General features: G+C 65.6%; 218 protein-coding genes and 1 riboswitch. Of the genes, 82 read left to right on the plus strand and 136 right to left on the minus strand.

Going from position 1 to position 218,136, the window contains the following annotated elements; all coding sequences use genetic code 11:
• Positions 1-202 precede the first annotated feature (202 nt).
• From FLQ03_RS19455 to FLQ03_RS12645, 3 genes are all read right to left on the minus strand, one after another.
• A complete protein-coding gene (locus tag FLQ03_RS19455; protein WP_240802273.1) occupies positions 203-1,237 on the minus strand; it encodes a carbonic anhydrase in 1,035 nt (344 codons plus the stop codon).
• A 72-nt stretch (positions 1,238-1,309) separates the two neighbouring features.
• A complete protein-coding gene (locus tag FLQ03_RS12640) occupies positions 1,310-2,188 on the minus strand; it encodes a DMT family transporter (RefSeq protein ID WP_170252410.1) in 879 nt (292 codons plus the stop codon).
• Positions 2,189-2,302: 114 nt separating this feature from the next.
• Entirely contained in the window at positions 2,303-3,910 is a 1,608-nt protein-coding gene (locus FLQ03_RS12645; protein WP_144370534.1) for a methyl-accepting chemotaxis protein, read from the minus strand.
• 183 nt (positions 3,911-4,093) lie between these two features.
• On the opposite strand from FLQ03_RS12645, the gene FLQ03_RS12650 reads away from it, so the two are divergent.
• Entirely contained in the window at positions 4,094-5,185 is a 1,092-nt protein-coding gene (locus FLQ03_RS12650) for an NAD(P)/FAD-dependent oxidoreductase (protein ID WP_144370535.1), read from the plus strand.
• On the opposite strand, the gene FLQ03_RS12655 is transcribed toward FLQ03_RS12650, so the two are convergent.
• From FLQ03_RS12655 to FLQ03_RS12665, 3 genes are read right to left on the minus strand one after another with little or no spacing between them, the layout of a single operon-like run.
• Positions 5,174-5,722 (minus strand): hypothetical protein, encoded by a 549-nt coding sequence (locus FLQ03_RS12655; RefSeq protein ID WP_144370536.1) that lies wholly within the window; start codon positions 5,720-5,722, stop codon positions 5,174-5,176. The genes FLQ03_RS12650 and FLQ03_RS12655 overlap by 12 nt on opposite strands.
• 13 nt (positions 5,723-5,735) lie before the next feature.
• Entirely contained in the window at positions 5,736-6,497 is a 762-nt protein-coding gene (locus FLQ03_RS12660) for a substrate-binding periplasmic protein (RefSeq protein WP_170252411.1), read from the minus strand.
• Between the two features lie 10 nt (positions 6,498-6,507).
• Complete coding sequence (locus FLQ03_RS12665) at positions 6,508-7,308, minus strand: MOSC domain-containing protein (protein ID WP_144370538.1); 801 nt, start codon at positions 7,306-7,308, stop codon at positions 6,508-6,510.
• 214 nt (positions 7,309-7,522) lie between these two features.
• Here FLQ03_RS12665 and FLQ03_RS19600 point away from each other — a divergent pair, with 214 nt between their 5' ends.
• Positions 7,523-8,839, plus strand: coding sequence for a methyl-accepting chemotaxis protein (locus tag FLQ03_RS19600; RefSeq protein ID WP_144370539.1), 1,317 nt, complete (start codon positions 7,523-7,525; stop codon positions 8,837-8,839).
• 93 nt (positions 8,840-8,932) lie between these two features.
• On the opposite strand, the gene FLQ03_RS12675 is transcribed toward FLQ03_RS19600, so the two are convergent.
• Entirely contained in the window at positions 8,933-9,901 is a 969-nt protein-coding gene (locus tag FLQ03_RS12675) for a bile acid:sodium symporter family protein (protein ID WP_144370540.1), read from the minus strand.
• Between the two features lie 101 nt (positions 9,902-10,002).
• Between FLQ03_RS12675 and FLQ03_RS12680 the strand changes: the two genes are divergently transcribed.
• The gene (locus FLQ03_RS12680; RefSeq protein ID WP_144370541.1) at positions 10,003-10,908 is read left to right on the plus strand and encodes a LysR family transcriptional regulator; all 906 of its coding nucleotides are present in this window, start codon (positions 10,003-10,005) and stop codon (positions 10,906-10,908) included.
• A gap of 2 nt (positions 10,909-10,910) precedes the next feature.
• On the opposite strand, the gene FLQ03_RS12685 is transcribed toward FLQ03_RS12680, so the two are convergent.
• Entirely contained in the window at positions 10,911-11,867 is a 957-nt protein-coding gene (locus FLQ03_RS12685) for a questin oxidase family protein (RefSeq protein WP_144370542.1), read from the minus strand.
• Between the two features lie 153 nt (positions 11,868-12,020).
• Positions 12,021-12,821: an AraC family transcriptional regulator gene (locus tag FLQ03_RS12690; protein ID WP_144370543.1), complete on the minus strand. Its 801-nt coding sequence runs from the start codon at positions 12,819-12,821 to the stop codon at positions 12,021-12,023.
• Between the two features lie 93 nt (positions 12,822-12,914).
• On the opposite strand from FLQ03_RS12690, the gene FLQ03_RS12695 reads away from it, so the two are divergent.
• A complete protein-coding gene (locus tag FLQ03_RS12695) occupies positions 12,915-14,132 on the plus strand; it encodes an MFS transporter (protein WP_144370544.1) in 1,218 nt (405 codons plus the stop codon).
• 64 nt (positions 14,133-14,196) lie between these two features.
• Here the strand turns inward: FLQ03_RS12695 and FLQ03_RS12700 are convergent, their stop codons facing one another.
• Positions 14,197-14,550 carry a YgiW/YdeI family stress tolerance OB fold protein gene (locus FLQ03_RS12700; RefSeq protein WP_206210972.1) on the minus strand — a complete coding sequence of 118 codons (354 nt, stop codon included), beginning with the start codon at positions 14,548-14,550 and terminating at the stop codon, positions 14,197-14,199.
• A 190-nt stretch (positions 14,551-14,740) separates the two neighbouring features.
• Between FLQ03_RS12700 and FLQ03_RS12705 the strand changes: the two genes are divergently transcribed.
• From FLQ03_RS12705 to FLQ03_RS12715, 3 genes are all read left to right on the plus strand, one after another.
• Positions 14,741-15,232: a DUF4405 domain-containing protein gene (locus FLQ03_RS12705; RefSeq protein ID WP_144370545.1), complete on the plus strand. Its 492-nt coding sequence runs from the start codon at positions 14,741-14,743 to the stop codon at positions 15,230-15,232.
• 388 nt (positions 15,233-15,620) lie between these two features.
• Positions 15,621-16,427 carry a pyridoxamine 5'-phosphate oxidase family protein gene (locus FLQ03_RS12710; protein ID WP_144370546.1) on the plus strand — a complete coding sequence of 269 codons (807 nt, stop codon included), beginning with the start codon at positions 15,621-15,623 and terminating at the stop codon, positions 16,425-16,427.
• A gap of 349 nt (positions 16,428-16,776) precedes the next feature.
• Positions 16,777-17,418 (plus strand): hypothetical protein, encoded by a 642-nt coding sequence (locus FLQ03_RS12715; protein WP_144370547.1) that lies wholly within the window; start codon positions 16,777-16,779, stop codon positions 17,416-17,418.
• A 241-nt stretch (positions 17,419-17,659) separates the two neighbouring features.
• On the opposite strand, the gene FLQ03_RS12720 is transcribed toward FLQ03_RS12715, so the two are convergent.
• The 6 genes from FLQ03_RS12720 to hutC all read right to left on the minus strand — a co-directional run bounded on the left by FLQ03_RS12720 (position 17,660) and on the right by hutC (position 25,628).
• On the minus strand, positions 17,660-18,181 hold the full coding sequence (locus FLQ03_RS12720) for an REP-associated tyrosine transposase (protein ID WP_144370548.1): 522 nt from the start codon (positions 18,179-18,181) through the stop codon (positions 17,660-17,662).
• 377 nt (positions 18,182-18,558) lie between these two features.
• Positions 18,559-20,094 carry a histidine ammonia-lyase gene (gene hutH / locus FLQ03_RS12725; protein ID WP_144370549.1) on the minus strand — a complete coding sequence of 512 codons (1,536 nt, stop codon included), beginning with the start codon at positions 20,092-20,094 and terminating at the stop codon, positions 18,559-18,561.
• A gap of 247 nt (positions 20,095-20,341) precedes the next feature.
• Positions 20,342-22,030, minus strand: coding sequence for a urocanate hydratase (hutU, locus tag FLQ03_RS12730; protein ID WP_144370550.1), 1,689 nt, complete (start codon positions 22,028-22,030; stop codon positions 20,342-20,344).
• 260 nt (positions 22,031-22,290) lie between these two features.
• Positions 22,291-23,223: a formimidoylglutamase gene (gene hutG / locus FLQ03_RS12735; RefSeq protein WP_170252412.1), complete on the minus strand. Its 933-nt coding sequence runs from the start codon at positions 23,221-23,223 to the stop codon at positions 22,291-22,293.
• Positions 23,224-23,481: 258 nt separating this feature from the next.
• Positions 23,482-24,717: an imidazolonepropionase gene (gene hutI / locus FLQ03_RS12740; RefSeq protein ID WP_144370551.1), complete on the minus strand. Its 1,236-nt coding sequence runs from the start codon at positions 24,715-24,717 to the stop codon at positions 23,482-23,484.
• Between the two features lie 182 nt (positions 24,718-24,899).
• Positions 24,900-25,628 (minus strand): histidine utilization repressor, encoded by a 729-nt coding sequence (gene hutC / locus FLQ03_RS12745; RefSeq protein ID WP_144370552.1) that lies wholly within the window; start codon positions 25,626-25,628, stop codon positions 24,900-24,902.
• A 115-nt stretch (positions 25,629-25,743) separates the two neighbouring features.
• Here hutC and FLQ03_RS12750 point away from each other — a divergent pair, with 115 nt between their 5' ends.
• A complete protein-coding gene (locus tag FLQ03_RS12750) occupies positions 25,744-26,613 on the plus strand; it encodes a D-hexose-6-phosphate mutarotase (RefSeq protein ID WP_144370553.1) in 870 nt (289 codons plus the stop codon).
• Positions 26,614-26,649: 36 nt separating this feature from the next.
• Entirely contained in the window at positions 26,650-27,225 is a 576-nt protein-coding gene (locus FLQ03_RS12755; RefSeq protein ID WP_144370554.1) for a hypothetical protein, read from the plus strand.
• Positions 27,226-27,297: 72 nt separating this feature from the next.
• Here the strand turns inward: FLQ03_RS12755 and FLQ03_RS12760 are convergent, their stop codons facing one another.
• The 3 genes from FLQ03_RS12760 to waaC are packed head-to-tail and all read right to left on the minus strand — an operon-like array spanning position 27,298 to position 30,095.
• Positions 27,298-27,828 carry a GNAT family N-acetyltransferase gene (locus FLQ03_RS12760; RefSeq protein WP_144370555.1) on the minus strand — a complete coding sequence of 177 codons (531 nt, stop codon included), beginning with the start codon at positions 27,826-27,828 and terminating at the stop codon, positions 27,298-27,300.
• A gap of 54 nt (positions 27,829-27,882) precedes the next feature.
• Positions 27,883-29,136 (minus strand): lipid IV(A) 3-deoxy-D-manno-octulosonic acid transferase, encoded by a 1,254-nt coding sequence (waaA, locus tag FLQ03_RS12765; RefSeq protein ID WP_144370556.1) that lies wholly within the window; start codon positions 29,134-29,136, stop codon positions 27,883-27,885.
• The gene (gene waaC, locus FLQ03_RS12770) at positions 29,136-30,095 is read right to left on the minus strand and encodes a lipopolysaccharide heptosyltransferase I (protein ID WP_144370557.1); all 960 of its coding nucleotides are present in this window, start codon (positions 30,093-30,095) and stop codon (positions 29,136-29,138) included. Before waaC ends, waaA begins: the two co-directional genes overlap by 1 nt.
• A 583-nt stretch (positions 30,096-30,678) precedes the next feature.
• Between waaC and FLQ03_RS12775 the strand changes: the two genes are divergently transcribed.
• From FLQ03_RS12775 to FLQ03_RS12790, 4 genes are all read left to right on the plus strand, one after another.
• A complete protein-coding gene (locus tag FLQ03_RS12775; RefSeq protein ID WP_144370558.1) occupies positions 30,679-31,440 on the plus strand; it encodes a glycosyltransferase family 2 protein in 762 nt (253 codons plus the stop codon).
• A gap of 118 nt (positions 31,441-31,558) precedes the next feature.
• Positions 31,559-32,587, plus strand: a complete 1,029-nt coding sequence (locus FLQ03_RS12780; protein WP_144370559.1) for a S66 family peptidase — start codon at positions 31,559-31,561, stop codon at positions 32,585-32,587.
• Positions 32,588-32,589: 2 nt separating this feature from the next.
• Entirely contained in the window at positions 32,590-33,027 is a 438-nt protein-coding gene (yiaA, locus tag FLQ03_RS12785) for an inner membrane protein YiaA (protein WP_144370560.1), read from the plus strand.
• A complete protein-coding gene (locus tag FLQ03_RS12790; protein ID WP_144370561.1) occupies positions 33,027-33,530 on the plus strand; it encodes a GNAT family N-acetyltransferase in 504 nt (167 codons plus the stop codon). The genes yiaA and FLQ03_RS12790 overlap by 1 nt, the downstream gene beginning before the upstream one ends.
• Positions 33,531-33,612: 82 nt before the next feature.
• Here the strand turns inward: FLQ03_RS12790 and FLQ03_RS12795 are convergent, their stop codons facing one another.
• Positions 33,613-34,341, minus strand: coding sequence for a 16S rRNA (uracil(1498)-N(3))-methyltransferase (locus FLQ03_RS12795; protein WP_144370562.1), 729 nt, complete (start codon positions 34,339-34,341; stop codon positions 33,613-33,615).
• 115 nt (positions 34,342-34,456) lie between these two features.
• Between FLQ03_RS12795 and FLQ03_RS12800 the strand changes: the two genes are divergently transcribed.
• Positions 34,457-35,248: an inositol monophosphatase family protein gene (locus tag FLQ03_RS12800; protein WP_144370563.1), complete on the plus strand. Its 792-nt coding sequence runs from the start codon at positions 34,457-34,459 to the stop codon at positions 35,246-35,248.
• 125 nt (positions 35,249-35,373) lie between these two features.
• On the opposite strand, the gene FLQ03_RS12805 is transcribed toward FLQ03_RS12800, so the two are convergent.
• The 4 genes from FLQ03_RS12805 to FLQ03_RS12820 all read right to left on the minus strand — a co-directional run bounded on the left by FLQ03_RS12805 (position 35,374) and on the right by FLQ03_RS12820 (position 39,452).
• Positions 35,374-36,915: a tetratricopeptide repeat protein gene (locus FLQ03_RS12805; protein WP_170252413.1), complete on the minus strand. Its 1,542-nt coding sequence runs from the start codon at positions 36,913-36,915 to the stop codon at positions 35,374-35,376.
• A 333-nt stretch (positions 36,916-37,248) separates the two neighbouring features.
• The gene (locus FLQ03_RS12810) at positions 37,249-37,926 is read right to left on the minus strand and encodes an alpha/beta hydrolase (protein WP_144370565.1); all 678 of its coding nucleotides are present in this window, start codon (positions 37,924-37,926) and stop codon (positions 37,249-37,251) included.
• A gap of 114 nt (positions 37,927-38,040) precedes the next feature.
• Positions 38,041-38,931 carry a DMT family transporter gene (locus tag FLQ03_RS12815; protein ID WP_144370566.1) on the minus strand — a complete coding sequence of 297 codons (891 nt, stop codon included), beginning with the start codon at positions 38,929-38,931 and terminating at the stop codon, positions 38,041-38,043.
• Positions 38,931-39,452 carry a MarR family winged helix-turn-helix transcriptional regulator gene (locus FLQ03_RS12820; RefSeq protein ID WP_144370567.1) on the minus strand — a complete coding sequence of 174 codons (522 nt, stop codon included), beginning with the start codon at positions 39,450-39,452 and terminating at the stop codon, positions 38,931-38,933. The genes FLQ03_RS12815 and FLQ03_RS12820 overlap by 1 nt, the downstream gene beginning before the upstream one ends.
• 94 nt (positions 39,453-39,546) lie before the next feature.
• Between FLQ03_RS12820 and FLQ03_RS12825 the strand changes: the two genes are divergently transcribed.
• Positions 39,547-40,428: a carboxylate/amino acid/amine transporter gene (locus FLQ03_RS12825; protein ID WP_144370568.1), complete on the plus strand. Its 882-nt coding sequence runs from the start codon at positions 39,547-39,549 to the stop codon at positions 40,426-40,428.
• A 5-nt stretch (positions 40,429-40,433) separates the two neighbouring features.
• Here the strand turns inward: FLQ03_RS12825 and FLQ03_RS12830 are convergent, their stop codons facing one another.
• The 7 genes from FLQ03_RS12830 to rarD form a co-directional block, all read right to left on the minus strand.
• Positions 40,434-40,802 (minus strand): VOC family protein, encoded by a 369-nt coding sequence (locus FLQ03_RS12830; protein ID WP_144370569.1) that lies wholly within the window; start codon positions 40,800-40,802, stop codon positions 40,434-40,436.
• A gap of 71 nt (positions 40,803-40,873) precedes the next feature.
• On the minus strand, positions 40,874-41,287 hold the full coding sequence (locus FLQ03_RS12835) for a GFA family protein (protein WP_144370570.1): 414 nt from the start codon (positions 41,285-41,287) through the stop codon (positions 40,874-40,876).
• A complete protein-coding gene (locus FLQ03_RS12840) occupies positions 41,284-41,937 on the minus strand; it encodes an alanyl-tRNA editing protein (RefSeq protein ID WP_144370571.1) in 654 nt (217 codons plus the stop codon). The genes FLQ03_RS12835 and FLQ03_RS12840 overlap by 4 nt, the downstream gene beginning before the upstream one ends.
• The gene (locus FLQ03_RS12845) at positions 41,934-42,809 is read right to left on the minus strand and encodes a GNAT family N-acetyltransferase (protein WP_144370572.1); all 876 of its coding nucleotides are present in this window, start codon (positions 42,807-42,809) and stop codon (positions 41,934-41,936) included. The genes FLQ03_RS12840 and FLQ03_RS12845 overlap by 4 nt, the downstream gene beginning before the upstream one ends.
• The gene (locus tag FLQ03_RS12850; protein ID WP_144370573.1) at positions 42,806-44,098 is read right to left on the minus strand and encodes a GNAT family N-acetyltransferase; all 1,293 of its coding nucleotides are present in this window, start codon (positions 44,096-44,098) and stop codon (positions 42,806-42,808) included. The genes FLQ03_RS12845 and FLQ03_RS12850 overlap by 4 nt, the downstream gene beginning before the upstream one ends.
• The gene (locus FLQ03_RS12855; protein ID WP_144370574.1) at positions 44,092-44,298 is read right to left on the minus strand and encodes a hypothetical protein; all 207 of its coding nucleotides are present in this window, start codon (positions 44,296-44,298) and stop codon (positions 44,092-44,094) included. Before FLQ03_RS12855 ends, FLQ03_RS12850 begins: the two co-directional genes overlap by 7 nt.
• 252 nt (positions 44,299-44,550) lie before the next feature.
• A complete protein-coding gene (gene rarD, locus FLQ03_RS12860) occupies positions 44,551-45,459 on the minus strand; it encodes an EamA family transporter RarD (protein ID WP_144370575.1) in 909 nt (302 codons plus the stop codon).
• A 416-nt stretch (positions 45,460-45,875) separates the two neighbouring features.
• On the opposite strand from rarD, the gene FLQ03_RS12865 reads away from it, so the two are divergent.
• Positions 45,876-49,370 carry an indolepyruvate ferredoxin oxidoreductase family protein gene (locus tag FLQ03_RS12865; protein ID WP_144370576.1) on the plus strand — a complete coding sequence of 1,165 codons (3,495 nt, stop codon included), beginning with the start codon at positions 45,876-45,878 and terminating at the stop codon, positions 49,368-49,370.
• Between the two features lie 45 nt (positions 49,371-49,415).
• Here FLQ03_RS12865 and FLQ03_RS12870 read toward each other — a convergent pair whose 3' ends face one another.
• Positions 49,416-49,625, minus strand: a complete 210-nt coding sequence (locus tag FLQ03_RS12870; RefSeq protein ID WP_144370577.1) for a hypothetical protein — start codon at positions 49,623-49,625, stop codon at positions 49,416-49,418.
• A gap of 153 nt (positions 49,626-49,778) precedes the next feature.
• On the opposite strand from FLQ03_RS12870, the gene FLQ03_RS12875 reads away from it, so the two are divergent.
• Positions 49,779-50,240, plus strand: a complete 462-nt coding sequence (locus tag FLQ03_RS12875; protein WP_144370578.1) for a GNAT family N-acetyltransferase — start codon at positions 49,779-49,781, stop codon at positions 50,238-50,240.
• 105 nt (positions 50,241-50,345) lie between these two features.
• On the opposite strand, the gene FLQ03_RS12880 is transcribed toward FLQ03_RS12875, so the two are convergent.
• From FLQ03_RS12880 to FLQ03_RS12905, 6 genes are all read right to left on the minus strand, one after another.
• The gene (locus tag FLQ03_RS12880; RefSeq protein ID WP_144370579.1) at positions 50,346-50,585 is read right to left on the minus strand and encodes a hypothetical protein; all 240 of its coding nucleotides are present in this window, start codon (positions 50,583-50,585) and stop codon (positions 50,346-50,348) included.
• A 53-nt stretch (positions 50,586-50,638) separates the two neighbouring features.
• On the minus strand, positions 50,639-51,670 hold the full coding sequence (locus FLQ03_RS12885) for an AbrB family transcriptional regulator (RefSeq protein WP_144370580.1): 1,032 nt from the start codon (positions 51,668-51,670) through the stop codon (positions 50,639-50,641).
• A gap of 59 nt (positions 51,671-51,729) precedes the next feature.
• Complete coding sequence (locus FLQ03_RS12890) at positions 51,730-53,232, minus strand: tripartite tricarboxylate transporter permease (protein ID WP_144370581.1); 1,503 nt, start codon at positions 53,230-53,232, stop codon at positions 51,730-51,732.
• On the minus strand, positions 53,233-53,748 hold the full coding sequence (locus FLQ03_RS12895) for a tripartite tricarboxylate transporter TctB family protein (protein WP_144370582.1): 516 nt from the start codon (positions 53,746-53,748) through the stop codon (positions 53,233-53,235).
• Positions 53,749-53,751: 3 nt separating this feature from the next.
• Positions 53,752-54,705: a Bug family tripartite tricarboxylate transporter substrate binding protein gene (locus tag FLQ03_RS12900; protein ID WP_144370583.1), complete on the minus strand. Its 954-nt coding sequence runs from the start codon at positions 54,703-54,705 to the stop codon at positions 53,752-53,754.
• 91 nt (positions 54,706-54,796) lie between these two features.
• Positions 54,797-55,864 carry an ABC transporter substrate-binding protein gene (locus FLQ03_RS12905; protein ID WP_144370584.1) on the minus strand — a complete coding sequence of 356 codons (1,068 nt, stop codon included), beginning with the start codon at positions 55,862-55,864 and terminating at the stop codon, positions 54,797-54,799.
• A 198-nt stretch (positions 55,865-56,062) separates the two neighbouring features.
• Between FLQ03_RS12905 and FLQ03_RS12910 the strand changes: the two genes are divergently transcribed.
• From FLQ03_RS12910 to FLQ03_RS12920, 3 genes are read left to right on the plus strand one after another with little or no spacing between them, the layout of a single operon-like run.
• Positions 56,063-56,731 (plus strand): response regulator, encoded by a 669-nt coding sequence (locus FLQ03_RS12910; RefSeq protein ID WP_144370585.1) that lies wholly within the window; start codon positions 56,063-56,065, stop codon positions 56,729-56,731.
• Positions 56,728-58,137, plus strand: a complete 1,410-nt coding sequence (locus FLQ03_RS12915) for a sensor histidine kinase (RefSeq protein WP_144370586.1) — start codon at positions 56,728-56,730, stop codon at positions 58,135-58,137. The genes FLQ03_RS12910 and FLQ03_RS12915 overlap by 4 nt, the downstream gene beginning before the upstream one ends.
• A gap of 12 nt (positions 58,138-58,149) precedes the next feature.
• Complete coding sequence (locus FLQ03_RS12920) at positions 58,150-61,296, plus strand: bifunctional diguanylate cyclase/phosphodiesterase (protein WP_144370587.1); 3,147 nt, start codon at positions 58,150-58,152, stop codon at positions 61,294-61,296.
• Positions 61,297-61,417: 121 nt separating this feature from the next.
• Here FLQ03_RS12920 and pyrI read toward each other — a convergent pair whose 3' ends face one another.
• The 3 genes from pyrI to FLQ03_RS12935 form a co-directional block, all read right to left on the minus strand.
• On the minus strand, positions 61,418-61,885 hold the full coding sequence (gene pyrI / locus FLQ03_RS12925) for an aspartate carbamoyltransferase regulatory subunit (RefSeq protein ID WP_144370588.1): 468 nt from the start codon (positions 61,883-61,885) through the stop codon (positions 61,418-61,420).
• A gap of 11 nt (positions 61,886-61,896) precedes the next feature.
• Positions 61,897-62,817 (minus strand): aspartate carbamoyltransferase, encoded by a 921-nt coding sequence (gene pyrB, locus FLQ03_RS12930; RefSeq protein ID WP_144370589.1) that lies wholly within the window; start codon positions 62,815-62,817, stop codon positions 61,897-61,899.
• Between the two features lie 761 nt (positions 62,818-63,578).
• Positions 63,579-65,657: a methyl-accepting chemotaxis protein gene (locus tag FLQ03_RS12935; RefSeq protein WP_144370590.1), complete on the minus strand. Its 2,079-nt coding sequence runs from the start codon at positions 65,655-65,657 to the stop codon at positions 63,579-63,581.
• A 328-nt stretch (positions 65,658-65,985) separates the two neighbouring features.
• Between FLQ03_RS12935 and FLQ03_RS12940 the strand changes: the two genes are divergently transcribed.
• A complete protein-coding gene (locus tag FLQ03_RS12940) occupies positions 65,986-67,200 on the plus strand; it encodes an HD-GYP domain-containing protein (RefSeq protein WP_144370591.1) in 1,215 nt (404 codons plus the stop codon).
• A 75-nt stretch (positions 67,201-67,275) separates the two neighbouring features.
• Here FLQ03_RS12940 and FLQ03_RS12945 read toward each other — a convergent pair whose 3' ends face one another.
• The 13 genes from FLQ03_RS12945 to FLQ03_RS13005 form a co-directional block, all read right to left on the minus strand.
• Positions 67,276-68,211, minus strand: a complete 936-nt coding sequence (locus FLQ03_RS12945) for a sensor domain-containing diguanylate cyclase (RefSeq protein ID WP_144370592.1) — start codon at positions 68,209-68,211, stop codon at positions 67,276-67,278.
• 177 nt (positions 68,212-68,388) lie between these two features.
• Positions 68,389-70,293, minus strand: coding sequence for a bifunctional 2',3'-cyclic-nucleotide 2'-phosphodiesterase/3'-nucleotidase (locus tag FLQ03_RS12950; RefSeq protein ID WP_144370593.1), 1,905 nt, complete (start codon positions 70,291-70,293; stop codon positions 68,389-68,391).
• Positions 70,294-70,380: 87 nt separating this feature from the next.
• Positions 70,381-70,725, minus strand: coding sequence for a nucleotide pyrophosphohydrolase (locus FLQ03_RS12955; protein WP_144370594.1), 345 nt, complete (start codon positions 70,723-70,725; stop codon positions 70,381-70,383).
• A 79-nt stretch (positions 70,726-70,804) separates the two neighbouring features.
• On the minus strand, positions 70,805-71,413 hold the full coding sequence (gstA, locus tag FLQ03_RS12960) for a glutathione transferase GstA (RefSeq protein WP_144370595.1): 609 nt from the start codon (positions 71,411-71,413) through the stop codon (positions 70,805-70,807).
• 99 nt (positions 71,414-71,512) lie between these two features.
• On the minus strand, positions 71,513-72,253 hold the full coding sequence (locus FLQ03_RS12965) for a siderophore-interacting protein (RefSeq protein WP_144370596.1): 741 nt from the start codon (positions 72,251-72,253) through the stop codon (positions 71,513-71,515).
• 33 nt (positions 72,254-72,286) lie between these two features.
• Positions 72,287-73,066, minus strand: coding sequence for an ABC transporter ATP-binding protein (locus FLQ03_RS12970; protein ID WP_144370597.1), 780 nt, complete (start codon positions 73,064-73,066; stop codon positions 72,287-72,289).
• Positions 73,063-74,115, minus strand: a complete 1,053-nt coding sequence (locus tag FLQ03_RS12975) for a FecCD family ABC transporter permease (RefSeq protein WP_144370598.1) — start codon at positions 74,113-74,115, stop codon at positions 73,063-73,065. The genes FLQ03_RS12970 and FLQ03_RS12975 overlap by 4 nt, the downstream gene beginning before the upstream one ends.
• Positions 74,112-75,227, minus strand: coding sequence for an ABC transporter substrate-binding protein (locus FLQ03_RS12980; RefSeq protein WP_144370599.1), 1,116 nt, complete (start codon positions 75,225-75,227; stop codon positions 74,112-74,114). Before FLQ03_RS12980 ends, FLQ03_RS12975 begins: the two co-directional genes overlap by 4 nt.
• 146 nt (positions 75,228-75,373) lie before the next feature.
• On the minus strand, positions 75,374-77,689 hold the full coding sequence (locus FLQ03_RS12985) for a TonB-dependent siderophore receptor (protein ID WP_144370600.1): 2,316 nt from the start codon (positions 77,687-77,689) through the stop codon (positions 75,374-75,376).
• A gap of 109 nt (positions 77,690-77,798) precedes the next feature.
• Positions 77,799-78,725, minus strand: a complete 927-nt coding sequence (locus tag FLQ03_RS12990; RefSeq protein WP_144370601.1) for a FecR family protein — start codon at positions 78,723-78,725, stop codon at positions 77,799-77,801.
• Entirely contained in the window at positions 78,722-79,246 is a 525-nt protein-coding gene (locus FLQ03_RS12995; RefSeq protein ID WP_144370602.1) for an RNA polymerase sigma factor, read from the minus strand. The genes FLQ03_RS12990 and FLQ03_RS12995 overlap by 4 nt, the downstream gene beginning before the upstream one ends.
• Before the next feature lie 146 nt (positions 79,247-79,392).
• Entirely contained in the window at positions 79,393-79,704 is a 312-nt protein-coding gene (locus FLQ03_RS13000) for a VF530 family protein (RefSeq protein ID WP_144370603.1), read from the minus strand.
• Positions 79,701-80,099 (minus strand): YkgJ family cysteine cluster protein, encoded by a 399-nt coding sequence (locus tag FLQ03_RS13005; protein ID WP_144370604.1) that lies wholly within the window; start codon positions 80,097-80,099, stop codon positions 79,701-79,703. Before FLQ03_RS13005 ends, FLQ03_RS13000 begins: the two co-directional genes overlap by 4 nt.
• A 250-nt stretch (positions 80,100-80,349) precedes the next feature.
• On the opposite strand from FLQ03_RS13005, the gene FLQ03_RS13010 reads away from it, so the two are divergent.
• A complete protein-coding gene (locus FLQ03_RS13010) occupies positions 80,350-81,954 on the plus strand; it encodes a methyl-accepting chemotaxis protein (RefSeq protein WP_144370605.1) in 1,605 nt (534 codons plus the stop codon).
• Positions 81,955-82,008: 54 nt separating this feature from the next.
• Here the strand turns inward: FLQ03_RS13010 and FLQ03_RS13015 are convergent, their stop codons facing one another.
• The 4 genes from FLQ03_RS13015 to FLQ03_RS13030 form a co-directional block, all read right to left on the minus strand.
• On the minus strand, positions 82,009-82,437 hold the full coding sequence (locus FLQ03_RS13015; RefSeq protein WP_144370606.1) for a GNAT family acetyltransferase: 429 nt from the start codon (positions 82,435-82,437) through the stop codon (positions 82,009-82,011).
• Positions 82,438-82,497: 60 nt separating this feature from the next.
• Positions 82,498-82,947, minus strand: a complete 450-nt coding sequence (locus FLQ03_RS13020) for a DUF3291 domain-containing protein (protein ID WP_144370607.1) — start codon at positions 82,945-82,947, stop codon at positions 82,498-82,500.
• 80 nt (positions 82,948-83,027) lie between these two features.
• Positions 83,028-83,369: an FKBP-type peptidyl-prolyl cis-trans isomerase gene (locus tag FLQ03_RS13025; RefSeq protein ID WP_144370608.1), complete on the minus strand. Its 342-nt coding sequence runs from the start codon at positions 83,367-83,369 to the stop codon at positions 83,028-83,030.
• Between the two features lie 52 nt (positions 83,370-83,421).
• A complete protein-coding gene (locus FLQ03_RS13030; RefSeq protein ID WP_206210975.1) occupies positions 83,422-83,820 on the minus strand; it encodes a hypothetical protein in 399 nt (132 codons plus the stop codon).
• Positions 83,821-83,964: 144 nt separating this feature from the next.
• On the opposite strand from FLQ03_RS13030, the gene FLQ03_RS13035 reads away from it, so the two are divergent.
• Positions 83,965-84,969 carry a cytochrome-c peroxidase gene (locus tag FLQ03_RS13035; protein ID WP_144370609.1) on the plus strand — a complete coding sequence of 335 codons (1,005 nt, stop codon included), beginning with the start codon at positions 83,965-83,967 and terminating at the stop codon, positions 84,967-84,969.
• A gap of 44 nt (positions 84,970-85,013) precedes the next feature.
• Positions 85,014-85,421, plus strand: coding sequence for a Fur family transcriptional regulator (locus tag FLQ03_RS13040; protein ID WP_144370610.1), 408 nt, complete (start codon positions 85,014-85,016; stop codon positions 85,419-85,421).
• 60 nt (positions 85,422-85,481) lie between these two features.
• Here the strand turns inward: FLQ03_RS13040 and FLQ03_RS13045 are convergent, their stop codons facing one another.
• From FLQ03_RS13045 to FLQ03_RS13070, 7 genes are all read right to left on the minus strand, one after another.
• Positions 85,482-85,850, minus strand: coding sequence for a nuclear transport factor 2 family protein (locus tag FLQ03_RS13045; RefSeq protein ID WP_144370611.1), 369 nt, complete (start codon positions 85,848-85,850; stop codon positions 85,482-85,484).
• A 40-nt stretch (positions 85,851-85,890) separates the two neighbouring features.
• Positions 85,891-86,400, minus strand: coding sequence for a cupin domain-containing protein (locus FLQ03_RS13050; RefSeq protein WP_144370612.1), 510 nt, complete (start codon positions 86,398-86,400; stop codon positions 85,891-85,893).
• A 9-nt stretch (positions 86,401-86,409) separates the two neighbouring features.
• The gene (locus FLQ03_RS13055) at positions 86,410-86,739 is read right to left on the minus strand and encodes a DHCW motif cupin fold protein (RefSeq protein WP_144370613.1); all 330 of its coding nucleotides are present in this window, start codon (positions 86,737-86,739) and stop codon (positions 86,410-86,412) included.
• On the minus strand, positions 86,730-87,146 hold the full coding sequence (locus FLQ03_RS13060; protein WP_144370614.1) for a VOC family protein: 417 nt from the start codon (positions 87,144-87,146) through the stop codon (positions 86,730-86,732). Before FLQ03_RS13060 ends, FLQ03_RS13055 begins: the two co-directional genes overlap by 10 nt.
• Positions 87,147-87,226: 80 nt before the next feature.
• Positions 87,227-87,391, minus strand: a complete 165-nt coding sequence (locus tag FLQ03_RS19140; protein WP_170252414.1) for a hypothetical protein — start codon at positions 87,389-87,391, stop codon at positions 87,227-87,229.
• Complete coding sequence (locus FLQ03_RS13065; protein ID WP_144370615.1) at positions 87,391-88,404, minus strand: hypothetical protein; 1,014 nt, start codon at positions 88,402-88,404, stop codon at positions 87,391-87,393. The genes FLQ03_RS19140 and FLQ03_RS13065 overlap by 1 nt, the downstream gene beginning before the upstream one ends.
• 63 nt (positions 88,405-88,467) lie before the next feature.
• Positions 88,468-89,100 (minus strand): LysE family transporter, encoded by a 633-nt coding sequence (locus FLQ03_RS13070; RefSeq protein ID WP_144370616.1) that lies wholly within the window; start codon positions 89,098-89,100, stop codon positions 88,468-88,470.
• Positions 89,101-89,279: 179 nt separating this feature from the next.
• Here FLQ03_RS13070 and FLQ03_RS13075 point away from each other — a divergent pair, with 179 nt between their 5' ends.
• Positions 89,280-89,807 carry a glycine zipper family protein gene (locus FLQ03_RS13075; protein WP_206210976.1) on the plus strand — a complete coding sequence of 176 codons (528 nt, stop codon included), beginning with the start codon at positions 89,280-89,282 and terminating at the stop codon, positions 89,805-89,807.
• A 78-nt stretch (positions 89,808-89,885) separates the two neighbouring features.
• On the opposite strand, the gene FLQ03_RS13080 is transcribed toward FLQ03_RS13075, so the two are convergent.
• Together FLQ03_RS13080 and kynU are read right to left on the minus strand one after the other, a co-directional pair.
• On the minus strand, positions 89,886-90,683 hold the full coding sequence (locus FLQ03_RS13080; RefSeq protein WP_144370617.1) for a helix-turn-helix transcriptional regulator: 798 nt from the start codon (positions 90,681-90,683) through the stop codon (positions 89,886-89,888).
• Between the two features lie 68 nt (positions 90,684-90,751).
• On the minus strand, positions 90,752-92,002 hold the full coding sequence (gene kynU, locus FLQ03_RS13085; RefSeq protein ID WP_144370618.1) for a kynureninase: 1,251 nt from the start codon (positions 92,000-92,002) through the stop codon (positions 90,752-90,754).
• Between the two features lie 154 nt (positions 92,003-92,156).
• On the opposite strand from kynU, the gene FLQ03_RS13090 reads away from it, so the two are divergent.
• Positions 92,157-92,621 carry an Lrp/AsnC family transcriptional regulator gene (locus FLQ03_RS13090; RefSeq protein WP_144370619.1) on the plus strand — a complete coding sequence of 155 codons (465 nt, stop codon included), beginning with the start codon at positions 92,157-92,159 and terminating at the stop codon, positions 92,619-92,621.
• A gap of 9 nt (positions 92,622-92,630) precedes the next feature.
• Here the strand turns inward: FLQ03_RS13090 and FLQ03_RS13095 are convergent, their stop codons facing one another.
• From FLQ03_RS13095 to FLQ03_RS13110, 4 genes are all read right to left on the minus strand, one after another.
• On the minus strand, positions 92,631-93,737 hold the full coding sequence (locus FLQ03_RS13095; protein WP_144370620.1) for a helix-turn-helix transcriptional regulator: 1,107 nt from the start codon (positions 93,735-93,737) through the stop codon (positions 92,631-92,633).
• A 186-nt stretch (positions 93,738-93,923) separates the two neighbouring features.
• Entirely contained in the window at positions 93,924-95,006 is a 1,083-nt protein-coding gene (locus FLQ03_RS13100; protein ID WP_144370621.1) for a helix-turn-helix transcriptional regulator, read from the minus strand.
• Between the two features lie 144 nt (positions 95,007-95,150).
• The gene (locus tag FLQ03_RS13105; protein WP_144370622.1) at positions 95,151-95,420 is read right to left on the minus strand and encodes a hypothetical protein; all 270 of its coding nucleotides are present in this window, start codon (positions 95,418-95,420) and stop codon (positions 95,151-95,153) included.
• A 117-nt stretch (positions 95,421-95,537) separates the two neighbouring features.
• Positions 95,538-96,293, minus strand: a complete 756-nt coding sequence (locus FLQ03_RS13110; protein ID WP_144370623.1) for a sulfite exporter TauE/SafE family protein — start codon at positions 96,291-96,293, stop codon at positions 95,538-95,540.
• A gap of 98 nt (positions 96,294-96,391) precedes the next feature.
• Here FLQ03_RS13110 and FLQ03_RS13115 point away from each other — a divergent pair, with 98 nt between their 5' ends.
• Positions 96,392-97,291, plus strand: a complete 900-nt coding sequence (locus tag FLQ03_RS13115) for a LysR family transcriptional regulator (protein WP_144370624.1) — start codon at positions 96,392-96,394, stop codon at positions 97,289-97,291.
• A gap of 81 nt (positions 97,292-97,372) precedes the next feature.
• Here FLQ03_RS13115 and FLQ03_RS13120 read toward each other — a convergent pair whose 3' ends face one another.
• Positions 97,373-98,155, minus strand: coding sequence for an alpha/beta fold hydrolase (locus FLQ03_RS13120; RefSeq protein ID WP_144370625.1), 783 nt, complete (start codon positions 98,153-98,155; stop codon positions 97,373-97,375).
• Between the two features lie 354 nt (positions 98,156-98,509).
• Here FLQ03_RS13120 and FLQ03_RS13125 point away from each other — a divergent pair, with 354 nt between their 5' ends.
• A complete protein-coding gene (locus tag FLQ03_RS13125) occupies positions 98,510-99,292 on the plus strand; it encodes a hypothetical protein (RefSeq protein WP_144370626.1) in 783 nt (260 codons plus the stop codon).
• A 351-nt stretch (positions 99,293-99,643) separates the two neighbouring features.
• On the opposite strand, the gene FLQ03_RS13130 is transcribed toward FLQ03_RS13125, so the two are convergent.
• From FLQ03_RS13130 to FLQ03_RS13145, 4 genes are all read right to left on the minus strand, one after another.
• A complete protein-coding gene (locus tag FLQ03_RS13130; protein ID WP_170252415.1) occupies positions 99,644-100,015 on the minus strand; it encodes a DUF4019 domain-containing protein in 372 nt (123 codons plus the stop codon).
• A gap of 112 nt (positions 100,016-100,127) precedes the next feature.
• Complete coding sequence (locus tag FLQ03_RS13135) at positions 100,128-101,096, minus strand: hypothetical protein (RefSeq protein ID WP_144370628.1); 969 nt, start codon at positions 101,094-101,096, stop codon at positions 100,128-100,130.
• 253 nt (positions 101,097-101,349) lie between these two features.
• Positions 101,350-103,338 carry a peptidase U32 family protein gene (locus tag FLQ03_RS13140; protein WP_144370629.1) on the minus strand — a complete coding sequence of 663 codons (1,989 nt, stop codon included), beginning with the start codon at positions 103,336-103,338 and terminating at the stop codon, positions 101,350-101,352.
• A 73-nt stretch (positions 103,339-103,411) separates the two neighbouring features.
• Entirely contained in the window at positions 103,412-103,645 is a 234-nt protein-coding gene (locus FLQ03_RS13145; protein WP_144370630.1) for a DUF2789 domain-containing protein, read from the minus strand.
• Positions 103,646-103,783: 138 nt separating this feature from the next.
• On the opposite strand from FLQ03_RS13145, the gene FLQ03_RS13150 reads away from it, so the two are divergent.
• Positions 103,784-104,125: a hypothetical protein gene (locus FLQ03_RS13150; RefSeq protein ID WP_144370631.1), complete on the plus strand. Its 342-nt coding sequence runs from the start codon at positions 103,784-103,786 to the stop codon at positions 104,123-104,125.
• A gap of 77 nt (positions 104,126-104,202) precedes the next feature.
• On the opposite strand, the gene FLQ03_RS13155 is transcribed toward FLQ03_RS13150, so the two are convergent.
• The 9 genes from FLQ03_RS13155 to FLQ03_RS13195 form a co-directional block, all read right to left on the minus strand.
• Positions 104,203-107,292, minus strand: a complete 3,090-nt coding sequence (locus FLQ03_RS13155) for a DNA translocase FtsK (protein ID WP_144370632.1) — start codon at positions 107,290-107,292, stop codon at positions 104,203-104,205.
• A gap of 17 nt (positions 107,293-107,309) precedes the next feature.
• Complete coding sequence (locus FLQ03_RS13160) at positions 107,310-107,495, minus strand: Lar family restriction alleviation protein (RefSeq protein WP_144370633.1); 186 nt, start codon at positions 107,493-107,495, stop codon at positions 107,310-107,312.
• Between the two features lie 90 nt (positions 107,496-107,585).
• Complete coding sequence (locus FLQ03_RS13165; protein WP_144370634.1) at positions 107,586-108,692, minus strand: TonB family protein; 1,107 nt, start codon at positions 108,690-108,692, stop codon at positions 107,586-107,588.
• Positions 108,683-109,276, minus strand: coding sequence for a biliverdin-producing heme oxygenase (locus FLQ03_RS13170; protein ID WP_144370635.1), 594 nt, complete (start codon positions 109,274-109,276; stop codon positions 108,683-108,685). Before FLQ03_RS13170 ends, FLQ03_RS13165 begins: the two co-directional genes overlap by 10 nt.
• A 60-nt stretch (positions 109,277-109,336) precedes the next feature.
• Positions 109,337-112,306, minus strand: a complete 2,970-nt coding sequence (locus FLQ03_RS13175; protein WP_144370636.1) for a TonB-dependent receptor — start codon at positions 112,304-112,306, stop codon at positions 109,337-109,339.
• A gap of 114 nt (positions 112,307-112,420) precedes the next feature.
• Complete coding sequence (locus tag FLQ03_RS13180) at positions 112,421-113,422, minus strand: FecR family protein (RefSeq protein WP_144370637.1); 1,002 nt, start codon at positions 113,420-113,422, stop codon at positions 112,421-112,423.
• Positions 113,419-113,901, minus strand: a complete 483-nt coding sequence (locus tag FLQ03_RS13185; protein WP_144370638.1) for a sigma-70 family RNA polymerase sigma factor — start codon at positions 113,899-113,901, stop codon at positions 113,419-113,421. Before FLQ03_RS13185 ends, FLQ03_RS13180 begins: the two co-directional genes overlap by 4 nt.
• Positions 113,902-113,959: 58 nt before the next feature.
• Entirely contained in the window at positions 113,960-115,519 is a 1,560-nt protein-coding gene (locus tag FLQ03_RS13190; RefSeq protein WP_144370639.1) for a sensor domain-containing diguanylate cyclase, read from the minus strand.
• Between the two features lie 100 nt (positions 115,520-115,619).
• The gene (locus FLQ03_RS13195; protein WP_144370640.1) at positions 115,620-116,627 is read right to left on the minus strand and encodes a class I SAM-dependent rRNA methyltransferase; all 1,008 of its coding nucleotides are present in this window, start codon (positions 116,625-116,627) and stop codon (positions 115,620-115,622) included.
• A 161-nt stretch (positions 116,628-116,788) separates the two neighbouring features.
• Here FLQ03_RS13195 and FLQ03_RS13200 point away from each other — a divergent pair, with 161 nt between their 5' ends.
• Positions 116,789-117,667 (plus strand): HD-GYP domain-containing protein, encoded by an 879-nt coding sequence (locus FLQ03_RS13200; RefSeq protein WP_144370641.1) that lies wholly within the window; start codon positions 116,789-116,791, stop codon positions 117,665-117,667.
• A gap of 15 nt (positions 117,668-117,682) precedes the next feature.
• Here the strand turns inward: FLQ03_RS13200 and FLQ03_RS13205 are convergent, their stop codons facing one another.
• From FLQ03_RS13205 to thiC, 4 genes are all read right to left on the minus strand, one after another.
• The gene (locus FLQ03_RS13205; RefSeq protein ID WP_144370642.1) at positions 117,683-118,423 is read right to left on the minus strand and encodes a sporulation protein; all 741 of its coding nucleotides are present in this window, start codon (positions 118,421-118,423) and stop codon (positions 117,683-117,685) included.
• A 158-nt stretch (positions 118,424-118,581) separates the two neighbouring features.
• Entirely contained in the window at positions 118,582-120,669 is a 2,088-nt protein-coding gene (locus FLQ03_RS13210; protein WP_144370643.1) for an SEL1-like repeat protein, read from the minus strand.
• A gap of 196 nt (positions 120,670-120,865) precedes the next feature.
• Entirely contained in the window at positions 120,866-121,834 is a 969-nt protein-coding gene (locus FLQ03_RS13215) for a tetratricopeptide repeat protein (RefSeq protein ID WP_144370644.1), read from the minus strand.
• 308 nt (positions 121,835-122,142) lie between these two features.
• Positions 122,143-124,047, minus strand: a complete 1,905-nt coding sequence (gene thiC / locus FLQ03_RS13220) for a phosphomethylpyrimidine synthase ThiC (RefSeq protein WP_144370645.1) — start codon at positions 124,045-124,047, stop codon at positions 122,143-122,145.
• A gap of 107 nt (positions 124,048-124,154) precedes the next feature.
• A riboswitch (TPP riboswitch) is annotated at positions 124,155-124,291 on the minus strand.
• Between the two features lie 130 nt (positions 124,292-124,421).
• On the opposite strand from thiC, the gene FLQ03_RS13225 reads away from it, so the two are divergent.
• From FLQ03_RS13225 to ung, 3 genes are all read left to right on the plus strand, one after another.
• Positions 124,422-125,081: a protein-L-isoaspartate O-methyltransferase family protein gene (locus tag FLQ03_RS13225; RefSeq protein ID WP_144370646.1), complete on the plus strand. Its 660-nt coding sequence runs from the start codon at positions 124,422-124,424 to the stop codon at positions 125,079-125,081.
• Positions 125,081-125,407 carry a rhodanese-like domain-containing protein gene (locus tag FLQ03_RS13230; RefSeq protein WP_144370647.1) on the plus strand — a complete coding sequence of 109 codons (327 nt, stop codon included), beginning with the start codon at positions 125,081-125,083 and terminating at the stop codon, positions 125,405-125,407. The genes FLQ03_RS13225 and FLQ03_RS13230 overlap by 1 nt, the downstream gene beginning before the upstream one ends.
• A gap of 72 nt (positions 125,408-125,479) precedes the next feature.
• A complete protein-coding gene (ung, locus tag FLQ03_RS13235) occupies positions 125,480-126,193 on the plus strand; it encodes a uracil-DNA glycosylase (RefSeq protein WP_144370648.1) in 714 nt (237 codons plus the stop codon).
• Between the two features lie 271 nt (positions 126,194-126,464).
• Here the strand turns inward: ung and speD are convergent, their stop codons facing one another.
• The 5 genes from speD to FLQ03_RS13255 all read right to left on the minus strand — a co-directional run bounded on the left by speD (position 126,465) and on the right by FLQ03_RS13255 (position 130,035).
• Positions 126,465-126,824 (minus strand): adenosylmethionine decarboxylase, encoded by a 360-nt coding sequence (gene speD / locus FLQ03_RS13240; RefSeq protein ID WP_144370649.1) that lies wholly within the window; start codon positions 126,822-126,824, stop codon positions 126,465-126,467.
• Positions 126,821-126,976: a hypothetical protein gene (locus tag FLQ03_RS19145; protein ID WP_170252416.1), complete on the minus strand. Its 156-nt coding sequence runs from the start codon at positions 126,974-126,976 to the stop codon at positions 126,821-126,823. The genes speD and FLQ03_RS19145 overlap by 4 nt, the downstream gene beginning before the upstream one ends.
• A 1-nt stretch (position 126,977) precedes the next feature.
• Positions 126,978-128,444, minus strand: coding sequence for a DUF4178 domain-containing protein (locus FLQ03_RS13245; RefSeq protein WP_144370650.1), 1,467 nt, complete (start codon positions 128,442-128,444; stop codon positions 126,978-126,980).
• Positions 128,445-128,475: 31 nt separating this feature from the next.
• The gene (locus FLQ03_RS13250; protein ID WP_206210985.1) at positions 128,476-129,495 is read right to left on the minus strand and encodes an SPFH domain-containing protein; all 1,020 of its coding nucleotides are present in this window, start codon (positions 129,493-129,495) and stop codon (positions 128,476-128,478) included.
• A 138-nt stretch (positions 129,496-129,633) separates the two neighbouring features.
• Positions 129,634-130,035 carry a DUF350 domain-containing protein gene (locus tag FLQ03_RS13255; protein WP_144370652.1) on the minus strand — a complete coding sequence of 134 codons (402 nt, stop codon included), beginning with the start codon at positions 130,033-130,035 and terminating at the stop codon, positions 129,634-129,636.
• Between the two features lie 67 nt (positions 130,036-130,102).
• Here FLQ03_RS13255 and FLQ03_RS13260 point away from each other — a divergent pair, with 67 nt between their 5' ends.
• Positions 130,103-131,614 (plus strand): polyamine aminopropyltransferase, encoded by a 1,512-nt coding sequence (locus FLQ03_RS13260; RefSeq protein WP_144370653.1) that lies wholly within the window; start codon positions 130,103-130,105, stop codon positions 131,612-131,614.
• Positions 131,614-133,227: an NAD(P)-binding protein gene (locus tag FLQ03_RS13265; protein WP_144370654.1), complete on the plus strand. Its 1,614-nt coding sequence runs from the start codon at positions 131,614-131,616 to the stop codon at positions 133,225-133,227. The genes FLQ03_RS13260 and FLQ03_RS13265 overlap by 1 nt, the downstream gene beginning before the upstream one ends.
• A 1-nt stretch (position 133,228) precedes the next feature.
• Here FLQ03_RS13265 and FLQ03_RS13270 read toward each other — a convergent pair whose 3' ends face one another.
• On the minus strand, positions 133,229-134,146 hold the full coding sequence (locus tag FLQ03_RS13270; RefSeq protein ID WP_144370655.1) for a LysR family transcriptional regulator: 918 nt from the start codon (positions 134,144-134,146) through the stop codon (positions 133,229-133,231).
• Between the two features lie 111 nt (positions 134,147-134,257).
• On the opposite strand from FLQ03_RS13270, the gene gstA (FLQ03_RS13275) reads away from it, so the two are divergent.
• Together gstA (FLQ03_RS13275) and FLQ03_RS13280 are read left to right on the plus strand one after the other, a co-directional pair.
• Positions 134,258-134,863 carry a glutathione transferase GstA gene (gene gstA / locus FLQ03_RS13275; RefSeq protein ID WP_144370656.1) on the plus strand — a complete coding sequence of 202 codons (606 nt, stop codon included), beginning with the start codon at positions 134,258-134,260 and terminating at the stop codon, positions 134,861-134,863.
• Complete coding sequence (locus FLQ03_RS13280) at positions 134,860-135,936, plus strand: NAD(P)H-dependent flavin oxidoreductase (RefSeq protein ID WP_144370657.1); 1,077 nt, start codon at positions 134,860-134,862, stop codon at positions 135,934-135,936. Before gstA (FLQ03_RS13275) ends, FLQ03_RS13280 begins: the two co-directional genes overlap by 4 nt.
• 113 nt (positions 135,937-136,049) lie before the next feature.
• Here FLQ03_RS13280 and FLQ03_RS13285 read toward each other — a convergent pair whose 3' ends face one another.
• Positions 136,050-136,535 carry a PEP-CTERM sorting domain-containing protein gene (locus tag FLQ03_RS13285; protein WP_206210977.1) on the minus strand — a complete coding sequence of 162 codons (486 nt, stop codon included), beginning with the start codon at positions 136,533-136,535 and terminating at the stop codon, positions 136,050-136,052.
• Positions 136,536-136,759: 224 nt separating this feature from the next.
• On the opposite strand from FLQ03_RS13285, the gene FLQ03_RS13290 reads away from it, so the two are divergent.
• Positions 136,760-138,793: a M3 family metallopeptidase gene (locus tag FLQ03_RS13290; RefSeq protein WP_144370659.1), complete on the plus strand. Its 2,034-nt coding sequence runs from the start codon at positions 136,760-136,762 to the stop codon at positions 138,791-138,793.
• Positions 138,794-139,236: 443 nt separating this feature from the next.
• Here the strand turns inward: FLQ03_RS13290 and FLQ03_RS13295 are convergent, their stop codons facing one another.
• Positions 139,237-140,001, minus strand: coding sequence for a response regulator (locus tag FLQ03_RS13295; protein ID WP_144370660.1), 765 nt, complete (start codon positions 139,999-140,001; stop codon positions 139,237-139,239).
• A gap of 178 nt (positions 140,002-140,179) precedes the next feature.
• Here FLQ03_RS13295 and FLQ03_RS13300 point away from each other — a divergent pair, with 178 nt between their 5' ends.
• Positions 140,180-140,743 (plus strand): hypothetical protein, encoded by a 564-nt coding sequence (locus FLQ03_RS13300; protein WP_144370661.1) that lies wholly within the window; start codon positions 140,180-140,182, stop codon positions 140,741-140,743.
• 27 nt (positions 140,744-140,770) lie between these two features.
• Here the strand turns inward: FLQ03_RS13300 and FLQ03_RS13305 are convergent, their stop codons facing one another.
• Positions 140,771-141,376, minus strand: a complete 606-nt coding sequence (locus tag FLQ03_RS13305) for a flagellar basal body L-ring protein FlgH (RefSeq protein WP_170252418.1) — start codon at positions 141,374-141,376, stop codon at positions 140,771-140,773.
• A 245-nt stretch (positions 141,377-141,621) separates the two neighbouring features.
• Here FLQ03_RS13305 and purT point away from each other — a divergent pair, with 245 nt between their 5' ends.
• Positions 141,622-142,824: a formate-dependent phosphoribosylglycinamide formyltransferase gene (gene purT / locus FLQ03_RS13310; protein ID WP_144370663.1), complete on the plus strand. Its 1,203-nt coding sequence runs from the start codon at positions 141,622-141,624 to the stop codon at positions 142,822-142,824.
• An 86-nt stretch (positions 142,825-142,910) separates the two neighbouring features.
• On the opposite strand, the gene FLQ03_RS13315 is transcribed toward purT, so the two are convergent.
• The 5 genes from FLQ03_RS13315 to FLQ03_RS13335 are packed head-to-tail and all read right to left on the minus strand — an operon-like array spanning position 142,911 to position 147,319.
• Positions 142,911-143,660: a proteasome-type protease gene (locus FLQ03_RS13315; RefSeq protein ID WP_144370664.1), complete on the minus strand. Its 750-nt coding sequence runs from the start codon at positions 143,658-143,660 to the stop codon at positions 142,911-142,913.
• The gene (locus FLQ03_RS13320; protein WP_144370665.1) at positions 143,657-144,451 is read right to left on the minus strand and encodes a transglutaminase family protein; all 795 of its coding nucleotides are present in this window, start codon (positions 144,449-144,451) and stop codon (positions 143,657-143,659) included. Before FLQ03_RS13320 ends, FLQ03_RS13315 begins: the two co-directional genes overlap by 4 nt.
• Positions 144,442-144,969 (minus strand): arsinothricin resistance N-acetyltransferase ArsN1 family B, encoded by a 528-nt coding sequence (locus FLQ03_RS13325; protein ID WP_206210978.1) that lies wholly within the window; start codon positions 144,967-144,969, stop codon positions 144,442-144,444. The genes FLQ03_RS13320 and FLQ03_RS13325 overlap by 10 nt, the downstream gene beginning before the upstream one ends.
• Positions 144,966-145,889, minus strand: coding sequence for an alpha-E domain-containing protein (locus FLQ03_RS13330; protein ID WP_144370666.1), 924 nt, complete (start codon positions 145,887-145,889; stop codon positions 144,966-144,968). The genes FLQ03_RS13325 and FLQ03_RS13330 overlap by 4 nt, the downstream gene beginning before the upstream one ends.
• Complete coding sequence (locus FLQ03_RS13335; RefSeq protein ID WP_144370667.1) at positions 145,886-147,319, minus strand: circularly permuted type 2 ATP-grasp protein; 1,434 nt, start codon at positions 147,317-147,319, stop codon at positions 145,886-145,888. Before FLQ03_RS13335 ends, FLQ03_RS13330 begins: the two co-directional genes overlap by 4 nt.
• Before the next feature lie 693 nt (positions 147,320-148,012).
• Here FLQ03_RS13335 and FLQ03_RS13340 point away from each other — a divergent pair.
• Both FLQ03_RS13340 and FLQ03_RS13345 read left to right on the plus strand, forming a co-directional pair.
• On the plus strand, positions 148,013-148,759 hold the full coding sequence (locus FLQ03_RS13340; protein WP_144370668.1) for an SDR family NAD(P)-dependent oxidoreductase: 747 nt from the start codon (positions 148,013-148,015) through the stop codon (positions 148,757-148,759).
• Positions 148,756-150,288 carry an FAD-binding domain-containing protein gene (locus FLQ03_RS13345; RefSeq protein WP_144370669.1) on the plus strand — a complete coding sequence of 511 codons (1,533 nt, stop codon included), beginning with the start codon at positions 148,756-148,758 and terminating at the stop codon, positions 150,286-150,288. The genes FLQ03_RS13340 and FLQ03_RS13345 overlap by 4 nt, the downstream gene beginning before the upstream one ends.
• An 88-nt stretch (positions 150,289-150,376) precedes the next feature.
• Here the strand turns inward: FLQ03_RS13345 and FLQ03_RS13350 are convergent, their stop codons facing one another.
• Positions 150,377-150,979 carry an FMN-dependent NADH-azoreductase gene (locus tag FLQ03_RS13350; protein ID WP_144370670.1) on the minus strand — a complete coding sequence of 201 codons (603 nt, stop codon included), beginning with the start codon at positions 150,977-150,979 and terminating at the stop codon, positions 150,377-150,379.
• A gap of 121 nt (positions 150,980-151,100) precedes the next feature.
• Between FLQ03_RS13350 and FLQ03_RS13355 the strand changes: the two genes are divergently transcribed.
• From FLQ03_RS13355 to FLQ03_RS13370, 4 genes are all read left to right on the plus strand, one after another.
• Positions 151,101-152,039: a LysR substrate-binding domain-containing protein gene (locus tag FLQ03_RS13355; protein WP_144370671.1), complete on the plus strand. Its 939-nt coding sequence runs from the start codon at positions 151,101-151,103 to the stop codon at positions 152,037-152,039.
• A gap of 42 nt (positions 152,040-152,081) precedes the next feature.
• A complete protein-coding gene (locus FLQ03_RS13360) occupies positions 152,082-152,231 on the plus strand; it encodes a DUF2256 domain-containing protein (RefSeq protein ID WP_017507755.1) in 150 nt (49 codons plus the stop codon).
• A complete protein-coding gene (locus FLQ03_RS13365; RefSeq protein ID WP_144370672.1) occupies positions 152,228-153,505 on the plus strand; it encodes a DASH family cryptochrome in 1,278 nt (425 codons plus the stop codon). The genes FLQ03_RS13360 and FLQ03_RS13365 overlap by 4 nt, the downstream gene beginning before the upstream one ends.
• Before the next feature lie 117 nt (positions 153,506-153,622).
• On the plus strand, positions 153,623-154,414 hold the full coding sequence (locus FLQ03_RS13370) for a DinB family protein (protein ID WP_144370673.1): 792 nt from the start codon (positions 153,623-153,625) through the stop codon (positions 154,412-154,414).
• A gap of 30 nt (positions 154,415-154,444) precedes the next feature.
• On the opposite strand, the gene FLQ03_RS13375 is transcribed toward FLQ03_RS13370, so the two are convergent.
• The 4 genes from FLQ03_RS13375 to thiD are packed head-to-tail and all read right to left on the minus strand — an operon-like array spanning position 154,445 to position 157,090.
• Positions 154,445-155,086: an HAD family hydrolase gene (locus FLQ03_RS13375; protein ID WP_144370674.1), complete on the minus strand. Its 642-nt coding sequence runs from the start codon at positions 155,084-155,086 to the stop codon at positions 154,445-154,447.
• Positions 155,087-155,139: 53 nt separating this feature from the next.
• On the minus strand, positions 155,140-155,634 hold the full coding sequence (locus tag FLQ03_RS13380) for a GNAT family N-acetyltransferase (RefSeq protein WP_144370675.1): 495 nt from the start codon (positions 155,632-155,634) through the stop codon (positions 155,140-155,142).
• Positions 155,631-156,239, minus strand: coding sequence for a thiamine phosphate synthase (gene thiE, locus FLQ03_RS13385; RefSeq protein ID WP_144370676.1), 609 nt, complete (start codon positions 156,237-156,239; stop codon positions 155,631-155,633). Before thiE ends, FLQ03_RS13380 begins: the two co-directional genes overlap by 4 nt.
• Positions 156,236-157,090 (minus strand): bifunctional hydroxymethylpyrimidine kinase/phosphomethylpyrimidine kinase, encoded by an 855-nt coding sequence (gene thiD / locus FLQ03_RS13390; protein WP_144370677.1) that lies wholly within the window; start codon positions 157,088-157,090, stop codon positions 156,236-156,238. The genes thiE and thiD overlap by 4 nt, the downstream gene beginning before the upstream one ends.
• A 102-nt stretch (positions 157,091-157,192) precedes the next feature.
• Here thiD and FLQ03_RS13395 point away from each other — a divergent pair, with 102 nt between their 5' ends.
• Genes FLQ03_RS13395 through FLQ03_RS13420 form a run of 6 tightly spaced genes read left to right on the plus strand, consistent with a single transcriptional unit; the run spans position 157,193 to position 159,834 of the window.
• The gene (locus FLQ03_RS13395; protein WP_047968505.1) at positions 157,193-157,357 is read left to right on the plus strand and encodes a rubredoxin; all 165 of its coding nucleotides are present in this window, start codon (positions 157,193-157,195) and stop codon (positions 157,355-157,357) included.
• Between the two features lie 29 nt (positions 157,358-157,386).
• Positions 157,387-158,196 (plus strand): M48 family metallopeptidase, encoded by an 810-nt coding sequence (locus tag FLQ03_RS13400; protein WP_144370678.1) that lies wholly within the window; start codon positions 157,387-157,389, stop codon positions 158,194-158,196.
• Positions 158,197-158,209: 13 nt separating this feature from the next.
• Entirely contained in the window at positions 158,210-158,560 is a 351-nt protein-coding gene (locus FLQ03_RS13405) for an MmcQ/YjbR family DNA-binding protein (protein WP_144370679.1), read from the plus strand.
• 2 nt (positions 158,561-158,562) lie between these two features.
• On the plus strand, positions 158,563-158,979 hold the full coding sequence (locus tag FLQ03_RS13410; protein ID WP_144370680.1) for a CopD family protein: 417 nt from the start codon (positions 158,563-158,565) through the stop codon (positions 158,977-158,979).
• Complete coding sequence (locus tag FLQ03_RS13415) at positions 158,979-159,389, plus strand: DVU_2496 family lipoprotein (protein WP_144370681.1); 411 nt, start codon at positions 158,979-158,981, stop codon at positions 159,387-159,389. The genes FLQ03_RS13410 and FLQ03_RS13415 overlap by 1 nt, the downstream gene beginning before the upstream one ends.
• Positions 159,373-159,834, plus strand: coding sequence for a CYTH domain-containing protein (locus FLQ03_RS13420; protein WP_144370682.1), 462 nt, complete (start codon positions 159,373-159,375; stop codon positions 159,832-159,834). Before FLQ03_RS13415 ends, FLQ03_RS13420 begins: the two co-directional genes overlap by 17 nt.
• A gap of 78 nt (positions 159,835-159,912) precedes the next feature.
• Here FLQ03_RS13420 and FLQ03_RS13425 read toward each other — a convergent pair whose 3' ends face one another.
• Positions 159,913-160,797, minus strand: a complete 885-nt coding sequence (locus FLQ03_RS13425) for a LysR family transcriptional regulator (protein WP_144370683.1) — start codon at positions 160,795-160,797, stop codon at positions 159,913-159,915.
• A 101-nt stretch (positions 160,798-160,898) separates the two neighbouring features.
• Here FLQ03_RS13425 and FLQ03_RS13430 point away from each other — a divergent pair, with 101 nt between their 5' ends.
• The 7 genes from FLQ03_RS13430 (at position 160,899) to FLQ03_RS13460 (ending at position 171,215) form a co-directional block, all read left to right on the plus strand.
• On the plus strand, positions 160,899-161,309 hold the full coding sequence (locus tag FLQ03_RS13430) for an EamA family transporter (protein ID WP_144370684.1): 411 nt from the start codon (positions 160,899-160,901) through the stop codon (positions 161,307-161,309).
• Positions 161,310-161,344: 35 nt separating this feature from the next.
• Positions 161,345-161,965, plus strand: a complete 621-nt coding sequence (locus tag FLQ03_RS13435) for a hypothetical protein (protein ID WP_144370685.1) — start codon at positions 161,345-161,347, stop codon at positions 161,963-161,965.
• 90 nt (positions 161,966-162,055) lie between these two features.
• Entirely contained in the window at positions 162,056-162,388 is a 333-nt protein-coding gene (locus FLQ03_RS13440; protein WP_144370686.1) for a thioredoxin family protein, read from the plus strand.
• Between the two features lie 311 nt (positions 162,389-162,699).
• Positions 162,700-163,977: a glutamate-1-semialdehyde 2,1-aminomutase gene (hemL, locus tag FLQ03_RS13445; RefSeq protein ID WP_144370687.1), complete on the plus strand. Its 1,278-nt coding sequence runs from the start codon at positions 162,700-162,702 to the stop codon at positions 163,975-163,977.
• 217 nt (positions 163,978-164,194) lie between these two features.
• The gene (locus FLQ03_RS13450; RefSeq protein WP_144370688.1) at positions 164,195-168,322 is read left to right on the plus strand and encodes a DEAD/DEAH box helicase; all 4,128 of its coding nucleotides are present in this window, start codon (positions 164,195-164,197) and stop codon (positions 168,320-168,322) included.
• 597 nt (positions 168,323-168,919) lie between these two features.
• Positions 168,920-169,336, plus strand: coding sequence for a helix-turn-helix domain-containing protein (locus FLQ03_RS13455; RefSeq protein ID WP_144370689.1), 417 nt, complete (start codon positions 168,920-168,922; stop codon positions 169,334-169,336).
• Between the two features lie 214 nt (positions 169,337-169,550).
• Entirely contained in the window at positions 169,551-171,215 is a 1,665-nt protein-coding gene (locus FLQ03_RS13460) for a GGDEF domain-containing protein (RefSeq protein WP_144370690.1), read from the plus strand.
• Positions 171,216-171,308: 93 nt separating this feature from the next.
• On the opposite strand, the gene FLQ03_RS13465 is transcribed toward FLQ03_RS13460, so the two are convergent.
• The 6 genes from FLQ03_RS13465 to FLQ03_RS19605 form a co-directional block, all read right to left on the minus strand.
• A complete protein-coding gene (locus FLQ03_RS13465) occupies positions 171,309-171,716 on the minus strand; it encodes a VOC family protein (protein ID WP_144370691.1) in 408 nt (135 codons plus the stop codon).
• Positions 171,717-171,777: 61 nt separating this feature from the next.
• Positions 171,778-172,488 carry a helix-turn-helix transcriptional regulator gene (locus tag FLQ03_RS13470; protein WP_144370692.1) on the minus strand — a complete coding sequence of 237 codons (711 nt, stop codon included), beginning with the start codon at positions 172,486-172,488 and terminating at the stop codon, positions 171,778-171,780.
• The gene (locus tag FLQ03_RS13475) at positions 172,475-172,717 is read right to left on the minus strand and encodes a helix-hairpin-helix domain-containing protein (protein WP_144370693.1); all 243 of its coding nucleotides are present in this window, start codon (positions 172,715-172,717) and stop codon (positions 172,475-172,477) included. Before FLQ03_RS13475 ends, FLQ03_RS13470 begins: the two co-directional genes overlap by 14 nt.
• Positions 172,718-172,726: 9 nt before the next feature.
• Complete coding sequence (locus FLQ03_RS13480; RefSeq protein WP_144370694.1) at positions 172,727-173,200, minus strand: EVE domain-containing protein; 474 nt, start codon at positions 173,198-173,200, stop codon at positions 172,727-172,729.
• Positions 173,197-173,559, minus strand: a complete 363-nt coding sequence (locus FLQ03_RS13485; protein WP_144370695.1) for a DUF1801 domain-containing protein — start codon at positions 173,557-173,559, stop codon at positions 173,197-173,199. Before FLQ03_RS13485 ends, FLQ03_RS13480 begins: the two co-directional genes overlap by 4 nt.
• A 13-nt stretch (positions 173,560-173,572) precedes the next feature.
• The gene (locus tag FLQ03_RS19605; RefSeq protein ID WP_276607775.1) at positions 173,573-173,704 is read right to left on the minus strand and encodes a VOC family protein; all 132 of its coding nucleotides are present in this window, start codon (positions 173,702-173,704) and stop codon (positions 173,573-173,575) included.
• A gap of 536 nt (positions 173,705-174,240) precedes the next feature.
• Here FLQ03_RS19605 and FLQ03_RS13490 point away from each other — a divergent pair.
• Entirely contained in the window at positions 174,241-175,950 is a 1,710-nt protein-coding gene (locus FLQ03_RS13490; protein WP_144370696.1) for a GGDEF domain-containing protein, read from the plus strand.
• A gap of 134 nt (positions 175,951-176,084) precedes the next feature.
• On the opposite strand, the gene FLQ03_RS13495 is transcribed toward FLQ03_RS13490, so the two are convergent.
• From FLQ03_RS13495 to lptM, 5 genes are all read right to left on the minus strand, one after another.
• Positions 176,085-177,260 carry a hypothetical protein gene (locus FLQ03_RS13495; RefSeq protein WP_170252419.1) on the minus strand — a complete coding sequence of 392 codons (1,176 nt, stop codon included), beginning with the start codon at positions 177,258-177,260 and terminating at the stop codon, positions 176,085-176,087.
• Entirely contained in the window at positions 177,205-178,377 is a 1,173-nt protein-coding gene (locus tag FLQ03_RS13500; protein WP_144370698.1) for a methanobactin export MATE transporter MbnM, read from the minus strand. The genes FLQ03_RS13495 and FLQ03_RS13500 overlap by 56 nt, the downstream gene beginning before the upstream one ends.
• Positions 178,374-179,369 (minus strand): MbnP family copper-binding protein, encoded by a 996-nt coding sequence (locus FLQ03_RS13505; RefSeq protein WP_144370699.1) that lies wholly within the window; start codon positions 179,367-179,369, stop codon positions 178,374-178,376. Before FLQ03_RS13505 ends, FLQ03_RS13500 begins: the two co-directional genes overlap by 4 nt.
• Positions 179,370-179,498: 129 nt before the next feature.
• The gene (locus FLQ03_RS13510; RefSeq protein WP_144370700.1) at positions 179,499-179,996 is read right to left on the minus strand and encodes a GNAT family N-acetyltransferase; all 498 of its coding nucleotides are present in this window, start codon (positions 179,994-179,996) and stop codon (positions 179,499-179,501) included.
• On the minus strand, positions 179,993-180,109 hold the full coding sequence (gene lptM, locus FLQ03_RS13515) for an LPS translocon maturation chaperone LptM (RefSeq protein WP_144370701.1): 117 nt from the start codon (positions 180,107-180,109) through the stop codon (positions 179,993-179,995). Before lptM ends, FLQ03_RS13510 begins: the two co-directional genes overlap by 4 nt.
• 94 nt (positions 180,110-180,203) lie before the next feature.
• Here lptM and cyaY point away from each other — a divergent pair, with 94 nt between their 5' ends.
• From cyaY to FLQ03_RS13560, 9 genes are all read left to right on the plus strand, one after another.
• Complete coding sequence (gene cyaY / locus FLQ03_RS13520; RefSeq protein ID WP_144370702.1) at positions 180,204-180,521, plus strand: iron donor protein CyaY; 318 nt, start codon at positions 180,204-180,206, stop codon at positions 180,519-180,521.
• The gene (locus FLQ03_RS13525) at positions 180,522-180,929 is read left to right on the plus strand and encodes a YqaA family protein (RefSeq protein ID WP_144370703.1); all 408 of its coding nucleotides are present in this window, start codon (positions 180,522-180,524) and stop codon (positions 180,927-180,929) included. It begins immediately after the preceding gene.
• A gap of 212 nt (positions 180,930-181,141) precedes the next feature.
• Complete coding sequence (gene rsmA, locus FLQ03_RS13530) at positions 181,142-181,921, plus strand: 16S rRNA (adenine(1518)-N(6)/adenine(1519)-N(6))-dimethyltransferase RsmA (RefSeq protein ID WP_144370704.1); 780 nt, start codon at positions 181,142-181,144, stop codon at positions 181,919-181,921.
• Between the two features lie 124 nt (positions 181,922-182,045).
• Entirely contained in the window at positions 182,046-182,780 is a 735-nt protein-coding gene (locus FLQ03_RS13535) for an amino acid ABC transporter ATP-binding protein (RefSeq protein ID WP_144370705.1), read from the plus strand.
• A gap of 76 nt (positions 182,781-182,856) precedes the next feature.
• Positions 182,857-183,753 carry a glutamate/aspartate ABC transporter substrate-binding protein gene (locus FLQ03_RS13540; RefSeq protein ID WP_144370706.1) on the plus strand — a complete coding sequence of 299 codons (897 nt, stop codon included), beginning with the start codon at positions 182,857-182,859 and terminating at the stop codon, positions 183,751-183,753.
• Between the two features lie 123 nt (positions 183,754-183,876).
• On the plus strand, positions 183,877-184,620 hold the full coding sequence (locus FLQ03_RS13545; RefSeq protein WP_144370707.1) for an amino acid ABC transporter permease: 744 nt from the start codon (positions 183,877-183,879) through the stop codon (positions 184,618-184,620).
• The gene (locus tag FLQ03_RS13550; protein ID WP_144370708.1) at positions 184,620-185,285 is read left to right on the plus strand and encodes an amino acid ABC transporter permease; all 666 of its coding nucleotides are present in this window, start codon (positions 184,620-184,622) and stop codon (positions 185,283-185,285) included. Before FLQ03_RS13545 ends, FLQ03_RS13550 begins: the two co-directional genes overlap by 1 nt.
• 2 nt (positions 185,286-185,287) lie before the next feature.
• Positions 185,288-186,022, plus strand: a complete 735-nt coding sequence (locus FLQ03_RS13555) for an amino acid ABC transporter ATP-binding protein (RefSeq protein WP_144370854.1) — start codon at positions 185,288-185,290, stop codon at positions 186,020-186,022.
• Between the two features lie 295 nt (positions 186,023-186,317).
• Positions 186,318-187,529, plus strand: a complete 1,212-nt coding sequence (locus tag FLQ03_RS13560) for an EAL and HDOD domain-containing protein (protein WP_144370709.1) — start codon at positions 186,318-186,320, stop codon at positions 187,527-187,529.
• A 75-nt stretch (positions 187,530-187,604) separates the two neighbouring features.
• On the opposite strand, the gene FLQ03_RS13565 is transcribed toward FLQ03_RS13560, so the two are convergent.
• Both FLQ03_RS13565 and FLQ03_RS13570 read right to left on the minus strand, forming a co-directional pair.
• Positions 187,605-188,741, minus strand: a complete 1,137-nt coding sequence (locus FLQ03_RS13565; protein ID WP_144370710.1) for a PilT/PilU family type 4a pilus ATPase — start codon at positions 188,739-188,741, stop codon at positions 187,605-187,607.
• A 12-nt stretch (positions 188,742-188,753) separates the two neighbouring features.
• Complete coding sequence (locus FLQ03_RS13570) at positions 188,754-189,791, minus strand: type IV pilus twitching motility protein PilT (RefSeq protein ID WP_144370711.1); 1,038 nt, start codon at positions 189,789-189,791, stop codon at positions 188,754-188,756.
• A 118-nt stretch (positions 189,792-189,909) separates the two neighbouring features.
• On the opposite strand from FLQ03_RS13570, the gene FLQ03_RS13575 reads away from it, so the two are divergent.
• The 6 genes from FLQ03_RS13575 (at position 189,910) to aroG (ending at position 194,242) form a co-directional block, all read left to right on the plus strand.
• Positions 189,910-190,602: a YggS family pyridoxal phosphate-dependent enzyme gene (locus FLQ03_RS13575; RefSeq protein ID WP_144370712.1), complete on the plus strand. Its 693-nt coding sequence runs from the start codon at positions 189,910-189,912 to the stop codon at positions 190,600-190,602.
• A gap of 51 nt (positions 190,603-190,653) precedes the next feature.
• Positions 190,654-191,454 (plus strand): pyrroline-5-carboxylate reductase, encoded by an 801-nt coding sequence (gene proC, locus FLQ03_RS13580; RefSeq protein WP_144370713.1) that lies wholly within the window; start codon positions 190,654-190,656, stop codon positions 191,452-191,454.
• Between the two features lies 1 nt (position 191,455).
• A complete protein-coding gene (locus FLQ03_RS13585; RefSeq protein WP_144370714.1) occupies positions 191,456-192,037 on the plus strand; it encodes a YggT family protein in 582 nt (193 codons plus the stop codon).
• 68 nt (positions 192,038-192,105) lie between these two features.
• Positions 192,106-192,411, plus strand: a complete 306-nt coding sequence (locus tag FLQ03_RS13590; protein ID WP_144370715.1) for a c-type cytochrome — start codon at positions 192,106-192,108, stop codon at positions 192,409-192,411.
• Between the two features lie 213 nt (positions 192,412-192,624).
• The gene (gene dksA / locus FLQ03_RS13595) at positions 192,625-193,035 is read left to right on the plus strand and encodes an RNA polymerase-binding protein DksA (protein ID WP_144370716.1); all 411 of its coding nucleotides are present in this window, start codon (positions 192,625-192,627) and stop codon (positions 193,033-193,035) included.
• Between the two features lie 133 nt (positions 193,036-193,168).
• Positions 193,169-194,242 (plus strand): 3-deoxy-7-phosphoheptulonate synthase AroG, encoded by a 1,074-nt coding sequence (gene aroG, locus FLQ03_RS13600; protein ID WP_144370717.1) that lies wholly within the window; start codon positions 193,169-193,171, stop codon positions 194,240-194,242.
• A gap of 89 nt (positions 194,243-194,331) precedes the next feature.
• Here the strand turns inward: aroG and FLQ03_RS13605 are convergent, their stop codons facing one another.
• The 7 genes from FLQ03_RS13605 to tkt form a co-directional block, all read right to left on the minus strand.
• Positions 194,332-195,126, minus strand: a complete 795-nt coding sequence (locus FLQ03_RS13605; protein ID WP_144370718.1) for a TIGR00266 family protein — start codon at positions 195,124-195,126, stop codon at positions 194,332-194,334.
• Positions 195,127-195,198: 72 nt separating this feature from the next.
• Positions 195,199-195,348, minus strand: coding sequence for a hypothetical protein (locus FLQ03_RS19150; protein WP_170252409.1), 150 nt, complete (start codon positions 195,346-195,348; stop codon positions 195,199-195,201).
• Between the two features lie 87 nt (positions 195,349-195,435).
• Positions 195,436-196,500 (minus strand): class II fructose-bisphosphate aldolase, encoded by a 1,065-nt coding sequence (gene fba, locus FLQ03_RS13610; protein ID WP_144370719.1) that lies wholly within the window; start codon positions 196,498-196,500, stop codon positions 195,436-195,438.
• 77 nt (positions 196,501-196,577) lie between these two features.
• Positions 196,578-197,210, minus strand: coding sequence for a LysE family translocator (locus FLQ03_RS13615; RefSeq protein WP_144370720.1), 633 nt, complete (start codon positions 197,208-197,210; stop codon positions 196,578-196,580).
• 91 nt (positions 197,211-197,301) lie between these two features.
• Positions 197,302-198,474: a phosphoglycerate kinase gene (locus FLQ03_RS13620; protein WP_144370721.1), complete on the minus strand. Its 1,173-nt coding sequence runs from the start codon at positions 198,472-198,474 to the stop codon at positions 197,302-197,304.
• Positions 198,475-198,702: 228 nt separating this feature from the next.
• Positions 198,703-199,716, minus strand: coding sequence for a type I glyceraldehyde-3-phosphate dehydrogenase (gene gap, locus FLQ03_RS13625; RefSeq protein ID WP_144370722.1), 1,014 nt, complete (start codon positions 199,714-199,716; stop codon positions 198,703-198,705).
• A 214-nt stretch (positions 199,717-199,930) separates the two neighbouring features.
• A complete protein-coding gene (tkt, locus tag FLQ03_RS13630; protein WP_144370723.1) occupies positions 199,931-201,922 on the minus strand; it encodes a transketolase in 1,992 nt (663 codons plus the stop codon).
• 201 nt (positions 201,923-202,123) lie between these two features.
• On the opposite strand from tkt, the gene FLQ03_RS13635 reads away from it, so the two are divergent.
• Complete coding sequence (locus FLQ03_RS13635) at positions 202,124-202,858, plus strand: BPSS1780 family membrane protein (RefSeq protein ID WP_276607778.1); 735 nt, start codon at positions 202,124-202,126, stop codon at positions 202,856-202,858.
• Positions 202,859-202,940: 82 nt separating this feature from the next.
• Here FLQ03_RS13635 and FLQ03_RS13640 read toward each other — a convergent pair whose 3' ends face one another.
• Positions 202,941-203,402 (minus strand): GNAT family N-acetyltransferase, encoded by a 462-nt coding sequence (locus FLQ03_RS13640; RefSeq protein ID WP_144370725.1) that lies wholly within the window; start codon positions 203,400-203,402, stop codon positions 202,941-202,943.
• 83 nt (positions 203,403-203,485) lie between these two features.
• On the opposite strand from FLQ03_RS13640, the gene parC reads away from it, so the two are divergent.
• Genes parC through FLQ03_RS13655 form a run of 3 tightly spaced genes read left to right on the plus strand, consistent with a single transcriptional unit; the run spans position 203,486 to position 208,699 of the window.
• Complete coding sequence (gene parC / locus FLQ03_RS13645; RefSeq protein ID WP_144370726.1) at positions 203,486-205,831, plus strand: DNA topoisomerase IV subunit A; 2,346 nt, start codon at positions 203,486-203,488, stop codon at positions 205,829-205,831.
• A 4-nt stretch (positions 205,832-205,835) separates the two neighbouring features.
• A complete protein-coding gene (locus tag FLQ03_RS13650) occupies positions 205,836-207,365 on the plus strand; it encodes a sensor histidine kinase (RefSeq protein ID WP_144370727.1) in 1,530 nt (509 codons plus the stop codon).
• The gene (locus FLQ03_RS13655) at positions 207,362-208,699 is read left to right on the plus strand and encodes a sigma-54-dependent transcriptional regulator (RefSeq protein WP_144370728.1); all 1,338 of its coding nucleotides are present in this window, start codon (positions 207,362-207,364) and stop codon (positions 208,697-208,699) included. The genes FLQ03_RS13650 and FLQ03_RS13655 overlap by 4 nt, the downstream gene beginning before the upstream one ends.
• Before the next feature lie 66 nt (positions 208,700-208,765).
• Here FLQ03_RS13655 and FLQ03_RS13660 read toward each other — a convergent pair whose 3' ends face one another.
• Both FLQ03_RS13660 and FLQ03_RS13665 read right to left on the minus strand, forming a co-directional pair.
• The gene (locus tag FLQ03_RS13660; RefSeq protein ID WP_144370729.1) at positions 208,766-210,802 is read right to left on the minus strand and encodes a methyl-accepting chemotaxis protein; all 2,037 of its coding nucleotides are present in this window, start codon (positions 210,800-210,802) and stop codon (positions 208,766-208,768) included.
• 199 nt (positions 210,803-211,001) lie between these two features.
• On the minus strand, positions 211,002-211,856 hold the full coding sequence (locus FLQ03_RS13665; RefSeq protein ID WP_144370730.1) for a LysR family transcriptional regulator: 855 nt from the start codon (positions 211,854-211,856) through the stop codon (positions 211,002-211,004).
• Positions 211,857-211,955: 99 nt separating this feature from the next.
• Here FLQ03_RS13665 and FLQ03_RS13670 point away from each other — a divergent pair, with 99 nt between their 5' ends.
• On the plus strand, positions 211,956-212,870 hold the full coding sequence (locus FLQ03_RS13670; RefSeq protein ID WP_144370731.1) for a DMT family transporter: 915 nt from the start codon (positions 211,956-211,958) through the stop codon (positions 212,868-212,870).
• Between the two features lie 21 nt (positions 212,871-212,891).
• Positions 212,892-213,095, plus strand: coding sequence for a 2-hydroxymuconate tautomerase family protein (locus tag FLQ03_RS13675; RefSeq protein ID WP_144370732.1), 204 nt, complete (start codon positions 212,892-212,894; stop codon positions 213,093-213,095).
• 103 nt (positions 213,096-213,198) lie between these two features.
• Here FLQ03_RS13675 and FLQ03_RS13680 read toward each other — a convergent pair whose 3' ends face one another.
• Entirely contained in the window at positions 213,199-213,459 is a 261-nt protein-coding gene (locus tag FLQ03_RS13680; RefSeq protein WP_144370733.1) for a hypothetical protein, read from the minus strand.
• Positions 213,460-213,622: 163 nt separating this feature from the next.
• Complete coding sequence (argH, locus tag FLQ03_RS13685) at positions 213,623-215,005, minus strand: argininosuccinate lyase (protein WP_144370734.1); 1,383 nt, start codon at positions 215,003-215,005, stop codon at positions 213,623-213,625.
• A gap of 171 nt (positions 215,006-215,176) precedes the next feature.
• On the opposite strand from argH, the gene FLQ03_RS13690 reads away from it, so the two are divergent.
• Positions 215,177-216,811 (plus strand): methyl-accepting chemotaxis protein, encoded by a 1,635-nt coding sequence (locus FLQ03_RS13690; RefSeq protein WP_144370735.1) that lies wholly within the window; start codon positions 215,177-215,179, stop codon positions 216,809-216,811.
• 16 nt (positions 216,812-216,827) lie between these two features.
• Here the strand turns inward: FLQ03_RS13690 and FLQ03_RS13695 are convergent, their stop codons facing one another.
• Positions 216,828-217,379 (minus strand): YaeQ family protein, encoded by a 552-nt coding sequence (locus tag FLQ03_RS13695; protein WP_144370736.1) that lies wholly within the window; start codon positions 217,377-217,379, stop codon positions 216,828-216,830.
• A 52-nt stretch (positions 217,380-217,431) separates the two neighbouring features.
• Positions 217,432-218,052, minus strand: a complete 621-nt coding sequence (locus FLQ03_RS13700; RefSeq protein ID WP_144370737.1) for an FMN-binding negative transcriptional regulator — start codon at positions 218,050-218,052, stop codon at positions 217,432-217,434.
• Between the last annotated feature and the right edge of the window lie 84 nt (positions 218,053-218,136).

Raw genomic sequence — 218,136 nt, forward strand, 5'->3', positions numbered from 1 at the left:
TTGGTTTGTTTAAAGAGCGGTGCTGACTTCGTTTCGTTTGCGTCGTCAGCTGAGGAGGCGAACTATACCCACCCCGCCCTGGGCCGTCAACACTTTCTGCGAGAAAAATCACAAATACTTGCATTTATTTTATAAGTATATGATTTATATGGATGTAAAAAAGCCGCCCATTCGGGCGGCTTGCTAGGGGTAGCCGTTATGGCTAGTGGCCACCGGCCGGCGCCGCGCTCATACCGGTTGCAGCATTAAAGAAATTACCGGCTTTGGTGAGAGCTGCCAGCTTGGCCGGGTCGGTTTCACCATTGATATTGGTGATGATCAGCTTGCCCTTGCCTTGCTTGAAGTCGTTACGGAAGTCGTAGAAGGCGCCGATGACGGCCAGCTTGCCGGATTCGACTTCACCACCGAACTTGAGCATGGCAGCGTCTACTTGGTTATTCACGTTCATCAGCGCCCCTTCGTTGACGTTGATGCCTTTGGGGATGTTGATAGTGAGCAGCTCTTTCTGGATCGGGCGTTCCAGTTTGCTGAAGTCACCACTGGCGGCAGCCACGGCACCGCATACGGCATGACCGACAAACATCAGTAACGGCGTGTTGAGGTGGCGCACGCCGTACTCGACCGAACCTTCCGAGGTGGCCAGCTGGTTGCCGATATTGCGCACCATGAACAGGTCGTTGACGGCGTCGCCGTGGAAGGCGTTGCTCTGCACGCGCGAGTCGGCACACGTCACCACCGTGGCGCGCGGTGTCTGCTTGCTGGCGAACTTGTCGAAGTAGGCGCTGTTATTGCGCTTCATATAGTTGCTGTTGGCCGCCAGCATGGCTTTGACCAGGCCTTGGACCTTGCCGATTTCACTACCGTGATCATGATCATCATGGCCGGCACTGCTGCCGTGTGCTGCCGCCGGCTTGTGCTTGGCCGCGGTGCCGTGGGCGCTGGCCTTGCGCGGTGCGGCATGACTACTGGCTACGTGTACCGGTGTGGCCGGTTTGATGCTGGGCTTGCGCAGTGGGTGGATGGAGGGTTGCAGGGTTTCAGTATGCGCAGCCTGTGCTTTGGCTGTGGGTGCAGCCTCGCCATGTGCGGCAGGTGCCGCACTGGCGGCCGGCGCGGCGGCGGGCTTGTGGGCGGCAGCCGGTGCGGCTGGCGCGTGTGCCTCGTTGGCGGCCACATGGGTAGCCAGCATGCCCAGCATGGCGGCCAGCAGCGTGTTGGCCATCCGTTTGTATTTCATATGCGCCCCTTGGTAATTGATGCAGTCTTTTGACAGTATCGTCCGCCAATCGGAAAACTCAATTGCGACGTATCAGTTGCTGCTGCTTTTCCGGCGCCACTGGCTGAGCAATACGCCGCCCAGCACCAGCACGCTGGCGGCGGTCTGGGTGGCATTCAGGCGTTCGTCCAGTAACAGCCAGGCGAGTAACAGCGTAAACAGCGGGATCAGGTTGATGAAAGCGCCAGCCAGTGCCACCGGTACCTTGCCTACCGCCCAGGTATACATGCCGTAGGCGCCCAGCGTGATGCAGGCCCCGAGGTACACCACCCACAGTACGGCGTCGAGCGGGAAATGCTGCGGCCAACTGGCCCACGGCGTCAGCAGCGCCGCGCCAAACCAGACGCTGCCCATCAGCGTCTGGGTGGCGGTAATGACCAGCGCCGAATAGCGGCTGGACAGTTTCTTGGCGATCAGTACGTAGCCGGTGGCGCACACCATGGCCAGGAATTCCAGCAGGTTGCCCAACGCCGGGTTGGGGGCACTGGCGTCGGCCTGGCTGCCGCCGGTCAACAGCAGTACGCCGCCCAGCGACACGCCCAAGCCCAGCCACACGGTGCGCGGTTGGCGGTCGCGCAGCAGGAAATGCGCGCCGACGGCCACCAGCAACGGTAATGTGGCGGTGATCATGCCGGCTTGCGACGCACTGGTATACAGCAACGCCTGCGCCTCGAACAGGAAGTACAGGCATGGCTCGCACAGCCCCATCAGTAGCAGCCAGCGCCAGTCACCGGCCTGGTAACGCCAACGTTGGCCGCGGCGCAGCAGCCAGGGCAGCAGGCAGACGCTGGCGATGATCATGCGGCAGAACAGTACGAACAAGGGGTCGAAGACGGCAAACACCGTCTTCAGCGCGATGAAGGAGCTGGACCACAGCAGCATGGCTGCGGTGAGGGCGATATAGGGCAACATGGTGACGCCTGGCATGCACGGAGCAGACGAGTGTGACGCAGCGGCATGCCGCCGTCAAAATGACCGCGGCCAACCCGCCGGGGTTGGCCGCAAGGTGGTACCGCGGTAGCGGTGCTACAGCTTGTAGGCCGATACCGTCTGCTGCATGGCCGCCGCCAGTTCGCGCAGGCGCCCGGCCTGGGCCGACGCCTCGCTGGCAGCCATCGCGTTATCGTTGGCCATGCTGGCCACGGTTTCCACCTGGTGGGCGATGCCGTCGGTGGCGGCCCCTTGCTCGCGAATGGCCAGCGTGATTTCACCGACCAGCTCGCAGCTCTGAGACGCGCTGCCCACGATGTCGCCCATCACTTCGCTGGCGCGGCCGGCTTCGGTGACGCCGCTTTCTACCCGCTCCACCGCCGCCTGCATGCGCGCGACGGCGCTACCGGAAACACTCTGGATGGCGCTGACGCTGGCCGCAATTTCCTGGGTAGACAGCGCGGTGCGCTCGGCCAGCTTGCGTACTTCGTCGGCTACCACGGCAAAACCGCGCCCCATCTCGCCGGCACGGGCCGCCTCGATGGCCGCATTCAGCGCCAGCAGATTGGTCTGGTCGGCCACATCGCGGATCACCGACACCACGCTGGCGATGTCGCGGCTGCGCTCGTCCAGCTGCGCCATATTGCCGGACGCCTCGCCTACGGTAGTGGAAATGGCATGAATGCTGGCCACGGTATTGTCGATCACCTGGCGGCCACCGCTGGCGCTGTTACCGGCGGTGCGCACCAGCTGGTCAGCTTCCTGGGCGCGATCGCCAACATGGTTGATGCTGACTGTAATCTGCTCCAGTGCTGCCGCCATCGCCGCCGCCGATTCCGACTGCGCATCGGAACCGTGCGCCACCTTTTGCGCCGCCCCGGCCACCGCTTCAGAGGCGGTATTGATCTGGCGGGCATCGTCCATGATGCGGGTGAGGCTGCCACGCAAGCTGTCGATCAGCTGGTTGAGCGCGGTCAGCATCTGCGCGATCTCATCGCTGCCACGCGCGTCGGCACGGCGGGTGAAATCCAGATGAGTCGCAATATCCTGCATCAGCTGGCGCGCCCCGCCCAAACCACGGTCTACCTGGCGGTAGACGGTAAAACCGATGGCCCCCACCAGCAGCGTACCCAGCAGGGTGAGACCGAGGGTGATCCCCAGCGACTGGCGCTGGATGGCGGCCGAGCTGACCTTGTTGTTTTCCACATAGGTATTGTTGTACTTGGCGTGCTTGTCCAGCGCGCTCACCGCGTCGTTGATGGCGCCCAGGTTGCGTTCGTACAGCTGGCGCGCCTCTTCGGTACGGCGCTGGCGCGACAGGTCGAGGATGTTGCCGTAGAAGCTCCATACCCGCTGCAGCTTCTGGCGTTCATCATCGAGCAGGCGCTGGTCTTCCGGGTCGGCCACCAGTGCCTCGTAGGCTTTCAGGGACGCGTCGACCAGTTTGCGCTGTTCGGCCATCTCGCTTTCCAGCGCCTGCATGCGGCTGCCGTCGGCATTGATCACGTGCAACAAGACCAGGCCGTTGTAATCGAGGAAGTTGCCACGTGCGTCGGCCAACAGCTGGATACTGGCTATGGTGGTCTCGGAGTCATCCAGCAGCGCCTGGAAGCGTTTGAGCTGCCAGGTCGCCCCACCGCCGAGCACCAGCATGCCGATGACGGTGATCAACACCAGCAACCCCAGTTTATGTACGATTTTCATGGCACCCCCTATTCATTTTGCTTATCAATACTATGGGTTAATCTATAAGCAGTATGCGCCTTTTTGCTGAAGACTCCATTAAATGCCCGTGCTTAACGCCAGCTAGCCAAAACGCCTGTCGCGTTCCGGCTGCAAACGGCAGGTCGGCCTGCCACCCGCCCACGCTGCAACAGCACAACCACTATGGATAGTGTAGACACTGTCGTCATCGGCGCCGGCGTCGTCGGCCTGGCTTGCGCCCGGGCGCTGGCAGAAGCCGGCCGCGACGTGATGCTGGTGGAGCAGGAAACCGCCATCGGCCAGCACACCAGCAGCCGCAACAGCGAAGTCATCCACGCCGGCCTGTACTACGCCCCCGGCAGCCTGAAAGCACGGCTATGCGTGGCCGGGCGCGAGCAGCTGTACCGCTACTGTGCCGAGCGCAACGTGCCGCACCGGCGCATCGGCAAGCTGCTGGTGGCGGTGGACGCCGCCGACGCCGACAGGTTGGCCGCACTGCAGCGCCACGCCGCCGGTAACGGCGTGGCACTACCCTGGCTGGACCAGGCTGCGCTGCGCGAACGCGAGCCAGCGCTGCAGGCACACGCCGCGTTGCTATCGCCGGAGACCGGCATTGTTGATAGCCACGCGCTGATGCTGGCGCTGCTGGCCGACGCCGAACAGGCCGGAGCCCAGCTGGCGCTGGCGTCGCCGGTGCAGGCGGGCCGGGTGTGCGCCGACGGCATCGTGCTGCAGCTGGCCGACGGCTACGAGCTGCGGGCACAACGGGTGGTCAACGCCGCCGGCTTGTGGGCACCCGCGCTGGCTACCGCGCTGCACGGCGTTCCACGTGAAACCGTCCCCGCCCCCTACTTCGCCCGTGGCGTGTACTTTGCGCTGCAAGGGCGCTGCCCGTTCTCGCAGCTGATCTACCCGTTGCCGGAAGCCGGTGGCCTGGGCACACACCTGACGCTGGACCTGGGCGGCCAGGCGCGCTTTGGCCCGGATGTAGAATGGATAGACGGGGTGAATTACACGGTGGACGCTGGCCGCGCCGAACGCTTTTATCGCAGCATCCGCCGCTGGTGGCCGGCACTGGCAGACGGTGCACTGGCGCCCACCTACAGCGGCGTACGGCCAAAGATCGTGCCGCCAGGCACGCCGGATGGCGACTTTATCGTGCAGGGGCCGGCACAACACGGTGTACCGGGGCTGGTGAATCTGTACGGCATCGAATCGCCGGGGCTGACCGCCAGCCTGGCGCTGGCCGACCAGGTGGCGGCCTTACTGGCCTGAGGCCAGCAGCGCCACGGCCCGCAGGATGCGTTGCCGGATCAGGCCGCTGACCGGGCGGATCAGGTACCAGTACGGGGCAAAACGGCGGTAACTGGCGCGGTCCGGGCAATGCACGCGGGTGGTGGTTTGTAGCAGGCATGTGCCGTCGCTCTGCGGCTGGATGCGGAAGGCCAGCACCAAGCGCGGCACCTGCTGCAGGCTGGCAAAGTGGCCGGCATCGCGTATCGGCTGCAAGCCGTAGTCGCTACGCCAGAAGGCACCGGCCAGCCCCCACACTACCTCGTGCCCGTCCTGGGCCAGCAGGGTGAACTCGTGCAGGCCAAACGGCGGTTTGTGCGGCAACGCGTTGCCATGGCCCAGGCGTGCGGCCAACCTGCCGGGCAGCTCGCGCAGGTAGATGAAGCGGCTCACCCACGGGTCTTGCCATTGCGGCAGCCGGGCCAGTGCGGCGCGCAGCTTGGCCGCATCGGCGTTGACCTGGCGCTGGTGCTGCTCGGCAAACTGGTACTGCGGCAATAGCGCGTCGATCAGGCCCATGGCGATGGCAGGCTCAAGGTTGTGGTTCAGCGTCGTACTGGCGGAAGATGGCGTTGTAGCGGCCGTCGTTTTTCATCTCGCGAATGCGGTAATCGATACGCTGGCGCAGTGCCGGGTCGCGCCACAGCACGGTTGCCTCGCGCGGCGGCAAGATGGCAAACACGTCTACCGGCTGACGCGCGTCAACCTGCGGGTCGTTGCGCAAGCGCTTGCGGTACCAATCGGCCACCAGGCGGTCGGCCAGAATCACATCGACACGGCCGGCGTACAGGCTTTTCACCTGCTGGCGCTGGTCGCCGGTTTCGGTATAACGCCCCTGGGCGACGGCGGCGACCACGTCGAAACTGTCGGGCAGATCGTTCTGCGCACCGTCCCAAGCCAGGATGTCCAGCCCGATCAGGTCGGCCGCCTGCTCTAGCTTCAGGTGACGGCGTTGCAGGGCCAGGGCCAGGTTATCGAACGAGTGCAAGGGCCGGCTCAGCGAGCCCGGCAGATTCTCGCGCTTTTGCGTGCTGGCAGAAATGTCGTACAGCGCGTCCACCTCGTTGCGGCGATACAGCGCAATACGGCGCGCGTACGGGTAGAACACCGGCTGCAGCGCCAGGCCCTCGGCCTGCAGCGCTTCGCGCAGCAGCGTGACCGCAATACCGGGGCGGCTATCGGCGCTTACCCACGGCGGGCTGTGCTCGATGAAGGCAATACGGATCACCCCGCCGGCGTGGGCCGGCAGCAGCGACGACAGCAGGCACAGGCCCAGCCAGACAAACTTGCGCAATACCATGTTCCTAATCGAAGGCCAGACGGCTTTCCAGTACTTCCACCTCGTCACCCACCCGCAGCACGCCGCTGTTGCGCGCCACCAGGTTGACCCCGAAACAAACCCCCTCTTCCAGCCGGCGGTAGCCGATCAGCGTGGCCAGCGGCTGCTTGTCGGGGTGGGGCACGGCGCTGTCCGGGTCGATGGTGGTGAAGATGCAGCGCGTACAGCGGCTGGCTACCTCGAACTCCACCTCGCCGATGCGGATGCGTTGCCATTCGTCTTCCTCAAAGGCAAACGCATCGTCCACCACCAGGTTGGGACGGAACTGGCGCATGGAAACCGGCGCGGCCAACCTTTGGTTCAAATCATCCAGCGACGCCTGGCTGATCAGCAAAAACGGCGCGCCGTCGGCAAACGACAGCGGCGTTTCGCCGTCCTTGTAACGGCGCGTGGTCTGCCCCAGCCACAGCAGCTGTACCGGCTCGCCCAGCCACTGGCTGAACCAGGCGTCGGCGGCATCGTCACCGCTCAGTGCGGTGAATTCGCTCTTCCATACCTGGGCACGATGCGGCTGCTGAAAACGGGCGGTATCGGTAGCCAGCAGCGCTTGGCCAGGCGCGCTGAACTGCCAGCCGCCCTCGCCGCTGCCCGCCGCTTCCACCTGCACCAGGCGCGGGTGGGTACGCGCGGTGATCTGGCTACCGTCGGGGCGTACCACCAGCCAGACGCGGTCGTCGGCCAGGCCTTGCAAGGTCACGCTGGCCTCGGCCACGGCTTGGCCGCGACAGGATTTCAACGGATGAATGAACAGCTGCGTCAGCGCCATGAACATGCCCCAGAAAATGACGCCTTAGGCTAGCGCCCGGCTGCTGTTTTAGCAATGCAAAAAGGCGTCATCCGGCGTGCTATGCGCGATGAATTTTTATTGAAACATTACAAAGTGCTTATATGTTGCGATTGCATTGATAACGTTCATTGCCTTAAATAAACCACAACAATACCCAGACGCCGGCCCTCCGGCAGTAAGGACGGCTCACCCCATGTTCAATCGTCACCTGAAACAGGAAATCGCCGAGTTGCGCAGCCAACTCGCCAGCCTCACCGCACTCGACAACGCCCTCAACCGCTCCAATGCCGTCATCCGCTTCGATACCGAAGGCAATGTGGTTTGGGCCAACGACAACTTCCTGCGCACCATGGGCTACCAGACGCTGGCGCAGATCGCCGGCAAACCGCACAGCCAGTTCTGCGATGCCGCCACCCGCAGCAGCAGTGACTACCACCAGTTCTGGGCGCGCCTGAAGCGCGGCGAGTACTTCAGCGGCCACGTCCGCCGCGTCAACGCCACCGGCCAGACCGTGTGGCTGGAAGCCACCTATAACCCGCTGCTGGACGACAGCGGCCAGGTTAGCGGCTTCGTCAAGTTTGCGTCCGATATCAGCGCCAGCGTGCAGCAGGCACAGCGCGACGAAGCGGTGCTGCAGGCGCTGGACCGCGCCATGGCCATCATCGAATTCGACGTCGACGGCCGCGTGCTGGACGCCAACGCCAACTTCCTGCACACCATGGGTTACCGCCTGGACGAGATTCGCGGCCAGCACCACCGCCAGTTTTGCGACAGCAGCTACGCCGCCAGCAGCGATTACGAAGCGCTGTGGCGCACGCTGCGCCAAGGCCAGTTTTTCAGCGGCCGCGTGCAACGGGTGAACAAGCAAGGGCAGCCGGTATGGCTGAACGCCAACTACACGCCGATCATGGACGAGGCGGGCAAGGTGGTGCGGGTGATCAAGTTTGCCAACGACATCACCGAGCGCATCCAGCAGCAGCAGCGCGAATACGATAGCGCGATGTTTGCCTATCACACCTCGCAGCAGGCACGCAGCCAGGCCGACGAAGGCGTGCAGTACATCCGCGACAGCGTGGCCGACATCCGCGCCATGGCCGGTAGTATCGATACCGCCAGCACCAACATCCGCCAGCTGGGCGAACGCTCGCAGGCGATCAGCTCCATCGTGCAGACCATCCATGACATTGCCGACCAGACCAACCTGCTGGCGCTGAACGCTGCCATCGAAGCAGCCCGGGCCGGCGAAAGCGGCCGCGGCTTTGCCGTGGTGGCCGACGAAGTCCGCAAGCTGTCGGAGCGCACCTCGGTGTCCACCACCGAGATCACCCAGATGGTGAACGACATCCAGCAGCAGACCGCGACAGCGGTGGACAATATGGCGCAGATCCTGGCTCAGGCCCACGACAGCGTGGACAAAACCCAGCACGCCGGCGAACGCATCGACCAGATTCGCGCCGGCGCGGAACAAGTGGTGCAGGCGATCGAGCAACTGACCGCCGGCAAACACTGACGCATCAGAAACCGCGTTACCCTGCCCTGCCAACCAAGGCCTGTTTGCCGTGCAAACAGGCCTTGCTGTTCATCACGCCGCCACGCAGCGGGCTCAGCCCCGCTTGCCCGCTGCGGCCAACCTTTGCGCCAGCACCGCGCACACCATCAACTGCAGCTGGTGGAACAGCATCAAGGGCAGCACGATGGCCCCCATCGGCTGGCCGGCAAACAGCACCTTGGCCATCGGCACGCCGCTGGCCAGGCTTTTCTTGGAACCGCAAAACAGCAAGGTAATGCGGTCTTCGCGGTTAAAGCCCAGCTGCCGCCCCAGCAGCGTTGTCAGCAACAGCAGCAGCGCCAGCAACAGGGTGCAGGTCAGCAGCAAGCCACCCAGCGCCGGCAGCGGCAGGCTGTGCCACAGGCCGTTGATCACCGCCGCGCTGAACGCGGTGTACACCACCAGCAGGATGGAGCCTTGGTCCACCGCGCGCAGCAGCGGCTTGTGGCGCTCTACCCAGCCACCCAGCCACGGCCGCAGCACCTGGCCGGCGATGAAGGGCAGCAGCAGCTGGTACACGATGCCGCTGGCCGAGCCGGCGTGCATGCCGCCCTCGCCCTGCACCAGCAACCAGCCTACCAGCAACGGCGTCAGCGCGATGCCGGCCAGATTGGACGCCGTCGCGCTGCAGATGGCGGCCGGCACATTGCCGCCGGCCACCGACACGAAGGCAATCGACGACTGCACGGTAGACGGCAACAGGCACAGGTACAGCACGCCCAGCGCCAGCGCCGGCGTGGTCAGCGTCTGCAACAGCGGCTGCAACACCAGCCCCAGCAGCGGAAACAGCACAAAGGTGGCGGCCAGCACGCACAGGTGCAGGCGCCAGTGCGTCATGCCGGCCACCACCGCCTGCCGCGACAGCTTGGCGCCGTGCAGGAAAAACAGCACGGCGATGGCCAGCTGGGTCAGGTGCTCCAGCCAGACGGCGATCTGGCCCTGGCACGGCAGCAGGCTGGCCAGGGCAACGCTGGCCAGCAGGCCAAGGGTGAAATTGTCGGGCAGGAAGCGCGGGCGCGGCACGGCGGTTTCTCCAATGGGAAGACGAATACGGCCGTACACGGTAGCGGCGGCAGCGCCTATACTGCAAATTCATTTATCTCATTGATTGATAAAAAATTGCCATGAATATCACGCTACGCCAGTTGCGCGCCTTTCTGGCCGTCAGCCAGCACGGCGGCTTTGCCCGCGCTGGCGAACACGTTGGCCTCACCCAGCCCGCCATCAGCCGCCGCATCCGCGAGCTGGAAGACAACCTGGGCGTGCGCCTGCTGGACCGCACCACGCGCGAGGTGGTGCTCACCGCCACCGGCCAACGCCTGGCCGGCGAGCTGGAACGGGTGCTGGAAACGCTGGACACGCTGCTGGCCGAAACCCGCCAGGCCGGCGAGCAGGCGCGCGGCACCGTGCGCGTGGCCAGCAGCCCCACGCTGTCGGCCAGCCTGATGCCGGCGTGCCTGGCCGACTGCGGCCAACAGTACCCGCAGGTACGGCTACAGATCGTGGACCAGGTGCAGCGGCTGAACCTGGACAGCGTACAAAGCGGTGAGGTGGACTTCGGCTTGGTGGTAGACCCGCAATCGCCGCCCGGCCTCGACGGCATCAGCGTCGGCAGCGACCCCTTTGTGCTGGTGCTACCGGCCAACCACCCGCTGGCAGCGCAAGACAGCGTGGGCTGGGCCCAGTTGGCCGCGCAGCCGCTGGTACTGCTGGACGGCAACTCCGGCAGCCGGGCGCTGATCGACCAGGCGCTGGCGCAGCACGGCGTTTGCGGCGAGGTCGTGCAATCGCTGGGGCACTCCACCGCCGTGTTCCGTGTGGTAGAGGCTGGCATCGGCATCAGCGTGTCGCCACGGCTGGCCTTGCCGCTGCCGGCCGGCAGCACGCTGGTGGTACGCCCGCTGCTGCCGGAAGTGCGGCGCCAGGTCATGCTGGTACGCCGCAGCGGGCGTTCGCTGTCGCCGGTGGCAGAAAGAGTGTGGCAGTTGATGCAGGCCACGCTGGGCGGGCTGCTCAGCGACAACGGCTGAGCTCAAGTCACCAGCTGCTGCGCCATGCCCAGCCAGCGCGGGTCGTCGTCCTGTGCGGCCAACTGCAGCACGCTGAACAGCAGCTTGCAGTCGTGGTCGTCCGCCGGTAGCGGCCAGGAACGTGCCGGGTTGGCGAGCGGCGCCGGTGGCGACGCCAGCGCCGGCTGGCCCAGCCGCAACCACAGCGCCAGCGTGGCCGCCTGCAACTGGCTGGCGGTAGCTGCAGGCACCTCGGTCAGGCCCAGCGCCCGTGCCACACTCAACGCCGCCTGCCAGCCGGTAACCAGATGCAGCGCGTCAAAATCGCGGCTGGCCAGATACAAACGCGCCGCCCGCCAGCGCGCCGCCGGGCCGCTTTCCTGCGGCCACACCGCCGGCAGCTGGCCGCTGGCCTGCAGCTGCTGCAAGACGTCCACGATATCGTCGCCGATCAGGCGGTAGCGGTTAGCCAAGGGCTGCCAGCCGGCCAGCTGCTGGTACAGCGCCGCCAGCGTGGTACACGCCGCAGCGGGGCCGGTGAGCGCCGGGGCGGGCCGCGCACAGGCGAGGCCGTAGGCCAGCGCCGCTACCGTTTCGTCGTGCTGGCCAGCGCGCAAGGCATACGCCAGCCGGATCACGCCATGAAAACTGCCGCCCAGCGGCTGCGCCAACACCGCGTGCATGGCCTGCGGCCAACTATCGGGCTGGGCGGCCAAGTAACGACGCAATGCCGCTTCGGCGTCGGCGTCGCCCACGCCTTCCTGCCAGTGGCCGATCGGGCGCCAGTCGTCGTGCAGCGTTGCCAGCCGTGGCAAACCGGCCTGCAGGCAAGCCTGCAGCGTGTCGGCGTCGGCCCCCAGCGCCGCGCGGGCGTGCAGCACCATCGGCAGGTGATTGCTCAGGCCCTGATGGTGGCTGCCGGCGTAGGGCAGCAGGCAGGACAGCATGCGAGGCAACAGGGACAGCGCGGGCGGGGTCATGGCGGCACCATTAAGTAAACAAATTTATTTACATAATAATGTAATTCCCGACTGAATCAGTCAACAATTTTATCCCCAACCCCGTGCAGCGCCTGCCCGGCTGCGGCCCCGCTTGTGGATAAGTTGGCCGCCCTGCCCTGCTGGCTGACCAGCTCAGATTTCGCTATCAGCCGGCAGCGGGTTGGCAAAAAACGCGCTGGGCGCCACACCAAACTGGCGGCGGAACATGGCGGTAAAGGCGCTGGGGCTGGCATAGCCGGCAGACAGCGCCACGTCCAGCACACGGGCGCCGGTGGCCAGCTGCGCCAGCGCGTGCATCAGCCGGGCCTGGCGCCGCCAGGCGCCGAAGTTCATGCCGGTTGCGCGCTGGAAGCGGCGCTGCAGCGTACGCACGTCCACCCCCAGCCAGGCCGCCCAGTGTTCGCTGCTGCGTTCGGCGTCCGGCTGCGCCTGCAGCTGGCGGCACAGCGGCGCCAGCAAGTCGTCGTCCGGCGTGGGCAGCGCCAGCGGTAGCGTTTCCAGCACTTCGCACTCCTCCAGCAGCAAGGCCAGCAGGCGCGCAGCGCGGGTATCGGGCAGCACCGGCGGCGGGATGCGCACGGCGGCCAGCAGCAGCTCGCGCCACAACGGCGTCACCGCCAGCACGCAACATTGCTGCGGCATGCCGGCCAGCGCGTGCGGCTGCACGTACACGCTGCGCACTTGCGCCGGGCTGAGCATGTGCACCTCGTGCCAGTGGCCGGGCGGAATGTAGATGGCGCGGCTGGGCGGCACGATCCACTGCCCGCGCGGGGTGAGGATGCGCATCACGCCGGCAATGCCGTACAGCAGCTGGGCCGTGCTGTGGGTGTGGCGCACGGTGGCGTAGCCGGCCGGGTAGTCCTGGGTTTTGCCTATCATCAGCGTGGCGCTGGTGAGCAGCGGCGGGTTGATGTCTTCGACCGGGGCGTCCATGCCGTTTTCTCGATAGTTGATGCCCGTACGCAGCAGGACAGGCAGGAGCAGCCATTCTAGGATGGGCTACCTTCCCCCCACAAGGAACCTGTGATGAACACCGCAACCTCCGCCGCCCCGGCTGCGGCCAACCCTGCCGCCCCCGGCGCGCAACCGCACTGGCGCGTGATCGGCGCCGTCAGCGTGGCACACTTCCTCAACGACCTGATGCAGTCGCTGATCCTGGCCATGTACCCGCTGCTGAAGGGCAATTACGCGCTGAGCTTTGCCCAGATCGGCCTGCTGACCCTGGTGTACCAGTGCACCGCCTCGCTGCTGCAGCCGATGGTAGGCATCGTCACCGACCGCCGCCCGCAACCCTACGCCATGATGCTGGGCATGCTGTCCACGCTGGCCGGCCTGCTACTGCTATCGCAAGCCACCCAGTACGGCTGGCTGCTGCTGGCCGCCGCGCTGGTGGGCACCGGCTCGTCCATTTTCCACCCCGAATCGTCGCGCGTGGTGCGGCTGGCGTCGGCCGGGCACAAGGGCCTGGCGCAGTCGCTGTTCCAGGTAGGCGGCAACGGCGGCACCGCCACCGGCCCGCTACTGGCCATGCTGCTGATCCTGCCGTACGGCCAGGGCAGCCTGGCGTGGGTGGCGCTGCTGACGCTGGTGGCCATGCTGGTGCTGTGGCAGGTGGGTAACTGGTACCGCGCCCAACTGGCGCACGCGGCGCAGCGCAAGGCCAGCGTGGCGGCCAACCCGCTATCGCCGGCCGACACCCGCAAAACGCTGGCGGTACTGATGGCGCTGGTGGTGACCAAGTACACCTATATGGCCAGCCTGCACAGCTACTTCACCTTTTACCTGATCGAGCGCTTTGCGCTGCCCACCGCCACCGCGCAGCTGTACCTGTTTGCCTTCCTGCTGGCCGTGGCCGGCGGCACCTTGCTGGGCGGGCCGCTGGGCGACCGCATCGGCCGCCGCCGCGTGATCTGGTTTTCCATCTTCGGCAGCGCACCGTTTGCGCTGGCGCTGCCGCACGTGGGCCTGGCTGCCACGCTGGCGCTGGTGGTGGTGATCGGACTGATTTTGTCGTCGGCGTTCTCGGCCATTCTGGTGTACGCGCAGGAGCTGCTGCCGCAAAAGGTGGGCACCATCTCCGGCCTGTTCTTTGGCCTGGCGTTTGGCGTAGCCGGGCTGGCCGCCGCCGCTCTGGGCCAGCTGGCCGACCACGCCGGCATCCAGACCGTTTACCAGTGGTGCGCGTGGCTGCCGCTGGCCGGCATTATCGCCGCGCTGCTGCCGGAGCTGCGCAAGGCCCGCTAAACGCCGGTGATAAAAAAACGTTGGCCGCAGCAAGGGCGGCCAACGTTGACGCGGCAAGGAGGGCTTACTTCAACACTTCTACCAGTTTGACGTCGATTTCCGGGCTTTCCAGAAAGTCTTTTTCCAGCTCGCCATGAATGCGTACCCGCGTTTTTTCGCTAATCGGCTGACGCGGGAATACAGCACTGTCGATCTCGACGCGGATTTGCTGCTTGCCATCGGAGAACAGGTATTTGTCGGCAGTAAGCTGGCGCACGATAAAGCCGGTGATATCCACCACAGCGTCGTCCTTGGCCGCCGCCACTGCGGCAACCGACTGTACTGGCGCTTGGGCACCCGGGCCACTGTATTGCGCATGCACTGGCAAGGCCAACAGCAGTAGCGGCCAGGCCAGGTGGAAACGCGGTTTCATACTCATCTTTTTACCTTTCAGAAGCGTACACACATCACTGCCTTCTGGACGCCAGCCTTGCCGGCTTGGTTCCCGGCGCCAGCGCCGCAACAGCTGTTAACACAAGCACACATACTGCTCATGAAGTCTGCTGGTTGCCGGCGTAAGCTGATGGCATTCCTTATCAAACCAGCCACTGCTTGCAGCAGCCAACAGCATGAAAACCGCCCTTACCCGCCACGCCACCCCATACACCACCGGCCTGTTTCTGGTCTCCTCCGTGTCCGGCGTGGCCTTGTTTTTCCACCTTGGCAGCAACCTGTTCCACAGCATGCACGAATGGCTGAGCATGCTGCTGCTCGTGCCGGTGGGCCTGCATGTGTGGAAAAACTGGGGCGCGCTGCTGACCTACCTGCGCCGCCACACTCTGATGCTGCCATTGCTGTTGTCGCTGGCCGCCGGTATCGCCTTTTCCGTGCCTAGCCTGGGTAGCAGCAGTGGCGGCAACCCGGCGTTCCGCCTCAACAACGCCGCCACCAGCGCACCACTGACCCAGCTGGCGCCGCTGCTGCACAGTAGCCCGGCCGCACTGCAGGCCAAGCTGCAAGCCCGTGGCCTGCAGGTCGCATCGGCCAACGACAGCGTGAAAACCATCGCTGCGGCTAACCATACCGACACCATGGCCGTGCTGGCCGGCTTGATGGAATAGACCTGGGCTTGACGCCCTGCCATAGCCCCCACTCCTGAGAAATCCGCGATATGGTTTGAAGACCGACCGCCACCGCGATGGCTGCCGCACACCCTTGCCGATGGCCGCGAAGTATCGGTACCGGAACTGATCGTCCGTCATCAAGCGCCGGCGCAGCCCGGCTGGCAGCTGCGCTTTGGTGAATGGACGCTCTACCCCGACCACGCCAGCCCCGATGGCATCATGACGGCACTGGCCGACGCCATCAGCGAAATGCACGACCGCATCGCCTATCGCGGCAAGTAAGCACCCGCCCTAGACCGCCACCGAACCGGCTGTGCAAGCAGGTGATATTTATCGAACCAGCGCCTTATACTGCAGCATCACAACCCGGCAAGGAGCGCGCGGCATGAGTCTGGTGAGCTATCTGGGCAAACAGATCCTGGGGGTGCTGGCCTGCTACAAGGCTGGCGGCACCGTCATCCACATCTGCGGCGTCTACCCGCAGCACGACAACCGCCTGCGGCTGTTCTTTCCGCGCGGCCACAGCCTGCAGCCGGGCGAGCTGGCCACCCTGCACCTGGACAACCGCAGCGGCGTGGACGAATACGACGCCGATCTGCGCATCTACCGTGCCTCGTACAAGGGCGTGGTGGAAGCCAGCGATGGCGACTGGGCCATCCTGGCGCCGCGCGAATGCAAGCTGATGCACGGCATGCGCGTGATAGAAGACATCACCGCCGACGGCTACCGCTTCCCCGACGACCCGCGCCCGCTGCAAGCAGTGCCGCCGTCGCCGCTACAGCAGCTACCCGCCATCGCCGGCCGCGACCATCCCAACAAGGTGGGCATACTGGTTACCCAGGCGCCGGAGCAACCGCACACCACGGTGCTGGCGTTCCTGTCCAGCAGCGACGACGACATCTTCCTCATCACCTTCCCGGAAACCTTCAAGTCGCAGCAACTGAAGCGCAACCCGCGCTGCCACTTCGTGATGGACGAACGCGCGTCGTACACCTTCGAACGCGCCATCGAATGGAACTACACCATCATCGAAGGCGACGCCCACCGCATTGCCAACGGCAGCGCGCTGTTCGAAGACGTGCGCCAGGCCTTCATCGACAAAAACCCGTGGGAGCTGCCGTTCTTCATCCGCGAAGACCTGGAGATGTACCACATCCAGCGCCGCGGCCTGCTCTGCCCCGGCGCGGTATAAAGCAGCCACCGGCAACAGCCGCCACAACGACAAGGGCAAGCCTGCCGGCTTGCCCTTGTTTACGTCTGGCTGCGGCCAACGTTGGCTGCAACGTGGCCAGGATAAGGCAGCGGCGCGTCCGGAAAGAGGCGGCGGTGAAAAACGGGCTGCTGATTGCGGTTTGGGTTGGCAACCCCATACGGCTACGCCCTATCCGGGCGAGCGGCAGAAAGCCAACGCACGACGACTGTGGATAAATTCCCGCATACGGCTACGTGTTATCGGGGCGGCAAGTCATGGTTTTTTATAGCGACCCCTGACATCACAACATCATGAAGAGGCAATACCGCCCGTTTCGTGGAGCCTCGCCATGACACCCCATCGCCCCCTCGCCCTTGCCAGCTGCCTGCTGCTGGCTGCCTGTAGCACCGTCAACAGCTACACCTGGCCTTGGCCAGAGAACACCAAGCCCTGCCAAAAAAGCTGCACCCCGGAAGAAAGCATGAAAGCCGTGGCCGACGCCGCCGGCTTTTGCCGGAACGTACAGAACCATTACGAGTTCAAGGACAGCACGCTGGATAACACCCAGGTACTGATCAGCTGGACCGGCGCGCTGGCCGGCAGCGTGGCCGCCCCCATTGCCAAAGGCAGCGCGGTCAAGGCGTGGTCCGGGCTATCCGGCATTACCAACGGCCTGCAGGATTCGCTGAACCGGCAGTACAGCGACACCGTGATGCTGGCCAGGCGAAAAAGCGTGTACGACGCCGCCAGCAAGAACATTGAGAGCATCATCTCCGCACCAGACGACAATGCCAGGGTAAGAGCCGCCATCGCCATGGCCATGGCCTGCGCGCTCAGCAGCGCCAGTATCGACATCAAACTGAACAAGGCCCTGCTGGACGCCGCATCGGCAGCGACCGATGCGGCAAACACGCCCGACGCGGCCACAGGCAAGCCGCAGGCCAAACCGGCAACCACAGCAGGCAAAACCGACGCATCAGCAGCACAGTAATCCCGCAGCCGCAACCGGCCACGGTTGCGGCCAAGCCCTGCCCCGGCGGGTCATTCGGGTGCGGGATACGCCCCTGATACCGCTCGCCCTTTAAGCACTACGCCTTGGTTTTTGAGCAATAGCGCGCGATTCAAGCGCCCCATCCCGTTGGCACGAGCCGGGCAAAAGTGTGCGACCCAGCCCGGTAGGTTGGGTTGAACGCAGCGAAGCCCAACGTTTACCGCGCCTCACGCCCCTGCCCCTACTCATCCAGACCCAACATCACCGCTGCACCCGCCCAATCTGCCGGCAACAAACCCTGACGTACGTAACGGTGAAAACTCGAAAACGCCCAATCGGCTACGCACCGGACATAGCCATGCTTCACCGGGTTGAAATGCAGGTAATCCACATGCGCCTGTAAATCGGCCTCGTCCCTGATCTGGTGTTCCCAATAGCGGCGCTGCCAGATACCACGTTCGCGCTTGGCAAGGCGGCTGTCGCGGATACATTCGGTTTTGGACAGGCTGCGTGAAAATGCGGACTTGATCAGCCCCCAGCGTAGCGGGTAATCGGCATCGCGAGGCGGTAGCGTCCAGATGGCGTGCAGATGGTCCGGTAACACCACCATGGCTATTATCTCGAACGGATGACGGCTGCGTGTCTGCCTGACGGCATGTCGCAAAACATCAATATGGCGAGTCAGGTAATCTTCGCGGCGGTCAGCCAGATTGACGGTAAAGAACCAGGTACCCCCCGCTAATGCAGAACGCCGATAACGCATGTCTGCCTCCGTGCTAGGCGCGGTGAATGTTGGGCTTCGCTACGCTCAGCACCAACCTGCAAGCCATACTTTTGTCTTGCATCCCTAGTGACATCGGGATGCGGCCAACACTAGCCGTATTCTGCTAACCGCTTACCGCACATCGCCGGCTCAGCCAACCCGGATGCGGCGGCGCCTTAGCCGGGCGATGGCTTGTGCGCGGTAAACGTTGGGCTTCGCTGCGCTCAGCGCCAACCTACAAGCCACAAGCCACAAGCCACAAGCCACAAGCCACAAGCCAACATCATACACACCGCCCATGACAAAAGGGCAAGCCCGCAGGCTTGCCCTTGTTTACGTCTGGTTGCGGCCAACCTTGGCCGCATTCCGCTATCCGACTACAGCGACGGCAGCAGGCCGGGGATGGCGAAGCGGTTGTACTCGGCGCGCTGGATCAGGGCGCAGGCTTTTTCGATGTCGGGCGCAAAGTAGCGGTCCTTGTCGTAGAAGCTTACCTGTTCACGCAGCACGGCCTTGGCGTCTTCCAGCGCGTCGGCGGCCTTGTTCGGGGCGCGGAAGTCCACGCCCTGGCAGGCGGCCAGCAGCTCTACCGCCAGGATGCCGGCGGTGTTGTCGGCCATGTCGCGCAGGCGGCGGCCGGCGAAGGTGGCCATCGACACGTGGTCTTCCTGGTTGGCGCTGGTGGGCAGGCTGTCTACCGAGGCCGGGTGGGCCAGCGACTTGTTCTCGGACGCCAGTGCGGCGCCGGTAACCTGGGCGATCATGAAGCCGGAGTTCACGCCGCCGTTGTTCACCAGGAACGGGGGCAGCTTGGACAGGTTGCTGTCGATCAGCAGCGCCATGCGGCGTTCGGACAGCGAACCGATTTCGGCAATGGCCAGCGCCAGGTTGTCGGCGGCAAACGCTACCGGCTCGGCGTGGAAGTTGCCGCCGGACAGGATGTCGTTATCGTCGGCAAACACCAGCGGGTTGTCGGATACCGAGTTGGCTTCCACCAGCAGCACTTCGGAAGACTGGCGGATTTGCGTCAGGCAAGCGCCCATCACTTGCGGCTGGCAGCGCAGGCTGTACGGGTCTTGTACCTTGCCGCAGTTGGCGTGGCTGTCGGCGATTTGCGAGCCGGCACCCAGCAGCGCGCGGTATTGCGCGGCGGCGTCGATCTGGCCTTTGTGGCCGCGTACCTGGTGGATGCGGTCGTCGAACGGGGTGCGGCTGCCCTGGGCGGCTTCTACCGACATGGCACCGGCCACCGAGGCGGCCACGTACAGGTCTTCGGCGGCAAACAGGCCTTCCAGCGCAAAGGCGGTGGACGCCTGGGTGCCGTTCAGCAGGGCCAGGCCTTCTTTCGGGGCCAGGGTAATCGGCTCCAGGCCGGCGCTGCGCATGGCCACGGCGCCCGGTACGCGTACGCCGTCCACAAAGGCTTCGCCTTCGCCGATCAGCACCGCGCTCATGTGCGACAGCGGGGCCAGGTCGCCGGAGGCGCCGACGGAGCCCTTCTGCGGAATCACCGGGTAGATGCCCTTGTTGAACAGGGTGATCATCGCGTCCAGCACCAGGCGGCGGATGCCGGAGAAACCGCGCGACAGCGAGTTGATCTTCAGTGCCATCACCAGGCGCACGGTGCTGTCCTGCATCGGCTCGCCGATACCGGCGGCGTGCGACAGCACGATGGAGCGCTGCAGCAGCTCCAGTTCGTCGGCGGCGATCTTGGTGTTGGCCAGCAGGCCAAAGCCGGTGTTGATGCCGTATACGGTGCGGTTTTCGGCCAGCACGCGCGCCACGGTGGCGGCAGAGGCGTCGATGGCGGCGTGGGCGGCCGGGTCCAGCGCCAGCTGGATGGCCGGGTTGCGGGCGATCTGGCGCAGTTGGGCCAGGGTGAGCTTGCCCGGGGTAATGGTGATGGTGGTCATGGTGGTACCTTTTTCTGTCGGCCACGAAAACCACGAAAAAACACAGACAAGACCTTATTTGGCCACCCGTAGGATGGGTGAAGCGCAACGCAACCCATCGCAATCGCAGTGGCAGACGGTGTGATGGGTTACGGGGCTAGCCCCTCCACCCATCCTACGCATTCAAAAAGTCCTGTACGTACCCTTTCGTGGTTTTCGTGGCAAAAATTCTGGCCCCTGCGGCCAAGGTTGGCCGCAGGGTACGGGTTTACTTGATCATCGGCAGTTTGAGGCCAAAGCGCTTGGCGGCGGCCACGGCTTGCTCGTAACCGGCGTCGGCATGGCGCATTACGCCGCTGCCGCAGTCATTCACCAGCACGCGGGCCAGGCGCTCGGCGGCGGCGTCGCTGCCGTCAGCCACGATCACCATGCCGGAGTGCTGCGAGTAGCCCATGCCCACGCCGCCACCGTGGTGCAGCGATACCCAGCTGGCACCGCCGGCGGTGTTCAGCAGCGCGTTCAGCAGCGGCCAGTCGGATACGGCGTCGGTGCCGTCCTTCATGGCTTCGGTTTCGCGGTTCGGGCTGGCAACCGAGCCGGTGTCCAGGTGGTCGCGGCCGATGACGATCGGCGCTTTCAGCTCGCCGTTCTTCACCATTTCGTTGAATGCCAGGCCAGCGAGGTGACGCTCGCCCAGGCCCAGCCAACAGATGCGCGCCGGCAGGCCCTGGAAGCTGATGCGCTCGCGCGCCATGTCCAGCCAGCGGTGGGTGTGCTTGTTGTCCGGGAACAGTTCCTTGATCTTGGCGTCGGTCTTGTAGATGTCTTCCGGGTCGCCGGACAGCGCTACCCAGCGGAACGGGCCCTTGCCTTCGCAGAACAGCGGGCGGATGTAGGCCGGCACAAAGCCCGGGAAGTCGAAAGCGTTGGCCACGCCCTGGTCGAACGCCACCTGGCGGATGTTGTTGCCGTAATCGACGGTGGGGATGCCCATGGCCTGGAAGTCCAGCATGGCCTGTACGTGCACGGCGCAGCTCTTGGCGGCTTCGGCGGTCAGGCGGGCGTGCAGTTCCGGCTTGGTCTGCGCGTCTTTCCATTGCTCGACGGTCCAGCCCAGCGGCAGGTAGCCGTTGATCAGGTCGTGGGCGGAGGTCTGGTCGGTCACCAGGTCGGGCTTGATGCCGCCGGCCTGGGCGCGGCGTACCAGCTCCGGCAGTACCTCGGCGGCGTTACCCAGCAGCGCGATGGACACGGCTTCCTTGCGCGCGGTGTGTTCCTTGATCAGTTCCAGCGCGTGGTCGATGTCGCGCGCTTGCTTGTCCACGTAGCGGGTACGCAGGCGGAAGTCGATGCTGCTCTGCTGGCATTCGATGTTCAGCGAGCAGGCACCGGCCAGCGTGGCGGCCAACGGCTGGGCGCCGCCCATGCCGCCGAGGCCGGCGGTGAGGATCCAGCGGCCGGACAGGTCGTTGTTGTAGTGCTGGCGGCCGGCTTCGACGAAGGTTTCGAAGGTGCCTTGCACGATGCCCTGGCTACCGATGTAGATCCAGCTGCCGGCGGTCATCTGGCCGTACATGAACAGGCCTTTGCGGTCCAGCTCGTTGAAGTGGTCCCAGTTGGCCCATTTCGGTACCAGGTTGGAGTTGGCAATCAGCACGCGCGGGGCGTTGGCGTGGGTCTTGAACACGCCTACCGGCTTGCCGGACTGCACCAGCAGGGTTTCGTCTTCGTTCAGCTCTTTGAGGCTGGCCAGGATCTGGTCGAAGCACTCCCAGTTACGCGCCGCACGGCCGATGCCGCCGTACACCACCAGACCTTGCGGGTTTTCCGCCACGTCCGGGTCCAGGTTGTTCTGGATCATGCGGAAGGCCGCTTCGGCGATCCAGTTCTTGCAATGCAGGTCGCTGCCGTGCGGGGCACGGATAACACGGGAAGCATCAAAACGCGGGTCGTTCATGGGAGTCTCTCCTCTAAAAATCTGTGTTGGCCGCGAAAGCACGCTAAAAGCCTGTTTTAGCCACGAAAGTACGGCAAAGGCCTGTTTCAGCCACGAAAGCACACGAAAAACACGGACGGAACCAGCTTGTTTTCCATCGCCGGCCGAATTGGCAGACGGGCGATATCGCATGGCGGGATGTGGTGGTGTTTAGTCGTTTTCGAGGCCGATAGCCTGTTACGTTTTCCGTGCCTTTCGTGTGTTTTCGTGGCGAGAAAATATCAACGGCGCAGCTGGCGGGTAATGCCCCAGGCCAGGCGGGCGGCGGCTTTGGCGCCGTGGCTGTCCTGATCGAAAGCGGGGTTGAATTCCACCAGGTCGGCGCCGATCAGCTTGCCGCTGCGCGCCAGCTTGGCCACCAGCGCGTCCACCACGGCGATGTCCACGCCGTAACCGGCCGGCGCCGACACCGCCGGCATTTGCGCGGCGGGCAGCACGTCCAGGTCGATGGTGAGGTACACCGCGTCCACGCTATCGACGAACTCGGCCAGCTGCTGGCGCGCTTCGGCCAGGTGCCACGGCGTCATGTCGCTGTCCAGCCGCCATTCGGCGCCCAGGCGGGCGGCGGTATCGAACAGCGCACGGGTGTTGGCGGTTTCGGCCACGCCCAGGCACAGGTAGCGGAACGGCTGGCCCAGCGTGTGGCAGGCCGCCGCGATCTGCGCAAACGGCGTGCCGCTGGTGGCGGTGTCGGCCTGGCGCAGGTCGAAATGGGCGTCGAAGTTGACGATGCCAATGCGCTTGCCGGCGTGGGCGCGGGCCAGGCCCAGCCAGTGGCCGTAGGCGGTTTCGTGGCCGCCACCCAGTACCAGCGGCAGATGGCCGGCTTGCACGATGGCGCTGACGGCTGCGGCCAACCTTTCGTGCGCGGCGTCCAGGTCACCGTCGTCACAGCGCACAGTGCCGGCGTCGTACAGCGGCAGCGTCGGGTGCCAGGCTAGGTTGGCCAGCGCACGGCGCAGCGCCAGCGGGCCGTCCACGGCGCCGGTACGGCCCTGGTTGCGGCGCACGCCTTCGTCGCAGGCAAAGCCGAGGATGGCAATGCCGGGCGCGGCGCCCGCGGCCAGCGGCTGTACCGCCTGGTGCCAGCGACGGGCGGCGTCGCCTTCGGCGGCGTCGACGCGGCCGGTCCACATGCTTATGTCTATCGTCATTTGAAAATCCTTTTTGCCATGAAGGCGTAAAACCTGTTCTGGCCACGAAACCCGCGAAAAACACGAAAATGATTTAAAACGCTATGTCTCAAGGAAACAGTGGAAAACCCAAGTGCTTTTAACTGCACGGCGTTGCCATGCTTTTTACTTTTCTTGTTTCCGTGTTTTCCGTGTGTTTCCGTGGCCAAAAATAATTTTATCTTTCGTGTTTTTTCGTGGTTTTCGTGGCAAAAGCGCTGTTGCCTTTTCTAGCCCGGTCTAATCAATGTGCTGCACCGCACCCCGGAACACGCGCTGCTTCAGCGGGTTGGTGCCCAGGCCGTACACGATTTCGGCCGGGTGCTCGATGTCCCACAGCAGCAGGTCGGCCACGCAGCCGGCGGCCAACTTACCGTGGCTGTGGCCGCGCCCCAGCGCCTGCGCGGCGTGGCGGGTGGCGCCCAGCAGCGCTTCTTCCGGCGTCAGGCCGAACAGCACGCAGGCCTGGTTCATCGCCAGCCGCAGCGAGGCAAACGGGCTGGTGCCGGGGTTGAGGTCGGTGGACACCGCCATCGCCACACCGGCCGCGCGCAATTTGTCTACCGGCGGTTTCTGCGTTTCGCGCAGGAAGTAGTAGGCCCCGGGCAGCAGTACCGCCACGGTGCCGGCCTGCGCCATGGCGGCCACGCCGGCGTCGTCCAGGTATTCGATATGGTCGGCCGACAAGCCGCCACACTCGGCCACCAGCGCGGCGCCGTGCAGGTTGGACAGCTGCTCGACGTGGCCTTTCAGCTGCAAACCGTGGGCGCGGGCGGCGTCGAACACGCGGCGGGTTTGCGCCGGTGAAAAACCGACCCCTTCGCAGAACACGTCCACCGCTTCGGCCAGGCCTTCGGCAGCGGCGGCCGGCAGGATGGTGTGGCATACGTAATCGATATAGGCGTCGGCCTGGCCGGCGTACTCCGGCGGCAGCGCGTGCGCCGACAGCAGCGTGGTGGCCACTTCTACCGGCAGCGCAGCGGCCAGACGGCGCGCGGCGCGCAGTTGCTTCAGCTCGTCGGCCAGCGTCAGGCCGTAGCCGGACTTGATCTCGACGGTGGTAACGCCTTCCTTCATCAGCGCTTTCAGGCGCGGCAGGCTGGCCAGCGCCAGCTCGTCTTCGTCCAGGCTGCGGGTGGCGCGCACGGTGGAAATGATGCCGCCGCCTTCGGCCGCGATTTGCTGGTACGGCACGCCGGTGAGGCGTTTTTCCCATTCGGCGGCGCGGTTGCCGCCGTACACCAGGTGAGTGTGGCAATCCACCAGGCCGGGGGTGAGCCAGCGCCCTTGCGCGTCGTGCACGCTACCGGCCTGGCCGAAAGCCTGCAGCGCCTGGGCTTGCGGCAGCACGGCGTGGATGCGGCCATCCTTCAGCCATAGCGCGTGGCCTTCCAGCGCGCCGTACGGCGCGGGGTTGGCCGCATCACAGGTGGCGAGGCGGGCGTTGATCCACAAGGACTGGTCGGGCTGGTGCATGGTGAAATCCGGTTGCGCGATTAATTGTATATACATTTAGACCATGCACGCTGCCACGTCAAGCAGCTTTTATTGCCGCGCCGCAGCAATACCGGCATGCCAACGCGTAAAAAACCCATAAAAAACAACAGGCCACGTCAAAACGTGGCCTGTGGCGGGGTGTGGCTTAAATGTATATACAATTACGTTTTGCGTACCCGCGTCTGCGAGCGCAGCTTGTACTTGCTGCCGGGGTGCAGCAGGCGGGCAAAGCTGACCAGGTGCTTGCCGGACCAGGTACGGCGCAGCACACGCAGGCACGGCTCCGGCAGCGCCAGCGCCAGCAGCTGCTGTTCGTCGGCGCCAGGCAGTACCGCTTCTACCGTGTGTTCCACGTCGGTGAGCGGGCAGGTGCGCATCAGGTAGGCGTTGGGGGTTTCCTGCTCGAAAGCCTGCGCCAGGTAGTCGGGCGCCCACTGCGGGTTCACGTAGCGGTCTTCGATCTGGATCGGGCTGTCGTCTTCGTGGTGCACGATCAGCGAGTGAAACACCACCGCACCGGCAGCCATGCCCAGGCGCAGCGCCACTTCCTCGCTGGACGGCTCGGCGCGGGCAAACAGCACCTGGGCGCGGTAGGCGTGGCCGCGCAGCGCGATTTCTTCGGCGATATTGTTGACGTCCAGCAGCGGCGACTCGGCCTTGCGCTCGGCGACGTAGGTGCCGTCACCTGCGTAACGCAGCAGCACGCCGGCCTCGGCCAGGTCGCGGATGGCCTTGTTGACCGTCATGCGCGACACGCCGAACTGGCGCGCCAGCTCCACTTCGGGCGGAATCTTGGCACCGGGGGCGAAGGTACGCTGCTTGATGCCGTCGAGGATAAAGTCGCGGATACGCAGGTAATGGGGCTTGGCGGCGGGTTTGGGCGTGCTCATGCCGTGATTGTAACGCGGCACTGGTCAAAGCGCTTGGCAGCGGTTAGCTTAGAGCCGAATGGCATGCATGCACGCATGCCTGGCCTGCTTCCCTACCCTTACCGATGGAATCGCCATGAGTCATCCCGTACACCCCGACCTGTTACCCGCTGGCGTACGCGCCATCGAACTGGCCCCCGGCGTACCCGGCCTGGCCTTTACCCACCCGGCGTTCAGCGCCAGCCTCAGCCTGTACGGCGGCCAGTTGCTGGGTTTTACCCCGCACGGCGGCCAACCCCTGTTTTACCTGTCGCCGGCCGCCATACTGCAGCCTGGTAAAGCCATTCGCGGCGGTGTGCCGCTGTGTTGGCCATGGTTCGGCAAGCACGCTAGCGATGCCAGCCTGCCGCAGCACGGCGTGGCGCGTACCGCGCAATGGACGGTGAATGCCGTGGCGCGCAGCGAGCGCGGGTTTCACGTGAAACTGAACGGCCCGCGCTACGGCGAGCTGTCGTCCAGCCTTAGCCTGGTACTGGAAGACAACGGCGTCAGCCTGGCGCTGACCACCCGCAACCACGGTAAAACCAGCGCCAGCGTCAGCGCCGCGCTGCACAGTTACATCGCGGTAGGCGACCTGCGCCAGGTGGCGCTGAGCGGCCTGGAAAACGCCGCCTGCCACGACAAGCTGACCGACACCCACGGCACGCTGCCGGCCACGCCGTGGCGTTTCGCGGCGGCCACCGACGCCGTGGTCAGCAGCGGCGCGGCGCTACAGTTGCACGATGAAGCCTGGCAACGCACGCTGGCGATCAGCAGCAGCGGCTCGGCCAGCACCGTGGTGTGGACGCCGTGGCAAAGCGGTGCCGCCGCCCTGGCCGACCTGCCGGACGACGGCTGGCAGCACTTTTTGTGCGTGGAAGCGGCCAACGCCGGTGCCGACCGTCGCGACATCGCCGCCGGCGACAGCCACACGCTGGCCCAGCATTTGCGCCTGCAGCAGGTATAATCGGCGCTTTACCGCCGCTGTGTTGACGAGTACCGCATGATTCAACCCGACCGACTGGACCGCTTCTTTCCGATCAAGTACCCCAATGGCAATACCGTCAGCCGCTTTGCCAAGCACTGCCCGCACTGCAAGCAGCTGGTGAAGGCGTCGGCCATGGAAGGCATGGCGCTGCTGCTGCAGGACAAGGTGTTCGTGCTGGCCGAAGCACGCTGCCCGCAATGCCAGCACGGCTTTACCGTGAAGTGCGTGATCGACGAGCACAAGCAGGTGCACCCGGTGGGCCTGCCGTCCTTCCTGTACCGCCTGATGCTGCAGTGGGGGGCGCGCAAGCAGGTGCACACCTTCCGCCAGCAAGCAGAATGGCGGATGGCGCAGCAAGCCGCCGACGCCGCCGAGGCGGCGCAGCCGGCGGGCACCCAGCTGCCGGACAGCGCGCTGGTGCAGAAGTCGGAAGACATCCTGGGTAATTTCATGGGGCAGCCGATCCACGCCTGGATCCTGCACAACGGCCAGCGGCTGGTGTACGACCGTGCCGTGCCGCCGGGCGGGCAGTTCCGGCTGGCGGCAAACGAGGTGCTGTTCGACAACCGCCTGATTTATCGCCCGGCCTGATCGCCGGCGCCGCAACAAAAAACCCCGTCAGCTTGTGGCGGGGTTGTGTTTTTGGCGCGCTGGCAGCGGGGGTCAGTTCAGCCGGATGCGGTACAGGCAGGCGTCGTCGTCGTCACCGCCATCCACCATGCCCAGGCGCTGGCACAAGCGCCTGGCGGCCAGGTTGGCCGCGTCGGTGCGGGCAAACACCTCCTGCGCGCCGTACGGGCCGAAAGCCAGGCTCAGCACGCTGTCCATTGCTTCGGTATACAGCCCGATGCCCAGCCAGTCCGGGTGCCCCCAGAATCCCAGCTCCCAGCAGTGTGCGCTGCGCAGATGCAGCTCGGCACAGCCGACGACCTCGTCGCCCATCCATAACAGCGCGATCTTGTCCTGCCCTTGCGACCACACCAGCGCCACCCGCTGGCACCAGGCCTCGCTGGCGTGCACATCCTGCGGCGCCTGCGCCCACGGCAAGCTGTCCGGAAAGCGCCGCAACAAGGGCAGGCTGGCTTCGATCGCCGCCAACAAGGCGGCACCGTCACCCGGCTGTGGTGCCGCCAACCTCAGGCGTGGCGTGTGGTAGCCGTCCAGCAAGGGGTCGGCCAAGGCTAACGGTTTCATGCATCCTCCCGACCCTGATGTACAGGGCAACGCTACGGGTGGGCAACGGCGGGATCAGCCGCCGTCCAGCACCGCGGCCACCAGCGTGGCAATGCGTTCGCTGGCGCCTTGGTGGGCGCGGGTAAAAGCCAGGCCGGCCTCGCGCATGCGCTGGCGCGCGGCGCTATCGGCCAGCAGCTGCAAGGCGCTGGCCACCAGCTGCGGCGCGTCGGCCACCTGCTGCGCGGCGCCGGCCTGCAAGGCCAGCGCGCTGGCCTCGGCAAAATTATAGGTGGATGGCCCCAGGAGTACAGGGACGCCGACGCTGGCCGGCTCGATCAGGTTTTGCGCGCCGAAATCCAGCAGCGAACCGCCGACAAAGGCCACGTCAGCGGCGGCGTAGTAAGCAAACAGCTCGCCCATGCTATCGCCCACCCATACCTGGGTATCGGCGGCCACTGCGGCCTGATCGCTGCGGCGCTGCACAGCAAAACCGCGGTCTGCGGCCAACTGCGCCACCTCGGCAAAACGTTCCGGGTGCCGTGGCACCAACACCAGCAAGGCTGGCTGCGGGCCGGCAGCGCGCCAGGCGTCCAGAATCAGCGCTTCTTCGCCATCGCGGGTGCTGGCGCACACCCACACCGGGCGCTGGCCGATCGCGGTGCGGAACGCCTCGCCCAGCGCCAGCTTGTCGGCCGGCGGCGTGAAATCGTACTTGGTACTGCCGCACACCTGCGGCGCCGGCGTGCCCAATGCGGCCAACCTTGCCGCGTCAGCGGGGCTTTGCGCCGCCACCGCGTTCAGGCGTTGCAGCGCCGGGCGTACCAGGCGGGTAATGCGGCGGTAACCGGCGGCCGATTTTTCCGACAGCCGCGCGTTCACCAGCAGCACCGGCACATCGGCGTCGCGGCAGGCGTGAATCATCGCCGGCCAGATTTCGGTTTCCATCAACAGTAGGCAAGCCGGCTGCGCGGCGGCGACAAAGCGGCGCATCCAGCGCAGGTTGTCGTACGGCAGGTAGTGCACTTGGGCGTCGGGGTACAGCTCCTGGGCGATGGCGCGGCCGGTGGGCGTCATCTGGGTAATCAGCAGGCTGGCCTGTGGATAACGCGCGCGTAGCGCTTTCACCAGCGGCAACGCGGCGCGGGTTTCGCCCACCGATACCGCGTGCAGCCAGATCTGCTGCCCGCGTGGCTGCGGCAGGCTGCGGCCGAAGCGCTCGTCCCAGTGCGCCAGATACGCAGGCGCCTGGCGGGCGCGTTTTTTCAGGTAACGCTTGATCAGCGGCGTCAGCAACGGCCACAGCGCGGAGTACAGGCGCAGCAGCATCAGGCCGCCCCCCGCACACGCGCCAGCAAGGCCAGCACCGCGTCTACCGGCGGGATCTCCCCTGCCCGGCCGATGTTGGCCGCACGCGCGGTTTCCACCACGCCGGTCAGCGCCGGGTCGGTGTCGGTATAGATGGCCACCAGCGGCACGTCCAGCGCGTTGGCCAGATGGGTCAGGCCGGTATCCACCCCCACCACCGCCGAAGCGTGGCCCAGCAGGGCGGCAGCCTCACGCAGCGGCATGCGCGGTGCCACCAGCGCGCCCGGCATGGCGGCGGCCAGCCGTTGCGCCCGTGCCTGCTCGCTAGCGTTGCCCCACGGCAGTACCGCGTACAAGCCTTGCGCTGCCAGCTCGGCGGCCAGCGCCAGCCAGTGCGGTTCCGGCCACAGCTTGCTGTCGCGGCTGGTGGCGTGCAGCAGCACCACGTAGGCACCGGCCGGCAGCCAGCCCAGGCGGTGGCCGGCACGGATGCCAAACACCGGCGCACCGGCCACTTCATAACCGAACGCCGCCGCAAACAGGCGGCGGTTGCGTTCGATGGCGGAAAGCTGGCGGCTCACGGCGTAATGCCGTTCGTAAAACCGCGCCGCCAGCGGTTCGCGGATGCTGGCCGCGTCGTAGCCGGCCAGCGGACCGTTGGCCAGCCAGCCGGGCAGCGCACTTTTCAACAAGCCCTGTGCGTCCAGCACCAAGTCCCAGCGCGTGCCTTGCAGTGCATGCTTCAGCGTTGCCATCTGCTGCCAGGTCTCGCGCGCCAGCAAATGCTTGCGCCAGCGGCGCCAGGCGATGGGCAGCGTGGCCTGTACCTGCGGGTGCAGGCCGGGGATATCCACAAACGCTTCTTCGGCCAGCCAGGTAATACGGGTGTCGGGCTGGTGTTGCGCCAGCTCGGTCAGCGCCGGCCAGGTGTGGATAAGGTCGCCCATCGACGATGTGCGCAGCAGGAGGACATTTTTCATGCGCGGAATTTTACGGCTGCCCCTGTGGTTAACCAAGTAAAATCGCCGCGACCCGAATGTGGATAAAGCGCTGTGGATAAGCAAGCCGAAAGTTATCCACAATTCGTCCTGTTGCGGCTAGCCCGCTTTGCCATGCAAGCGCACACAAGACAACACCTTGAAAATGCATATTTTTTCAAGGTTATCCACAACAATATGGCCTCTATATCATTGTCTTCAATATAAAAAAGGGTAAACAGGGAAGGTTGGACGAACAACCAAGCGTCTACTGCAAAACCGTCAAAAAAACCGTCTGCAACCACTGCTAAACGGGATGACTGCCGACCGCCACCCTGCTGCAGACCAAACGACGCTACGTCATGCACAGCGACAGCGGTAAACTGGCGGGCAGAATTGTGGACAACCGCCTGTTGGCAAAAAGCGGGATATTTATCCACAAGACGTGCACCCGCTAACGGGGGCACAGGGCACACGAAGCCACGTCTGGCAAATCATTGAAAAAAAAAGGAAAAACAAGGTTATCCACAACATGGCATAGCCTTCATCTGCCCTTATCAATATATAAATGGACAGTCAGGAAAACATGTCTGAACCGATTAGCGTGGTGCTTATCACCAAAAATGCGGCAACACAGCTGGAAAAATGTCTGCAAAGTTGTGCCTTTGCTGACGAGATCGTGGTGGTGGATTCGGGAAGCAGCGACAGGACATTGGCAATAGCTTCTGCCTATAAGGCCAAAGTTATCCACCAGGACTGGCTGGGATTCGGTCCGCAAAAGCAATTTGCGGTGGCACAAGCACGCCACGACTGGGTGCTGTGCCTGGATGCAGACGAGTGGCTATCGCCGGAATTGATTCATGAAATCAAGACCTTGCTGCAAAAACCCACAGGCCATGCCTGGCGTTTTGCCCGTAGCAACAAGTTCATGGGTCGTTTCCTGAAACACGGCGAGGGCTACCCCGATTACAGCCTGCGCCTGTTTCACCGCCAGCACGCCCGCTGGTCGGACGACCTGGTGCACGAGTACGTGATCGCCGATGGCGAGATCGGCACGCTAAAAGGCGACCTGATGCACGAATCGGGCGAAGACATCGCCCGCTACCTGGAAAAACAGAACCGCTACACCACGCTGCAGGCCGAAGCGCTGTTCCAGCGCGGCAAAAAAGCCGGTATCGGCAAGCTGGTGTTCAGCCCGCTGCTGCGTTTCATCAAGTTTTACCTGGTACGGCAGGGTTTCCGCGATGGTTTGCCCGGCCTGGTGCACATCAGCATTGGCTGCTTCAACAGCTACATCAAATACGCCAAGCTGATCGAGCTGCATCGGCTGGCGGCCAACCGCCACTAAGCGTAGCCAGCGGCAAACGGCAGCCGGGCTGTGGATAACCGCTGCTGCAACAGCGCGTTATCCGCTAGCCGGCAAGATTTTGTCTTGCGCCGTGTTTTGCGGTAGTAATGACGCTATCGTGATCTGCCGTTCTGCCCACATGATCCGCTTTCCTCCCCCCTTGCAGCCTGGCGACAGCGTTGCCGTCTGCGCCGTGTCGTCCGGTGTGCCCGAGGTGATGCAGGCGCGGCTGGACGCGTCACTGCAACAGCTGCGCGACGCCGGCTACCGCGTGCTGGAAGGCGCTACCCTGCGCCGGCAGCAACAACAGGCCAGCGGCAGCGTGGCCGAGCGCCTGGCCGACCTGAACCGCTTCCTGTACGACCCGGCGGTAAAAGCCATCCTGCCGCCGTGGGGCGGCGAGCTGGCCATGCCGCTACTGGCCGGGCTGGACTGGGCAAGGTTGGCCGCATTACCGCCCAAATGGCTGTGCGGCTTTTCCGATGTGTCCACGCTGGCGGTACCGCTGACGCTGCGCGCCGGCTGGGCCACGCTGCATTCGCCCAACCTGTTCGACCTGAGCCACCCGCAACGGCAAGCAGAGATGCAAGCGCTGTGGCACAGCTGGCAACACGGTTTGCCGCCGCCACAGCAGGCCTACACGCAATACTGGGCTGATGGCGACCCCCCTACCCCTGAGGCCAGCCGCGTGCGCGTAGCGGGCGGCGGCAGCGTCAGGCTGCAGGGTTTGCTGCTGGGGGGCTGCCTCGATACGCTGTCGCGGCTGGCGGGGACGCCGTATCTGGATCTGGCGCGCTGGCGCGGCCAACCTCGGCTGCTGTACCTGGAAAACGCCGAGCTGGCGCCGTGCGAGCTGCTGCGGGCGCTGACCGGCATGCGCCTGGCAGGCAGCTTTGACGGCCTGGCCGGGCTGATTCTGGGCCGTAGCAGCGGCCCGGACGCGCGCTACCCCGATGAGCTGGGCTACGAAGATGCGGTGCTGCAGGCGCTGGACGGCCTGCCCTGCCCGCTGGTGCTGGACGCCGATATCGGCCACGTGCCACCGCAATGGACGCTGATGAACGGCGCCTGGGCCGAGCTGGAGGTTGGCCCCGGCCACGCCCGCCTGCTGCAGCGCCATCCCGATTTCAACCGTGCTGGAGAATGACCATGCAAACCCGTCTTGCCCCGCCGTCGGCGGCCTTTGTCGGCGTATCCTGGCTGGCGCTGTTTGCCGGCATGCTCACCTACCTGATCGGGCTATGGAACGCCACCATGCCGCTGAACGAGAAGGGCTACTACTTCACCGTGTTGTTGTACGGCCTGTTTGCCGCCGTCTCGCTGCAGAAGAGCGTGCGCGACCGGCTGGAAGGCATTGCCGTCAGCGGCATTTACTACGGCCTGTGCTGGCTGTCGGTCGGCATCAGCCTGCTGCTGCTGGGGGTGGGGTTGTGGAATGCCACCTTGCTGCCCAGCGAGAAGGGCTTTTACGCCATGGCCTACCTGCTGAGCCTGTTTGCCGCCGTTGCGGTACAGAAGAACACCCGCGACCAACTGGCCAGCCGTCAGGGCGAGCCGGAATGGCACAACACCAGTGAGGAGGCGTGATGGCCATCCTGCTGCGCGACGCCACCGCCTTTGACGCCGACAGCGTACAGGCGCTGCTGTTCGACCACGGCCCCAACCCGTGGAACTGGCTGCCACCGGAAGGCGTGGCGCTTACCCTGCAACAGCTGGTCGCCGGCTTGTGCCGTGGCGTGCTGGCCGAAGACGGCACCGTGCTGGTGGGCGCCGTGCTGTACCGCCGTGCCGACCCCTACCCCAGCCTGCGCCCGGATGATGTCGACAGCGCGCAGTGCGGCTATATCGTGGAAGCCGTGGTGCACCGCGATTACGCCGGCCACGGCATTGGCGCCCGCCTGTTGCAGGCCGCCTGCCAGCAGCTGGCCGACGATGGCCTGGCCTGGGTGGTGGCCGACCGCCACGAAGAAAACGGCCCCTCGGCCGGCATGATGCGCAAGGCCGGCTTCAGCCAGCTGGGCGTGTACGACGACCCGACACGCCGCCCCAGCGGTAGTGGCCGTACTGCGGTGTGCGGCCGGCACCTGTAGCCGCGGAGCACCGTTAAAAAAAACAGCCTCGTCCGGTCATGCCGAACGAGGCTGTTTTGCACCATGCAACCGCGTGCCTTGCTTACACGCTGTAATCGCCCCACACCGTCTGGATGGCACCCACGGCCGCCAGCGCCGCCGTTTCGGTGCGCAGGATGCGCGGGCCCAGCTTCAGCGGCGTCCAGCCGGCGGCAATGGCCTGCTGTTCTTCCGTGCCCGATAGCCCGCCTTCCGGCCCGGCCATCAGCCACGCCTGCTGCGGCGCGCGGGCGATGTCTACCAGCTTCTGCGTACCCAGCGGCGACAGCAGCAGGTGGGCGTCGGCCGGCGGCAGGCTGGCCAGCCACTGCTTCAAGCTGAGGATAGGCCGCACCTCGGGCACCGTGTTGCGCCCGCTCTGCTCGCAGGCGGCAATCACGATCTCCTGCCAGCGTTGCACGCGCTTGTCGGCGCGGTCGCCGGCCAGCTTGACGATGCTGCGCTCGGTGGCCAGCGGCTGAAAAGCGCTGACCCCCATTTCCACCCCTTTTTGCAGCGTGAACTCCATGCGGTCGCCGCTGGAGATGGCCTGCGCCAGGCCCAGCCATACCGGCGATTCGCGGCTGGTGTCGTCAAATGCCGTGATCGTGCAGGCAACATCGCGCTTTGCCAGCTCGGTAATGGCAGCCTGGTATTCGCCGCCACGGCCGTTGAACAGGGTAATGGCGTCGCCCTCGCGCAGGCGCAGCACTTGTACGTGGCGCACCACGGTGTCCGGCAGCGCCAGGCTTTGCCCGGCAGCCAGCGCGGCGTCTATAAAAAACCTTGGCATCGTGTGTTGATCGTTCGTGTTGATAACGGTATTTTGCTTGGTTTGCTGCACGTGCAACAACAGAAACATCACACGGTAGCAGCGGGGCCTGCCCGCAACGCGAGAGGAGAGTCGGATGCAAGTGGTCGATCAGGTAATACAGGTCGTACGCGACGTGGCCCGCTACGAGGTCATGCCGCGCTTTTTGCGCGTGGGCAAGACGCGCAAAGAGGACGGCTCGCTGTTTACCGAAGCCGATCTGGCCTGCCAGCAGGTGTTGCAGCAGCGCCTGCCTGCCATCCTGCCCTACCCGGTGCTGGGCGAGGAAATGACGCGCGAGGAGCAAGACGCGCTGTGGGACGCCAACCAGGCCGGCCTGTGGGTGGTGGACCCGATCGACGGCACCACCAACTTCGTCAACGGCCTGCCCTACTTTGCCGTATCGGTAGCCTTGATGGTCAACGGCGTCAGCGAGCTGGGGGTGATCTACAACCCGGTGTCCGACGAAATGTTCTACGCCCGCCGCGGCTGCGGGGCCTACCTCAACGGCCAGCGCCTGCCGCTGAAAACGGTGGCCAACAGCATGGGCGACGCCATCGCCGCCGTCGAAATCAAATACCTGCGTTCCGGCAAGCTGGCGGCGCGCATGGGCAGCGTGGCGCCGTTCGGCAGCCAGCGCAGCATGGGCTCCAGCACGCTGGACTGGTGTTTCCTGGCCGCCGGCCGCTACGACATCTACCTGCACGGTGGCCAGCGGCTGTGGGATTACGCCGCCGGCGCGGTGATCCTGGAAGAAGCCGGTGGTCGCATCGCCAGCCTGTACAACGACGATTACTGGGCCGACGCCATCTGGAAGCGCTCCGCCATCGCCGCGCTGAACCCCGAGCTGTTTGCGCAGTGGCACAAGTGGGTGCGCGCCAACCAGTAAGCTGCGTCATACAAAAGCCGTGCGGCCAACCTTGCCCAAGGTTGGCCGCACGGCTTTTATGGGCCGGTTTTGACCGGTTTTCCGGCGGTAGCCTGAATCCGGGTAAGCGGATGATGAATTCAGCGCTACTGGCGCTTGGCGGCCGCTTTGGTAAACCAGAAGTCGGCGTCGCTGTCGCTTTGCGGCACGCCGTTACCGTCCAGATACAGCGTGCCCAAGCTGAATTGCGCCTCCTTCAAGCCTTGTTCAGCCGCCAGGCGGTACCAGCGTGCGGCCTCGGCGGCATCCTGCGCCATGCCCTGTCCGTAGCGGTACAGATTTCCCAGCCGGTTTTGCGCGGGGGCGTAACCCTGGCTGGCGGCCAGCTGGTAGTAACGGGCGGCTTGTGCCCAGTCAACCGCCAGGCCTTTACCCTCGGCATAGGCATTGCCCAAGCGGTAGTGGGCGATGACATCGCCTTGTGCCGCCGCCTTGCCGTACCAGAACACCGCCTGGGCGATATCAACGGGCAAGCCCTTGCCGGATTCATACATCAGGCCCAGCAGCCGTTGTGATACGGCATTGCCCTGCGCCGCATCGCGCTGGTGTACGGGTAGTGCCAGGATGTCTTCACGGCTCAGGCCGTAGGTATTGCGGTACAAGGTTTTCAGGCTGTTGGTTGCGTCGTTCAGGTCCTGCGAGGCTGCCAGGCGGTACCATTTTTCCGCTTCGCCGTAATGCATGCTGATGCCCTTGCCCGCCTCCAGCAGGCGGCCGAGATTATGCTGGGCCTGGGCGTTGCCCAGCTGCGCGGCCTGCTGGTACCAGCGCGCTGCGGCAGCGACATCCTGGGTACCGTACCTGCCCCACTCCAGTATCTCGCCCAGCCGGTTTTGTGCCAGCGCCATGCTTTGATCTGACAGACCGGTACCGGTGGGCAGGGTTTGGCCACGCGCTTGTTGTGCTGCCGCCAGGTACCAGTGCACCGCCTGTTCCGGATCTGCGGCCAAGCCCTGGCCGACATCCAGCATCAGGGCGACTTTCAATTGCGCCATCACGTCACCCGCCTTGGCTTGGCGCTGCAGTGCACCGGCCTGGCGCAGGTCATCACGGCTGAGGCCGAAGCGGTTGAAATACAGCTTGTCTATGGCTTTGGCCGCAGTCGTGTCGCCATGCTTCGCCGCTTGCTGATACCAGCGTTCTGCCGCGGCATAGTCCATGGCAACATGCCAGCCTTCACGGTACAGCATGGCCAGCCGCATCATGGCCCGGGTATCGCCCTGGCTGGCATCTTGTTCGTAGCAGGCAATCAGCTCGGGGTTGGCTTGGCGGCTGCCATTACCGGGATCGCGTAGCTGGCAAAGCCAGTAATCCGCCTCGTGGTTACCGTGGGCGACAGCTGCTTGAAACCACTTGGCCGCCTGCTCCGGGTCTGGCGTTACCCCCAGGCCGAACAGGTACAGTCTGCCCAGTGCGGACATGGCTTGGGCATGCTGCTGTTTGGCAGCTTTCTGCAGGTAGGCCGCTGCGGTGGGGTAGTCGTGGGCCATGATCTGGCTCAGGCCGTACCAGTACTGTGCGTTAGCATCGTGCTCCGCGCTGTGTTGCCAGAGCGCGATCACTTCCCCAGCGTTGGCGGCCTTACCAGCCTCGAATAGCGAATACACCTCGGCCATCAACGCGGCCATGTCATTATGCTGTTTTGCTTGCTGACGGTACCAGGCGACGGCTTCCTGGTTGCTACGGAATACCATCGGCGTGTGGGTGGCGGCGGGAGTGCCAAACCCAGGCGCCGAGTCCGGTTGAGCGCCTGGAATCGTCAGTGTTGGCAAGACAGGTGATGCATGCAGTGCCGGCGGGAAAGTCAGGCAAGTCAGCAGTAGTGTGGCAGCAAGGTAGCGCGGCATATTGTTAGGCAGGCGCAATGAAAACGGCATGATAGCGAACAGTGGCGCTGCGGGGTATAGACGGACGTGCGGCCAACCTTGGGCAAGGTTGGCCGCTTGTTTTTGGGTGCGGGCTTAGCGACGCGCCAGCCAGCTGGCGAAGTCTTGCGCCATAGCGGCGGTGAGCTGGTGTGCGGCCGGGTAGCGTTGCAGCGTGTGCGGCACGCCCAGTTCGGTCAGCCAGGCGGTGGCGCGTTCGGCCCAGCTGACGGGTAGCTTGTCGTCGTGTTCGCCGTGGCACAGGTAGCCGTCCAGTAGCGCCAGTGACGATTTTTCGGCGAGGATGGGCGCAATTTCCGGCAGGATGCGCCCGCACAGCACGGCAAAGCGGCCCAGGCTGGCGGGCGAGGTCAGCGCCACGCTGGCACTCATGATGCCGCCCTGGCTGAAGCCGGCCACGGTGCAGTGTTCCGGTACCACACCAAACTGGAATTGCAGGCTAGCCAGCAGCGATACCAGCTGCTGGCGGCTGTGCTCGGCCTGGGCGGCGTTGATGCGCGGGCCATCGCTGCCGAATTGCACCTCGAACCAGGAAAACTGCTGCGGGCCGAATGGCAGCGTGCCGCGTGCCAGTACCAGCAGCCAGTCTGGCGGCAGCAGCGGCAGCAGGCCGGCCAGTTGCTGTTCGTGGCCGCCCACGCCGTGCAGCAACACCAGCAGGCGGCTGGCCTGCGCCGGTGGCCGCGCCTGGGTACGGTAGGCCAGGCCGCTGGCCGGGTCGGTATGCAGCGGGGAAAGCAGGTGTTCGGACATGGCAGGCCTCCGGTAATGATGGCGCCATTGTGGCCCTGCACTGGCCGGCAATAAACCGGCCATGCAGAAAATGATTCGCTACCGTCGGGAAACAATGCTGCCGCGGGCCTGAAGCTAGCGCCCCAGCAACAGCACGGTGCCGGCCACGCTAAGGCCTGCGCCCAGCCAGCCCAGTAGCGGCGGCGCCTGGCGCGTCACCACCCACAGCATCGGCAGGATCAGCACCGGGCTTAGCGCCGACAGCATGCCAACGGTGGCCACGTTGCCGCCTTGCAGCGCCACCATGATCAGCGTCATGCCCAGCCCCAGTGCCACCAGGCCGTTCAGCGCCAGTTGCCCCAGCATGCGCGGGGTGGGCGGGTTGGCCATGCGCGCGAGGCGGCTGCCGCTGGCCCACAGCAGCCAGTTGGCCGCACAGCCGATCGCCATGCGCAGCGCGCTGGCGGTGAGCGGCTCCAGCCCGCTGGCCATGGCCGGTTTGGCAAAGAAGGTGCCCAGCGCCTGGCACAGCGCGGCGGCCAGGCCCAGCGCCACGCCGGCTTTCAGGCCGTGGCTTTGTTCCCACTGGTGGGTGCTGCCGTCGCGGCGGCCAAACGCTACCGCCACCAGCACACCGCCAAACACCAGCACGCTACCGGCCAGCGCCTGCAGGCTGAGCGCCTCACCCAGCAGCAGTACGCCCAGTGCCACCGAAAACACCGAGTGGGTGGCAAACAGCAGGCCGGTGCGGCGCGGGCCCAGCCGGTTCATGGCGGCGAACATCAGCGCATCGCCCAGAAAGATGCCGCACAGCGCCGACAGCGTCAGCGGCAGCAGCGCGGTAGCGTGCAGCGTGGCCCAGCCGCCCAGCGCCAGGCTGGCACCGCCCAGCAGTACGGTGAGGAAGCTTAGCCGCAAGCGGCTGAAGGCAAACGGCCCGAAGTGGCGCGCCGGGGTGGCGCCGATAATGCCGCCGGCGGCCCAGCAGGTGGCGGCACCGACGGCGGCCAGGTCGTACAGCAGCATCAGCGCCCCGCTTTCGTTGCCGGTTCCAGGATGGCCAGCAGCGCGCTCATCGACGCGTCCAGTGCGTCCAGCTGCGCGGCGTCCAGCGGCGCCAGGATGCGCGCCATGTTATCCACATGCGCCGCCACCACCTCGTTGACCAGATCCAGCCCTTGCGGCGTCAGCTGCACCAGCAGGCTGCGCGCGTCGTCGGGGTTGGGCAGGCGGCTGACCAGGCCGCGCTCGGCCAGCAGCTGCAGCTGGCGCGTCATGGTGCCGGACGACAGCATCAGGCTGGAAAACAACGCGGTGGGCGCCAGGCAATACGGCGCACCGCTACGCCGCAGCGTGGCCAGCACGTCGAATTCCCAGTTGCTGATGCCGTACTGGCCAAAGGTATCGTTCAGCCGCTTTTGCAGCTGGATGCTGCAGCGGCCCAGCCGGCCGATGATGGCCATGTGGCGGGTGTCGAGGTCGGGGCGTTCGCGCTGCCATTGCGCGCGGATGGCGTCGACGGCGTCGGGGGTATGCGGGGTATCCATGCCGGCTCCAGATAGCTCGTGTTCAAGATAATTATCTTGAGTTAAAGATAAATTATCGATTACGATAATTATATCTTGAATTGGAGATATCGCCGTGACGACTGCTTCCCGCCTGTGGCGCGACACCCTGCTTACCGCCGTGGTGCCGCTAATCTGGGGTTCCACTTACCTGGTGACCACGCAATGGTTGCCGCCCGGCCTGCCGTTCAGCGCCGGCGTGCTGCGCGTGCTGCCGGCCGGCCTGCTGTTGCTGCTGTGGACGCGCCACCTGCCGCAAGCGCGCGAGTGGCCGCGCTTGCTGTTGCTGTCGTTGCTGAATATCGGGGCCTTCCAGGCGCTGTTGTTCATGGCGGCCTACCGTTTGCCCGGCGGCATTGCGGCAGTGCTGGGGGCGATTCAGCCGCTGCTGATGATGGGTTTGTTGTGGTTGCTGGAGCGGCAAACGCCGCGGCCGCTGGTGTTGCTGGCGGCGTGCAGCGGCCTGGCCGGCATGGCGGTGCTGCTGAATGCCGGCAACGCGCAGTGGGACACGCTGGGCGTGCTGGCGGCGGCCGGCGGCGCCATCGTGATGGCGCTGGGCATGTACCTGGCACGGCGCTGGGGTAGCAGCCTGCCCTTGCTGGCGCTGACCGGCTGGCAGCTGACACTGGGCGGTGTGATGCTGCTGCCGGCCGCGCTATGGCTGGACCCGCCGATGCCGGCGCTGTCGGCGGCCAACGTGGCGGGCTATGCCTACCTGTCGCTGGTGGGTGCACTGCTGGCCTACGGTTTGTGGTTCCGCGGCCTGCGCCTGCTGCCGCCGGTGGCGGTGTCGGCGCTGGGCCTGCTCAGCCCGGTGGCGGCGGTGATCCTGGGCTGGGTGGCGCTGGGGCAAAGCCTGCACGGCTGGACGCTGGCCGGCATGGTAACGGTGCTGGCCAGCGTGCTGTGCGTGCAGCTGGCCAGCAGCCGGCGCCCGGCACGCACGCCGGCCTAGCCGTATCAATCGCGCTGGCAGACGCGGATCAGGTGCCCGTCCGGGTCGGCCAGCACAAAGGTCTGGCCGTAGGGTTCTTCGCGTAGCGGGCTGACGATGTGCAGGCGGCTGTCCTGCTGCCAGCGCGCATACAGCGCCGCCACGGTACTGCCATCGGGCAGCATGATGCCGATCTCGCCACGCGGTGCGGCGTGCTGGTCGGGCGCGGTGCCGGACCACAGGGCAAACAGCGCGTCGCCGCTGCCGGCAAAGGCCACGTACTGCGGGCTGGTGAAAACCGGGTTGGCCGCAAACAGCTGCTGGTAGAAGGCGGTGGAGCGGGCGATATCGCTGACGTAGATCAGCTGCAGGTTGGCAACGATGGCGGTGGTCATGGTGGTGTTCCTTACTGGGGGGAAACCACAGCCTACGCGCCCCCTGCTGCCAGCCTGCTGTCAGTAGGGAGTCAGTTTTTTCCGGCTTGCTGCCAGCCGGCAAATTGCGGCACGCCGTCGTGCGCTAGCCAGTGCGGGTGATGGCTGGTCCAGATATGTGCTACCGGCAGCGTAGCGGGGTCGCTATCCAGCGTGGCCACCCGCAGGATCACGTGTGGCTGGCCTGGGCGTTCGGCCACGATATGGCTGCCACACACGCTGCAAAAGTGTCGCAGCTTGCCGGGCGACGATTCGAAACTGCGCAGCAGGTGTTTGCCGGCTAGCCAGCGAAAGTGCTGGCGCATGACGCCTGCTGTGCTGGTGTAGGGTGCGGCGTGCGCCTTGCGGCAAGTGTGGCAGTGGCAATGCACGATCGGCATGTCCAACTGATCGATTTGGTAGCGTACGCCGCCGCACAGGCAGCTGCCTTCTAGCAGGGTTGTCATGCGGGCGCGTCGTCCAGCAGCGTGATTTCCACCCGCTCCTTGCCACGGCCCACGTTCTTGCGCTTCAGCGCGATGCGCCCCACCTCGCCGCTGTGGCGCAGATGGGTGCCGCCGCAGGGCACGAGGGCGATGCCGGGCAGCTCCCAGTAACGGCGCCCGCTGGCGGCGTCGGAAAAGGCGCTGGTAATGGCCAGCTTGGCCGCAATCAGCGCGTCGATGCGCGCTTGCAAGGCGGGCAGGTGCGGGGTGATGGCTTGAGGCAGCGCAAAGTCGATACGCGCCTTGTGTTCGGCGATGTGGGCGCCGATTTTTTCCACGTCCGGCAGCGTCTGGTAAATCGTTTCCAGCACCAGTTCGGCGGCAAAGTGCAGCCGCATCAGCCGGTAGCGCCGCGGCCAGTCCAGCTGCAGCGTCACCGCCGCGCCGGGCTGCAAGCCGTGTTGCGGTGGCAGCGTGTAGACGATGTCCTGCCCCTCTTTGCGCGCCGCCAGCACCGGCCAGCCGGCTATGCTGCCGTGGTCGCTTTCCTGGCCGCCGCTTTCGGCGTACAGGATGGTGGCGGCCAGCGTGACCTCCGCGCCGGCTACGCTGGTCACTGAGGTGTCCAGCGTGCACAGGTAGGGATCGTCCCAGAATACCTTGCGGGTCATGCCTGGCCCCGTTCTGCGGCCAACCGTTGGTAAATGGCCGGCTCCACTTTTTCCATGATGCGTTCCGGCTTGCCCAGTGCGCCGAAGCCGAACTGCGCGTACAGGCCGTGCGCGTCGGCGGTGGCCAGCATGAAGCGGCGCAGGTTTTGCAGCCGCGGGTGCAGCTGGATGTAGCGCATCAGCGCCTTGCCGATGCCCAGGCCGCGCGCACTGTCGGTGACGAACACGTCGGCCAGGTAGGCGAAGGTGGCGTAGTCGGTAATCACGCGGGCAAAGGCCAGCTGTTCGCCGTCGGCGTTGTAGCCGCCGATCACCAGCGAGCCCTGCAGCGAGGCTTCGAAGATGTCGCGCGGCAGGCCGGCGGCCCAGTACGACTCACGGCTGAGGTAGTGGTACACCTGCTCGCGGTCGAGCCGGGCGCAGTCGGTGCTGAACAGCACCACCGGTTGCGGGCCTTGCAGCCGCAGCCAGCGGTGGCCTTCGGCGTCGACGCCCTCGCCTGCCGGCTGCCAGCCGTGGCGGCGGTAGAAGGCCAGCGCCTGCGCGTTGGCGGCGTAGCACTTCAACGTGGGGCGGCCGCTGTAGCGGGTTTCGCAGGCTTGCAGCAGCGCGCTGCCCACGCCGTGGCCTTGTTGCTCCGGGCGCACGTACAGGTGGTGGACGAAGTTTTCGCGCGGGTAGACGCCGGCAAAGCCGAGCACGCTGCCGTCGTCGGCCAGTGCCACCAGCAGGCTTTCGTCGGCGGTGTCGCGCTCGAAGTCAGCCAGCTGCATGCTGTGCGGCGGGCGCCAGTGGAAGGCGTGGCGCCGGGTGTCGAGGTAGCACTGCGCAACGGCGTCGCGCAGGTGCGGGGCGTAGGGCTGGATGATCATGCGGTCTCCGCTGGGCGTGGCCACCAGCACAGCGAGGCTTCGCTGCTGGCGTGGACGAAACCCAGCTTACGATACAGATCGATGGCGTGGTAGTGGGCATCGGCCACGATCACCAGCCGCGGTACCCGCGCCAGCCCCCATTCCGCCAGCGCGCTGACCAGGCCGCTGGCCAGCCCCAGGCGCCGTGCCGCCGGCGCGGTGGCCACCATCTGGAAGCGCCCCAGCGACTGCCAGGCAAACAGGCCGGCGCTGGCCTGTAGCTGCCCGTCGGCAAATACGCCCCACACATGGCCGTGGCCGTTGTTGTCCAGTTGCTGGTAACGCTGCTGCAGGCCGCCCAGGAAGCGGCGATAGCCTGCCTCATCGTGGCCGGGGTCGCGGCTGGCGGCCAGTAGCGAAGCCCATTGCTGCCAGTCGTCGTCGCTGGCCAGCGGCCGCAGCGTGTAGCCGGCGGGTAGCCGGGTTGGCCGCAGGCTGTCGCGGGTAAGCAGCAGCGCGCAGGTTTCCATGTACTGGTAGCCGGCGTCCAGCCACGGCTGGTAACGCGCGGCGCAGTCTTCGTCTTCCATCGCCCATAGCAGCGTGCGGTGCTGTACGCCGGCGTGGCCGGCGAAGGCGGCATCGAAGCGGGCTTCCCAGGCGTCGCGCTGTAGCGGGGCCTGGTCGGGTAGCAGCAGGTTGCCAAAGTAGAAGTCTGGCTGTGTCGGCGTGGCCAGCTGCCAGTAGCCGGGGTGACGGCGCAGCTGTGCCGTCTGCCCTAGCAGTTTGCGCTCGCTCAGCACGCCCGGCAGGTCCAGCGACAGCGCCAGGATGTGGCGCTCGCCTTCCTGGCGGCTGGGCACAAAGCCCAGGCGGCGGGCCAGCCGTTGCGCCGGCAGGTTGGCCGCGTGGGTGTCGGCTTCCACGCGGTGCAGGCCCAGCGGGTTGAAGCCGGCGTCTAGCAAGGCGGTACCGGCTTCCTGGGCGTAGCCCTGGCCCCAGTAGGCCTGGTCCAGCTCGATGCCGAACTGTGCCTCGCCGGGCAGGCTGCTGTGGCGCAGGCCGACCGAGCCGATCAGCGTGCCGCTGTCGGCCAGGGTGATAGCCAGCTGCCATGCCCGGCGCGGGGTGGCGTGTTGCTGGGCGATGAACTGCTGCAGCAAGCCCTGGCTGAAGCCGGGGCTGAGCTCGTGGGCGGCGTAGTGCCGGCCGAAGGCGCCGCCGCTGCGCAGACGGCAGTAGGCGTCGGCGTCGTCGGCGTGGAAGTCGCGCAGGCGCAGGCGGGGTGTGGCAAGTGGCAGGGTCAGCATCGGTGCGGGCCTTTCTCCAGCAACCAGCGTTGCTGTGACAGCTGGTGGTGTGCGGGCAGGACGGGGCGGGCGCGGGCGTGCAGCAGGCTGCTGGCGTGCTGGCACAGTGCCTGCCACAGGCGATGGTGGTGTTGCGGGGGGAGCTCGTCGGCGAGCACGTCGCGCGCGAGATGGCGCGACAGGGTAAAGAGCGATGCCATGATGGCGTTTCCTTGTAAAGAGCGTGGCCCGCTGCCGCAGCAGGATGGGCCGGTATGCATAAAGAGCGAAATGCCGTCCGCGTGGCGGAGGACAGCGGCATTGTGGTGATGGCGTCGTACGGCGTCAATGGCTGAAGGGGCAGACCGTGGCCAGCCCACGGTGCAAGTGAGGTTTTATCGCCACGGGCAGCGTGAAAGAACAAGGGCAAGCCGCATGGCTTGCCCTTGTGGTGTTGCGGCCAACGTCTGGCACTAGGCGGCAGCGGCGCGCCGTGCTTTCAGGTAGCCCAGCAGGCCGTGGCCGGAGTACAGCGCCAGCGCCGCCCAGATCAGGCCGAAGCCGATGGCGCGGCTGCTGCCGAACGGCTCGTGGTACAGCCACACGCCCAGCAGCAGCTGGATGGTGGGGCCCAGGTACTGGATCAGCCCCACCGTGGCCAGCTTCAGGCGGCGCGCGCCGCTGGCAAACAGCAGCAGCGGGATGGCGGTGACCACGCCGGCACCCATCAGCAGCGCGTCGGTGGCCAGGCCCAGCTGGCCGAAGGCGCCGTCGCCGCGCACGGCAAACCACAGCAGCGCGGCCAGCGCCAAGGGCAGCATCAGAAAGGTTTCCAGCGCCAGCCCTTCCAGCGACGGTAGCGGCGCTTTTTTGCGCAGCAGACCGTACACGCCGAAGGTGGCCGCCAGGCTCAGCGCCACCCACGGCAGCGTGCCCACCGATAGTGTCAGCCACGCCACGCCCAGCGTGGCCAGGCCGATGGCGATGCCCTGGGTGCGTGTCAGCCGTTCCCCCAGAAACAGCCGCCCCAGCAGCACGTTCACCAGCGGGTTGATGAAGTAACCCAGGCTGGCTTCCACCACCCGGTTTTCGTTGACCGCCCAGATGTAGATCAGCCAGTTGAACGACAGCAGCAGCGACGACAGCGCAAACACGCGAAGGCGGGCGCCGTCGCGCAGGCTGTCGCCCAGCCAGCGCCAGTTGCGTTGTACCAGTAGCACGATGGCGACGAATACCGCCGACCACACGATGCGGTGACACAGGATTTGCAGCGCCGGCACCGCGTGCAGCGGCTTCCAGTACAGCGGGAACAGGCCCCAGATAAAGAACGCGCCGGTGGCGTACAGCACGCCTTTGCCGGTTTCGTTGGGTGCAGATGACATGGATACGTCTCTAAGGTTGGCCGCAGGCCGGCGGGTAGCCGGTGGCGGGAATGACTCAAGGCTGCACTGTAGCGGTGCGGCGCTGGCGCGCTCAACCGTGGCGGCAGAACGCAGTGTTTCCACCTGCGGCACGCGTGAACAGCACCATGCCGTGCGGGTAGCGGCGGCGATTTTGCTGCACTGGCACATTTGCCGCACTCGCGTGTGCGCGAGGCGGAAAAAAACGACAAAGCTTTTGACGTTTACGTTTACGTCAACTAGTGTTCGCACAAAGCGGTGGCCACGCCACCAGCACACTATAAAGAGACAGAGACATCGCCCGCTGCTTACCGCTGCCGGGCCACATCACCAGGACGGGACGGCTCACAAGGCTTCACCCGACCCGCTGCGACAAGCACACAGATGGAGGAGACACCATGTCGATTCGCCACGTCGAACTGGAAGACAAATACACGGCACCTACCGGGCAGGTATTGCTCAACGGTATCCAGGCGCTGGTACGCCTGCCGATGATGCAGCAGGCGCGCGACCGAGCCGCCGGGCTGAACACCGCCGGCTACGTTACCGGCTACCGCGGCTCGCCGCTGGGCAACGTGGACCAGACCATGCAGAAGGCCAGCAAGCACCTGGCCGCGCACAATGTGGTGTTCCACCCGGGCCTCAACGAGGACCTGGCCGCTACCGCGGTGTGGGGCACGCAGCAGGTGAACATGTTCGAGGGGGCCAAGTACGACGGCGTGTATTCGATGTGGTACGGCAAGGGCCCTGGGGTAGACCGCTCCGGTGACGTGATCAAGCACGGCAACGTGGCCGGCACCAGCAAGTTCGGCGGCGTGCTGCTGATCTGCGGCGACGACCACGCCGCCAAGTCGTCCACCTTCCCGCACCAGTCCGACCACATCCTGGCCGCCAGCATGATTCCGGTGCTCAGCCCGTCCGGCGTGCAAGAGGTGATCGACTACGGCCTGCACGCCTGGGCCATGAGCCGTTATTCCGGTTGCTGGGTGTCGATCAAGGCCATCTCCGACACCATCGAAAGCGCCGCCGTGGTGGACATCAGCCCCGAGCGCGTGCAAACGCTGATCCCCGAAGACTTCCCGCTGCCGCCGGACGGCTTGTCCATCCGCTGGCCGGATACCCCGCTGGCGCAGGAAAAGCGCGTGCTGCACCACCGCCTGTACGCGGCGCTGGCCTACGCCCGCGTCAACAAGCTCAACCACGTGACGCTGGATTCACCCAAGGCGCGGCTGGGCATCATCACCTGTGGCAAGAGCTACCTGGACGTGATGCAGGCGCTGGACGACCTGGGCATCGACGAAAAACTGGCCGCCGACATCGGCCTGCGCATTTTCAAGGTGGGCATGGTGTGGCCGCTGGAGCCGGAAGGCGTGCGCCAGTTTGCCGAAGGCCTGGAAGAGATCATGGTGATCGAGGAAAAACGCCAGATCATCGAATACCAGCTGAAAGAACAGCTGTACAACTGGCGCGACGACGTGCGCCCGCGCGTGGTGGGCAAGTTTGCCGAAAAAGGCGAATGGGCGCTGCCGCACGGCGACTGGCTGCTGCCGGCTGCCGGCGAGCTGACCCCGGCCATGATCGCCCGCGCCATCGCCAAGCGCCTTGCCAACCTGTACGACAGCCCGGTGATCCACGATCGCCTGAAGTTCTACGACGACAAGGAAGCCCAGCTGGTAAAACCGCGCGAAGCCATCGCGCGCATTCCGCATTACTGCAGTGGCTGCCCGCACAACACCAGCACCAAGGTGCCGGAAGGCAGCCGCGCCGTGGCTGGCATCGGTTGCCACTACATGGCGCACTGGATCGAAGGCGACAGCACCAAGACCTTTACCCAGATGGGCGGCGAAGGCATCACCTGGCTAGGCCAGGCGCCGTTTACCACTACCAAGCACGTGTTTACCAACCTGGGTGACGGCACCTACTTCCACTCCGGCCTGCTGGCCATCCGCGCTGCGGTGGCGGGCAAGGTCAACATCACCTACAAGATCCTGTACAACGACGCGGTGGCGATGACCGGCGGCCAGAACGTGGACGGCTACCTTGACGTGCCGATGATTACCCGCCAGGTGCACGCCGAAGGGGTTGGCCGCATCGTCATCACCAGCGACGACCCGGACAAGTACCGCACCGCGCACGGCCTGAAAGAAGGCCTGGCGCCGGGCGTGGAAGTGTTCCATCGCCGCGAGCTGGACCGGCTGCAAAAAGAGCTGCGCGATACCGCCGGTGTCACCATCCTGATTCACGACCAGACCTGTGCCGCCGAGAAGCGCCGCCGCCGTAAACGCAAGGAATTCCCCGATCCGGACCGCCGCGCCTTCATCAACGAGCGCGTGTGCGAAGGCTGTGGCGATTGCGGCAAGAAATCCGGCTGCCTGTCGGTACTGCCGGTGGAAACCGCGCTGGGCCGCAAGCGCAAGATCGACCAGAGCAGCTGCAACAAGGACTTCTCCTGCGTGGAAGGCTTCTGCCCCAGCTTCGTGTCGGTTGCGGGCGCCAAGGTGCGCAAGCCCGGTGGTGCCGCTGCCAGCCTGGCCAGCATGCCGTCGCTGCCGCAGCCGCAACTGCCGGGTGTGCACGAGCCGTTCGGCATCATGGTCACCGGCGTCGGTGGTACCGGCGTGGTCACCATCGGCCAGGTACTGGCCATGGCTGCGCACCTGGACAACAAGGGCGTGACGGTGCTGGACATGGCCGGCCTGGCGCAAAAAGGCGGCTCGGTGTGGTCGCACGTGCGCATTGCCGACAGCCAGGAAAAACTGCACGCGGTACGTATTGCCGCCGGTGACGCCAACCTGGTGCTGGGCTGCGACCTGGTGGTGACCGCCGCCGAGGAAGCGCTGGCCAAGATGCGCGAAGGCTTCAGCCACGTGGTGGTGAACAACTACGAATCGCCGACCAGCGCCTTCCTGAAAAACCCGGACGTGCGCTTCCCGGCCAAGGCAATGAAAGACGCGATTGTCGAGTCGGTGGGCAGCCAGCACTTTGCCGAAGTGAACGCCACCCGCATTGCCACCGCGCTGATGGGCGACGCCATTGCGGCCAACATGTTCATGCTGGGCTACGCCTGGCAGCAGGGCCAGGTACCGGTATCGCTGGAAGCCATCATGAAAGCCATCGAGCTGAACGGCGCCGCCGTGCAGTTCAACCAGGACGCCTTCCAGTGGGGCCGCCACGCCGCGCACGACCCGGCGCGCATCGAGACCCTGGTCAGCCCGTCGGCGGTGGTGCAGTTCGTCCCGCGTGAAACGGTGGAAGGCGTGATGCACCACCGCAGCAAGGAGCTGGTGGCCTACCAGGACGACAAGCTGGCCGCCCGCTACAAGGCGCTGGTGGAGCAGGTGAAAGCCGCCGAAGAACGTGCCAAGCCGGGCAGCAGCGCGCTGACGCTGGCGGTAGCCCGTGCCTACTACCACGTGCTGGCCTACAAGGACGAATACGAAGTGGCGCGCCTGTACAGCGACGGCGAGTTCCAGCGGGCGCTGAAAGAGCAGTTCGACGGCGACCTCACCCTCACCTTCCACTTTGGCGCCAGCTGGATGACCGGCCATCAGCCGAAAAAGGTGAACCTGGGGTCGTGGGCGATGAAGGCGCTGGGGGTGATTGCCCGCTTCAAGGGCCTGCGCGGCAGCGCGCTGGACCCGTTCGGCTGGCAAGCCGACCGCCGTCTGGAGCGCGCGATGATCACCGAGTTCGAAAACCTGGTGGCCGAGCTGTGCGACCGGCTGTCGGCGGCCAACCTGGCCACCGCCACCGAGATGGTGAAACTGTACGAAGGCATTCGCGGCTTCGGTCACGTCAAAGAGGCGGGCTATCAAGCCGCCCAAACACGGCTGACCGAGTTGCGCAAAGGGTTCGATGCGCCGCCGTCCTCGCAAAAGGGCGCGGCCGCGTAACGGGCATTGTTTGAGGGTGTTTGACGGGCCGCAAGGCCCGTTTTTTTATGCGCTATGCAGATATTGCATATCGCGAGGAGCACGGTCCAGCCCGCAGCCGTACAGCACCATGGCGCTCCACATTGGCAGCAACAACATCAGTAGAGCCGGTAGCCACAGCGGGGTGGCTGGCCACAGCAGCAGCATGCCGCCGCACAGCAGGGTGGCCAGCGGCAACGCCGCCAGCGCGGCCAGGGTGAGTTCACGGTTCAGCATGTGGGCAACAGTCGGTAAGCGAAGGCGCGACAGCATGCCCGCCCGTTGTGGCAAGGCGATGAAAGCGGGGTGACGGCGGCGTGACAGCCGCTACTGGCTGCATCGGATAATAAGTGGTATTAAACAGGTTTGAATTATCCACAGGAAAACGCCATGCCTGCCGACATTCTGGTAAAGCTGTACGGTTTGCCACCCTGCCCCGCCGTGCCCGATGGCGTGGTGTTGCGCCACCCGCTACCGCACGAACGCAGCGCGTGGCGCATGTGGATAAGCCAGACGTTTTCTGAAGGCTGGGCCGACGAATTCGATACGGCTTTCCGGCAGCAACCGGCCTCGGCCTGGGTAATGCAGCGGGGTGCGGAACGGCTGGGTTTTGCTTGCTACGATGTGACAGCGCGCGGCTTCTTCGGCCCCACTGGTGTCAAGCAAAGCGAGCAAGGTCAAGGCTTTGGACGCATATTGCTGCTGGCGTCGATGCACGCGCTACGCGAGCTGGGCTACGGCTACGCCATCATCGGCAGCGCCGGGCCGGTGGACTTTTATTTGCGCACCTTGCCGGCCATGTTGATCCCCGACAGCCACCCCGGAATTTATCCACAGCCTGTTGATAAGTAGTGGAAAGCCAGCAATGGCAAGGGGCATACCCAGCCGGCCTGCGGCGGCTGCAACCCTGTGGTGCAGCCCTGCGGCCAACGTTAAACCAATAAAATACCAGTTACTTTACGACACCTTGCGCGCCGGAAACAGGCTGAGGCGACGGGCGTCGTCGACAGCTTGTTCCATATCGCTGGTTTCCTGCTGCCATACCCAAACCTTGTGCTGCGGGTCGTAGGTTTCCACCAGCCACAGCTTTTTGCCGCTGCCCAGCGCCACCAGGCGGGCACGGGCGGGTTGCTGGTAGTTGAAGATGACGGCGTCGCTGGTGACGGGGGCTTGTGGCTTGGTAAACAGGCTACGCATGATGAGGTCCGGGATGGGGTATGGCGGTTTTTATTGCAAATGCCATGCCAGCTTCAAACACGCGCTTGAGCCGGTGCCAGCCAGCGCGATAGCGGCTCGGCTAGCAGTAGCACCATCACCAGCCGGCACAGCTGAAAGCCGATGATGCTGGGCACATCCAGCCCCATCGCTTTGGCGGTCAGGCACATTTCGGTAATGCCGCCGGGGGCTAGCGCCAGGATGGTCAGCGCCGGCGGCAGGCCGGCAAGCCACGCCAGCAGCCAGGCACCGCCCAGGGCCAGCAGCAGCAGGCTGGCCAGACTGGCCAGGAATGCGGCCAGAAAGCGCGGAGCGGCCAGCATTTGCCGGCGGTCGAAGCGCACGCCCAGCGCAATGCCGATCAGCAGCTGCGCCAGCTCTACCCAGCCGGCGGGCAGGCTGCCGCTGACCGTGTTACTGCTGGCCAGCACTAGGCTGACCAGCAGCGGCCCGATGAACCACGGGTTGGGGACGTGCCGCCACTGCAGTAGTGCGCCCAGCGCCAAGGCCGGCAGCAGCCACGGCAGTGCGCTGCTGCCCAGTGGTGCAAGCGTGGTGGCAAATGGTGCAGCGCTGTGCCCGAACAGGGCAAAGGCGCCGGGGTACAGCAGCACCACGATCAGCACGCGCAGGCTCTGGCCCAGCACGATCCATTCGCTTTTTGCGCCACGGCGGGCGCCGATGGCGGTCATTTCCGAAGCGCCGCCCGGCAGCGCCACCAGCCAGGCGGTAAGCGGGTCCAGCCCCGGGCACAGCCGGCGCAGCAACTGCATGGCCAGCCACGCCAGCAGGAAAGCAAACGCTACCGCCAGCGCAATCCACGGCGCCAGCGCCACCGTGCGCAACAAGGCCTCATGGCTGAAGGTGAGCCCCAGCGCCAGCCCGACGATGGCCTGGCCCAGCTCACGGCTGTAACGCACGCTGGCCAGCGGCAGCCCCAGCAGGCGGCCTGCCAGCATGGCCAGCAAGGGGCCCAGCAGCCACGGCAGCGGCCCGCCGGCGGCGTGCCAAAAAAAAACACCAGCTAGACTGATGACGAGTCCGCTGGCGTATGAGAAGTACAACATCGCTTGTACCGGGAGTACAGGGTGAGCGGCCGCTTCTGACGGCGGCCATCAGCAGGCGGTCAGGCTTGCAGCAGTTTCTGGCGGCGCTTCATCAGCGGCGGCACGATCAGGATGGCGGCGGTCACCAGCAGGATCACCAGCGAGATCGGGTGCGTCACGAACACGGTGAGGTCGCCCTGGTGGATGGACATGGCGCGGCGGAAGTGTTTCTCGGCCATCGGGCCCACGATCAGGCCGACGATCAGCGGCACCACCGGGAAGTCGTAGCGTCGCATCAGGAAGCCCAGCACGCCGATGATGTACAGCAGCATCAGGTCGAACCAGCTCTGGCGCAGTGCGTAGGCACCCATGGTGGCCAGCAGCACGATGCCACCGTACAGCAGCGGGCGCGGCACTTTCAGGAACTGTACCCACAGGCCGACCAGCGGCAGGTTCAGCACCAGCAGCATGACGTTGCCGATATACAGCGAGGCGATCAGGCCCCACACCAGCTCGGGGTTGGTATCGAACAGCAGCGGGCCGGGCACGATGTTGTACTGCTGGAAGGCAGACAGCATGATGGCGGCGGTGGCCGAGGTGGGGATACCCAGTGTCAGCAGCGGTACCAGCGTGCCGGTGACGGCGGCGTTGTTGGCCGCTTCCGGGCCGGCCACGCCTTCGATGGCGCCTTTGCCGAATTCTTTCTGCACTTCCGGGCTGGCCAGCTTGCGCTCGGCCGAATACGACAGGAAGGTGGGCATCTCGGTACCACCGGCCGGCAGGGTGCCGAAGGGGAAGCCGATGGCGGTACCGCGCAGCCACGGTTTCCACGAGCGCTTCCAGTCGTCCTTGCTCATCCAGAACTTGCCGGTCAGCGTTTCCAGGCCGGCTTTTACCTTGTTCTCGTAGGTGGCGGTGTACAGCGTTTCGCCTACCGCGAACAGGCCCATGGCGATGACCACGATGTCGATACCGTCGATCAGCGGCATCAGGCCGAAGGTAAAGCGGCTCTGGCCGGATTGCGGCTCGATGCCGATCAGGCCGATGGCCAGGCCCAGCATCAGGGCGATGAAGCCTTTCAACGGCGAGTTGCCCAGTACGGCAGACACGGCGGCAAAAGTCATCATCATCAGCGAGAAGGTTTCTACCGGGCCCAGTTGCAGCGCGAAGCCGGCAATGATCGGGGCCAGCAGCGTCAGCAGCACGGTGGCAATGGAGCCGGCCACGAAGGAGCCGATGGCGGCGGTGGACAGTGCCGGGCCGGCACGGCCGGCCTTGGCCATCTTGTTGCCTTCCAGCGCCGACACGATGGAGCCGGCTTCACCCGGGGTGTTCAGCAGGATGGAGGTGGTGGAGCCGCCGAACATGGCGCCGTAGTACACGCCGGCCAGCATGATCAGCGCGCCGGTCGGGTCCACGCTCTGGGTAACAGGCAGCAGCAGCGCCACGGTAACGGCCGGGCCGACGCCAGGCAGTACGCCGATGGCGGTGCCCAGGGTGCAGCCCAGCAGCGCCCACAGCAGGTTGGCCGGGGTCAGCGCGGTGGCAAAGCCCAGCGAAAACAGGGCGTTCAAGGATTCCATTTACAGTACTCCCCCGGTCAGCAGGGACGGCAGGTTCAGGCCCAGCCATTTGAAGAGGTGGAACAGGCCGAGGGCCAGCAGGAAGGACAGCACCAGGTCCAGTGTCGGGCGGCGCGTTTCCAGCGCACGGCAGATACCGAAGCACAGCAGGGTGCCGGCCAGGGTGAAACCGATCAGGCCGATCAGCGCCATGTGGGCAATCAGGCTGCCGCTGGCGATGGCAAACATGCGCCAGTCGGCGTCGCCGCGTTCGGCTTCTTCTTCGGCTTCCAGTTGTTCCGCGTCGTTCTCGCCGTCGCTCAGCACGGTGTCCGGCCCGTTACGGTGGCGACGCTGCATCAGCAACGCGCCACCGGCAACGATAAGACCGGTTACCACCAGTGACGGGAAGAAGCGCGGCCCGATGCCGGCGTAACCGGCATCGTTCGGGATCTCCTGCAACTGCCAGGCCATGAACAGGCCCAGCAGGATGATCCCGAAGGCGAGCCATTGCTCGCCAGATACGCGCTTGATCATGGCTTAGTTACCCAGCTTCAGTTTCTTCACGGTAGCGGCAGTGCGCTTGATGTCTTCGTTCAGGAAGGTCTGGAAGCTATCGCCGCTTTGCAGCATGTCCAGCCATTCCATTTTCTCGGCCTTGGCTTTCCAGGTCGGCGACTTCACTGCGGTTTCCACCATCTTGATCAGCTGGGCTTTCTGGGCCGCGTTGATGCCCGGGGGCGCAAATACGCCACGCCAGTTGTACACCACCACGTCGGTGCCCTGTTCGCGGATGGTCGGAACCGGGATATCCGGGTTGCGGGTGGCGGCAGAGATGCCCAGTGCGCGTACCTTGCCGGCCTTGATCAGGTCGGCCAACTCGCCGTAGCCGCTGATGTAGGCGGCAATCTGGTTACCCAGGATGGCGGCCTTGCCTTCACCACCACCGGCAAACGGGATGTAGTTCAGCTTGTCCGGGTCCACGCCGGCTTTTTCCGACATCAGGCTGGCCATGATGTGGTCAATGCCACCGGCCGAACCGCCGCCGATGCTCACCGAACCCGGGTTGGCCTTGTAGGCGGCCATCAGGTCCTTGATGGATTTGTACGGCGACGCGGCCGGTACCACGATGACGTTGAATTCACCCATCAGGCGCGAAATCGGGGTCACCATGCCGAAGTTCACCGGCGATTTGTTGGTTTCCAGCGCGCCAACGGTCACGGCACCTGCTACCAGCAAGGCGTTGGGGTTGCCCTTCTCATTGTTGACGAACTGCGCCATGCCGATGGCACCACCGGCACCGGCCTTGTTTTCCACCACCACGTTCTTGGCCTGGCCGGAAGCTTGCAGTGCCTCGCCCAGGGTGCGAGCGATGGTGTCGAAGCCGCCGCCCGGGTTGGCCGGGGCCATGATCTTGAATTGTTCAACTTGGGCCTGGGCGGCCATCGGGGCCAGGGCTACCAGGCAGGAAACCAGCAGGGCTTTCAGTTTCATGAGTCTCTCCAGTGTTGTGGTACAGCAGTGTTGTGGTACTACGCGTAATACGTCCTCGGACGGGACGATGTTTCATTCTTGCGGCCGCGCTTCAGTGCGTCGGCCGGTTACTGGCGGGTAGCTGTTCGCGCCAGCGTTTCAAAAACAGGCTCTTCTTGGCCGTATCCAGGTACACCAGCAGGCCGCTACCCACCTGAATGGGCCGCAGGTTGGCCGCATTGCGTTTCAGGTCGATCGTGCCCAGTTGGCGCGGCAGGTCTTCGCGTATCGGCGGCAGACCACTGCTTTGCGCCAGCACTTGCTGCCCGTCGCGCGACAGCACGAAATCGGTCCACAAGCGCGCCGCTGCGGTGTGGCGTGCGGCCTTGTGGATCAGCATCAAGCGCGTTACCACCAGCGCGTAGTCCTGCGGCAGTACCCAGCCCACTTGCGGCTGGTGGCGGGCAAAACTCACCGCGTACGGCCCCAGCACGTTGTAGGCGATATCGGCCTCGCCCTGCTGCAGCCGGCGCAATAGCGTCAGGCTGTTGCCTTCCTGGAAGCGCACGCTGCTGCCCAGCGCGGCGGCCAGATCCCAGAACTCGGCGTTGTGGCGCGAGTCCTGGCTGAAAAACAAATAGCCGGCACCGGAGGCTTCCACGTCGTAGGTGGCTACCCGCCAGTGGCTGGCTTGTGCCCGCAGCGCCCGCCGCAGCGCGGTGTGCGTTTGCGGCATGCTGGCCGGCGCCACCCGCTGGCGGTGGTAGGCAAACACCACCGGCTCGTAGGTGGTGCCGTATACCTCGTCGCGCCACGATGCCCAGTCCGGCAGCGCCTCTTTCTCCGCGCTGCGGTAACGCAGCGCGTGGCCGTCGTTCACCAGCTTCACCTGCAGGTCCATCGCCGAGCTCCACAGCACGTCGCCGCTGTCGGCATTGCCCAGCAGCGCCCGGCGGTAGATGTCGGCACTGTTCAGCTCGCGGTACTGCACGCGGATGAACGGATAACGCGCCTGGAACGCTGCCAGCAGCGGCGCCACCTGTTCGCGGTCGATGGTGGAGTGCACCAGCAAGGTGCCCTCGCGCCGCGCCGCTTCGCTCAGGCCGCTCTGCATGCCGTTGCCGGCGGCCAGCAGCGGGCTGAAGGCCAGGCACAGCAAGGTCAGGCACAGACGGGACATACACGACTCCTTAGGCTTGCACCCAGTCTAGACAGCGCTAGCTTTCATTTCCCTTTCACTGTCTGACAATGGTGCAAGAATGCTGCAGCCTGCGCCTTAAGGGTGCTTGGCACGGCGGCAGCGGGTGATAGGATGAAAAGACAATACAGCGATAAACGCCCGGCGCCGCCCGACGGCACCGGCAACACAGAGACTGCAATGAGACTGCTCTTAGTAGAAGACAACCACGATATTGCCACCTGGCTGCAGAAGGCGCTCAGCGCCGCCGGCCATGCGGTGGATATTGCCCCCGACGGCGTGCAGGCCGACCAGTTGCTGTCGTACGAGCCGTACGCGCTGGTGATCCTGGATATCGGCCTGCCGCGCATGGATGGTTTCGAGGTACTGAAGCGCCTGCGCCGGCGCGGCAACCGCGTACCGGTGCTGGTGCTGACCGCGCAAACCGGCATCGACGCCCGCGTGCACGGCCTGGACCTGGGCGCCGACGACTACCTGGGCAAGCCGTTCGAGCTGGCCGAGCTGGAAGCGCGCGTGCGCGCCCTGCTGCGCCGGGCGCAAGGCAGCGAGGGCGGCGTGCTGCAGTGTGGCGAGCTGGTGTTCGAGCCGGCACACAAGCGCTTTGCCGTCTGCGGCCAACCTTTGGCGCTGACGCCGCGCGAGATGGCGGTGCTGGAGGTGCTGATCTACCGCCAGGGCAAGCCGGTCAGCAAGGATGTGCTGGCCGACCAGATCGTGCGTCTGGACCAGGACCTCAGCCCCGACGCGATGGAAATCTACGTGCACCGCCTGCGCAAGAAACTGGCCGGCAGCGGCGTGGCCATCCTTACCCTGCGCGGGTTGGGCTATATGCTGGACGTGGCCAGATGAACCTGTCGTTGCGGCGCCAGCTGGTGCAATGGGTGGTACTGCCGCTGATTCCGCTGGCGGCGGCCACGGCGTGGCTGGCGCAGGACAACGCGCGCGAAGCGGCCAACGCTGCGTTCGACCGCACCTTGCAGGCGTCGGCGCGCAGCATTGCCGAGCGCATCGTGGTGCAGGACGGCGAGCTGGTGGTGGACATCCCGGTGGCGGCGCTGGAAATGTTCGACCCGCACTTCCAGGACCGCGTGTTCTATCGCATCGGTTTTGCCGGCGGCTCCACCATCACCGGCGACGCCGACCTGCCGCTGCCTCCGGCCCTGCCCGCTGCCGGCGAGCTGCGCTTTTACGACGCCAGCTTCCGCGACGAAGCCATCCGCAGCGTGGCGCTGGCGGTGCCGCTGTACTACGCCGGCAGCCAGCGCCTGTTGCTGGTACAGGTGGGCGAGACCACGCTGTCGCGTGCGTCGCTGGCGCGGCGGCTGTTTACCGAATCGCTGGCGCAGCAGTGGCTGATCGGCGCGGTGGCGGCCATGCTGGTGGCCATCGGCATCAACCGTGCGCTGCGGCCGCTGGGCCGGCTGCGCAGCACGCTGAAAGCCCGCGCCGGCGACCCGTCGCTGCAGCTGGACGTGAACAGCGTGCAGAAGGAGCTGCAGCCGCTGGTGATGGCGCTGAACACCGCGCTGTCGGAGCTGGAAAACCAGCTCGCCATCCGCCAGCGCTTCATTGCTGACGCCGCCCACCAGCTGCGCACGCCGCTGACGCTGCTGAAAACCCAGGCCGAGTACACGCAACGGCTGGACGACCCGGCCGAGCAGAAGGCCGGCCTGGCGGCGTTGGTGCATTCCAGCGACCAGACCATCCGCCTGGCCAACCAGCTGCTGGCGCTGTCGCGCGCCGAGCCGGGGCCGGCCAGCCAGGACACCCGCCAGCTGGATATCGCCGAGCTGGCACGCGAGGTGACCATGGATTTCGTCATGTTGGCGCTGGGCAAGGCGCTGGACCTGGGGTACGAAGGCGACGACAGCGTGATGCTGTGCGGCCAACCGTTGATGTTGCGCGAGATGCTGTCCAACCTGATCGACAACGCGGTGCGCTACACGCCGCCGGGGGGCGAGATCACGGTCTCGGCCTGGCAGCGTGGCCACGAGGTGGAGCTGGTCATCAGCGACAGCGGCCCCGGCATTCCGCCGGAGGAACAGTCGCTGGTGTTCGAACGCTTTTACCGTGGCCAGCAGGCCGGCGGCGACGGTTGCGGCCTGGGGCTGGCCATCGTGCGCGAGATCGTGCGCGGCCACGACGGCCAGATCCGGCTGGAGTCCGGCAGCGTTGGCGGCCTGCGTATCGTCATCACCCTGCCACGGCAGCGCAGCGGCCAGGCGGATGACGGGTTACACTCCGCTTTTGCCTGACGTGATGCTGCCATGTACCGCCCTGCCCGACTCTGTGCCTCGCTGTTGTTGACGGCGCCCTGTTACGCCGCCGGCCAGACCGAGCCCGTGTTGGCGTCCGGCGTGCTCAGCGGCGGCCTGGCCGTGTTGGCCGCCGCGCTGGCGTGGCGGGCATGGCAACGCCAGCGCCACCACCAGCGCCTGCTGCAACAGCACCGCCGCATGCAGGTGCAGCAGGAAACCCTGCTGCAAAGCCTGGGCGAAGGGGTATGGGGCACCGATAACGCTGGCCACTGCATTTTCGTCAACGACGCCGCCTTGGCGATGCTGGGTTACCAGCGCCACGAGCTGGAACACAGCGATGCCCACGCGCTGGTGCACCACCATCACCCCGACGGCCGCCCCTACCCCGAGTACGACTGCCCCATCGTACAAACCCGGCGCGACGGCCAGCCCCGCGCCGGCGAGGATTACCTGATCTGCAAGGACGGCAGCTTCCTGCCGGTGTGGCTGACGGCAACGCCGTTGCGCGAGGAAGGCCGCCAGGTGGGCGTGGTGACCACCTTCCGCAGCATCCGCACCCAGAAAGCCGCCGGCGAGCAGATCCGCCGCCTTAACCAGGCCTATGCCGCGCTGTCGTTTACCAACCAGACCATCGTGCGCGAGCAAGACCCGCAGCGGCTGTTCGAGCGCATTTGCGAGATTGCCGTGCTGCACGGCGGCCAGCGCATGGCGTGGATCGGCCAGCACGACACCGCGCAGCAGTACCTGCGCCCGCTGGCGGTGTACGGTAGCGGTGCCGACTACCTGGACGAGATCACGGTATGGACGCGGCCGGACAAGACCGAAAGCCACGGCGCCGCCTCGCGCGCGGTGCTGGAGCAGCAGCCGGTGGTGATCCCCAGTTTTCGCGCGCTGGCGCGCCAGATCCTGGCCGGCCAGCCGCAGCTGGTCGAGCAATGGGTACAGCGCATCGAACGCTACGGCTGGGGTGCCACCGCGGCGTTTCCGATCCGCCATGCCGGCGAGCATCAGCTGGTACTGGCCGTGTATTACGGTGCCGACTTCGAGTTCGACGAGCAGCTGGTGAACCTGTTCAGCGAAATGGCCAGCGACATCGGCTACGCGCTGGACCGCATCGCCATGCAGCAGGAACAGGTCTACAGCCGGCGCCTGGAAAGCACCCGTGCCTACCTGCTGGAATGCATGAACAGCGACCCGCCGCTGCCGACAGGCCTGCAGCGCATTGCCGACTATCTGCAACCGCTGCTGCGCCGGCGTATCGCCTTCCGCCTGCCCGACGGCGCGCCACCGCCGTTTGACGGCCTGTGCCTGCCGGTGCGCGGCCTGGACGGCCACCTGCTGGCCGAACTGCACGCCGAGGGCCGCTGCGACGACAGCCTGGACCCGCACGACGAACACCTGCTGCACAGCGTGCTGCACTTGGTGGCGCTGGCCATCGAGCGCAAGCAGGCGGTGTCGCGGCTGCAGTTGGCCGCCACCGTGTTCAGCCACTCCAGCGAAGGCATCATGCTCACCACGCCGCAGGGCCTGATCGTGGACGTGAACCCGGCGTTCAGCCGCATCACCGGCTACCCGCGTGAGGCGGTGCTGGGGCAGAACCCGCGGCTGTTGTCGTCCGGGCGCCAGGACGACGGCTTTTACCAGCAGATGTGGCAAACCCTGCGCGAGCACGGCGTGTGGCAGGGCGAGATCTGGAACCGCCGCCGCGACGGCCAGACCTATCCCGAGCTGCTGACCATCTCGGCCGTTTACGACCAGGCCGGCGCCGTCAGCCATTACCTGGGCGTGTTTTCCGATATTTCGGTACTCAAGCAACAGGAAGCCCGCCTGCAGCGCCTGGCCTACCACGACGCGCTGACCGAGCTGCCCAACCGCGTGCTGCTGGCCGACCGCATGCAGCAGGCGATGGCGCAGGCACGGCGCAGCGAGCGGCTGTTGGGCGTGTGCTACCTCGACCTGGACGGTTTCAAGCCGGTGAACGACCAGTATGGCCACCAGATGGGCGACCGCGTGCTGGTGGCGTTGGCCGCCCGCTTGCGCCAGCTGGTGCACGGTGGTGACACCGTGGCGCGGCTGGGGGGTGACGAGTTCGTGGTGCTGTTCACCGAGCTGCACAGCCCCGAGCAATGCGCCCGCGCCTTGCAGGCCTTGCTGCACGAAATCGCCCTGCCGCTGGCGCTGGACGGCATGACGCTGCAGCTCACCGCCAGCATCGGCGCCACCCTCTACCCTTACGACGATGGCGACGCCGACACCCTGCTGCGTCACGCCGACCAGGCCATGTACCAGGCCAAGCAACGCGGGCGCAATTGTTACCAGCTGTTCGACAGCGAGCAGGCGCGCCAGCAGCGCGACCTCAGCGAGCAGCAGGCGCGGGTGCGCGACGCGCTGGATAGCGGCGAGTTGTGCCTGTATTACCAGCCCAAGGTGGACATGCAGGATGGCCGTGTGGTGGGCGCCGAGGCGCTGCTGCGCTGGCAGCACCCGCAGCTGGGCCTGCTGTCGCCGGCGGCGTTTCTGCCGCTGATCGCCGACAGCCCGCTGATCGTGGCCGTGGGGCAATGGGTGATCGACACCGCCCTGGCGCAGCTGGACCTGTGGCGGCGCCAGGGGCTGGTGCTGACCGTCAGCGTCAACGTGGCCGCCAGCCAGCTGCAGCAGCCCGATTTTGCCGCCCAGCTGGCGCAAAGCCTGGCGCGCTACCCGGCGCTGCCGCCGGCGCAGCTGGCGCTGGAGATTCTGGAAAGCGCGGCGCTGCGCGACATTGGCCAGGTGTCCGCCGTGATGCAGGCCTGCGCGGCGCTGGGCGTCAGCTTTGCGCTGGACGACTTCGGTACCTGCTATTCGTCGCTGACTTACTGCAAGCGCCTGCCGGCTTCCTTGCTGAAAATCGACCAGTCCTTCGTGCGCGACATGCTGGACAACAGCGAAGACCGCGCGCTGGTAGAAGGCGTCATCAGCCTGGCGCGTGCCTTCGGCCGCGAGGTGATTGCCGAAGGCGTGGAAACCATCGCCCATGCCCACGCCTTGCGCGCCATGGGCTGCCGCCTGGGCCAGGGCTACGGCATGGCGCGGCCGATGCCGGCGGCCGCCCTGCCCGTCTGGGTACAGGCGTGGCCGGCGTCGGCCGAGTGCCAGGCGCTGCTGCAGGGCTGAGCGGGTCTATTAGGTTGGCCGCAAAACAAAACGCCACTGCCGGCCGGCAGTGGCGTTCGTTTTATTGTGGCCGCTGCCGCATCGTGGCGACAGCAGTTTGGTCTATTTCCCTCTGTACGACTTAGCGCACGGCCACCACGATATCCTTGCTGAACACCTTTTCGCAATACTTGCACTTCATTTTGGTGTCGTGCTCGGTCACGCGCACGCTGAAATGGCTCTTCACCGGCTCCACGTGCGACACGCAGTTGGAGTTGGGGCAGGCAAACAGATCGGTCACTTCGGCCGGAATCGCCAGCTTCTGCTTGCGCACGACCTCGAAGTCCTCGATCACGCTGACGGTGCACTTGGGCGCCAGCAGCGCCAGCTCGTTGGCCTGCTCTTCGGTCAGCACCAGGTTTTCCACCTTGATCAGGTCCTTGCTGCCCATGTGGCCACTGGACAGGTTGAGACCCACGGTGACGCGCTCGCCGTAGCGGGTGAGCTCGAACAGGTCGAGGATGCGCAGGCCCATGCCGGCCGGGATGTGGTCGATGACGGTGCCGTTCTTCAGGGCTTCGACATTGCGGGCGTAGACTTTTTCGCTCATGGTTTTTCCTTTCACACCGTTTCGTTCAGTACCAGCGACAGCAGCGCTTGGCGGGCGTAAACACCGTTTTTCGCCTGCTCGAAGTAGTAGGCGTGCGGGGTGGCGTCCACGTCGGTGGTGATCTCGTCCACGCGGGGCAGCGGGTGCAGGATCTTCATGTTGGGGCGGGCGTGGCGCAGCATGTCGGCGCGCAGCACGAACTGGCCCTTGATCTTCTGGTACTCGGCCTCGTCGAAGCGCTCGCGTTGCACGCGGGTCATGTACAGGATGTCGATATGCGGGATCACTTCTTCGATCGTGCTGGCAATGGTGTAGCTGATGCCGCGTTCGTCCAGCTCTTCGCACAGGTAGTCCGGCATCGCCAGCGCCTCGGGGCCGACAAAGTAGAACTTGGCACCGAACAGCGACAGCGCCTGCGCCAGCGAGTGCACGGTACGGCCGTACTTCAGGTCGCCGACGAAGGCCACGGTCAGGTTGTCCAGCCGGCCCTGGGTTTCGTGCAGGGTGAACAGGTCGAGCAGGGTTTGCGACGGGTGCTGGTTGGCACCGTCACCCCCGTTGATGATGGGCACGGCGGAGAACTCGCTGGCCACGCGGGCGGCGCCTTCCTTCGGGTGGCGCATCACGATGGCGTCGGTATAGCTGCTGATGATGCGCACGGTGTCGGCCAGCGTTTCCCCCTTCTTGGTGGAGGTGCTGGCGGCGTCGGAGAAGCCGATCACGGTACCGCCCAGGCGCTGTACGGCGGTTTCGAACGACAGGCGGGTGCGGGTGGACGGTTCGAAGAAGCAGGTAGCAATCAGGCGATCCTGCAGCAGATCGGCACGCGGGTTGGCTTTCAGGCGTGCGGCGGTTTCCACCACCAGTTCCAGTTCGGCCCGGCTGAAGTCCGGGATGGAGAGGATGTGCTTGCGGTAAAGCGGGTTGGACATGGCGGGTCGCTCCGGCAGATGACAAAAACAGGCTGAAAAAAAAGCCCCTGAGCAATCAGGAGCTTTTTTTGCAAAAACGGTCGGGCCCGGCAGCACGTCGTTCGCGGCCGGAAACGGCATTGCCTTGCGCCTGGGCGGCAAGGAAAGCGGTACGGTAGCGGGAACGGGACATGGTGCGGCTCGCGAACAAAATCGCGGGATTATACGAAATCCGCTGCGGTGTGGGTAGGGGGCAGCTGGTGATCAGCCGTGCGGCCAACAGTACGAAGCCTGCGGCCAACCATGGCCGCCAGCGTGGCCCCAGCAGTGTGGCCGGCGCGCCGAGCAGTAATAGCAGTAGCCATTGGCTGTGGGCTGATACGGTGGCGGGTATCGCTTGCTATTGCGGCCAACCATAGCGGGTAATGAGCTGTCGTTTTGAAAAGCACATTCATCTACCGAATCCGCTACGCGGATGATGTTTGAAGATGCCGGTTCCGCCCGGCAAACGGGAAAGGGGGCGGATTGCCGCCCCCTTTTCATTCCCCCGCAACCCGGGGCTGCTCGAAACCCCGGTCAAAACGGCACGCCCCAGGCGCCGCCGAACTCGCTCCTCGCTAACGGCTCGGAGCTCAAACAAATCGGCGTCTTAAAACCTGGGGCGCACCATTTTGCCCGGCTCGCGCCAACGGGACCGGGTGATCGACTGGCCTTTCAGCGGCTGACCAGGTTGTCTGCGCGCATTCAGTGCTGTCCGGTGGCTTTCGAGCGCGGGCCTTTCCTTACAGCCGGAAGTTGCTGACCAGCCGCTCCAGGTTGCCCGACAGCTCGCGCAGCTGCTCTACCTCGCTGCGCACCTCGCGCGCGATGTCGCTGTTGGTGTGCGCCATATTGCTGATGCGCTCCACGTTCTGCGCGATTTCGGTGGTGGCGCTGGATTGCTCGCGGGTAGACGAGGCGATGTCGCCGATGGACAGCACCAGTACCTGGCTCTTCTCCTGTACCGACTGCATGGCCTGGTTGGCCGCATGGGCGATGTCCACGCTGGTGGCTACCAGGTCACGGCTACGTTTTACCTCGGCGACGGCGTCGCCGGTTTCGCTGCCGATGGCATTGACGATACGGCTGATCTGCACCGTGGCTTCGGCGGTGCGGCCGGCCAGGTTGCGCACCTCGTCCGCTACCACGGCAAAGCCGCGGCCCTGCTCGCCGGCGCGTGCTGCTTCGATGGCTGCGTTCAGTGCCAGCAGGTTGGTCTGGTCGGCAATGTCCTTGATCACGTTGACAATGGTGTTTACCTCCTGTGAACGCTCGCCCAAGGCACCCATGCGGTCGGCCAGCGCCTGCATGCTGCTGGTCATGCGGCGGATTTCGCCGGTGACTTGCTCGACGGTGGCCACGCTCTGCTCGGTCAACTGGCCGGTATCCTGCACGATCTTCTCGGCATCGCTGGCCGAGTTGGCGATGTGCTGCACGCTGACGGTGACTTCTTCCACGCCGGCGGCGGTGGCGCTGGCGGCGTCGGACTGTTGCGCCGAGGCCTGTTCCACCTTGATGGCGCTGTCTGCCAGCTGGCCTGCGCTGCGGCTGACGGCCAGGCTCTGCTCGCGCACGTCGATGAACATCTCGCGCAGGCTATCGATAAAGCGGTTGAAGGCGTCGGCGGTGTGGCCGATCTCGTCGCGGTTGCTGACCTGGATGCGTACGGTAAGGTCGCCCTTGCCACTGGCCAGCTGTTCCATGGTGTTGGCCAGCGTATTCAGCGGACGGGTCAGCGCGCGTACCACGGCGGCTAGCACCAGCAGGATGATCACCAATGCCACAATGCCGATCACGATGGCCATATTGCGCTGGCTGACGGCCGACTCGGTAATGGCGGCGGTGGGGATGGCAACGCCGGCCGCCCAGAACTGCCCGGTATTGCCGACCTTGATCGGGTAGAAGAAGTGGGTGAAACCACCGTCTTCAAACACGAAGTCTTCACCTTTGCGGATTTTGTCCTGGTAACTGGTGAGCACGTCTTCCTTGGCCAGCGGTTTGCCCACCAGGGCGGCGTCGGGGTTGACCACGTACAGGCCGCCTTCCGACACCATGCGCACGTAGCCGGTTTCATACAGCTTCACGCTGCCGTATTTCTTCTGCAGTGTGTCCAGCGCCAGGTCGGCTGCCGCAACGCCGAGAAACTTGCCGCTACCATCTTTGATGGCCACGGCCAGCGAGCTTTCCAGTACTTGCTTGCCTTGTACTTCGTAGAAGAACGGCTCGGTGATGGTGTCGCGGCCACGGGTTTTCGGTACGTAGTAGAAATCGCCCCAGCCCGGCTTGTCGTAGTCGGGCACATACTCGGTGAGCTTGTCTTTCCACTCCGGAAACTTCTCTACCCGGTCTTTGGACATCATTACGTCCTGCGCGGCCTTGCCGTCACCGCCACGGGTCATGTACGGGCTGTAGCGGCCGGTGGGGTCGTGACGCGGCCAATCCAGACGGAATGCGTCGTCTTTGCCGTCCAGCGCGTTGGGTTCGTACAGCATCCACATGCCGATGATTTGCGGTTCGGCGTCCAGCATGCTGAGGATGGTGTTGTCGATGACCTTGCGGTCGACGGTGCCGGCGCGCTGCATGCCGGCCACCGCGTCGGCCAGGTGTTTGGGTACGCTGAAGCCGTAGGCCAGGTCGGCGGTGACGGCGTCGGCAAAGCGGCCGGCCTGTTCCGACGCCAGCTTGTAGCCTTGTTCTTCGGCCGATTGGTAACTCTGACGCGCGATCAGCCCGATCATGCTGCTGAAGCCGACGGCGATGGCGATGCCGGCGACCACGATGATGCGGTTACCCAGGTGTCCCCATTGCTTTACTGTAGCCATAGTGTTTTCCCGTGCTGGACCTGATGGTGACTGATCCTTGCAGGATAGAAGTCACGACTAGGTATTTCTACGTATGTTCTGATAAAACCATACGCTCGGTAAGGACTGTTGAATAGCAAATGATCAAAACTGCGCTGATGTTTTATAGTGTAACCAGTTAAAAGCCACACCTTGCCAGATTATGCCATCGGGAAAATTTGTAGCGGGGCGATTTCGGTATTGGCGCTACAGCCTATCTCCTTCGATAATGAAAGCGTGGCCGTCGCGCCAGCCGTGGCGCGCAGCACAACGCCGCATTCACCCCATCACAGAGCAGTCAGTATAAGAAATGATCAAGTGTATTGAAGTCTCGGACCTGAAAGTCGGCATGTTCGTGCATGACCTGAACTGCGACTGGGCTTCGCATCCGTTCTTCCGCAAACGCTTTCTGCTGAAGAGCGATGACGAGATTGCCAAGATCGTCGAGGCGGGCATCCACGAGGTCTACATCGATACCCAGAAGGGGCTGGATGTGCGCCATGCCCGCACCGAGGAGGAGGTGAAAGAGACGCTGCAGCAGGAAATGCTGGAAATTGCCAGCAAGGAAGCGCCGCCGCCGCTGCAGGTATCGTTTGCCGACGAGATGGGTCGCGCTGCCCGCATCAAGAACCAGGCGCAGACGCTGGTGAAAACAGTGATGCAGGACGTGCGGCTGGGCAAGGCGGTGGAGCTGGAGCAGGTGGACCCGATGATCGAGTCCATTACCGAATCGGTACTGCGTAACGGCGGTGCGCTGACCACGCTGCTGCGCATCAAGAACAAGGACGATTACACCTTCCTGCATTCGGTGAGCGTCGGTACGCTGATGATCGCGTTCTGCCGCTCGGTGGGCATGGACCGCGAGGCCATTCGCCAGGCTGGCTTGGGCGGCCTGTTGCACGATACCGGCAAGGCACTGGTGCCGGATGACATCCTCAACAAGCCTGGCCGGCTAACCGACGAAGAATTCGACATCATCCGCCGCCACCCCGGCGACGGTCACGCCATCTTGCTGAAAACGCCGGGCATTGGCGAGATTCCGCTGGATATCACCCTGCATCACCACGAGCGGGTAGATGGCAGCGGTTACCCGCACAAGCTGCCGGGCGACCAGATCACCACCATGGCCAAGATGGCTGCCATTGTCGACGTGTACGACGCCATTACCGCCGACCGTTGCTACCACAAGGGCATGTCGGCCACCGATGCGCTGCGCAAATTGTACGAATGGTCGAAGTACCACTTCGACCCCAAGCTGGTGCAGGCTTTCATGCGCTGTGTCGGCATTTACCCGGTGGGCACGCTGGTGCTGCTGGAGTCCGGCAAGCTGGGGGTGGTGGTGGAGCAGAACGACGGCAACCTGCTGCAGCCGAAGGTGAAAACCTTCTTCAGCACCCGCAGCGGGGTGTATGTGGCCCCCGAGGTGGTGGATCTGTCCAGGCCGCTGGGCTTTGGTGGCGGTGACAAGATTGTCAGCCACGAAGACCCGGCCAAGTGGCAGGTGAACCCCTTGCGTTTCCTGTAACGCGGTCGCTCTGGCTGCGTGCAAGACAAAGCGGCCAACCCTAGCGGGGTTGGCCGCTGTTTTTTTGGCGCTGCTTTACAGCCGTACCAGCTCGCGGTCGTTACCGCCGCGGCGCTTGGCGCGGTACATGGCGCTGTCGGCCTGGTTCAGGATGTCGCGCGGCATCACGCTGCCGCTGTGGAACAGGGTAATGCCGACCGAGGCGCTGACGCTGTTGGGCTGGCTCAGCCCTTCCACCTCCACACCCAGTGCGGCGATGATCTTGCTGGCCACGGCGCGGGCACCGCTTTCGTTGGTGTTTTCCAGCAGCACGGCAAATTCGTCGCCGCCGACGCGGATCAGCAAGTCGCTGGTGCGCACCACGCCGCGCAGGCGCGCCGCCATGGTGGACAGCACCCGGTCGCCAATGACGTGGCCGTGTACGTCGTTGATGGCCTTGAAGCGGTCGAGGTCGAGGAATAGCAGCGCGCAGAGCCGGGCGGTGTTGTCTTTGGCCAGCGTGTCCAGCTTCAGCTCCAGATAACGGCGGTTGGCCAGCCCGGTCAGCGAGTCGCGGTGGGCCAGCTCGGTGAGGTGGCCTTGCAGCAGCTGCAGCCGCTGCGCTTCCAGGCGGCGGGCGGTGACGTCGTGGTGGGTTTCCAGCAGCGCGTCCAGTTCGCCGTGGGCGGTGAACAGCGGTGCCAGTGTGATTTCGTAGTAGCGTTGCTGGCCGAAACTGTCGGTACAGGCTTGTTCAACCGTGATCGGCTGGCGGCGCTCCAGCACTTGTTGGCGCGGGCAGGGTGCACCGCTGTCGCAGGGTTGGCCGATGCCGTGGATGTACTGGTGGCAGGGGGCGTGTTGCGGTTCGCCGTACAGGCGGCGGGCCTCGGCGTTGGCGTATTCCACGGTATGGTCGGGACGGAACAGCATGACGGGGTGCGGCAACAGGTCGAGTATCTGCTGCAGCCGGCTGGCATCCGCGGTAACGGGGCCGGCAGAGGAAAGGTGCGAGAGGTCAGTGCGCGTCATGTCCGCTCAAGTAGTTGTCTACAAAAAGAAATAGGTTAGCAGTTGCTTGAAATCGTCATGACCGCTGTTTGAAACTAAATGACGATTTAAAAAGATAAGGTTTAAAATTGGTTGTTGTTTCGATAAAAAAGGCCGGCGCAAGCGCCAGCCTTTTGTCATTTATGCAACACCGATTGTTTACTTGATCAGCTCCAGCGTGATGGCGTCGTCGCTGCCCTCGCTTACCAGGCGGAACTCCGGGTGACGGTCCAGCACCGCCTTGGCGCCGGCGCCGGTGGCAAAGCGCAGGCCGACACCGGCCACCGGCAGGATGCGCCAGTTGTTGTCGCGGCTGGGGTTGACCTTGCCTTCGCTGGCCAGGTAGCGCGCCAGCGCCTCGCGGTTTTCGTCCGGGGCATCGATGACGATTTGCTTGCCGTTCAGGCCGGCAAAGTTGCCGCCGCCGCTGGCGCGGTAGTTGTTGGTGGCCACCAGGAAGGTCTGGTTATCGTCCAGCGGCTTGCCGTCGTAACGCAGGTTGACGATGCGGTGCGCGGCCGCATTGGCCAGCTTGCCGTCCATGTCGTAGCGCGAAGGCTGCGTCACGTCGATCTCGTAGCTGACGCCATCGATGGTGTCGAAGTTGTAGGAGCGGAAGTCGGGGTTGATCAGCTCCTGCGCCGCCGGGCCTTGCGGGTCGATGCGGTTGAACTGGCCTGCCGAGCGCTCCAGCCATTCACGCACGTCGCTGCCTTTCACCTTCACCACTTTCAGGGTGTTGGGGTAAATGTACAGGTCGGCGAGGTTTTTGATCGCCAGCGGGCCGGCCGGAATATCGGTGTAGTAACGCCAGCCCTGGCGGCCACCGGCCTTGAACGGGGCGGCTGCCGACAGCAGCGGCAGCTGTTCGTACTCGGTGCCGCGCACCGCGTTCTTCACGTACCAGCGCTGTGCCTGCGATACCAGTTGTACCGACGGGTCGTCGGCCACCTGGGCAAAGTAGCTGTAGATCGGCGCCGTGGTTTCCGCCACCCGGCCGCGCACGTAGGCCAGCGTGTCGTCGTGCACGTGGCCGATCAGGTCGCGCACCATCGGGTCGGCGTCCACGGTGGGCTTCTTGGCTTTCTTGTCGAAGATCGGGCGCAGGCTGGCTTGCTGGTCGACTACTTTCCAGTTGCGGCCAACCTTGTCCAGCGTCAGGTCGATCACGCCCAGGTGGTCGCCCCAGCGGCCGGGCATGGTGGCGGCCACGCCGTTGATGGTGCCCTTGTCGATATTGACCTTCGGGTAGTCGGCAAATGCCTTGGACGGAAACTCGGCGTGGGCGTGGCCGAACAGGATGGCGTCAATGCCCGCCACCTCGGCCAGGCCGGCGACCGAGTTTTCGGCAAAGCGCGGCTGTTCGCCCTTCTCGAAGCCGGAGTGCGCTACGGCTACCACGATGTCGGCGCCTTTTTTCTTCATTTCCGGCACGTAGCGGCGGGCGCTTTCCAGGATGTCTTGCGCTTGCACGCGGCCTTCCAGGTTGGCTTTGTCCCACATCAGGATCTGCGGCGGCACGAAGCCGATCACGCCGATGGTCAGCGTGTGCATCTTGCCGTCTTCATCCTGCACCTTGCGCTTGAGCAGGGTGTAGGGCTGTACCAGCGGCTTGCCGGTTTTGGCGTCGGTGACGTTAGCGGACACGTACGGGAAGGCGGCACCTTGCAGCGCCTGCTTCAGGAACGGCAGGCCGAAGTTGAACTCGTGGTTGCCGATATTGCCGGCGTCGTAGCGCAGCGCGTTCATCACGGTGTAGGCGGGGTGGGTGTCACCCTTTTTCAGCGGTTTCACCTTGGCGACCAGGTCGCCCATCGGGCTGCCTTGCAGCAGGTCGCCGTTATCGATCAGCACGCTGTTGCGCGCCTCGGCGCGGGCGGCCTTGATCAGGCTGATGGTTTTGGCCAGGCCGAACTCGTCGGTGGCTTTGTCCTGGTAGTAGTCGTAGTTCACCAGGTTCATGTGGATATCGCTGGTTTCCAGCAGGCGCAGCTTCACCGGGGCGGCCCAGGCGCTGGAAACGGCGACAGCCAGCAGGCTGGCGGCAAACAGTTGGCGTGTCATGGTGGCGGTACTCGTGTTGGCGGCCGGTCGGTATGCCGGCTGATGGCGCGAGTGTGCAATAAATGCCGGCCGCCTGACAATGTGCGCTCAGCCCAGTGCGCGGCTGCCGTCGGCCGGGTACTTGCGGGCGTTCTTCTGCAGCTTGTCGGCCACGGCGGCGTTGAGGTCCACGCCTGTCACATCGGCCAGTCGCACCAGGTACATCAGCACGTCGGCCAGCTCTTCCTGCAAGTGGGTGTACTCGGCCGGGTTGGCCGCAAGGTTGGCGGCCTCGGCGTCGGTCTTCCACTGGAAGATCTCGGCCAGCTCGCCCACTTCGCCGGTCAGCGCCAGCATCAGGTTGCGCGGGGTGTGAAACGGTTGCCAGTGGCGGGCGGCGGCAAATTCGCGCTGGGCGGCGATCAGGCCGTCTACGTTCACAAGGTGGGTCATGCGGTGTCCTTTATCGGGCGGGTACAAGGCAACACGCCCTGCACAGGCAGGGCGTGTTGGTATCGGGCAAGTTGACCACTTACAGCAGGCCTTCTTCCTTCATCGCCTGTTGCACCGCCGGGCGGGCAAAGATGCGGGCGCTGAACGCCTGCAGCGCCGGCCAGGTGTCCAGGGTGCGGCCAACGTATTTGGTCCACGACAGGCACACGAACAGGTAGCCGTCGGCCACGGTGTAGCTGTCGCCCAGCAGGTAGTCCTGCTGGCCCAGTGTGGCGTTGAGCGCGTCAAAGCGGGTGCTCAGGCGCTGCCAGGCAGCCTCTTTGACGGCATCGTCCTGGCTGTAGAACATCGGCGAGAAGCCCTTGTGCACTTCGGTGGAAATGAAGTTCAGCGCTTCTTGCAGGCGGTAGCGTGCCAGCGTGCCGTTGGCCGGGGCCAGGTTTTTTTCCGGCGCCAGGTCGGCAATGTACTGCACCAGCGCCGGGCCTTCGGTGAGGATCTCGCCGTTATCCAGCTGCAGCGCCGGTACGTAGCCCTTGCTGTTGATGGCGCGGAAGTCGGCGCCGCTTTCGGTGAGGCGCGGCTCGGCGCGCAGGTTCACTTTTTCGAACTGGTACGGCAGGCCGCTCTCGGCCAGGGCAATGTGCGGGGACAGCGAGCAGGCACCGGGGGAGTAGAACAGTTTCATCTTGTATCCTCAACGAAGGGGGCCGTATTGCCCACCCGACCGGGCGGGCAATGGACTAGGGCAGGCCCTAACCCATCATGGTGATGGCCACGGCCGATTTCAAGCCTCGTCCATCTCCACGTGGCGCAGGTCGTGGTACTCGTGCTCGGCCAGGCCCTGCTTCCAGTAGCCGACTAGCCGGGTGCGAGCGCGGCTGCTGCGGCCGGCGGCGATGAAGCGCGCGCGGATGGCCTTCACCACGCCGGACTCGGCTGCTGCCCACAGGTAGGCGTCTTGCCACTGGCTGGCCGGCAGCGCGTCCAGCGCCGGCAGCAAGGCGTCCACGGCGTCGGCCACCACCCATTGCACGCTGACGCCGGCCGGGTGTTGCAGCGCGATGATTTCGTCGGCCGCCGGCACCGCCAGCAGCGCGTGGCCGCTGGTGTCGGCGGGCAGGCTTTCCAGCAGCGCGCTGGCGGCGGGCAGCGCGCACAGGTCGGCCAGCAGCAGCACTTGCCGTTCGCCAGCCAGGTCCAGCGGTGCACGCGGGCCCATTACCGCCAGCGGGTCGCCGGGCTGGGCGTGGCGCGCCCACAGCGAGGCGGCGCCGTCCGGCTCGTGCAGCAGGAAGTCGATGTCCAGCTCCAGCGCGTCGCGGCGGAAGTGGCGCACGGTGTAGGCGCGCGAGGCGCGGCCGCCATCGGGCAGCGGGAAGTACAGCTTGATGTTGGGGCCGTTTTCTACGTGGAACACGGCAAGCTCCGGGCAGCTCACCGTGATGCGGCGCATGCGCGGGGTGAGCTGGGTGGCGCGAACCACGCGGGTGTCGAAGTGGTACAGGCGGTCGGTGGGGCGGCTCATGGCGGGCTCCTGGTGCGTTCTTGGCAGGGTGGTTCAGGCGAGGACGCCGTCGATCAGTACATTGAGGCGGCCGCGCGAGCAGGCTTCGACGCGGCTTTGCACGCCGTAGACGCTGGCCAGCGTGGCCGGAGTAATCACGTCGGCAGGTTGGCCGCAGGCCAGCACGGCGCCGTGTTTCAGTAATAGCGCACGGTGGCAGTGGTGCAGCGCGATGTTGAGGTCGTGCAGCACCACCAGCGTCACCATGCGGCGGCGGCGGGTTTCCTCGGCCACCAGCTGCATCACGTGGCACTGGTGGTTGAGGTCCAGTGCCGACAAAGGTTCGTCCAGCAGCAGCACGTCGGGCTGGCGGATCAGCGCCTGCGCCAGGCCCACCAGCTGCTTCTGGCCGCCGGATAGCTCGTCCAGGTAGCGCATGCCCAGCTCGGCAATGCCCAGCCGCGCCAGCAGGGTGTCGATGTCGGCGGCGGCGTGGCGGCTGGCCAGCCCCAGGCCGGTGGCGTTGGCCGCCACCATCACCGATTCCACCACCCGCAGGTGCAGCGCCGGCGGCAGGCTTTGCGGCAGGTACACCACGTGGCGGGCGCGCGCTTCCAGCGGCAGCGCCCCCAGCGCCTTGCCATCCAGCGTTACGCTGCCGTGCAGCGGCAAGAGGCCGGCCAGTGTTTTCAGCAGCGTGGACTTGCCACAGCCATTGGGGCCGAGCACCGCGGCCACTTCGCCGCGCGGCAGCGGCGGGCAGCTGATGTCGCTCAGGATCTGGCGGCGGCCGTAGCTGGCGGCCACGCCTTGCAGTAACAGGCCGTCGTTCATGCGCGTTCTCCGTGGCGGAACACCACCGATACGAAAAAGGGAATGCCCACCAGCGCGGTGACCACGCCTACCGGGATGATGATGCCGGGCAGCAGGTTTTTCGACGCCAGCGACGCCCACGACAGCACCGCGCCGCCGATCAGCATCGAAGCCGGCAGGTAAAAGCGGTGATCTTCGCCGAACAGGCGGCGGGCGATGTGTGGGGCGATCAGGCCGATAAAGCCGATGGTGCCGGCAAAGGCCACCGCCAGGCCGGTGAGCAGGCTGACGCGCAGCAGGCTGGCCAGGCGCAGGCGGCGCACGTCGATGCCGAAACTCTGCGCCCGGTCTTCGCCCAGCCGCAGCGCGGTCAGGCGCCAGGCGCTACGCAGCGACAGCGGCAGCACCAGCAGCAGCGCGGCGGCCACCAGGCCCAGTACCGGCCAGTTGGCGCGCGACAGGCTGCCCATGGTCCAGAACACCATGCTTTGCAGCGCCTCCGGGCTGGCCACGAACTGCAGCAGCGATACCAGCGCATTGAAGCTGAACAGCATGGCAATGCCCAACAGCACCACGCCGTTGCCGGACAGCCGCGCACGGCGCGCCACCGCGTCCAGCAGCAGCGCGCTGCCCATGGCAAACACGAAGGCGTTGGCCGACACCATCCACGGCCCGCTGACGCCGGGCAGGCTGGCCTGCAGCACGATGGCCAGCGACGCGCCCAGCGCCGCCGCCTGGTCCAGCCCCAACGTGAACGGGCTGGCCAGCGGGTTGTGCAGCACGGTCTGCGTTTCGGCGCCGGCCAGGCCCAGCGCCATGCCCACCAGCACCGCCATCAGCGCGTACGGCAGGCGGATGTCCCACACGATGATGTGATTGGTCACGTCGCCTTGCTGCCACAGCGCCTGCCACAGCTCGCCCAGGCTCAGCGCGGCCGGCCCCAGCGTAAAGTCGGCCAGCAGCGACAGCACGATGACGCCGGCCCAGAGCGCCAGCCACAGCAGGCGCTGCCACTGCAGCGCCTGGTAGGCCGGTGCGTGCCCGGCCAGGCTTGCCTGCCCTGCCCTCATCGGCTGCCCACCCAGTAGGTGCCGGCCGGGGTGAAGGCGGCAAAGCGCTGGTGCATGTCCTGCCAGCTGCGCGCCGGGTCCACGTCCTTGAACTGCGCCGGGTGCAGCCACTTGGCCATCGCCTCGGCCAGGATGATGTGCTGCGGCATGATGTAGAACATGTGCCAGCCGGCAAAGGTGTTGCCGTTACGCGCGGCGGGCAGGCCCTTGAGCTGTTCGCGCTGGCCCATGGCGGCTAGCGACGCCAGCGCGTCGGCACGGCTGACGGCGGCGCCGAACTTCACGCCGGTCTTGTCGCCGGGGCCGGCGGCGCCGGAGGCAAAGTAATGCGTGGGCTTCTGCACCAGCACGTGTTCGGGGTTCACCTGGCCCAGCGGCGCGTCCAGCAGCGCGCTGCCCAGGTTGCGGCCGCCAGCCAGGGTAATCAGCTCGCCAAAGCTGCCCTTGCCGGCGGTGGTCAGTTCTTCGATGGTGCCGGCGCGCACGTCGGCAAACACCAGCGGGCGCTGCGCGGCCGGTACCGCCGCCAGGCGGCGCTGGATGGTGTTGCGCTTGTCTTCATAGAAGCGGATGAAGCTTTCCGCCTGCTGGCTGCGCCCCAGCGCCTTGCCCATCAGGCGCAGGCTGGGCACGGTGTGCTCCAGCGGTTTGTCGCGGAAATCGACAAAAATCACTGCCACCCCGGCCTGGGTGAGCTGCTGCACGATGGGGTTGTCCAGGCTGGGCCCGTGGCCGGAGGTGCTGAAAATGGCCAGGTCCGGGCGCAGGGTCAGCACTTTTTCCGGGCTGATGCTGGCTTCGCTGGTTTTGCCGATCAGCGGGATTTTGTCGATCTCGGGAAAGTGCTGGCGGTACTCGGCGTAGCCTTGCGGGTCCAGCATACGGAAGTCGCCTTGCCAGCCGGCAATGCGTGCCAGCGGTTTTTTGCCTTCCAGCAGCGACAGCGCGTAGAACAGCCGCCCTTCGCCCAGCAGCACCCGCTCGACTTTGTCCGGCACGTTGACGCTGCGGCCGGCGATGTCTTTGACCACCACGGCGGCGGCGTGCTGGCTGGCCAGTACGGCCAGCAGGGAAAGCCCGAGGCGGGCGGTGCGGGGTAAGGAGGCGATCATGGCTCGTTCCTGAGAATGATTTGCAACAAAGCGGCAGTATTTCACTGCCGCCAGGGGGGAGCGTTTGCGAAACGCGCAATCTGCTTTGTGCTGGCGGCAAGTTGTGCGGCCAACCTTGCCGGGGCAGCGAAGGTTGGCCGCAGCGCTTACCAGCGGTAGGCCAGCGACGCCTTCATGGCGCGGCCAAAGCCCGGCGCGCAGAAGGTGCCGTCGCACAGCGTCAGGTACTGCTGATCAAACACGTTGCTGACGTTCAGCGCGGCACGCCAGCTGCGGTTTTCCCACGCCAGCATGGCGTCGGTCAGCGTGTAGGCGTCGTTATGGCTGGCGCCGCCACCTTGCGACGCGGCGGCGTGGCGCACGCCAACGGCGGTGCTGAGGCCTTGCAGCGCGCCGGCAAAGCGGTATTTGGCCCACAGTGCTGCTTGCCAGTCGGGCACCATTTCCACGCGGCGGCCCACTTCATTGGCCTTGTTGCTGCGGGTAATGGCGGTATCGGTATGGCTCAGCGCGGCCAGCACGTCCCACTGCCGCGCCAGGCGCAGGCTGGCTTCCAGCTCCACGCCACGGGCGCGCACCTGGCCGGTCTGCACGTTGCCGCTGAACGGGGCCGGCGCGGTGGTGGTGACGTTGTCGCGTACCAGTTCGTACACGCTCGCTGCCAGCGTGGTGTCGCTGTCTTCCGGCTGGTAGCGCACGCCGGCTTCCCACTGCTCGCCCTGCTCCGGTTTCATGCGCTGGCCGTAGGCGTCGTTGCCGCTGATGGCCTGGAACGAGGTGCTGTAGCTGAGGTACGGCGCCAGGCCGTTGGCAGCCAGGTACACCACGCCCAGGCGGCCGGTGGTGGCGCTGCTGCGGTCGGTGGTGGTGAGCTTGGCGGCCAGCTGCTCGTTGGTGTCGCGCACCTTGTCGTGGCGCAGGCCGGCGGTGAACGCCCAGCGCTCGCCCAGCTTGATCTGGTCTTGCAGGTAGAGACCCAGCTGGCGCGAGGTGTCCTTGTCGTCCCACAGCAGCGGCAGGTTCTGCCAGGCGGGCACGGTAAACACCGGGTTGAAGATGTTCACCGCGTTGGCCGCACCGCGATAGGTGGGCTGGCGGAAGGTGCTGCGGCGCCAGTCCACGCCGGCCAGCAGCGTGTGCTGCACGTCGCCGTGCTGCAGCCGGCTTTCCAGCTGGGTGTCGGCGGCCAGCGAGGTTTCCTGGTTCAGGCGGTACCAGGCGCGGCGGCTGAGGGTGCGGCCGTCGGCGGCCAGCGCTAGCGGGCGGACCTCGCGCCGGGTGTTGTCGCCGTCCAGGTAGCGCACGTTCTGGCGCAGCGTCAGCGCTGGGCTGAAGGCGTGGCTGAACTGGTAGCCCAGCATGCTGCCTTTCTTGTCGTGCAGCGTGTCCGGGCCTTGCAGGTTGGTGCTGGCGTCCGGCTGGCCGAGGGCGCCGGGGCTGACCAGCTGGTTGGGCACGGCCCAGCCGTTTTCGTCGTGCTGGTACTGCGCTTGCAGCAGCAGGCTGGTGGCGTCGCTGGGTTGCCAGCTCAGTGCCGCCGCCAGGTAGCGGCGGTTGTCGGGCAGGTATTGCCACTGGGTATCGCTGTCGCGGCCCAGCGCGGTGACGCGGTAGCGCAGCGTGCCGGCGTCGTCCAGCTGGCCGCCGATGTCAGCGGCCAGCTGACGGTGGCCGTGGCTGCCGCTTTCTACCACCACTTCGTTCTGCATGCCGGCGCGCGGCTGCTTGCTCACCATGTTCACCATGCCGCCGGGGGTGGCGCGGCCGTACAGCACCGACGCCGGGCCGCGCACCACCTCCACCCGCTCCAGGCCGTAAGGCTCGCTGCGGCTGATGAAGGCGTTGTGGTACAGGCGCAGGCCGTCGCGGTACAGGCCGTCCTTGGACACGCCAAAGCCGCGCAGGATCACGTCGTCGTCGGTGAGGGCGGTGGGGTAGACCGCCACGCCGGGGGTGTAGCTCACCGCCTCGGCCACGGTGGCGGCGCGCTGGTCTTGCAGCTGCAGTGCGTTCACCACGCTGACCGCCTGCGGCACTTCTACCAGCGGGGTGCGGGTCTTGCTGCCGCTGCGGGCGGCGCGGTTCTGGTAGCTGGCCGGCAGGCCAGGGTTGGCCGCCGTGTCGGCGGTGACCTGCACCGTGGGCAGCGTGGTGGCGGTTTGCGCGGCGCGCGCGGCGGGCAGCACGGTGACGGTATTGCCGTCCACGCGCAGTTGCAGCCCGCTGCCGGCCAGCAGCTGTTGCAGGGCGGCCTGCCAGCTCATCTGGCCTTTTACGGCCGGGGCTTGCTTGCCGGCCAGCAGGCTGCTGTCCACGATCAGGGTGATGCCGGCCTGGCGGGCCAGTTGCTGCAGGCTGCTGGCCAGCGGTTGACGGGCTTGGTCCAGTTGCAGGTCGGCGGCGTGTGCGCTGGCGAAGGCGGCGGCCAGCGCGGCCGCCAGCAGGGTGTGGCGAGGTGTCATGCGTGTGCTCCATTCAGGGTGGGGGCATCTGATGGCGGCGGCTACAGGTGCTTGTCCTGTGTCTGACGCTTGGCCCGCGCTTTTCCCTGATGTGTAGCCGGCAATTTTTTTAACGGCGCGGGCGCAGCATGGTGGCGCTGTCGGTGTCGGTTACCACCACGGGCAGTACTTGCGGCAGGCGCTGCAGGAAGGCGGACAGGTCGCGCAGCTGCACCACGGCGGTAAGGCGCAGCGAGGCGTTGCCTTCCACCCGCAGCGGTTTGCGGCGGTACGGCGTTAGCGTGGCGGCCACTTGCTGCAGGCTGGCGTTGTGGAAGGCCAGCGTGCCCTGCGCCCACAGGAAGGGGTCTACCGCCGGCGCCGGTGTGCGCTCGGCCCCGGCCGGCCCCAGCGTCAGGTAGTCGCCGGCTTGCAGCACGGCCAGGTTGTCGCCGGCGTGGCGGCCAACCTGCACCCGGCCGCTGGCCACCGCCACGTGCAGCTGCTGGCCGTCCAGCTGCACGGCGAAGCGGGTGCCCAGCACGGTGACCTGGCCTAGCGGGGTGCTGACCACAAACGGCCGCGCGCTGTCGCGCTGCACGTCGAACAGCGCTTGGCCGGCGTCCAGTTGCACGTGGCGCATGGTGGCCAGGTAGCGCACGCTGGCACGGCTGGCGGCGCCCACGGTGAGCACGCTGCCGTCGGGCAGGGTTTGCCGTAGCGGCGCCTGCTGGCTGGCGAGCAGGGTTTGCCACTGCGGCTGCGCCTCCCGCCAGGCCCACAGGCGCCAGCCGGCCACGCCCAGCAGCAGACTGGCGGCGCTGCCCTTCAGCAACTGGCGGCGTTGCTGGCGGCGGGTTTCGGCGGCGCGCGCCAGCTGCTGCAGGGTGTCGGGCCGATCTAGCCCGTGCCACAGGCTGTCGAACTGGCGGTATTCGTGGCCGTGGCGCGGGTCGGCCAGCAGCCAGGCTTCGAAGCGGGTACGCAGGCTGTCGTCGTCGGGGCGGTCTTGCAGGCGCAGGAACCAGCGCGCCGCTTCTTCGCGCAGCCGGCTCATGCGCCCTGCTCTTGCAGCGCGCGCAGGTCCAGCATGGCGCGGATCAGGTGGCGCTCTACCATATTGAGGCTGATGCCCAGCGCGGCGGCGACGTGCGGCTGGCTGTCGCCTTCCACCCGCACGCGCCAGAACACCTCGCGGCAGCGTGGTGGCAGGGTGTCGATCACTTGCTGCAGCAGCGCCAGGCGCTGGCGCAGCGCGGCCAGGTCGGCGGTATCGGGCGCGGCGGGGAGCCGTTGTTCGTCGGGTTCGGCTTCGAACACGTAGTGCTGATCGCGCCGCAGCTGGTCGCTGAGCACGCTTTGCGCCACGCGGCGCAGGTAGGCCTGCGGCTCGGTCACCTGGCTGCGGTGCTGTAACAGCGCGTAGCGCAGCAAGGCGTCGTGCAGCACGTCTTTGGCGCGTTGCGGGCAGCCGCATTGGCGGCGCAGCGCCGACAGCAGCTCGGCATAAGCCCAGCGCAGGTCAATGCCGAACCAGTGTAGTGACGGGGTGGCAGGCGGGAGCAAGGCGGCAGTCATCACAACACGCTTAACTATTGATAATGGTTATCAATAGTAATATATCGGCTGTGTAGCTGTCATGCGTGTTGTTGGCAACATCTGCCGTGGCTGGCGCAAGCGTTGGCATGCCACGTTAAAAAGCACGGGCATGCCGCACACCCTGCTCAGTGCTGGTCGTCTGCCGGCTTGCGGCCAAACAGCACGCGCGGGGCGTTGCCGTGGCCGGTGTGCGAACGCGGCGGGTGCGCCGGTTTCGGGGTTTTCAGCTGGATGTACAGCGCTTCCACTTCGGCGCGTGCCCACGGGGTGCGGCGCAGGAAGGTGAGGCTGGACTTGATGCTGGGGTCGCTGTTGAAGCAGCGAATTTTCACCAGGCGACCCAGTTGCGGCCAACCGTAGTGCGCCACCAGTTCGTTCAGCAGCGCTTCCAGGGTAACGCCTTGCAGCGGGTCTTTGCGGGCGGGGGTGTCGCTCATCCGTTGCTCCTGCGGCCGTGGTTGGGGTTCTTGGTGTAGGCGCAGTAGCCGGGGCGCGGGCCTACCTTGGGGTGGTTGCGACAGGTGTTGGGCCGTTGCTCGTAGATGGTGCACAGCCGCGTTTTCTGGTCCAGGTACATGCAGTCGCCGTTGGCGCGGCGGCTGAGGGTGAATACCTCGTACTTGAAGTTGAAGTGCTGGATGATGCGCTGTTTTTCCAGACGTTTGGCGATGTTCTTCACCGGCTCTTGCAGTTCGAACTCGTCCACGATGCCCATGCGCACCAGGTCGGGCAGCTTCACTTCCACCGGCATGCTGCAACAGGACGCCATGCAGTCGCTGCACAGCCCGTTCTTGTATTTCACCCAGGTATCCAGGCGCTCGATATCCGCCACAACTCACCCTTAACGTATTGAATCCACAAAACTTTCCGCCGTGATGGCGAAAGGTGCGCATTCTACGGACCGGCGCCGATACCGGCAAGCCAAACTGATTGCCATTAGTTCGATAAATGAACATCGCATGACATGTTATATTCCATTCGCTTTTTTGCGCCAAGATAAAAATGCATAAAGAATTAACGGTTTGAGGGGCATCGGGCAGCGCAAACAGGCAGACCTGTCGTTTCCACTCAAGGGCATACCTATGAAGATCGTAACAAAACTCATCCTGGCGTTTGCCTGTAGCTGCCTGGTCGTCTTGCTGGTCGGGCTGGCCGGGGTGTTCAAGCTGAACCAGGCCGACCAGCGTTTCGATGCCTTTACCGGCAACATCCTGCCCAGCGTCGAGCTGCTGGGTAAAGTCGGCAACCGCACCTGGGCGGCGCGTAACGAGGTGTGGAAGCACCTGGCTAACCCGGATGCGGCGGCCAAACTGGCGTCCGAGCGCGTCATCGATCAGCGGCTGGACGAGGTAGCGCAGTTGCTGAACGCGTACGAACCGATGGTGGTGGACGCCGAAGACAAGCGGCTGCTGGACCTAACCCGCCAGCGTTTGCGGGAGTACCGTACCGGCCTGACCGAGACGCTGGCGCTGTCACGCGCTGGCCAGCAGCAGGCGGCGGTGGCACGTGCGCTGCAAGGCAGGGGCAATGCGCTGGTGGCGGCGCTGGACGAGCACGTGGTGTACAACCGCAAGCTGGCCCAGCAGCTGCAGCAAGCCAACCGCGATGCGGCCCACGCTGCGCTGATCCAGCTGGCGCTGGTGCTGGCGGTCGTGGTGGCGGCGCTGACGCTGGGCGGCACGCTGCTGTGCCGCAATATCGCGCAAGGCCTGCGCCGCATGCAGCAGGCGATGACCGGCATCAGCCGCGACTTGGACTTTACCCGTCGTGTCAGCCTGGCCAGCCGCGATGAAATCGGCAGCGCGGCGGCCGCTTTCGACGCGTTGCTGGACCGCTTGCAGCAAAGCCTGCACGGCATGCAGGCCGGCATTGGCCAGGTAGCCGATACCGCCGGCCAGCTGCAGCAGGCAGCCGGCAGCGTGGCCAGCAGTGCCAGCCAGCAAAGTAGCGCCTCGTCCAGCATGGCGGCGGCGGTAGAGGAAATGACGGTTAGCCTGGGCCACGTGGCCGACCGTGCCCGCGAGGCGCACGCACTGTCTGCCGAAGGCGCCAGCCATGCCACCCGCGGTGGCGAGGCCATCCAGCAAGTGGTCAGCGATATCGGCGGCATTGCCAGTACCGTGCGCGACACGGCCGGCGAGATCGGCCAGCTGGCCGAGCGCAGCAAGAATATCGAATCGGTGGTCAATGTGATCCGCGAGGTGGCCGAGCAGACCAACCTGCTGGCGCTGAATGCGGCCATCGAGGCGGCGCGTGCCGGCGAAAGCGGCCGCGGCTTTGCCGTGGTGGCCGACGAGGTACGCAAGCTGGCGGAACGCACGGCGGCGTCCACGCAGGAAATCGGCCATATCATCCAGTCCATCCGCCAGGTCACCGACAACGTGGTGGCGCGCATGGACCAGGCGGTGGCGCAGGTGGCGCGTGGCCAGCACGGCGTAGGCGAGGCGCAGCAAAGCATCCAGCGCCTGCTGCAAGGTGCACACGACAGCGCGCAGGTGGTGCAGGAAATTGCCGACGCCATTCGCGAGCAAAGCATGGCCACCAGCAGCATTGCCCAGCAAGTGGAACAGGTGGCACAAGGCGCCGAGGCCAATAGCAGCGCCGCGGGCCAGACCGCGGGCCAGGCGGCAGCGCTGGATCGGCTGGCTGCCAGCATGCAGCAGGAAGTACGCGCCTACCGGGTGTAGGCGGGGGCAAGCAAAAAAGCCGGCACGGGATGCCGGCTTTTTTGTGCGCGTGGTCTAGGGCTGGGGGCCGTCGGCGATCAGCCGCTTGCCCAGGCTGACCGCTTCGTCCTGCGCGTAGCCCAGCTGGCGGTAGAAGGCCAGCACGGCGGTATTGCTGCTGCGTACCTGCAGGTTGAGCTTGGGGCAGCCGCGCGCCAGCAAGGCCGCTTCGATATGCGCCATCAGCGCCCGGCCGTAGCCCAGGCCCTGCGCGTCCGGCACCACCGCCAGGTAGTTCACCCAGCCCCGGTGGCCGTCGTAGCCGGCCATGGCGCTGGCCACCAGCCGGCCATCCGCCTCGCCTACCAGAAACAGCTCGCGCTGCACGGTGAGCTTGCGCTGGATGTCGCGCAGCGGGTCGTTCCACGGCCGCGTCAGGCCGCAGGCCTGCCACAGGGCAATCACCGCGTCGGTGTCGGCCTCGGTAAACGGGCGTATCTGCATGAGCGTCTTCCTGCACTATCGATACGGCATCATGGCATGCGCAGCTGCCTGCGGCCAACCTTAGCCAGCGGGCGCGTCGAAACGGCGGGCAAAGGTAAACGCGGCCGGGCCGGGGCCGTGTTGTGCCAGCTGCGCCAGGCGGTCGGCGGCTTCTACCAGCGTGGGGCGATGGCCGTACGGCACCCACCACAGCACCTGGCCGGGGGTGTCCATGCGGGCAAACCACTCGCGGCGGCGGCGGAAGAAGTCCACGTGTTCGCTGCGGTAGGCAAAGTCGGCCAGGGTGTCGATGTCTTGCCATACCGACATGTTGACGATGACGTCGTCGCCAAACGGGCGGAAGGCGGTGGCGTCGCCAGCCTCGTCTTGCAGCCGCCATACAAAGCCGGGCGACGCCTCGCCCAGCGCGTTAATGCGCTCGAGGTTGGCCGTAAAATCGTGCAGTTGCGGCGAGTCGAGCGGCGCCAGCAAGGTGGCGATATTGAGTTGGGCGAGCTGGTAAGCGGACATGGCGGCCTTTCGGTGGCGAATGCCAGACAGATGGCTGCAGTGGCCCGGGTTTCAAGCCCGCCCCGTTTTTTATGGCAAGGTCAGTCGTCGCGCGTCAGCACGCTCAGTAGCTCGATCTCGAACAGCAGGTTGCTGTTAGGCGGGATCCTGTCGCCCACCTGGCGTTCGCCGTACGCCAGTGCTGCCGGTACCCACAGCTTGCGTTTGCCGCCCACGCGCATGCCGGCCAGGCCGAGGATCCAGCCCTGGATCACGCGCTTGTTGCTGAGAATGCACTCGAACGGCTGGCCCTTGCGGTGCGAGCTGTCGAACTCGGTGCCGTCTTCCAGCCAGCCGGTGTAGTGCGCGGTGATCAGCGCGCCGCGCTCGGCAGCCTTGCCCTCGCCCACGAGGATGTCTTCGATGGTTACGCTGTCGCTCATGGCAGCCTCCCGCTAAGTAAAGGCGGCATTTTAGGCGCAGTTGGCCGCGTTTTCACCTGCCGCCGCCGCGCTCGCCGCGCGCCTCGCGTTCGAACGGGTTGTCCAGATAGGGGCGCTTGCCACGCAGCCACAGCCACAGGCTGGCCGCCGGGTAGGCCAGCAGCATCATCCCGCCCCAGCGCTCGTACTGCCGTACGTGGACATGTTCGTGCTGCCGCCACTGCGCCAGCACAGCGGGGCTGACGCCCAGCACCACGTGGCCCAGCGTGATGGCACAAAACGGCAGCCGGGCCAGGTGGCGCCACGGCGGTGCCGCGACCTCCAGCACCCCGGCGCAGCGTTGTGCACGGCCACCGGCCAGCCATAAGGGCAATGCCAGCAGCAGGCCGACGGCGCTGGCAGGCGCGGCCCACAGGTAGCGCCACAGTGTGCTGGTGAGCAATTTTGCCATTTGAGTTACCACCACTTCGTTCATTGACCCCGATCAAACCAGCGATTTACTGCCGCTTTAGACTGGCTTCAGTTTTTAGACATTGTCTAAACAGGAAGCCCCACCCTTCCGCCTTTTTCCGTCCTGCATTGAAGGAGTGTCAACATGAAAAAGCTCGTACTGGCCATTGGTGCCTGTTTTGCCCTGGGTGGGGGTGTCGCCCTGGTTCAGGCTGCGTCGCCTGCCAACGAACCGATCCAGCCGATCAGGCCGGCCAAAGTAAGCAACCCGGCCATGGTGGAACTGGGCAAGAAACTGTACTTCGACGTGCGCCTGTCGCGCTCCGGGTTCATTTCCTGTAATTCCTGCCATAACCTGTCGATGGGCGGTACCGACAACTTGAAAACCTCCATCGGCCATAACTGGCAAAAAGGCCCGATCAACTCGCCAACAGTACTGAACGCCAGCCTCAACCTGGCGCAGTTCTGGGATGGCCGTGCCAAAGACCTGAAAGAGCAGGCGGGTGGCCCCATTGCCAACCCCGGCGAGATGGCGTTTACCCACGAACTGGCGGTGGATGTGCTGGCTTCGATTCCGCAATACGTTACCGAGTTCAAGCAGGTATTTGGCGATGGCAAGGTCAATATCGACCGCGTGACGCAGTCGATTGCCGCCTTCGAAGCGACGCTGGTCACGCCCGATTCGCGTTTTGACCAGTGGCTGAAGGGCAATAAAAAAGCACTCAGTGTTCAGGAACTGCGCGGCTATCAGACCTTCAAGACTGCCGGTTGCGTGGCCTGCCACAATGGCCCGGCCGTGGGCGGCAACTCGTTCCAGAAGATGGGCCTGGTAAAACCTTACCTCACGGCCAATACCGCCGAAGGCCGCGTGGCAGTAACCGGCAAGGACGCTGATCGCATGAACTTCAAGGTGCCGACGCTGCGCAACGTGGCGCTGACCTATCCGTACTTCCACGACGGCGAGGCGGCTACGCTGCACCAGGCAGTCGATACCATGGGCAAGCTGCAGCTGGGCCGCGAGTTCAGCAAGCAGGAGCTGGACGACGTGGTGGCCTTCCTGCATACGCTGACCGGCAAACAACCCGACTTCAAGCTGCCTATCCTGCCGCCGTCCAGCGACAAGACCCCGGCGCCGAAACCGTTCAACTAACCCTTTGACGCGGCAGGCCGGGTGCAAGCCCGGCCTGATACACCATGACCCTGCATCACGACATTGCCCGCAAGCTGGCCGACGCCGGTATTCCGCTGACCAGCCAGCGCTTGCTGATTGCCTGCGAGCTGTTTGCGCAGCATTGCCACCTGAGCGCCGACGAGCTGCTGTTGCGCGTTGGCAGCCTGACGCCGGACATCTCGCGCGCCACGGTGTACAACACGCTGAAGCTGTTCAGCCAGAAAGGCCTGGTACAGGAGCTGGTGGTGGAAAACGGCAAGCGCGTGTACGACTCCAACACCGCACCGCACCCGCACTGCTACAACGCCGATACCGGCGAGCTGACCGACGTGCACCAGCAGCTGCAACTGGCCGGCCCCCTGCCGGAGCTGCCGCCTGGTACTGCGCTGGAGCGGGTGGACATCATCGTGCGGGTGCGCAACGTGGCTTGAGTGCGCGCTGCGTATGCAACACAAAACCGCCCTTTCCGGGCGGTTTTTTCATGCGGCGCTTTAGTAGCGTTCCACCGCTACCAGCCGTGGCGGCGGGCTGTAGTCTTCCGGCCACCAGTCGTCGATGCGCCAGATCAGGCCGTCTTTCAGCGTGAAAAAAGCGATGCCGGTCTGCGTGTGCGGTTCCACGTGGAACGCGGTGGTGGTGACGGCGCTGTCGCCGTCGGCGATCAGCCGGGTGATGGTGACCGTCCAGTCGCCCGGGTAGGTGGCGTAAAAGGCCACCAAGGCGTCGATGCCGCGAATCAGCTCGCGGGTTTGCGGCACGCGGTATTCGATGCCGGGGTGCAGCGTGGCGGCAAACGCCTGCCAGTCGCGGGCATTGGCCAGCGCCCAGTGGCGGGTGATCAGGTCGTGGGTGTGACGCATCGGTGCTCCGTGAAAGCTTGGCCGCAGCGGGCGGCGTGGTTCAGCTGGCGGTGTCGTCGCTGCCGGCCTGGCCTTCCCAGTAGGCCATGGTGGCCTTGCTGTCGAAGCCCTGCCCCAGGCTGCGCACGCCAACGCGGCCGCTTTCCGGGTACACCACCACCTCGTGCGGGTTGCGCTCGCCGATGATCAGGTAGCGGCACGGGGCATCGCTGTGGTTGTACAGCGCGTGGCCTACCTGCTGGCCGGCCGGAAAGCACACGTAGTCGCCGCTTTGCATGCGGTAGCGTTGTTCGCCCAGCAGCAGGGTGAGTTCGCCGTCCAGGATCAGCAGGTGTTCTTCTTCCTGCATGTGGTAGTGCAGCGGGCAGGCTTGTTTGCCTGGTGCCAGTTCTTCGCGGCAGACACCCACGTGCTGCGCGCCGCCAAAGCTGCCCAGCTGTTGATAACGCACGCCGAAGCGGCTGCCCTGTTGATAACTTTCCCAGGGTACGCTGTCGGCGGCAAACGGCTCACAGGCGCCGTCGGTATTGCGTGGGGTGCGGGCGTCCATGTGCTGCTCCTAATCGACAATAAACAGCGTGGCGCCCACCGGGGTGGACGAGCGGTGCGGCTCGGCGTGGTCGGCCACCTGGTAGCTGCTGCCCGGCGTCAGCACAAAGCGGCGGCCGTCGGCCAGCTCGGTATGCAGCTCGCCGCTGAGGCACAGCAGGATGTGGCCCTTGTGGCACCAGTGGTCGGCCAGATAGCCGGGGCTGTATTCCACCATGCGCACGCGGATGGCGCCGAACTGGCAGGTACGCCACCAAGCGGTGCCGCTGTCGCCGGGGTGTTCGGTGCGCGGGATGGCGGCCCAGTCGGTGGTGCCAAACGGAATGTCGTTTAGTTGCATGTGGGCTCCTGGCTGGCTTGTGCGGCGTGGTTTTCGCGCAGGTGGAAGATGTTGCCTTCCGGGTCGTGGCCGTTGCACACGGTAAAGCCCGGCCCCTGGTAGCGTTCGCGGTACAGCGCACCGCCCTGGGCGGCGATCAGCTGGGCGGCGTCGGCCAGGCTGGGCACGGTAAAGAACAGCTTGATCGCTTGTTCGCTACGCGGCTGTGGCGGGGTATCGATGTGCACGTTGGCCGCAAGGTGCGGCGGTATGGCGTGCACGATCAGCTGGAAATCGGCGTTGGCCAGCACCTGGTGTTCGGCGTCGCCGTGCAGCAGCTGCATGCCGAGTAGCTGCTGGTAGAAGGCGGCCAACCTGGTGAGGTGGCGGGCGTAAATCAAGGCGCCAGCGCGGGCGGGACCGGTCATGGCAAGCTCCTGTCATGGGCAAGACGCTACCTTACGCCTGCGCGCCGGCTTTGTCGCGGCGAGTGTCCTGCCGGTCAGGTTCAGGCCGCCACGCTGCCGGCGGTGGGCAGCGGCAGCCGGTAACCCAGCGGCGCGTCGAGGTCGAACAGCCACACCGCCAGCATCAACAGCAGCAGCACGATCAGCATTTGCAGCGGCCAGCGCGTGGCCGGGTCGCGCCACAGGCGTCGCCATAGCTTGCGCATCACGGCACCGGCTTCAACGCTGGCAGGCCGGCCAGCCAGCGGGCGGGCAAGCGCGGCAGCAAGGCGCTGCGGCAGCGTTGCCAGAAGGCGGACAAGGTGAGCAGGCCGCCGCCGATCAGCAAGCCGGCTACGGCAAAGCCGGCGCCTTCCAGCCCGGCGGTCTGCAGCAGCTGGCTGAAGGCGTACAGCACGTAGGCCAGCGCCGACACCATCAGCGCGCGGCGGTCGATGGCCAGCGACAGCACGGCAAACAGCGCGTACAGCGCCAGCACGACGACCAGTGCCGGCAAGCTGGCACTGCCTTGCAGGATGCCCAGCATGTCGAAGAACGGGTGCACCAGCAGCGGTGCGGCCAACAGGTGCAGCCAGAACGCCACGTCCGACTGCCGCTGCTGGCGCGCCGGGTCCTGGCGGTCCCAGTGCATGGCCAGCACGAAGCAGACGCTGCCACCGGCCAGCAGCAAGGCGTTAGTGTAGGCGTCCAGCGCCGGCCACAGCGCCAGCAACAAGGCGATGACCATGCCCAGCGCGGCGGCGGCGCCGGCGGCCACCGTCAGCGGCACCCGGAAGCGGCGCCAGTGCAGCCAGGCCGCCACGCCGGCGGCACTGCTGGCGGCCAGCAGTACCAGCTCGTCCTGGCGCGATTGTTCGCCCAATGCGATCAGCGTGGCGACGGCGCAGGCACCGACAAAGGCGGCCAGCAGCGCGATGGCCGGCAGCGCCATGCGCCGTTGCCGCACGAAAAACTCGGCCAGCCCCCAGGCGCTGGCGGCCACGCCGACCGCGCCCAGCAGTGGCGCCACGCTCCCGGCCAGCCACGCCACCGAGCCCAGCAGCAGGACGCAGGCGATCACCACAAAGATATCGTTGAAGCCGGACAACAGCCGGAAGTGTTCCTCGTCGGCCAGCAGCGTGTGCTGGCGCTGCGCCACCAGCGTGCGAAACGCTTGCGCGGTGTCGGCATCGAAAATGCCGGCATCGACGGCGGCGTTGAGGTCATCATCGCTATACATGGCTGCCTCCTGAGGGCATGAGCATGCGGCCATTATTTTCCCGGCATGTCCGGGTGGCAAGTGCTAGGGCAGCACGCCGGCCAGCTCCAGCAGAATGGTCAGGCTTACCAGGCCAAACAGCACGCCGCTGGCCAGGTTCACCAGCCGCTGGCTGCCGGCCAAGCGTGCCTGCACCCGCGGCGACGACAGGCACCACGCCAGCGCGCCGAACCACAGCAGCGACAGCACGAACAGCTCGCCAGCCAGCAGCGTGCGGGCTGCCAGGCCCACCTGCGGCGATACCATGGCGGCCAGCAGGCCGACAAAGTACAGCAGCGCCTTGGGGTTCAGCAGATTGGTGGCCAGCCCCTGGCGGATGCCCTGCCCCACGCTGCCGTGCGCACTGCCGCTTACCAGCTTGGTCGCGTTGGCCGGCAGGCGGGCGGCGCGCAGCGCGCCCAGCGCCAGCCAGCCCAGGTACAGCGCGCCCAGCAGCTTCAGCAGCGCAAACAGGCCCGGTGCGGCGGCCAGCAACACGCTGATACCGGTCAGGCTGAGCAGGCTGTGCAGCAGGATGGCCAGCGCAATGCCCAGCGCCGCACCCAGCGCCAGCGGCCGGTGGTGGCTGCTGCGCAGTACCAGCGCAAAATCGGGGCCGGGGCTGGCCAGCATCACCACGTGCAGCAGGCCCAGGGTAAGAAACAGTTCGGTCGGCATGGCAAGGCTCCGTATCGATAGACAAGGCGGCCAGTGTGGCGTGCCGGCAGGCGGCGTGGCTTGTAAACGATTGCAGGCGGCGCATGTACGGTTTTGTGGCAACAGGGTTACCAGCCGGACATGGTGTGGATAAATGCGGCTGCCACACTGGCTATCGTCAGCTGTTGCCGGAACACGTCATGAAGGCCGTCTCTCCCCTGCTTTGCCTGCTGCTTGCCGCCTGCGCCACGCCGCTGCCGCCGCCCGCCGTCACCGGGCCGACGGTGAGCGTGATGCCGGGCAAGAAAACCACCTTCGAACAGTTTTTGCTGGACGACCAGCGCTGCCGACGTCACGCGGCCAGCCTGGATACGGGGAATAGTGCAGACGAAGTGGCGGCCAACAGCGTGCTCGCCGGTGTCGCCACCGGGGCAGCAGCTGGCGCCCTGCTGGGCGGTAACAGCCACGCCGCCGCCCAGGGTGCCGGCATCGGCTTGCTGGCGGGGGTATTGGGCGGCCAGCAGTCGGCGCAGGCCACGCAGGCGCAGCGCCAGTACCGCTACAACCTGGCGTACCAGCAGTGCATGGTGGCCAAGGGCCACAGCGCCGAAACCGCGTCCAGTGCCGCCTGGCGCAGCGGCCAGCCACCGGCCTGGCATACCGAACGCGAACCGGCCTGGGTGCTGGTGCCGGCCTGGCCCGGCGGCCCAGGCCACCCGCCGCACTGATCGCGGCGCTGCCATAAAACCACCCCCTGACGGCACGCTGGCAGGGGGTGTTGCTTTGCTATGCCACGGGCGACCCGTTCAGCGCAGCATCTGCTGGCGGAACTGCGCCGGTGTCAGCCCGTAGGCCTGACGAAAACCGTGGTGGAAATGGCTCTGGTCGAAAAAGCCCACCGCCAGTGCCACGTCGCTGATGCCCTGCCCGTCCGCCAGCAGCTTCTTGCCCTGCTCCAATCGCAAGCGTTTCAGCCAGGCGTACGGCGTGATGCCGGTGCGCTGCTTGAACTGGCGCAGGAAGGCAAAACGCGTCAGCCCCACCACCTGCCCCAGGTCTTCCAGCGTGTGGCGCGCGTCCAGCGTGGCCATCAGGTAGTCGCGTAGCAGGCGCAGCTGCGGGTCGCCCAGCGCGTGGCTGTGCCCCGGCAAGGCGAACAGCGTGGCCAGCAGCCGCAGCGTTTCTTCTTCCACTTGCAGCGGGTCGCTGTGCGGCTGTTCCAGCCAGGCGTGCAGGCGGGCAAAGCCGGCGTACAGGTCGGGCCGCGCCAGCAAGGGGGTGGCAAAGAAACGGCCGTCGGCCTGCGGCAACAGTGCGGCCAACTGTGCCGGCGGCAGCGAGAACACGCGCACTTCGTAACCTTCCGGCAGCAGGCTCAGACCGTCGTGCACTTCGTCCGGATTCACCGTGGACAGCGTGCCGGCCACCAGCGCGTGGCTGCTGCCCTTGTGGATGAAGCGCTGGCCGCCGTACTGCACCAGGCCGATGTGGTAGTCCAGGTGCACGTGGCGGCCGTAGCTGAAGTCCAGGTGGCGCGCACGGCACAGCTCCACGCCGGGTAACAGCGGGGTTTGCCAGTAGCGGATGGTGGAGGCGGCGTTCATGCCTTACTGATAGCGCAAATGGCCGCCGCGCGCTTGTAGATTATTGCGCCCACGCCGCAGGCCGCCGCTCAGGTTACCGCGGCGCGCTGCTGGTACTGCGGCTGGCGCCAGCTTTCGCTGTCCAGGATGTCCTGCAGGATGGCCACCGCGTCCCAGATGTCGGTATGGCTGAGGTAGAGCGGTGTCAGACCGAAGCGCAGCACCGCCGGCTCGCGGTAGTCGCCGATGACGCCGCGCGCGATCAGCGCCTGCATCACCGCGTAACCGTGCGGGTGGCAGAAGCTGACGTGGCTGCCGCGCGCGGTGTGCTCGCGCGGGGTGATCAGCGTCAGCGGGTGGCGGCTGCATTGCTGCGCCACCAGCGTGATGAACAGGTCGCCCAGCGCCAGCGATTTGTTGCGCACCGCCTGCATGTCGGCCTGCAGCGCGATGTCCAGCCCGCACTCCACCATCGCCAGCGCACTGATCGCTTGCGTGCCGCACAAAAAGCGGCGGATACCGCTGGCCGCCTGGTACGCCGGCTGCATGGCAAACGGCTGCTGGTGGCTCCACCAGCCCGACAGCGGCTGCCAGAAACGGTCCTGGTGGGCGGGCGCTACCCAGATGAAGGCCGGCGCGCCGGGGCCGCCGTTCAGGTATTTGTAGGTGCAGCCGACGGCAAAGTCGGCGCCGCTGTGGTTCAGCGCCACCGGCACCGCGCCGGCCGCGTGCGCCAGGTCCCACAGCGTCAGCGTGCCGTTGGCGCGCGCCTGCGCGTTGACGGCGGCCATGTCGTACATGGCGCCGGTGCGGTAGTTGACGTGCGACAGCAGCAGCACCGCCACGTCGCCGTCCAGTGCGTCGTCCAGCGACAGCTGTTCGTCCACCAGCCGCAGCTGGTAGCCCTGCTGCAGCAGGTCGATCAGGCCTTCGATCATGTACAGGTCGGTGGGAAAGTTGTCGCGTTCGGACACGATCACGCGCCGGGCGGGGCGGTCTTGCTGCTGGATGCGCAACGCGGCGGCCAGCGCCTTGAACAGGTTGAGCGAGGTGGTGTCGGTGATCACGGTTTCGCCGGGGGCGGCGCCGATCAGCTGCCCCAGCTTGTCGCCCAGCCGACTCGGCAAATCGAACCAGCCGGCGTCGTTCCAGCTGCGGATCAGGCCATTGCCCCACTCGTCGGCTACCACTTGCTGGCTGCGGGCCAGCGCGGCGTGCGGCCGGGCGCCCAGCGAATTGCCATCCAGGTAAATCACACCGGGCGGCAGGGCAAAGAGCTGGCGGAAACCGGCCAGCGGGTCCAGGCTGTCTGCGGCCTGGCAGTGTGAGCGGGTCATCATCGGGTATCTCGCTTGCCGGCACCGCCGGCGTGGGTGGGTAACGCTTTCATGCTAGCGGCCGCCAAGGTGCAGAAACTGGCAAAAATGGCGGCTTGTGGCGCCGGTTTTCGCAGGATAGTGTGTAAGTGGCACATTTTTTCGCAGGAAATTCACCATGCAACTGGATAACCTCGACTGGCGCATTCTGGCGGCGCTGCAGGACAACGGCCGTCTCAGCAACCAGGATCTGGCCGAGCGGGTGGCGCTGTCGCCGTCGGCGTGCTTGCGCCGCGTGCGCGCGCTGGAAGACGCCGGGCTGATTGCCGGCTACCACGCCCGGCTGGACGCCGCGCGGCTGGGTTTCGAGGTGAACGCCATCGTGCACGTGACGCTGGACCACAGCCAGCCAGGCTGGCACGAAACCTTCGAGGCCGCGGTGATGGCCTTCGACGAAGTGAGCGCCGCTCACGTGGTGACCGGCAGCTGCAACTACATCCTGCACATCCGTGCGGCCAACCTGGCGGCGTTTTCCGACTTCATGGTGCACCGGCTGAACAAGCTGCCCGGCATGCGCGACATGTGCTCCTACCTGGTGATGAAAACGCTGAAAGACCACGGCAACCGGCTGCCGCTGCGGTAGACGTGCGGTCTACAGCGCCGGAATCATCAGCAAGGAGCGCACCAGGTCTTGCTGGCGGCGCTCGCCGGTCTTGTCCAGTACCTGGCGCAGCTGGCTGCGCACGGTGTTGACCGACACACAGTTGGCCGCCGCGTAGTCATCCAGCGAGCTGCCGCCGGCCAATGCATGCGCCAGCCGCGCTTCGGCCGGGCTGAGGTCGAACAGCTCGCGTAGCTGGCTGGCCGGCGCCACCCGGTGCTGGCGGCTGTCGTTAAGGATCAACAGGTAGCGGGTGCGCTGCGTGAGCAGGGTGTCGTCCGGTAGCCAGCCGACATGGCGGCTGACCGGCAGCAGCAGGCAGTGCAGGCTGCCTTGCGGCAAGGGCTGGCGAAAGCTGGCGGCCCGGCCATGCGATTGGCACTGTTGCAGCAGGGCGTACAAGCGACCGTGGCGTCCCAGGCCGCCAGGTTGCACGTCGGCCGGTAGCAGGGCAAGCAGGGTCTCGGCACGCCGGTTGGCGTAATGCAGGCTGCCGTCTTCGCCCAGACCGGTCACGCCGTATTGCAGGTGGTCCAGCGCTTGCAGGCCGATGGCGGCCTGTTCGCGCAACGACAAGGTGTGGTCACGCAGCTGCAGCATCTGTACGAAATGCGGCAACAGTTGGCGTACGACGGCCATCTTGTCGTGATCGAACGGTTCACGCCCGTGAAAGTGGTGGAACGCCAGGTGACCGTTCTTGCCGGCATCGCGTTGCACGCAACCGCCACTGACGTATCGGCCGCCGTTGGGGATGAGCCAGTCCTGGAAGAACTCGCTACGCGAGACGTAGCCGGAATCAAAGAACTCGGAGCAGCGGAAGCTCTCGCCCACGCTGTGTTGCTGCAGCACGGTTTTGCGCGGGTCCAGTATCGAATAGTGATCACGATAGCTTTGCGCGGCGGGCAGGAAGGCATCGTTGCTGTAAATCTGGAAGAACATATGGCGCTGGTCGTGGCTGTTCACCACCAGGTGGATGAGGTCCACTTGCAGCGCCTGCTCCAGCCGCTGCAGTACAGCGGGCAAGGCTGCAGGCGTGACGATGCTGGCATAAAGCTCGGCAATCAGCGGTGCTAACTGGGCTGGGTCGAGTTTTTTCATGGCAGCGACAGAACGAAGATGGCTGCCAGATTAGGTGAATTCGGTCATTTCATAAACAGTTTCTATACAAAACCGCATATTGTTTATACATATTCAGTTGCAATTATCACACAGAAAACCATAAATTATGTCAATTGGTTGGCGTGCACTGCGGTACCGTGATCCGTGGTAGGCCGCGCGGGGGGGTTACAGCGCCGGGATCATCAACAGGGAGCGCACCAGGTCTTGCTGGCGGCGCTCGCCGGTCTTGTCCAGCACCTGGCGCAGCTGGCTGCGCACGGTGTTGACCGACACGCAGTTGGCCGCCGCGTAGTCATCCAGCGAGCTGCCGCCGGCCAGCGCATGCGCCAGCCGCGCTTCGGCCGGGCTGAGGTCGAACAGCTCGCGCAGCTGGCTGGCCGGCGCCACCCGGTGCTGGCGGCTGTCGTTGAGAATCAGCAGGTAGCGGGTGCGGCTGCTTTCCCATTCATGGGCGGGTAGCCATAGCACACTACGGCTGACCGGCAGCAGCAGGCAGTGGATGGCGCCCTGGGGCAGTGGCTGGCGGTAGCTGACGGCGTGCCCCAGCAAGCGGCTTTGCAGCAGCAGCCGGTATAGCTGCCCGTGCGATGCCAGCCCGCCGGGGTGGACATTGCTGCCCAGTTGCGCCAGCAGCTGTTCGGCGCGGCGGTTGGCGTAGTGCAGTTCGCCGCCGTCGCCCAGGCCGGCCACGCCGTATTGCAGGTGATCCAGTGCGCCCAGACCGATGGCGGCCTGTTCGCGCAGTGTCTGTGTTTGTTCGCGCAACTGCAGCAGCTGCACGAAGTGCGGCAGCAACAGGCGGATGATCGCCATCTTGTCGTGATCGAACGGTTTGCGGCCCAGAAAGTGGTGGAACGCCAGATGGGCATTTTGTTGCCGGTTGCGCAGCACGCAGCCGCCACCCACGTAACGGCCGCCGTTTGGCAGCAGCCATTCCTGGAAGAAGGCACTGCGCGAGACAAAGGTGTCGTCGAAGTAGTCGGCGCAGCAGTAGCTCTCACCTACCGGCTTGCCTTTCAGCAGCACTTTGCGCGGGTCCAGTGTGGAGTAATGCTCGCGGTAGCTGTGTGCCGCCGGCAGGAAGGCATCGTTGGTATACACCTGGAACAGCGTCTGGCGCTGGTCGTGGCTGTTGACCATCAGATGGATGAGGTCGACATCCAGCAGCCGTTCCAGTCGGCGCAAGGCCGGTGGCAGCGCCGCGGTACTGGCAATGCTGGCGTACAGTTCGCCGATTAACGGGGACAAATGTTCAGATGAAAGTAGCGACATGATTATGCAAGACGGGATTCTTCTGCAGCATAGTGCAGTTGTTTTGCATTTGTAATGAAGGGTATCGCTTTTTCTATAATGTAGATGCCAGCGTGCAACACGGCGGGCCGTTACGGGTACTCAGCTGATGAACAGCGGCGTGCCGCACAGGCTGCAGTAATGCAGCTGTCGGCCGCAGCCGTGGCCGCGGCTGAGCAGGCGTGAGCAGTGGCAATGGTGGCAGTACACCAACCCGCCGCGCACGGTGCCCGGGTAGCGCCAGGCGTAGCTGCTCAGATCGGGCAGCGCCTGGTGCCGGCGCTGGCACAGGGTACGCACCGTACAGACCACCACCACCAGCAACAGCAGGCCGGGGATGGCAAACAGTATCAGCAGCGAGGCCACGCTCATGTGGCTGCCCCGCTAGCCGGTAGCGCAATCGGCATGACAAACCTTCCATAAGGATAGAAGGCGTCATGCTAGATAGCTGCTAGCGGCGTGGCATCATCCATTTTGATGATTTTGTCGTCAGCCCAGCCACCACGTCATCGCCGCCGTCAGCCACAGCATCAGTGCAAACAGGCGGCGCAGCAGCAGCGCGGGCAGACGGTAGGCCAGCGCCACGCCGGGCGATACCGTCAGCACGCCGCCGGCCGCCAGGCAGGCGCCCAGGCGCCAGTCCACTTCGCCGGCGCGGCTGTAGCTGGCCAGCGCTACCAGCGCGGCCGGTACCACCAGCGCCAGCGCCAGGCCTTGTGCTTCGGTCTGGCCCTTGCCGAAGCCGCGCACCAGGATGGGCGCCGCCACGATGCCCGACCCTACCCCGAAAAAGCCGCCGCAAGCGCCGCCGATCAGCCCCACACCGGGCAGGTAGCGCGCCGGCCACGGTTGGCCGCGTGCCGGGCTGCCCTGCCCCGCCGCCCGCCAGAAGTACGCCCCCAGCAGCAGCATGAAGCCGGCAAACACCTGCCGCAGCAGTGCTTTGTCCAGCCCCAGCGCCAGGTGTGCCGCCAGCCAGGTGGCCACCACCGACAGCGCGCCGATGCGTACCGCCAGCAGTAGAGGAAACGGGCTGCGCTGCCGGTAGCGCCAGAAGCCCAGCAGCACGTTGGGCACCATCATCACCAGCGCCGTGCCCTGCGCCAGCGTCTGGTCCATGCCGTACAGGCTACCCAGCAGCGGAATGGCCAGAATGCCGCCGCCAATGCCCAGCAAGCCACCGAGGCCGCCGAGTGCGGCGCCCAGTGTGGTGGCACCCAGCGCAGAAAGAAGGTCGAGTTGCATGGCGAGGCCCGTGGTGATCAGCAAGGCTGGCAGTGTATAACTGCTATCGAAAGCTATAATTTCGCCTGCCACAAGCCATTATTGATCTGGAGGCACGAATGGACCCGGTTGCCGACCTCGCCTTTTTTTGCCGCCTGATGCAGTGCGGCAGCCTTGCCGCCACCGCCCAGCAGCTGGGTATTACCCCGCCTGCAGTCAGCCGCCGCCTGGCCGCGCTGGAGCGCCGCTTGGGCGTGCGCTTGCTGAACCGCACCACGCGCAGCCTGGCGCTGACGCCGGAGGGCGAGCGCTACCTGGCGCGCGGCCAACCGTTACTGGCCGAGCTGGCGGAGCTGGAAGGCGAGCTGATGGCCGCCAGCGGCGCGCCGCAAGGCCTGCTGCGCGTCAACGCCACGCTGGGTTTTGGCCGCCGCCACATTGCGCCGCTGGTGTCGGCCTTTGTGCGCCGTTATCCGCAGGTAGAAGTGCAACTGCACCTGAGCGACCGCATGCCGGCGATGAGCGAGGGCAGTTTCGACGTCAGCATCCGCTTTGGCCCGCCGCCCGATGCCCGCATCTGCGCACGGCGCATTGCGGCCAACCGCCGCATCCTGTGCGCGTCGCCGCTGTACCTGGCGCAGCAGCCGGCCTTGCAAAGCCCGGCTGATTTACGCCAGCAGCAGTGCATTGTGGTGCGCGAAAACGACGACATCTGGGGCAATTGGGTGCTGCACAGCGGCAGCCAGGTGCAGACCGTGAAAGTGGGCGGCGCGCTGTCCAGCAACGACGGCGAAACCGCGGTGAACTGGGCGCTGGCCGGGCACGGCGTGCTGCTGCGTTCGTTGTGGGATGTCACACCCTATCTGCACAGCGGCCGCCTGCAGCGCGTGCTGCCGGACTGGCACGGCGCACCGGCCGATATCTGGGCGCTGTACCCGCAGCGGCAGGGGCTGTCGGCCAAGGTGCGCTGTTTTGTCGATTTTCTGGGCGAGCACTTTGCCGACGGTGCCGGCTGGTAGCGCGCGGGCGTATATCCGTTTTACCCGCCGCAGGCTTGGCCCCTCGTCTGGCAAGGCGGAGTAAAGCGCGGCGACGCGGTATCAGCGGACGTCGTGCTGCTGCAGGAAGCCGCACACACTGTCCAGCACCGCCTGCGGCAGCTCGCGGTGCGGTACGTGGCCGCAGTGGTCCAGCAACAGCAGCTGCGACGGCCCGGCCACCTCGGCCGCGATACGGCGCGGGAAGGCGTGCGAACCGAACTCGTCCTGGTCGCCGTGTATCGCCAGCACCGGGCAGCGCACCCGCGCCAGCCATGGCGACAGCGACCAGTCGTCAAACAGCGGCAGCAGCCAGGTTTCCGTCCACGCGTCCAGCACCCAGCGCGCCCGTTCGCCGTGCCAGCGCGTCAGCCGCGCAAACTGCGCCGCCTCGGCAAAGCCGGCCTTGGCCGCCACAATGCCCTCGCGCGTGCGCGGCTCCACAAACGCCTGCGCCGATTCCGACACCACCGCCACACAGCCTGCCGCCTGCGCCGCGTGCGTCAGCGCCATGCCGCCGCCCACGCTGTGGCCAAACAGCACGTAGCGCGTCAGCCCCAGCGCGGCCAACAGCGCCGGCAGCAGCGTGTTTGCCTCCTGCTCGATGAAATCCGGCTGCGCCGGCGCCAGGCGCGGGCTGGACTGGCCATAACCCAGCCGGTCGTAAGCGATGACGTCGCGCCCGCTGGCCGCCGCCAGCTGCGCGGGGAAATCCCGCCACAGCGCCACGCAGCCCAGCGAGTCGTGCAGCAGCACAATCGGCGCCAGCGTGCTGCCGGCTACCGGCCAGTGGCGGACAAAAACCTGGCCGTCGGCCAGTGCAATCAGGCGATCGATAGGTGTCATGCGGTAGGGGTGTGATGGGGAACGCGACGCGGCATGGTAGCAGCTTGCCGCGCGGCCAAGGTTGGCCGCAGGGGCAGGTGGTGGGTTACCACCCCAGGTGGTGGCGCAGGTAGGCGTCGGTATCGCCGTAAAAGCGCTTCATCACGATGTAGTGCTCGGTGTCCTGATAGGCAACCGGCTGGATGCCGTCGCGTTGCAGTTGCAGCAGGCTGGCGTCGGGGCAGACGTGTTCAGATCATCCCTAGCACGTGATTTGATAAAAATCAAAGTAATTCATACTAATCTATTACAAGTATACAACTCGCATTACAATTAAAACTTATCAATGCAAAATGATTAACGAAAGGAGTTTTTATGAAAAAAAGACAAATCGTAATTGTACTTACACTAATAGTAAGTGGACATGCCAGTGCACTTGAATTAAAAAACTACAGCTTTGGTATAGAAAAATATAATGAAAACTATCTAGACTATGAAAGCGGCGAAAAATTCATGCAGGAAAATAGCATGATGACCAGTATTATTGGAGAAGCCAATCTATATTTTAATGAAGATGCTACAATATGGGTATCAGGTCGTTATGCCAAAGGCAAAAGTGACTATACTGGTGCATACACCAATGGAGTTTATGGCGACCTTAAAGTAAAAGGAATTAATAGAGAGTCTTGGGAAATACAAACTATTTTGAAACATGAATTCAATATAGAATCATTGGGAAGTTTTACCATTGGCCCCGGGCTTGGTTTGCGTCACTTAAAAGACTCTTTAGATCAAGCATCCTCAGGTGGATACACTCGTAAAAATGATCTATCATATGCAATAATTAGTATTAGCAAAGAATTTGACAACAAAGGTATTTTTAAAATCACACCATCTGTCGCATACAAAAAAATAATAAAAGGAAAGCAACATTCTGCAATTGAGGAAGGAGTAGATAATATACAAAAAAACGGCTATGGTTTTGACATAAATTTAGCCATAGAGAAAAAGATCTATCAGCGATCACTCTATGTCACACCATTTTACCGATTTTGGAAAATAAAAAGATCAGATCCAGCAATCTTTCGTTCCAGCACGGTTTTTGAGCCAGAAAATACGACAAAAGAGGTAGGCTTAAAAATTGGAATCCAATTTTAAATAAATTTACCTGAAATCTATTTAAATACACATATTGCGGATTTGTTGGGCTTTGTTGCACCAATCAGGGCTTGCGTCCGTTCTGTAGAATGACTACATGAGCAAGCTCTCCCCTCCCAGGCAAGCAGGGTGGGCAAAGCGCAGCGTGCCCACAACGCCTTCGCTCAGTTTGGTGGGCACGGCTTGTGGCCTTTGCCAACCTTACCCCAGCCGCTTCAGTGGATAGGCGCATGCAACAAGGGCAAGCCATTCGGCTTGCCCTTGTACGTTTGTGATGCGCTCGCATCCTGCCCTGCGGCCAACGTTGGCCGCGTCCCGTGTAACGCCTGATCGTGTGCCGCGCAGCGATGTTCAGCCCTGCTGCCCGTCTGCGGGGCGGACAAAGTAGCCGGCCACTTGCCAGCTGCCGTCGGCTTGCTGTTGCAGGGTCAGGGTTTCCTGCCAGTGCGGGTGTTCATCGTTGCCGCTGAGGCATTGGTAAACCCAGCACGGCGCGGCAGCGGGCGGTTGCCGGTAGTGCTGGCAAGTCAAGAGTTGCCGTGGCTGTCGCGGTGGCAGCGCTTGCAGGGTGGCTTGCAATTCGGCCAGCGTGATGGCGTGTTGCAGGCTGCTGGCGGCGGCGTGCCAGCACCCGGCATGGTGGCCGGCGTCCAGCTGTGCCAGCCACGGCTGCGCGTGTTGTTGCCAGTAGTGATGGGCGCGATCGAAGAAGGTGTCGGGCATGGCGGGCTCAGCGTTGATGTTTGTGCAGGACGTGGCCGCTTGGCCACTGCGCGGCGCCGGCCAGTAGCAGGGCGAGCGCCAGCGTGTCATAGGGTGTCATTGAGCGGGGCGCTTACTGTGCATCGCACAGGCCGCCTTGGCATTGCAGGGTGTTGAAGTCGTATACCGCCGAGTGGCCGGGGTTGCCGCTTGGTGTGGGTACGCCGGCCGGGATGAAGAAGGTGACGGAATGGGCGCCGTACAGGCCGGCGGGGTAGGTAAAGCGGCGCAGTACCACGTAGCCGTCGTGGAATTCGGGCACTTTCAGCCTGCCGGCACGGCTACCGGCGATTGGTGGCACATCGGCAGGCGGCTGTTTGCTGGCCACCGCTTTGGCCCAGGCTTGGGCGTCGGCGGGCCCGGCGCGGCGTAGTTGGCCGCGTTGCAGCGCTTGCGCCAATCCGGCGGCGCCGGCCAGCGGGGCGCTGCGGTCGCGGAACGGTTGTGACTGCTGGCTGTTTTCGCTCAGCAGTACGGTGCCGGCCGGCATCGGTGCGCCGATGCTGATACGGCCTTCCTGTGCCAGGTACACGCGGCTGACGGCGCGGCCGAACAGCTGGCGCGACAGGGGGTTGAGCGGCTTCAGGTTATCGGCATCCACATAGTGCCAGCCGCAGGCGCCGTTATTGTCGTAATAGCTGATCAGGGTGGGGGTACCGGCCGGTAGGCCCACTATGGCCTGGCGGTGGTAGCCGGTGAGCAATACCGCCAGGACGCGGGTGCCGCTGCTGCGGTATAGCCGCCAGACGGTGGGGTCGTAGGCGCCCAGCATCAGCACTACCGGTTGCGCCGGGTTGTGCACCGTGACGTCCATCATGCCGGCGCTGTTGCCGCTCTGGTCGATCTGGTAATCCAGCGCTTTGCCGCTGTAGCCGCCGGCGGCGTATACCACGGCGTTGGCCGGTAGCTGCAGGCCGGGAAAGGCGCACGTTTGTGGCGCACGCGTTGCTGCGGCCTCGGGCGCCGGGGCGGTCACGACGATCTCGCTGGCGAGCACCAGCGCTGGCAGCAGCGCGAACAGACAGGCGAGCGGGTGCTTCATGGCAGGGCTCCGGGTTGGCCGCACGGGCAGGATAGACGCAATGAAAATGGCATTGTGCCAGCAGCATGCCGGGCGGACAAAGCGCAGTGTGCCTATAAGGCCTCGCTCAGTTTGGTGGGCACGGTCTTTACCCGCCCTACCCCAGCCGCAGTGGAGGGTCACATGCAACAAGGGCAAGCCAGCCGGCTTGCCCTTGTACGTTGGTGATGCGCTGACGCCCTGCCCTGCGGCCAACGTTGGCCGCGGGCCCGGTTTAGGATGCCGGGCGCTGCTTGAAGAAGGTGATCGGCGCGGTGGCGGGGATCTCGCTGGGCGGCGGCGACTTCAGCACGTGCTTTTTCATCTTGCCCATCACGTGCATTTCGCACGGGCGGCATTCGAATTTCAGCGTGTAGGTTTCGTCGCCCGATTTCAGCACCATCGGGTCGGCGCGCACCTGGCCCATCACGCCCTTCACGCCTTTGGCCTGCTTGGGGCACAGGTTGTACGAGAAGCGCAGGCAGTGCTTGGTGATCATCAGCGATACTTCGCCTTCTTCCTGATGCGCTTCGTAGGCCGGCTCGATGATTTCCACGCCGTGCTTTTTGTAGAAGTCCCACGCCAGCGCGTTGTAGACGTTGGCCAGGTAGCTGAGGCTGGTTTCCGGGAAGCGCGGCTTGGGCTCGGCCTCGGCCTTGCGCGGCGGGCGTACCCAGGCGGCCAGGCGGGCGGCTTCCAGTTGCGCTACCGCGTCGCGGCGCAGGCCGTTGATGACTGAGGCCGGTACGAACCACGGCTGTGCCAGCTGCAGCGCCACGTCGTGGGCGTAGAACAGGGTATTGCCCAGTTTGGCCACGGCTTCGCGCAGGCTGCTTTCGGCACGGGCGGCGTCCTTGGCCGGCTCCAGCGCGACGTTGGCCGCCGCGGTGGCGCTACAGCCGTCGGCGTCGGTCAGCGTCAGCGTCAGGCCGTCGGCGGTGTCGGCCAGCGTGGCCCATACGCCGATGCGGCGCTCGGCGGATTTCTTCAGCAGCGCCAGCTCCCAGGCGTGGTCGCGGTTGCGGCTGATGTCGGTGCCGGGCTTCAGGCCGGCCAGTAGCGCCGGGTCGTTGGGTACGCAGCGCCACAGCTTGTCGCCGCCCGGCACGTGGCCGATCTGCTTGACGGTGTTGAGCTGCATGCCCACCACGTCGCGCTTTTTCATGAAGTTGATGCCGTCGCCGTTGCTCATCTGCTCGGCGGTGGCGATGTCCACCCAGCCGTCGCCTACCTGGTGCACGGTGCCCAGCTGTACGCCCACGAACTTGGGCGAGTCAAAGGCGCCGATGTCCTGCTTGCGGCCAGTGGCAAAGTAGTCGGTGGCGCCACGGTGGAAGGTTTTGTCCGGGTCGGGCGTGAAGAAGATTTCGCTGCTGCCGCTGGCGGCCGGGGCCAGCTCGGGGCGGCGCTCGAAGATTTCGTCCAGCAGCAGGCGGTAGTGGGCGGTGATGTTCTTCACGTAGCTCACGTCCTTGTAGCGGCCTTCGATCTTCAGCGAGCGCACGCCGGCATCCAGCAGCGCTTCCAGATTGGCGCTCTGGTTGTTGTCTTTCATCGACAGCAGGTGCTTGTCGAAGGCCACCACGCCGCCTTTTTCGTCGGTCAGCGTGTACGGCAGGCGACAGGCCTGCGAGCAGTCGCCACGGTTGGCACTGCGGCCGGTGTCGGCGTGGCTGATGTAGCACTGGCCGGAAAACGCCACGCACAGTGCGCCGTGGATGAAGTATTCGATGGCGGCCGGGTCGGCGCCTTCTGCCACCACTTGCGAGATCTTGGCGATCTGCGGAATGGTCAGCTCGCGCGCCAGCACGATCTGGCTGAAGCCGGCGTCGGACAGGAAGCGGGCTTTTTCCGGGGTGCGGATGTCGCACTGGGTGGACGCGTGCAGCTGGATCGGCGGCAGGTCCATCTGCAGGATGCCCATATCCTGCACGATCAGCGCGTCCACGCCGGCGTCGTACAGTTGCCAGATCAGCGTGCGGGCGGCGTCCAGCTCGGCGTCGTGCAGGATGGTGTTCAGCGTGGTGAAGATGCGCGCATGGTAGCGGTGGGCAAACTGCACCAGCTCGGCGATCTCGGCCACGCTGTTACAGGCGTTGTGCCGCGCACCAAAGCTGGGGCCGCCGATGTACACGGCGTCGGCGCCGTGCAGGATGGCTTCGCGGCCGATGTCGATGTTTTTGGCGGGCGAGAGCAGCTCGACCTGGTGCGGCAACAGACTCATCTGGTACTTCCTGCGGTGGGTGGTGTGGCAAGGGGCGGAAGTATAGCGGAATCAGTCACTTGCGCAAATGCACTCAGGGCTGCTGCAAGCGGGCGGCCAGCGTGTCCACCAGCTCGGCCCAATCGGCGTCGTCGTCCAGCGCCTGTTTGAGGAAGGCGGCCTGGGCGGCGTTCCAGAACGGCGCGTCCTCGATGGCGGTGTCGGCCGACAACGGGTGGCTGGCGATGAAGGCGCGGATGTCGGCAGGGCTGTCCGGCAGGCCCAGCTGGGCAAACAGGGCGCACAGGGTGTGAAGGCTGGTATCCATGGGGCAAGGCTCCGGCAGGTGGGGAGCTTTCAGCATAGACGGGTAGCGGAACTGTCGGCAGCGTGCTTCACTCTACGCAGCACGCAACAGTTGGCCGCACAGTGCACCGGCACCGGCCGCATACTCAAGGAGAAAGGCATGAACAAGCTGACGATCGCCCTGTTGTCCGCCGCCGCGCTGGCGGGGTGCACGGCCGAGCAGACCAGCCAGCTGCAGCAGCAGGCCTCGGCGGCCATTGGTGGCGCGCACAAGGTGGTGCAGGACAGCAGCGCGCCGCTGGGCGAGCTGAAACAGCAGGCCAGCGCGGCGCTGGCCGACACCGCCAAGCTGAAGGAACAAGCCAGCGCCGCACTGGGCGTGGCCAAGCGCTTGGGCGCGGCGGCGGCCATCCTGAACCCGGAGCTGGGCCAGCAGATCGACGAGGCCAAGCAGCAGGTGGACGCGGTGAAACAGGCGGCCGACGCGCTGCAGGGCAAGTAAGCGCTGCCACTCACACGCTACCAAACACAAGGCCCCGCCAGTTGGCGGGGCCTTGTGTTTGCTGATAGCCGTCACGCTCAGTAGTCGCGGTCGGGTACCAGCACGGTGCGGTTGCCGTTGCTTTCCATGGCCGACACGATGCCGGCGGCTTCCATGTCCTCGATCAGCCGCGCGGCGCGGTTGTAGCCGATGCGCAGCTGGCGCTGCACCGACGAAATGGACGCCTTGCGCGTTTTCAGCACGATGGCCACCGCCTCGTCGTACAGCGGGTCGGCCTCGCTGCCGGCGGCCGCGCGGCCCTTGGCGTCGGCCTGGTCGTCGTCGGCCACCGATTCGCCGGTGAGCAGGCCTTCCACGTAGTCCGGCTCGCCCCACTGCTTCAGGTCTTCCACGATGGCGTGCACTTCCTCGTCGGTCACGAACGCGCCGTGCACGCGCTGCGGGTAGCCGGTGCCCGGCGGCAGGAACAGCATGTCGCCCTGCCCCAGCAGGCTTTCGGCGCCCATCTGGTCGAGGATGGTGCGGCTGTCGATCTTGCTCGATACCTGGAACGCGATGCGGGTGGGGATGTTGGCCTTGATCAGGCCGGTAATCACGTCCACCGACGGCCGCTGCGTGGCCAGGATCAAATGGATGCCGGCGGCGCGGGCCTTCTGCGCCAGGCGGGCGATCAGCTCCTCGATCTTCTTGCCGGCCACCATCATCAGGTCGGCAAACTCGTCTACCACTACCACGATGAACGGCAGCGTGGACAGCGGCTCCGGCGTTTCCGGCGTCAGGCTGAACGGGTTGACCAAACGTTGGCCGCGCGCCTCGGCGGCGCGGACCTTGTCTTTGTAACCGGCCAGATTGCGCACGCCCAGGTGGCTCATCAGGCGGTAGCGTTTTTCCATCTCGCCCACACACCAGTTCAGCGCGTTGGCGGCCAGCTTCATGTCGGTCACCACCGGCGCCAGCAGGTGCGGGATGTCGTTGTACACCGACAGCTCCAGCATCTTGGGGTCGATCATGATGAAGCGCACTTCGTCCGGCGTGGCCTTGTACAGCATGGACAGGATCATCGCGTTGACGCCCACCGACTTGCCGGAGCCGGTAGTACCGGCCACCAGCAGGTGCGGGGCCTTGGCCAGATCGGTCACCACCGGCGCGCCGGTGATGTCGTGGCCCAGCGCCAGCGTCAGCTTGGACGCCGACTGCTGGAACACGTCGGCACCGAAGATTTCCGACAGCCGGATCATCTGCCGCTGCGGGTTGGGCAGCTCCAGCCCCATGCAGGTCTTGCCGGGGATGGTTTCCACCACGCGGATGGACGCCAGGCCCAGCGCCCGCGACAGGTCCTTGGCCAGGTTCACCACCTGGCTGCCGCGCACGCCGACGGCGGGTTCCACTTCGTAACGGGTAATCACCGGACCGGCGTAGGCGTCCACCACCGCCACTTTCACCTTGAACTCGGCGCATTTTTCTTCGATCAGAATGCCGCGCTCGATCAGGTAGTCCTCGCTCTGCACCGCCTTGTGCACTTCGGGCGGGCGCAGCAGGTCCAGCGACGGCAGGCAGGCGTCGCCGTACACCACCGGGATGTGCGGGCGCGCCGGCGTGGCCAGCGCCTGGCTGGCTTGCGGCTCGGCGGCGCTGCTGGCCCACGGGGCGGCAGCAGCAGCTGGTGTCGCGGTGGCCGCTGCGGCGGGTTCGTCGATCAGCTGCCACACCAGGCCGGGATTGGCTGCCGCCGGGGCCGCTGTGGGGGACGGCGGCGGCGCGCTGTCGGGTTCGTCGTCCAGCAGGTGCCAGACGATGTCGCCGCGCTGGATGCCGTGTTCAACGGCCGCGGACGGCACAGCGGTACCGCTGGTAGCGGCGGGGGTGGCGGCTGCGGCAGCCGGCGCGGCGGGCGGGTTGGCCGCAACCGTTGCCGTGGTGTCCGCGGTGTGGTCACGCGCAGGGGTGACCGGCTGCTCGGGCGTGGCTACTGTCTGGCGCAGGGTCACGCCCTGCCATACCGGCGCGGCAGCAGGCACCGCCACCGGCTGGCGTAGTTGCTGCCAGCGCGGCGAGGCGGCCAGGCCATGCGGAGCAGCCGGGGCCGGCGCCGGGCTGGTGACCGCAGCCGGGGCCGCGTCGGGTTGCGGCTGGGCGGTAGGCGCCGCCGGTTCGGTAGCGTGCAGTTCGGTGCTGTGCGGTTCCGGCGCGGCGTCCAGCGTGAAATCGTCGTCCAGCACGAAGTCGTCGGTGGCGGGCGCGTGGTGCTCGGGCCAGGCGGCGGCCAACGTGTCGTCGGCGTCGGCGGGGGCCGGCGTGGCCGGCTGCGCAGCGGCAGCCGGTGTCAGCAGCGCCGGTGGCGCACCGGCGGCACGGGCTTCGGCGGCGTGGCTGGCGCCGCGCCAGTCGGCCTGGATGTCGGCGGGCGGGCGCGGGGTAGCGGGCGGCTGTGCCGGGTGGCTGTCGGCGGCGGGCGCAGCCTGGCGTTGGGCCAGCGCGTCGGCTTTGGCCTGGGCAAAGCTGGATTGCGGGCCAAACAGGGCGGCGGCGGCGCGTTCGCGCTCTTGCTGTGCCAGCGGCGACGGCGGTGGCGGCGTCGGGTGGCTGGCCTTTTTCATCACCGGCGTCGGCTGCAGGATGACCGGCGGCAACGGCGGCGGCGGCGGTGCCTGGCGGCCGCTGTGCAGCTGCTGCACGCTGGCGCGTACTTCACGCGGGTCGATCAGCGGCAGGTCGCGTACTTGCGGTGCCGGCTTGCCGTCGTAGGCGGCGATCTTTTCGCGACGGGTCAGGTCTCGGCGCAGGTTGCGCTGCACGTCGTCCAGGCCGATGACCGGCAGCTTGGGCGTGCTGCCCTTGTGGCTGGCGGGCGCAGGCTTGGGCTGGCGCTGGTAGCGTGGCAGCTCGCGCGGCAGCTTGTCGATGATCTCGGCGCGGGCGGCGGGTTTGGGCTCGGCTGCGCGCGGTGCGGGCGGGGCGGGCGGCTTGGCCGGGTTGGCCGCCGCCGGCGGCACCGCAGGGGGCGCCTCGGCCGGGGCACCCAGCGTGCGGCGCGGCGGACGCGGCGTGATGGCCACGGGGGCGGGTTCGGGCTGGTCGGGGGCGGCCGTCTGGCCGTCATCGTGCTCGGGCGCGTCTTCGTGCAGCACGTGCTTGAGCTTGGTCAGCAGTTTGGAAAACTTCTCCATGGCATCACTCTTCCGCGTTAGCGGGTCTTGTTCCAGCCGGCGATGGCGTCTTTCTTGTTGTCGGCTTGCGGGCCGATGGCGCTGCAGGTGCCTTGCCCGGCGTAGCGGGTGCACTGCACCCAGAAGCGGCGCGAGCCGGCTTTGACCACTTCGGCCGGGGCGCCGCATTTGTTGCAGGGTTTCAGGCTGGTGCTATCGCTCATCTCGGTATTCCGCGCAGTTAATCCACGGATGATACCGCAATTGGCAGCCCCCGGCGCCGCGCTGTCGGGCGCCTGCGCTGCCCGGCTGGCTCAGTCCAGGAAGAATTCCACCGGCAGGGTGACGGTGACGCTGTCGGGGCGGTCGGCTGGCAGGCGCGGCAGCGGCGCGGCGCGCTGTACGGTGTCGAGTGCGGCCTGGTCCAGGCTGGTGTGGCCGCTGCTGTCCAATAGCTGCAGCGCCAGGATCTGGCCGTCGCGGCCAACCTTCAGTTGCAGGTAAACGACGCCTTCGTGGCCCTGGGCGCGGGCGCCGGCCGGGTAGCGGCGAAAGCGTTCCAGCCGCGCCAGCACCTGGGCTTCCCAGCTGCGGCTATTGCCACCGCCGGCCTGGCCGGGCGGCAGCGACGGGCTGGGCGGCGCTGCCGCCACGCTGTCGTGACGGGCGGCGGGGGCGGGGGTGGCCTGTGGCGCGGCGCTGGCCGTGGCATCGGCGGTTGCGGGTGCCGGCTTGGCTACGCTGGTAATGGCTTGCTGGCGGGCGGTGGGCTGCGTGGTGTGCAGCAGTGGCGTGGCCTTGGCCTGACGGATGGGGGCCGGCTGTCGGCGGCTGTCGGGGCGTGCTGCGGTGGCGGTGTGCGTGGCCAGCGGCTGCGGCACGCTGGTCAGCGTCATCACCGTGGCCGGGTTGGCCGCCAGCGTCAGTGTGGGCGGCGCGGGCGGGTGCCACAGCAGGCTGGCGATGACGGCCAGATGCGCCAGCACGCTGAGTGCGGCGGCCACACGGCTGGCTGGCCAGCGCGGTTGCCAGCGCGTGTCGCCGGGGCGTGACGGCTGGCAAAGCAGCCAGCCGGCGACGGCCAATTCCAGCACGGCAGCGGCCAGCAACCAGCCCAGGCCGGGCTGGCGGCTGGCCAGCACCACGAAGCCCAGTGCCATGCCGCTGCAGGCCAGCACCTTGCCGCGTACCGGCACCACGCCGTGTTGCTGCCAGCGCTGCAACGGCGGCCCCAGCTGCGGGTGCGCCAGCAGGCGGGCGGCCCATTGCGGCGAGCTGCGGCCAAAGCAGGCCAGCGCCAGCAACAGGAACACGGTGGTGGGCATTAGCGGCAGCACGGCGCCCAGTACGCCCAGCGCCAGCATCAGGCAGCCGGCGGCCTGCCATGCCCAGCGTGCCGGCGCAGCGGGGCTTACGCGCATCCGTACACCTGGTCCAGATGCTGGTTCATCAGCGTGAACGCGGCCTTGGCGCCGGCGCTGACGCGGGCTTCGGCGTCCGGGTCCAGCGTCAGCGCGTCCAGCGCGCGGGTGAAGTCGCGCCAGTGGCGGGCGCGGCCGTCGGGGTGGCCGCCCAGGTGGCGGGCGCCTTTTTCTTCGTTCAGGCCCAGCGCTTGTGCCATTTTCAGCAGGATGGCGGCGCCCAGCTTGCTGCCTTCCACCACGTACAGCCAGCCCATGGCGGTGGCCACGTCCAGCTGGCTGTCGATGGGGGCGCTGCTGGCCGGCGCCGGCAGCGGGCAGCCCAGGTCGTCCAGGTCGGCGGCGATCAGGTGCTGGCGGCGGCGTTCGGCCAGGTCGGCAAACAGCGCGGCCAGGCCCGGGTTGTCGTACAGTGCGTCGGCGTCACGCAGGAACAGGTACTGCGCCTGCAGGAAGCGGCGGTAGTGGGCGTGGCTGCTGAACGGGCGGTAGGCCATGATGCGCTGGTCCAGCGCGTCGTGGGTGGCGTGGGTGGCGGCTTTCAGGCGTTGGGTGCGGCTGAGCGGGGTGTCGGTAACGTGCATGTCTGGCTTTCTGTTGATCAGGGTTGGCCGCACGTGGCGGCCTGGGGTAACGATGGCTGGCTAGAAACGCGCGCTGAAGGCGGCGCGGTAGGTGCGACCCGGCGCCGGCATCAGGCTGAGGGTGAGCGGGTCGAGGTAAAAGCGGTTGGTGAGGTTGTCTACTGCCAGCTCCAGCTTGGCGTGGCGCGTCAGCTGGTAGCTGGCAAACAGGTCCACCACGGTGAACGGCCGGGTCAGCACCTGGTTGGCGGTGCCGTTGTAGCTTTCCCAGTCGCGGCCGCTGGCGGCTTGCTCGGCGGTGGGGCCGCTGGTGTACAGCACGCGGGTGCCGGCGCTGAGGGTGTCGTTCAGCCAGCGTCCGCCCAGCGTCAGGTTGGCGCTGAGGCGCGGCGGCACGTGGTTGCGTACGTAGGCGGTGGAAAAACCGGTGGGCGAGCAGTTGCCCAGTGCCGTGTACGGGTAGACGGTGTGGAAGGTGCCGCTGTCCTCGTCGTAGACGTCGTAATGCATGGCGCGGAAGTAGTCGGCGGTCTGGCGGTCGCAGATTTCCACCTGGCGGTGGTAGGTGGCCGACAGTTCGCCGAAGAACGCGCCGTTGTCGTAGCCGGTTTGCAGCTCCAGGCCCTTGATCTGGTAGCGGTCCATATTGGCGATGGTGAAGTTCTGCATGCCGGGCAAGCCCTTGAACGGGCGGCGCGTCAGGTAGCCGTCGCTGCGGTTGTCGAAGTAGGCCAGGCGCGCGCGCAGCTTGTCGCCGGGTGTGAGCCAGTCGTCGCGCAGCAGGCTGACGCCGACTTCACGGTTCTTGCTGCGTTCTGGCGCCAGCGGGTTGAGGTAGGGTGCGGACGAGCCGAGGGTGGACTCCATCAGACTGGGCATGCGCAGCCCTTCGCTGTAACGGGCGTAGGCGCTGACGCCGCCGCCCAGTTGCAGGGTGACGCCGGCCAGCGGCGCGAAGCCGCTGTCCTGGCGGCGGAACGGCGGCGCGTATTCGTAACGGGTGGACAGGATGTCGCTGTACTCGTTGTATTCGTTCACTTCGGTACGGCTGGCTTGCGCCGGCTGGAAGGCGGCCGGTTGCGCGCCCCACAGGTACAGCGAGGTTTGCGCTTGCTGTCGCGGGTCGGTGGCGGCGCTGTATTCGCCGTTGGCGTCCGGCAGCCATTTCAGGTAACCGACGTACTTTTCGTTATCGCCTTCGCCCTGGTACACGTCGATGCTGCGGTAGCGCTGCTCGGTGTGGTGGGCAGTGGCCTGCACGTTGTGGTCACGGCTGGCAAAGCGGGTGTAGCGGCCGCCCAGCTCCAGGCTCAGCCAGTCGTTGGCTGCCCAGTCCAGCTTGAAGAAGGCGCTGTGTTCGTCGCGCTGGCCGCTGCGCACGGTGCGGTTGTGGTTGATGTCGTCCAGGTCCACCACCATGCCCTTGCCGGGGCCAGTGCGCTCGCGTTGCAGCGACACGCCGTAGTCCAGCTTGAAGGCGCCGGCGGCGGTGCGCAGCAGGCTGCTGTTGCTGATGTCGGCACCGCTGCGGGTGGCGGCGGTCTTGACGCGGTAGCGGGCGTCCAGCCAGGCGGGGTCGGTTTCGTCCCAGCCCGGTTGCGGCTTGCCTTGCTGCGGGTTGCGGAACACGTCGCCATTCATGGCATCGCCTTGCATGTCGGTATGCCACACATTGGCTTTCAGCCGGATCAGCGGCTGCGCGGCCGGTGCCCACTGGTAGCGGGCGCTGTAGCTGTCCAACAGCACGTGGCTGCCCGGCCATTGCATGATGTAACCGCTGTCGTTGCGCAGGATCTGCGACGGCATGATCTCGCCGTAGTGGCTGTCGTAACGGCGCCAGGCCAGCTCCAGCGCGCTGTCGTCGTCGGGGCGCAGCGTGCCTTTCAGCAGCAGCGAGTCGCTGCGGTTGGCGGTATTGGTCACCTCCTCGCCCGGCCGGTACACGGTGGTCACGCCGGCTTCTACCACCGGGTTGGTGCCGCCGAAGTTCATCCAGTTGTTGTACACGCGCAGCTTGTTGTAGCCGTGCTTGCCGGCAAAGTAGTTGCCTTGCTCGCGGTGGGCGTAGGCGGCCACCAGCTCGTAGTGGTCCTGGCGGGTAGCCAGCGCCACGCTGCCAGCGCCGGCGCGGCCATCCAGCCCCGGCGCCTGCTGGCGCGGCGGGGTCTTGATGCTGGCCTGTGGCGTGGCGGTGTTGCTTTGCAGGCTGCCGCGCAGGCGCACGCCGACGCGCTCGCCGGGCAGCAGCACGTCGGCCGCTTTCAGGGTATCCATCTGCACCAGGCCGCCGACGGCCCCGGCACCCTGGGCCGACAGGCTGGGGCCTTTTTCGATGGTGACGCGGCTGATCAGGTCCGGGTCCAGGTAGCTGCGGTCGGCGGCGCCGGCGTAGCCGCGGTACACGCTGATGGCCTGCTGGCTGCCATCGATCACCACCGGCACCCTGCCCTGCCCCTGCATGCCGCGTACGTTGACATCGACCGCGCCGCTGTTGCGGCCGTCGCCCACCTGTACGCCGGGGGTGCCCTTGAACATGTCTGCCACCGAGGTACCGCGGAAGCGCTCGATCTGTTGCTGGTCGATCACCGCGCGCGAGCCGGCCTTGACGTAGGGCTGGTCGGCCAGCGCGATGCCGTCGTCGTGCAGCAGGCCGGCCGCGCGGCTGCCACCGTTGACCTGCAGGGTGGACAAGGCGGTGGCGGCGCTGGATGCCGCCGCTTTCAGCGTGATGGTGCCGTCGCGCAGTTCGGCTTGCAGGCCGCTGCCGGCCAGCAGCCGGCGCAGCGCGTCGCGCGGGGTGAGCTGGCCGCTGATGGCGGGGGCCTGGCGCTGTTGCAGCAGGCTGGCGTCGGCCAGCAATACCAGGCCGGCCTGGCGCGCCAGCTCGTTCAGGGCGCTGCCCAGTGGCTGGGCCGCGATGTGGAAGGCTACCGGCAGGTTGGCCGGTGCGGCCAGCAGCAGCGGCGGCGTGAGCGCCAGGCTGAGCGCCAGCACCAGCGGGCGAAGCGGAACGACGGAAGGACGTGGCATGTCAGGTATGTTTCAGTTTTGTATGAAAATCATTCTCAATTGTGAAAACGATGCAAACCGGCAAAACCTGACATCGACAATCAAAAAATTTTTCTGGCGGGCCGCGCCGGGCGCCTAGCGCGGGCTGATGCGCCAGCCACGGCCTTGCGCGGTGACCTGCAACGGCAGCACCGCCGGTAACGCCGCGGCGAACTGCGCGGGTGCGGTGGCCGGGAAGCTGCCGGTGAGGCGCAGCCTGCCGCTGGCGGGGTGCTGCAGCGTCAAGCCGCTGTCGCCGTAGCGGTTGAATTCGGCAATGACGTCGGCCAGCGGCACGTTATCGAACACCAGACGGCCAGCGCGCCACGGCGCCACCGCTTCGGCTTGCATGCGCACCGGTGGCTGTAGCTGCTGGCCGTTGCCGGCAATCTGCTGCCCGGCCTGCAGGATGGCTTGCTGCAGCGGCGTGTTGTCGGCGGCGGCCTGGGCCGCGTCGCGGTATTGCTGCACCCGCACCCTGCCCTCGGCCACCGCCACCTGGTAGCTGCGGCCAACCTGGCGCACGCTGAAGCGGGTGCCCAGCACGGTGACGCGGTTGCTGCCGGCCAGCACGTGGAACGGGCGTTGCCGGTCGTGCGCGACGCTGAACAAGGCCTGGCCTTGCAGCAGCGTGGTGTCGCGGTGCTGGCGGTACAGGCTGACCTGCAGGCGGCTGGCGCTGTCCAGCAGCACCTGGCTGCCATCCGGCAGCGTGACGTTGCGCTGTTCGCCGCGGGCGGTGGCGAAGGTTTGCTGGTACAGCGGCTGCTGTTGCTGCCACTGTTGCCAGGCCAGGGTACCGCCGATGACGGCGCACAGACAGGCGGCCGCCGCCAGCGGCGCTGGCGTGTGGGCGCTGACCGGCTGCAGCAAGGGTGGCAGGCCGGCGCGCAAGACGTCGCGCTGCGCGGGGCTGGCGCGGGTGAGCAGGGTGTCGGCGGCCTGCAGGCTGGCCAGCGCCCGGCCGTGGGCGGGGTTGGCCGCCAGCCAGGCTTGCAACTGGGCGTGCTGTGCCGGGCTAAGGCCTTGCTGCTGGCGCAGCAGCCAGCTGGCGGCCTGGGTATCGATAGCCTGTTCGGGAGCGGAATGGGCGGTCATCGGGCGTCCTGGTCGGTCATGGCCTGTTTGCAGGCCAGCATGCCGTTGATGATGTGCTTTTCCACCATATTGACGGAAATGCCCATTTTTTCGGCGATGGCGGCGCTGGAAAGGCCGTCGAACTTGTACAGCACGAAGGCTTGCCGGCAGCGCGGGGGTAGCTGGCTGACGGCGTGCAGCAGGCGGTCCAGTTGCTGCTGGGCGGCGACGGTGCGTTCCGGTTCGCAGCCGGGGGCCGCGGCGTGGCTGTCTTCGTCCAGCTCGGTCTGCTCCGGCTGGCGCGCCTGCTGGCGGTACTGGTCCACCAGCAGGTTGCGCGCGGTGGCGTACAGCAGCGCACGCGGCTGCGCCGGCAGCGTGCTGCCGTGGCTGGCCAGTACCCTGGCGTAGCTTTCCTGCACCACGTCCTGGGCGCGTTCACGGCAGCCGGTACGGCCTGCGATGAAGTTCAGAAGTTCGTGGTAATAGCGCTCGAACACGGCCACAACCTGCCTGCAAAAAGGCGGATGGTAGCATTATTGCAAACAGGAATCACTACTATTTGAGAGTGCCTGCCAGACGGGCGCAGTTGCGGCCGGCGGCTTTGGCCTGGTACATGGCGGCGTCGGCGCGGGCGATCAGGGTGTCGGTGTGTTCGCCGTCCGGGTGCAGGGTGGCCACGCCGATGCTGCAGGTCAGCGCCAGCTGCTCGTCGTGCCATACCGGGGCCAGCCCGGCCAGCGTGCGGCACAGGCGCTCGGCCAGCAGCAGCGCCGGCTGCTCGGTTTCCTGCGGCAGCAGGATGCAGAACTCTTCGCCGCCCCAGCGCGCGATGATGTCGATTTCGCGCAGCTGCTCGCGCAGCATGCGGCCAACCTCTTTCAGCACGTGGTCGCCGGCCGGGTGGCCGAGGCGGTCGTTGAGCGCCTTGAAGTGGTCGAGGTCCAGCATCAGCAGGCTGAAGCGTTGCCGGTAGCGGGCAAAGCGTTGCTGGCTGTACTGGCAGCGCTCCAGGAAGGCGCGGCGGTTCAGCAGGCCGGTGAGCGGGTCCAGCGTGGCCTGGCGGGCCAGCTCGGCTTCGGCGGCCTGGCGCGCCAGTTCCAGCTCGCGCACGTGCAGCAGGGTACCGATGCTGTCGGACAGGGTGGTGAGGTGCTCGACGATTTCTTCGTCGAAGCCTTCTGCCCGGTTGGCCAGTACCAGCACGCCCAGCACCGACAGGTGGAAGAAGCACGGGATCACCAGCAGGTTTTGCAACGGTTGAAGGCTGCCGCCGGGGTCGTATAGCGCGGGGTGGCGGATGACCAGCGGCTCGCCGTTGGCGATGGCCTGGCCGAAAACGTGGTCCAGCCCGTACAGGTGGTAGCCGCTGGGTTGCGGCACCAGTTGCCGCATCAGCCATTGCAGCGCGTCCTGCTGCTGATGGGCAATGCTGGGGATGGCCAGGTAGGGGGTGTCGCTGTCGTTGACCTGGCAACTGGCGATAAAGCCTAGCGTGCAGTGGCTCATGTCCAGCAGCGACTGGGTGATGGTGCTGCAGGCCGCGCCCAGGTCGCGGTCCAGCAGGAAGCTGCTTTGCGCCTGGTTGATGGTGAGCAGCAGCCGTAGCTGGCGTTGGCCCAGTTGCACTGCCATACGCTTGCGGATCAGGTCGCTGAGGGTGTCGGCCAGCTGTTGCAGCAGGGTCTGGTCTTGCAGGTTGAACTGGCGGGGCTGGCGGTCGATCAGGCACAGCGTGCCGATGGCCAGCTGGTCGCTGATCAGCAGCGGGGCGCCGGCGTAAAAGCGGATGCTGGGGTCGCCCAGTACCAGCGGGCTGTCGGCAAAGCGGTCGTCTTGCAGCGCGTTGTCTACCACCAGCATGCGGCCACTGGCCACCACATGGCCGCAGAACGACACCTCGCGCCCGGTTTCGCAGACGTCCACGCCTACCTTGGCCTTGAACCATTGCCGCTGGGCGTCGATCAGCGATACCAGGGCGATGGGCACCCGGAAGACGCTGGCGGCCAGTTGCACGATGCGGTCGAACTCGATCTCTGCGGGCGTATCGAGTAGCGCACTGCGGTTCAGTAACGCCAGCCTGGCGTGTTCGTGGCTGGCGGTGGGGGGTATCTGCATGCCGGGCTCCGGAGAAACGGCGCCGCCGCTGCGGACAGCGGGGCGCCGTTTTCCAGTGTAGGCAAGCGATCGCCATTCGTCATGGCGCGTTGCGTGCCGCTCAGACGTGCAGCAGCACCATTTTCAGCGGCGGGTTGCCGTCGAAGGTGGGGAAGTCTTCTTCCGGGGCGATCCATTCTGCGTCGCGCACGCTGCGGCCGGCTTTTTCGGCGCTGCGCTTGAGCTGGGCCAGCCAGGCGTCGCGGTCTACCTGGGCTACGTTATTGCAGCAGATCAGCATGCCGCCTTCGGCGGTAGCCAGCAGCGCCGGTTTGAACAGCGCCGGGTAGTCGTTGATCAGGTCCACCACGCCGAACGGGCTCTTGGCGTAGCGCGGTGGGTCGAGGAACACCAGGTCGAACTGGCGCGCTTCCAGCGTCGGGAACGGGGGCATTTTCTTGCCGCGTACCATCTTGGGCTGGCCGATGCCGGCCAGCTGGCGCAGCGCGGCAAAGCAGTCGCTTTCCACGCAGCGCGGGCGGGTAGCCAAGCTGTTGATCTTGGCGTTGGCGCGCGCCACTTGCAGGCTGGATTCGGCAAAGTCCACGTTCATCACGAAGCTGGCGCCGGCTTTGGCGGCGGCTACGCCGACACCGCCGGTGTAGGCGAACAGGTTCAGCACGCTCTTGCCTTCGGCCAGTTGCATCACGCGGCGGCGGCCGGCGCGCAGGTCGAGGAACAGCCACGGGTCCTGGCCCTGATGACGGGCCTGGAAGTGGTACTTCACGCCCAGCTCGCGGATGATGCGCGGCGTCTGGGCGGCTTCCAGCTGGTCTTCCGGCAGGCGGTTGCCGATGCGCGAGTTGGCGCCGCTGCGGTCGTTGTAGCAGGCGGCCAGGCCCAGCGGTGCGTAGTGCGCCAGGATGGTGGCGTGCTCGTCGTCGCTCAGCGGGGTGTGGAAGGTTTGCAGCAGCAGCGCGTCGCCGTAGCGGTCGATGGTGAGGCCGGGGCGGCCTTCGGCACTGCCGTGGAACAGGCGGTAGGTATCGGTTTCCTCGGTGGCCAGGCGGGCGACGAGGTCGGCGCGGCGCGCGTCGGCGGCGGCCAGCAGTTCGGACAGGGTGGACATGGTGTTCTCGCTGACAAATGAAGGCGGCCGGCAGCATCGCGCTCCGGCCGAATGGCTAGATTGTACGCGCTTGCCTGCCACGGGCTGTTTTTTTTACGCCGGCTTGTAAGAAATTGCCGCCGTTTACGGCTAATTTTTATAGAAATAGCTGGAGAGCCGACATGGAACACGCGCAGGCTTTGCTGAAGTCTTTATACGTGATGGCGATGATGGTGGAGGCGCGCGATGCCTATACCGGTGGCCATTTGTGGCGGGTATCGCAGTTTGCCCGCCTGGTGGCGGAACGCATGCAGCTGCCGGCAGACGAGGTGGCCCGCGTCGAGCTGGGCGGCTTTCTGCACGACCTGGGCAAGGTGGGCATTCCCGACGCGGTGCTGAACAAGCGCGACCGCCTGAGCGACGAGGAATACGCGGTGATCAAGACCCACCCGCAGGTAGGGGCCGACCTGCTGGCCGGCCACCCGCTGGCGGCGCTGGCGATGGACGCGGTGTGGCTGCATCACGAAACCCCGGACGGGCGCGGTTACCCGCAGGGTTTGTCCGGTAGCGCCATTCCGCGCGTGGCACGCATTATCGGTGTGGTGGACGCGCTGGACGCGATGACCAGCTCGCGGCCTTACCGCGCCGGCATGCCGTTGGCGACGGCCTTGCAGATCATCGAGGACAACCTGGGCCGGCAGTTTGATAGCGAGGTTGGCCGCGTGGTACTGGGGCTGGGGCGCGATGGCGCGCTGGAGGCCATCATCGGTCATAGTGCGCCGGGGCGGCCGCTGCAGTCCTGCGCAGCGTGCGGGCCGACGCTGGTGATGCACAGCGAGGTGCAGGACGGCGATACCGTGCACTGCCCCTCGTGTGCGATGGGTTACCACGTGAGCCATCAGCAGGGTCATTGGCAGGTGGCGGCTACCGGCGTGGCCAACCCGGTACTGGCGCGCCAGCCGCGCGCCGATACCGCCCTGATCGAGCGCCTGGTACAGCCGGCGTACCGGCTGTTGCCGCAGCCCAAGCGCTGGCTGGGCTGGTTCGGCGCGCCGGCCTGAGGCCACGCGCCGGCCTTACAGCGGCAGCTGGCGACGTAGCTCGTCGGCCCAGTTGCGGCTGGCGAAGTCCGGGCCCATGACCAGCGAGCGGTAGAAGTCACCGCCGAAGCGGGCATCCACCTCGATCAGCACGTGGGTTTCCTGGCCCCACGGCAGGAAGGTGAGCTCGATTTCCTGGAAGCGGAAGTTGCCGCCGCGCGCACGCAGCTCCATTTCCTGATAGCAGCCCAGCGTGCTGCTGACGTGGCCGACGCGGGCGGTGCCCACTTCCACGTCGGTGCTGTACAGGCCCCAGCCCAGTTGCTCGAACGCCGCCAGCAGTGCGGCAACGTGCGGGGTGGGGTGCACTTCCAGCAAGTCGCGGTCGCTGGCGTCCACGGCCGAGGCAATCGCCAGGTCGGTGTGGATCCACACCGCCAGCGGGCGGCCGTAGTGTGCCAGCGCGTTGATCGGCGTTTCGGCCGGTAGCTGCAGCTGGAACGGGAACTGGCGGGTTTCGCCGGCACGCACGGTAAAGCGCGGGCTCACCAGCAGGCTGCCCAGCGGCAGCGCGCCGCGTACTTCGTGGTCGCCGCTTTCCTGTTCGGCTTCCACCATCAGCACCAGTTCGATTTTCTCGATGTCCTGGTCGGCGTTGCCGCCTTGCACCACCACACGGCCGGTGAGCATGTCACCGGGGTAGAGGCGCGGGTTGTCCAGCTGGGTATCGACCTTGGCGCCACCGACGCCGATTGAGGCAAGCAGTTTCTTGAACATGTTCTATCCGTATTGAGTGCTGTGTGATGACGTGCCGCAGGGCACGCGTGCACAGACCGGTTGCGGTGGCACAGGTTCCGTGCCGGGGCTTGCCGCCGCTTCCGGGCGTGAAAAAGCCCCCGACGGCGTGGCCGCGGGGGCGGGCTGGGCGGCGTGGCTTACTTGGCGGCGGCGCCGTCACCGGCCACGATGGCGTTCAGCTGCGACGACAGCTCGACCATGGCCTTGCTGGCCGCCGCCTTCATCTTGGCAGCTTTCGGGTCGCTGGTTTCGGCCTTGGCCACTTTGGCCGGCTTGGCGGCTTTGCCTTTCACCGCCTTGCTGCTGTCGGCGCTGGCATCCTGGCTGGCGTCTGCCTTGGCCACCGGCTTGTTGGCCTTGGCCGGGCGGCCGAACAGCACCGGGCGGACGTACACCACGTAGCGTTCGATCTCGGCCAGCAGTTTGCCCGGCACGTTCATGCGGCGCGACAGGTCCTGGGCGCGGGCCAGTTGTGCGCGGCCCATGTCCTGTTCCAGCTGGGCCAGGTTGTTGGCGGCCAGCGTGTCACCCTGGGCGCGGGCCAAGTTATGCAGCGCGTAGGACACGATCGGGTCTTTCGGCACGCCCTGGCCGTAGTAGTACATCACGCCCAGGTTGTTCAGACCGCCCACGTTGTACTGCGCGGCGGCTTTGCGGTACCAGGCCACGGCTTCGTCGTAGCTCTGCTTCACGCCTTGGCCGTTTTCATACAGGCCACCCAGGCTGAACTGGGCGTCGGCGTTACCGCTCTTGGCGGCTTTGCGGTACCAGTTGGCGGCTTGTTCGTAGTTCTGCTCAGTGCCCTGGCCGTTGTAGTACTGGCCGGCCAGTGCCACTTGTGCGGCCACGTTGTCTTGCGCGGCGGCTTGCTGGTTCAGCTGGAAGGCTTTTTTCAGGTCGAACGGCACACCGTTACCCTTGGCGTACAGCGCGGCCAGGCTGGCCTGGGCCTGGGCATCACCCTGGCTGGCGGCCTTGCTGTACCAGCTGGCGGCCTGGGTGTAGTCCTGCGGCAGTTCGTTGCCCTTCTCGTACAGCTGCGCCAGGCTGGTCTGCGCGGCGGCGTGACCCTGGTTGGCGGCCTTGTTGTACCACATGGCGGCGTCGGTCAGGTCCTGTGCGGTGCCTTGGCCTTTTTCCAGCATCTGGCCCAAGCTGTATTGCGCGTTGGCGTCGCCTTGTTCGGCGGCTTTCACGAACCAGCTGGCGGCCAGCTGTTCGGTGGCACGGCGGTGCCATACGGCGGCCTGTGCCGGGTCTTTCGGTACGCCCAGGCCGCTCTGGTACAGGTTACCCAGGATGGCCTGCGCGTTCGGGTGGCCTTGTACCGCGGCCTTGCGGTACCAGTTGGCCGCATTCACGTAATCCTGCTCCACGCCACGGCCTTGCTGGTACATCTGCGCCAGGCTGAACTGGGCGTCGGCGTCGCCCTGGTCGGCGGCTTTGGCGAACCAATCGGCTGCGGCGGCGTAATCCTGCGGTACGCCTACGCCGTTATGGAACATGGTAGCCAGCGCCGATTGCGCGTCCACATAGCCCTGTTCGGCGGCTTTGCGGAACCACTTGGCGGCTTCTACCGGGCTTTTTTCCACGCCACGGCCTTGCTGGTACAGCACGCCAAGGTTGTACTGTGCCTGGGCCACGCCCTGCTCGGCAGCCTTGCGGTACAGCGTGGCGGCTTGCGCCGGGCTGGCCGGGGCGCCGGTGCCGTTCTGCACCATTTCGGCCAGATTGGCCTGCGCCTGGGCGTTACCGCTCTTGGCTGCCTTGCGGTACCAGTAGGCGGCGCCGGTGACGTCCATCTGCTGCACGCGGCCGCTCTGGTACAGCGCAGCCAGGTGGGTTTGAGCCACGGTGTTGCCCTGCTCGGCGGCCTTGCGGTACCAGCTGGCAGCCGCGCTCAGGTCTTGCGCTACGCCGTTGCCCTTCTCGTACAGCTGGCCCAGGTTCAGCTGTGCGTCGGCGTAGCCTTGCTCGGCCGCCTTGCGGTACCAGTTGGCCGCCTGTTCCAGGTTAACCGGGGTGCCCAGCCCTTTGCGGTACAGCTCGCCCAGCTGGTACTGCAGGCTGGCGTTGCCTTGCTCGGCTGCTGGCGTCCACTCGCGCAAGGCGGTGGTGAAATCCCCCTTGTTGAAGGCGATGCGGCCTTCCTTGATGCCGGCAAACGCCGGTGCGGCCAGCATCAGGCTGGTCACGAGGACAGTCGTGGCGAAGCGTTTTTTCATATGCGTTTCTTCGTGAGTTGGGCGCCATGCCGGGCAGGCGGCGGCGGTTGCGGCCTGTCGCGGTACGGATTGGCGGCGGCCGGGCACGTTGCAGAAGTCTTTAAACGTTAATCATATCGTGTTGAAGCCGCAAAGACATGACCGTTTGGCGAAATAGTGTCGGGTGCAGCTTGGGCTTGCGCGATTTTTGCAACCCTTATTGCCGCCGTAATGGGGTTGGGCTGGCCTGCTGCAGCAATGTTCTGGCCTGTTCCAGCAGGGCGCGACCTGCGGTTTCACGCTGGCTGCTGATATATAGCCAAGCCAGTGCTTGCAGCGTGGTGGCGTAAGCGTGGTGCTGGCTGCCCAGGTTCAGTGCCAGCAGGGTCAGCGCTTGCTGGTAATGGCCTTCTGCTTCGGCAAAGCGGCGTTGGTAGTGATGGCAGTAAGCCAGCTCACGCTGGATGATGGCTGCGTGCAGGCCGTCGGCGTTGCCGCGGCGGGTTTCGCCTTCCAGCGCGTCCTGTAGCAGGGCGATGGCCCGGTCGTAGTGTTGCAGCTGTTGCAAGCTGGCTCCCAACCGTGCCTGACTGTACAAAATGTCGGCATGGTCGGCAGGCAGGCGTTTCTGCCGGATGACCAGCGCCCTACCTAGCTGTTCGGCGGCCTTGTCATGCTGTTGCAACTGCTGATAAAGCACGCCCAAGGCCTGCCCCGATTCTGCTACTGCCAGGCTGTCGCTGCCTGCCAGCGCATCGCGGCTGGCCAGTGCTTGCAGTAGCAGTTTTTCGGCGGCATCCGGCTGGCCGGAAAGCGCCAGTAGCCGGGCGTAGGCCTGCCGGGATTCCGCTACCTTCAGGTGTTCTTTGCCATAGGCCTGCAGCCGCAGCGCCAGTGCTTTTGCGGCCATCTCGCGGGCAGCGTCGTATTGCTGACGGCCAAGCAGCACAAACTGCAGCCGGTGCAGGATGTCTGCTTGCAGGGCGGGCTGGCTGTCCGGCGCACGAGCCAGTAACGTGCGCAATTGCTTTTCGGCCTCGTCCAGCCGGCCCTGCATGGCCGGGCGGGCGGTACTTTCCAGTAGCGCCGGCCAGTCTTCCTGCGCGACGGGCACGGCGGCAACCTCGCCCTGGGCCAGGGCGGTCAGCAGCAGGGTGAGAGATAAAACGGCGCGGGGCTGGATCATGGTGTGGGGCGGGATGCAGTGCCTTCATTTGAACGTGCTACCTGCCGTGATGCAAGTGCCATGACGTTGGCAGTGCGCTGTAGCGGTAAAGTGAACCTACCATTTTTGCTTGCCAGTGTAATGACCCACCAAGGTTCCACCTGCCTCATCCAAGCCGGGCCGTGCCTGCTAAGCATTTGACGAGGTATGTTTGCGCGTACATGGCAAAGCCAGCTTTTGCTACACGCGAGCTTTGTCACTCATGACCAAATAAGGTTGGCCGCATTACCTGTGGCCAACCTTTTGTTTCACGTGAAGCAATCGCCGTATCAGGCCTTGTCGTACAGCTTGGCGCCGCCTTTGACGAACTCGATGGCTTTCACTTCCATGCCTTTCTGCAGCGCGTCCTGCTCGCTGATGCCTTGCTTGGCGGCGAACTCGCGCACGTCCTGGGTGATCTTCATGCTGCAGAAGTGCGGGCCGCACATGCTGCAGAAGTGGGCCACCTTGGCGCTGTCTTTGGGCAGGGTTTCGTCGTGGAATTCACGCGCCTTGTCCGGGTCCAGGCCCAGGTTGAACTGGTCTTCCCAGCGGAACTCGAAGCGCGCCTTGGACAGCGCGTTGTCGCGGATCTGCGCGCCGGGGTGGCCTTTGGCCAGGTCGGCAGCGTGGGCGGCCAGCTTGTAGGTGATGATGCCTTCCTTGACGTCGTGCTTGTTGGGCAGGCCCAGGTGCTCTTTTTGGGTGACGTAGCACAGCATGGCGGTGCCGTACCACCCGATCTGCGCGGCGCCGATGGCCGACGTGATGTGGTCGTAGCCGGGGGCGATGTCGGTGGTGAGCGGGCCCAGCGTGTAGAACGGCGCTTCGTGGCACCATTCCAGCTCTTTATCCATGTTTTCTTTGATCAGCTGCATCGGCACGTGGCCGGGGCCTTCGATCATCACTTGTACGTCGTGCTGCCAGGCAATCTGGGTGAGCTCGCCCAGGGTTTTCAGTTCGCCCAGCTGTGCGGCGTCGTTGGCGTCCCAGGCGCTGCCGGGGCGCAGGCCGTCGCCCAGGCTGAAGGCGACGTCGTAGGCCTTCATGATGTCGCAGATTTCGGCAAAGTGGGTGTACAGGAAGTTTTCCTGGTGATGCGCCAGACACCATTTGGCCATGATGGAGCCGCCGCGCGACACGATGCCGGTCATGCGGCCGGCGGTGAGCGGGACGTAGCGCAGCAGCACGCCGGCGTGGATGGTGAAGTAGTCCACGCCCTGCTCTGCCTGCTCGATCAGCGTGTCCTTGAAGATTTCCCAGGTCAGGTCTTCAGCCTTGCCGTTGACCTTTTCCAGCGCCTGGTAGATGGGCACGGTACCGATGGGGACCGGGCTGTTGCGCAGGATCCACTCGCGGGTTTCGTGGATATTCTTGCCGGTGGACAAGTCCATGATGGTGTCGGCACCCCAGCGGATGCCCCAGGTCATTTTGTCCACTTCTTCGCTGATCGACGACGTTACCGCGCTATTGCCGATATTGCCGTTGATTTTTACCAGGAAGTTGCGGCCGATGATCATCGGCTCGCTTTCGGGGTGGTTGATGTTGTTCGGGATGATGGCGCGGCCGGCGGCGATTTCCTGGCGCACGAACTCGGCGGTGATGGTGTCCGGCAGTTGGGCGCCAAAGCTGTGGCCGGCGTGCTGGCGGGTCATCAGCTCCAGCAGGCGGGTGTTGCCGGTGGCGTGCAGGCTGTCGATGTAGGCCTGGCGGTTGAGGTTTTCGCGGATGGCGACGTATTCCATCTCCGGCGTGATGATGCCGCGGCGGGCGTAGTGCATCTGGGTGACGTTGCAGCCGGGCTTGGCGCGGCGCGGCTGGCGCGTCAGGTTAAAGCGCAGGTCGGCCAGTTTGGGGTCGGCTTCGCGCGCGCGGCCGTAGTCGCTGGACAGGCCGGCCAGCAGCTCGGTGTCGTCGCGTTCGGCGATCCAGGCGGCGCGCAGTGCCGGCAGACCGGAGCGGATGTCGATCTGCGCGTGCGGGTCGGTGTAGGGGCCGCTGGTGTCGTAAACGTAAATCGGCGGGTTGGCCTCGCCACCGAACTGGGTCGGGGTGTCGGCCTGGCTGATCTCGCGCATCGGCACGCGGATGTCGGGGCGGCTGCCGGTGACGTAGATCTTGCGGGAATTGGGCAGCGGCTGGATGGCGGCGGAATCCACCACCATTTGCTGGTTCAGTTTGGCAGGCGCGTTCATCGGTACGGGTTCTCCAAGGCGATGAAACGGCGCAAGGAGCGGCCCGGGCTGGCCCGGCTGCCAGGGTTGGCCGCACGCCGGGCGGGGAACGCTGCGCGGCGGGCGCTGTCTGGCAGATTACGCTTCCCTACGCCGGTATTATCCGGGTCAGGTTCGAAGGGTAACTCTCACCCGCGGCGCTTTCATGCCATACGCAAATTGGTGCGAATGGTACACAAGCGGCGCAGGACCCCTAGCGATGCTGTGAAGGTAAGGTAATTGTGGGATAATCGCAAGTTGCCATCTGCCGGACGATTGTGGAAGCAGGGTTGCCACAGCCCCGCTTTCAGAATCGCCCTATATGTTATTTGTCTTGGATCCCCCGGAGTTTCCGAATGAATTTCGAACAAGCCCGTTTCAACATGGTTGAGCAGCAAATCCGTCCGTGGGATGTGCTCGACACCTCCATCCTCGACCTGCTGTTCCACGTGAAGCGCGAAGACTTCGTGCCGGTAGAAAAGCGCCTGCTGGCCTTCGTGGACACCCAGCTGCCGCTGGAAAACGGCAGCACCATGCTGGAGCCGAAAGTCGAAGCCCGCCTGCTGCAAGACCTGCAAGTGAAAGCCAGCGACAAGGTACTGGAAGTGGGTACCGGTAGCGGCTACCTCACCGCCCTGCTGGCCGCAGTAAGCCAGCACGTGTACAGCGTGGACCTGGACGCCGAGCAAAGCGAGCGCGCTGCGGCCAACCTGAAAACCGCCGGCATCCGCAACGTGACCCTCAGCGTAGGCAACGGCATTGCCGGCCTGCCGGAGCAAGCCCCGTTCGACGTGATCTGCGTTGGCGGCTCCACCCCGGTGGTGCCGGAAACCCTGAAGGCCCAGCTGGCCGTGGGTGGCCGCATGGCCGTGATCGTGGGCGATGCCCCGGTGATGATTGCCAAGATCATTACCCGCGTCAGCGAAAACGCGTTCCAGGAAAGCGTGAGCTTCGATACCAACCTGCCGCGTCTGCAGCAGATCGACGCCATCGAACCGGCCCGCTTCAGCTTCTGATGATTCGCGAAATCAGTGCCACCGAGCTGGCCGCCTGGCTGGCCGATAGCAGCCGCCCGCAGCCCTACCTGCTGGACGTACGCGAAGACTGGGAACTGGCCCTGTGCCGCATTCCTGGCTCGCAGCAGATCGCCATGCACCTGATTCCGCTGCGCCACAACGAGCTGCCGGACGACGCGCCCATCGTTACCATCTGCCACCACGGCGTGCGCAGCTTCCAGGTGGGCCTGTTCCTGCAGAACGCCGGTTTCGAGCAGGTGCTGAGCCTGCGCGGCGGCGTGGAAGCCTGGGCCAACGACGTTGACCCGAGCATGGCGCACTACTGAGCGCCCGCTGCCGCACCCTCAAGCCGCCCCTGCCGGGCGGCTTTGTTTTTGCCCCATTACCGGAAACCTGCCATGTACCACCTCGCCCCTGCCCTCGCCCGCCTGCCTGCCGCCTGGCAAACCGTGCTGCAACAGCCTGCTATGGCGGCCAACTTGCAGCAGCTTGACGCCAAACTGGCCGAACGTGCCGCTGGCGGCGCCGTCATCTACCCGCCCGCCGGGCAGGTCTTTCACGCGCTGCAATATGCCGACCCGGCAGCGGTGAAGGTGGTGATCCTGGGGCAAGACCCGTACCACGGCGCCGGCGAGGCGATGGGGCTGAGCTTTTCGGTGCCGGCCGGGGTGAAGATTCCGCCCAGCTTGCGCAATATGTACAAGGAACTGGCCAGCGACCTCGGCATCGCCCCCGCCAGCCACGGCGACCTCACCCACTGGGCGCAGCAGGGCGTGCTGCTGCTGAACACCTCGCTGACGGTGGAGGCCGACTGCGCCGGCAGCCATGGCAAGTTCGGCTGGCAGACGGTGACCGACGCGCTGATCGACGCCGTTAACGCGCACAACCCCGGTTGCGTGTTTTTGCTGTGGGGCAACTGGGCGCAGGGCAAGGCCGAGCGCATCGACGCTAGCCGCCACGGCGTGTTCAAGGCAGTGCATCCGTCGCCGCTGTCCGCCAGCCGCGGCTTCTTCGGCTCGCGCCCGTTCTCGCAGGCCAACGCCTGGTTACAGGCGCATAGCCGCGAGGGCATCGACTGGGCGCTGCCGGCGCCGCAGGGTGGTTTGTTTTAAGGCTGAAGTGCTGTTTTAGCCACGAAAGCACGCGAAAAGCACGGAAAATGCAGCAAGCGGTAGCGTTTTGCTTACGCCAATCAGGCGACCATGGTTGTTTTTCCCTTCCGTGTTTTCAGTGTGTTTCTGTGGCGAAAAGACTTTTTTAGCCACGAAAGCACACGAACTGCACGGAAAAGCAGCAAGCGGTACCGTTTTGGTCACGTCCATCTGGCAGCAACGGTCATTTCTCTTTTCGTGCTTTTTGTGGATTTCGTGGCAAAAATGATTTTCAGGCAGGCACAGGTAGTTGGCCGCGCGCCACGCAGCGCTGTTCGATGCGGCCAACCTGCAGCGCCTGCTGCAGCACCGCCAGCGCGGCGGCGTGGGCGGCGCTACCGCACAGGAACAGATCGACCGCCGCGTAGCCGTGTTCCGGCCAGGTGTGGATGCTGATGTGCGATTCGGCCAGCAGCAGCACGCCGGTGACGCCCTGACCGGTGCCGAAGTGGTGGAAGTGGCCGGCCAGCACGTGTGCCCCGGCGGCGCGGGCAGCGGCGTATAGCGCCTGCTCCACGGCGGTGGCGTCGGCCAGCGCGGCTGCCGGGCACTGGTACAGCTCGGCCAGCAAGTGTTCGCCCAGGTGGCTCATTTGTGGCCGCCCGAAAAGCCGCCACCGCTGCCGCCGTAGTAGCCGCTGCTGCTGCGGTAGCTGCCATCGTCGTCGCTATTGCTGGCGTAGTTGATCGCGGTGCTGATCGCGACAATCGCTAGGCAGTACAGGATGTAAGTGAGGCGGCTCATGTCAGTTGTCCAGCGGTAGCCACAGGATGACGGTGGCGATGAAGCAGATGGCCAGCGCGCCGCCGGTATCGCCGGCCAGCAGCAGCGGTGCGTTGACCAGCCACAGCAGCACGCTGGCGGCGATGCCGACGGGCCGTAGCGCGGCTTTGCTGCTGGCGGCCGCTTGCGGTTTGAAGGCGGTGGCCACGGGCGCAGCTTTGCCGAACCAGCGCGCCAGCTCGGCCGGGCTGACGTTGCGGCTGCTGCTCCAGGTCAGCTCGTGCTGGCCCTGTTCGCAGGCTAGCAGCGTGTTGCCGTCGCGGCTGATGTATTCGCGGATGCTGACGCGCTCGCCCACGCGGGCGCGCCACGGGAAGGCGCCGGCGGCATAGCCGATGTGGGCGTCGTAGGCCGGGTAGCGCGCGGTAAAGCGCTGCTTGCCCCAGCTGGCTTGTTGCGCGCCGGCCTGGTCTACCCAGACGTCCATCAGCGTGCCCAGCCACCAGCCGTTATCGGTTTCGGTCAGCCAGCGAAAGCCTAGCTGCGCTTCGTACAGCAGGTACTCATTCCAGCTGCTGTTGCGGTCTTCGCTTTCCTGCCAACCCAGCAGGCCGATGATGGTCCACACCTTGCCGTCGATGGTGGCCTGGCTGCCGTTGGCCAGCGTAAAGCGTAGCGTGCTGATCTGCTGTGCCTTGTGCTGCGCCAGTACGGTGGCGCGTTCGCCCTGGATATCCACTTCGCTGCCGCACGACGGGCAGTTCAGGTGGGTGGCGCTGCCGGCGCGGTAGTCCAGGCTGGCGCCGCATTGCGGGCAGGCCAGCTGCTGTACGCTGCCCTTCAGTTTGCCGGTGGCGGCGCTGATCATGCGCTCGTCGCGCAGGCGCTGCATGTTCAGCTGCTTCAGCGTTACCGCTTCACCCAGGTACAACTGTGGCTGATGGCCGTCGCTGTAGTCCAGTGTCAGGAAGCGGCCACCGCAGCGGGCGTCGGCCACCGGGGCGTCGTAGCCGGGCTGCAACTGGCGTGGCAGTTCGCCTTCGCCGGCCACGCAGCGCGCCTGGCGGATGTCGCAGAACTGGAAGGTATCTGTGCCGTGCTGCCACGCTTGGCCTGCGTGCAGGCTGTCGAACGCGGGGGCGTTGTTGCAGGGGCCTTGTGCCAGCGTCAACACATACTGGCCGACGCTGTCGGCCAGCCAGCCGCTTTCACCGTCGTCGAACAGTACGTGCCACTCGTTCCACACCCCGGCGTCGTACTGCAGCTGGATGCGGCCCACCACGGTGAACTGGCGGCCGCGCCACACGCCGCTACTGGCAATCTGCAGCGGCGAGTAGTCGTCCAGCAGCGCGGCCATTTTGCCGATGTCGCGCACGCTGCCGGCGTCGCGCAGCAGCGTGCTCTGGCAATAGGGGCACACCGCCAGCACCGAGCTGGTGGCGTGAAAGCGCACTTCGGCGCCGCAGGCGGGGCAGGCGATGCGGTACATCAGGCAGGGTTGGCCGCAAGGTGGATCATGCTTAGCCCACCAGCTTTTTCAGCACGTCGGCCTTGGCCGTGTCGTAGTCGGCCTGGGTGATTAGGCCGGCGTCGAGCAGCCCTTTCAGCTGCGCCAGCTTGGCTTGCGGGCTGTCGGCTGCCGGGGCTGCTGCCGGGCTTGCCGTGGCGGCGGGTGCCGGTGTGGCCAGGCTTTGCTGCAGCGCCTGGCCCATCACCTGCCCCACGCCCATACCGGCGGACAGCGCGGCGCCCAGGCCGGCCAGGCCGCCTTCGTTTTGTGCTGCCAGCGGGATGGCCTCGGCCGCCTGGTAGCGGGTGTACTGGTTCAGGTCGCCAGCCATGCCGATGGCGATGCGCTTGTCGATGGCTTTTTGCAGCTCTTCCGGCAGTGAGATGCTTTCTACCGCAAAGCTGTCCAGCGCCAGGCCGTAGCGGGCAAAGGCGGGGGCCAGCGCCTGCTGCAGCGTGCTGGCCATCAGGCCCTGGTTGGCCGCCATGTCGAGGAAGGGCACGCCGCTGCTGCCCAGCGCGCCGGCCATGCCGGCCACCACCTGGTTACGCAGCTGCTGTTCCATGTCGTCCACGGTGTAGCGTTCGCGGGTGCCGCTGACTTCGGTGTAGAACAGCTTGGGGTCGGTAATGCGGTAGCTGTAGATGCCGAAGGCGCGCAGCCGCACCATGCCGAAATCCTGGTCGCGCAGCGTGACCGGCTGCGGCGTGCCCCATTTGCGGCCCAGCTGCAGCCGGGTGCTGAAGAACACCAGGTCGGACTTGAAGGGCGATTCGAACAGCTTGTCCCAGTTTTTCAGGTAGGTCAGCACCGGCAGCGTTTGCGTGGTGAGCTTGTGCATGCCGGGGCCGAACACGTCGGCGATCTTGCCTTCGTTGATGAACACCGCCATTTGCGATTCGCGCACCGTCAGGCTGGCACCGTACTGGATTTCGTTGTCCTGCATCGGGTAGCGCCAGGCCAGTACGCCATCGCCCTCCTCCTGCCATTCCAGGATGTCGATGAACTGCTTGGAAATGAAGGAAAACAGACTCATGGCGAAGACTCCATCAAGGTTGGCCGCAGCCGGGTCGTAAACAATTGATCGCGCCCGCTACCCTCATCCGGCGCTTTGCGCCACCTTCTCCCTGAGGGAGAAGGTTACCGGGTGCGCGACGCGCGTTCAGTTTCAGGACAGGCTGCCGGCGTTCAGCACGCCCGCGGCCAGCTGCACGCTGCCGGCCAGCAGGCCCATGGCGGTGTTGTTGTCTTGCAGCGCCTGTTGCAGGTCGCGCACCCAGCGCGACAGCAGCACGTGGACGACGATCTGCACCAGCATGGCCAGCGCGCCCCACAGCAGGAATTTTTCTACCGTATTCAGGTGCCAGGCGCTGGACGCCAGCGTCAGCGAAAAGCCGATCAAGGCGCCGCCAAACGACAGCGCTGCCGCCTGGTTGTGCTGGCGGATCAGCTGCATTTCGTCCAGCGGCGTCACGCGGCAGTACAGCACGGTAAACAGCGCCAGCAGCAGCGCGCCGCTGCCCACGTAGGACAGGTAGGCCAACAGGGCCGGCAGGAAGGCAGTCGACATATGCAGCGTCCTTGGCAAGCTTGGGCAATAATGCTGGCCATTCTAACCATGTTTCATGAAAGCCTGCATGCGCGATCGTCTGCTTATCCTGTCGGTGTTTGTGGTGGCGTCCTGCGGCCTGGCCTACGAGTTGATCGCCGGCGCGCTGGCCAGCTACCTGCTGGGCGATTCGGTGCTGCAGTTCTCGTCCATTATCGGTTGCTACCTGTTCGCCATGGGCGTGGGCTCGCACCTGTCGCAGTACGTGAAAGACGAGCGCGTGCTGGATACCTTTGTCGAGATCGAGCTGCTGGTGGCGCTGCTGGGCGGCCTGTCTGCCAGCGCGCTGTTTGCCGTGTTTGCCTGGAGCGGCGAGTCGTTCCGCCTCACGCTGTACGCGCTGGTGTTCCTCACCGGTGCCATGGTGGGCATGGAGATTCCGCTGGTGATGCGGCTGCTGCACCAGCGTGAACAGCGCTTTGCCGAGCTGGTCAGCCGCGTGCTCACTTTCGACTACCTGGGCGCACTGGCGGTGTCGCTGCTGTTTCCCATCGTGCTGGCGCCGCGGCTGGGGCTGGCGCGCTCGGCGCTGCTGTTCGGCCTGAGCAACGTGGCGGTGGCATTGTGGACCTGCCGCGTGTTCCGCGCCGAGCTGCTGCGGCCAACCGTGCAGTACCTGCGCAGCCTGCTGGTGCTGCTGGTATTGGGCGGGGGCTTCATCGCCGCCGACGAGCTGACGCGCTGGAACGAAAAAGCCATCTACGGCGACGACGTCATCCACGCCGAAACCACGCCCTACCAGCGCCTGGTGCTGACGCGCTGGAAAGGCGACCTGCGGCTGTACATCAATGGCAACCTGCAGTTTTCCAGCCGCGACGAACACCGCTACCACGAGGCGCTGGTGCACCCGGTACTAGGCGCGCTGCCGTGGGCGCGGCGGGTACTGATCCTGGGTGGCGGCGACGGCCTGGCCGCGCGCGAGGTGCTGAAATACCCCCATGTGCAACAGGTGACGCTGGTGGACCTGGACCCGGCGATGACCGGCCTGTTCAGCCGTAGCGCACCGCTGCTGGCGCTGAACGGCGGCTCGCTGCGCAACCCGCGCCTGCGCGTGGTGAACGACGACGCCGCGCGCTGGCTGGAGCAGCACGCCGACGTGTTCGACGCCATCATCGTGGACTTCCCCGACCCGTCCAGCTTTGCGCTGGGCAAGCTGTACTCGGTGCCGCTGTACCGGCTGCTGTCGCGCCACCTGGCCGACAACGGCCTGGTGGTGGTGCAGTCCACCTCGCCCTACCACGCGCCGCGTTCGTACTGGAGCATCAACGCCACGCTGCGCGCCGCCGGGCTGGCTACCACGCCGTACCACGCCTACGTGCCGTCGTTTGGCGAGTGGGGCTTCATCATCGCCGCCCATCGCCCCGGCTACACGCCGCCGCAGGCCTACCGTGTGCCGCTGAAATTCCTCGACCGCGAAGCCACGCGGCAGATGTTCTTCTTCCCGCCCGACATGCAACCGTGGCAGGTCGAGCCCAACCAGCTGAACGACCAGCGCCTGGTGCATTACTTCGAGCAGGACTGGTCGCAGGTGATCCGCTGATGCAGCGCCGCGACTTTCTGCGTACCGCCGCCGCGCTGGCCGGCTTGCCGCTGCTGGCCGGCTTGCCGCTGCTGGCCGGCTGTCAGCAGGTGCTGGGCTGGGGCTTGCCGGTGGACGTGTTGCGCCCCGGCATGGCCGCCGGCCACCGCCTGCGCGACGCCGCCACGCTGCCGCCGCCACGCAGCGAGCGGCAGGTAGACACCGTGATCGTCGGCAGCGGCGTAGCCGGCCTGTTTGCCGGCTGGCGGCTGGCGCGCGAAGGCTACCGCGACTTTGTGCTGCTGAACGGGCCGGAGCCGGACGGCAACGCCGCCGCCGGTGCCTTCGACGGCTGGCGCTACCCCACCGGCGCGCATTACTTGCCGCTGCCCTCGCCCGAGTCGGCGCACGTGCGCACCCTGCTGGCCGAGATGGGCGTCATCGAAGCCGGCAGCGACAGCCTGCGGCCAACGTTTGACGAACGCGTGCTGGTGCACGCACCGGACGAGCGGCTGTGGCGCGACGGCCAGTGGCACGATGGCCTGCTGCCGCGCTTCCTGGGCGCCGATGACGACGCGCAGCAACAGCGCTTTTTGCTTCACGTGAAACAATTGCAGCAACAGCACGGTGCCGACGGCCGCCGCGTGTTTACCGTGCCTACCGCGCTGGCGTCGCAAGACCCGGCCTGGCGCGCGCTGGACGGGCAAAGCTTTGCCAGCTGGCTGGCGGCGCACGGTTACACCGCGCCCGGCCTGCTGTGGTACCTGGACTACTGCTGCCGCGACGATTACGGCAGTACGCTGGCGCACACCTCGGCCTGGGCCGGCCTGCACTACTTTGCCGCCCGTGGCGGCCACGCGGCCAACGCCGAGGACGGCGCGGTGCTCACCTGGCCGGACGGGCTGAACCCGCTACTGCGCCACATGCGCGGGCGGATCGGTCGAGAAAAACAGCTGGACGGTGCCGCCTGGCGCATCCGCCAGCAGGGCAAGCAGGTGCAGGTGGATTATGTGGATGACGGCGGTGCACAGCAGCTGCTGGCGCGGCGGGTTATCGTGGCCACGCCGCTGCACGTGGCCTGGCACCTGCTGCCGCAGCTGCCGGCGCTGGGGTTTGCACGTGCGCACCTGCCGCCACGGGCGCCGTGGCTGGTGGGCAATGTGCTGCTGGCGCGCTTCCCCGCCGAGCCGGCCAGCCAGCCGCTGGCGTGGGACAACGTGGTGTACGGCAGCCGCAGCCTGGGCTATGTGGTGGCCACCCACCAGCTGATCCGCGCGGCGCTGCCGGAGCGCACGGTGTTCACCACCTACCACGCCTTTGCCGATGCGCCCGCCGCCGCCACGCGGCAATGGTTGGCCGCCGCCAGCACCGACGCGCTGTTTGAGCAGGCTACGGCTGACCTGTACGCCGTGTACGGGCCGCGCCTGCGCCGCCATATGTTGGCCGCACGCCTCACCGTGCGCGCCCACGCCATGGCCAGCCCGCAGCCGGGCTTTCTGGCCAACCCTGGCCTGGCCGCACTGCGCGCCACCGACGGCCCCATCCTGTTCGCCCACGCCGATTTGTCCGGCCTGTCGCTGTTTGAAGAAGCCGCCTGGTGGGGTGAAGTGGCGGCGCAGCGAGTGCTGGGCTGAGTTAACTGCCCGGTGCCGGCTGTGCCAGCAGGTAGTCCACCAGCACCCGCACCCGTGGCGGCAAGGCCTGGCTTGCCGGGTACAGCAAGGAAAACGGCCGGCTGCAACCGCCATAATCGCTTAGCACTTCCTGCAGTTCGCCGCGCGCCAGCGCGTCCGCCACCATAAAGCGGTAAGTCTGCAGCAGGCCGCCTCCATGACGTGCCAGCGTGACGCAGCCCTGCAAGTCGTCGCTGATGGTCAGCCCGCCGCCGGTTTGCCGGCTGATCTCCACCCCCTGCAGGCGGAAGCGCCACGGCACCGGCTGGCCGCTGCTGGGCAGGCGGAACTGGATGCAGTCGTGACCTGCCAGCGCATCCGGGTGGGCCGGTACGCCGCGTGCCTGCAAGTAGGCCGGCGCGGCACATACCACCAGCTCGGCTTGCCGCAGCGGGCGCGCCACCAGCCTAGAATCGGGCGGCGTGCGGCCACGGATTGCCAGGTCGAAGTGGTCGGCGATCAGGTCCACATTGTGGTTGCTCAGTTGCACTTCCAGCGTAATGTCCGGGTAGCGTGCCCGGAACGCGGGCAGCAAGGGCAACAGCCACAGCTGGCCCAGTGGCGTGGGGGCGCTCAGGCGCACATGCCCGCTGGGGGTGTGCTGGGCGCCGGCCAGGTCGCGCTCGGCGACGTCCAGCAAGCGCAAGACCTCGCTGCACTGGCGGTAGTACTGCGCGCCGGCATCGGTCAGGCGGATCTGGCGGGTGCTGCGTACGAATAGCCGCACGCCTAGCCGTACTTCCAGCCGGGCAATGGCGCGGCTGACCGCCGGCTGGGTCAGGCCTGCCTGGACGGCGGCAGCCGTAAAGCTGCCCAGGCGGGCTACCTGGCAGAACAGCGCAATGCTGCCCAGGTTATCGGCGGTAACAGCGCGGCTCATGCATGACTCCGGGTAATGACTGAAATGCATATTCCCGTATTTTTCAGCATGAATACAAGGCTTAAGGTAGCGCTGTCGCCGCCCGTTGCGGCCAACTTGCGGAGCATTGCCATGCAACTCTATTACTCGCCCAACGCCTGTTCCCTGGCCATCCATATCCTGCTGCGCGAAGCCGGCCTGCCGGTCGAGCTGGTCCGGGTCGACCTCGCCAGCCATCGTACCGAGCACGGACAGGACTTCTACACCCTCAACCCCATGGGCCAGGTGCCGCTACTGCAACTGGACGATGGCCGCACCCTGGGCGAAGGCGCCGTCATTGCCCGCTACCTCGCGCAGCTGGCACCGGATGCCGGCTTGATGCCGGCGCCGGACAGCGAGGCGTACTGGAAAGTGGCCCAGTGGCAGCACTTTGTGGCCACCGAGCTGCACAAGGGGTTTACGCCCCTGTTCAACCCGCAGCTGTCGGCGGAGGCCAAAGCGGTACTGCGCCCGGGGCTGGCGGCCAAGTTTGCCCTGCTGGACAAGGTACTGGCCGCCCAGCGCTGGCTGGGGGGCGAGCAGTTCAGCGTGGCGGATGCTTACCTGTTTACCGTCACGCGCTGGGCCGGCTTTGTCGGGCTATCGCTGGACGGATTGGCAGGCGTGCAGCGCTTCATGCAAGACGCCGCCACCCGCCCGGCGGTGCAAGCGGCGTTGGCCGCGGAGGGTGCGGCATGAATGCCTGGCGCGATGGCCCGTTGCAACGCCGGCTCGGGCTGCGTCACCCCATCGTGCAAGGGCCGTTTGGCGGCGGCCTGTCCAGTGCGCGGCTGGTGGCGGCGGTGGCCGAGGCCGGGGGGCTGGGGTCGTTCGGCGTGCACCACCTTGACGGTGACGGCATTGCCCGCGTGGCCGCCGATATCCGGGCGCTGACGGCCCGACCGTTTGCCCTGAACCTGTGGCTGCCGTTCGAGGACAGCGAGGCGGTGGCTGCCGACACCACACGGCACGCGGCCTATGCGGCTGCGCTGGCGCCCTACTTTGCCGAGCTGGGGCTGGCGCTGCCCCCTGCCCCCGAGCGCTATGCGCCGGCGTTCGACGAGCAGGTGGCGGCCGTGTTGCAGGCGCGCCCGGCGGTGTTGAGCTTTGTGTTCGGCGTGCCGTCGCCCGATCTGCTGGCGCATTGCCGTGCCTTGGGCATCGTGACCATCGGCGCGGCGACAACGGTGGCCGAGGCGCAAGCACTGGACGCCGCTGGCATCGACATGATCGTGGCCACCGGCTGCGAAGCCGGCGGGCACCGGGTGTCGTTCCTGGCGCCAGCAGAGCAGGTGCTAACCGGCACGCTGGCACTGGTACCGCAAGTGGTGGACGCCGTGCGGGTGCCGGTTATCGCTGCGGGCGGCATTGCCGATGGCCGTGGCGTGGCGGCTGCCATGATGCTGGGTGCGGCTGGCGCACAACTGGGCACCGCCTTTCTGGCGTGCGAGGAGTCGGCGGCTGACGGCCTGCATCGGCAGGCACTGTTTAGCCCCGCCGCAGCGGATACCGCGCTGACCCGTACCTTCAGTGGCCGTCTGGCGCGTGGCATGCGCAACCGGCTGTTGCGCGAGGGCACCACGCTGACGCCTGCGCCCTACCCGGCGCAAAACTGGCTGATGGGCGAGCTCAAGCGGGCGGCCTTTGCCGCTGGCCGCAGCGACCTGGGCTCGCTGTGGTGTGGCCAAGCGGCCCCGTTACTGCGCCACCGCCATGCGGCCAACCTGTTTGCCGACCTGGTAGCGCAAAGCGAGGCCTGTTTGGCCGCGTAGCAAGCTAAGCCGGCCGGTTCGCCAGCAAAAAACGCCCCCGCGTGCCAGGCAAGCGGGGGCGTTGTCTGTGTGGGCCGGCCCTCGGCAAGGCCGGAGGCCGGTCAGGTACAGGTTTAGGACGACTTGCGGCGGCGCGCCAGCAGCAAGCCACTCAGGCCCAGCCCCAGCAGGGCCAGGCTTTCCGGTTCCGGCACCGGCACCACGTTGGTAGTGAGCTGCCCTTGCCAGGTACCCAGGTTGGTGAACGCTAGGTTGAAGGTGAAGTTGCCGCTCTGCGTGGTGTTGAAGACAAAGCTGTTGCTGTAGCTGTTCTTGCCGACAAAGGCGATGGCATCGCTGACGCGGATGATGTCGCTTAACTTGTTGGTGGCCAGGTTCACGCTCACCCCAAACAGGCTGGCCAGCAGGGGCTGGGCGCTGTTTTTGGCAGTCAGCGCGTAGTCAAAGCGGTAGCTGCCGGGCTGGGTGATCTGCAGGGTATTGCCAGGCGAGAAGAAGTTGGTCCACGCACCGTGCGAGGTGACGTTGACCACGGCTGCCTGGCTGAGGTTGGCCGCCAATAGCAGGGCGCCGGCGCTCAGATAGCGGGAGAGCTTCAAGATTATCTCCTTGATATTAAACAGGATATGACAAAAGCGATAAGGTATCGCGCACTCCTGCCGTTGTAGCAGCACAGTTCGATAAATGTCAAAGAGATAATGGGCGCGAAGTCGGCCCGGCGCCGGCACCAAAGGACAGTTTGTGCCACGCCAGTGGCGCCGGGGCTTTGTGATACAGTGAAATCCCGGCTGACCCGGCCATCTTCCCCGACAGAAAGGCTGCCATGAGCACCAATCCGCTGCTAGCCAACTGGGATACGCCCCACCAGTTTCCCCCGTTCGACCAGATCGCTGCCGAGCACTTCGTGCCGGCGTTCGACGCGCTGTTCGCCGCGCATCAGGCCGAACTGGACGCCATTGCGGCCAACCCGGCCGCTCCCGATTTTGCCAATACCGTCGAAGTGCTGGCCGATAGCGGCCTGCTGCTGGAACGCGCCAGCCTGCTGCTGGATAACCTGTCTGCCTCGGTTGGCAGCGACGCGCTGCAGGCGGTTGAGCGCGACATGGCGCCGCGCCTGGCGGCGCACCACAGCAGCGTGTATCTGAACGCCGCGCTGTTTGCCCGCCTGGACGCGGTGTACCGCGAACGCGCCGCGCTGGGGCTGGACGAAGAGCAGCAACGGCTGCTGACCCGCCTGCACCGCAACTTCGTGCGTGCCGGTGCCCGGCTGGATGGCGCGGCGCGCAGCCGCTTTGCCACCATCGTGTCGCGGCTGGCCGAGCTGCAAACCGCGTTCAGCCAGAACGTGCTGGCCGACGAGGGCGAGTACGTACTGCCGCTGGGTGAACAGGATATCGACGGCCTGCCCGGCTACGTGCTGGACGCCGCACGCAACGCCGCCACCGAACGCGGGCTGGATGGTTACGCGTTGACGCTGTCGCGTTCGGCGGTCATCGGCTTCCTCACCTACTCCACCCGCCGCGACCTGCGCGAACAGCTGTGGCGTGCCTGGACCAGCCGCGGCGAACACCCGGCCCGCGCCAACGCGCCGCTGGCCCGCGAGATCCTGGCGCTGCGTACCGAAAAAGCCGCGCTGCTGGGCTACGCCAGTTACGCCGACTACGCGCTGGAAGACCGCATGGCCGGCAAGCCGCAGGCGGTGTACGACCTGCTGGCGCAGGTATGGGAGCCGGCCAAGCAACGCTTTGCCGCCGAGAAAGTGCTGCTGCAGCAGGAAGCCGCCCGTCTGGGCCTGCCGCAGGATATCCAGCCGTGGGACTGGTGGTTGCTGGCCGAAAAAGTGCGCGTGGCGCGCTACGCGCTGGACGACGCGCAGATCAAGCCCTACTTCAGCCTGCCGCGCATGCAGGCCGCCATGTTCGACGTGGCCGGCCGCCTGTTTGGTCTGCAGTTCGCGCCGCGTGACGACCTGCCGCGTTACCACCCCGACGTGCAGGTATGGGAAGTGCGCCGCGACGACGCGGTGATCGGCCTGTTCATCGGCGACAACTACGCGCGCCAGGGCAAGCAGGGCGGCGCCTGGATGCACCTGTACCGCCAGCAAAGCGGCAAGGGTGCGGCCCGCGTGTTGCCCATCGTCATCAATAACAACAACTTCGCCAAGGCCGGCAGTGGCCCTACCCTGCTGAGCTTTGACGACGTGCGCACCTTGTTCCACGAGTTCGGCCACGCGCTGCACGGCCTGCTGTCCGACGTGCAGTATCGCCTGCTGTCCGGCCCCAATACGCCGCAGGACTACGTGGAGCTGCCGTCGCAGCTGCTGGAAAACTGGGCGCTGGTGCCGGAAGTGCTGGCCGAGCACGCGCGCCATGTGGATAGCGGCGAGCCGATTCCGCCGGCACTGGTGGCGGCCATCAAGGCGGCCAGCACCTTCAACCAGGGCTTCGAGACCGTGCGCTACAGCGCGTCCACGCTGATCGACCTGGCGCTGCACCAGCGCAACGACGCCGACGGCGTGGACATCCTGGCGTTTGAAGCGGCCGAGCGCACGCGGCTGGGCGTGCCGCCGGAAGCGGGCATGAACCACCGCCTGCCGCACTTTGGCCACGTGTTTTCCGACGACTATTACGCCGCCGGCTACTACGTGTACATGTGGGCCGAGGTGCTGGAGGCGGAAGCGTTTGCCGCGTTTGAAGAAGCCGGCAACCCGTTTGACGCGGCGCTGGCCGCCAAGCTGCAGCGCTACATCTACAGCGCTGGCGACGCACGCGAACAGCGGGCGGCGTTCCGCGCCTTCCGCGGTCACGACCCGCAGGCGGCGCCGATGCTGGAGAAACGCGGCCTGCTGACGGTGTAAGGTTGGCCGCAGGCTAAACGCACAAGGCCGCCCTTCGCGGTAATGCCTGTCAGCTAGGGGAATGTGCTTGGTTCTCAAGTAGCAGGACGTGAGTGAAGCGCCCCATCCCGTTGGCGCGAGCCGGTCAAAATGGTTCGCCCCAGGTTTTAAGACGCCGATTTGTTTGAGCACCGAGCCGTTAGCGAGGGGCGAGTTCGGCGGCGCCTGGGGCGTGCCATTTTGACCGGGGTTTCGAGCAGCCCCGGGTTGCGGGGGAATGAAAAGGGGGCGGCAATCCGCCCCCTTTCCCGTCTGCCGGGCGGAACCGGCATCTAATCATCGTCCGCATAGCGGACACACTAGCCTACTTCAACGCAACAAACCCCTAACCAAAAATGCCAGTCAGCGTTAACTGACTGGCATTGGCCCTGCGGGGCGGCCTTGTGCTGTCTGCTTGCCCTTACTCAGGCCGGGCTGACGTGGGCGTCCAGCATATAGCCTTCGCCGCGCACGGTGCGGATCAGCGTCGGGTTGCGCGGGTCGTCGCGCAGCTTGCCGCGCAGGCGCGAGATCAGGATGTCGATGCTGCGGTCGAACACGTCCACCGCTCCGCCACGGGTGAGGTCCAGCAGCAGCTCGCGGTCCAGCACGGCGTGCGGGCGCTGGACCAGCACCGACAGCAGGCGGAACTCGGCGCTGGACAGTGGAATGATCGTGCCGTCGCTATCGTGCAGCTGGCGCAGCGTGCTGTTGAGCAGCCAGTTGCCGAAGCGCACGCGCTGGTGGCCGCTTTGGCTGCGCTGTGCTTTGGCCTGGCTGCGGTTGCGGCGCAGTACCGAGTGCAGGCGCGCCACCAGCTCGCGGATGTCGAACGGCTTGGCCAGAAAGTCGTCGGCACCGATTTCCAGGCTGATGATGCGCTCGGTGAGGTCGTTGCGGGCGCTGATCATCACGATGGGAATCTCGGACTGCATGCGCAGGCGCTTGCACAGGCTGAGCCCGTTTTCACCCGGCAGCATCAGGTCCAGCACGATGGCGTCGAAATGCTGGCTGCCCAGCTGGGCTTCCATTTCACGGCCATCGGCCACGCCGGTGGCCTGCATGGCAAAGCCGCCCAGGTAGTTGCAGATCAGCTCGCGAATGGCGTCATCGTCGTCGACGACCAGGATGTTCAAGCCTTGGCCCGGCGCCGCCGTCGTAGTGCTGGCAGTGTTAATCACAGCTTGCATGAGGTTTCCGTAATGTTGCGGCAGGGCCGACTAGGTAATGGCTTGTAGCTTAATGCTGCTGTGCAGCCTGGCTTTGTGCTGTTTGTATAAGTTTTCATACAAACTGACCAAACCACAGCAATAAGCTCGCTAGTAGACTGCGACAAAATCACTCCCTCTGCCGCTGCGGCCAACTCTCATGTCCAACCTGATTTTGTCGCCGTGGTTGCGCCTGGCGCCGTTGGCCCTGCTGACGGGCTGCGTTACCGTGCAAAACCTGCCCAGCCCGGCGCGTGATGCGTTTACGTTCTCGTTTTCCGTGGCCAGCGAAATGCAGGCGATGGCAGAAAAAGCCGAGCAGTCGATGGCGCGCCGGCCGTCGCCGTACAAGAAAATCTGTATCGAATGGAACGAGGCGGTGACGGTGCCCGACATGCTGTCGGTGATCGAGGCAACCTTGCGCCGCCGTCAGGTAGAAACCCAGGTGTATGCGCCGGGTACGGTGCCCAGCGGCTGCGTGACGTTGGTGTACGCCGCCAGCCGCACCTGGGAAGAAGACTCGGCCTATCTGAGCTACGCCAGCATTGCGCTGCAGCAGGGGGGCAAGACGCTGTCCAAAGTGACTTACGAACCCCGCATGCTGTCGCTGGACCGCTGGGCCAGCACCGAGGCCAAGCTGATCTTTCTGCTGGACGAACTGATCTCGCAGCCGCCGCGCCCCGTTTTTGCCGCGCCGGTGCCGGAGCAGCCCAGACAGCCCTAGCCCTGCCAACCGCCGCGTGCTGCGTACTTAGTACAAGGTAACCGCGGCACCGAACAGGAACTGCACCCAGGCCAGTACGCCGGCGTCCAGCGGCTTGTTCTGGTTGATCTGGTCCAGGCGGGCATTAATGACGTAGCGCGACGAAATGCTGTTGTCCGGCTGCAGTTGTGCGCTGTTGATGATGCCGGAGAAGCGCAGCGTGGTTTGTTTGCCGTTCAGCAGCACGATCTTGTCGCCGCCCACCATCAGGTAGCCGTTGGGCAGCACGTCCAGTACCGACACCATCATGTTGCCGCTGACCTTGGTGCGGTTGTTGACCTTGCTGTCGTCCTTGTCGGCCAGCGAATAGCTGGAATTGACGTCCACATCGAACACTTCTTTTACCAAGCCAGGCAGCGTGTGCAAGGCACCCGGCCCTTTGACGGTATTGGCGCCGGTGGCTTTGTCGTCCAGTGCCCGGCTGGTGCTGCCGCTCATGTCCTCGGCGATGGTGACCGTCACCGCGTCGCCGACGCGGCGGGCAATCTGCGATTCGAAGAACAGCTTGGCGGTGGCCGGGTTGTAGATGCCGCCATCACCGCTGGAAGCCAGTACCGGCTTCAGTTGCGGGTAGCTGCTGGTGGGCAGCTGCACGACGGATTGCGTTGTGCAGGCAGCAAGCAAGAGCACAGGGCAGATCAGGGCAAGGCGGCGCATGGCAGGCTTCCGGTTTGTGTCATGACGTACATTCAAGCAGCCGTACGTATCGGCCCTATCCTGATTTGGTCGCCACTTTGTGCCGTTGTGCAGTGCGGTAAATACAAAACGGAAATGTGCGCGCGCTGCCTGCCGATTGCGCATACCATACCGGCTGTCATTGTGTTTACTGTGAGGCTGTAATGCGTATCGGTACCCCTCTTTCCGCGTCGGCGCGACGCGTCATGCTGCTGGGCAGCGGCGAACTGGGCAAGGAAGTGGTGATCGCCCTGCAACGGCTGGGGGTGGAAACCATTGCCGTCGATCGTTACCCGGACGCGCCGGCGATGCAGGTGGCGCACCGCAGCCACGTCATCAACATGGCCGACCCGGCGGCACTGCGTGCGCTGGTAGAGGCCGAGCGCCCGCACCTGGTGGTGCCCGAAATCGAAGCCATTGCCACCGAAGAGCTGCTGCGCATCGAGGCCGACGGCTTGGCCGAGGTGATCCCCACTGCGCGTGCGGCCAACCTCACCATGAACCGCGAAGGCATTCGCCGCCTGGCAGCAGAAGAGCTGGGCCTGCCCACCTCGCCGTACGCGTTTGCCAGCAGCCTGGCCGAACTGCAAGCCGCCATCGATGCCGGCATCGGCTACCCCTGCCTGGTGAAACCGGTGATGTCGTCCAGCGGCAAGGGCCAGTCGCTGCTGAAAGGCCCGGCCGATGTCGCCGCCGCCTGGGATTACGCCGTCAGCGCCGGCCGCGTGGACAAGGGCCGCGTCATCGTGGAAGGTTTCATCGATTTCGAGTACGAGATCACCTTGCTGACCGTGCGCGCCAACGACGGCCACGGCGGTGTGGCCACCCATTTCTGTGCCCCGGTCGGCCATTTGCAGCAGCGCGGCGACTATGTGGAAAGCTGGCAGCCGCAGGCGATGAGCGCGCTGGCGCAGCAGCGGGCGCAGGAGATGGCGGCCAAGGTCACCGCGGCGCTGGGCGGGCGGGGCCTGTTTGGTGTGGAGCTGTTTGTGAAGGGCGATACGGTGTGGTTCTCCGAAGTGAGCCCGCGCCCGCACGACACCGGGCTGGTGACGCTGGCCAGCCAGCGCTTCAGCGAGTTCGAGCTGCACGCGCGTGCCATTCTGGGCTTGCCGGTGGACGTGAGCCTGCGCACGCCGGCGGCGTCGGCAGTGATCTACGGCCGTTTGGAAGCGGCCGGCATCGCCTTTGACGGTGTGGCCGAGGCGCTGGCGGTACCCGGCGCGGATATCCGCCTGTTCGGCAAACCGGAAAGTTTCGAGCGCCGTCGCATGGGCGTGGCGGTGGCTTACGCCGACAACGTGGACAGCGCCCGCAAGCGCGCCCGCGAGGCGGCTGGCAAGGTGTTGCCGGTGCACGGCGATTAAGCCTGGCGGCCAAGGTTGGCCGCAGCCGGTAGAAACCCACAAGGGCAAGCCGTATGGCTTGCCCTTGTTGTTGTGGCGTACGCTGCTCAGTCGGCGCCGTCGCCGTCCTTGAACCACAGCGCGTCCGGCAGCCGGCCGAATACGTCACGCAGCCCTTCGCCCCAACCCTGGCGCAGCTGCAGGAAGTACGGGTCGTCTTCGGTCACGCGGTGGCGTGGGGCAAAGTCGAAGTTATCGCGCTGCTGCCACAGCAGGTCGATGGGCAGGCCCACCGACAGGTTGGAACGGATGGTGGAGTCGAACGAGATCAGCGTGCACTTGATGGCCTGCGCCAGCGGGGTGCGGTGGCTGATGACGCGGTCGAGAATGGGCTTGCCGTATTTGGATTCCCCGATTTGCAGGTACGGCGTGTCCGGCGTGGCTTCGATGAAGTTACCCTGCGGGTAGATCTGGAACAGCCGTGGTGCCTCGCCCCGGATCTGGCCGCCCACCAGAAAGCTGCAGCTGTAGTCCACGCCCTGGCTTTGGGTGTAGCCGCTGCCGTCGCGCGCCAGTACCTCGCGGATGGTGGCGCCCACCAGTTCGGCGGCTTCGTACAGGCTATTGACGTTGTACAAGTTGGGCGTGTTGTGGCCGAGCCGGCTTTTCAGCATGCTGACCACGCTCTGCGTGGTGGCCAGGTTGCCGGCGTTCAGCAGCACGATCTGGCGCTCGCCCGGTACCGCAATCACATTCATCTTGCGGAAGGTGGCGACGTGGTCCACCCCCGCATTGGTGCGCGAGTCCGATGCGAAGATCAGCCCCTCGTCCAGTACCATGCCTACGCAATACGTCATTGCTGATCTGCCTCCGAGACCTTGGCGTGCGCCTGCATCGCCTCGCTGCCGCCCCCGCGCCGCACGCCGCGTACCGGGCTGGCGTCGCTGTAATCTAGGCCGACGGCCAGCTTCAGGTGATGGCGGTCGGGGCGCTGGCGGTTGCTGATGTCAAAACCCAGCCATTGTTCGCCGTCGTAGGCTTCTGCCCAGGCGTGGCTGGCCACGTGCGTATCGCGGTCGCTCAGTAGGTAGCCGCTGACATAGCGTGCCGGCAAACCCAGGCAACGGCAGGCCGCGATAAATACATGGCTGTGATCCTGACACACGCCGGCACCCAACGCCAGCGCCTGCGCCGCGGTAGTACCGGCGTGGGTGATGTCCTGGGTGTAGGGCATGGCGTCGGCGATAGCCTGCATCAGCGCGGTGAGGCCAGCCTCGGGGTTGGCCGCAACCGCGTCGGCGTGGGCGGCGGCCAGCGCCCGGATAGCGTCGTCCGGCTCGGTCAGCGCCGTTTCGCGCAGGAACACCGGCGCCGGCAGCACTTCTGGCTGGTCCTGCCAGTCGTCGCAGGTTTCCACCACGCCACGGGCCTTCAGGCGGATCTCGCTATGTGGCGTGTCCAGTGTCAGTACGTGCAGGATGTTGCCGTAGGCATCGGTGCTTTCGCTGGCGGCTACCGGCAGCTCCAGCTGCCAGCTCACCACGCGCTGGTGGCCGCTGCTGGCCGGGGTGAGGCGCAGGTACTGGGTGCTGTGGCTGACGGTGTCGTCGTAACGGTAGACGGTTTCGTGGTCGATGGTCAGTTGCATGATGCCTCCGCAAGTTCTCGGGTGAGGGGGAGCTGCCAGTAGGCCACGTCCAGCCAGCGACCGAACTTGCGGCCAACCTGCTCGAACAGTGCAACCTGCTTGAAGCCCAGGGTACGGTGCAGGCCATCACTGGCCGGGTTGGGCTGTGCCACGCCGCCAATGACGGTGTGCAGGCCCAGTACCGCCAGGCGGCGGATCAGTTCGCGGTACAGCAGCTTGCCCACGCCCTGACCGACGGTGGCCTGGCGCATGTAGATGCTGCTTTCCACCGCGTGGCGGTAGGCCGGGCGCACGCGCCAGCGGGTGGCGTAGGCGTAGCCCAGCATGTCGCCGTCGGCCTCTGCCACCAGCCACGGCAGGCCCTGGGCCTGGGTGCTGGCAATACGCTCGGCCATGTCGGCCACGGTGACCGGCTTTTCTTCGAACGAGATGGTGGTGTACTCGATGTAGGGGTTGTAAATGGCGCAGATGGCGGCCGCATCGTCCGGCGTCGCCTCGCGGATCAGTAACTCACTCATGCTGCCTCCAGATAAGCCCCGTGGATGGCATCGCCCAGGCCGTGTATCTGGCTGAGGAATTGCGTCAGGTAGGTGTGCAGGCCGTCGTCCAGGATGCTGTCGATCTGGCCGTAGCACATCTCGGCATGCAGCGTGGCGGCCAGCCGCTTGGCGCGGTTGCCGGTGTCGCCCTTGATGCGTGGCAGCAGTTCGGCAATCTCGTCCACGCAGGCACGCAGCGAGCGCGGTACATCCGGGCGCAGGATCAGCAGTTCGGCCACGCGGCGCGAGCTGAGCGTGTCGCGGTACAGCTCGTGGTAGGCCTCGAAGGCGCCCAGCGAGCGCAGCAGCGCGCCCCACAGGTAGAAGTCGGCGGCGCTGTCTTCGGCGGCATTGCCCACCAGGTGCGATTTCACGTTGATCAGGCGCGCGGTGTTGTCGGCCCGTTCCATGAAGGTGCCCAGGCGGATGAAAGAAAAGGCGTCGTTGCGCTGGATGGTGCCGTAGGTAGTGCCACGGAACAGGTGCGAGCGCTCTTTCACCCAGTCGAAGAAGCCTGCCAGCGGGCGGCCTTCCAGCCCCATCTGCCGGGCTTCCAGCCAGGTGGCGTTGATGCTTTCCCACATCTCGCCGGTAATCTTGCCGCGCACGGCGTGGGCGTTTTCGCGGGCGTATTTCAGGCAGTTGACGATGCTGGCCGGGTTGGCCGCGTCAAAGGTCATGAAGTGCAGCACGTCGCTGGCGGCCAGTTGCGGGTGGCGCGCGCGGCAGGCTTCCAGTGCGCCGGTGGTGGCCAGTGCGGCGCTGATGTCGCTGCCACCGCGCGATTGCGGCAGCAGTGACAGGCTGTGGGTCACGTCCAGCAGGCGCGCCAGGTTTTCGGCGCGTTCCATGTAACGGCTCATCCAGTACAGCTGGGATGCGGTGCGCGAGAGCATCATGATTGGTCCTCCAGAATCCAGGTGTCCTTGGTGCCGCCGCCTTGCGACGAATTCACCACCAGCGAGCCTTCTTTCAGTGCCACGCGGGTCAGGCCGCCGGCCACCATGCTGATGTCGCGGCCGGACAGCACGAAGGGGCGCAGGTCGATGTGGCGCGGGGCAATACCCGACTCCACAAAGGTGGGGCACGACGACAGGCACAGCGTGGGCTGGGCGATGTAGTTGCTGGGGTCGGCGATGATGCGTTGGCGGAAGTCTTCGATTTCGGCGCTGCTGGCCGCCGGGCCGATCAGCATGCCGTAGCCGCCGGCGCCGTGCACTTCCTTCACCACCAGCTCGTGCAGGTTGTTCAGCACGTGGTCCAGCTCGGCCGGGCGGCGGCACATCCAGGTGGGCACGTTCTGCAGCAGCGGCTCTTCCGACAGGTAGAAGCGGATCATGTCCGGCACGTAGGGGTAGATGGATTTGTCGTCCGCCACACCGGTGCCGATGGCGTTGGCCAGGATCACGCCGCCGGCGCGGTATACCGACAGCAGGCCCGGCACACCCAGCATGCTGTCGGCGCGGAACGCCAGCGGGTCGAGGAAGGCGTCGTCGATGCGGCGGTAGATCACGTCCACCTGTTTGTGGCCGGCAGTGGTGCGCATGTACACGCGGTTGTTCTTGACGAACAGGTCCTGCCCTTCCACCAGCTCCACCCCCATCTGCTGCGCGAGGAAAGCGTGCTCGAAGTAGGCGCTGTTGTGGTGGCCGGGGGTCAGCACTACCACGGTGGGGTTGTCCACCGCGCTGGCGTGGCGCAGCGTGTTCAGCAGCAACGTCGGGTAATGCTGCACCGGTGCTACCGCGTGGCTGGCAAACAGCTCGGGGAACAGCCGCATCATCATCTTGCGGTTTTCCAGCATGTAGGACACGCCGGACGGCACGCGCAGGTTGTCTTCCAGCACGTAGAAGTTGCCGTCACTGTGGCGGATCACGTCCACGCCGGTGATGTGGGCATAGATGCGGTGCGGCAGGTCCAGCCCCTGCATCGCCGGCTGGTACTGGCTGTTGGAAAACACCTGCTCGGCAGGAATGATGCCGGCCTTCACGATGTGCTGTTCGTGGTAGATGTCGTGCAGGAAGGCGTTCAGCGCGGTGACGCGCTGGCGCATGCCTTTTTCCAGCGTTTGCCAGTCGCTGGCGGGGATGATGCGTGGCACGGTGTCGAACGGAATCAAGCGCTCGGCGCCGGAATCGTCGCCGTATACGGCAAAGGTAATGCCGACGCGGTGGAACATCAGGTCGGCTTCGGCGCGTTTGCGGGCCAGGGTTTCGGGCGGCTGCGAATGCAGCCAGCGGGCAAAGTCACGGTAATGGGGCCGGATGCCGCCACTGTCGAGCAGCATTTCGTCGTAATGACCGTTTTCGGGGAGGGTCAGAGCATGCATGGCATTCTCCAGAGGTGATGTTCTTATTGTTTTCAATCGATAAACCTGACGCGTCTGGCGCATACAGGGCCTGACTCGCAACCGGCAAGCCGGTATCAGGCTGGTTAGCAATCCATGTGCCTGCCCCGGATAGGCTAAAGCCCGCAGCACGGCTGCCAAGCGTCAAGCGTGACGCGGTGATAAACAATGTGCGCTTCGCATGCTGGCCTCGGCAAGGCATTGCTGCGCTGCAAGATAGGCGCCGTCGCGTGTCTGGCTGCTGCTGGCGATTTTCCGTTTTATTTCGATAGTTTTTGCCATGCAGTAAGCCGCGGTAGTACCACCGTGCAGGCGGGGAGTACGGCGATGGCCTCGGTGGTGCGACTGTTACGCCAGTCTTGCCTGGCTTGAGAAAACGGCCTTGTTACGGGGCTGCCAGGCCTGGCGCAGGACGCTGCCAGCAGGGGCTGTGGCGCTCAGGCGACAAGCGGGCGCTTGGTCTGGCACGCACCATGGTTGTGGTCTGGCACGGCTGTGCACCGCAGGCAGGCATCCGCGACTGCATCATGACGCCGTGCTGCAAACTGGTGCTGCCCGCCCTGTTTTGAGGCTGATATAGCGTGCGCTGACAGCCAGCTTTGGTGCGTCAATGCTCACTATCGATACGCTGTGCTTTTGTATATGATTTGTATTGGACAAATCGCGAGGTGCAGCATGGACACGATCTGGATTACCGGCGCCAGCGGCGCCATCGGAAGCGCGCTGGCGCGGCGCCTGTCGCCCGGCCACCGCCTGGTGCTGAGTGCGCGCCGCGAAGACGGGTTGGCCGCACTGGCCGCCAGCCTGCCCGGCGAGGTACTGGTGCGCCCGCTGGACACACTGGACGCCGCCGCCGTGCGCGACACGGTGGCCGGCCTGGCCGCCGACGGCGTGGCGCTCACTGGTTTGGCGCACTGTGTGGGCAGCACGCTGATCCGCCCGCTGCACCTCACTGCCGAAGACGACGCCTGGCAGCTGATGCAGCACAACTGGCTGAGCGCCGTGCATGTGCTCAAAGCCTTTGTCGCCGCCGCGCTCAAGCACAAGCAGCCGGCCAGCGCGGTGCTGGTGGGCTCGCTGGTAGCGCAGGCGGGCTTCCCCAATCACGAAGCCATTGCCAGCGCCAAGGCGGCGGTGGCGGCGCTGGCGCAAAGCACTGCCGCCAGCTACGCCGAGCGCGGTATCCGTGTGAACTGCGTGCACCCGGGGCTGACGGTGTCGGCGCTGTCGGCGCGGCTCACCGGCACGCCGGAAGCCATCGCCCGCAACGCGCAGGTCAACCCGATGCAGCGCGTGGGCCAGGGCGACGACAGCGCCGCGCTGATCGCCTTCCTGCTGTCGCCCGAAGCCGGCTGGATTACCGGCCAGAACATCGGCGTCGATGGCGGCCACGGCGTCATCCACCCTTTGCCCAAGGCATGAGCTACAGCGTTGTCTGGTTCAAGCGCGACTTGCGCCTGGCCGACCACGCCCCGCTGTGCGCCGCCGCCGCGCGCGGCCCGCTGCTGTGCCTGTACGTGGTAGAGCCGGGGCTGTGGCAGCAGCCGGACGCCTCGGCGCGGCAATACCATTTTCTGCGCGAAAGCCTGCACGACCTGGCTGGCCAGCTGCGCGAGCGCGGCCTGCGGCTGTACGTGGCGGTGGGCGAGATCGGAGAGGTGCTGACGCAGCTGTACGCGCAAGCGCCGTTCGACGCGCTATTCGCCCACGAGGAAACCGGCAACGACTGGACCTACCACCGCGACATCGCCGTGGCGCGCTGGTGTGCGGCCAACCGCGTGCAGTGGCGCGAGTGGCCGCAGTTTGGCGTGGTGCGTGGCGGCCTGAACCGTGACCACTGGCAGCCGCAGTGGGAGGCGTTGATGGCGGCACCGTTATTGCCGGTGCCGGCGCTGCAACAAGTGGCACTCAGTTGGCCGCCGGTGCACCTGCCGGGTGCAGCGGCACTGGGTTTGGGCGATGGCGACGCGCCGGGGCGGCAGCCCGGTGGCCGCACGGCAGCGCTGGCGGTGCTGGACGATTTCCTGCTGGATCGCGCCGCGCAGTACCGTGGCGGCATCTCGTCGCCGCTGTCGGCGCCCAGCGCCTGCTCGCGTTTGTCGCCGTATCTGGCGCTGGGGTGCATCTCGATGCGCGAGGTGGTGCAGGCCAGCCGCGCCATGCTGGCGCAGCTGCACGGCGTTGGTGCCGCCAGCCGGCGCACGGCGGGCATCCGCGCCTTCATCAGCCGCCTGTACTGGCACTGCCATTTCATCCAGAAGCTGGAAAGCGAGCCGGCGCTGGAATGGCGCAACCTGCATCGTGGCTACGACGGCCTGCGCGAAAACGACTGGGACGAGGCGCGTTTTGCCGCCTGGCGCGACGGCCGCACCGGCTGGCCGCTGGTAGACGCCTGCATCGCCATGCTGCGCCACACCGGCTGGCTGAACTTCCGCATGCGCGCCATGCTGGTGTCGGTGGCGGCTTACCCGCTGTGGCTGCACTGGCGGCCGGTGGGGCTGTGGCTGGCGCAGCAGTTTGTCGATTACGAGCCAGGCATTCACTGGAGCCAGCTGCAAATGCAGTCCGGCACCACCGGCATCAATGTGCCGCGCATCTACAACCCGCTAAAGCAGGCGCGCGAACACGACCCGCACGGCCGCTTCGTGCGGCAGTGGCTGCCGCCGCTGCGCCGCGTGCCCGATGTGTGGCTGTTCGAACCGTGGCGCATGCCGCCCGATATCCAGGCGCGCTGTGGTGTGCAGGTTGGCCGCGACATTCCGCAGCCGCTGGTGGATGTAGAGGCCGCCACCCGCGAGGCCAAGGCGCGGCTGTTTGCACTGCGCGGCCGGCCCGAGGTGCGCGCCGGCAAGGCCGCCATCGTGGCGCGGCATGGCTCGCGCAAGCGCGGCGAGGCACGGAGTCGCCGTCAGCCGCCGGCCACACCCGGCCAGCTGAGCTTGGACTGGTAGCGTGCGCGCCACCCCCTTGCCCGCCCGCACAAAACAACACGGCCGCACCCTGTTGCCAGGGGCGGCCGTGTTAGTCGGTACGGAAGGCTTAAGCAGCGGCGATGGCGGCTTCGGCAGCGGCCAGGGCGGCAGCCTTGGCGTCCGGGCCCATGGCCACGCCTTCAGCGCGCACGAAGGACACGTCGGTGATGCCCAGGAAGCCCAGTACGGTCTTCAGGTAGTCTTCCTGGAAGTCCATTTGCTGGCCTTGCTCGTTGCTGTACACGCCGCCACGGGCCGACACCACGTACACCTTCTTGCCACCGGCCAGGCCAACCGGGCCGGTTTCGGTGTACTTGAAGGTGCGGCCTGCTACGGCCACGCGGTCGATCCACGCTTTCAGTTGCGACGGTACGCCAAAGTTGTACATCGGGGCGCCGATCACCAGCACGTCGGCGGCCAGGAATTCGGCGATCAGTGCGTCGCTGCGTGCAGCTTCGGCTTGCTGCAGCGGGCTCCAGTCGGCCTTGTCGGTAAAGGCGGCGCCCAGGATTTCGCCGGACAGGTGCGGAATCTCGTTGGCGGCCAGGTCATGGTAGGTCACCTGCGCGCCGGCGTGGCGGGCGGTCAGGGTGCTAACCAGCGCCTGGGTCAGGCCGCGGGATACCGAGTTGGTGGCGAGGATGCTGGAATCGAGGTGCAGGATGTTCATGGTGCGGCTCCGTTTGGGGTGTGTGCCGCACGCTGCGGCGATGGGTGTACTGTAAATCTGCGACCAATCACGCACTAGACAGCTAGAATCGGATTCATTGTTCCACTGGCGAGACAATGTGATGCAAGACCTCAACGATCTGCTGTTTTTTGCCAAGGTGGTCGAGCACGGCGGCTTCAACGCCGCCAGCCGCCAGCTGGGCGTGCCCAAGTCGCGGCTGTCGCGCCGCGTGGCCGAGCTGGAAGCGCGCATCGGCGTGCGCCTGCTCCAGCGCACCACGCGCCGGCTGGCGCTGACCGACGTCGGCGCGCAGTACTACCGCCACTGCCAGGCCATGCTGGCCGAGGCCGAGGCGGCCGAAGAAACCATCGCCCGCCACACCGCCGAGCCGCGCGGTCTGGTGCGCGTCAGCTGCCCGGAGCTGCTGGCCAAGACGCTGCTGGCGCCGTTGCTGCCGGCCTTCATGGCGCGCTACCCGCAGGTGCGCATCGTGCTGGAAGTGACCGGCCGCCGCGTCGACCTGATCAACGACGGCATCGACGTGGCGTTGCGTGTGCGGCAGCGGCTGGACGACAGCGCCAGCATCGTGGCGCGGCCGCTGGCGCAAAGCGAAAGCGCGCTGGTGGCCAGCCCGGCGCTGATTGCGGCCCAAGGTTGGCCGCAACACCCGGCCGCCCTTACCGCCTGGCCGGCGCTGGTGATGAGCCGCCCCGACGGCCGTGGCGAGTGGCCGCTGCTGGACGAAGTGGGCCAGCTCACCCGGCTGGACATCGCCGAACCGCGGCTGATGACCGACGACCTGCTGGTGCTGCGCGAAGCCGCCATCGCCGGCTGCGGCGTGGGCCTGCTGCCGCTGATGGTGTGCCACGACGCGCTGGCCGATGGCCGCCTGCAACGCGTGCTGCCCGGCTACCGCACGCCGGACGGCATCCTGCACGCCGCGTTTACCGGGCGCCGCCACCTGATACCGGCGGTGCGTTGTTTTATCGATTTTCTGGTGGAGGCGCTGCCGCCGCAGCTGGCGCGCTGCGAAGGGCACGGCCTGCCCTTGCCTGGCTGAACAAGCACCGCAGGCGCCGCCACCGTTGCAAGGAGAGCAAGCATGAAAATGCGCAAGAAAGCCGACCTGCCCAGCAAGGTGTGCGCCGCCTGTGGCCGCCCGTTCAGCTGGCGCAAAAAGTGGCAGGCGGTGTGGGACGAGGTGAAGTATTGCTCCGACCGCTGCCGCCATACGCGCCGGAGCGCATCATGAGCGCCGTAGCGTACTGGTTCCGCCACGACCTGCGCCTGGGCGACAACCCGGCCTTGTGCCAGGCGCTGGCGCAAGCCGACACCCTGCTGCCGGTGGTGTGCCTCGACGATAGCTGGCAGCCGCATTCGCCGTGGCCGTTTGCCCGCCTGTCACCGGCGCGGCAACGGGTGCGCGCCGACGCCATCGCCGCGCTGGACGCTGCCTTGCGAGCGCGCGGCAGCCGCCTGCTGGTGCTGCACGGCGCACCGCAGCAGGTGTTGCCGCCGCTGTTGGCGCGCCATGGCGTGCAGCACATCGTGGCCGAAGACATCGCCGCCCCCGAGGAGCAGGCGCAGGTAGCCGCCTTGCGCCAGGCCGGCTTCGCTGTAGACACCGTATGGCAGAGCACGCTGCTGGACCCGGCCAGCCTGCCGTTTGCCCCTGCCGCGCTGCCGGCCAGCTTTACCGCCTTCCGCCAGCGGGTGGAGGCCGCCGGCGTACGCCCGCCGTCGCCATTGGCCGCACCGGCCCGGCTGCCGCCGCCACCGGCTGGCGTCAACTGGCAGCCCTTGCCCGTTATCGACGCCCAACCCGACCCGCGCGGCAGCCTGCCGTGGCATCTGCCGGCGGCCCACGCTGGCGAAGCGGCCGGCCTGGCGCATCTGCAGCAGTACCTGGCGCGGGACCTGCCGCGCACGTACAAGGCCACCCGCAATGGCCTTGCCGGGCAGGACTACTCCAGCAAGTGGTCGTTGTGGCTGGCCCTGGGCAGCGTGTCGGCGCGTACGCTGTACGCCGCGCTGCAAGGCTACGAGGCACAGCACGGGGCCAGCGACGGCAGCTATTGGCTGTGGTTCGAGCTGCTGTGGCGCGATTACTTCCGTCTGCTGCACCTGCAGTACGGCGCCCGGCTGTACCGGGGCCGCGGCCTGCACGGCCAGCCGCCGGTACCGATGGCGGACGAGGCGTTTACGCGCTGGTGCCAAGGCCGCACCGGCCACGCTTTTATCGATGCCGGTATGCGCGAGCTGGCCGCAACCGGTTATCTGTCCAACCGCCTGCGCCAGAACGTGGCCAGCTACCTGCTGCACGATCTGGGCGGCGACTGGCGCGCCGGCGCGGCGTGGTTCGAAGCGCAGCTGGTGGATTACGACGTGTACAGCAACCAGGGCAACTGGTTGTACCTGGCCGGGCGCGGCACCGATCCGCGCGGCAGCCGCCGCTTCAACCCCGACAAGCAGGCCGCCGATTACGATGCCGACGGTGCCTATCGCCGTCTGTGGGGCACGCGCTAGCCGCTGCGGCCAACCTTGGGCGCTGGCAATAAAACCACAACCCGCCAGCGGGCTGCTTGCGGTGATGGCGGTACTGAAAGTAATGTATCAAAAAGATACGTTACTTAAAGGGCTGTTATGCACAACCGCTTTGACCAGTTTCGCCAGACTGCGCTGGGCCGCCAGCTGGAAGCGCTGATCGACCACCCGCAGCGCTACACCGAATACGCTGCGCTGTCGCGTGCCGGCCTGCCGGCGGTTACCGCCATCGTGCACACGCTGCAGCGCTGCTTTCCCGAGCTGGACGCCGACCAGAGCGCGCGCCAGTTCTGCGGCGCCATGGTCGGCGAGGTGATGCGCCGCCACGGCCATGCGCTGTTGCGGCCGCGTGGCCGCGTGCCGGGCGGCTATTTCAGCTACGGCGCGGTATGGTCGCCGTTGCCGGTGGCGCGCGACTTTGCCACCCTGCTGGCCGAGCTGGCGGCGATGCCGCAGCAGGTAGCCACCCTGTTGGCTGCCATCCCGGCGGCGCGCCTGCGCGAACGCCCGGCCGGTACCGCCTTCAGCGCGCTGGAGCACGCCTGCCACCTGCGCGACCTCGACCGCGACGCCTTCCTGCCGCGCATCGAGGCCATGCTGGCCAACCCGCTGGCCGAGCTGCACGGCGTCAACGGCAGCGAATGGGCGCAGCAGCGCGGCTATCAGCAACAGGATTTCGCCGCGGCGCTGGCCGGCTTTGCCGAGGCGCGGGCGGCCTTGCTGGCGCGCTTGCATACCTGTGGCGAGGCCGAGCAGGCGCGGGTGGCGGTATGGGAAGGCCGGCGCCGGCTGACGCTGGCCGAGCTGGTGGCCGACATGGCCGACCACGACGCGACGCACCGGCTGGAAATCGACGAACTGCTGCAGGCGCTGGACGGCGTGGCGGTGTGAGGCGGCGCGGCCAGGGTTGGCCGCACGGTTTTATGCCAGCAGCGGTAGCGCGTCGGCCAGCGTGTGCAGCGTGGCGTCGGCGCTGCCGAAGTCGTGGCTGTGGTTGAAGTCGTGGCGCAGCACCAGGCAGCGGCAGCCGGCAGCGCGGGCGGCTGCCAGGCCGGCGGCGGAGTCTTCCAGCACGTACACGGCGCTGGCGGGCAGCTGCAGTTTGTCCAGCGCCAGCAGGTAGGCCGCCGGGTCGGGTTTGTGGCGGTCCACGTCTTCCTTGCTGATCACCAGCTCGAAGCGCCCGGCTACGCCGCAGCGCTGCAGTACCGCGTCCACCATCCAGCGCGCCGCGCTGCTGACTACGGCCAGGCGCACGCCGGCTGCCTGCGCGGCGGCCAGCAGCGCGTCGGCGCCGGGGCTCAGGCAGGCTTCGTCGGCCAGCAGCTGCTGGTAGCGGGGGCGGAAGCGTTCGTTAAAGGTAGCCTGATCGACGTCCAGGCCGGCCAGACGGAAAAAATGCCCAGTCACGGTGGGCCAGTCGCCGCCCATTACGTCGGCGTAGCGGCGGTAATCGACGGGGTGGCCGAAGGCGGCGCAGGTGTCGGCCAGCGCGCGGCCTTTCAGGCTTTCGCTGGCGGCCAGCGTGCCGTCCAGATCAAACAGCAGGGCGCGGGTTTGCATCGATGTCATGCCATCAGGATGGGGCGGCCAGTGTAGCACGCGCAGGCGCGGTCTCAGCCCCGCGCCAGCAGCAGGTTGAGGTGGGCGCGACCGTCCAGCTCGAACACGGTGTCGCCGACGTGTTGCAGCCCTTGTGCCTGGTAGAAGGCGATGGCGCGGGTGTTGTGTTGCCACACGCTCAGCCACAGCGCGCCGGCACGGTGCCGGGCGTGTTGCAGCAGCTGGCGGCCCAGCCCCTGGCCGGCAAACCGCGGGTGGACGTACAGCGTGGCCAGCTCGCAGCGGGCCGCGTGCTGGCCGGGGCAGGCCTGGCCGTGGTGCAGCGTGGCGTAGGCCAGTAGCTGGCCGTCACGTTCGGCCAACCACACCTCGTGCTGCGGGTCGGCCAGCAGCGCCTGTTTGGCCTTGACGGTGAAGCGGCCCAGCACGTAGCCGGCCAGGCTGGCGTTGATGCCGTCGGTGCTGTAGGTATGCAGCCAGACCAGCGCGCCCAGTGCGGCCAGCTTGGCCGCATCGCCGGCGTCGGCGCGGCGCAGGGTGACGGTCACGGGTACAGTGCGGCCAGGGTGGCGGCGCGTTCGGCGATGCCGTCGCCGTCGAACAGGCCGCCGATGACGGCGATGGCGTCGGCGCCGGCCGCTACCACCTGGCCGGCGTTGTCGGCGGTGATGCCGCCGATGGCCACGCGCGGCACGCCCAGCTTGGCCGCGTCGGCAAACAGCGACAGCGGCGCGTGCACGGCGCCGGGCTTGGTGCCGGAGGCAAACACCGCGCCGAAGGCCACGTAGCTGGCGCCGGCGGCCACCGCGCTGCGCGCCAGCTCCAGGCTGTTGTAGCAGCTGGCGCCGATGATGGCGGCTTCGCCCAGCCGCGCGCGGGCGGCGGCGATGGCGTCGTCGTCACGCCCCAGGTGTACGCCGTCGGCGCGGATGGCTTCGGCCAGCGCCACGTCGTCGTTGACGATGAGAATGGCGCCACGGCTCTGCGCCAGGCTCTTCAGGATGTTGGCCTGCCACAGGCGGCGCACGGCGTCGCTGCCTTTGTTACGGTATTGCAGGATACGGGCGCCACCGTCGAGGGCGGCGCTGACTTGTTCGATCAGCTGTTCGCTGTTGTCGGTGTCGGGGGTGATGGCGTACAGGCCGCGGATCATGGCGTGTCGGTGTCCTTGTTGTCGTCTTCGCTGGCGTCGTCGTTGGCCCAGAACAGGCGGTCGGGGATGTACTGGCCCATGCCGGGGCGGAAGCCGTAACGCAACGCCTGCCAGGTGAAGTCCTGCGCTTCTTTTACCGCTTCGGGTACCGCCAGGCCGCGTGCCACCAGGCCGGCAATGGCCGACGCCAGCGTGCAACCGGAGCCGTGGAAGCTGCCGTTCAGCCGCGGCCAGGTGTCGGCGCGGATCTCGCCGGCCAGGTCGTACAGGCGGTTTTCCACGTCGCGGGTGGCTTCGTGGGTACCGGTGATGAACACGTAGTCGCAGCCCAGCCGCGTCAGGCGCTTGGCGCAGTCGGCCACGCTGAGGCTTTCTTCGTCTTCGTCATCGTTGGCCGCCAGCCGGCGCGCTTCGATGCTGTTGGGGGTGAGCACCGTCACTTGCGGCAGCAGCACGTCGCGCAGCACGTGGATCAGCTCCTCGCGCGACAGCTCGTCGCCACGGCCGCTGGCCAGTACCGGGTCGTAGATCAGTGGGATGTCGGGGTAGTCGCTGGCCAGCTCGGCGATGGCCACGGCGTTGTCGATGCTGCCGATCATCCCCACCTTGAACGCGGCCACCGGCATGTCTTCCAGCACCGCGCGCGCCTGGTCGCTCACCCATTCGTCGTCGATCACCATGAAATCCTGCACGCCGCGCGTATCCTGCACGGTGATGGCGGTGATGACGGACAGCGGGTGGCAGCCCATGCTGGCCAGGGTAAGGATGTCGGCCTGGATGCCGGCGCCGCCGGTAGGGTCGGAGCCGGCCAGGGTCAGCACGATGGGTGGGAGCGGATTGTCGGTGCTCAAGGCAGGACCTCTTTTGTTTACAATAGGGGGCAAGGTGGCGTGCCGCGCCGCGATTGTAACGCGGCCCCATGACTTCATATTACTCTTTCAAAGGCAAATGCTATGCAAACCTGGATGTGTCTGATCTGCGGCTTTATCTACGACGAAGCGGCCGGTCGCCCCGAAGACGGCATCCCCCCGGGCACCAAGTGGGAAGACGTGCCGATGAACTGGACCTGCCCCGATTGTGACGCCCGCAAGGACGACTTTGAAATGATGGCGTTCTAGCCATCGGCAAGCAGAAAGGCTTACGCGACATGAACAAGCTGGCTATCCGTATCTCCGCCGCGCTGGTGCTGGGCGCCGCGCTGGCAGGCTGTGTCAACACCACCTCCAGCGGCGAGGTGGGGGTCAAGCGCAAGCAGTTCGTGCTGCTGTCCTCGCAAGAGGTGGATCAGCAGTCTGCCCTGGCCTACAGCCAGGAACTGGCCAAGGCCAAGAAAGCCGGCGCGCTGAACGCCGACCCGGCCACCACCCGCCGCGTGCGTGCCATTTCCGACCGCCTGATCCGCCAGGTGGGTGCTTTCCGTCTGGACGCGATGAAATGGCAGTGGGAAGTGAACGTAGCCAGCGTGGACGAACTGAACGCCTACTGCATGGCGGGCGGCAAGATCATGGTGTACACCGGGCTCATCGATAAACTGAAAGCCACCGACGACGAGCTGGCCACGGTGATCGGCCACGAAATCGCCCACGCCTTGCGCGAGCACAGCCGTGAAGGCATGAGCGAGGAGTACGCCAAGCAGGCCGGTCTCAACATCGTGGGCCAGCTAGCCGGGCTGTCGCAAAGCTCGATGCAGTTGGCCGCACTGGCCACCGACGTGGCGCTGTCCAAGCCGCACAGCCGGGTGATGGAAACCGAAGCCGACACCATCGGCCTGGAGCTGATGGCGCGTGCCGGTTACAACCCGCAGGCGTCGGTATCGCTGTGGCAGAAGATGATGAAAGCCGGTGGCGGCAGCGGGCCGGGCTTTTTGTCGACCCACCCGTCCGGCGAGGCGCGCATTGGCGAGCTGCAACGGTTGATCCCCAAGGTGATGCCGCTGTACCAGGCCGCCAAGCGCTAAGGCCGCGTTTCACGTGAAACTTACCCCCGCCCAGCTGGACCAACTGCACGCTGCCGCGCTGGCGCTACCCGGCGCCGGCAGCGAGCTGCTGTGGGACGGCGTGACGGTGCTGAAGGTGGAAGGCAAGATGTTTGCTACCTTTGTGGCCGACGCGCTGGCCTACAAGGTGGCGGACGCTGACTTTCTGGCGCTGTCCGGCCTGCCCGGCGTGCGGCCGGCGCCGTACCTGGCGCGGGCGCACTGGATCAGCGTCGCCAGCACCGAGGCGCTGACCCTGGCCGAGCTGCAGGCCGGCCTGGCCGCATCGCACCGGCTGGTGCTCTCCAAACTCCCCAAGAAAGTACGCACCGCGTACGGACTGTGACCATGGCCTACCTGTATATCAAGGCGTTTCACCTGTTTTTTGTTGTGTCGTGGTTTGCCGGCCTGTTCTACCTGCCGCGTCTGTTTGTGAACCTGGCCATGGCCACGCCCGGCGCCGAGTACGACCGCCTGCTGCTGATGTCGCACAAGCTGCTGCGTTTCATGACGCCGCTGGGCGTGCTGGCCATGGTGCTGGGCCTGGTACTGTGGCTGGGTTACGGCGTAAGCGGCGGTTGGCTGCACGCCAAGCTCACGCTGGTGGCTGGCCTGATCGCCTACCACGGCTACTGTTTCAAGCTGCAGCGCGATTTCGTGGCGCGGCAGAACGCGCGCAGCCACGTGTGGTTCCGCTTCTTCAACGAGCTGCCGGTGCTGGTGCTGCTGGCCGTGCTCATCCTTGTGATCGTGAAACCGTTCTGATGAAACTGCTGCTCCCCGCCCTGCTGGTGGCCTTGCTGGCCGGCTGCCAGCGCGACGACTGTACCGACGGTGTGTTCGTGTTGTCCGGCAGCGACTGGGGCGACGCCCCGGCCGCCACCACCGCTGCCCTGCCCGGCAAACTGCTGCCCGGCCAGGTGCCCCCCGGCCTGCAGCGTGCCAGCGATGGCCACTACCCCGGCACCAAGGCCTACTGCAGCGTGATTGCTGCGCGCAGCGACTATAGCGATGCGCTGAAAGGCGGCCGCCTGCAGCCGGGCCAGCCCTGGTATGTGTACCGGCTGGACGCGCGTTGGCCGCAGGATGTCTACCCTTACCGCGAGGCCGACTGGCGCCTGAAAGCCCCGGCCCGCCCCATCAAGAAAGAGGAATCCCATGGCAGTGGAAATTGAACGCCGCTTCCGCGTCAACGGTGACGCCTGGCGTGGCCTGGCCGAAGGCGTGCGCTACCGGCAGGGTTACCTGTCGGTAGAAAAAGAGCGCACCGTGCGCGTGCGGGTGGTGGGCGACCAAGCCTGGCTGACGCTGAAAGGCCAGATCAGCGACATCAGCCGCCACGAGTTCGAATACACCATTCCGGTAGCCGAGGCGCAAACCATCATGGACGCCATGTGCCCGATGGTGGTGGACAAGCTGCGCTACCGCATCGAACTGGGCGGTTTTGTGTGGGAAGTGGACGAGTTCTTCGGCGAAAACGCCGGCCTGGTGCTGGCCGAGATCGAGCTGACGTCGGAAGATACGCCGTTCGATAAGCCGGCGTGGCTGGGCGAAGAAGTCACCTTCGACGGCCGCTTCACCAACGCCTACCTGTCGAAAAACCCATTCAGCCGCTGGTAAGCGGTACGGCAGGTTGGCCGCCCCGCCTGTGGGCCGTTTCCAGCAATGGCCGCCACCCCTGTGGGTTGGCGGCCATTTTCATGCCTGCCTTGCGGGCACAGGCTGGCCAATGGCGGCCAGCGCCCGGCCAAACAACGCGGCCAGCGCGCGCGCTTGCGGGTGCTGGCTGCCGGGTGGCCGGTACACCGCCAGCGGCACGGTGCCCAATGGCGGCAGGCGCGGGTGGCGGCATACCACGCTGTCTGACGGTGCGGTGTCCGGCAGCAGGCCGGCCACGCCAAGACCGGCGCGCACTGCCGCCTGCACCGCCGGCAGGCTGGCGCTTTCGAATACGATGCGCCACGGCTGGCCGGCTTGCTCCAGCGCCGCCAGCATGCGGTCGCGCCAGCTGCACGGCGGCGCAAACAGCACCAGCGGCAAAGGGCCGTCCGGCAGCGTGAAGTAGCGGTCGGCGTACCAGTACAGCGGGCAGCCGTGGGTTTCGTCGGCCACCACCGCTGCCGGCTGCTGCGGCAGTGGGGTACACACCATGATGTCCAGCTCGCCCTGCGCCAGCGCCGGGAACAAGCCCTTGCTCAGCCCTAGCTGCACCGACAGCCGCAGGCCGGGCTGATGGGCGGCGAAATCGGCCAGCACCTGCGGCAGGCAGCTGCCGGCCAGGTCTTCCAGCAGGCCGATGCGCAGCGGTGCGCTGTCGGCGTCGGCGCTGGCGTAGTGGCCGGTAATGCCGTCGGTCAGCGCCAGCAGGCGGCGGGCATGGGGCAGCAGCCGCTCGCCGGCGGGTGTCAGCACCACGCCGCGCGTGCTGCGCTGTAGCAGGGTGTTGCCTAGCTGTTGTTCCAGCTTGCGCAGTTGCAGGCTCAGCGCCGGTTGCGTCTTGTTCAGCTGTTGCGCGGCACGGTTGATGCTGCCGTGGTTGACGATGCTGACAAAGCTGCGCAGCAGGCTGGTATCGAGGTCCATGGTTATAAGCCTTGCTTATGATCGTGCTCGGAAATGGCAGTCTACCTATAGCGCCGGCCAGTCGCTAGCATGGGCCATTGTCCATGTTTGCGGAGTGCACCATGTATCTGGCTGCCTTGTTGCTGGCGGTTGCCGGCTCCATTGTTTATCACCTATCGATCAAGCAGGTGCCTGCCGGGGTCAACCCTTTCCTGTCGCTGGCCATCAGCTACGGCCTGGCCATGCTGGTGTGTCTGGCCGCCCTGCCCTGGGTGCCGGGCAGCCGCCAGCTGGCGGCGGTGGACTGGAGTAGCGCCGGCGTGGCGCTGGGCATTCTCGGCATCGAGTTGGGTTTTTTGCTGGCCTACCGTGCCGGCTGGAGCATGGGCGTGGCCGGCCTCAGCAGCACCGTGCTCAGCACCGTACTGCTGTTGCCGCTGGGTTACTGGCTATTCCGCGAGACGCAGTCGTGGCCGCGGCTGGCCGGCGCCGGGCTGAGCTTGACGGGGCTGTGGCTGATGCTGCAGAAATAAGCCCCCGCCGCCTTGCGGCCAACCTGGCCTGCGCCATGTTCTATCTGATTGCCTTGATCTTGCTGGCGCTGCCCGTGGCGCTGCTCGCCTTGTTGTTGCTGGCCTGGCGTCACCTGCCACGCTGGGGGGTTGCCGTGCTGATGCTGCTTCTGCTGGGCGGGCCGGCGGCCTGGTACCACCACACCGAGCAAGCCTGGGCGCTGCAGGTGGTACCGGCGGCGCTACAGGTAGAGCGCATCGCTTACCGGCTGGAAGAAAGCTGGGGCATCGGCCCCGGCGGCAACGAGGCGGGTATTCGCGTGTACCTGCTGCCACCGGCGGTAGCGGCCGATATCGTGCGCCGTGGCCAGGCGTTTTTTGACACCATGCTGCCCAACCCCGACCAGGCCGCCCGCGACTGGCGTGGCGATTACGACCAGTGGCAGGCGACGCCAGTGGCGCTGGATCAACGCTGGGGCGCGCCGGCAGGCCAACGCCAGCTGGTGCTGACCGACTACATTTGCCGCTACGGTTTTTGTATCGATATCGACCCCGCCGTGGCGCAACAGGCCACCGCGGCGTTGCGCGAACCGGGCAGTTACTACGCCTACGGCCGCATCGGCCTGCTGCTGGTCAGCCCGCGCCAACAAAGGGTGTATTACCTGATCAACGGCTGATACGCGCGGGCTTGCGCCGTGCGGCTACGCTTGGCGCTGGGTCATCGGCTGCGCTACCTTGTCGGCAGTCCCTTTTGCCGGAGCCCCGCCATGCCCTATCTCGCCACCTATTCCCCCGACGCGCCCGACCGCGCCACGCTGGACGCCCTGCCCGGCCCTGTTTTGCTGGAGTTTGGCGCCGGCTGGTGCCCACATTGCCAGGCAGCGCAGCCGGCCATCGAACAGCTGCTGCAGCAGGCGCCGCCATGGCAGCACGTGAAGGTGGAAGACGGCGCTGGCCGCCGCTTGGGGCGTAGCTTTCGCGTCAAACTGTGGCCGACGTTGATCCTGCTGCACGGCGGTGTAGAGCTGGGCCGCGTGGTGCGGCCAACCTCGGCTGCCGAGCTGGCGCCACTGCTGGCCTTGCTGCCGGCGGCGGGTTAGGCAAGCCTCGCTCCTCCCCCTTGGGTTGCAAAGCCGCAAGGCAGCAAGCTGCCTTGCGGCCAACGATTGATGACGTTCCCCCTGGCCGCGTGAACGCAGTGTTAGCGCCCGCCGGTGGCCTTGCGCGCCGATTTGCCGGACAATCCTGCCCTGACAAAGACGCCCGCCACAGGGCGCCGCGAATGGATACAGGTCAACGCCTGCCCCGGTAACTGACCGTATCCTGACCGACAGGATGCAGCACGGCGGCCCTGCGCCGCCCGATACCCCATTAGCCCGTGCGGCGTGCGACGCCGCCAGAAAGGAATACGATGTCCCGCAATCTCGAGCTGTTTGAACGTGGCAAGCAGGTGATCCCCGGTGGCGTGAACTCGCCGGTACGTGCCTTTGGTCAGGTAGGCGGTACACCGCGCTTCGTGAAGCGCGCGGAAGGCGCCTACTTCTGGGACGCCGACGACAAGCAGTACCTGGACTACGTGGGCAGCTGGGGCCCGGCCATCCTGGGCCACGCCCATCCCGAGGTGGTGAAGGCGGTGCAGGATGCCGCGGTGGGCGGCCTGTCTTTCGGTGCCCCGACCGAAGGCGAGATCGAGATCGCCGAAGAAATCTGCAAGCTGCTGCCGTCGGTAGAACAGGTGCGCCTGGTGAGCTCCGGTACCGAAGCCACCATGAGCGCCATCCGCCTGGCGCGCGGCTTTACCGGCCGTGACCTGATCGTGAAGTTCGAAGGCTGCTACCACGGCCATTCCGACAGCCTGCTGGTGAAAGCCGGCTCCGGCCTGCTTACCTTCGGCAACCCGTCGTCCGGCGGTGTACCGGCCGATTTCACCCAGCACACGCTGGTGCTGCAGTACAACGACGTGCAGCAGCTGGCCGACACCTTCAAGGAGCTGGGCGACAAGATTGCTTGCGTGATCCTGGAGCCGATCGCCGGCAACATGAACCTGATCAAGCCGTCGGCCGAGTTTGTGCAGGCGCTGCGCAGCCTGACCGAGCAGCACGGCGCGGTGCTGATCTACGACGAGGTGATGACCGGTTTCCGCGTTGGCCTGCAGTGCGCGCAAGGCCTGCACGGTATTACCCCCGACCTCACCACCATGGGCAAAGTGATTGGCGGCGGCATGCCGCTGGCCGCGTTTGGCGGCCGTGCCGACATCATGGCCAAGATCGCGCCGCTGGGTAATGTGTACCAGGCCGGTACGCTGTCCGGTAACCCGCTGTCGGTGGCCGCCGGCCTTACCACGCTGCGCCTGATCCAGCAGCCGGGCTTCTTCGACACCCTGGGCCAACGCAGCGCCCGCCTGGCGGCCGGCCTGGCCGATGCCGCCCGTGCTGCCGGCGTGCCGATGACCACCGACAGTGTGGGCGGCATGTTCGGCTTCTACTTCAGCGACCGCGTGCCCACCAGCTATGCCGAAGCCACGCAGTGCGACATCCCGCGCTTCAAGGCCTTCTTCCACGCCATGCTGGACGAAGGCGTGTACCTGGCGCCGTCCGCGTACGAAGCCGGCTTCATCTCCATTGCCCACACCGACGCGCTGGTAGAAGACACCATCGCCGCCGCCGGTCGCGCGCTGGCCCGCATCTAAGCCTGCCGGCTGTACCGCTCCGCGCCGCCCGCGTCATGCCGGCGGCGTTTTTGCGTCTATTGCCAGCGTGTGTGCGTGGCAGCCGGCGCCCGCTTCACGTAGTATTACGGGTTTGTCCAAGCTGCAGGGTTGGCCGCATCTTGTCGCCGCTTTGTGGTTTGGTTGGGATAATTGCCGTCCGGCAGCCGCTTGCCGGTGGCCATGTTTTACAGGCCTTATGACTGCGCTTTCCACCGATTTCACGCTGGACACCCTGCCCGCCCACACCATGGCCGTGCTGCATGCGCTGGCGCTGTTGCCGGCCGGCGAATCCAAAGCCGCGCTGCTGGCCCTGCTGCAGCTGAACCTGATTCGCGACGAGCACGGCAAAGCCGTCAACGGCGACAAATTGGGCGTAATCCTGGGCGACCTGGAACACCGCGGCGCCATCCTGCGCACCGCCGGCCTGCCCTACCGCATCGCGCCGGCGGCGCGCAACGCCGTGCTGCTGCAACTGATGGACGAGCAGGCCGAGCTGTCGGCTTGGGCCGAGCTGTTGTGCGAACACCTGCCGTTGCCGCGCAACCAGTGGGACGTGCCTACTGCCACCGCCATCCAGCTGCGGCTGTGGCTGGCCATCCTGCAGGGCAAGGCCGAACCCACCCAGCAGTGGCTGGCGCAGTACCAGCAGCTGATGCAGGCCGGTGGCGCCACGCCGCAGCCGCCGTTCAAGCGCCTGTTCGCCAACGCCGCCGGCCGCCAGCTGTTCGACCGCCTCGACGACGACATCCAGGTGCTGCTGCTGCAAGACTACCTGCCGGACGCCAACTGGCGGCTGGACCACTTTGCCGAAGGCTACCACTACGCGCTGTCGCGGCTGGACGACGGCTACCGCGACTGGGAAGACCTCACCGCCCAGCTGTTGCTGCAAAGCCTGTGGCGCGCCGACTTCGAGCAGATCCGCCAGCCCGGCGCCGAAGGCGACGGCCTGCCGGTGGCCCGCCTGTGCTACCTGCCGGTACTGCAAGGCCGCTTTGCCGAGGCGCTGTCGATGCTTGATACCTGGCTGGCCGACCTGCGCAGCCAGACCGGCAAGCGCACGGTAGACCTGCCGGCTCCGCTCACCGCTTTTCATTGCCTGGCGCTGATCGGCAGCCAGGACAAAGCGCGCCAGGCGCAGCTGAAGCAAGCCATCGCCAGCGGCATCCGCCAGCGTTTCGGCCACGGCTACTACGTGCTGCAACACCTGCTGGTGCTGCTGGAAGGCGGCGCCCTGAATGCCAACCTGCAACTGCCGGACGCCAGCGCCCTCAGCGGTGTGGACGGCCTGCTGGTGGCCTTGGCCGCCTACTGGCTGGACGCGCGCAGCGCGCGCACCCCGGCGTGGCAGCAGGCCTTGGCCGCCCAGCGCGACCTGATGCTGGAAGAAGGCTACGACTGGGTAGCCGAAGAGTGGGCCGCGCTGCTGGAGTACCAGTTCGGCGTGCGCCGCAGCCGCCCGGGCTGGCACGCCGAACGCGGCCTGCAGCCATTGGTGCAGGCCTGGCGCCGCCAGGAAGCCTGGCAGCACGCGCTGAACGCGCTGAAGCTGCTGGGTGCCGGCAAATCAACCGAGAACAAGGCAACCGTGGATAGCAAGCAAACCCGGCTGGCGTGGCTGCTCACGCTGGCCCCGCACGGCGCGCTGCTGGAGCCGCGCGAACAGAAACTGGGCGCCAAGAAGCAATGGAGCAAGGGCCGCGCCGTGGCGCTGCGCCGCTTGCTGGACGAGCCGGAAAGCTTCGATTACCTGCAGGAAGCCGACCGCCAGCTGCTGCGCTACATCCGTACCCACCACGACCAGCACCACTACGCCACCAGCAGCGCCTGGGAGCTGGACGCCGAAAAAGCCCTGCCCTGTCTGGTGGGCCACCCGGCCGTGTTCTGGGGCGATGCCCCCGACGTGCACATCGACGTGGTGGCCGGCAGCGTGGCGCTGCAACTGCAGGAAAGCGACGCCCAGATCCGCCTGCGCCTGTCGCCGGCCAAGATCACCGCCGACAGCGAAGTGGTGTGGGAAAAAGACACCCCGACGCGGCTGCTGGTGTACAGCGTCAGCCGCGAAATCCGCCAGATCGCCGCCATTCTGGGGCGCGAGCTCACCGTGCCGGTAGCCGCCAAGGCGCAGCTGGTGGAAGCCGTCACCAGCATCGCACCGCTGGTGCCCATCCATTCCGACCTGCCCGAGTTGGCCGCCAACGTCGACGCGGTGCCGGCCGACGGCACGCTGTACGCCCACCTGCTGCCACTGGCGCAGGGGCTGCGTTTGCAGCTGCTGGTGCGGCCGCTGCCCGGTGGCAGCTGGAGCCGCCCCGGCCAGGGCCTGGAAACCATCGTCGGCGAGCTGGACGGCCGCACGGTGCAAACCCAGCGCCGCCTGAAAGCCGAAAAAGCCGCGCTGCAAAAAGTGCTGGACGCCTGCCCCGGCCTGGCCGCCGCCGAAAGTGACGGCCAGGAATGGCAGCTGCCGGACCCGCAAGCCGCGCTGCAAGTGCTGTCCGAACTGCAGGCGCTGGACGCCAGCCTGCTGGCTTGCGTGTGGCCGGAAGGCGAACGCATGCGCATCAAGGGCCGTCGCGGCCTGCCGCAGCTGGCGATGGGCCTGAAGCAACAGGGCGACTGGTTCGTGTTGAGCGGCCAGCTGACGCTGGACGACGGCCGCGTGTTGCAGTTGAAAGAGCTGCTGGCGCTGGTGCAGAACCAGCCCGGCCGTTTTCTGCAGCTGGGCGACGACGACTGGCTGGCACTGACCGACGTGATGAAAAAGCGGCTGGACGAGCTGGCGCTGCTGGCCGACCACGCCGGCAAGGACGGGGTTTACCTGTCGGCACTGAACGCCCCGCTGCTGGCCGAGTTGGCCGGTGAAGTGGGCGAATTCGACGCCGACGACGGCTGGCAGCAACAGCTGGCCACGCTGGAAAGCCTGCGTGACTACCAGCCGCAGGTGCCGTCCACGCTGCAGGCCACGCTGCGCGACTACCAGCAGGAAGGCTTTGCCTGGATGTCGCGTCTGGCGCGCTGGGGTGTAGGCGCCTGCCTGGCCGACGACATGGGCCTGGGCAAGACGGTACAAACGCTGGCCATGCTGCTTGACCGCGCACCGCACGGCCCGCAACTGGTAGTAGCCCCAACCTCGGTGGCGCTGAACTGGATCGCCGAGGCCGCCCGCTTTGCACCGACGCTGAAAGTACGCGCCTACCAGCAGCAGCGCACGCTACTGGGGCTGGAGCCGATGGACCTGGTGATCGTCAGCTACGGCCTGCTGCAGCAGGACGCCGACGACTTTGCCAGCGTACCATGGCAGACCGTGGTGCTGGACGAGGCGCAGGCCATCAAGAACGCCGGCACCAAACGGTCGCAGGCGGTGATGAGCCTGCAGGCCGGCTTCCGCCTGGCCGCCTCCGGTACACCGGTAGAAAACCACCTGGGCGAGCTGTGGAACCTGTTCCGCTTTGTGAACCCGGGCCTGCTGGGCAGCCAGGAACGCTTTGCGCAGCGCTTTGCCACCCCGATCGAGCGCGGTGACAAGAACGCCCGCCGCGCGCTGAAGCAGCTGATCCAGCCCTTCATCCTGCGCCGGACCAAGAGCCAGGTGCTGGATGAGCTGCCGCCGCGTACCGAGATCACGCGCAAGGTACCGCTGTCGGCCGACGAGCTGCACCTGTACGAAGCCATGCGCCAGCAGGCAGTGGAAAAGCTGGACGAGCTGCAAGGCGAGGACGGCAAGCAGATGCAGGTGTTGGCCGAAATCACCCGCCTGCGCCGCTTCTGCTGCCACCCCAAACTGGCGTTGCCCGATTCCACGCTGTCCGGCAGCAAGTTGGCCGCGTTTGCCGACATCGCCGACGAGCTGCTGGAAAACGGCCACAAGGCACTGGTGTTCAGCCAGTTTGTCGACCACCTGGCCATCGTGCGCCAGCACCTGGACGAACGCGGCGTACGCTACCAGTACCTGGATGGCACCACGCCGGCGCGCGAGCGCAAGGCTCGGGTGGATGCGTTCCAGAAGGGTGAAGGCGACATTTTCCTGATCAGCCTGAAAGCCGGCGGTACCGGCCTCAACCTGACCGCGGCCGACTACGTGATCCACCTCGACCCGTGGTGGAACCCGGCAGTGGAAGACCAGGCCAGCGACCGTGCCTACCGCATGGGCCAGCAACGACCGGTCACCATCTACCGCCTGGTAGCCGAGCACACCATCGAGGAACAGATCGTCGCCCTGCACCACGCCAAGCGCGACCTGGCCGACAGCCTGCTGTCCGGCGGCGACATCAGCGCCAAGCTGGACGCCGAAGCGCTGCTGGCCTTGCTGCGCGGCGAGGGCTAAGCCCGCCACTGGCGATCACCGAACACCCAGCCCACCATCCGGTGGGCTTTTTTACGCCTGCGGCCAACCTTGCAGTCACGTATCTGTCACGCAAAGGTTGGCCGCGCGGCGGCGTCACGATTTGTCACGTATCGATTGCCCGTCGTGCCAAGGCTTGCTAGCTGCGATGCCGGCCGTACACTGGCTGCGCCACACCGCCACACCGCCACACCGCCACACCGCCACACCGCCACACCGCCACAGCTGATGGGGAATTTGCTGTGCCGGCCTGCCTGTGCCGGCGGTCACACAATGGCAAGCGCTGGCGCAGCAAGCAGGTGTGATTGTGTTGGTTGTATTAAATTGAGCATTGCGAATTAATACACAAGATGTGGCGAGTAGTATTAATTGTATGATTGAAGTGTGTTTTGTGTGATGTTAACGGCTGGCTTTCAGAAATCGTCAGCTGCAACAAGGTATTGCAGCCGGATTGACGTGTGTGAATGTATGGGTGTGTTGTGCGGCGCATACACACACTGCTGACGATTGTATGTATTGTTTGTATTAATACATACTTGCGTGTATGATTGCACGCTTTCCCCGTCACCGGAGCCCGCCATGACCGTTCTGCCCGACTTTGAAAGTGCCGAATTTGCCCCGGCGCTGAAGGCATTGCGCAAGCAGTTGCAGTTGTCGCGCACCGCGCTGGCAGCACAGGTGGGCTTGTCCACGGCGGCGATCCAGCGTTACGAAGCGCAAGACAGCAGCAACATCAAACCCAGCCGCGATGCCTACGAGCGCCTGTGCAAGGTGTTGGCCGAGCTGCAGCAGCAGGCGGGCGCGCGTGCCCCCGCCTCGCCGTCGCCGCGGCCCGTGGCGGCCAACCCGGCGCCCCCGGTGGCGGCCAACCCGGCTGCCGCAACGCGCAGCGAGCCGGTACTGGCGCCCGGCATCCTGCTGGCCGACGCCACGCTGGAACAGCTGATCACCCGCGCCAAGCTGCTGGGCGCCAAGAAAGTCACCATCGAATTCTGACGCGGGGCGGGCACATTTGTGTGACGCATTGTGTGACTGCCGGCGCGCTGGCTGTAGTGTTGTGTGATTTGTGACGGGTCGGTGTCACGAATCATACTGTTGCACGGCGATTGCCCGCAGGCGCACCTTGGCCGGCAATCTATCGCAGTACTATGTCATTGCGGTGACTGGGCGTAGACTGTCAGCCCTTGTCCGTCGCCCTTTAGTCTGTTCGATGATCGACCCCCTGCTGTCTACCGAGGCCCTGATTGCCCAGGCCAACCAACTCCGCATCCCCGACCTGATGCAGGCCCAGGCCTACGCCGAGCTGGCGGTGGCCAAAGCCGAAGGCCAGCCGGCCTTGCTGGCGCAGGCCTTGCAGATTCGCGGCCGTATCTACAGTTCGCGCGGTTTACTGGCGCAGGCGCTGGAAGACGCGCTGAATGCCCGTCAGCTGTTTGGCGAGCTGGGCGACGAGTTCAACATTGCCGTGCAGGACACGCTGATCGGCAACGTCTACATCCACGAAGGCCTGTACACCGACGCCTTGATGCTGTACCTGCAGGCCTTGCCGCATATCGAGCACGCGCAGTCCACCGACTGGTACACCCGCCTGCTGAACAACCTCGGCTATGCCTACGTGCAGATCAAGATGCCGGACAAGGCGGCGCCGTTCATCGAGCGTTGCGTGGCACTGGCGCGCCAGCACGGCCACAACCATACGCTGGCGATGGCGCTGGACAGCCTGGCGCGGGCTTATATGCAGCAGGGCCGCTTTGCCGACGCCCGCCAGCTCTTGGGCGAGGCGCTGTTCCTGTTCAGTGCCACCGATACCAAGGGCTACGAATCGCTGTGCGAGCTGTACCTCAGCTACGCCAGCAGCGAGGCGGGCCTGGGCAACCTGCCCGAGGCGCTGCACCTGCTGGACAAGGTGCAGGCGCTGGCGCGCGAACACGGCCGCTTGCGGCAGGAAGCCGACGCGCTGTACCGCGCCGGTGCCTTGTACCGGCAGCACGGCCGCTGCGAGGCGGCGCTGGGCAAGCTGATGCAGGCGCTGGCGTTGCTGTCGCTGCACGACATGCGCAGCGCGCTGCACGAGTGCGATTACGAGGCGGCGATGTGTTACCAGGCGCTGGGCGATTACCAGCTGGCGTTCGAGCACTTCCAGCGCTTCCATCAGGGCCGCGAGCGGGCGTTCACGCAGCAGTTCGAGGCGCGCATGAAGCACGTGGAGCTGATGTTCCGCCTGCATCAGGCCGAGCGTGAGCGCGAGTACTACCGCGAAACCAGCAACAGCCTGGCGCGCGAGGTGGAGCGCCGCAGCGCGCGCTTGCAGGAAGCCGAGCAGCAGGCCAATACCGATATGCTCACCGGCCTGCCCAACCGCCACCATTTCTGGCCGCGTGCCGACACCTTGCTGGCGGAAACCGGGCGCTGGTGCAGCCTGATCATTCTGGACGCCGACCACTTCAAGCAGATCAACGACCGCTTCGGCCATCTGGCCGGCGACCAGGTGCTGCGGGGTATCGGCGAGCTGCTGGCGGCCGAGGCGCGCGAAGGCGACCTGTACTGCCGTTTCGGTGGCGAGGAGTTTGTGCTGTTGCTACCGGCAACGCGTGCCGACGGTGCCGCCGGCTTGGCGCAGCGCCTGCTGCAGTTGCTGCCGCGGCGGGAGTTCAGCCTGCTGCCGGGGCGGCCGGTCACTCTCAGTGCCGGGGTGGCCGAGCTGTATGTGGACGGGCAGTCCAGCGGCAAGCAGCGGCTGCGGGCCTTGCTGGGTGCCGCCGACCAGGCGCTGTACCGCGCCAAGGAAGGGGGCCGCAATCAGGTATGCCTGGCCACGGTGCAGGGGGTAGAGCCGGCGGTGCCGACCGAAGTGCGCGACGAGCTGGGCCGCTGAACGGCAGCAGCCTGCCTGTTGCGCAGCAAGGCACCGAGGCGGCGCCCGGTTGTTGCCCTCGCAGTGCTTGGCCGCGCGCTACCCGCCGCCCGCTCAGGCGTGCGGAAACCCCGGGTTCCACGCCACTTCCCATAAAAAGCCGTCCGGGTCGCGGAAATAACCGCTGCGGCCACCCCAGAACACATCTTGCGCCGGCTTCACGATGCTGGCGCCGCGTGCGGCCAACTCGGCCAGTACGTCGTCTACCTGATGCTTTTCACGCACATTGTGCGCCAGCGTAAAGCCCGGAAACGCCGCCGGCGGGCTGTCGGCCACGGTGGCGTCGGCGGCCAGCTCGGCGCGCGGGTACAGCGATAGCCAGGTTTTGCCCAGCTCGAAAAAGGCCACGCCGGCCCCGTCCGGCATCGGTACCTGCGGCAGCTGCAGCACGTCGCGGTAAAAGGCGGTGGCGCGGGCCAGGTCGGCCACGCCCAGGGTGACAAAGCTCAGTCTTGCTTCCATGGTGTTTCTCCGTCGCTTGCCTTGGTGTTGGCCGCGTGCGTTGGCGCTGCGGTAACGGCGGCTAGCGGTGCCAGGGTTGGTGGGTTTGCCGGTACAGCCGCTCGCGGGCGCGGTCGCCGGCGTCGCTGTGTTGCAGGAAGGCGTCCAGCGAGGCGGTATCCGGCCAGGCGGCGGGGCTGTCGGCAAGGCTGACGATGCGGTCGATACGGAAGTGGCGGTAGTCGTGGCGCAGCAGGCACCAGGCGGCCAACGTCCAGCGGTCGCCCCAGAAAAACAGCCCCAGCGGTGCCACCTCGCGCTGGGTGGCGTTACCGGCCTCGTCCTGATAGTGCAGCAGCAGGCAGTGCCGTTGCTGGCAAGCGGTGCGCAACGCCGGCAAGGTGTGCAGCGGGTAATGGCCGCCAGGCGGCACGAACAGCGGTGCCGGTGTCAGGCCGGCGCTGCCCAGCACCGCGTGAATCTTGCCCACGGCGCTGGCGGCGGCAGCGGCGGTGTCGGCGTCGGCCCAGCTGGCCAGCATGCGGGCGCCCACTTCCAGCGCGGCCAGCTCATCGGCGCTGAAACTGAGCGGTGGCGGCGTGAAGCCGGCTTCCAGCCAGTAACCTTCGCCGGCTTCACCGTTAACCGGCGCGCCGCTGGCCAGCAGGTCGGCCATGTCGCGGTACACGGTACGCGGCGACACTTCCAGCCATTCGGCCAACTGCGCGGCGGTGGTACGGCGGCGCCCGCGCAGCAGCAGCAGGATCTGCATCAGGCGGTCAGCGCGGCGCATGTTGTTGTGCCAGCGTAATGATGGCGGCGATGCTGGCGCGGGCCTGCGGGCTGTTTTGCCAGCAGCTGCTGCCCACCAGCGCAGCGATCTGGCGACACAGGGCGTCGGCCTCGGCATCCGCCAGTTGCGCCAGCGAGCGGTAGCCCAGCTGCGTCAGGCGGCGGATGACGGTGGGGCCAACGCCTTTCAGCGCCAGCATGGCGGCGTGTTCTTCGGCGGGAAACGTCATGCTGACCTCTTATGTCACCGTGTTGGCCGGCAGTGTGACGCCCATCGCGGTGGCGATCAAGGCAAAATCATCGGCGCTGATTTCCAGGTGGCCATAGCGGAACGGGTAGCCCCAGCGCGCCGGGTCGGGAATGCAGGCCAGTTGGTGCAGCAGCGGCCGGATAGCGGCGGGCTGTGCGGGCTGCCAGACGATATCGCACCGCCACGGCTGGAAGCCGCCGCCCATGTCGACGCGGTAAGGGGCGCCGTCGGCCACGGTACCCAGCGCGGTAAACTGCTGGCACGGTTCGCGGCCTTGCAGCGTGTGTACCGGCGAGTAGTACACCACGCCGTCACCGGGCTGCATGCGCGCCAGCGGCACCTGCTTGCCGTGGCATAGCTGGGCAAAGCCGCCGGCCCGCCCGCGGCCAACGTGTTCGGCGCAGGCGACGCCTATCCAGTAACGCGGCGGTGCAGCGCCGAAGAGCGCGCCTTGGCGGCTCATGCCGGTGGCAGGCGGTACGCCGCCTGCAGGTAGGCTGGCACGGCTAGCGTATCGAGGTCGGCCAGCTGTTGCAGCTTGAGGTGGCGGCGCTGTTTGCCGCTGCCTTGCAGCAGGCCGGCGGCATCTTCCAGCCGTGCGCCCTGGCCGAATTCCAGCGATACATGCTGGTGGTAGGCAAACAGCCCGCAGAACGGTTGCGGGTGGCCAAACAGCAGGCCGCCGTATTTGACCTGCTCGCTGATGTCGGGCGCCAGCGCCAGAATCTGGCGCAGTAGCGCGCTGACCAGCGCGTATTGCGCCGGTTGCGCGTGTTGCAGCTGGTCCAGCCAGTGCTGAACCGGAGGGGTGGTGGTGGGCATGGGCGGCCTCGCTTCAGGGTTCGGTATGCAGGCCGACGACATTGCCTTCGCTGTCGGCAAACAGCCCGATACAGCCGTTGCCGTCCGGCAAGGCCATCGCCGGCAGCAGCACCTGGCCACCGGCCGCCGTGACGCGGGACAGCACCGTATCGATATCGGGGCTACCATCAAGATAGATGCGGCAGCCTTGGGCTGCCGGTTGCAGCCTTGGGCTGCCGGTTGCAGCCGCGGGCTGGCCATGATGCAACCGCTGCTATCGGGAAAGACGGCAATGCGGTCGGCCATGAAGTCTTCGACTTTCAGTTCCACGTGGAACACGTGTTGATAGAAACGCACGGCGCGGTCGAAGTCGGTAGCGGGCAGTTCGAACCAGTGAATGAAGTGGCGCATGGCAGGTCTCCTTGTTGGGGTAGCGCCAGTGTGCGAGCCTGCTACTGACAGCATTCTGTCAGTAGGCTTGGTTTATCGATGTTGCAGTGGCAAAACGGCAACAGCGCGGCAAGCCTGCGGCCAACATTCGTCGGCGTGGTTTTTGCTTTTCCACCGCAAGCCGGTGCGGTGGGTATGATTTGCGCTTGCGCTTGCGCTTGCGCTGCGGGCATCGGCCCGGCACTGCGCAGCGATACCGGGCCGGCACGCGTGGCAGTGCTGCCGCAGTGACATTCATTGAAACGATCAGGCATGACTGAATTTGCAAGCTCCAGCCAGGCTCAGGCGCTCAAGCGCAAGATCAGCCTGGCCTTACGCCGTTCGCGCCAGTGCCGCGATAACGGCCAGCACCAGATCGGGGTGACGGCCGCCGAGGAAGCCCTGTTGCTGTGCGACCTGCCGCAGCATCGGGTGCAATGGCAGCAAGCCATGGCCCTGCTGGCACACCACCAGTTCCGTATGGGACATTTTGCCGATGCGGTGCGCAGCGGGCTGGAGGTGGCGGCCACGCTGGATTTTGCCCGCCAGGCCGCCGAACGGGCCGACGTGCTGTGCGTGGTGGCCATTGCCTGCAACGAAATGGGCCTGATGCAGGACGGGTTGAAGTACGCGCTGGAAGCGTTGGCCGCGGCCCGCACCAGCGGTGACCCGGAACTGGCGGTCATGGCGCTGAACCGTGCCGGCGTATGTACCTACGGTGCGCTCGCCGACATGGAGCAAGGCGTGCAGTTGCTGCAGCAAGCCGCCGAACAGGCGCGTGCCGGCGACTACGGCCACGCGCTGTTTGCCGCGCTGAACAATCTGGGCACGCTGTACAGCAGCGAGGGTCGCAAGCTGCTGCAACTGGAACGCCAGGCCGAGGCACACGTGATGTTGCACCAGGCACTGCGCTACTACGGCGAGGCCTGGGACAGCGTGGCGCATCACGATAACCGCCACCAGTGGGCGATGCTGCACACCAACCTGGCCGAAGCCTATGTTGATCTGGGGGAATACGAGCAAGGCGCCCGTGCCCTGGCCACGCTGCGCGCGGCGCTGGCCGGCAGCGACTTTCACTCCCTGCAGCGCAATGCCGACCTGATCGAGGCGTCGCTGCTGCAGCGCACCGGCCGCCTGGACGAGGCCGTGGCCGCGTTGCAGCAGATGTTGTCGTTGCCAGGCAGCATGATCGAGTTCGAAATGCGCCAGTTCGCGCAGGAGCAGCTGTACCAGCTGTACAAGCGCAGCGGCCAGTTCGAGCTGGCGCTGGGCCAGCTGGAAGCGCTGCGCCGCAGCGAACAGGAACAAAACATCCAGCGCAGCAGTACCCAGGGCTGGGCCATCCGCAAGGAACTGGAGATCACCAGCGCGCAGCTGGCGGCCGAGCGGGAACGCTTGCAGGCCGAGCGCGAACGCCTGCGAACCGCGCAGCTGGAAGCCGAAAAAATCGTGACCGAGGCCCGCGTCAGCGAGCTGGAACAAGCGGTGCTGATCGACCCGCTAACCGGCGTGGGCAACCGCCGCTGCCTGGACCGCGAAGGGCCGTCCCGGCTGGCGGCGCTGGGGCATCACCCGCACGTCGGCCTGGCGGTGGTGGTGCTGGACCTGGATCATTTCAAATCCATCAACGACCGTTTCGGCCACGCTGTGGGCGATGAAGTGCTGAAGAAAGTGGCGCAAATCATCGCGCTGCGCACCCGCAGCAGCGACCTGACCGTACGCTTTGGCGGCGAAGAATTCGTGCTGTTGCTGATGGAGCAGTCGCTGGAAAGCGCGCTGGCGTGCTGCGAACGGCTGCGGCTGGCGATCCTGGATTACAGCTGGCACGAGGTCCACCCGCTGTTGCACGTGACTGCCAGCTTCGGTATCCAGTGGTGCCCGGCGCCTCAGCCGTGGGAGCAGGCGCTGCGGCAGGCCGACCTGGCGCTGTACCAGGCCAAGCGCCACGGTCGCAACCGTTTGCAGTTGGCCACGCTCAATTAGCCAGTATGCACAAGCAAGCCGCCCATCGGGCGGCTTGGTTTTTTTGCGGCCAACGTAGGCGGTAAGCCGCCGCCTGGCGGTTTGCAAAGACAGCGCCTGCTGGTGTGGCCAGCAGGCGTTGACGTGCCACGGCGCTACAGCAAGTCCAGCTTTTGCTGCCAGCGCAGCAGCCAGCGTTCGCGCGAACGCGGGTCGGTCTGGTCTTCCTGCCATTCCAGCGCTAGCTGCCCGTCTTTGGCCGCTTGCCAACGCAGGCGCGCGCCCAGTACTTCCGGCTGGTGGCGGCTGTTGCTTATGCCGGCTTCGCTGGCCAGGATCGCCGCGTTGTTGCCGCTTACGGTATGGCGCAGGCGCAGGCGCTCGTAGCGCAGCGCAGCGTCCAGGCCCCACGGCAAGGCGTAGCTTGCGTCCAGCCCCAGCCAGTCGCTGCGGCCATCATAGTTCACCCGGCCGGTGGGGCTGGCCAGCGTGCCCTGCTCGCGCCGGCTGCCGACGGCACCGCGTAGCGTGACACCGTACAGTTGGCCGCGGGCGGCCAGCTCCAGCCACTGGCCGTCGCCGTTCAGGCAGGCCAGCGTGCTCTGGCAGCCGCTGGCGCCACCGTGGCTATGGCTGTGGCCATCGCCGGCCAGCGCATTCTGGCGTGTCACGCGCGGGGTGTCGGCGGCGGTCAGGCCTAGCTGCAGCGGGCCGAGGTCCTGCTCCAGCGCCAGCAACCACAGCCCGGCTTGTGCGCCCGGGCGGCGGGTGCCGGGGTTGCTTTCACCGCGCAGGGCCGACAGCGTCAGGCGGCGGCCCGGTTGCTGCAGTTGCAGTGCCAGCCCGCTGTCGTGCCAGTGGTCGTGGCCGCCGGTGAGCAGGGTGTCACGCAGGCTGCTGCGCCCCCATTCGTCGGCGGCCAGCGCTTGGGCCGGGCTGAAGCGGCCGGCTTGCAGCGCAAGCTGGCCTGGGATGGCGGCCCAGCGCAGCCAGGCCTGGTCGTTGGCCAGCTGTTCGCGCTCGCGGTCGTAGCTGACCGCCCAGTGCGATTGCAGCTGCGCGTCCCAGCGGGCATGCCAGTCCAGCGTGCTGCGGTCGGCGTTGAGCTCGCGCAGGCTGGCGGCGGCCGGGTGGTCGATCTGGTTGAGGGCGGCCGGCGCGCGCTGGCTGCCGCGCCCCTGGCGCAGATCCAGGTTGAGCGATAGCTGTTGTGCCGCTACGGCGCTGCCCTCGTCGTCATCGTGCGCCACGCCGTCGTGTGCCCAGCTGCCAGTGCTACTGGCCAGCAGGGAAAGGATTGCTAAAGCGCGGGTTGCTGAGAAGTGTGTCATCGGTAAGGGTCTTCAGAAAGGCAATGATGTCCTGTTTGTCCTGGGCGCTCAGGTTGATGCGCGCGATCAGGTCGCTCTTGTACGGGTTCAGCCGGCCGTCACCTGCGTGCGGCCCGCTGGTGATGTTGCGGCCACCGGCAGCGTAGAAATCCAGCACCTCTTCCAGCGTGGCGATGCTGCCGTCGTGCATGTAGGGCGCCGTTTTGGCGATATTGCGCAGGCTGGAGGCGCGGAAGGCGCCCATGTCGGCCGGCAGGCTGGTGAACTCGAACAGGCCGCGGTTGGGGAAGGGAAAGCCACCCTTGCCGTCAATGTTGTACAGGCCGGTGTTGTGGAAGGCGCGGTTGACGGTCGGGCTGCCCAGGTGGTTGGTCTGGTCGTTGAAGTTGAAGCTGCCGTGGCAGTGGAAGCACTCGGCGGTTTCGCCCATGAACAGCTGCATGCCACGCAGCTCTTCGGCGCTGAGCACGGCCTGTTTCTTCAGATAGCGGTCGTATTTGCTGTCGAAACTCACCAGCCCGCGCTGGAAGGTGGCAATCGCCTTGATGATGTTGCCAAAGGTGATCACGTCACCGCTGCTGCCGAATACCTCGGCAAAGCGCTGGCGGTAGCCGGCGTCGGCCTTGATGCGCGCCAGAACTGCGCCCTTGTTGCTGTCGTCGATGCCCATTTCCACCGGGTCGGTGCCAAACAGCGGTACTTCCATCTGCCGCTCCAGCGTAGTGAGCGAGGGGTTGGCCCAGGTGTAGGTGCTGTGCCAGGCGCTGTTGGCCAAGTGCTGCGCGTTGCGGTGTGTCAGCTCGCCGGTGCTGCCGGGCGAGACGGCCAGACCATCGGTAAAGGCCTTGTCCTGATGGTGGCAGCTGGCGCAACTCTGGGTACCGTTGCCGGACAGGCGCTTGTCGTAGAACAGCTGGCGGCCAAGCTGGAACTTGGCTTCGCTCATCGGGTTGTCAGCGGGCACGACCGGGGTGGGTACGTCGGCCGGCAGGTTCCACTGCCAGCCGCTGCTGCTGCGCGACGGGTCGATGACGGTGGTGCCGCCGGCACCGCCGCCGCCCAGACAGCCGGCCAGCAGCGCACTGCTGGCCAGGGAGATCAGCAGTGCTCGCATCATTTGCTTTCTACACGGAAGGCCGGCACGTTGCTGCCGTCCGCCTTGGGCTGGCCTTGGTTACCGCTGCCAGCCGGGTTGGCCGTCAGGTACAGATCCAGCTTGTCGAAGACCGCCGGGCATTCCGGGTCGGTGCTGCCGCTCATGCAGCCGACGGCGCCGCCACTGTCTTGCGACAGGTTGCTGCCGGCCAGTAGCTGCTGGATGTCCAGCACCACTTGCTGGCTGGACGGGTTGAAGGCAGCAAACTTCACCGCTCCGCGATTGGGGTTGCTGCAGCTTACGCCCAGACCGGTGGTGGCATCGCCGCCGGTGCAGTTGGTCGAGCCAAGGTGAATGTTGAAGGTGGTGGCGGTGGTGGGCGGGGTGGTCGGGCGGGCGACGCCGCCTACCGGGTTGACTTCCACCTTCATGAACTTGCGGCCAACCTGCCAGCTCCAGGCCATGGCGGCAATGTTCAGGGGTGCCGGTGCCGTGGCGGTGGGCAGGTGGTTCATGCCCACGGTGCTGCCACTACTATTGGTGGCGGTGGACGGCACGCCAACCTGGAAGCTCAAGCCGACGTAGTTACCGCTATCGATGGTGCCTTGCACCAGATTATTGGTGGCGGCAGTGCCGGCGCTGGCGCAGGCGCCGGCGGCGTTTTCAAAGTCCAGCAGCGCGGTATTCAGGTATTGCCACTGGTTGTCCTGGGTCAGTTTTACCGGTACAGCGTTGCCCTGTGCCGTGATCAGCTTGACGTCGTGTACGTAAAAGCGCGCGTCTTTCAGGTCGGCGCTGACCGCACCCGTGCCCAGGCTGCTGATGGCGTTGCCGCAGCTAACACTGTTGTTACCGGATTTCAGGGCAAACTGGATGCTGACCGAGGTGGGGCTGCTCGTGTTTGTCGTGCTGGTGCTGGTCGTCGCGGTGGTCTCGCCGCCGCCCCCGCCTCCGCCGAGGCAGGCGGTCAGCAACAGTGGCAGGGTGGCGAGCGGAAGCAGTGCAGTGCGCATGAAAGGTTCTCCTTTGTGTCGGTATTGATACAAAGGAGGATTATCCCGATGCATGACGTCATGCTAGTGCGACAAATTGTCGCGCCAATGCGGCCAAACGTCGCAGATCGTGCCAGCTTTTGCGCTAGATCAGGCTTTTTGCGCAGTGGGCAAGCGCTTTTCCATCATCTGGTATGGTGTGCCGCCGAGGCCGGATTCGGCAAAACCCTGGCCCAGGTACAGCTGGCGGCCAACGTGGTTGTCGGCGCGCACTTCCAGTGTCACCTTGGCGCAGCCGCGCAGCGCGGCTGCTTGTTCTACCGCTTGCAGCAAGGCCTTGCCCAGCCCCAGGCCGCGTGCGGCAGGCAGCACCGACAGGTCGTGCAGATTACATACCGGTGCGGCGTAGAAGCTGGAAAAACCCAGTACGCACAGCGCGTGGCCAACCGCTTCGCCGTCGCGTTCGGCGATCAGGGCAAACAGGCCGGGGTGGCGGCCCAGCGCGGCAGGCAGGTGCTGGCGTGCCTGTGCGGACAAGCCCTCGCCGCCGCCCATGGCGTCGCGCGCGTAAGCGTCGGTCAGTTGCGTCAGCAGCTGGCAGTCGGCAGGGTCGGCCAGGTTGGCCGCACGCAGGGTGATGCCGCTCATGGTGCCGGGCTGGTGTGGTTTTGTGCCGGTGCCTTGGGCAGGTAGAGCGGGCCTTTGTAGCCGCAGGCAGTGACGGCAAGGCTGAGCAGGGCAAGCAGCAGGAGGTGACGCATACGGATTCCGGGGGCTATGGCAAAATGGCAGTCTATCAGGCCCGCCCGCCAGCCCCAAGCGCGCGGCGGCCAACCTTGTTACAGGATGCCACCCATGACCGAAAGTGATTTTCTTGACCTGACCGACCGCATCTTCCGTCGTATCGAAGACGCGCTCGAAGAGGCCGGCCTGGATACCGACTGCCTGATCAGCGGCAATGTACTGGAGATCGAGTTCGACGACGGCGCCAAGATCGTGGTGAACCGTCACGTCCCGAACCAGGAGCTGTGGATCGCCGCCAAGAGCGGGGGCTTCCACTTTGCGCTGCGCGATGGCCAGTGGTTGGCCGCCCGCGACGGTGCAGAGTTTGGCGCCACGCTGTCGCAGGTGGTCAGCACCGCTGCCGGCGAAGCGTTCCGCTTTGTCGTATAAATGACGGAGCTGGCGTGGCTGGCCGGCTTGGCCGCATCGGCCTTCCTGTCGGCCACCGTGTTGCCGGGCAATTCCGAACTGGCGCTGGCTACCTTGCTAAGCCAGACGCCGCAGCTGCTGTGGCCGGCGCTGCTGGTGGCCAGCGTGGCCAACACCGCCGGCAGTGCCACCAGCCTGTGGCTGGGGCGGCGGGCGCCAGCCAAACCGTTGCCGCCGCGCACCGCGCGCTGGTTTGCCCGCTTCGGCCCGGCGACCTTGCTGCTGAGCTGGGTGCCGTTGCTGGGCGACGCGCTACCGTTGGCCGCCGGCTGGTTGCGCTTGCCCTGGTGGCCCTGCCTGGGCTGGCTGGCGGCCGGCAAGACGGCGCGTTATCTGCTGTTGGCCTGGGGGCTGCAGCAGTGGCAATAAGCGCGGTAGACGGCCTGGCGTACGCAACTGGCTGCCGTGTACGGAAATCCGGACGCCCGCCGCGGCGGTGACACCGATACAATAGCGTTTTGCCGACGCGATTTGCTGCGCCGACTCTGGCGGCAGGCAGCGTCCCCGGCAAGCCGATTTTGCAAGCTGCCACACCCTGCGCGGTGCGGGCGGCTTTCGTTTTTTGAAGAACTGAGCGTGCCATGAGCAAACACATTCCGCGTAAGCGTTTCGGGCAGAACTTCCTGCAGGACCAGCGTGTCATCGAAGACATCGTCAATGCCGTCGGCGCCAGCCGCAGCGACGTGGTGGTGGAGATCGGCCCGGGTCTGGGTGCGCTGACACGCCCGCTGTTGCAGCGTCTAGACCATCTGCATGTGGTGGAAATCGACCGTGATATCATCAGCCGCCTGCGCGGCGGGTTCGACCCGGCACGGCTTTCCATCCATGAAGGCGACGCGTTGGCCTTCGATTTCGGCAGCGTGTGCGATGGCCGTTTCAAGCTGGTTGGCAACCTGCCGTACAACATTTCTACCCCGCTGCTGTTCCATCTGGCCTGCTACGGTGACCGTGTCATCGACATGCATTTCATGCTGCAAAAAGAGGTGATCGACCGCATGGTGGCCGAGCCCTCCACCGCCGATTACGGCCGTCTGACGGTGATGTTGCAGTACCGTTTCGACATGGAACAGATCTTGCTGGTACCACCGGGAGCGTTCTACCCGCCGCCGAAAGTGGACTCGGCGGTGGTACGGATGATTCCGGATGCCGGCCGCTGTGGTGTGGCCGACAACGAAGTGCTGCTGGAAGAGGTGGTTTCCCAGGCGTTTGCCCAGCGCCGCAAGACGCTGCGCAACAACCTCAAGGGCCTGGTCAGCGACGAAGAACTGGCATCCATCGGTATCGATGCCGGCTGGCGAGCAGAAAATGTGAGCGTGGCGCAGTACGTAGCGCTGGCCAACCTGATCGCCCGTCGCGGGTAACGATGTTGCAGCGCGCCTTGAGTGTGCGCTGCCCGCTGTACACAATCCGGACATACCGGCCTGACACAAGACTGCCGCAGGCAGCTGCCAGGCTTACGCTAACTGGTGGGAAAAGAGAGAAACCATGATTCGTTTCAACAATGTGCACAAATGGTTCAAGGACCTGCATGTCCTGAACGGCATCAACCTGCAGGTACAGCAGGGCGAGGTCGTGGTGGTGTGCGGGCCGTCCGGCTCGGGTAAGTCCACGCTGATCCGCACCGTGAACCAGCTGGAAAGCATCAATGAAGGCGAAATCTGGGTGGACGGCGTCAATGTGGCCGACCCCAAGACCAATCTGAACGCGCTGCGGGCCGAAGTGGGCTTCGTGTTCCAGCACTTCAACCTCTACCCTCACCTGTCGGTGCTGGACAATATCACCCTGTCGCCTATCAAGGTAAAAGGCATGGCGCCGGCGGCGGCCGAAAAGCAGGCCGTGGCGCTGCTGGAGCGGGTGGGTCTGGCGCACAAGAAAGACGCTTTCCCGTCGCAGCTGTCCGGCGGCCAGCAACAGCGCGTGGCCATTGCCCGCGGCCTGGCCATGGAACCGCGCGTGATGCTGTTTGACGAACCTACCTCGGCTCTGGACCCGGAAATGATCGGTGAAGTGCTGAAGGTAATGAAGGATTTGGCCGAGTCCGGCATGACCATGATGGTGGTCACCCACGAAATGGGCTTTGCCCGTGAAGTGGCCGACCGCGTGGTGTTTGTCGATCACGGCCAGATAATCGAAGAAGCGCATCCGGAGCACTTCTTCACCAACCCTCAGCACGATCGCGCCAAGCAGTTCCTGCGCCAGCTGCTGACACCGATGAACTAAAAACCGCAGTAAGCCGCACCGGTGTCGGCGCGGCCTGAATAAAAAAGCAACATCCTTCGAGAAACTGGAGAAACTTATGCGTTTTACTACCCGTCTGCTGACTACTGCCGTCATCGCTTCCGCCTTTGCTGCCCCGGCCATGGCCGAAGGCACGCTGGACAAGATCAAGGAATCCGGTGTGATCGTGCTGGGTCACCGCGATGCCTCCATCCCGTTCTCCTACCTGGCTGATGGCCCGAACCCGATCGGCTACTCGCACGACCTGCAGCTGAAAGTGGTCGAAGCTGTGAAAAAACAGCTGAAAATGCCGAACCTGCAAGTGAAGTACAACCTGGTAACGTCCCAGACCCGTATTCCGCTGGTACAGAACGGCACCGTGGACCTGGAATGTGGTTCCACCACCAACAACCTGGAGCGTCAGAAACAGGTAGCGTTCTCGGTAGGCATCTTTGAAATCGGTACCCGCCTGATGACCGCCAAGACCTCCGGCGTCAAAGACTTCCCGGACCTGAAAGGCAAGAACGTGGTGACCACCGCCGGTACCACTTCCGAGCGCCTGCTGAAGGCGATGAACGCCGAGAAGCAGATGGGCATGAACATCATCTCCGCCAAAGACCATGGCGAATCGTTCCTGATGCTGGAGTCCGGCCGTGCCGTGGCCTTCATGATGGACGACGCGCTGCTGTACGGCGAAATGGCCAAGGCCAAGAACCCGGCCAACTGGGTAGTCACCGGCAAGCCGCAATCGTTCGAAATCTACGGCTGCATGATGCGCAAGGACGACCCGGCCTTCAAGAAAGTGGTAGACGACGCCATCAAGGCCACCTACAAGTCCGGCGAAGTCAACAAGATCTACAGCAAATGGTTCATGAGCCCGGTACCGCCGAAAGGCCTGAACCTGAACTTCCCGATGTCGGACGAGTTCAAGGAGCTGGTTGCCAAGCCGACCGACAAGTCTGCCGAACAGATGTAATTACTGCATGAACACCCGAGCGGGTCTGTTCAGGTTGCGGCCAACGTAACCGGGCCGGGGGCACACGCCCCCACCCGCTTGCGAAGGGGCGCGGCTTGCGCCCCTTTTTCTTTGGAGAAGTGTATGAATTACAACTGGGACTGGAACGTGTTCTTCAAGTCCACCGGTATCGGCAGCGAGATCTATCTCGACTGGTTCGTGTCCGGCCTGGGCTGGACCATTGCCGTGGCCCTGGTGGCGTGGATTTTTGCGCTGATCGTCGGTAGCGTGCTGGGTGTGATGCGCACCCTGCCCAACAAGGCGCTGTCCGGCATTGCCACCGCCTATGTCGAGCTGTTCCGTAACGTGCCGCTGCTGGTGCAGCTGTTCATCTGGTACTTCATGGTGCCCGATTTCCTGCCCGAGTCGGCGCAGGTGTGGTTCAAGCAGGAGCTGAACCCGGCGACGTCCGCCTATATCTCGGTGGTGGTATGTCTGGGCCTGTTTACCGCGGCCCGTGTCTGCGAACAGGTGCGCACCGGTATCCAGGCGCTGCCCAAAGGCCAGAGCGCTGCCGCGCTGGCGGTGGGCTTTACCCTGCCGCAGATGTACCGTCACGTACTGTTGCCGCAGGCTTTCCGCGTCATCATTCCTCCGCTGACCAGCGAATTCCTGAACATTTTCAAGAACTCGTCGGTGGCGTCGCTGATCGGCCTGATGGAGCTGCTGGCGCAAACCAAGCAGACCGCCGAATTTACCGCCAACATGTTTGAGGCGTTTACCCTGGCCACCCTGATCTACTTCGTGCTGAACATGAGCCTGATGACGTTCATGAGCTGGGTAGAGAAGAAAGTGCGCATTCCCGGCATGATGGGAGGAGCCAAATAATGGATTTCAGCCAGATTATTCCTTCGATGCCGGGCCTGATGGACGGCATGCTGATGACGCTGAAGCTGCTGGCGCTGTCGGTGGTGGGGGGCGTGGCGCTGGGTACCGTGCTGGCGCTGCTGCGCTTGTCCAGCAACCCGGTGCTGTCCGGTTTTGCCAAGGCCTACGTCAACTACTTCCGTTCCATCCCGCTGCTGCTGGTGATCACCTGGTTCTACCTGGCGGTGCCGATGCTGCTGAACTGGATTACCGGTACCTTTGTGTCGGTCGGCGCTTTCACCTCTTGCCTGGTCGCCTTCATGATGTTCGAGGCCGCCTACTACTGCGAGATCGTGCGCGCCGGTATCCAGTCCATTTCCAAGGGCCAGGAAAACGCCGCCTACGCGCTGGGCATGAACTACGGCCAGGCCATGCGCCTGATCATCCTGCCGCAGGCTTTCCGCAAGATGATGCCGCTGCTGCTGCAGCAGTCCATCATCCTGTTCCAGGATACCTCGCTGGTGTACGCCGTAGGCCTGATGGACTTCCTGAATGCCGCCCGCTCCAAGGGTGATATCGTGGGTCAACCGCACGAGTTCCTGATTTTTGCCGGTGCGGTTTACTTTGTAATCAGTTTTGGCGCCTCCATCCTGGTGAAGCGTCTGCAAAAGAGGTTGGCAGTATGAGCATGATTTCCATCAAGAACGTCAGCAAATGGTACGGCGACTTTCAGGTGCTTACCGACTGCACGACCGACGTGAAAAAAGGCGAAGTGGTGGTGGTGTGCGGCCCGTCCGGCTCCGGCAAATCCACGCTGATCAAAACCGTCAACGCGCTGGAACCGTTCCAGAAGGGCGAGATCATCGTGGACGGCACCTCGGTAGGGGATGCCAAGACCGACCTGCCCAAGCTGCGTAGCCGCGTGGGCATGGTGTTCCAGCACTTCGAACTGTTCCCGCACCTGTCCATTACCGAAAACCTGACCATCGCGCAGGAGCGTGTGCTGGGCCGCAGCAAGGACGAGGCGCTGCAGAAGGGTCTGCATTACCTGGACCGTGTCGGCCTGAAAGCGCACGCGCACAAGTTCCCTGGCCAACTGTCCGGCGGTCAGCAGCAGCGTGTGGCTATTGCCCGTGCGCTGTCGATGGACCCGATCGCCATGCTGTTCGACGAACCGACCTCGGCACTGGACCCGGAAATGGTGAACGAAGTGCTGGACGTGATGGTGGAGCTGGCCCAGGAAGGCATGACCATGATGTGCGTGACCCACGAGATGGGTTTTGCGCGCAAGGTAGCCAACCGCGTCATCTTCATGGACCGCGGCAGCATTGTGGAAGACTGCAGCAAGGACGAGTTCTTCGGCAACATCGACGCCCGCTCCGAGCGTGCCAAGCAGTTCTTGTCCAAGATCCTGCAGCATTGAGCCGGTCAGGCCGGGTCGTTGCCCGGCCGCGTTTCACATGAAACACCGCGTTTTGCTCTTGTCGCCCTGCCATGTCTGGCAGGGCTTTTTTATGGATGGCCGGTATGCGCTGGTGTTTTATTGGTATGGGTGAGACGCTTGGAATGACGGGAGGCGTGGCATATTTATTGAATGCCAATGCCTGCCTAAACGGCCGCTGTTTTATCGAGATTTTGCGCGCAGAAAGTATTTCTACGGGGTTCTGTTCGCTCTGCGCTTGGGCTACCATCTTTCCGTTCACTCCAGAATCCTAGCCATGTATTCCACGATTTATCTCGGGCGGCAGCCTATCGTCGATGCCCAGCAAAAGCGCGTAGCCTACGAATTGTTGTTCCGCTCCGGTCCGGAAAACCGTGCGTTATTCCAGGACGATGTGAATGCAACGGCGTCGGTCATCCGCCATGCCTTTATCGACCTGGGCCTGTCGCGGGTACTGGAGGGTTGTCCGGGGTTCGTGAATGTCAGCGAGAAGCTGCTGTTCAGCCCGGTGCTGGATTTGCTGCCGCCTGACATCATCATTCTGGAAATTCTGGAAAGCGTAAAACTGACGCCGTCGGTGTACGAGCGTTGCGCCCAGCTCAAGGCACGCGGTTTCCAGCTGGCCCTGGACGACGTGTGCGACATCTCGCCCGCCATGGCCCAGTTGCTGCCGCTGGTGGACTACCTGAAGTTCGATCTGCAACAGATTGCCCTGGCGGATCTGCCTTGCCTGCTGCAGCGGCTGGCGGGGTTTCGCGGCCAACTGCTGGCCGAGAAAGTCGATACCTTCGAGCAATTCGAAGCGTGCCGCCAGCTGGGTATTGGCCTGTTCCAGGGCTATTTCTTTGCCCGCCCCACCGTGATGAGCCATAACCGTGCCCACCCGCACCGCGCGCTGTTGCTGCGCTTGCTGGGCCTGGTGATGAGCGATGCCGACGTGACCGAGCTGGAAGCGGTGTTCAAGGCTGCGCCCGATATGGTGGTGGGGCTGCTCAAGCTGGTGAATGCCGCCGAGTCTTACCGTCAGCCGGTTGGTTCCATCCGTGAGGCCATCATCACGTTGGGGACATCCAAGCTGAAGCGCTGGGCGCTGATCATCCTGTTTGCGGCCGACTGCCGGCCATCGCAAGGCCCCAGCCCGCTGCTGGAAATGGCGGTGGTGCGTGGCCGCATGATGGAGTTACTGGCAGCCGACTACCACATCGACCCCGACGAGGCTTTCATGACCGGCGTGCTGTCGCTGGCCGATAGCCTGTTGGCCACCCCGATGGCCGAGCTGGTGGCCGGCCTGGCGCTGAGCCAGCAGGTGCAGCATGCCTTGTTGTCTCACGAGGGTACGCTGGGCGAACTGCTGTCGCAGGTAAAACTGGCGGAGTGCCAGGAGCAAAGCTCGCCGCTGCCCCAGATCGACGCCGAGCGTTACAACCAGTTGCAGCTGGACGCTCTGGCCTGGGTGCGCGAAACCTGGAGCGACGACTTTCTGGGCTGAAGGTTGGCCGCACGCGCACACTAAAAAAGCCGGCAGTTGCCGGCTTTTTGCGTTCAGCAAGCGGCTTGGCCGCGGCTAGACGATATCGAGGTGATCCAGCCCGTCCAGCGGGTTGTGCTGTTTGGCTTTCTCGCTGTACAGCTTGATCTGCAGGCGCAGGTCGTTAATGGAGTCGGCATTGCGCAGCGCGTCTTCGTAGCTGACGCTGCCGGCTTCAAACAGATCGAACAGGGCCTGGTCGAAGGTCTGCATGCCCGATTCGCGCGAGCGACCCATCACCTCTTTGATACCGCTGATTTCACCCTTGAAGATCATGTCCGAGATCAGCGGGCTGTTCAGCAGGATTTCCACGGCGGCGGTCCGCCCTTTGCTGCCTTTGAGCGGTACCAGCCGCTGCGAGATGATGGCGCGCATGTTCAGCGACAGGTCCATCAACACCTGCTGGTGGCGTTCTTCCGGGAAGAAGTTGAGGATGCGGTCCAGCGCCTGGTTGGCATTGTTGGCGTGCAGTGTGGCCAGGCACAGGTGGCCGGTTTCGGCGAATTGCAGGCCGTACATCATTGACTCGCGGTCGCGGATCTCGCCCATCAGGATCACGTCCGGTGCCTGGCGCAGCGTGTTCTTCAGCGCCACTTCCCAGCTTTCGGTATCCACGCCGATCTCGCGCTGGGTAATGATGCTCTTCTTGTGGTTGTGTACGTACTCGATCGGGTCTTCGATGGTGATGATGTGGTCGGCCGTGGTGCTGTTGCGCCAGTCCACCAGCGCCGCCAGCGAGGTAGATTTACCAGAGCCGGTACCGCCAACGAAGATCACCAGCCCGCGCTTGATCAGCGCGATGTCCTTCAGTACGTCGGGCAGGCCCAGCCCGTCCAGGGTAGGAATCTCGGTGTTGATCTTGCGCAGCACCATGCCGGCGCTACCCTGTTGTACGTAGGCGCTGACGCGGAAGCGGCCAATGCCGGGCGGGCTGATGGCAAAGTTGGCTTCACGGGTGGCTTCGAACTCTTCGGTCTGGCGGTCGTTCATGACCGAGCGCACCAGCTCCTTGGTGTGCTGCGCAGTCAGCGGCTGCGGCGCGACCGGGGTGATCTTGCCGTCGATCTTCATCGCCGGTGGAAAGTCGGCGCTGATGAAGATATCGGACGCGTTCTTGCTGATGGCGTGCTTCAGCAAGTCGTGGATGAATCTCGATGCCTGGTCTTTTTCCATTGCCTACTCCGCTCAGAATGCGTCCTTGTTGCTGGCCTTGGTGCGCGCCTCCTGCACCGATACATGGCCGTGGCGCACCAGTTCTTGCAGGCACTGGTCCAGCGTCTGCATGCCGTGTTGCTGGCCGGTCTGGATCATGGAATTGATCTGCGCGATCTTGTTTTCGCGGATCAGGTTGCGGATGGCCGGGGTGCCGATCATGATCTCGTGCGCCGCAATACGGCCGCTTTCGTCCTTGGTTTTGAGCAGGCTCTGCGAGATCACCGCGCGCAGGCTTTCCGACAGCATGGAGCGCACCATTTCCTTTTCGCCGGCGGGGAACACGTCGACGATACGGTCGATGGTCTTGGCCGCGCTGCTGGTGTGCAGGGTGCCAAATACCAGGTGGCCGGTTTCTGCCGCCGACAGTGCCAGGCGGATGGTTTCCAGGTCTCGCATCTCGCCGACCAGGATCACGTCCGGGTCTTCACGCAGCGCACTGCGTAGTGCCGCCGAAAAGCTGCGCGTCTGCGAGCCCAGCTCACGCTGGTTCACCAGTGATTTCTTGCTTTCGTGCACAAACTCGATCGGGTCTTCTACGGTCAGGATGTGCGAGTAGTGGTTGGTATTGATGTAGTCGATCATCGCCGCTAGCGTGGTGGATTTACCCGAGCCAGTGGGGCCGGTCACCAGCACGATGCCGCGCGGATAGTCGGAAATATCCTTGAAAATGCGCGGTGCACCCAGGTCTTCCAGGGTCAGTACGCGTGACGGAATGACGCGGAACACGGCACCGATACCACGGTTTTGCACGAACACGTTCACCCGGAAACGTGCCACGCCCGGCACCTCGAACGAGAAGTCGGCCTCGAAAGTGTCTTCGAAGATCTTGCGCTGGTAGTCATTCATGATGTCGTACACCATGTCGTGCACATCGTGATGTGCCAGCGGCGGCAGGTTGATGCGGCGGATATCGCCATGCACGCGTATCATCGGCGGCAAACCGGCCGACAAATGCAGGTCAGAGGCTTTGTTCTTGACCGTAAAGGCCAGAAGGTCAGATATTTCCATATATTTCTCCGGGTGGTGTGCCGCGTCCGTGTGCTATGCCGGGCGGATTGTACTCCCACCCATAGCTGCTGCCCACGGCGTCAGGCCGCAGGGTGGCGATGCCGGATACACGCAAATCATGTCCCAACTGACTCTAGCCCTGCACCGGGTGCAGACGCAACTGGCCGAGGCCGCCCACGCCGCCGGCCGCGACGCCGCCACCGTCCAGCTTCTGGCGGTGAGCAAGACCTTTCCGGCCGAGGCCGTGCGTGAGGTATACGCCGCCGGCCAGCGCGCCTTTGGCGAAAACTACGTCCAGGAGCTGCAGGCCAAGGCGGCCGAGCTGGCTGACCTGGCAATCGAATGGCACTTCATCGGGCCGCTGCAATCCAACAAAACCCGCATCGTGGCAGAAACCGCACACTGGGTGCACGCCATCGACCGGCTGAAAATCGCCGAGCGGCTGTCGGCGCAGCGCCCCGCCCATTTGCCGCCGTTGCAGGTGTGCGTGCAGGTGAATGTATCGGGCGAAGACAGCAAGAGCGGTTGCAGCCCGGCCGATGCGCCGGCCCTGTTGCAGGCGGTGGCGGCCCTGCCCGGCTTGCAGCTGCGCGGCCTGATGTGCATTCCCGAGCCGACGCAGGACGCGGCCACGCTGGCAGCCCGCTTTGGTGTCTTGCGCCAGCTGCAACAGCAGATGGCGGCGCAGGGGCTGGTATTGGATACCCTGTCGATGGGCATGTCGGCCGATATGGCGCAGGCCATTGCCGCCGGTAGCACCCTGGTGCGGGTGGGTACGGCCATCTTCGGTGCCCGCCACTATCCGGCTTGAGCTAACATCGTTCTGCAGCGTGTGCTGTATACAATCTGCAAAGAGAGAAGCATGAACATTACCTTCATCGGTGGCGGCAATATGGCCACGGCCATCATCGGCGGGTTGGCCGGCGACGAGCACCACATCCAGGTGGTGGAGCCGGGGGCGGAAAAGCGCCAGCAACTGGTCGCCGACTTCAATGTGACGGCGCTGGCGGCCCTGCCGGCGGCATTCACGGCTGACGACATTATCGTGCTGGCGGTCAAGCCGCAGGTATTGCGCGAGGTATGCCAGAGTCTGGCGCCGGTACTGGGGGGCGCGCTGGTGATCTCCATCGCCGCCGGCATCGGCATTGCGGCCATGACGCGCTGGCTGGGCAGCGACCGTATCATCCGCGTGATGCCGAATACCCCGGCCATGGTCGGCAAGGGTGTCTCCGGTCTGTACGCGGCGGCCAACGTGGCGGCAAGCGACCGCGAGCACGCCACCGCCATCATGGCCGCGGTGGGGGCCACCACCTGGTTGGCCGCAGAAAGCGGTATCGACGACATTACCAGCGTTTCCGGCAGTGGCCCGGCCTACGTGTTCTACTTCATCGAGAGCATGATCGAGGGTGCGGTGAAAGCCGGCTTCGGCGAGGAAGAAGCCCGCCGTCTGGTGCTGGCAACCTTTGACGGCGCCGTGGAGCTGGCCCGCCAGAGCCCGCTGCCGGTGGCCACCCTGCGCCAGAACGTGATGAGCAAGGGCGGCACCACCGAACGCGCCATCTTCCGTTTTGAGGCCGACGGCGTGAAGCCGGCCATTGTGGCCGGCATGACGGACTGCCGCGACCGCTCGGTGGAACTGGGTATAGAACTTTCCAAGGACTGACATGCTGCTCGAGACCCTGCAATTTCTGCTGCAAACCGTCGGCGGGCTGTTGTCGCTGGTGTTGCTGATGCGCTTTTACCTGCAACTGGCCAGGGCACCGCACAAGCATCCGCTCACGCAGTTCGTGATGGCCGTCACCAACTTTGCCGTGCTGCGCCTGCGTCGCGTGGTGCCGGCCTGGCACGGTTACGATAGCGCGTCGCTACTGGCGGCTTTCTTGGTGACCTTGCTGGTGACCTCGTTGTCGGTCGCCATCAGCGTAATGCCCTACGACTTTGCCCACCCGCAGACCTGGCTGGGTCTGGTACTGCTGTCGCTGCTGGAGCTGTTCCGCCAGTCGCTCAACCTGCTGTCCGGCGCCATCATCGTGCAGGCCATCCTCAGCTGGGTGAGCCCCTACAATGCCATCAGCCCGATCCTGGATGCGCTCACCCGCCCCTACCTGAAGCCGTTTCGTGCGGCCAACGTGGGCGGTGTGGACCTGTCGCCGCTGATCGTGCTGCTGATCATCCAGGTGTTGCAGATGCTACTGCTGCGGGTACTGGAACAGCTGTTCTTGATGCAACTCAAGATGGCGGTCTGAAAGAGCCAGTATTTAACTATCCTGTTCGCCGCAGCCCATGCGGCGTCATTTCTCTGGAGAAACCTGCAATGAAGAAAATGCTGTTTGCCGCGCTGGCCCTCAGTGCACTGGCTGCCCCGGCGTTTGCCAACCTGCAACTGGCGCAGAAGAACAACTGCACCGCCTGTCACGCCGTAGACAAGAAAGTGGTGGGCCCGGCCTACAAAGATGTAGCCAAGAAATACGCCGGCGACAAAACCGCTGAAGCCAAGCTGATCGCCAAGGTGAAAGCGGGTGGCGCCGGTGTCTGGGGTGCCGTGCCGATGCCGCCGAACCCGCAGGTCAGCGATGCCGATCTGAAGACGCTGGTAAAGTGGGTGCTGTCGCAGAAGTAAGCGACCTGCATCTATAGGCGGCCTGCGGGCCGCTTTTTTGTTTTTGCATCGAATCAATGGCAGATTGCTGCGGTGCAGCTTGTGATCTGTGTCGGCGAGCGCTATATACAAACATAAATCCCGTTTTGTTCCTGTACGGCTGTTGCACTTTCCTTATGCCGTCGGTAATCTCTCTCGCCTGTCTGCCACACTACCTTGTTGGAACACATCACCATGGCCAAGCTGACTGAACAAGACATCATCAACTGGTCCGGCGACGATTACATGAACGCCGACCACCTTGAGTTCTTCAAGGAGCGCTTGTTGCAGATGCAGCAGGAGCTGCTGAGCAACGCCAACGCCACGGCCAGCCACCTGCAAGAGCAGGAAGCCACGCCGGATCCGGCCGACCGCGCCACGCTGGAAGAAGAGTACGCGCTGGAGCTGCGCACCCGCGACCGCGAACGCAAGCTGCTGCAGAAAATCCAGTCCACCCTGCGCCTGATTGAGGAAGGCAACTACGGTTACTGCGAAGACACCGGCGAGCCGATCGGCCTGAAGCGCCTGCTGGCCCGTCCGACTGCCTCGCTGTCGGTAGAAGCGCAAGAACGTCGTGAGCGCATGAAGCGTCAGTACGCGGACTGAGTCTGCGATAGCAAGGCGAGCACGAGGCACCCTGCGGGGTGCCTTTTGTTTTGCACGCAAGGCTTGGCAGCGCGCAGTGACTCGGGTTAATGTTGCTGTGCAAACAAACAGATAAAGCCCCAAGGACAAAGCAATGCATCGCCAGACCGACGACGTCAGAATCCGTGGCATCAAGGAACTGCTTCCCCCGATCGCCCACCTGTACGAGCTGCCGATCAATGAACCGGCCGCCGAACTCATTTACCACACCCGCCGTGACATCGGCCGCCTGCTGCGTGCCGAAGACGACCGCCTGCTGGTGGTGATCGGCCCCTGTTCCATTCACGACCCGGCAGCCGCCGAAGAATACGCCCGCCGCCTGTTGCCGTTGCGCGAAAAGTACGCCGGCGAACTGCTGGTGGTGATGCGCGTGTACTTCGAAAAGCCGCGCACCACCGTAGGCTGGAAGGGTCTGATCAACGACCCGCACCTGAACGAAACCTTCGACATCAACACCGGTCTGCGCCTGGGCCGTCGCCTGCTGCTGAACCTGAACAGCATGGGCATGCCGGCTGCCACCGAATTCCTGGACATGATCACACCGCAATACCTGGCCGACCTGATCAGCTGGGGTGCCATCGGCGCGCGTACCACTGAGTCGCAGGTGCACCGCGAGCTGGCGTCCGGCCTGTCCTGCCCGGTGGGCTTCAAGAACGGTACCGACGGCAACCTGAAGATCGCGGTGGACGCCATCCGTTCGGCCAGCGTGTCGCACCATTTCCTGTCGGTGACCAAAACCGGCCATTCCGCCATCGTGGAAACCGGTGGTAACCCGGACTGTCACGTGATCCTGCGTGGTGGCAAGGAACCCAACTACGAAGCCCGCTTCGTGCAGGCTGCCGCCGCCGAACTGGCTGCCGTCGGCCTGGCGCAAAAGCTGATGGTGGATTTCAGCCACGCCAACAGTCGCAAGGATTACCGTCGCCAGATGGAAGTGTGCGACGACGTGGCGCAGCAACTGGCCGCCGGCGATACCCACATTTTTGGCGTGATGGTGGAAAGCCACCTGGTAGAAGGCCGTCAGGACCTGAAACCGGGCTGCGAGCTGACCTACGGCCAGAGCATTACCGACGCCTGCATCGGCTGGGACGATACCGAAAAGCTGCTGGCCACGCTGGCCGACGCGGTGAGCGCCCGTCGCCTGAAGCAAGGCAGCGCTGGCAAGTAAGCTGGCCCGACAGCATGCAAAACCCCCGCCGGACAGCGGGGGTTTTTGTTTGCCTGCGGCCAACGTTGGCCGCCATGCCGATACGTGGCTTAGTCCTTGCCGTCCATCAGCTTGCCCAGACCGCCCAGCAGCGAGCCCTGTTCGCTGCTGCTGCCGCCTGCACGCGGGCTGGCGGCCACGATGCGGTCTGCCAGCCGCGACAGCGGCAGTGACTGCAGCCATACCTTGCCTGGCCCGGTCAGGCGGGCAAAGAACACGCCCTCGCCGCCAAACAGCGCGCTCTTGAGCTTGCCGACGTATTCGATATCAAAATCCACGCTTGGTTGGAACGCCACCACGCAGCCGGTATCGACGCGTAGCACTTCGCCCGGGTGCAACTGGCGGCAGGTCAGTGTGCCACCGGCGTGCAGGAAGACATAGCCGTCGCCTTCCAGCTTTTGCATGATGAAGCCTTCGCCGCCAAACAGGCCGGTGCCGATCTTTTTCTGCAGTGCCAGCCCCAGGCTTACGCCTTTGGCGCCGGCCAGAAAGCTGTCTTTTTGCGCGTGCAGCACGCCGCCCAGTTCCTTCAGGTGCACCGGCACGATTTTACCGGGATAGCTGGCCGCAAAGGCCACCTTGCGTTTGCCATTGCCCTGGTTCTGGTACACGGTAGTAAAAAGCGATTCGCCGGTGACCAGCCGTTTACCGGCGCCCAGCAGCTTGCCGAACAGGCCGCTTTCGCTGGCCGAGCCGTCACCGAACACGGTATCCATGCTGATGCCGTCTTCCATGTAGTACAGCGCACCTGCCTCGCCTACGGCGGCTTCGCCCGGGTCCAGTTCCACCTCGACGTACTGCATGTCGTCACCAAACACTTCGTAATCGATTACATCCATGCTCATCGCGCTACTCCTTGGCTTGAAGGGATGGCCCATGCTAACTGCTTGTTTGGCAGCCGGCAAAGGTGATGGTGGTTAGGACTGGCGGTCTGTCTGTTCGGTCTCGCCCTTTGTCGGGCGCAGCAGCATAATCCATAGATGTAGCACGATGCCGGCCAGCGGTACCAGCCCCAGGATGATGACGAAAACCCACTCCAGCGGGCTGAACAGGTCGCTCAGAGCCATGGTTGCTCCTTGTGGTGTCGGATACGAAAAAGGCCGCCCGCAGGCAGCCCGGTGCAGCAGGCAGCCGCTAGCGGCTGCCGTGCAGGTTTACTTCACGATCTGGGCCAGCTGGCCTTGCAGATACAGGTTGGCCATCTTGTCCAGGCTTACCGGCTTGATCTTGCTGGCCATGCCGGCAGCGCCGAAGGCTTCGTAGCGGGCGATCACGATGTCGCGCATGGCCACGGTGCTGGCGGCCAGGTATTTGCGCGGGTCGAACTCTTTCGGGTGCTGCGCCATGAAGCGGCGGATGGCACCGGTAGAGGCCAGACGCAGGTCGGTGTCGATGTTCACCTTGCGTACGCCGTGCTTGATGCCTTCCACGATCTCTTCCACCGGCACGCCGTAGGTTTCACCCAGGTCGCCGCCGAATTCGTTGATGATGGCCAGCCACTCTTGCGGCACGCTGGACGAACCGTGCATCACCAGGTGGGTGTTGGGAATGCGAGCGTGGATTTCCTTGATGCGGTCGATGCGCAGTACGTCACCGGTGGGTTTTTTGGTGAACTTGTAGGCGCCGTGGCTGGTGCCGATGGCGATGGCCAGCGCGTCCACGCCGGTGTCTTTCACGAACTGGGCGGCTTCTTCCGGATCGGTCAGCAGTTGGCTGTGGTCCAGCACGCCTTCGGCGCCCACGCCGTCTTCTTCGCCGGCCATGCCGGTTTCCAGGCTACCCAGGCAACCGATTTCGCCTTCTACCGATACGCCGCAGGCGTGGGCAAAGTTCACCACGGTACGGGTGACGTCCACGTTGTAGGCGTAGTCGGCCGGGGTCTTGCCATCGGATTTCAGCGAGCCGTCCATCATCACCGAGCTGAAGCCCAGCTGGATGGAGCGCTGGCACACGTCCGGGCTGGTGCCGTGGTCTTGGTGCATTACCACCGGGATATGCGGAAACTCTTCTACCGCCGCCAGGATCAGGTGACGCAGGAACGGTGCGCCAGCGTATTTGCGGGCACCGGCCGATGCTTGCACGATCACCGGGGCGTCAACCTTGTCGGCCGCTTCCATGATGGCGCGCATCTGCTCCAGGTTGTTCACGTTGAAGGCCGGCAGGCCGTAGCTGAATTCTGCTGCGTGGTCCAGCAGTTGACGCATCGAAACGAGTGCCATGGTTGATATCTCCAGTATTGTGGGATGGCCTGCTTGTGGCAGGCCATGAAAAATCGTGCCCCGGCCAGGCCGGGGGGTTACGCGCGGCTGACCGTGCTCAGTGCCACGCCTGCCGCCATGAAAGAGCCGCCGGCAAAGCGGTTCATCAGGCGCAGCCGGCGCGGGCTGGTCAGCCAGTGTTTCAGGCGCGCCCCGCCGAAGGCGTAAACCAACTGCCAGCTCACTTCGATCACGAAGAAAGTGGCAGACAGCGCCACCAGTTGCGGCAACTGCGGTACGTCGGCACGCATGAACTGCGGAAACAACGCGGTAAAAAACACAAAAGCCTTCGGGTTGCTCATCGCCACCAGAAAGCCGGTACGAAAACGTTGGCCGCGGCTGCTCTCTCCAGCCACCACGGCGTCGTCGTTACTGCCCTGCTCTGCCACCGGCGCGCGCCAAGCCTGGTAGCCCAGCCACACCAGGTACGCCGCACCGGCGTACTTGACGATAGAGAACAGCAGCTCGGAGGTGGCCAGTACGGCGCCCAGCCCGGCGACGGACCCGGCCATGATCAGCGCCAGCGCCACCAGCAGTCCGGCCAGCGTGGGCAGCGCCCCCGTCAGGCCAAAGCGGATGCCGTGGCTCATCGCCAGCAGCATATTGGGGCCCGGCGTAGCGGACACGAAAAACACCGTTACCACGAACAACAGCCAGGTTTGCATGGCCATGGCGACCTCCTTGCAGGTGACAAGCCGAGTCTAGGCGCAGCGCCTGTACCCGGCAAGTTTCAACGGGGCGCGGTAGCGCCCCGCCGCGCTATCAGGCGCGTTCGCCCAGGATGGCGACCGCCGGCAGGGTTTTGCCTTCCAGGAATTCCAGGAACGCGCCGCCGCCGGTGGAGATGTAGCTGATCTTGTCGGTCAGCTCGTACTTGGCGATGGCGGCCAAGGTGTCGCCGCCGCCGGCGATGGAGAAGCCTTCGGCGTCTGCGATGGCCTGGCCCAATACGCGGGTGCCTTCGGCAAACTGGGCAAACTCGAACACGCCTACCGGGCCGTTCCACACCACGGTGCCGGCCTTGGCCACGATGGCGGCCAGTGCCTGGGCGGAGTCCGGGCCGATATCCAGGATCATGTCGTCGGCACCGACGTCAGCGACCGCTTTCAGGGTAGCGGTGGCGCTTTCGGCAAATTCGGTGGCACATACCACGTCGCTCGGCAGCGGCACGTCGCCGCCACGGGCGCGGATTTTGGCGACCACGCGTTTGGCGTCGTCTACCAGGTCGGCTTCGGCCAGCGATTTGCCGATGGCGTGGCCTTCAGCCAGCAGGAAGGTGTTGGCGATGCCGCCGCCCACGATCAGCTGGTCTACTTTGTCGGCCAGGCTTTCCAGAATGGTGAGCTTGGTGGAGACCTTGGAGCCGGCCACGATGGCCACCAGCGGGCGGGCCGGGGCCAGCAGCGCTTTGCCCAGCGCGTCCAGTTCGGCAGCCAGCAGGATGCCGGCGCAGGCTACCGGCGCGTATTGTGCCACGGCGTGGGTAGAGGCTTCGGCGCGGTGGGCGGTACCGAACGCGTCGTTGACGAACACGTCGCACAGGCTGGCGTAAGCCTGGCCCAGCTCGGCGTTGTTCTTTTTCTCGCCCTTGTTCAGGCGCACGTTTTCCAGCATCACCACATCACCTGCGGCCAGGCTGAGGCCGGCTTGCCAAGTGTCGGTGACGGTCACGGTTTTGCCCAGCAGTTCGGACAGGCGGGCAGCTACCGGCGCCAGGCTGTCTTCCGGCTTCGGCTCGCCTTCGGTGGGGCGGCCCAGGTGGGTCATCAGGATCACGCTGGCACCGGCTTCCAGGCAGTGCAGGATGGACGGCAGGCTGGCGCGGATGCGGGTGTCGTCACCGATGACGCCATTTTTTACCGGCACGTTCATGTCCACGCGGATCAGCACGCGTTTACCGGACAGCGCGAGGTCGGTCAGTTTCTTGAATTGCATGGTTGTGGCCTTTTGGAAAACAAGTAATGAAACAGGCTGCTTGCTTGTGTGCAGGGCCGCCCGGTCGCCGTGTGGCGCCAGGCTGTGTTGTGTTGCCAGGCCCGGTGGAGCGGGCCTGCACGCCGTGGGCATTGCCGCCATTATGCCACTCGCCTGTGCGGCGGTGGCCGGTGGCGCTGCCCGGCAAGCAGCGTGCGGCCAACCTTGCAGGTTGGCCGCAGGGCTTGCTTACTTGGCGGCGAACATCGCGCGAGCGGTTTTCAGCATCTGCTGGCAGAAGCCCCACTCGTTGTCGTACCAGGCCAGCACTTTCACCATATTGCCGCCGGTGACCTTGGTGAGGGTGGCGTCGAAGAAGGAGCCTTCGGTGGTGTGGTTGAAGTCGCTAGAAACCAGCGGCAGGGTGTTGTAACCCAGGGTGCCCTTCATGCTGCCTTCGGACGCCTTTTTGACGATCTCGTTAACTTCGTCTTTGGTGGTGTCGCGGCTAGCGGTGAAGGTGAGGTCCACCAGCGAAACGTTGATGGTCGGCACGCGTACCGCAAAGCCGTCCAGCTTGCCTTTCAGTTCCGGCAGCACCAGGCCCACCGCTTTGGCAGCGCCGGTCTTGGTGGGAATCATGTTGTCGGTAGCGGAGCGGGCGCGGCGCAGGTCTTTGTGACGCACGTCGGTCAGCACCTGGTCGTTGGTGAAGGCGTGGATGGTGGTCATCAGGCCTTTTTTGATGCCGATGGCGTCGTGCAGGGCCTTGGCTACCGGGGCCAGACAGTTGGTGGTGCAGGACGCGTTGGATACGACGGTCATGTCGGCAGTCAGGATGTCGTGGTTCACGCCGTACACGATGGTGGCGTCCACGTCGTCACCGCCCGGAGCGGAAATCAGCACTTTCTTGGCGCCGGCGTCCAGGTGCAGCTGGCACTTTTCCTTGGTGGTGAACGAGCCGGTGCATTCCAGTACCAGGTCTACGTTCAGTGCCGCCCACGGCAGTTCGGCCGGGTTGCGGGTGCTGAAGAACGGGATGCGGTCGCCGTTAACGATCAGGGCTTCTTCATCGTGGCTGACATCGGCAGCAAAACGGCCGTGCACGGTATCGAACTTGGTCAGGTGCGCGTTGGTGGCCAGGTCGCCGGAGGCGTTGACGGCAACGATCTCGAAATCGCCACGCAGGTTGTATTCGTAGATGGAACGCAAAGCCTGACGGCCGATACGGCCGTAACCGTTGATTGCGATGCGGATGGACATGGTTTTCTCTCCCAGAAATAAAAGCCCGTGAACCGGTGCAGGCCCTGCTGCGGCCAACGCTGGCATGGTCGGGCTGTGGAACCCGACCCGGCTTGGCACCCTGCCGTACTTTTGTACTGTTCTGGGTGTTGGGGCGCGCGGTCGCTTGGGGGGCTGTCCGTGTCCGGGGCACGAATAAAAAGCCGCCCCTCGTTGTCACGGGGGCGGCTTGTTGTTATGCGCGGATCACGCTCTTGGTCTTGGCAACCACGTTATCCACGGTAAAACCAAACTCCTTGAACAGTACGCCGGCCGGGGCGGATTCGCCGAAGTGGTCGATGCCGACCACGTCGCCTTCCAGGCCCACGTACTTGCGCCAGCCGTCGGTCACGCCGGCTTCGATCGCCACGCGCGGCAGGCCTGCCGGCAGCACGCTGGCGATGTAGGCCTTGTCCTGCTTGTCGAAGGCGTTGGTGCACGGCATGGACACCACGCGTACGGCGATGCCTTCGGCAGCCAGCGCTTCCTGCGCTTTCAGCGCCAGTTCCACTTCGGAACCGGTGGCCAGCAGCACGGCCTTGGCGTCGGCAGCGTCACGCAGCACGTAGCCGCCCTTCTTGATGCCGTCGATCTGCGCGGTGTCACGGGTGACGAACGGCAGGTTCTGGCGGCTGAAGATCAAGCAAGACGGGTGATCCTTGGCGGACAGCGCCTCGGCCCAGGCCACCAGCGACTCGACGGTGTCGCACGGGCGCCAAACGGCCATGTTCGGGATCAGGCGCAGGGTGGCGATTTGCTCTACCGGCTGGTGGGTCGGGCCGTCTTCGCCCAGACCGATGGAGTCGTGGGTGAATACGAAGATCGGGTTGATCTTCATCAGCGCGGCCATGCGCAGCGCGTTGCGGGCGTATTCGCTGAACATCAGGAAGGTGGCGCCAAACGGCTTCACGCCGCCGTGCAGAGCCAGGCCGTTCATGATGGCGGCCATGCCGAATTCGCGCACGCCGTAGTGCACGTAGTTGCCGCCGGTTTCACGTGAAACGGCCACATTGCCCGGCCAGTTGGTGAGGTTGGACGGCGTCAGGTCGGCCGAGCCGCCCACCAGCTCCGGCAGTACCTCGGCCAGCGCGGCGATGGCGTTTTGCGAGGCCTTGCGGGTGGCGATGGTTTCGCCTTTTTCGTTCACGGCAGCGATCTTGGCTGCAACGTGGGCATCCCAGCTTGCCGGCAGTTCGCCAGCCATGCGGCGGGTGTACTCTGCGGCCAACTCAGGGTAGGCCGCGGCGTAGCCGGCGAACAGTTTGTCCCAGGCGGCTTCGGCTGCGGCACCTTTGGCTTTGGCGTCCCAGGCGTCGTAGATCGGCTGCGGAATCACGAACGGCTCGTAGCCCCATTGCAGGTGGGCACGGGCGGCGGCGATTTCGGCGGCACCCAGCGGCGCGCCGTGGACATCGTGGCCGCCTTGCTTGTTGGGCGCGCCTTTACCGATAACGGTCTTGCAGCAGATCAGCGTCGGGCGGGTGGTTTCTTTCTTGGCGGTGTCGATGGCGATTTGCAACTCTTCGGCGTCGTGGCCGTCTACGTTGCGGATCACCTGCCAGCCGTAGGCTTCAAAGCGGGCCGGGGTGTCGTCGGTGAACCAGCCTTCCACGTCGCCGTCGATGGAGATGCCGTTATCGTCGTAGAACGCGATCAGCTTGGACAGGCCCCAGGTGCCGGCCAGGCTGCAGGCTTCGTGGCTGATGCCTTCCATCAGGCAGCCATCGCCCAGGAACACGTAGGTGTGATGGTCAACCACCGGGAAACCGTCGCGGTTGAATTCGGCGGCCAGGATCTTTTCGGCCAGTGCCATGCCTACCGCGTTGGTGATGCCCTGGCCCAGCGGGCCGGTAGTGGTTTCCACGCCCGGTGCGTAGCCGTACTCCGGGTGACCCGGGGTCTTGCTGTGCAACTGGCGGAAGTTTTTCAGGTCTTCGATCGAAAGGTCGTAGCCGGTGAGGTGCAGCAGGCTGTACAACAGCATGGAGCCGTGACCGTTGGACAATACGAAGCGGTCACGGTTGGACCAGTCCGGATTGGCGGGGTTATGCTGCAGATGATCGCGCCACAGGACTTCGGCGATGTCTGCCATGCCCATCGGGGCGCCGGGGTGACCGGATTTAGCCTTCTCCACGGCATCCATGGACAGGAAACGCACGGCGTTGGCGAGCTCGGTTCGGGTGACCATTCGGGGAAAACCTCAACTTGTAGGGAACCGGAACAACGGCCGGACCATCGCTTTTGCCGACGGCCTAACCGTTGCGAAATCATGAAATTATCGCCGATTTTGCGGCACCGCGGCAACCGCACCGCAAAGCCAGGCCTTTGTTTTTACGCGTAATAAAACTACGCTCGCGCTAGTACCTTGATACCGGAGAGATTTATCGTGATGCAGACCCCACCCGCCCATGCCCTGCCCCCGCGCAAGGTGCCGGCGTCGCACGGCTGGCAATGGCTGCGCCAGGCGTTTTTCCTGGTGCGCGAGCAACCGCTGACCTGGGTGCTGTTTGCCGTGTGCTACCTGCTGCTGCAATCGCTGCTGGGCAGCCTGGGGGCCGTTGGCCAGTTGCTGACCATGGTGACGGTGCCGGTGTTTGCCGGCGGTTTCGTGCTGGCAGCGGCGCGCGCCGACCGCGGCGAGACGCTGCGGCCGCTGGATGTGTTTGCCGCGTTCGGCAGCCACGTGCGCCAGCTGGTAGGCCTGGGGCTGGCCTACTTCGGCTTGCTGGTGGCCGCGATGATGCTGGTGGTCATCGGTTTGCTGGCGCTGGCCGGCGGGTCGCTGGGCGATGAAGCCCTGGCCGCCATGCCGCTGGGCAAGCAGATCGTCGGTTTTGCCTTGCTGGCAGCCGGCATGTTCATTGCGTCGTTGCTGTACTGGTTTGCACCGGCGGCGGTGGTGCTGGGCAGTTTCGACCCGCTGCGGGCGATGCGGCGCAGCCTGGCCGGTGGCTGGTTGAACTGGCAGGCGGTCTTGCTGTGCGGGGTGATGCTGGCGGTGCTGCTGTTTCTGGCCATGCTGCCGTTTGGACTTGGGCTGTTGTTATGGCTGCCAGTCATGTTCGTGTCGGTCTACGTGGCGTGGCAGGACGTGTTTGGCAGTGGCTTGCCGCAGCGCGGCTGATGGTGTGCGGCCAACATGACAAGGCCCGCCGCGATTGCGGCGGGCCTTGTGCTTTTTCACGCGGGCAGGCATGGCCCCGGGCTCAGGCGTCGCGGCGCATGTCCACGTGCAGGATGCCGCCGTCGTCGTAAGGCTCGGACACGGTACGGAAGCCGAACTGCTCGTAAAAGCCCAGCTTGTCCTGCTGCGCCGACAGCATGATGGCGCGGCCCGGAAACAAGCGCTCGCTGTGCGCCACGGCCTGCTGCATCAGCGGTTTGGCCAGGCCGCTGCCGCGGGCGTGCGGCGGTATCACTACGCGGCCGATGGCGACGGCATCCGGGTACTTCACGCCGGGGGCGATCAGGCGGGCGTAGGCCAGCAGACGCTCGTGCGCGTCGCGGCCGGACAGGTGCCAGCAGTCGGTGTCGATGCCGTCGATGTCGCCATAGAGGGACTGCTGTTCCACCACGAACACCTGGTCGCGCAGTTGCAGTACCTGGTACAACGCTAGCGGGGTAAAGTCATGAAAACCGTGGCATTGCCACCGTACGGGGTTGGGCATAGTACAATCCTTGCTTATATGTCACTTTCTCGTGATCCGAACATAACACGCTGCGCGCTCTGCGCAACGTTTGCTACCCCACTATGAGCCAGAACGAATTGTTTGCTGACCACGGCAATGCCGCCCAGCCCCCCGCTCCGCCTGCGGCCAACCCGGTTGCGCTGGACGACGGCAGCCTGGCGCTGGACCTGTACGCCGAACGCGCCTACCTCGAATACGCGATGAGCGTGGTAAAGGGCCGCGCCCTGCCGGAAGTGGCCGACGGCCAGAAGCCGGTACAGCGCCGCATCCTGTACGCCATGCGCGACATGGGCCTGACCCACGGCGCCAAGCCGGTGAAATCCGCCCGCGTGGTGGGTGAAATCCTGGGTAAATACCACCCGCACGGCGACAGCTCGGCTTACGAGGCGCTGGTACGTATGGCGCAGGACTTCACGCTGCGCTACCCGCTGATCGACGGCCAGGGCAACTTCGGTAGCCGCGACGGCGACGGTGCCGCCGCCATGCGTTACACCGAAGCGCGCCTGACGCCGATTGCCGAACTGCTGCTGGCCGAAATCGACATGGGCACCGTGGACTTCGTGCCCAACTACGACGGTGCCTTCGACGAGCCGGCGCTGCTGCCGGCGCGCCTGCCGATGGTGCTGCTCAACGGCGCCTCCGGCATTGCCGTCGGCATGGCCACCGAGATCCCGCCGCATAACCTGTCCGAGGTGGCGGCCGCATCGCTGGCGCTGCTGGCCAACCCCAACCTGACCACCGCCGAGCTGATGCAGCACGTGCCGGGCCCGGACTTCCCCGGCGGCGGCCAGATCATCACCCCGTACGAAGACATCCTGGCCGCCTACGAGCTTGGCCGCGGTAGCGTGCGCGTGCGCGCCAAGTGGGAAGTGGAAAAGCTGGCCCGTGGCCAGTGGCGCGTTATCGTGTCCGAGCTGCCGCCTGGCTCCAGCGCGCAGAAAGTGCTGGCCGAGATCGAAGAAGCCACCAACCCCAAGGTGAAATCCGGCAAGAAGGCGCTGACGCAAGACCAGCAAAACCTGAAGAGCCTGATGCTGTCACTGCTGGACCGCGTGCGCGACGAGTCCGACGGCGAGCACCCGGTACGGCTGGTGTTCGAACCCAAGTCCAGCCGCCAGGACCCGGACGAGTTCATGAACATCCTGCTGGCGCAAACCAGCCTGGAAGGCAACGCCTCGCTCAACCTGGTGATGATCGGCATGGACGGCCGCCCGGCGCAGAAAGGCCTGAAAGCCATCCTGGCCGAGTGGCTGCAATTCCGCCAGCACACCATCACCCGCCGCCTCAACCATCGCCTGGGCCAGGTGGACAAGCGCATCCATATCCTGGAAGGGCGCATGATCGCCTTCATCCATATCGATGAAGTCATCCGCGTCATCCGCGAGTCCGACGAGCCCAAGCCGGAGCTGATCAAGGCCTTTGGCCTGTCCGAAGCGCAAGCTGAAGACATCCTGGAAATCCGCCTGCGCCAGTTGGCGCGGCTGGAAGGCTTCAAGCTGGAAAAAGAGCTGGGCGAGCTGCGCAAGGAACGCGACAACCTGCGCCACCTGCTGTCCAGTGAAGCCGCGCTGCGCGGCAAGATGGCCGAAGAAATCCGCGAGGACGCCACCAAGTACGGCGACGCCCGTCGCAGCGAGATCAAGGTGGCCGAACGCGCGGTGCTGACGCAAACCGTGGCCGACGAACCGGTCACCATCATCCTGTCGCAAAAAGGCTGGGTGCGCGCCCGCGTGGGCCACAACGTCGACCTGTCGGCGCTGGCGTTCAAGGACGGCGACGCGCTGCATACGGTGGTGGAAACCCGCACCGTGTGGCCGCTGATCGTGCTCGATAGCCGTGGCCGCGCCTACACCATCGACCCGGCTGACGTGCCGACCGGTCGCGGTGACGGCGTGCCGGTGGCCAGCCTGGTCGAGCTGCAAGACGGCGCCAAGCCGGCGCAGATGCTGTCCGGCAAGGAAGACACCCGCTTTGTGGTGGCCGGCAGCGGCGGTTACGGCTTCATCGCCAAGATTGGCGACATGGCCGGCCGCGTCAAAGCCGGCAAGGCCTTCCTGACGCTGGACGACGGCGAGACCGTGCTGGCACCGGTACCGGCTGCGGCCAACCTGGACGGCGTGCGCCTGGTCGCCGCCAGCGACGGTGGCCGCCTGCTGGCCTTCCCGGCCAGCGAGCTGAAAGAGCTGGCCAAGGGCCGCGGCCTGATGCTGATGGCGCTGGACGACGGCGAGGCACTGACCGCGGTCGGCCTGGTGCACGGCGAAAAAGCGCTGCTGGCCACGGTGTCGGTACGCGGCAAGGTGGGCGACGAAAAGCTAGCGCTGGCCGAGTTTGACGGCAAGCGTGGCCGCAAGGGCAAGCTGATGCCGAAGAAGTGGACGGTTGGCCGCATCGGCAACCCGGACTAAGCCGATGAGCAGCCCTGCCCTGCAGCCCGCGCTGCTCACCTCCGGGCGGGCGCTGCGTTACTACAACCTGTTCCGCGTGGCCAGCATCGCCGCCCTGCTGATGATGACGCAGTGGGCGATGCCGTTTCTGGAAGGCCGCAACGCCTGGCTGTCGGGCTGGCTGGGCATGTACGCCGGGCTGGCGGTATTCGGCCTGCTGCTGGGCCGCACCCGGCTGCCACTGAGCTGGAGCATCACCCTCAGCCTGGCCGGCGACATCGCACTGCTGGTGCTGTACATGCACGAGTACGGCGGCGTGCAGAGCGGTTTCGGCATGCTGCTGCTGCCGTTCCTGGCGGTAGCCGGCATGCTGGTGCCGGGGCGGCTGGCGCTGTTCCACGCTGCGATGGCCACGCTGGCGGTATTTGCCAGCGTGCTGGCCGACATGCTGCACGGCATCAGCCTGCCACGCGAACTGTTCCAGGCCGCCCTCTTGGCCATCGCCTGTTTTGTCACCAGCAGTACCACCTGGTTGCTGGCGCGCAAGGCGCGCGAATCGGAAAGGTTGGCCGCAGCCCGTGGTGACGAGCTGGCCAGCCTGAACCGCGTCAACGCGCTGGTACTGCAAGCGCTGCGCGAAGCGGTGGTGGTGGTGGATGGCCACGGCGTGGTGCGCCATTTCAACAGCCGCGCAGAACGCTTGCTGGGCCGTGTGCAGCGCGATACCACGGTGCCGGAGCTGATGCCGCTGATCGTGCGCTGGCAGCGCGCCGGTTGCCCGCCGTACGCCCAGACCGTGGAAAGCAATGTGCGCGGCCAGCAGCTGATCGGCCGCATGGTGCCGCTGGAAGAAAACGGCACCCGTTTGCTGGTGCTGTTCCTGCAGAACATCGCCGAGCAGGCCGCCGAGGCGCAACGCATGAAGCTGACGGCGCTGGGCCGTCTCACTGCCAATATTGCCCACGAAATCCGCAACCCGCTGGCCGCCATCAGCCACGCCAGCGAACTGCTGGCCGAAGACGCCAGTGACCCGGCCAGCCGCCGCCTGGCCGGCATGGTGCAAGACAACACCCGCCGCATCAACCGGCTGGTGGAGGAAGTCTTGCAGCTCAACCGCCGCGACCGCGTGCAACCCGAGAGCATCGAGCTGGGCCGCTTCCTGCCCGAGCTGCTGGACGGCTTTGCCATGGCCAACCCCGATACCGCCGGCCGTATCCTGACGCGCTATCTGGCCCCGGTTACCACCCGTTTCGATCGCGGCCACCTGCAACAGATCCTGACCAACCTGCTCAGCAACGGCTGGCGCCACAGCAGTGCCACCACCGGCGCCGTCCGCATCGACGTGTCGCGTGAGGCCATCAGCGTCATCGATGATGGCCCGGGTATCGCGCCGCAGGCGCAGAGCCAGCTGTTCGAGCCCTTTTTCACCACGGAAAGCAGCGGTACCGGCCTGGGGCTGTATATCGCCCGCGAGCTGGCCGAAGCCAACGGCGCGCGGCTGGACTACCTGCCGCCCGGTGGCTGCTTCCGCCTGATCCTGCCGAAAGAGACATGAGCCGCGTACTGATTGTTGACGACGAACCCGATATCCGCGAACTGCTGCAACTGACCCTGCTGAAGATGGGGCTGGACGTGGACACCGCCGCCTCGGTAAAAGACGCCTGCCAGCGCGTGGTGGCGTTCCGCCCCGACCTGGTGCTCACCGACATGCGGCTGCCCGACGGCGAAGGCCTGCAGGTGGTGGAATACATCGCCGCGCAGCGGCTGGACATTCCGGTAGCAGTGATCACGGCGTTTGGCAGCACCGAAAACGCGGTGGCTGCCATGAAAGCCGGCGCCTTCGATTACCTGGCCAAGCCGCTCAGCCTGGCGGCGCTGCGGGCGCTGGTGAAGTCGGCCATCCGCCTGCCGGACAGTGCGGCCAACCCGGCGCTGGCCAGCGAGCGGCTGCTGGGCGAGGCACCGGCCATCCAGGAAGTGCGCCGGCTGATTGCCAAGCTGGCGCGTAACCAGGCCGCGGTGCACATCAGCGGCGAATCGGGCACCGGCAAAGAGCAAGCGGCGCGGCTGATCCACGAGCAAGGCCCGCGTGCCGGCAAGCCGTTCGTGGCGGTGAACTGCGGGGCGATTCCCGAAACGCTGATGGAGAGCGAGTTCTTCGGCAGCAAGAAGGGCGCGTTTACCGGCGCTGATGCCGACCGCGACGGCTATTTCCAGCAGGCGCACGGCGGTACGCTGTTTCTGGACGAGGTTGCCGACCTGCCGCTGGCCATGCAGGTGAAGCTGCTGCGCGTGATCCAGGAAAAAACCGTACGCCGCCTTGGCGCTACCCAGGAAGAGCACGTCGACGTGCGCATCATTTCCGCAACCCACAAGCACCTGGCACAAGCGGTGCAGGACGGCCTGTTCCGCCAGGACCTGTTCTACCGCCTGAACGTCATCAGCCTGGCCATGCCGGCGCTGCGCGAATTGCGCGAGGACATCCCGCGGCTGGTGGGCGCCCTGCTCGACCGCTTCTCCGGTAGCGATAGCGAGCGCCCGCGGCTGACACCGGAAGCGGTGAAGGCCCTGCTGGCCTACCACTACCCGGGCAACTTCCGCGAGCTGGAAAACATCCTGGAGCGGGCGGTGGCGCTGTGCAGCGACAACCGCATCGAACCGGACGACCTGCAATTGCACGGTGCCGGCAGCGCGGCCAGCCAGCCGGGCGAGGTGCCGCCGGTGGCCAGCGGCAGCGAAACGCTGCAGGACTACCTGGACCGCGTGGAGCGCGTGGCCATCGAGGCGGCACTACAGCAATGCGACGGCAACCGCACCCAGGCCGCCAAGCTGCTGGGGGTCAGCTTCCGCTCGCTGCGTTACCGGCTGGAGCGGCTGGGGATGAAGTAAGCCCTGGCGCCGTACAAGAAAAAACCCGGCCGTGCAGACCGGGTTTTTTCTTGTGCCGTAGGCGGCTCAGATCTTGAAGCGCGATACCGACTGCCGCAGCTGCTGCGCCATGGCGGTCATTTCGCAGGCGGCCAGCGAGGCGTCGTGCGCCTTGTGGTGGTTCTGGTCGGCCTGCTGCGCCACCCGCTCCACGTTGTGGGCGATGTCCATGCTGGCGGTACTTTGCTCGCGCAGCGCCTCGGCAATGCCCACCACCGATTCTTCCACCTTGCGGGCGCCGTCGCGGATGCTTTGCAGGCTGGCGCCGGCTTCGCTGGCCGACTTCACGCCGGCTTCTACCTGCAGCACGCCGCTGTTCATGCTTTCCACTGCCTCGCGCGATTCGGCCTGGATGCGCTGTACCGTGTCGCTGATTTCCACCGTCGATTGCGTGGTGCGCTCGGCCAGTTTGCGTACCTCGTCGGCTACCACGGCAAAGCCACGGCCCATTTCGCCGGCGCGGGCGGCCTCGATGGCGGCGTTCAGCGCCAGCAGGTTGGTCTGGTCGGCAATGTCGCGGATGACGGTGACCACGCGGCTGATCTGCTCCGAGCGTTCGCCCAGCTGGGTGACGGTGGCGGCGGTGCTGCCGCTGGCGTCGGCGATCTCGCGCATGGTCTGCACGGTGCGGCCAACAATCACTTCGCCGGTTTGCGATACCTGGTCGGACTGGATAGCCAGCTCGCGCGCGTCACTGGCGTACTGGCTCACCTGGCCGATGCTCTGCGTCATCTCCTCGACGCAGGCCGCCATGGCGGCCACGGCGCGGCTTTGCTCTTGCGAGCTGCCGGAGACGTCTTCCGACAGCGCGGCCAGGCCCTGGGCGTTACGCGCCAGGCCATCGACGCTCTGGTTGACCTCGCTGATCAGCTGGCGCAGCTCCTGGCACATCTGGTTGCTGGCCTGCAGTACTTCGCCGATTTCGTCGTGGCGATCCACGGCAATGCTGACGGTGAGGTCGCCGGCGGCCACGCGGCGGGTGGTGGCCACCAGGCGCGACAGCGGCTGGCTGACCCAGCGGCGCATGGCCACAAATACCAGCGCAATCAGCAGTGCGATCACCAGCAGTGTACCCAGCAGCATCTTCACCTGCATTTCGCGCGGTTCGCGCACCAGTTCGTCCTGGTAGGCGCTGGTGGCCACCAGCCAGCCCCAGTGCGGGTAAGACACGAAGGTCGCCAGCTTCACGCGCGGCGTGGTTTTATCCGGGTCCAGCCAGTTGTAGCGGATCAGGCCCTGCTGTTGCGACAGCATGGTCTTGACGAAGGTCTGGCCGTCGGCGTCTACGCTGTCCAGCATGTTCTTGCCTTCCTTGCTGGGGTGGATCAATAGCTCGCCCGGACGTGCCTTGGCGTCCAGCACGTAGACGTAGCCGCTGTCGCCGATCTTCAGCGACAGGATCTTCTGACGCAGCGCTTTCAGGCCGTCGGTGTAGTCGATACCGGCAAACACCACCGCCACCACCTGGCCGGCGGCGTCCTGCAGCGGCAGGTAGTGGGTCATGTAATCGCGGCCGAACAGGCGCGCCGGGCCGGTATAGGCCTGGCCGGCCTTCAGCTGCGCGTAGGCCGGGTGGTCGTGGTTCAGCTGGGTGCCCACGGCGCGGGTGCCGTCCTCTTTTTTCAGCGACGAGGCGACGCGGACAAAGTCGTCACCGCTGCGCACTAACAGGGTGGCGACGCCACGGGTGGCCTGGGTGAAGCGGTCCACCTGGCTTTCGTTGCCGTTCAGCAGCACGTCGCCGCTGTACAGCGCGGGGGCGCTGTGACCGCTGATGGTGACCGGGTTGGCCGCATCGGCGCGCAAGGCGCCAGGCAGGTTGGCCGCCAGTTGTGCGGCGCTATTGCGGGCGCTGCCTTCCAGCACGCTGGCGTAGGCGTCGATGGTATCGACTACCTGCTGGTTGGTTTGCTGCATGGTGTTGACGGCGCGCTGTTCGATGCGCTCCGACAGCCAGCCGGCAACGATCAGGCCGGCCAGGCCGAGGATGACGAACAGGGCAATACTGAGGATCAGGCTGAGTTTCTGCGCCAGCGACAAGCGGGCAAAGGCGGTTTTGGACATGGTGGCTATACACGGTGGTGGTGGGTGGTTAGTGGTGCGGTGCGCGTTATCAGTTTTTTTATGCGCAACTTATAAAATCACCGATGTATATCGTATGTCCTAATGCTTTTTGCCAACTTGACGATTATCAAAATAAACGATGTAGCTATCTGATTTTTAAAGATATTTACAATTATAGATTGATTGCTCTCGCGGCAATTTATGGCTGAATTGTGTCGAAATATGCCGCAAATGCATCCAATGCTGGCATTTTCGTGCCGTCACGCCGGATGAAAACGGTATCTGCCTGCGCCAGATGGGGCGGTAACGGGTGCCGGGCCACGTGATCGGCCGCAGGCGTCAGTGCCAGCAAGGCTTCCGGTACCAGTGCAATGCCCATGCCGCTGGCCGCGCAACTGATCATGGCGTGGTAGGAGTCCAGTTCCACCAGCCGCGCCACCGTGCACCCGCTTTCCTGCAGCCAGCGTTCCAAGCGCTGGCGGTAGGCGCAGCCGTGGTCGAAGGCCAGCAGTGTTTGCGGGCCGTGCGCCGGGTCGATGCGGGCGCCCAGCGCGCTGATCAGCAGCAGGGTTTCGCGGCAGAACGGCTGGCTGGCCAGCCGCGGGTCGTTTACCGGGCCGCATACCAGGGCGCCGTCCAGCTCGCCGGCCAGCACTGCCGTCACCAGGCTGGCGGTGGGGCCGGTGCGCAGCTCCAGCTGTACTTGCGGGTAGCGCTGGTGAAACTGCGCCAGCAGCGGCGGCAGGCGGACGGCGGCGGTGTTTTCCATCGCGCCCAGCCGCAAGCTGCCCCGCGGGGTGTCGCTGGCAACGGCGCTGCGCGCTTCGTCGGCCAGCGCCAGCAGCCGCTCGCTGTAGCCGGCCAGCACCTGCGCTGCTGCCGTGGGCCGTACGCCGCGGCCGTCGCGCTCGAACAGCGCCACGCCCAGGCTGTCTTCCAGTTGCTTGATACGGGTGGTGATGTTGGATTGCACGCGGTGCAGGCGGCGGGCGGCGGCGGTAATGCCGCCTTCCCGCAATACCGCCTGAAAAATCGCCAGGTCGCTCAACTCCATATCAATCTCCAATTGAAATACTTGCCATCATATTAATTCATTTTTCAGGATGAAAAACGGCGCGCATAGTGACACCTTGTTACCTTATCGAGAACGGTCATGTCCGAGCGCACCCGCCACCACGGTTACCTGTACCTGTTTGCCTGCCTGCTGCTGTGGAGCGGCTTCATGCTGATGGCCCGTCTGGGCGGCAAAACGCCGCTGACCGCCTACGACCTGCTGGCGCTACGGCTGGGCACCGCCAGCGTGGTGTTGCTGTGCCTGCCGCGCCCGCCACTGGCGGCGTGGCGCGATGCCCGCTTGTGGCTGCTGGCGCTGATCGGCTGCATCGGCTTCTGCCTGCTGTGCTACAGCGCGGTACGCTGGGTGCCGGCGGCGCACCTGGCCTTGCTGGTGGCGGGTATCCAGCCGTTCTTGATGGCGTTGCTGCTGTTGCTGCTGGGCCAGGGTTGGCCGCAGCGGGCTGCCCGCCCCGGTTACGCGGTGATGGCGCTGGGGCTGGCCCTGCTGGGCTGGCCGCTGTTTGCCGGCCAGGCACTGCCGGGGCAATGGCTGGGCGATGGCATGTTGCTCACTGCAGGGGTGCTGTGGGCGCTGTACGCGTTGTTGGCCAAGCGCTGGGGCTACGCGCCGTGGCTGCTAACCAGCTTTGTGACGCTGGCGTCCACCCTGCTCTATTTGCCGGTGTATCTGCTGTGCTTGCCCAAAGGCCTGGCGGCGACGCCGTGGCCGATGATCGTCAGCCAGGCGCTGTTCCACGGCATCAGCCCGGCCATTGTGGCCATGCTGTGTTATCTGCGGGCTATCGATTTGCTGGGCCCGTCGCGTGTGGCGGCGCTGATGGCACTGATCCCGGTGCTGACCGGCATTGCGGCCGTGCCGTTGCTGCACGAGCCGTTGACGGCCACACTGGCGTCGGCCTTGTTGTGCGTGTCGCTGGGTGCCTGGTGGGTGTCGCGCCCGGTACCTGCTTCGCTCCAGGCCCGCCCGGTGGCGGCCTGCGGCCAACCCTGAACCTTGAACCCTGGAGTCATCATGCCCTACGTCAATATCAAGATTACCCGTGAAGGCGCGACCGCCGAGCAGAAGGCCGAGCTGATTGCCGGCGTGACACAGCTGCTGCAGACGGTGCTGAACAAGAACCCGGCCACCACCGTGGTGGTGATCGATGAGGTGGACACCGATAACTGGGGTATCGGTGGCGAGAGCGTCACCGTGCGCCGCGCGCGCGGCAGCTAGCGCCGAGACCTTGCCGCGTGGCCGCTTGCGTTGGTGCAGGGTTGGCCGCAGCAAAACCAAGCCCCGCACTTGGCGGGGCGTTGTGGTGACTGGCGGGCGGTGATCAGGCGGCGCCGGCGTCTTTCACGCATTTCTTCACGAAGCTGTTTTTGGCGGCGCCAGCCAGTTTCTTCTCGGCGGCTTTGGCATCACAGCTGGCTTGCGCGCCGGCGGCTTTGCTGTCTTTCTCGCACTTCTTCACGAAGCTGTGCTTGGCGGCACCGGCCAGTTTCTTCTCGGTGGCTTTGGCTTCGCAGCTGGCGTCAGCAGCAAAGGTGGCGGTGGAAACACAGGCCAGCAGGGCAATAGCGAGCAGTTTGCGCATGGTAGTCGTCCTTTGGGTTGGCAATAAGGCGTCATCAGTATTGCCCTGCCGGATGGCGGCTGGCAAGGTTGGCCGCAGGGCAAACGGTAACAGTGTGTCATGCGTGGATGACAATATAAAAAACCCCGGTAAATACCGGGGGTTTTCTATGGAAATCGCTTGCTTAGCCGGCCAGACGGGCGCGGTGGCGGGCAATCTGGAAGCGGACCTGGTTCGGCGCGGTACCGCCCACGTGGTCGCGCTGGGCCAGGCTGCCTTCCGGGGTCAGTACGCTGTAGACGTCCTGCTCGATCAGGGTGCTGAACTGGCGCAGCGTGTCCAGGCTGAGGTCGGCAATGTCCACACCTTGTTGCTCGGCGTGGCGTACGGTCAGTGCCACTACTTCGTGGCTGTCGCGGAACGGCATGCCTTTTTTCACCAGGTAGTCGGCCAGGTCGGTGGCGGTGGCAAAACCCTGCAGCACGGCGGCGCGCATGGCGGCCGGCTTCACGGTGATGCCGCGCATCATGTCGGCGTAGATGCGCAGGGTGTCGATCAGCGTGTCGGCGGTGTCGAACAGCGGCTCTTTGTCTTCCTGGTTGTCCTTGTTGTAAGCCAGCGGCTGCGCCTTCATCAGGGTCACCAGGGCGATCAGGTGGCCGACAACACGGCCGGATTTGCCGCGTACCAGCTCCGGTACGTCCGGGTTTTTCTTCTGCGGCATGATGGAGCTGCCGGTGCAGAAGCGGTCGGCGATGTCGATGAAGCCGACGCGCGGGCTCATCCACAGGATCAGCTCTTCGGACAGGCGGCTCAAGTGCACCATCACCAGGCTGGCGGCGGCGGTGAATTCGATGGCGAAGTCTCGGTCGGACACGGCGTCCAGCGAGTTGTGGCACACGTCGTCAAAGCCCAGCAGCTGCGCGGTGTAGTGGCGGTCGATCGGGAAGGTGGTGCCGGCCAGCGCGGCGGCGCCCAGCGGCAGGCGGTTAACGCGCTTGCGGCAGTCGGTCATGCGCTCGGCGTCGCGGCCCAGCATTTCCACGTAGGCCAGCATGTGGTGGCCGAAGGTGACCGGCTGTGCCACCTGCAGGTGGGTGAAGCCCGGCATCACGGTGTCAGCGTGCTGCTCGGCCAGGTCCAGCAGGCTGGTTTGCAGCTCGGCAATCAGCGTCACGATGGCGTCGATCTGCGCGCGCAACCACAGGCGGATGTCGGTGGCCACCTGGTCGTTACGGCTGCGACCGGTGTGCAGGCGCTTGCCGGCGTCGCCGATCTTGTCGGTGAGGCGGCGCTCGACGTTCATGTGCACGTCTTCCAGGTCCACGCTCCAGTCGAAGTTGCCGGCGCGGATGTCGGCGATGATCTGCGCCATGCCGTCGCGGATGGCGGCCAGGTCGGCGTCGGACAGCACGCCGGACTTGTTCAGCATGGCGGCGTGCGCCAGCGAGCCTTCGATGTCGAACTCGGCCAAACGGTTATCGAAAGTGACCGAAGCGGTGTATTTCTTGACCAGTTCGGAGACCGGCTCGGTGAAGCGGCCGGACCAGGCGTGCGCGTCTTGCATGGTGAAAATGTCCCAAGTCTGTAAATGTATGGCGATTATGGGTAAGGATTATAAGCCAGCCCGTTGTCAGACAGGAGCATTCCGGCAGGATATTTATCACCACGGCCGGCACGTTCCTTGCGGTGCGCCCTTCCGCTGCCTAGCGTGAAGAACACACCGGGAGGACTGGCCATGTTCGACGCACTCAAACTGAAAGAAAAGCTGCTGGGCGGTATCAGCATCATCCTGTTGTTGATGCTGGTGATGGGTGCGGTGGCGATGCTGGAGCTGCGCACCATCCGCCAAAGCCTGACGGATATCGTGGACGACCGCTACCCGAAGGTGGTGCTGAGTAACCAGGTAATCAAGCGTACGCTGGATAACGGCCGGCTGGTGCGCAATGCGGTGTTCCAGAACGAAGCGTCAGCCGTGGCCGACACCATTGCCAAGGCCGAGGCCAACCGCCAGAAAAACATCGAGGATCTGGCCAAGCTGGACGCCATGCTCAATACCCCGAAAGGCCGCGAGCTGATGAAGGGCATTGCCGATAGCGGGGCGCAGCTGGCGGCCAACTACGACAAACTGTACGTACTGCTGCGCGCCAACCAGGACCCGGAAGCGGTGGATTTCATCCTCAAACAATTTGCGCCCAGCAATAACGCCTACATGACTGCGCTGGAGGCGATGGCCGTGTTCCAGTCCGGCAAGATGGATGAGGGCAAGGGCGACGCGCTGGCGGCGATAGCATCGGCCAATACCATCATGGGATGGGTATCGCTGGTGTCGCTCGTAGCCGGCATCGGCATTGCCTTGCTGCTGGCTGCGCAGATCGTCAAGCCGCTGAGGCAAGCGGTGGGCATGGCGGAGCGCATTGCCGAGGGCGATCTGTGTCCGGTGCAGGGGGTAGATGTGCGTGACGGCCGCTGCGAAACCCGGCAACTGTTGGCCGCGCTGGAAAGCATGCGGCTGCGGCTGAACGATGCCTTTCAGGAGATCCGCAGCAGCGCCGGCTACGTGGCGGACTCAGCTGCACAGCTGTCTAGCATGTCGGAGCAGGTGGCGGTGAGCGCCCAGCGCCAGGCCGAGTCCACCTCCTCTGCTGCCGCCACACTGGAAGAGCTAACCGTCAGCATCAACCATGTGGCCGATAACGCCCACGATGCCAGCGACCAGGCCAATCAGGCCGGCAGTCTTGCCCGGCGCGGCAATGACGATGTGGGCGACGCTGCGCAGCGTATTTTGGCGGTCAACCACAGTGTGGAAGCCACCGCCGGAGAAATGGCCACCCTTACCCGTGAGGTGCAGGAAATCGGCAATATCGTCACCGTTATCCGCGACGTGGCCGACCAGACCAACCTGCTGGCCTTGAACGCGGCGATTGAAGCCGCGCGTGCTGGCGAAGCTGGCCGCGGCTTTGCTGTAGTGGCCGACGAGGTACGCAAACTGGCCGAGCGCACCACGGTATCGGCTCAGGAGATTACCCGTATGGTCAGCGCCATCCAGCAGAACGCCGGCCAAGTGGTGGGCAGCATGGCGCAAAGCCGGCAGAGCGTGGACGGTGTCAGCGCCAGCGCCGGGCGCACCACCGAGATCATGCAGCAGGTGCAGCTGAGTGCCGACGCAGTATTGCAGGCGATCAGCAATATCAACGGCGCCCTCACCGAGCAGCGCGGCGCCAGCCAGGAGCTGGCCAAGGGCATGGAAACCGTGGCGCAGATGGCGGAAGAAAACAGCGCCACCGTGGAAGAGTTGGCCACCACCTCCGGCCAGCTGATGGGCCTGTCGCAAACACTGCAAGGGGTGGTGGCGCGCTTCCGTCTGGCCTGATGGTGACCGGCGGGCCTTAGCGCTCGCCGCTGCCGTACAGCCGCTGCGGGCTGACCGACACATTGCCCATTTCCGACGACAGCCACAGCACGCCGTCCTGGATGGTGGCGCTCAGCTGCATGCTGCGCTGGCACAGCGTGGCCAGCTCGGCTAGGGTGTCCGGCGCCACCGACAGCACGTTCAGGTGCTCGAAGCGGCCAACCTTGCCGGCCATGTCCTGCCACCAGATATCGGCGGCGCGGCCGCCGTAGCTGTACAGCCACACCTGGCCGGCGCGGCCGCAGGCTTTGCGCAGGCGCTTTTCATCCGGCTCGCCCAGCTCGATCCACTGCTCGATTTCCTCGCTGAAATTCTTTTGCCACAGGTCCGGTTCGTCGTCATCGCTGATGCCGCGGGTAAAGGCCATGTACTCGCCGGCGTGCAGGGCGAATACGGCGATGCGCAGCATCATGCGTTCGATGGTTTCCGACGGGTGCTGGGCGATGGTCAGGCTGTGGCTGTCGTAGTAGCCACGGTCCATGTCGGCGATGGCGAGGTCGGCTTTGTAAATGGTGGCTTTCAGTGCCATGCAGGGCTTTCGGTAAGGCGTAAAGCCCTGCAGTGTAACGGTTTTTGCCGGCCTACGCCTGTGCGCTGGCGGCCGCTGCCTGCATGGCGGCGGCCAATTGGCGGTCGGCCTCGCTGCCGGTTTGCAGCGCAGCGATGACGCCGTCGCGGTCGGCCGGGTGGCGGTTCTGGCTTAGCTTGTCCTTGCCCTCCCAACGCAGCACCGGCAGCCGGAAGCCCACGATAGCGCGCTGCATGCCGGTGAGGGCCTGCGGCGGCAGCAGGCCGGGGTGCCAGCCGCCCTCGCCTTCGAACGGTTGCGTCAGCGTGGCCAGCAGCGCGGTCAGTGCGTCACCCGCCACCGTGTCGGCCACGCCGCAGTGGGCGTGGGCCACGCGGTAGTTCCAGGTGGGTACGCCGCCTGCGCTGTGGTACCAGCGTGGCGACACGTAACCGTGCTCGCCCTGGAACACGGCCACGCTGGGGTAATGCTGCAGCGCCTGCGCGTGGCCGTTGGCCGCCGCCAGGTGACCCAGCAGGCTGCCCGGCTGTGCCGGGTCGGCCAGCAGCACCAGGTGGCTGAGCCAGGGGCCATCCGGCGTGGGCGTGATCAGGGTGGCAAACGGGAAACGGGCGGCCAATGCCTGGCAACGGCTGGTGTCGCTGGCAAAGGCCGGTGGCTGGTAAAGCGGCATGCTGTGCTCCTGGGGTGCGGGGTGGGTCAACACTATGGCGGCAGCGCACGTTTGCACAGAGCCACTCGCCGGCCCGGCGGGGGG

The organism is Vogesella urethralis (assembly GCF_007644045.2).
Taxonomy (GTDB): domain Bacteria; phylum Pseudomonadota; class Gammaproteobacteria; order Burkholderiales; family Chromobacteriaceae; genus Vogesella; species Vogesella urethralis.

What these genes read in the sequence shown, in the direction of transcription:
- FLQ03_RS12835 (WP_144370570.1), bottom strand. Translation starts at nt 41,287, where the DNA reads ATGACAACCCTGCTAGAAGGCAGCTGCCTGTGCGGCGGCGTACGCTAC.
- gstA (WP_144370595.1), bottom strand. Translation starts at nt 71,413, where the DNA reads ATGAAACTGTTCTACTCCCCCGGTGCCTGCTCGCTGTCCCCGCACATT.
- FLQ03_RS13295 (WP_144370660.1), bottom strand. Translation starts at nt 140,001, where the DNA reads ATGCAAGCTGTGATTAACACTGCCAGCACTACGACGGCGGCGCCGGGC.
- thiE (WP_144370676.1), bottom strand. Translation starts at nt 156,239, where the DNA reads ATGATCCGCGGCCTGTACGCCATCACCCCCGACACCGACAACAGCGAA.
- hutH (WP_144370549.1), bottom strand. Translation starts at nt 20,094, where the DNA reads ATGACCACCATCACCATTACCCCGGGCAAGCTCACCCTGGCCCAACTG.
- FLQ03_RS12900 (WP_144370583.1), bottom strand. Translation starts at nt 54,705, where the DNA reads ATGAAACTGAAAGCCCTGCTGGTTTCCTGCCTGGTAGCCCTGGCCCCG.
- FLQ03_RS13665 (WP_144370730.1), bottom strand. Translation starts at nt 211,856, where the DNA reads ATGGAGTTGAGCGACCTGGCGATTTTTCAGGCGGTATTGCGGGAAGGC.
- FLQ03_RS13030 (WP_206210975.1), bottom strand. Translation starts at nt 83,820, where the DNA reads ATGGCAAAATTGCTCACCAGCACACTGTGGCGCTACCTGTGGGCCGCG.
- FLQ03_RS12935 (WP_144370590.1), bottom strand. Translation starts at nt 65,657, where the DNA reads ATGGCTACAGTAAAGCAATGGGGACACCTGGGTAACCGCATCATCGTG.
- lptM (WP_144370701.1), bottom strand. Translation starts at nt 180,109, where the DNA reads ATGCGTCACCTCCTGCTGCTTGCCCTGCTCAGCCTTGCCGTCACTGCC.
- hutG (WP_170252412.1), bottom strand. Translation starts at nt 23,223, where the DNA reads ATGACGATAGACATAAGCATGTGGACCGGCCGCGTCGACGCCGCCGAA.
- FLQ03_RS13155 (WP_144370632.1), bottom strand. Translation starts at nt 107,292, where the DNA reads ATGGAGAAGTTTTCCAAACTGCTGACCAAGCTCAAGCACGTGCTGCAC.
- FLQ03_RS13210 (WP_144370643.1), bottom strand. Translation starts at nt 120,669, where the DNA reads ATGAAAAAACGCTTCGCCACGACTGTCCTCGTGACCAGCCTGATGCTG.
- FLQ03_RS13190 (WP_144370639.1), bottom strand. Translation starts at nt 115,519, where the DNA reads ATGCAGATACCCCCCACCGCCAGCCACGAACACGCCAGGCTGGCGTTA.
- FLQ03_RS12775 (WP_144370558.1), top strand. Translation starts at nt 30,679, where the DNA reads ATGTCTGAACCGATTAGCGTGGTGCTTATCACCAAAAATGCGGCAACA.
- FLQ03_RS13065 (WP_144370615.1), bottom strand. Translation starts at nt 88,404, where the DNA reads ATGTATAGCGATGATGACCTCAACGCCGCCGTCGATGCCGGCATTTTC.
- FLQ03_RS13320 (WP_144370665.1), bottom strand. Translation starts at nt 144,451, where the DNA reads ATGCAACTGACCATCGACCACGAAACCGTCTACCGTTACGACGACACC.
- FLQ03_RS13700 (WP_144370737.1), bottom strand. Translation starts at nt 218,052, where the DNA reads ATGCCGCTTTACCAGCCACCGGCCTTTGCCAGCGACACCAGCCGTTGC.
- FLQ03_RS12885 (WP_144370580.1), bottom strand. Translation starts at nt 51,670, where the DNA reads ATGTTGTACTTCTCATACGCCAGCGGACTCGTCATCAGTCTAGCTGGT.
- FLQ03_RS12800 (WP_144370563.1), top strand. Translation starts at nt 34,457, where the DNA reads ATGCAAGTGGTCGATCAGGTAATACAGGTCGTACGCGACGTGGCCCGC.
- FLQ03_RS12715 (WP_144370547.1), top strand. Translation starts at nt 16,777, where the DNA reads ATGACACCCCATCGCCCCCTCGCCCTTGCCAGCTGCCTGCTGCTGGCT.
- FLQ03_RS13505 (WP_144370699.1), bottom strand. Translation starts at nt 179,369, where the DNA reads ATGCGCACTGCACTGCTTCCGCTCGCCACCCTGCCACTGTTGCTGACC.
- FLQ03_RS13045 (WP_144370611.1), bottom strand. Translation starts at nt 85,850, where the DNA reads ATGCGTCACACCCACGACCTGATCACCCGCCACTGGGCGCTGGCCAAT.
- FLQ03_RS12920 (WP_144370587.1), top strand. Translation starts at nt 58,150, where the DNA reads ATGTACCGCCCTGCCCGACTCTGTGCCTCGCTGTTGTTGACGGCGCCC.
- FLQ03_RS13010 (WP_144370605.1), top strand. Translation starts at nt 80,350, where the DNA reads ATGAAGATCGTAACAAAACTCATCCTGGCGTTTGCCTGTAGCTGCCTG.
- FLQ03_RS12645 (WP_144370534.1), bottom strand. Translation starts at nt 3,910, where the DNA reads ATGAAAATCGTACATAAACTGGGGTTGCTGGTGTTGATCACCGTCATC.
- FLQ03_RS12895 (WP_144370582.1), bottom strand. Translation starts at nt 53,748, where the DNA reads ATGATCAAGCGCGTATCTGGCGAGCAATGGCTCGCCTTCGGGATCATC.
- FLQ03_RS12750 (WP_144370553.1), top strand. Translation starts at nt 25,744, where the DNA reads ATGAGTCATCCCGTACACCCCGACCTGTTACCCGCTGGCGTACGCGCC.
- FLQ03_RS13355 (WP_144370671.1), top strand. Translation starts at nt 151,101, where the DNA reads ATGCAAGACCTCAACGATCTGCTGTTTTTTGCCAAGGTGGTCGAGCAC.
- FLQ03_RS13635 (WP_276607778.1), top strand. Translation starts at nt 202,124, where the DNA reads ATGCAGACCCCACCCGCCCATGCCCTGCCCCCGCGCAAGGTGCCGGCG.
- FLQ03_RS13225 (WP_144370646.1), top strand. Translation starts at nt 124,422, where the DNA reads ATGAATTTCGAACAAGCCCGTTTCAACATGGTTGAGCAGCAAATCCGT.
- FLQ03_RS13110 (WP_144370623.1), bottom strand. Translation starts at nt 96,293, where the DNA reads ATGCAACTCGACCTTCTTTCTGCGCTGGGTGCCACCACACTGGGCGCC.
- FLQ03_RS12810 (WP_144370565.1), bottom strand. Translation starts at nt 37,926, where the DNA reads ATGTCCGAACACCTGCTTTCCCCGCTGCATACCGACCCGGCCAGCGGC.
- FLQ03_RS13535 (WP_144370705.1), top strand. Translation starts at nt 182,046, where the DNA reads ATGATTCGTTTCAACAATGTGCACAAATGGTTCAAGGACCTGCATGTC.
- FLQ03_RS13620 (WP_144370721.1), bottom strand. Translation starts at nt 198,474, where the DNA reads ATGCAATTCAAGAAACTGACCGACCTCGCGCTGTCCGGTAAACGCGTG.
- FLQ03_RS12905 (WP_144370584.1), bottom strand. Translation starts at nt 55,864, where the DNA reads ATGTCCCGTCTGTGCCTGACCTTGCTGTGCCTGGCCTTCAGCCCGCTG.
- FLQ03_RS13585 (WP_144370714.1), top strand. Translation starts at nt 191,456, where the DNA reads ATGCTGCTCGAGACCCTGCAATTTCTGCTGCAAACCGTCGGCGGGCTG.
- FLQ03_RS13565 (WP_144370710.1), bottom strand. Translation starts at nt 188,741, where the DNA reads ATGGAAAAAGACCAGGCATCGAGATTCATCCACGACTTGCTGAAGCAC.
- FLQ03_RS13000 (WP_144370603.1), bottom strand. Translation starts at nt 79,704, where the DNA reads ATGAGCGACACCCCCGCCCGCAAAGACCCGCTGCAAGGCGTTACCCTG.
- waaA (WP_144370556.1), bottom strand. Translation starts at nt 29,136, where the DNA reads ATGCTGCTGCGCCTGTACTCCGCGCTGTGGCCGTTGCTGACGCCGCTG.
- waaC (WP_144370557.1), bottom strand. Translation starts at nt 30,095, where the DNA reads ATGAAAAATGTCCTCCTGCTGCGCACATCGTCGATGGGCGACCTTATC.
- FLQ03_RS13605 (WP_144370718.1), bottom strand. Translation starts at nt 195,126, where the DNA reads ATGAGCATGGATGTAATCGATTACGAAGTGTTTGGTGACGACATGCAG.
- FLQ03_RS12820 (WP_144370567.1), bottom strand. Translation starts at nt 39,452, where the DNA reads ATGGATACCCCGCATACCCCCGACGCCGTCGACGCCATCCGCGCGCAA.
- FLQ03_RS13070 (WP_144370616.1), bottom strand. Translation starts at nt 89,100, where the DNA reads ATGCCGACCGAACTGTTTCTTACCCTGGGCCTGCTGCACGTGGTGATG.
- hemL (WP_144370687.1), top strand. Translation starts at nt 162,700, where the DNA reads ATGTCCCGCAATCTCGAGCTGTTTGAACGTGGCAAGCAGGTGATCCCC.
- FLQ03_RS12710 (WP_144370546.1), top strand. Translation starts at nt 15,621, where the DNA reads ATGAGTCTGGTGAGCTATCTGGGCAAACAGATCCTGGGGGTGCTGGCC.
- FLQ03_RS13350 (WP_144370670.1), bottom strand. Translation starts at nt 150,979, where the DNA reads ATGAACATCCTGCACCTCGATTCCAGCATCCTCGCCACCAACTCGGTA.
- FLQ03_RS13035 (WP_144370609.1), top strand. Translation starts at nt 83,965, where the DNA reads ATGAAAAAGCTCGTACTGGCCATTGGTGCCTGTTTTGCCCTGGGTGGG.
- FLQ03_RS12875 (WP_144370578.1), top strand. Translation starts at nt 49,779, where the DNA reads ATGCCTGCCGACATTCTGGTAAAGCTGTACGGTTTGCCACCCTGCCCC.
- FLQ03_RS12720 (WP_144370548.1), bottom strand. Translation starts at nt 18,181, where the DNA reads ATGCGTTATCGGCGTTCTGCATTAGCGGGGGGTACCTGGTTCTTTACC.
- FLQ03_RS13560 (WP_144370709.1), top strand. Translation starts at nt 186,318, where the DNA reads ATGTATTCCACGATTTATCTCGGGCGGCAGCCTATCGTCGATGCCCAG.
- FLQ03_RS12655 (WP_144370536.1), bottom strand. Translation starts at nt 5,722, where the DNA reads ATGGGCCTGATCGACGCGCTATTGCCGCAGTACCAGTTTGCCGAGCAG.
- FLQ03_RS13545 (WP_144370707.1), top strand. Translation starts at nt 183,877, where the DNA reads ATGAATTACAACTGGGACTGGAACGTGTTCTTCAAGTCCACCGGTATC.
- pyrB (WP_144370589.1), bottom strand. Translation starts at nt 62,817, where the DNA reads ATGTCCAACCCGCTTTACCGCAAGCACATCCTCTCCATCCCGGACTTC.
- dksA (WP_144370716.1), top strand. Translation starts at nt 192,625, where the DNA reads ATGGCCAAGCTGACTGAACAAGACATCATCAACTGGTCCGGCGACGAT.
- FLQ03_RS13470 (WP_144370692.1), bottom strand. Translation starts at nt 172,488, where the DNA reads ATGCGCCGCGCTGACCGCCTGATGCAGATCCTGCTGCTGCTGCGCGGG.
- hutI (WP_144370551.1), bottom strand. Translation starts at nt 24,717, where the DNA reads ATGCACCAGCCCGACCAGTCCTTGTGGATCAACGCCCGCCTCGCCACC.
- FLQ03_RS13270 (WP_144370655.1), bottom strand. Translation starts at nt 134,146, where the DNA reads ATGAGCCGCGCTGTTACCGCCGATAACCTGGGCAGCATTGCGCTGTTC.
- FLQ03_RS13205 (WP_144370642.1), bottom strand. Translation starts at nt 118,423, where the DNA reads ATGTTCAAGAAACTGCTTGCCTCAATCGGCGTCGGTGGCGCCAAGGTC.
- FLQ03_RS12760 (WP_144370555.1), bottom strand. Translation starts at nt 27,828, where the DNA reads ATGAAACCGTTAGCCTTGGCCGACCCCTTGCTGGACGGCTACCACACG.
- argH (WP_144370734.1), bottom strand. Translation starts at nt 215,005, where the DNA reads ATGCAAGACGCGCACGCCTGGTCCGGCCGCTTCACCGAGCCGGTCTCC.
- FLQ03_RS13335 (WP_144370667.1), bottom strand. Translation starts at nt 147,319, where the DNA reads ATGCATGCTCTGACCCTCCCCGAAAACGGTCATTACGACGAAATGCTG.
- FLQ03_RS13140 (WP_144370629.1), bottom strand. Translation starts at nt 103,338, where the DNA reads ATGAGTCTGTTGCCGCACCAGGTCGAGCTGCTCTCGCCCGCCAAAAAC.
- FLQ03_RS12970 (WP_144370597.1), bottom strand. Translation starts at nt 73,066, where the DNA reads ATGAACGACGGCCTGTTACTGCAAGGCGTGGCCGCCAGCTACGGCCGC.
- FLQ03_RS13400 (WP_144370678.1), top strand. Translation starts at nt 157,387, where the DNA reads ATGAACAAGCTGGCTATCCGTATCTCCGCCGCGCTGGTGCTGGGCGCC.
- FLQ03_RS13090 (WP_144370619.1), top strand. Translation starts at nt 92,157, where the DNA reads ATGCAACTGGATAACCTCGACTGGCGCATTCTGGCGGCGCTGCAGGAC.
- FLQ03_RS13525 (WP_144370703.1), top strand. Translation starts at nt 180,522, where the DNA reads ATGACGGAGCTGGCGTGGCTGGCCGGCTTGGCCGCATCGGCCTTCCTG.
- FLQ03_RS12695 (WP_144370544.1), top strand. Translation starts at nt 12,915, where the DNA reads ATGAACACCGCAACCTCCGCCGCCCCGGCTGCGGCCAACCCTGCCGCC.
- FLQ03_RS13290 (WP_144370659.1), top strand. Translation starts at nt 136,760, where the DNA reads ATGAGCACCAATCCGCTGCTAGCCAACTGGGATACGCCCCACCAGTTT.
- fba (WP_144370719.1), bottom strand. Translation starts at nt 196,500, where the DNA reads ATGGCACTCGTTTCGATGCGTCAACTGCTGGACCACGCAGCAGAATTC.
- FLQ03_RS13215 (WP_144370644.1), bottom strand. Translation starts at nt 121,834, where the DNA reads ATGATCCAGCCCCGCGCCGTTTTATCTCTCACCCTGCTGCTGACCGCC.
- proC (WP_144370713.1), top strand. Translation starts at nt 190,654, where the DNA reads ATGAACATTACCTTCATCGGTGGCGGCAATATGGCCACGGCCATCATC.
- FLQ03_RS13365 (WP_144370672.1), top strand. Translation starts at nt 152,228, where the DNA reads ATGAGCGCCGTAGCGTACTGGTTCCGCCACGACCTGCGCCTGGGCGAC.
- FLQ03_RS12815 (WP_144370566.1), bottom strand. Translation starts at nt 38,931, where the DNA reads ATGCTGCTGTACGACCTGGCCGCCGTCGGTGCCGCCACCTGCTGGGCC.
- FLQ03_RS13575 (WP_144370712.1), top strand. Translation starts at nt 189,910, where the DNA reads ATGTCCCAACTGACTCTAGCCCTGCACCGGGTGCAGACGCAACTGGCC.
- FLQ03_RS13170 (WP_144370635.1), bottom strand. Translation starts at nt 109,276, where the DNA reads ATGCACGTTACCGACACCCCGCTCAGCCGCACCCAACGCCTGAAAGCC.
- FLQ03_RS13160 (WP_144370633.1), bottom strand. Translation starts at nt 107,495, where the DNA reads ATGAGCGATAGCACCAGCCTGAAACCCTGCAACAAATGCGGCGCCCCG.
- FLQ03_RS13440 (WP_144370686.1), top strand. Translation starts at nt 162,056, where the DNA reads ATGCCCTATCTCGCCACCTATTCCCCCGACGCGCCCGACCGCGCCACG.
- FLQ03_RS13640 (WP_144370725.1), bottom strand. Translation starts at nt 203,402, where the DNA reads ATGCCCAACCCCGTACGGTGGCAATGCCACGGTTTTCATGACTTTACC.
- FLQ03_RS13485 (WP_144370695.1), bottom strand. Translation starts at nt 173,559, where the DNA reads ATGCCCACCACCACCCCTCCGGTTCAGCACTGGCTGGACCAGCTGCAA.
- FLQ03_RS12840 (WP_144370571.1), bottom strand. Translation starts at nt 41,937, where the DNA reads ATGACCCGCAAGGTATTCTGGGACGATCCCTACCTGTGCACGCTGGAC.
- FLQ03_RS13200 (WP_144370641.1), top strand. Translation starts at nt 116,789, where the DNA reads ATGGAACACGCGCAGGCTTTGCTGAAGTCTTTATACGTGATGGCGATG.
- FLQ03_RS13655 (WP_144370728.1), top strand. Translation starts at nt 207,362, where the DNA reads ATGAGCCGCGTACTGATTGTTGACGACGAACCCGATATCCGCGAACTG.
- FLQ03_RS13490 (WP_144370696.1), top strand. Translation starts at nt 174,241, where the DNA reads ATGACTGAATTTGCAAGCTCCAGCCAGGCTCAGGCGCTCAAGCGCAAG.
- FLQ03_RS12795 (WP_144370562.1), bottom strand. Translation starts at nt 34,341, where the DNA reads ATGCCAAGGTTTTTTATAGACGCCGCGCTGGCTGCCGGGCAAAGCCTG.
- FLQ03_RS12650 (WP_144370535.1), top strand. Translation starts at nt 4,094, where the DNA reads ATGGATAGTGTAGACACTGTCGTCATCGGCGCCGGCGTCGTCGGCCTG.
- FLQ03_RS13410 (WP_144370680.1), top strand. Translation starts at nt 158,563, where the DNA reads ATGGCCTACCTGTATATCAAGGCGTTTCACCTGTTTTTTGTTGTGTCG.
- FLQ03_RS13370 (WP_144370673.1), top strand. Translation starts at nt 153,623, where the DNA reads ATGCACAACCGCTTTGACCAGTTTCGCCAGACTGCGCTGGGCCGCCAG.
- FLQ03_RS13040 (WP_144370610.1), top strand. Translation starts at nt 85,014, where the DNA reads ATGACCCTGCATCACGACATTGCCCGCAAGCTGGCCGACGCCGGTATT.
- FLQ03_RS13015 (WP_144370606.1), bottom strand. Translation starts at nt 82,437, where the DNA reads ATGCAGATACGCCCGTTTACCGAGGCCGACACCGACGCGGTGATTGCC.
- FLQ03_RS19455 (WP_240802273.1), bottom strand. Translation starts at nt 1,237, where the DNA reads ATGAAATACAAACGGATGGCCAACACGCTGCTGGCCGCCATGCTGGGC.
- FLQ03_RS13055 (WP_144370613.1), bottom strand. Translation starts at nt 86,739, where the DNA reads ATGCAACTAAACGACATTCCGTTTGGCACCACCGACTGGGCCGCCATC.
- cyaY (WP_144370702.1), top strand. Translation starts at nt 180,204, where the DNA reads ATGACCGAAAGTGATTTTCTTGACCTGACCGACCGCATCTTCCGTCGT.
- FLQ03_RS12855 (WP_144370574.1), bottom strand. Translation starts at nt 44,298, where the DNA reads ATGGCATCGCTCTTTACCCTGTCGCGCCATCTCGCGCGCGACGTGCTC.
- FLQ03_RS13450 (WP_144370688.1), top strand. Translation starts at nt 164,195, where the DNA reads ATGACTGCGCTTTCCACCGATTTCACGCTGGACACCCTGCCCGCCCAC.
- FLQ03_RS12890 (WP_144370581.1), bottom strand. Translation starts at nt 53,232, where the DNA reads ATGGAATCCTTGAACGCCCTGTTTTCGCTGGGCTTTGCCACCGCGCTG.
- gap (WP_144370722.1), bottom strand. Translation starts at nt 199,716, where the DNA reads ATGTCCATCCGCATCGCAATCAACGGTTACGGCCGTATCGGCCGTCAG.
- FLQ03_RS13050 (WP_144370612.1), bottom strand. Translation starts at nt 86,400, where the DNA reads ATGGACGCCCGCACCCCACGCAATACCGACGGCGCCTGTGAGCCGTTT.
- FLQ03_RS13670 (WP_144370731.1), top strand. Translation starts at nt 211,956, where the DNA reads ATGTCCGAGCGCACCCGCCACCACGGTTACCTGTACCTGTTTGCCTGC.
- yiaA (WP_144370560.1), top strand. Translation starts at nt 32,590, where the DNA reads ATGCAAACCCGTCTTGCCCCGCCGTCGGCGGCCTTTGTCGGCGTATCC.
- FLQ03_RS13695 (WP_144370736.1), bottom strand. Translation starts at nt 217,379, where the DNA reads ATGGCACTGAAAGCCACCATTTACAAAGCCGACCTCGCCATCGCCGAC.
- FLQ03_RS13555 (WP_144370854.1), top strand. Translation starts at nt 185,288, where the DNA reads ATGATTTCCATCAAGAACGTCAGCAAATGGTACGGCGACTTTCAGGTG.
- thiC (WP_144370645.1), bottom strand. Translation starts at nt 124,047, where the DNA reads ATGAACGCGCCTGCCAAACTGAACCAGCAAATGGTGGTGGATTCCGCC.
- FLQ03_RS13130 (WP_170252415.1), bottom strand. Translation starts at nt 100,015, where the DNA reads ATGCCCGACACCTTCTTCGATCGCGCCCATCACTACTGGCAACAACAC.
- FLQ03_RS12685 (WP_144370542.1), bottom strand. Translation starts at nt 11,867, where the DNA reads ATGACCCCGCCCGCGCTGTCCCTGTTGCCTCGCATGCTGTCCTGCCTG.
- FLQ03_RS13375 (WP_144370674.1), bottom strand. Translation starts at nt 155,086, where the DNA reads ATGCAAACCCGCGCCCTGCTGTTTGATCTGGACGGCACGCTGGCCGCC.
- FLQ03_RS13660 (WP_144370729.1), bottom strand. Translation starts at nt 210,802, where the DNA reads ATGTCCAAAACCGCCTTTGCCCGCTTGTCGCTGGCGCAGAAACTCAGC.
- FLQ03_RS13075 (WP_206210976.1), top strand. Translation starts at nt 89,280, where the DNA reads ATGAAGGCCGTCTCTCCCCTGCTTTGCCTGCTGCTTGCCGCCTGCGCC.
- kynU (WP_144370618.1), bottom strand. Translation starts at nt 92,002, where the DNA reads ATGATGACCCGCTCACACTGCCAGGCCGCAGACAGCCTGGACCCGCTG.
- rsmA (WP_144370704.1), top strand. Translation starts at nt 181,142, where the DNA reads ATGAGCAAACACATTCCGCGTAAGCGTTTCGGGCAGAACTTCCTGCAG.
- FLQ03_RS12980 (WP_144370599.1), bottom strand. Translation starts at nt 75,227, where the DNA reads ATGATCGCCTCCTTACCCCGCACCGCCCGCCTCGGGCTTTCCCTGCTG.
- FLQ03_RS13165 (WP_144370634.1), bottom strand. Translation starts at nt 108,692, where the DNA reads ATGCGCGTAAGCCCCGCTGCGCCGGCACGCTGGGCATGGCAGGCCGCC.
- FLQ03_RS13460 (WP_144370690.1), top strand. Translation starts at nt 169,551, where the DNA reads ATGATCGACCCCCTGCTGTCTACCGAGGCCCTGATTGCCCAGGCCAAC.
- FLQ03_RS13080 (WP_144370617.1), bottom strand. Translation starts at nt 90,683, where the DNA reads ATGAACGCCGCCTCCACCATCCGCTACTGGCAAACCCCGCTGTTACCC.
- FLQ03_RS13590 (WP_144370715.1), top strand. Translation starts at nt 192,106, where the DNA reads ATGAAGAAAATGCTGTTTGCCGCGCTGGCCCTCAGTGCACTGGCTGCC.
- FLQ03_RS13265 (WP_144370654.1), top strand. Translation starts at nt 131,614, where the DNA reads ATGCAGCGCCGCGACTTTCTGCGTACCGCCGCCGCGCTGGCCGGCTTG.
- FLQ03_RS13415 (WP_144370681.1), top strand. Translation starts at nt 158,979, where the DNA reads ATGAAACTGCTGCTCCCCGCCCTGCTGGTGGCCTTGCTGGCCGGCTGC.
- FLQ03_RS12830 (WP_144370569.1), bottom strand. Translation starts at nt 40,802, where the DNA reads ATGACCACCGCCATCGTTGCCAACCTGCAGCTGATCTACGTCAGCGAT.
- purT (WP_144370663.1), top strand. Translation starts at nt 141,622, where the DNA reads ATGCGTATCGGTACCCCTCTTTCCGCGTCGGCGCGACGCGTCATGCTG.
- FLQ03_RS13025 (WP_144370608.1), bottom strand. Translation starts at nt 83,369, where the DNA reads ATGAGCGACAGCGTAACCATCGAAGACATCCTCGTGGGCGAGGGCAAG.
- FLQ03_RS12915 (WP_144370586.1), top strand. Translation starts at nt 56,728, where the DNA reads ATGAACCTGTCGTTGCGGCGCCAGCTGGTGCAATGGGTGGTACTGCCG.
- FLQ03_RS12845 (WP_144370572.1), bottom strand. Translation starts at nt 42,809, where the DNA reads ATGATCATCCAGCCCTACGCCCCGCACCTGCGCGACGCCGTTGCGCAG.
- FLQ03_RS13150 (WP_144370631.1), top strand. Translation starts at nt 103,784, where the DNA reads ATGAACAAGCTGACGATCGCCCTGTTGTCCGCCGCCGCGCTGGCGGGG.
- pyrI (WP_144370588.1), bottom strand. Translation starts at nt 61,885, where the DNA reads ATGAGCGAAAAAGTCTACGCCCGCAATGTCGAAGCCCTGAAGAACGGC.
- FLQ03_RS13360 (WP_017507755.1), top strand. Translation starts at nt 152,082, where the DNA reads ATGAAAATGCGCAAGAAAGCCGACCTGCCCAGCAAGGTGTGCGCCGCC.
- FLQ03_RS13260 (WP_144370653.1), top strand. Translation starts at nt 130,103, where the DNA reads ATGCGCGATCGTCTGCTTATCCTGTCGGTGTTTGTGGTGGCGTCCTGC.
- FLQ03_RS13300 (WP_144370661.1), top strand. Translation starts at nt 140,180, where the DNA reads ATGTCCAACCTGATTTTGTCGCCGTGGTTGCGCCTGGCGCCGTTGGCC.
- FLQ03_RS13245 (WP_144370650.1), bottom strand. Translation starts at nt 128,444, where the DNA reads ATGTACCGCATCGCCTGCCCCGCCTGCGGCGCCGAAGTGCGCTTTCAC.
- FLQ03_RS12955 (WP_144370594.1), bottom strand. Translation starts at nt 70,725, where the DNA reads ATGACCCACCTTGTGAACGTAGACGGCCTGATCGCCGCCCAGCGCGAA.
- FLQ03_RS13095 (WP_144370620.1), bottom strand. Translation starts at nt 93,737, where the DNA reads ATGAAAAAACTCGACCCAGCCCAGTTAGCACCGCTGATTGCCGAGCTT.
- FLQ03_RS12985 (WP_144370600.1), bottom strand. Translation starts at nt 77,689, where the DNA reads ATGACACCTCGCCACACCCTGCTGGCGGCCGCGCTGGCCGCCGCCTTC.
- FLQ03_RS12990 (WP_144370601.1), bottom strand. Translation starts at nt 78,725, where the DNA reads ATGAGCCGGCTGCGCGAAGAAGCGGCGCGCTGGTTCCTGCGCCTGCAA.
- FLQ03_RS13465 (WP_144370691.1), bottom strand. Translation starts at nt 171,716, where the DNA reads ATGGAAGCAAGACTGAGCTTTGTCACCCTGGGCGTGGCCGACCTGGCC.
- FLQ03_RS12805 (WP_170252413.1), bottom strand. Translation starts at nt 36,915, where the DNA reads ATGGCCGCGTTGATGGCCGAGGTGTATTCGCTATTCGAGGCTGGTAAG.
- FLQ03_RS13690 (WP_144370735.1), top strand. Translation starts at nt 215,177, where the DNA reads ATGTTCGACGCACTCAAACTGAAAGAAAAGCTGCTGGGCGGTATCAGC.
- FLQ03_RS12665 (WP_144370538.1), bottom strand. Translation starts at nt 7,308, where the DNA reads ATGGCGCTGACGCAGCTGTTCATTCATCCGTTGAAATCCTGTCGCGGC.
- gstA (WP_144370656.1), top strand. Translation starts at nt 134,258, where the DNA reads ATGCAACTCTATTACTCGCCCAACGCCTGTTCCCTGGCCATCCATATC.
- FLQ03_RS13315 (WP_144370664.1), bottom strand. Translation starts at nt 143,660, where the DNA reads ATGACGTATTGCGTAGGCATGGTACTGGACGAGGGGCTGATCTTCGCA.
- FLQ03_RS13480 (WP_144370694.1), bottom strand. Translation starts at nt 173,200, where the DNA reads ATGAGCCGCCAAGGCGCGCTCTTCGGCGCTGCACCGCCGCGTTACTGG.
- FLQ03_RS13175 (WP_144370636.1), bottom strand. Translation starts at nt 112,306, where the DNA reads ATGCCACGTCCTTCCGTCGTTCCGCTTCGCCCGCTGGTGCTGGCGCTC.
- FLQ03_RS13430 (WP_144370684.1), top strand. Translation starts at nt 160,899, where the DNA reads ATGTATCTGGCTGCCTTGTTGCTGGCGGTTGCCGGCTCCATTGTTTAT.
- ung (WP_144370648.1), top strand. Translation starts at nt 125,480, where the DNA reads ATGTACCACCTCGCCCCTGCCCTCGCCCGCCTGCCTGCCGCCTGGCAA.
- aroG (WP_144370717.1), top strand. Translation starts at nt 193,169, where the DNA reads ATGCATCGCCAGACCGACGACGTCAGAATCCGTGGCATCAAGGAACTG.
- FLQ03_RS12705 (WP_144370545.1), top strand. Translation starts at nt 14,741, where the DNA reads ATGAAAACCGCCCTTACCCGCCACGCCACCCCATACACCACCGGCCTG.
- FLQ03_RS13420 (WP_144370682.1), top strand. Translation starts at nt 159,373, where the DNA reads ATGGCAGTGGAAATTGAACGCCGCTTCCGCGTCAACGGTGACGCCTGG.
- FLQ03_RS19150 (WP_170252409.1), bottom strand. Translation starts at nt 195,348, where the DNA reads ATGGCTCTGAGCGACCTGTTCAGCCCGCTGGAGTGGGTTTTCGTCATC.
- FLQ03_RS13345 (WP_144370669.1), top strand. Translation starts at nt 148,756, where the DNA reads ATGAGCTACAGCGTTGTCTGGTTCAAGCGCGACTTGCGCCTGGCCGAC.
- hutC (WP_144370552.1), bottom strand. Translation starts at nt 25,628, where the DNA reads ATGAGCACGCCCAAACCCGCCGCCAAGCCCCATTACCTGCGTATCCGC.
- FLQ03_RS13550 (WP_144370708.1), top strand. Translation starts at nt 184,620, where the DNA reads ATGGATTTCAGCCAGATTATTCCTTCGATGCCGGGCCTGATGGACGGC.
- FLQ03_RS13475 (WP_144370693.1), bottom strand. Translation starts at nt 172,717, where the DNA reads ATGACGTTTCCCGCCGAAGAACACGCCGCCATGCTGGCGCTGAAAGGC.
- FLQ03_RS13615 (WP_144370720.1), bottom strand. Translation starts at nt 197,210, where the DNA reads ATGGCCATGCAAACCTGGCTGTTGTTCGTGGTAACGGTGTTTTTCGTG.
- FLQ03_RS12790 (WP_144370561.1), top strand. Translation starts at nt 33,027, where the DNA reads ATGGCCATCCTGCTGCGCGACGCCACCGCCTTTGACGCCGACAGCGTA.
- rarD (WP_144370575.1), bottom strand. Translation starts at nt 45,459, where the DNA reads ATGTCATCTGCACCCAACGAAACCGGCAAAGGCGTGCTGTACGCCACC.
- FLQ03_RS13255 (WP_144370652.1), bottom strand. Translation starts at nt 130,035, where the DNA reads ATGTCGACTGCCTTCCTGCCGGCCCTGTTGGCCTACCTGTCCTACGTG.
- FLQ03_RS13325 (WP_206210978.1), bottom strand. Translation starts at nt 144,969, where the DNA reads ATGAGTGAGTTACTGATCCGCGAGGCGACGCCGGACGATGCGGCCGCC.
- FLQ03_RS13435 (WP_144370685.1), top strand. Translation starts at nt 161,345, where the DNA reads ATGTTCTATCTGATTGCCTTGATCTTGCTGGCGCTGCCCGTGGCGCTG.
- speD (WP_144370649.1), bottom strand. Translation starts at nt 126,824, where the DNA reads ATGAGCCACCTGGGCGAACACTTGCTGGCCGAGCTGTACCAGTGCCCG.
- hutU (WP_144370550.1), bottom strand. Translation starts at nt 22,030, where the DNA reads ATGAACGACCCGCGTTTTGATGCTTCCCGTGTTATCCGTGCCCCGCAC.
- FLQ03_RS13195 (WP_144370640.1), bottom strand. Translation starts at nt 116,627, where the DNA reads ATGTCCACCCTGTCCGAACTGCTGGCCGCCGCCGACGCGCGCCGCGCC.
- FLQ03_RS13280 (WP_144370657.1), top strand. Translation starts at nt 134,860, where the DNA reads ATGAATGCCTGGCGCGATGGCCCGTTGCAACGCCGGCTCGGGCTGCGT.
- FLQ03_RS12945 (WP_144370592.1), bottom strand. Translation starts at nt 68,211, where the DNA reads ATGACGCGCACTGACCTCTCGCACCTTTCCTCTGCCGGCCCCGTTACC.
- FLQ03_RS13105 (WP_144370622.1), bottom strand. Translation starts at nt 95,420, where the DNA reads ATGAGCGTGGCCTCGCTGCTGATACTGTTTGCCATCCCCGGCCTGCTG.
- FLQ03_RS12700 (WP_206210972.1), bottom strand. Translation starts at nt 14,550, where the DNA reads ATGAGTATGAAACCGCGTTTCCACCTGGCCTGGCCGCTACTGCTGTTG.
- FLQ03_RS13330 (WP_144370666.1), bottom strand. Translation starts at nt 145,889, where the DNA reads ATGATGCTCTCGCGCACCGCATCCCAGCTGTACTGGATGAGCCGTTAC.
- FLQ03_RS13455 (WP_144370689.1), top strand. Translation starts at nt 168,920, where the DNA reads ATGACCGTTCTGCCCGACTTTGAAAGTGCCGAATTTGCCCCGGCGCTG.
- FLQ03_RS13020 (WP_144370607.1), bottom strand. Translation starts at nt 82,947, where the DNA reads ATGTCCGCTTACCAGCTCGCCCAACTCAATATCGCCACCTTGCTGGCG.
- FLQ03_RS12850 (WP_144370573.1), bottom strand. Translation starts at nt 44,098, where the DNA reads ATGCTGACCCTGCCACTTGCCACACCCCGCCTGCGCCTGCGCGACTTC.
- FLQ03_RS13495 (WP_170252419.1), bottom strand. Translation starts at nt 177,260, where the DNA reads ATGACACACTTCTCAGCAACCCGCGCTTTAGCAATCCTTTCCCTGCTG.
- FLQ03_RS12640 (WP_170252410.1), bottom strand. Translation starts at nt 2,188, where the DNA reads ATGTTGCCCTATATCGCCCTCACCGCAGCCATGCTGCTGTGGTCCAGC.
- FLQ03_RS12950 (WP_144370593.1), bottom strand. Translation starts at nt 70,293, where the DNA reads ATGACACGCCAACTGTTTGCCGCCAGCCTGCTGGCTGTCGCCGTTTCC.
- FLQ03_RS12995 (WP_144370602.1), bottom strand. Translation starts at nt 79,246, where the DNA reads ATGACTGCCGCCTTGCTCCCGCCTGCCACCCCGTCACTACACTGGTTC.
- FLQ03_RS12910 (WP_144370585.1), top strand. Translation starts at nt 56,063, where the DNA reads ATGAGACTGCTCTTAGTAGAAGACAACCACGATATTGCCACCTGGCTG.
- FLQ03_RS13540 (WP_144370706.1), top strand. Translation starts at nt 182,857, where the DNA reads ATGCGTTTTACTACCCGTCTGCTGACTACTGCCGTCATCGCTTCCGCC.
- FLQ03_RS13500 (WP_144370698.1), bottom strand. Translation starts at nt 178,377, where the DNA reads ATGATGCGAGCACTGCTGATCTCCCTGGCCAGCAGTGCGCTGCTGGCC.
- FLQ03_RS13145 (WP_144370630.1), bottom strand. Translation starts at nt 103,645, where the DNA reads ATGGATACCAGCCTTCACACCCTGTGCGCCCTGTTTGCCCAGCTGGGC.
- FLQ03_RS13180 (WP_144370637.1), bottom strand. Translation starts at nt 113,422, where the DNA reads ATGACCGCCCATTCCGCTCCCGAACAGGCTATCGATACCCAGGCCGCC.
- FLQ03_RS13135 (WP_144370628.1), bottom strand. Translation starts at nt 101,096, where the DNA reads ATGAAGCACCCGCTCGCCTGTCTGTTCGCGCTGCTGCCAGCGCTGGTG.
- FLQ03_RS13230 (WP_144370647.1), top strand. Translation starts at nt 125,081, where the DNA reads ATGATTCGCGAAATCAGTGCCACCGAGCTGGCCGCCTGGCTGGCCGAT.
- FLQ03_RS12880 (WP_144370579.1), bottom strand. Translation starts at nt 50,585, where the DNA reads ATGCGTAGCCTGTTTACCAAGCCACAAGCCCCCGTCACCAGCGACGCC.
- tkt (WP_144370723.1), bottom strand. Translation starts at nt 201,922, where the DNA reads ATGGTCACCCGAACCGAGCTCGCCAACGCCGTGCGTTTCCTGTCCATG.
- FLQ03_RS19600 (WP_144370539.1), top strand. Translation starts at nt 7,523, where the DNA reads ATGTTCAATCGTCACCTGAAACAGGAAATCGCCGAGTTGCGCAGCCAA.
- FLQ03_RS19140 (WP_170252414.1), bottom strand. Translation starts at nt 87,391, where the DNA reads ATGCGCAAGCTATGGCGACGCCTGTGGCGCGACCCGGCCACGCGCTGG.
- FLQ03_RS12755 (WP_144370554.1), top strand. Translation starts at nt 26,650, where the DNA reads ATGATTCAACCCGACCGACTGGACCGCTTCTTTCCGATCAAGTACCCC.
- FLQ03_RS13680 (WP_144370733.1), bottom strand. Translation starts at nt 213,459, where the DNA reads ATGCGCAAACTGCTCGCTATTGCCCTGCTGGCCTGTGTTTCCACCGCC.
- FLQ03_RS13060 (WP_144370614.1), bottom strand. Translation starts at nt 87,146, where the DNA reads ATGACCGGTCCCGCCCGCGCTGGCGCCTTGATTTACGCCCGCCACCTC.
- FLQ03_RS13115 (WP_144370624.1), top strand. Translation starts at nt 96,392, where the DNA reads ATGGACCCGGTTGCCGACCTCGCCTTTTTTTGCCGCCTGATGCAGTGC.
- FLQ03_RS13120 (WP_144370625.1), bottom strand. Translation starts at nt 98,155, where the DNA reads ATGACACCTATCGATCGCCTGATTGCACTGGCCGACGGCCAGGTTTTT.
- FLQ03_RS12965 (WP_144370596.1), bottom strand. Translation starts at nt 72,253, where the DNA reads ATGAGCCGCCCCACCGACCGCCTGTACCACTTCGACACCCGCGTGGTT.
- FLQ03_RS12865 (WP_144370576.1), top strand. Translation starts at nt 45,876, where the DNA reads ATGTCGATTCGCCACGTCGAACTGGAAGACAAATACACGGCACCTACC.
- FLQ03_RS13425 (WP_144370683.1), bottom strand. Translation starts at nt 160,797, where the DNA reads ATGGACCTCGATACCAGCCTGCTGCGCAGCTTTGTCAGCATCGTCAAC.
- FLQ03_RS13125 (WP_144370626.1), top strand. Translation starts at nt 98,510, where the DNA reads ATGAAAAAAAGACAAATCGTAATTGTACTTACACTAATAGTAAGTGGA.
- FLQ03_RS13510 (WP_144370700.1), bottom strand. Translation starts at nt 179,996, where the DNA reads ATGAGCGGCATCACCCTGCGTGCGGCCAACCTGGCCGACCCTGCCGAC.
- FLQ03_RS13570 (WP_144370711.1), bottom strand. Translation starts at nt 189,791, where the DNA reads ATGGAAATATCTGACCTTCTGGCCTTTACGGTCAAGAACAAAGCCTCT.
- FLQ03_RS12680 (WP_144370541.1), top strand. Translation starts at nt 10,003, where the DNA reads ATGAATATCACGCTACGCCAGTTGCGCGCCTTTCTGGCCGTCAGCCAG.
- parC (WP_144370726.1), top strand. Translation starts at nt 203,486, where the DNA reads ATGAGCCAGAACGAATTGTTTGCTGACCACGGCAATGCCGCCCAGCCC.
- FLQ03_RS13395 (WP_047968505.1), top strand. Translation starts at nt 157,193, where the DNA reads ATGCAAACCTGGATGTGTCTGATCTGCGGCTTTATCTACGACGAAGCG.
- FLQ03_RS13675 (WP_144370732.1), top strand. Translation starts at nt 212,892, where the DNA reads ATGCCCTACGTCAATATCAAGATTACCCGTGAAGGCGCGACCGCCGAG.
- FLQ03_RS13650 (WP_144370727.1), top strand. Translation starts at nt 205,836, where the DNA reads ATGAGCAGCCCTGCCCTGCAGCCCGCGCTGCTCACCTCCGGGCGGGCG.
- FLQ03_RS12870 (WP_144370577.1), bottom strand. Translation starts at nt 49,625, where the DNA reads ATGCTGAACCGTGAACTCACCCTGGCCGCGCTGGCGGCGTTGCCGCTG.
- FLQ03_RS12940 (WP_144370591.1), top strand. Translation starts at nt 65,986, where the DNA reads ATGATCAAGTGTATTGAAGTCTCGGACCTGAAAGTCGGCATGTTCGTG.
- FLQ03_RS19145 (WP_170252416.1), bottom strand. Translation starts at nt 126,976, where the DNA reads ATGAGCCGCCTCACTTACATCCTGTACTGCCTAGCGATTGTCGCGATC.
- FLQ03_RS13340 (WP_144370668.1), top strand. Translation starts at nt 148,013, where the DNA reads ATGGACACGATCTGGATTACCGGCGCCAGCGGCGCCATCGGAAGCGCG.
- FLQ03_RS12975 (WP_144370598.1), bottom strand. Translation starts at nt 74,115, where the DNA reads ATGAGGGCAGGGCAGGCAAGCCTGGCCGGGCACGCACCGGCCTACCAG.
- FLQ03_RS12690 (WP_144370543.1), bottom strand. Translation starts at nt 12,821, where the DNA reads ATGGACGCCCCGGTCGAAGACATCAACCCGCCGCTGCTCACCAGCGCC.